Origin of the sequence: Methanosarcina mazei S-6, assembly GCF_000970205.1 — an archaeon.
Classification (GTDB): domain Archaea; phylum Halobacteriota; class Methanosarcinia; order Methanosarcinales; family Methanosarcinaceae; genus Methanosarcina; species Methanosarcina mazei.
Genome location: NZ_CP009512.1, coordinates 460,314 through 690,999, shown reverse-complemented (window position 1 = coordinate 690,999; position 230,686 = coordinate 460,314). Strand labels below are relative to the sequence as shown.

At 41.3% G+C, this 230,686-nt stretch carries 203 protein-coding genes, 4 tRNA genes and 5 pseudogenes (2 of these 212 only partly in view); 110 read left to right on the top strand and 102 right to left on the bottom strand.

The features are described 5' to 3' along the window. Both MSMAS_RS03025 and MSMAS_RS03020 read right to left on the bottom strand, forming a co-directional pair. Positions 1 to 407, bottom strand: partial view of a class I SAM-dependent methyltransferase gene (locus tag MSMAS_RS03025; RefSeq protein ID WP_230625104.1) — the 5' portion only. 331 nt of this gene lie to the left of the window's left edge; 407 of the gene's 738 nt are visible here — the first part of the coding sequence; it begins with the start codon at positions 405 to 407; its stop codon lies off the left edge, out of view. Between the two features lie 367 nt (positions 408 to 774). After that, positions 775 to 2,115, bottom strand: a complete 1,341-nt coding sequence (locus MSMAS_RS03020; RefSeq protein ID WP_011032700.1) for a glutathione-independent formaldehyde dehydrogenase — start codon at positions 2,113 to 2,115, stop codon at positions 775 to 777. Between the two features lie 359 nt (positions 2,116 to 2,474). Here MSMAS_RS03020 and MSMAS_RS03015 point away from each other — a divergent pair, with 359 nt between their 5' ends. Continuing rightward, positions 2,475 to 4,403 (top strand): hydantoinase/oxoprolinase family protein, encoded by a 1,929-nt coding sequence (locus MSMAS_RS03015; protein ID WP_048046317.1) that lies wholly within the window; start codon positions 2,475 to 2,477, stop codon positions 4,401 to 4,403. Positions 4,404 to 4,469: 66 nt separating this feature from the next. After that, positions 4,470 to 5,165 carry a metallophosphoesterase family protein gene (locus MSMAS_RS03010; protein ID WP_048036304.1) on the top strand — a complete coding sequence of 232 codons (696 nt, stop codon included), beginning with the start codon at positions 4,470 to 4,472 and terminating at the stop codon, positions 5,163 to 5,165. A 95-nt stretch (positions 5,166 to 5,260) separates the two neighbouring features. Here the strand turns inward: MSMAS_RS03010 and MSMAS_RS03005 are convergent, their stop codons facing one another. After that, positions 5,261 to 5,707: a putative zinc-binding protein gene (locus MSMAS_RS03005; protein WP_230626468.1), complete on the bottom strand. Its 447-nt coding sequence runs from the start codon at positions 5,705 to 5,707 to the stop codon at positions 5,261 to 5,263. A gap of 49 nt (positions 5,708 to 5,756) precedes the next feature. Then, a complete protein-coding gene (locus tag MSMAS_RS03000) occupies positions 5,757 to 6,257 on the bottom strand; it encodes a metallophosphoesterase (protein ID WP_015411328.1) in 501 nt (166 codons plus the stop codon). A gap of 187 nt (positions 6,258 to 6,444) precedes the next feature. On the opposite strand from MSMAS_RS03000, the gene queC reads away from it, so the two are divergent. From queC to MSMAS_RS02965, 6 genes are all read left to right on the top strand, one after another. Next, the gene (gene queC / locus MSMAS_RS02995) at positions 6,445 to 7,140 is read left to right on the top strand and encodes a 7-cyano-7-deazaguanine synthase QueC (RefSeq protein WP_011032704.1); all 696 of its coding nucleotides are present in this window, start codon (positions 6,445 to 6,447) and stop codon (positions 7,138 to 7,140) included. A 114-nt stretch (positions 7,141 to 7,254) separates the two neighbouring features. Beyond that, complete coding sequence (locus MSMAS_RS02990; protein ID WP_011032705.1) at positions 7,255 to 7,815, top strand: DUF366 family protein; 561 nt, start codon at positions 7,255 to 7,257, stop codon at positions 7,813 to 7,815. Then, positions 7,816 to 8,583: a 7-carboxy-7-deazaguanine synthase QueE gene (locus MSMAS_RS02985; protein WP_048036303.1), complete on the top strand. Its 768-nt coding sequence runs from the start codon at positions 7,816 to 7,818 to the stop codon at positions 8,581 to 8,583. Between the two features lie 21 nt (positions 8,584 to 8,604). After that, positions 8,605 to 8,955 carry a 6-carboxytetrahydropterin synthase QueD gene (queD, locus tag MSMAS_RS02980; RefSeq protein WP_011032707.1) on the top strand — a complete coding sequence of 117 codons (351 nt, stop codon included), beginning with the start codon at positions 8,605 to 8,607 and terminating at the stop codon, positions 8,953 to 8,955. 564 nt (positions 8,956 to 9,519) lie between these two features. Further along, the gene (nifB, locus tag MSMAS_RS02975; RefSeq protein WP_011032708.1) at positions 9,520 to 10,506 is read left to right on the top strand and encodes a nitrogenase cofactor biosynthesis protein NifB; all 987 of its coding nucleotides are present in this window, start codon (positions 9,520 to 9,522) and stop codon (positions 10,504 to 10,506) included. Between the two features lie 444 nt (positions 10,507 to 10,950). Beyond that, on the top strand, positions 10,951 to 11,898 hold the full coding sequence (locus MSMAS_RS02965) for a radical SAM protein (RefSeq protein ID WP_048036300.1): 948 nt from the start codon (positions 10,951 to 10,953) through the stop codon (positions 11,896 to 11,898). 127 nt (positions 11,899 to 12,025) lie between these two features. Here MSMAS_RS02965 and MSMAS_RS02960 read toward each other — a convergent pair whose 3' ends face one another. Further along, the gene (locus MSMAS_RS02960) at positions 12,026 to 12,202 is read right to left on the bottom strand and encodes a 4Fe-4S binding protein (protein ID WP_011032711.1); all 177 of its coding nucleotides are present in this window, start codon (positions 12,200 to 12,202) and stop codon (positions 12,026 to 12,028) included. A 485-nt stretch (positions 12,203 to 12,687) separates the two neighbouring features. Here MSMAS_RS02960 and MSMAS_RS02955 point away from each other — a divergent pair, with 485 nt between their 5' ends. Further along, the gene (locus MSMAS_RS02955) at positions 12,688 to 13,668 is read left to right on the top strand and encodes a methanogenesis marker 2 protein (RefSeq protein ID WP_011032712.1); all 981 of its coding nucleotides are present in this window, start codon (positions 12,688 to 12,690) and stop codon (positions 13,666 to 13,668) included. A gap of 118 nt (positions 13,669 to 13,786) precedes the next feature. On the opposite strand, the gene MSMAS_RS02950 is transcribed toward MSMAS_RS02955, so the two are convergent. Continuing rightward, positions 13,787 to 14,089, bottom strand: a complete 303-nt coding sequence (locus tag MSMAS_RS02950; protein WP_011032713.1) for a hypothetical protein — start codon at positions 14,087 to 14,089, stop codon at positions 13,787 to 13,789. Positions 14,090 to 15,002: 913 nt separating this feature from the next. Between MSMAS_RS02950 and MSMAS_RS02945 the strand changes: the two genes are divergently transcribed. From MSMAS_RS02945 to MSMAS_RS02910, 8 genes are all read left to right on the top strand, one after another. Further along, complete coding sequence (locus tag MSMAS_RS02945) at positions 15,003 to 15,317, top strand: DUF5611 family protein (RefSeq protein WP_011032714.1); 315 nt, start codon at positions 15,003 to 15,005, stop codon at positions 15,315 to 15,317. 27 nt (positions 15,318 to 15,344) lie between these two features. After that, positions 15,345 to 15,899, top strand: a complete 555-nt coding sequence (locus tag MSMAS_RS02940) for a chorismate--pyruvate lyase family protein (protein ID WP_329957000.1) — start codon at positions 15,345 to 15,347, stop codon at positions 15,897 to 15,899. Between the two features lie 186 nt (positions 15,900 to 16,085). Beyond that, positions 16,086 to 16,157, top strand: a tRNA-Thr gene (locus tag MSMAS_RS02935). 613 nt (positions 16,158 to 16,770) lie between these two features. Then, positions 16,771 to 17,364, top strand: a complete 594-nt coding sequence (locus tag MSMAS_RS02930) for a restriction endonuclease subunit S (RefSeq protein WP_048046315.1) — start codon at positions 16,771 to 16,773, stop codon at positions 17,362 to 17,364. Positions 17,365 to 17,366: 2 nt separating this feature from the next. Beyond that, positions 17,367 to 18,833, top strand: coding sequence for an N-6 DNA methylase (locus tag MSMAS_RS02925; RefSeq protein WP_052728056.1), 1,467 nt, complete (start codon positions 17,367 to 17,369; stop codon positions 18,831 to 18,833). Positions 18,834 to 18,881: 48 nt separating this feature from the next. Further along, positions 18,882 to 20,924, top strand: coding sequence for a type I restriction-modification system subunit M (locus tag MSMAS_RS02920; RefSeq protein ID WP_048046314.1), 2,043 nt, complete (start codon positions 18,882 to 18,884; stop codon positions 20,922 to 20,924). Continuing rightward, entirely contained in the window at positions 20,921 to 22,291 is a 1,371-nt protein-coding gene (locus MSMAS_RS02915) for a restriction endonuclease subunit S (RefSeq protein ID WP_052728055.1), read from the top strand. The genes MSMAS_RS02920 and MSMAS_RS02915 overlap by 4 nt, the downstream gene beginning before the upstream one ends. Next, positions 22,284 to 25,283, top strand: a complete 3,000-nt coding sequence (locus MSMAS_RS02910) for a type I restriction endonuclease subunit R (protein ID WP_230633335.1) — start codon at positions 22,284 to 22,286, stop codon at positions 25,281 to 25,283. The genes MSMAS_RS02915 and MSMAS_RS02910 overlap by 8 nt, the downstream gene beginning before the upstream one ends. A gap of 226 nt (positions 25,284 to 25,509) precedes the next feature. On the opposite strand, the gene MSMAS_RS02905 is transcribed toward MSMAS_RS02910, so the two are convergent. Next, positions 25,510 to 26,310 carry a hypothetical protein gene (locus tag MSMAS_RS02905; RefSeq protein WP_048046312.1) on the bottom strand — a complete coding sequence of 267 codons (801 nt, stop codon included), beginning with the start codon at positions 26,308 to 26,310 and terminating at the stop codon, positions 25,510 to 25,512. A gap of 762 nt (positions 26,311 to 27,072) precedes the next feature. Next, positions 27,073 to 27,861, bottom strand: a complete 789-nt coding sequence (locus MSMAS_RS02900; protein ID WP_155395329.1) for an HFX_2341 family transcriptional regulator domain-containing protein — start codon at positions 27,859 to 27,861, stop codon at positions 27,073 to 27,075. A gap of 133 nt (positions 27,862 to 27,994) precedes the next feature. Here MSMAS_RS02900 and MSMAS_RS02895 point away from each other — a divergent pair, with 133 nt between their 5' ends. From MSMAS_RS02895 to MSMAS_RS02855, 8 genes and pseudogenes are all read left to right on the top strand, one after another. Continuing rightward, a complete protein-coding gene (locus tag MSMAS_RS02895; protein WP_155395328.1) occupies positions 27,995 to 28,264 on the top strand; it encodes a hypothetical protein in 270 nt (89 codons plus the stop codon). 121 nt (positions 28,265 to 28,385) lie between these two features. Then, positions 28,386 to 29,375: an SMODS domain-containing nucleotidyltransferase gene (locus MSMAS_RS02890; protein WP_048046309.1), complete on the top strand. Its 990-nt coding sequence runs from the start codon at positions 28,386 to 28,388 to the stop codon at positions 29,373 to 29,375. Positions 29,376 to 29,413: 38 nt separating this feature from the next. Further along, on the top strand, positions 29,414 to 30,301 hold the full coding sequence (locus tag MSMAS_RS02885; protein WP_048046308.1) for a ubiquitin-conjugating enzyme family protein: 888 nt from the start codon (positions 29,414 to 29,416) through the stop codon (positions 30,299 to 30,301). Positions 30,302 to 30,343: 42 nt separating this feature from the next. Then, a pseudogene (locus MSMAS_RS18015) lies at positions 30,344 to 31,440 on the top strand (IS630 family transposase). A gap of 33 nt (positions 31,441 to 31,473) precedes the next feature. Beyond that, positions 31,474 to 32,322, top strand: a complete 849-nt coding sequence (locus MSMAS_RS02870) for a HesA/MoeB/ThiF family protein (protein ID WP_080942063.1) — start codon at positions 31,474 to 31,476, stop codon at positions 32,320 to 32,322. Then, on the top strand, positions 32,300 to 32,767 hold the full coding sequence (locus MSMAS_RS02865) for a Mov34/MPN/PAD-1 family protein (protein WP_048046307.1): 468 nt from the start codon (positions 32,300 to 32,302) through the stop codon (positions 32,765 to 32,767). The genes MSMAS_RS02870 and MSMAS_RS02865 overlap by 23 nt, the downstream gene beginning before the upstream one ends. Positions 32,768 to 32,769: 2 nt before the next feature. Continuing rightward, a complete protein-coding gene (cap4, locus tag MSMAS_RS02860) occupies positions 32,770 to 34,209 on the top strand; it encodes a CD-NTase-associated endodeoxyribonuclease Cap4 (protein WP_048046306.1) in 1,440 nt (479 codons plus the stop codon). Further along, entirely contained in the window at positions 34,191 to 34,544 is a 354-nt protein-coding gene (locus tag MSMAS_RS02855) for a hypothetical protein (protein WP_048046305.1), read from the top strand. The genes cap4 and MSMAS_RS02855 overlap by 19 nt, the downstream gene beginning before the upstream one ends. Positions 34,545 to 34,814: 270 nt before the next feature. Here the strand turns inward: MSMAS_RS02855 and MSMAS_RS02850 are convergent, their stop codons facing one another. The 4 genes from MSMAS_RS02850 to MSMAS_RS02835 all read right to left on the bottom strand — a co-directional run bounded on the left by MSMAS_RS02850 (position 34,815) and on the right by MSMAS_RS02835 (position 39,180). Continuing rightward, positions 34,815 to 35,762 (bottom strand): tyrosine-type recombinase/integrase, encoded by a 948-nt coding sequence (locus MSMAS_RS02850; RefSeq protein ID WP_052728053.1) that lies wholly within the window; start codon positions 35,760 to 35,762, stop codon positions 34,815 to 34,817. A 241-nt stretch (positions 35,763 to 36,003) separates the two neighbouring features. Beyond that, positions 36,004 to 36,879 carry a tetratricopeptide repeat protein gene (locus MSMAS_RS02845; protein WP_230633334.1) on the bottom strand — a complete coding sequence of 292 codons (876 nt, stop codon included), beginning with the start codon at positions 36,877 to 36,879 and terminating at the stop codon, positions 36,004 to 36,006. A 295-nt stretch (positions 36,880 to 37,174) separates the two neighbouring features. Then, positions 37,175 to 38,275 (bottom strand): RNA-guided endonuclease InsQ/TnpB family protein, encoded by a 1,101-nt coding sequence (locus MSMAS_RS02840; protein WP_011032717.1) that lies wholly within the window; start codon positions 38,273 to 38,275, stop codon positions 37,175 to 37,177. 539 nt (positions 38,276 to 38,814) lie between these two features. Beyond that, on the bottom strand, positions 38,815 to 39,180 hold the full coding sequence (locus MSMAS_RS02835) for a hypothetical protein (protein ID WP_011032718.1): 366 nt from the start codon (positions 39,178 to 39,180) through the stop codon (positions 38,815 to 38,817). A 572-nt stretch (positions 39,181 to 39,752) separates the two neighbouring features. Between MSMAS_RS02835 and MSMAS_RS02830 the strand changes: the two genes are divergently transcribed. From MSMAS_RS02830 to MSMAS_RS02810, 6 genes are all read left to right on the top strand, one after another. Further along, the gene (locus MSMAS_RS02830) at positions 39,753 to 40,649 is read left to right on the top strand and encodes an ATP-grasp fold amidoligase family protein (RefSeq protein ID WP_230633333.1); all 897 of its coding nucleotides are present in this window, start codon (positions 39,753 to 39,755) and stop codon (positions 40,647 to 40,649) included. Between the two features lie 576 nt (positions 40,650 to 41,225). Beyond that, positions 41,226 to 41,801, top strand: coding sequence for a metallophosphoesterase family protein (locus MSMAS_RS02825; RefSeq protein ID WP_011032720.1), 576 nt, complete (start codon positions 41,226 to 41,228; stop codon positions 41,799 to 41,801). Between the two features lie 661 nt (positions 41,802 to 42,462). Then, on the top strand, positions 42,463 to 43,362 hold the full coding sequence (locus tag MSMAS_RS02820) for a DHH family phosphoesterase (RefSeq protein ID WP_327036118.1): 900 nt from the start codon (positions 42,463 to 42,465) through the stop codon (positions 43,360 to 43,362). Positions 43,363 to 43,489: 127 nt separating this feature from the next. Then, positions 43,490 to 43,669, top strand: coding sequence for a hypothetical protein (locus MSMAS_RS18560; RefSeq protein WP_054869727.1), 180 nt, complete (start codon positions 43,490 to 43,492; stop codon positions 43,667 to 43,669). A 164-nt stretch (positions 43,670 to 43,833) separates the two neighbouring features. Continuing rightward, entirely contained in the window at positions 43,834 to 44,241 is a 408-nt protein-coding gene (locus tag MSMAS_RS02815) for a DUF1699 family protein (protein WP_011032722.1), read from the top strand. Positions 44,242 to 44,845: 604 nt separating this feature from the next. Next, entirely contained in the window at positions 44,846 to 45,091 is a 246-nt protein-coding gene (locus tag MSMAS_RS02810; protein WP_011032723.1) for a ChaB family protein, read from the top strand. Between the two features lie 666 nt (positions 45,092 to 45,757). Here the strand turns inward: MSMAS_RS02810 and MSMAS_RS02805 are convergent. Continuing rightward, entirely contained in the window at positions 45,758 to 46,165 is a 408-nt protein-coding gene (locus MSMAS_RS02805; RefSeq protein WP_011032724.1) for a DUF1699 family protein, read from the bottom strand. A gap of 1,038 nt (positions 46,166 to 47,203) precedes the next feature. Between MSMAS_RS02805 and MSMAS_RS02800 the strand changes: the two genes are divergently transcribed. Continuing rightward, positions 47,204 to 48,760 (top strand): chromosome segregation ATPase, encoded by a 1,557-nt coding sequence (locus MSMAS_RS02800; protein WP_048039701.1) that lies wholly within the window; start codon positions 47,204 to 47,206, stop codon positions 48,758 to 48,760. 39 nt (positions 48,761 to 48,799) lie between these two features. Here the strand turns inward: MSMAS_RS02800 and MSMAS_RS02795 are convergent, their stop codons facing one another. The 17 genes from MSMAS_RS02795 to MSMAS_RS19885 form a co-directional block, all read right to left on the bottom strand. Beyond that, a complete protein-coding gene (locus MSMAS_RS02795; protein WP_011032726.1) occupies positions 48,800 to 49,255 on the bottom strand; it encodes a DUF1699 family protein in 456 nt (151 codons plus the stop codon). Positions 49,256 to 49,397: 142 nt separating this feature from the next. Next, the gene (gene hypF / locus MSMAS_RS02790) at positions 49,398 to 51,716 is read right to left on the bottom strand and encodes a carbamoyltransferase HypF (RefSeq protein ID WP_011032727.1); all 2,319 of its coding nucleotides are present in this window, start codon (positions 51,714 to 51,716) and stop codon (positions 49,398 to 49,400) included. 475 nt (positions 51,717 to 52,191) lie between these two features. After that, positions 52,192 to 52,359, bottom strand: a complete 168-nt coding sequence (atpG, locus tag MSMAS_RS18555) for a V-type ATP synthase subunit G (protein ID WP_048037701.1) — start codon at positions 52,357 to 52,359, stop codon at positions 52,192 to 52,194. Positions 52,360 to 52,372: 13 nt separating this feature from the next. Then, positions 52,373 to 53,002, bottom strand: a complete 630-nt coding sequence (locus MSMAS_RS02780) for a V-type ATP synthase subunit D (RefSeq protein ID WP_175413404.1) — start codon at positions 53,000 to 53,002, stop codon at positions 52,373 to 52,375. A 5-nt stretch (positions 53,003 to 53,007) separates the two neighbouring features. After that, positions 53,008 to 54,390 (bottom strand): ATP synthase subunit B, encoded by a 1,383-nt coding sequence (locus MSMAS_RS02775; RefSeq protein WP_015411348.1) that lies wholly within the window; start codon positions 54,388 to 54,390, stop codon positions 53,008 to 53,010. 1 nt (position 54,391) lies between these two features. After that, the gene (locus MSMAS_RS02770) at positions 54,392 to 56,128 is read right to left on the bottom strand and encodes an ATP synthase subunit A (RefSeq protein ID WP_011032730.1); all 1,737 of its coding nucleotides are present in this window, start codon (positions 56,126 to 56,128) and stop codon (positions 54,392 to 54,394) included. Next, complete coding sequence (locus MSMAS_RS02765; protein ID WP_011032731.1) at positions 56,119 to 56,424, bottom strand: V-type ATP synthase subunit F; 306 nt, start codon at positions 56,422 to 56,424, stop codon at positions 56,119 to 56,121. The genes MSMAS_RS02770 and MSMAS_RS02765 overlap by 10 nt, the downstream gene beginning before the upstream one ends. Next, positions 56,424 to 57,506: a V-type ATP synthase subunit C gene (locus MSMAS_RS02760; protein WP_011032732.1), complete on the bottom strand. Its 1,083-nt coding sequence runs from the start codon at positions 57,504 to 57,506 to the stop codon at positions 56,424 to 56,426. The genes MSMAS_RS02765 and MSMAS_RS02760 overlap by 1 nt, the downstream gene beginning before the upstream one ends. Before the next feature lie 6 nt (positions 57,507 to 57,512). After that, on the bottom strand, positions 57,513 to 58,064 hold the full coding sequence (locus MSMAS_RS02755) for a V-type ATP synthase subunit E (protein ID WP_011032733.1): 552 nt from the start codon (positions 58,062 to 58,064) through the stop codon (positions 57,513 to 57,515). 208 nt (positions 58,065 to 58,272) lie between these two features. Further along, positions 58,273 to 58,515, bottom strand: a complete 243-nt coding sequence (locus MSMAS_RS02750; protein ID WP_011032734.1) for a hypothetical protein — start codon at positions 58,513 to 58,515, stop codon at positions 58,273 to 58,275. Between the two features lie 4 nt (positions 58,516 to 58,519). Next, the gene (locus tag MSMAS_RS02745) at positions 58,520 to 60,469 is read right to left on the bottom strand and encodes a V-type ATP synthase subunit I (protein ID WP_175413370.1); all 1,950 of its coding nucleotides are present in this window, start codon (positions 60,467 to 60,469) and stop codon (positions 58,520 to 58,522) included. Beyond that, complete coding sequence (ahaH, locus tag MSMAS_RS02740; protein ID WP_015411352.1) at positions 60,462 to 60,791, bottom strand: ATP synthase archaeal subunit H; 330 nt, start codon at positions 60,789 to 60,791, stop codon at positions 60,462 to 60,464. Before ahaH ends, MSMAS_RS02745 begins: the two co-directional genes overlap by 8 nt. 746 nt (positions 60,792 to 61,537) lie before the next feature. Continuing rightward, complete coding sequence (gene tnpA, locus MSMAS_RS02735) at positions 61,538 to 62,002, bottom strand: IS200/IS605 family transposase (protein ID WP_011032737.1); 465 nt, start codon at positions 62,000 to 62,002, stop codon at positions 61,538 to 61,540. Positions 62,003 to 62,777: 775 nt separating this feature from the next. Beyond that, positions 62,778 to 63,959 carry a radical SAM protein gene (locus MSMAS_RS02730; RefSeq protein WP_015411353.1) on the bottom strand — a complete coding sequence of 394 codons (1,182 nt, stop codon included), beginning with the start codon at positions 63,957 to 63,959 and terminating at the stop codon, positions 62,778 to 62,780. Positions 63,960 to 64,241: 282 nt separating this feature from the next. Continuing rightward, positions 64,242 to 65,129: a geranylfarnesyl diphosphate synthase gene (locus MSMAS_RS02720; protein ID WP_011032739.1), complete on the bottom strand. Its 888-nt coding sequence runs from the start codon at positions 65,127 to 65,129 to the stop codon at positions 64,242 to 64,244. Beyond that, the gene (locus MSMAS_RS02715; protein WP_015411355.1) at positions 65,105 to 65,485 is read right to left on the bottom strand and encodes a cytochrome c maturation protein CcmE domain-containing protein; all 381 of its coding nucleotides are present in this window, start codon (positions 65,483 to 65,485) and stop codon (positions 65,105 to 65,107) included. Before MSMAS_RS02715 ends, MSMAS_RS02720 begins: the two co-directional genes overlap by 25 nt. Before the next feature lie 25 nt (positions 65,486 to 65,510). Further along, complete coding sequence (locus MSMAS_RS19885) at positions 65,511 to 65,615, bottom strand: CcmD family protein (protein ID WP_080503024.1); 105 nt, start codon at positions 65,613 to 65,615, stop codon at positions 65,511 to 65,513. Between the two features lie 1,058 nt (positions 65,616 to 66,673). Between MSMAS_RS19885 and MSMAS_RS02710 the strand changes: the two genes are divergently transcribed. Then, a tRNA-Gly gene (locus MSMAS_RS02710) sits at positions 66,674 to 66,745 on the top strand. Between the two features lie 68 nt (positions 66,746 to 66,813). Next, a tRNA-Leu gene (locus tag MSMAS_RS02705) sits at positions 66,814 to 66,898 on the top strand. 226 nt (positions 66,899 to 67,124) lie between these two features. Here the strand turns inward: MSMAS_RS02705 and MSMAS_RS02700 are convergent. The 5 genes from MSMAS_RS02700 to MSMAS_RS02680 all read right to left on the bottom strand — a co-directional run bounded on the left by MSMAS_RS02700 (position 67,125) and on the right by MSMAS_RS02680 (position 71,997). Beyond that, on the bottom strand, positions 67,125 to 68,654 hold the full coding sequence (locus tag MSMAS_RS02700) for an MBL fold hydrolase (RefSeq protein WP_011032742.1): 1,530 nt from the start codon (positions 68,652 to 68,654) through the stop codon (positions 67,125 to 67,127). Positions 68,655 to 68,806: 152 nt separating this feature from the next. Then, complete coding sequence (locus MSMAS_RS02695; protein WP_011032743.1) at positions 68,807 to 69,244, bottom strand: GIY-YIG nuclease family protein; 438 nt, start codon at positions 69,242 to 69,244, stop codon at positions 68,807 to 68,809. A gap of 15 nt (positions 69,245 to 69,259) precedes the next feature. Then, positions 69,260 to 70,234, bottom strand: coding sequence for an ADP-ribosylglycohydrolase family protein (locus MSMAS_RS02690; protein ID WP_230633332.1), 975 nt, complete (start codon positions 70,232 to 70,234; stop codon positions 69,260 to 69,262). A 263-nt stretch (positions 70,235 to 70,497) separates the two neighbouring features. Next, complete coding sequence (locus MSMAS_RS18550; RefSeq protein ID WP_015411358.1) at positions 70,498 to 71,268, bottom strand: protease inhibitor I42 family protein; 771 nt, start codon at positions 71,266 to 71,268, stop codon at positions 70,498 to 70,500. A gap of 306 nt (positions 71,269 to 71,574) precedes the next feature. Further along, complete coding sequence (locus MSMAS_RS02680) at positions 71,575 to 71,997, bottom strand: hypothetical protein (protein WP_048036281.1); 423 nt, start codon at positions 71,995 to 71,997, stop codon at positions 71,575 to 71,577. A gap of 505 nt (positions 71,998 to 72,502) precedes the next feature. Here MSMAS_RS02680 and MSMAS_RS02675 point away from each other — a divergent pair. Next, positions 72,503 to 73,072 (top strand): hypothetical protein, encoded by a 570-nt coding sequence (locus tag MSMAS_RS02675; protein ID WP_011032747.1) that lies wholly within the window; start codon positions 72,503 to 72,505, stop codon positions 73,070 to 73,072. A gap of 132 nt (positions 73,073 to 73,204) precedes the next feature. Here MSMAS_RS02675 and MSMAS_RS02670 read toward each other — a convergent pair. Further along, a tRNA-Glu gene (locus MSMAS_RS02670) sits at positions 73,205 to 73,279 on the bottom strand. Positions 73,280 to 73,428: 149 nt separating this feature from the next. Then, complete coding sequence (locus tag MSMAS_RS02665) at positions 73,429 to 74,670, bottom strand: proteasome-activating nucleotidase (RefSeq protein ID WP_011032748.1); 1,242 nt, start codon at positions 74,668 to 74,670, stop codon at positions 73,429 to 73,431. Positions 74,671 to 75,560: 890 nt separating this feature from the next. Here MSMAS_RS02665 and MSMAS_RS02660 point away from each other — a divergent pair. The 12 genes from MSMAS_RS02660 (at position 75,561) to ftsY (ending at position 82,865) form a co-directional block, all read left to right on the top strand. After that, positions 75,561 to 75,806, top strand: a complete 246-nt coding sequence (locus tag MSMAS_RS02660) for a TIGR00304 family membrane protein (protein WP_011032749.1) — start codon at positions 75,561 to 75,563, stop codon at positions 75,804 to 75,806. Between the two features lie 53 nt (positions 75,807 to 75,859). Beyond that, the gene (locus tag MSMAS_RS02655; RefSeq protein ID WP_230625101.1) at positions 75,860 to 76,162 is read left to right on the top strand and encodes a TIGR00304 family membrane protein; all 303 of its coding nucleotides are present in this window, start codon (positions 75,860 to 75,862) and stop codon (positions 76,160 to 76,162) included. Positions 76,163 to 76,290: 128 nt separating this feature from the next. Beyond that, positions 76,291 to 77,568 carry an adenylosuccinate synthase gene (locus MSMAS_RS02650; RefSeq protein WP_015411365.1) on the top strand — a complete coding sequence of 426 codons (1,278 nt, stop codon included), beginning with the start codon at positions 76,291 to 76,293 and terminating at the stop codon, positions 77,566 to 77,568. 289 nt (positions 77,569 to 77,857) lie between these two features. Beyond that, the gene (locus tag MSMAS_RS02645) at positions 77,858 to 78,307 is read left to right on the top strand and encodes a 30S ribosomal protein S19e (RefSeq protein ID WP_011032752.1); all 450 of its coding nucleotides are present in this window, start codon (positions 77,858 to 77,860) and stop codon (positions 78,305 to 78,307) included. 86 nt (positions 78,308 to 78,393) lie between these two features. Continuing rightward, positions 78,394 to 78,756 carry a DNA-binding protein gene (locus tag MSMAS_RS02640; protein WP_011032753.1) on the top strand — a complete coding sequence of 121 codons (363 nt, stop codon included), beginning with the start codon at positions 78,394 to 78,396 and terminating at the stop codon, positions 78,754 to 78,756. Between the two features lie 5 nt (positions 78,757 to 78,761). After that, complete coding sequence (locus MSMAS_RS02635; RefSeq protein ID WP_011032754.1) at positions 78,762 to 79,364, top strand: alpha hydrolase; 603 nt, start codon at positions 78,762 to 78,764, stop codon at positions 79,362 to 79,364. A 266-nt stretch (positions 79,365 to 79,630) separates the two neighbouring features. Next, positions 79,631 to 79,786, top strand: a complete 156-nt coding sequence (locus MSMAS_RS02630; protein ID WP_011032755.1) for a 50S ribosomal protein L39e — start codon at positions 79,631 to 79,633, stop codon at positions 79,784 to 79,786. A gap of 18 nt (positions 79,787 to 79,804) precedes the next feature. Beyond that, the gene (locus MSMAS_RS02625; protein ID WP_048036285.1) at positions 79,805 to 80,074 is read left to right on the top strand and encodes a 50S ribosomal protein L31e; all 270 of its coding nucleotides are present in this window, start codon (positions 79,805 to 79,807) and stop codon (positions 80,072 to 80,074) included. Positions 80,075 to 80,102: 28 nt separating this feature from the next. Beyond that, positions 80,103 to 80,762: a translation initiation factor IF-6 gene (locus tag MSMAS_RS02620; protein WP_011032757.1), complete on the top strand. Its 660-nt coding sequence runs from the start codon at positions 80,103 to 80,105 to the stop codon at positions 80,760 to 80,762. Positions 80,763 to 80,814: 52 nt separating this feature from the next. Further along, complete coding sequence (rpl18a, locus tag MSMAS_RS02615; RefSeq protein ID WP_239525099.1) at positions 80,815 to 80,991, top strand: 50S ribosomal protein L18Ae; 177 nt, start codon at positions 80,815 to 80,817, stop codon at positions 80,989 to 80,991. A gap of 5 nt (positions 80,992 to 80,996) precedes the next feature. Further along, positions 80,997 to 81,425 carry a prefoldin subunit alpha gene (pfdA, locus tag MSMAS_RS02610; RefSeq protein WP_048036279.1) on the top strand — a complete coding sequence of 143 codons (429 nt, stop codon included), beginning with the start codon at positions 80,997 to 80,999 and terminating at the stop codon, positions 81,423 to 81,425. Between the two features lie 180 nt (positions 81,426 to 81,605). Next, positions 81,606 to 82,865: a signal recognition particle-docking protein FtsY gene (gene ftsY, locus MSMAS_RS02605; protein WP_011032760.1), complete on the top strand. Its 1,260-nt coding sequence runs from the start codon at positions 81,606 to 81,608 to the stop codon at positions 82,863 to 82,865. A gap of 293 nt (positions 82,866 to 83,158) precedes the next feature. On the opposite strand, the gene MSMAS_RS02600 is transcribed toward ftsY, so the two are convergent. The 3 genes from MSMAS_RS02600 to MSMAS_RS02590 all read right to left on the bottom strand — a co-directional run bounded on the left by MSMAS_RS02600 (position 83,159) and on the right by MSMAS_RS02590 (position 85,691). Further along, positions 83,159 to 83,374 carry a PspC domain-containing protein gene (locus MSMAS_RS02600; protein WP_015411372.1) on the bottom strand — a complete coding sequence of 72 codons (216 nt, stop codon included), beginning with the start codon at positions 83,372 to 83,374 and terminating at the stop codon, positions 83,159 to 83,161. A 206-nt stretch (positions 83,375 to 83,580) separates the two neighbouring features. After that, positions 83,581 to 84,672, bottom strand: a complete 1,092-nt coding sequence (locus tag MSMAS_RS02595) for a hypothetical protein (RefSeq protein ID WP_048036539.1) — start codon at positions 84,670 to 84,672, stop codon at positions 83,581 to 83,583. A 35-nt stretch (positions 84,673 to 84,707) separates the two neighbouring features. Continuing rightward, positions 84,708 to 85,691: a YbgA family protein gene (locus MSMAS_RS02590; protein WP_011032763.1), complete on the bottom strand. Its 984-nt coding sequence runs from the start codon at positions 85,689 to 85,691 to the stop codon at positions 84,708 to 84,710. A 432-nt stretch (positions 85,692 to 86,123) separates the two neighbouring features. On the opposite strand from MSMAS_RS02590, the gene MSMAS_RS02585 reads away from it, so the two are divergent. Further along, positions 86,124 to 86,789, top strand: a complete 666-nt coding sequence (locus tag MSMAS_RS02585) for a peroxiredoxin (RefSeq protein WP_264357983.1) — start codon at positions 86,124 to 86,126, stop codon at positions 86,787 to 86,789. Between the two features lie 118 nt (positions 86,790 to 86,907). Continuing rightward, positions 86,908 to 88,365, top strand: a pseudogene (locus MSMAS_RS02575) (IS66-like element ISMma15 family transposase). Between the two features lie 665 nt (positions 88,366 to 89,030). Here MSMAS_RS02575 and proC read toward each other — a convergent pair. From proC to MSMAS_RS02560, 3 genes are all read right to left on the bottom strand, one after another. Beyond that, the gene (gene proC, locus MSMAS_RS02570) at positions 89,031 to 89,843 is read right to left on the bottom strand and encodes a pyrroline-5-carboxylate reductase (protein ID WP_011032767.1); all 813 of its coding nucleotides are present in this window, start codon (positions 89,841 to 89,843) and stop codon (positions 89,031 to 89,033) included. Between the two features lie 180 nt (positions 89,844 to 90,023). Next, a complete protein-coding gene (gene proB / locus MSMAS_RS02565; RefSeq protein WP_011032768.1) occupies positions 90,024 to 91,181 on the bottom strand; it encodes a glutamate 5-kinase in 1,158 nt (385 codons plus the stop codon). Positions 91,182 to 91,318: 137 nt separating this feature from the next. Next, on the bottom strand, positions 91,319 to 92,662 hold the full coding sequence (locus tag MSMAS_RS02560; protein ID WP_011032769.1) for a glutamate-5-semialdehyde dehydrogenase: 1,344 nt from the start codon (positions 92,660 to 92,662) through the stop codon (positions 91,319 to 91,321). 887 nt (positions 92,663 to 93,549) lie between these two features. Here MSMAS_RS02560 and MSMAS_RS02555 point away from each other — a divergent pair. Beyond that, positions 93,550 to 93,954 carry a DUF356 domain-containing protein gene (locus MSMAS_RS02555; protein WP_011032770.1) on the top strand — a complete coding sequence of 135 codons (405 nt, stop codon included), beginning with the start codon at positions 93,550 to 93,552 and terminating at the stop codon, positions 93,952 to 93,954. Between the two features lie 106 nt (positions 93,955 to 94,060). Here the strand turns inward: MSMAS_RS02555 and MSMAS_RS02550 are convergent, their stop codons facing one another. Together MSMAS_RS02550 and MSMAS_RS02545 are read right to left on the bottom strand one after the other, a co-directional pair. Then, on the bottom strand, positions 94,061 to 94,513 hold the full coding sequence (locus tag MSMAS_RS02550) for a toprim domain-containing protein (RefSeq protein ID WP_048042782.1): 453 nt from the start codon (positions 94,511 to 94,513) through the stop codon (positions 94,061 to 94,063). An 82-nt stretch (positions 94,514 to 94,595) separates the two neighbouring features. Beyond that, positions 94,596 to 94,913: a DUF167 domain-containing protein gene (locus tag MSMAS_RS02545; protein ID WP_418041202.1), complete on the bottom strand. Its 318-nt coding sequence runs from the start codon at positions 94,911 to 94,913 to the stop codon at positions 94,596 to 94,598. 652 nt (positions 94,914 to 95,565) lie between these two features. Here MSMAS_RS02545 and MSMAS_RS02540 point away from each other — a divergent pair. The 4 genes from MSMAS_RS02540 to MSMAS_RS02525 all read left to right on the top strand — a co-directional run bounded on the left by MSMAS_RS02540 (position 95,566) and on the right by MSMAS_RS02525 (position 98,928). Then, complete coding sequence (locus tag MSMAS_RS02540) at positions 95,566 to 96,675, top strand: amidohydrolase family protein (RefSeq protein WP_011032773.1); 1,110 nt, start codon at positions 95,566 to 95,568, stop codon at positions 96,673 to 96,675. A gap of 19 nt (positions 96,676 to 96,694) precedes the next feature. After that, on the top strand, positions 96,695 to 97,153 hold the full coding sequence (locus MSMAS_RS02535; protein WP_011032774.1) for a universal stress protein: 459 nt from the start codon (positions 96,695 to 96,697) through the stop codon (positions 97,151 to 97,153). 70 nt (positions 97,154 to 97,223) lie between these two features. After that, positions 97,224 to 98,075: a CBS domain-containing protein gene (locus tag MSMAS_RS02530; protein WP_011032775.1), complete on the top strand. Its 852-nt coding sequence runs from the start codon at positions 97,224 to 97,226 to the stop codon at positions 98,073 to 98,075. 166 nt (positions 98,076 to 98,241) lie between these two features. Further along, a complete protein-coding gene (locus MSMAS_RS02525; protein ID WP_048036542.1) occupies positions 98,242 to 98,928 on the top strand; it encodes a 2,5-diamino-6-(ribosylamino)-4(3H)-pyrimidinone 5'-phosphate reductase in 687 nt (228 codons plus the stop codon). A 262-nt stretch (positions 98,929 to 99,190) separates the two neighbouring features. On the opposite strand, the gene MSMAS_RS02520 is transcribed toward MSMAS_RS02525, so the two are convergent. After that, positions 99,191 to 99,910 (bottom strand): YkgJ family cysteine cluster protein, encoded by a 720-nt coding sequence (locus MSMAS_RS02520; RefSeq protein ID WP_011032777.1) that lies wholly within the window; start codon positions 99,908 to 99,910, stop codon positions 99,191 to 99,193. A 433-nt stretch (positions 99,911 to 100,343) separates the two neighbouring features. Between MSMAS_RS02520 and MSMAS_RS18545 the strand changes: the two genes are divergently transcribed. Further along, complete coding sequence (locus MSMAS_RS18545; RefSeq protein ID WP_015411380.1) at positions 100,344 to 100,517, top strand: DUF5350 domain-containing protein; 174 nt, start codon at positions 100,344 to 100,346, stop codon at positions 100,515 to 100,517. A gap of 247 nt (positions 100,518 to 100,764) precedes the next feature. On the opposite strand, the gene crcB (MSMAS_RS02515) is transcribed toward MSMAS_RS18545, so the two are convergent. From crcB (MSMAS_RS02515) to MSMAS_RS02500, 4 genes are all read right to left on the bottom strand, one after another. Beyond that, the gene (gene crcB / locus MSMAS_RS02515; protein ID WP_011032778.1) at positions 100,765 to 101,133 is read right to left on the bottom strand and encodes a fluoride efflux transporter CrcB; all 369 of its coding nucleotides are present in this window, start codon (positions 101,131 to 101,133) and stop codon (positions 100,765 to 100,767) included. Between the two features lie 3 nt (positions 101,134 to 101,136). Then, entirely contained in the window at positions 101,137 to 101,517 is a 381-nt protein-coding gene (gene crcB, locus MSMAS_RS02510) for a fluoride efflux transporter CrcB (RefSeq protein ID WP_011032779.1), read from the bottom strand. Positions 101,518 to 101,655: 138 nt separating this feature from the next. Next, a complete protein-coding gene (locus MSMAS_RS02505; RefSeq protein ID WP_048036544.1) occupies positions 101,656 to 102,846 on the bottom strand; it encodes a molybdopterin molybdotransferase MoeA in 1,191 nt (396 codons plus the stop codon). A gap of 20 nt (positions 102,847 to 102,866) precedes the next feature. Next, a complete protein-coding gene (locus MSMAS_RS02500) occupies positions 102,867 to 103,160 on the bottom strand; it encodes a ubiquitin-like small modifier protein 1 (protein WP_015411382.1) in 294 nt (97 codons plus the stop codon). Positions 103,161 to 103,240: 80 nt separating this feature from the next. On the opposite strand from MSMAS_RS02500, the gene MSMAS_RS02495 reads away from it, so the two are divergent. The 3 genes from MSMAS_RS02495 to MSMAS_RS02485 all read left to right on the top strand — a co-directional run bounded on the left by MSMAS_RS02495 (position 103,241) and on the right by MSMAS_RS02485 (position 107,034). Further along, positions 103,241 to 104,827, top strand: a complete 1,587-nt coding sequence (locus tag MSMAS_RS02495) for a flippase activity-associated protein Agl23 (RefSeq protein ID WP_015411383.1) — start codon at positions 103,241 to 103,243, stop codon at positions 104,825 to 104,827. A gap of 239 nt (positions 104,828 to 105,066) precedes the next feature. Then, on the top strand, positions 105,067 to 105,663 hold the full coding sequence (locus tag MSMAS_RS02490) for a CBS domain-containing protein (RefSeq protein ID WP_048036546.1): 597 nt from the start codon (positions 105,067 to 105,069) through the stop codon (positions 105,661 to 105,663). A gap of 225 nt (positions 105,664 to 105,888) precedes the next feature. After that, positions 105,889 to 107,034 (top strand): cation:proton antiporter, encoded by a 1,146-nt coding sequence (locus MSMAS_RS02485; RefSeq protein WP_011032784.1) that lies wholly within the window; start codon positions 105,889 to 105,891, stop codon positions 107,032 to 107,034. Between the two features lie 176 nt (positions 107,035 to 107,210). Here MSMAS_RS02485 and MSMAS_RS02480 read toward each other — a convergent pair whose 3' ends face one another. Further along, positions 107,211 to 109,943 (bottom strand): calcium-translocating P-type ATPase, SERCA-type, encoded by a 2,733-nt coding sequence (locus tag MSMAS_RS02480; protein ID WP_011032785.1) that lies wholly within the window; start codon positions 109,941 to 109,943, stop codon positions 107,211 to 107,213. Between the two features lie 285 nt (positions 109,944 to 110,228). Between MSMAS_RS02480 and MSMAS_RS02475 the strand changes: the two genes are divergently transcribed. Together MSMAS_RS02475 and MSMAS_RS02470 are read left to right on the top strand one after the other, a co-directional pair. Continuing rightward, complete coding sequence (locus tag MSMAS_RS02475; protein ID WP_011032786.1) at positions 110,229 to 111,560, top strand: NAD(P)/FAD-dependent oxidoreductase; 1,332 nt, start codon at positions 110,229 to 110,231, stop codon at positions 111,558 to 111,560. Between the two features lie 461 nt (positions 111,561 to 112,021). Further along, complete coding sequence (locus tag MSMAS_RS02470) at positions 112,022 to 112,291, top strand: DUF3303 domain-containing protein (protein ID WP_011032787.1); 270 nt, start codon at positions 112,022 to 112,024, stop codon at positions 112,289 to 112,291. A 161-nt stretch (positions 112,292 to 112,452) separates the two neighbouring features. Here MSMAS_RS02470 and MSMAS_RS02465 read toward each other — a convergent pair whose 3' ends face one another. Beyond that, positions 112,453 to 113,883 carry an aldehyde dehydrogenase family protein gene (locus tag MSMAS_RS02465; protein WP_230633331.1) on the bottom strand — a complete coding sequence of 477 codons (1,431 nt, stop codon included), beginning with the start codon at positions 113,881 to 113,883 and terminating at the stop codon, positions 112,453 to 112,455. Between the two features lie 550 nt (positions 113,884 to 114,433). On the opposite strand from MSMAS_RS02465, the gene MSMAS_RS02460 reads away from it, so the two are divergent. From MSMAS_RS02460 to MSMAS_RS02450, 3 genes are all read left to right on the top strand, one after another. Next, positions 114,434 to 116,596 (top strand): DUF2298 domain-containing protein, encoded by a 2,163-nt coding sequence (locus tag MSMAS_RS02460; RefSeq protein WP_011032789.1) that lies wholly within the window; start codon positions 114,434 to 114,436, stop codon positions 116,594 to 116,596. A 248-nt stretch (positions 116,597 to 116,844) separates the two neighbouring features. Continuing rightward, positions 116,845 to 118,596, top strand: a complete 1,752-nt coding sequence (locus tag MSMAS_RS02455) for a flippase-like domain-containing protein (protein ID WP_048045859.1) — start codon at positions 116,845 to 116,847, stop codon at positions 118,594 to 118,596. 256 nt (positions 118,597 to 118,852) lie between these two features. Continuing rightward, complete coding sequence (locus tag MSMAS_RS02450; RefSeq protein ID WP_048036581.1) at positions 118,853 to 119,209, top strand: ArsR/SmtB family transcription factor; 357 nt, start codon at positions 118,853 to 118,855, stop codon at positions 119,207 to 119,209. A gap of 97 nt (positions 119,210 to 119,306) precedes the next feature. On the opposite strand, the gene nikR is transcribed toward MSMAS_RS02450, so the two are convergent. Then, a complete protein-coding gene (gene nikR, locus MSMAS_RS02445; RefSeq protein ID WP_015411393.1) occupies positions 119,307 to 119,729 on the bottom strand; it encodes a nickel-responsive transcriptional regulator NikR in 423 nt (140 codons plus the stop codon). 313 nt (positions 119,730 to 120,042) lie between these two features. Here nikR and MSMAS_RS02435 point away from each other — a divergent pair. Further along, positions 120,043 to 121,476, top strand: a pseudogene (locus tag MSMAS_RS02435) (IS66-like element ISMma14 family transposase). 118 nt (positions 121,477 to 121,594) lie between these two features. On the opposite strand, the gene ftsA reads toward MSMAS_RS02435, so the two are convergent. The 7 genes from ftsA to MSMAS_RS18540 all read right to left on the bottom strand — a co-directional run bounded on the left by ftsA (position 121,595) and on the right by MSMAS_RS18540 (position 126,488). Further along, on the bottom strand, positions 121,595 to 122,953 hold the full coding sequence (gene ftsA, locus MSMAS_RS02430; protein WP_011032793.1) for a coenzyme F390 synthetase: 1,359 nt from the start codon (positions 122,951 to 122,953) through the stop codon (positions 121,595 to 121,597). A 301-nt stretch (positions 122,954 to 123,254) separates the two neighbouring features. Next, positions 123,255 to 123,650: a hypothetical protein gene (locus MSMAS_RS02425; RefSeq protein WP_011032794.1), complete on the bottom strand. Its 396-nt coding sequence runs from the start codon at positions 123,648 to 123,650 to the stop codon at positions 123,255 to 123,257. An 18-nt stretch (positions 123,651 to 123,668) separates the two neighbouring features. Further along, a complete protein-coding gene (locus MSMAS_RS02420) occupies positions 123,669 to 123,998 on the bottom strand; it encodes a carboxymuconolactone decarboxylase family protein (protein WP_011032795.1) in 330 nt (109 codons plus the stop codon). Positions 123,999 to 124,036: 38 nt separating this feature from the next. Then, the gene (locus MSMAS_RS02415) at positions 124,037 to 124,633 is read right to left on the bottom strand and encodes a hypothetical protein (RefSeq protein ID WP_011032796.1); all 597 of its coding nucleotides are present in this window, start codon (positions 124,631 to 124,633) and stop codon (positions 124,037 to 124,039) included. A gap of 227 nt (positions 124,634 to 124,860) precedes the next feature. Further along, positions 124,861 to 125,190 (bottom strand): pyrimidine dimer DNA glycosylase/endonuclease V, encoded by a 330-nt coding sequence (locus MSMAS_RS02410; protein ID WP_048044331.1) that lies wholly within the window; start codon positions 125,188 to 125,190, stop codon positions 124,861 to 124,863. 212 nt (positions 125,191 to 125,402) lie between these two features. Beyond that, positions 125,403 to 125,669, bottom strand: a complete 267-nt coding sequence (locus tag MSMAS_RS02405; protein ID WP_048041952.1) for a hypothetical protein — start codon at positions 125,667 to 125,669, stop codon at positions 125,403 to 125,405. Between the two features lie 669 nt (positions 125,670 to 126,338). Then, entirely contained in the window at positions 126,339 to 126,488 is a 150-nt protein-coding gene (locus MSMAS_RS18540; protein WP_155395327.1) for a hypothetical protein, read from the bottom strand. A gap of 795 nt (positions 126,489 to 127,283) precedes the next feature. Here MSMAS_RS18540 and MSMAS_RS02400 point away from each other — a divergent pair. Both MSMAS_RS02400 and MSMAS_RS02395 read left to right on the top strand, forming a co-directional pair. Continuing rightward, positions 127,284 to 128,345, top strand: a complete 1,062-nt coding sequence (locus MSMAS_RS02400; protein ID WP_048044332.1) for a hypothetical protein — start codon at positions 127,284 to 127,286, stop codon at positions 128,343 to 128,345. Between the two features lie 163 nt (positions 128,346 to 128,508). After that, on the top strand, positions 128,509 to 128,991 hold the full coding sequence (locus tag MSMAS_RS02395; protein ID WP_011032799.1) for a peroxiredoxin: 483 nt from the start codon (positions 128,509 to 128,511) through the stop codon (positions 128,989 to 128,991). Positions 128,992 to 129,253: 262 nt separating this feature from the next. Here MSMAS_RS02395 and MSMAS_RS02390 read toward each other — a convergent pair whose 3' ends face one another. The 5 genes from MSMAS_RS02390 to MSMAS_RS02370 form a co-directional block, all read right to left on the bottom strand. Beyond that, the gene (locus MSMAS_RS02390) at positions 129,254 to 129,487 is read right to left on the bottom strand and encodes a DUF378 domain-containing protein (protein WP_048036563.1); all 234 of its coding nucleotides are present in this window, start codon (positions 129,485 to 129,487) and stop codon (positions 129,254 to 129,256) included. 319 nt (positions 129,488 to 129,806) lie between these two features. After that, entirely contained in the window at positions 129,807 to 130,172 is a 366-nt protein-coding gene (locus MSMAS_RS02385) for a hypothetical protein (protein WP_011032801.1), read from the bottom strand. Between the two features lie 306 nt (positions 130,173 to 130,478). After that, a complete protein-coding gene (locus tag MSMAS_RS02380) occupies positions 130,479 to 131,867 on the bottom strand; it encodes a deoxyribodipyrimidine photo-lyase (RefSeq protein WP_048046303.1) in 1,389 nt (462 codons plus the stop codon). 267 nt (positions 131,868 to 132,134) lie between these two features. Continuing rightward, positions 132,135 to 132,875, bottom strand: coding sequence for an MBL fold metallo-hydrolase (locus MSMAS_RS02375; RefSeq protein ID WP_048040061.1), 741 nt, complete (start codon positions 132,873 to 132,875; stop codon positions 132,135 to 132,137). After that, complete coding sequence (locus MSMAS_RS02370) at positions 132,872 to 134,158, bottom strand: ATP-binding protein (RefSeq protein ID WP_011032804.1); 1,287 nt, start codon at positions 134,156 to 134,158, stop codon at positions 132,872 to 132,874. Before MSMAS_RS02370 ends, MSMAS_RS02375 begins: the two co-directional genes overlap by 4 nt. Before the next feature lie 475 nt (positions 134,159 to 134,633). Here MSMAS_RS02370 and purC point away from each other — a divergent pair, with 475 nt between their 5' ends. Continuing rightward, positions 134,634 to 135,347: a phosphoribosylaminoimidazolesuccinocarboxamide synthase gene (gene purC, locus MSMAS_RS02365; RefSeq protein WP_011032805.1), complete on the top strand. Its 714-nt coding sequence runs from the start codon at positions 134,634 to 134,636 to the stop codon at positions 135,345 to 135,347. A gap of 246 nt (positions 135,348 to 135,593) precedes the next feature. Here purC and MSMAS_RS02360 read toward each other — a convergent pair whose 3' ends face one another. The 3 genes from MSMAS_RS02360 to yciH form a co-directional block, all read right to left on the bottom strand. Further along, positions 135,594 to 136,820 carry an Nre family DNA repair protein gene (locus MSMAS_RS02360; RefSeq protein WP_011032806.1) on the bottom strand — a complete coding sequence of 409 codons (1,227 nt, stop codon included), beginning with the start codon at positions 136,818 to 136,820 and terminating at the stop codon, positions 135,594 to 135,596. After that, complete coding sequence (locus tag MSMAS_RS02355; RefSeq protein ID WP_011032807.1) at positions 136,817 to 137,182, bottom strand: transcriptional regulator; 366 nt, start codon at positions 137,180 to 137,182, stop codon at positions 136,817 to 136,819. The genes MSMAS_RS02360 and MSMAS_RS02355 overlap by 4 nt, the downstream gene beginning before the upstream one ends. 198 nt (positions 137,183 to 137,380) lie before the next feature. Next, a complete protein-coding gene (gene yciH / locus MSMAS_RS02350; RefSeq protein ID WP_011032808.1) occupies positions 137,381 to 137,689 on the bottom strand; it encodes a stress response translation initiation inhibitor YciH in 309 nt (102 codons plus the stop codon). 551 nt (positions 137,690 to 138,240) lie between these two features. Between yciH and MSMAS_RS02345 the strand changes: the two genes are divergently transcribed. The 6 genes from MSMAS_RS02345 to MSMAS_RS02320 all read left to right on the top strand — a co-directional run bounded on the left by MSMAS_RS02345 (position 138,241) and on the right by MSMAS_RS02320 (position 146,678). Beyond that, a complete protein-coding gene (locus MSMAS_RS02345; protein WP_011032809.1) occupies positions 138,241 to 138,480 on the top strand; it encodes a winged helix-turn-helix domain-containing protein in 240 nt (79 codons plus the stop codon). A gap of 397 nt (positions 138,481 to 138,877) precedes the next feature. Continuing rightward, positions 138,878 to 141,028: a phosphoribosylformylglycinamidine synthase subunit PurL gene (gene purL / locus MSMAS_RS02340; protein WP_048046302.1), complete on the top strand. Its 2,151-nt coding sequence runs from the start codon at positions 138,878 to 138,880 to the stop codon at positions 141,026 to 141,028. A 490-nt stretch (positions 141,029 to 141,518) separates the two neighbouring features. After that, positions 141,519 to 142,655: a glycoside hydrolase family 57 protein gene (locus MSMAS_RS02335; protein WP_011032811.1), complete on the top strand. Its 1,137-nt coding sequence runs from the start codon at positions 141,519 to 141,521 to the stop codon at positions 142,653 to 142,655. Then, positions 142,652 to 143,848 (top strand): glycoside hydrolase family 57 protein, encoded by a 1,197-nt coding sequence (locus tag MSMAS_RS02330; RefSeq protein ID WP_048046301.1) that lies wholly within the window; start codon positions 142,652 to 142,654, stop codon positions 143,846 to 143,848. Before MSMAS_RS02335 ends, MSMAS_RS02330 begins: the two co-directional genes overlap by 4 nt. A gap of 50 nt (positions 143,849 to 143,898) precedes the next feature. Beyond that, positions 143,899 to 144,705: a V4R domain-containing protein gene (locus MSMAS_RS02325; protein WP_048046300.1), complete on the top strand. Its 807-nt coding sequence runs from the start codon at positions 143,899 to 143,901 to the stop codon at positions 144,703 to 144,705. Beyond that, on the top strand, positions 144,702 to 146,678 hold the full coding sequence (locus MSMAS_RS02320) for a glycoside hydrolase family 15 protein (protein WP_011032814.1): 1,977 nt from the start codon (positions 144,702 to 144,704) through the stop codon (positions 146,676 to 146,678). Before MSMAS_RS02325 ends, MSMAS_RS02320 begins: the two co-directional genes overlap by 4 nt. Positions 146,679 to 146,889: 211 nt before the next feature. Here MSMAS_RS02320 and serS read toward each other — a convergent pair whose 3' ends face one another. Then, entirely contained in the window at positions 146,890 to 148,158 is a 1,269-nt protein-coding gene (serS, locus tag MSMAS_RS02315) for a serine--tRNA ligase (RefSeq protein WP_048042760.1), read from the bottom strand. A gap of 121 nt (positions 148,159 to 148,279) precedes the next feature. Continuing rightward, complete coding sequence (gene sppA, locus MSMAS_RS02310; RefSeq protein ID WP_048042758.1) at positions 148,280 to 149,512, bottom strand: signal peptide peptidase SppA; 1,233 nt, start codon at positions 149,510 to 149,512, stop codon at positions 148,280 to 148,282. Between the two features lie 332 nt (positions 149,513 to 149,844). Between sppA and metG the strand changes: the two genes are divergently transcribed. After that, entirely contained in the window at positions 149,845 to 151,980 is a 2,136-nt protein-coding gene (metG, locus tag MSMAS_RS02305) for a methionine--tRNA ligase (RefSeq protein WP_048046299.1), read from the top strand. A gap of 256 nt (positions 151,981 to 152,236) precedes the next feature. On the opposite strand, the gene cyaB is transcribed toward metG, so the two are convergent. The 5 genes from cyaB to MSMAS_RS02280 all read right to left on the bottom strand — a co-directional run bounded on the left by cyaB (position 152,237) and on the right by MSMAS_RS02280 (position 156,306). Then, positions 152,237 to 152,767 (bottom strand): class IV adenylate cyclase, encoded by a 531-nt coding sequence (gene cyaB / locus MSMAS_RS02300; protein ID WP_048046298.1) that lies wholly within the window; start codon positions 152,765 to 152,767, stop codon positions 152,237 to 152,239. A gap of 113 nt (positions 152,768 to 152,880) precedes the next feature. Then, positions 152,881 to 153,279 (bottom strand): Zn-ribbon domain-containing OB-fold protein, encoded by a 399-nt coding sequence (locus tag MSMAS_RS02295; protein ID WP_011032819.1) that lies wholly within the window; start codon positions 153,277 to 153,279, stop codon positions 152,881 to 152,883. Between the two features lie 6 nt (positions 153,280 to 153,285). Then, positions 153,286 to 154,458 carry a thiolase domain-containing protein gene (locus MSMAS_RS02290; protein ID WP_048038448.1) on the bottom strand — a complete coding sequence of 391 codons (1,173 nt, stop codon included), beginning with the start codon at positions 154,456 to 154,458 and terminating at the stop codon, positions 153,286 to 153,288. Between the two features lie 17 nt (positions 154,459 to 154,475). Next, positions 154,476 to 155,525, bottom strand: coding sequence for a hydroxymethylglutaryl-CoA synthase (locus MSMAS_RS02285; protein WP_011032821.1), 1,050 nt, complete (start codon positions 155,523 to 155,525; stop codon positions 154,476 to 154,478). A gap of 40 nt (positions 155,526 to 155,565) precedes the next feature. Continuing rightward, positions 155,566 to 156,306: a helix-turn-helix domain-containing protein gene (locus MSMAS_RS02280; RefSeq protein ID WP_011032822.1), complete on the bottom strand. Its 741-nt coding sequence runs from the start codon at positions 156,304 to 156,306 to the stop codon at positions 155,566 to 155,568. A gap of 141 nt (positions 156,307 to 156,447) precedes the next feature. Between MSMAS_RS02280 and MSMAS_RS02275 the strand changes: the two genes are divergently transcribed. The 8 genes and pseudogenes from MSMAS_RS02275 to MSMAS_RS02245 all read left to right on the top strand — a co-directional run bounded on the left by MSMAS_RS02275 (position 156,448) and on the right by MSMAS_RS02245 (position 164,451). Then, complete coding sequence (locus MSMAS_RS02275; protein ID WP_152557980.1) at positions 156,448 to 157,266, top strand: CRISPR-associated protein Cas4; 819 nt, start codon at positions 156,448 to 156,450, stop codon at positions 157,264 to 157,266. Between the two features lie 454 nt (positions 157,267 to 157,720). Then, entirely contained in the window at positions 157,721 to 158,473 is a 753-nt protein-coding gene (locus tag MSMAS_RS02270) for a hypothetical protein (protein WP_011032824.1), read from the top strand. Between the two features lie 515 nt (positions 158,474 to 158,988). Next, positions 158,989 to 159,225 (top strand): hypothetical protein, encoded by a 237-nt coding sequence (locus tag MSMAS_RS19370; protein WP_011032825.1) that lies wholly within the window; start codon positions 158,989 to 158,991, stop codon positions 159,223 to 159,225. Next, positions 159,194 to 159,310 (top strand): hypothetical protein, encoded by a 117-nt coding sequence (locus MSMAS_RS19365; RefSeq protein ID WP_230625173.1) that lies wholly within the window; start codon positions 159,194 to 159,196, stop codon positions 159,308 to 159,310. The genes MSMAS_RS19370 and MSMAS_RS19365 overlap by 32 nt, the downstream gene beginning before the upstream one ends. A 1,204-nt stretch (positions 159,311 to 160,514) precedes the next feature. Beyond that, on the top strand, positions 160,515 to 161,252 hold the full coding sequence (locus MSMAS_RS02260; protein WP_011032826.1) for a hypothetical protein: 738 nt from the start codon (positions 160,515 to 160,517) through the stop codon (positions 161,250 to 161,252). A 385-nt stretch (positions 161,253 to 161,637) separates the two neighbouring features. Further along, positions 161,638 to 162,046, top strand: a pseudogene (locus MSMAS_RS02255) (IS1634 family transposase); the annotation flags it as partial. Between the two features lie 70 nt (positions 162,047 to 162,116). Then, positions 162,117 to 162,326 (top strand): hypothetical protein, encoded by a 210-nt coding sequence (locus tag MSMAS_RS02250; RefSeq protein WP_011032829.1) that lies wholly within the window; start codon positions 162,117 to 162,119, stop codon positions 162,324 to 162,326. A gap of 1,348 nt (positions 162,327 to 163,674) precedes the next feature. Next, entirely contained in the window at positions 163,675 to 164,451 is a 777-nt protein-coding gene (locus MSMAS_RS02245) for a LolA family protein (RefSeq protein ID WP_052273688.1), read from the top strand. Positions 164,452 to 165,037: 586 nt separating this feature from the next. Here the strand turns inward: MSMAS_RS02245 and MSMAS_RS02235 are convergent. Beyond that, entirely contained in the window at positions 165,038 to 166,342 is a 1,305-nt protein-coding gene (locus MSMAS_RS02235; protein WP_011032831.1) for an ISNCY family transposase, read from the bottom strand. Between the two features lie 53 nt (positions 166,343 to 166,395). Between MSMAS_RS02235 and MSMAS_RS02230 the strand changes: the two genes are divergently transcribed. Together MSMAS_RS02230 and MSMAS_RS02225 are read left to right on the top strand one after the other, a co-directional pair. Beyond that, the gene (locus MSMAS_RS02230; RefSeq protein ID WP_226987688.1) at positions 166,396 to 167,454 is read left to right on the top strand and encodes a hypothetical protein; all 1,059 of its coding nucleotides are present in this window, start codon (positions 166,396 to 166,398) and stop codon (positions 167,452 to 167,454) included. Between the two features lie 301 nt (positions 167,455 to 167,755). After that, positions 167,756 to 169,660 (top strand): phosphoadenosine phosphosulfate reductase domain-containing protein, encoded by a 1,905-nt coding sequence (locus MSMAS_RS02225; RefSeq protein WP_048037851.1) that lies wholly within the window; start codon positions 167,756 to 167,758, stop codon positions 169,658 to 169,660. 160 nt (positions 169,661 to 169,820) lie between these two features. Here the strand turns inward: MSMAS_RS02225 and MSMAS_RS02220 are convergent, their stop codons facing one another. Both MSMAS_RS02220 and dinB read right to left on the bottom strand, forming a co-directional pair. Further along, a complete protein-coding gene (locus MSMAS_RS02220) occupies positions 169,821 to 170,075 on the bottom strand; it encodes a protease inhibitor I42 family protein (RefSeq protein ID WP_015411419.1) in 255 nt (84 codons plus the stop codon). 634 nt (positions 170,076 to 170,709) lie between these two features. After that, positions 170,710 to 171,807 (bottom strand): DNA polymerase IV, encoded by a 1,098-nt coding sequence (gene dinB, locus MSMAS_RS02215; protein WP_080925734.1) that lies wholly within the window; start codon positions 171,805 to 171,807, stop codon positions 170,710 to 170,712. Positions 171,808 to 172,099: 292 nt separating this feature from the next. Between dinB and MSMAS_RS02210 the strand changes: the two genes are divergently transcribed. Beyond that, entirely contained in the window at positions 172,100 to 173,083 is a 984-nt protein-coding gene (locus tag MSMAS_RS02210; protein WP_015411421.1) for an energy-coupling factor ABC transporter ATP-binding protein, read from the top strand. Positions 173,084 to 173,135: 52 nt separating this feature from the next. Then, entirely contained in the window at positions 173,136 to 173,942 is an 807-nt protein-coding gene (gene cbiQ, locus MSMAS_RS02205; RefSeq protein WP_048046297.1) for a cobalt ECF transporter T component CbiQ, read from the top strand. A 71-nt stretch (positions 173,943 to 174,013) separates the two neighbouring features. Here the strand turns inward: cbiQ and MSMAS_RS02200 are convergent, their stop codons facing one another. The 5 genes and pseudogenes from MSMAS_RS02200 to MSMAS_RS02175 all read right to left on the bottom strand — a co-directional run bounded on the left by MSMAS_RS02200 (position 174,014) and on the right by MSMAS_RS02175 (position 180,166). Continuing rightward, positions 174,014 to 175,597 (bottom strand): sensor histidine kinase, encoded by a 1,584-nt coding sequence (locus MSMAS_RS02200; protein ID WP_011032839.1) that lies wholly within the window; start codon positions 175,595 to 175,597, stop codon positions 174,014 to 174,016. A 484-nt stretch (positions 175,598 to 176,081) separates the two neighbouring features. Beyond that, complete coding sequence (locus tag MSMAS_RS02195; protein ID WP_230633330.1) at positions 176,082 to 176,861, bottom strand: nicotianamine synthase family protein; 780 nt, start codon at positions 176,859 to 176,861, stop codon at positions 176,082 to 176,084. 10 nt (positions 176,862 to 176,871) lie between these two features. Further along, positions 176,872 to 177,968, bottom strand: a pseudogene (locus MSMAS_RS18000) (IS630 family transposase). Between the two features lie 198 nt (positions 177,969 to 178,166). Beyond that, on the bottom strand, positions 178,167 to 178,916 hold the full coding sequence (locus MSMAS_RS02180; protein WP_226987689.1) for a nicotianamine synthase family protein: 750 nt from the start codon (positions 178,914 to 178,916) through the stop codon (positions 178,167 to 178,169). 440 nt (positions 178,917 to 179,356) lie between these two features. Continuing rightward, positions 179,357 to 180,166: a class I SAM-dependent methyltransferase gene (locus tag MSMAS_RS02175; protein WP_230633329.1), complete on the bottom strand. Its 810-nt coding sequence runs from the start codon at positions 180,164 to 180,166 to the stop codon at positions 179,357 to 179,359. Positions 180,167 to 180,661: 495 nt separating this feature from the next. On the opposite strand from MSMAS_RS02175, the gene cbiM reads away from it, so the two are divergent. Both cbiM and MSMAS_RS02165 read left to right on the top strand, forming a co-directional pair. After that, positions 180,662 to 181,327 carry a cobalt transporter CbiM gene (gene cbiM / locus MSMAS_RS02170; RefSeq protein WP_011032843.1) on the top strand — a complete coding sequence of 222 codons (666 nt, stop codon included), beginning with the start codon at positions 180,662 to 180,664 and terminating at the stop codon, positions 181,325 to 181,327. Beyond that, positions 181,324 to 181,629 carry a PDGLE domain-containing protein gene (locus tag MSMAS_RS02165; protein WP_011032844.1) on the top strand — a complete coding sequence of 102 codons (306 nt, stop codon included), beginning with the start codon at positions 181,324 to 181,326 and terminating at the stop codon, positions 181,627 to 181,629. The genes cbiM and MSMAS_RS02165 overlap by 4 nt, the downstream gene beginning before the upstream one ends. A 153-nt stretch (positions 181,630 to 181,782) precedes the next feature. Here MSMAS_RS02165 and nth read toward each other — a convergent pair whose 3' ends face one another. Both nth and MSMAS_RS02155 read right to left on the bottom strand, forming a co-directional pair. Beyond that, the gene (nth, locus tag MSMAS_RS02160) at positions 181,783 to 182,487 is read right to left on the bottom strand and encodes an endonuclease III (protein WP_011032845.1); all 705 of its coding nucleotides are present in this window, start codon (positions 182,485 to 182,487) and stop codon (positions 181,783 to 181,785) included. A 147-nt stretch (positions 182,488 to 182,634) separates the two neighbouring features. Further along, positions 182,635 to 183,987 (bottom strand): dihydrolipoyl dehydrogenase family protein, encoded by a 1,353-nt coding sequence (locus MSMAS_RS02155; RefSeq protein WP_048046296.1) that lies wholly within the window; start codon positions 183,985 to 183,987, stop codon positions 182,635 to 182,637. A gap of 395 nt (positions 183,988 to 184,382) precedes the next feature. Here MSMAS_RS02155 and purH point away from each other — a divergent pair, with 395 nt between their 5' ends. Beyond that, positions 184,383 to 185,999 carry a bifunctional phosphoribosylaminoimidazolecarboxamide formyltransferase/IMP cyclohydrolase gene (gene purH, locus MSMAS_RS02150; RefSeq protein WP_011032848.1) on the top strand — a complete coding sequence of 539 codons (1,617 nt, stop codon included), beginning with the start codon at positions 184,383 to 184,385 and terminating at the stop codon, positions 185,997 to 185,999. A gap of 716 nt (positions 186,000 to 186,715) precedes the next feature. Then, a complete protein-coding gene (locus MSMAS_RS02145) occupies positions 186,716 to 187,501 on the top strand; it encodes a helix-turn-helix transcriptional regulator (RefSeq protein ID WP_011032849.1) in 786 nt (261 codons plus the stop codon). A 339-nt stretch (positions 187,502 to 187,840) separates the two neighbouring features. Here MSMAS_RS02145 and MSMAS_RS02140 read toward each other — a convergent pair whose 3' ends face one another. After that, the gene (locus MSMAS_RS02140; protein ID WP_011032850.1) at positions 187,841 to 188,761 is read right to left on the bottom strand and encodes a UbiA family prenyltransferase; all 921 of its coding nucleotides are present in this window, start codon (positions 188,759 to 188,761) and stop codon (positions 187,841 to 187,843) included. Between the two features lie 1,086 nt (positions 188,762 to 189,847). Here MSMAS_RS02140 and MSMAS_RS02135 point away from each other — a divergent pair. Next, complete coding sequence (locus tag MSMAS_RS02135) at positions 189,848 to 192,676, top strand: cation-translocating P-type ATPase (protein WP_048039669.1); 2,829 nt, start codon at positions 189,848 to 189,850, stop codon at positions 192,674 to 192,676. Between the two features lie 39 nt (positions 192,677 to 192,715). On the opposite strand, the gene MSMAS_RS02130 is transcribed toward MSMAS_RS02135, so the two are convergent. Continuing rightward, on the bottom strand, positions 192,716 to 193,555 hold the full coding sequence (locus MSMAS_RS02130; protein ID WP_011032852.1) for a class I SAM-dependent methyltransferase: 840 nt from the start codon (positions 193,553 to 193,555) through the stop codon (positions 192,716 to 192,718). Positions 193,556 to 193,909: 354 nt separating this feature from the next. Beyond that, entirely contained in the window at positions 193,910 to 194,512 is a 603-nt protein-coding gene (locus tag MSMAS_RS02125; RefSeq protein ID WP_011032853.1) for an acetate uptake transporter, read from the bottom strand. Positions 194,513 to 194,757: 245 nt separating this feature from the next. Here MSMAS_RS02125 and gpmI point away from each other — a divergent pair, with 245 nt between their 5' ends. Together gpmI and MSMAS_RS02110 are read left to right on the top strand one after the other, a co-directional pair. Beyond that, the gene (gene gpmI / locus MSMAS_RS02115) at positions 194,758 to 196,305 is read left to right on the top strand and encodes a 2,3-bisphosphoglycerate-independent phosphoglycerate mutase (protein WP_048039360.1); all 1,548 of its coding nucleotides are present in this window, start codon (positions 194,758 to 194,760) and stop codon (positions 196,303 to 196,305) included. A 311-nt stretch (positions 196,306 to 196,616) separates the two neighbouring features. After that, positions 196,617 to 197,573: a beta-ribofuranosylaminobenzene 5'-phosphate synthase gene (locus MSMAS_RS02110; protein WP_011032855.1), complete on the top strand. Its 957-nt coding sequence runs from the start codon at positions 196,617 to 196,619 to the stop codon at positions 197,571 to 197,573. Between the two features lie 539 nt (positions 197,574 to 198,112). Here MSMAS_RS02110 and fen read toward each other — a convergent pair. The 3 genes from fen to MSMAS_RS02095 form a co-directional block, all read right to left on the bottom strand. Next, a complete protein-coding gene (fen, locus tag MSMAS_RS02105; protein WP_011032856.1) occupies positions 198,113 to 199,129 on the bottom strand; it encodes a flap endonuclease-1 in 1,017 nt (338 codons plus the stop codon). Between the two features lie 607 nt (positions 199,130 to 199,736). Then, a complete protein-coding gene (locus tag MSMAS_RS02100) occupies positions 199,737 to 200,039 on the bottom strand; it encodes a hypothetical protein (protein ID WP_011032857.1) in 303 nt (100 codons plus the stop codon). A 968-nt stretch (positions 200,040 to 201,007) separates the two neighbouring features. Further along, positions 201,008 to 201,343: a hypothetical protein gene (locus tag MSMAS_RS02095; protein ID WP_011032858.1), complete on the bottom strand. Its 336-nt coding sequence runs from the start codon at positions 201,341 to 201,343 to the stop codon at positions 201,008 to 201,010. Positions 201,344 to 201,902: 559 nt separating this feature from the next. Between MSMAS_RS02095 and MSMAS_RS02090 the strand changes: the two genes are divergently transcribed. The 11 genes from MSMAS_RS02090 to MSMAS_RS02040 all read left to right on the top strand — a co-directional run bounded on the left by MSMAS_RS02090 (position 201,903) and on the right by MSMAS_RS02040 (position 212,848). Further along, a complete protein-coding gene (locus MSMAS_RS02090; protein WP_011032859.1) occupies positions 201,903 to 202,796 on the top strand; it encodes a presenilin family intramembrane aspartyl protease PSH in 894 nt (297 codons plus the stop codon). A gap of 118 nt (positions 202,797 to 202,914) precedes the next feature. Further along, entirely contained in the window at positions 202,915 to 203,715 is an 801-nt protein-coding gene (locus MSMAS_RS02085; protein WP_011032860.1) for an HAD family hydrolase, read from the top strand. Positions 203,716 to 203,962: 247 nt separating this feature from the next. Further along, positions 203,963 to 205,576, top strand: coding sequence for a methyl coenzyme M reductase system, component A2 (gene atwA / locus MSMAS_RS02080; RefSeq protein WP_011032861.1), 1,614 nt, complete (start codon positions 203,963 to 203,965; stop codon positions 205,574 to 205,576). Between the two features lie 41 nt (positions 205,577 to 205,617). Then, positions 205,618 to 207,195, top strand: coding sequence for a methyl-coenzyme M reductase-associated protein Mmp3 (gene mmp3 / locus MSMAS_RS02075; protein WP_011032862.1), 1,578 nt, complete (start codon positions 205,618 to 205,620; stop codon positions 207,193 to 207,195). Positions 207,196 to 207,363: 168 nt separating this feature from the next. Continuing rightward, positions 207,364 to 207,807, top strand: a complete 444-nt coding sequence (locus tag MSMAS_RS02070; protein ID WP_011032863.1) for a methanogenesis marker 6 protein — start codon at positions 207,364 to 207,366, stop codon at positions 207,805 to 207,807. Between the two features lie 5 nt (positions 207,808 to 207,812). Next, entirely contained in the window at positions 207,813 to 208,316 is a 504-nt protein-coding gene (locus MSMAS_RS02065; RefSeq protein ID WP_015411441.1) for a methanogenesis marker 5 protein, read from the top strand. After that, positions 208,313 to 209,560 (top strand): methanogenesis marker 15 protein, encoded by a 1,248-nt coding sequence (locus MSMAS_RS02060; protein WP_011032865.1) that lies wholly within the window; start codon positions 208,313 to 208,315, stop codon positions 209,558 to 209,560. Before MSMAS_RS02065 ends, MSMAS_RS02060 begins: the two co-directional genes overlap by 4 nt. 7 nt (positions 209,561 to 209,567) lie before the next feature. Further along, positions 209,568 to 210,167 (top strand): methanogenesis marker 17 protein, encoded by a 600-nt coding sequence (locus tag MSMAS_RS02055; RefSeq protein WP_011032866.1) that lies wholly within the window; start codon positions 209,568 to 209,570, stop codon positions 210,165 to 210,167. A gap of 1 nt (position 210,168) precedes the next feature. After that, positions 210,169 to 211,104, top strand: coding sequence for a methanogenesis marker 7 protein (locus MSMAS_RS02050; RefSeq protein ID WP_011032867.1), 936 nt, complete (start codon positions 210,169 to 210,171; stop codon positions 211,102 to 211,104). 141 nt (positions 211,105 to 211,245) lie between these two features. Next, positions 211,246 to 211,743 (top strand): carboxymuconolactone decarboxylase family protein, encoded by a 498-nt coding sequence (locus tag MSMAS_RS02045; RefSeq protein ID WP_011032868.1) that lies wholly within the window; start codon positions 211,246 to 211,248, stop codon positions 211,741 to 211,743. A gap of 442 nt (positions 211,744 to 212,185) precedes the next feature. After that, positions 212,186 to 212,848, top strand: coding sequence for a matrixin family metalloprotease (locus MSMAS_RS02040; protein ID WP_011032869.1), 663 nt, complete (start codon positions 212,186 to 212,188; stop codon positions 212,846 to 212,848). A 33-nt stretch (positions 212,849 to 212,881) separates the two neighbouring features. Here the strand turns inward: MSMAS_RS02040 and MSMAS_RS02035 are convergent, their stop codons facing one another. Continuing rightward, complete coding sequence (locus MSMAS_RS02035; protein WP_011032870.1) at positions 212,882 to 213,319, bottom strand: NUDIX hydrolase; 438 nt, start codon at positions 213,317 to 213,319, stop codon at positions 212,882 to 212,884. Positions 213,320 to 213,475: 156 nt separating this feature from the next. Between MSMAS_RS02035 and MSMAS_RS02030 the strand changes: the two genes are divergently transcribed. The 3 genes from MSMAS_RS02030 (at position 213,476) to speB (ending at position 216,998) form a co-directional block, all read left to right on the top strand. After that, the gene (locus MSMAS_RS02030) at positions 213,476 to 215,191 is read left to right on the top strand and encodes an aldehyde ferredoxin oxidoreductase family protein (RefSeq protein WP_226987691.1); all 1,716 of its coding nucleotides are present in this window, start codon (positions 213,476 to 213,478) and stop codon (positions 215,189 to 215,191) included. 438 nt (positions 215,192 to 215,629) lie between these two features. Further along, positions 215,630 to 216,016 (top strand): translation initiation factor IF-5A, encoded by a 387-nt coding sequence (locus MSMAS_RS02025; RefSeq protein ID WP_011032872.1) that lies wholly within the window; start codon positions 215,630 to 215,632, stop codon positions 216,014 to 216,016. 106 nt (positions 216,017 to 216,122) lie between these two features. Further along, positions 216,123 to 216,998, top strand: coding sequence for an agmatinase (gene speB / locus MSMAS_RS02020; RefSeq protein WP_011032873.1), 876 nt, complete (start codon positions 216,123 to 216,125; stop codon positions 216,996 to 216,998). Between the two features lie 283 nt (positions 216,999 to 217,281). Here speB and MSMAS_RS19140 read toward each other — a convergent pair whose 3' ends face one another. From MSMAS_RS19140 to MSMAS_RS02000, 4 genes are all read right to left on the bottom strand, one after another. Beyond that, entirely contained in the window at positions 217,282 to 217,458 is a 177-nt protein-coding gene (locus MSMAS_RS19140) for an MM0924 family protein (protein ID WP_011032874.1), read from the bottom strand. Positions 217,459 to 217,674: 216 nt separating this feature from the next. Next, positions 217,675 to 217,854, bottom strand: a complete 180-nt coding sequence (locus tag MSMAS_RS02010; protein ID WP_011032875.1) for an MM0924 family protein — start codon at positions 217,852 to 217,854, stop codon at positions 217,675 to 217,677. A 510-nt stretch (positions 217,855 to 218,364) separates the two neighbouring features. Further along, positions 218,365 to 218,568: a helix-turn-helix transcriptional regulator gene (locus MSMAS_RS02005; RefSeq protein WP_011032877.1), complete on the bottom strand. Its 204-nt coding sequence runs from the start codon at positions 218,566 to 218,568 to the stop codon at positions 218,365 to 218,367. 1 nt (position 218,569) lies between these two features. Beyond that, complete coding sequence (locus MSMAS_RS02000) at positions 218,570 to 218,953, bottom strand: DUF2178 domain-containing protein (protein WP_011032878.1); 384 nt, start codon at positions 218,951 to 218,953, stop codon at positions 218,570 to 218,572. A gap of 731 nt (positions 218,954 to 219,684) precedes the next feature. On the opposite strand from MSMAS_RS02000, the gene MSMAS_RS01995 reads away from it, so the two are divergent. Beyond that, on the top strand, positions 219,685 to 221,772 hold the full coding sequence (locus MSMAS_RS01995; RefSeq protein WP_011032879.1) for a monovalent cation:proton antiporter family protein: 2,088 nt from the start codon (positions 219,685 to 219,687) through the stop codon (positions 221,770 to 221,772). A 226-nt stretch (positions 221,773 to 221,998) separates the two neighbouring features. On the opposite strand, the gene MSMAS_RS01990 is transcribed toward MSMAS_RS01995, so the two are convergent. From MSMAS_RS01990 to MSMAS_RS01975, 4 genes are all read right to left on the bottom strand, one after another. After that, the gene (locus MSMAS_RS01990) at positions 221,999 to 222,361 is read right to left on the bottom strand and encodes a P-II family nitrogen regulator (RefSeq protein WP_011032880.1); all 363 of its coding nucleotides are present in this window, start codon (positions 222,359 to 222,361) and stop codon (positions 221,999 to 222,001) included. After that, a complete protein-coding gene (locus MSMAS_RS01985) occupies positions 222,351 to 223,082 on the bottom strand; it encodes a DUF1538 domain-containing protein (protein WP_011032881.1) in 732 nt (243 codons plus the stop codon). The genes MSMAS_RS01990 and MSMAS_RS01985 overlap by 11 nt, the downstream gene beginning before the upstream one ends. Beyond that, a complete protein-coding gene (locus MSMAS_RS01980) occupies positions 223,079 to 223,774 on the bottom strand; it encodes a DUF1538 domain-containing protein (protein ID WP_048039660.1) in 696 nt (231 codons plus the stop codon). Before MSMAS_RS01980 ends, MSMAS_RS01985 begins: the two co-directional genes overlap by 4 nt. Positions 223,775 to 224,101: 327 nt before the next feature. Beyond that, positions 224,102 to 226,093, bottom strand: coding sequence for a monovalent cation:proton antiporter family protein (locus tag MSMAS_RS01975; protein ID WP_048039659.1), 1,992 nt, complete (start codon positions 226,091 to 226,093; stop codon positions 224,102 to 224,104). Positions 226,094 to 227,001: 908 nt separating this feature from the next. Here MSMAS_RS01975 and kamA point away from each other — a divergent pair. Continuing rightward, positions 227,002 to 228,261: a lysine 2,3-aminomutase gene (gene kamA, locus MSMAS_RS01970; protein ID WP_011032884.1), complete on the top strand. Its 1,260-nt coding sequence runs from the start codon at positions 227,002 to 227,004 to the stop codon at positions 228,259 to 228,261. A 99-nt stretch (positions 228,262 to 228,360) separates the two neighbouring features. Next, positions 228,361 to 229,281, top strand: coding sequence for a putative beta-lysine N-acetyltransferase (gene ablB, locus MSMAS_RS01965; protein ID WP_080503028.1), 921 nt, complete (start codon positions 228,361 to 228,363; stop codon positions 229,279 to 229,281). A gap of 21 nt (positions 229,282 to 229,302) precedes the next feature. Here the strand turns inward: ablB and MSMAS_RS01960 are convergent, their stop codons facing one another. Together MSMAS_RS01960 and MSMAS_RS01955 are read right to left on the bottom strand one after the other, a co-directional pair. Beyond that, positions 229,303 to 229,920: a hypothetical protein gene (locus MSMAS_RS01960; RefSeq protein ID WP_011032886.1), complete on the bottom strand. Its 618-nt coding sequence runs from the start codon at positions 229,918 to 229,920 to the stop codon at positions 229,303 to 229,305. Positions 229,921 to 230,038: 118 nt separating this feature from the next. Then, on the bottom strand, positions 230,039 to 230,686 hold the end of the coding sequence (locus tag MSMAS_RS01955) for a type II secretion system F family protein (protein WP_015411458.1). 1,302 nt of this gene lie beyond the right edge of the window; only the last 648 of its 1,950 coding nucleotides appear in the window; its start codon lies beyond the right edge, outside the window; the stop codon is at positions 230,039 to 230,041.

Genomic DNA, 230,686 nt, shown 5'->3' with positions numbered 1-230,686 from the left:
TGTATGGCAGTGATAACGTCCGGCTTTTCTTCCAGTTCCTGAGAAAATTCCTGGGTGGAGGAAGCCTTCAGGAACTCCACCTTCCCATCCGGGTAGAATGATAATTTCCCCTTAGCCTGCTCCAGCATGCTTTCAGAAGGGTCGAGTAAAAGGAATTTTGTATCGAGAAATTCCTCAATCGCTTTATTTATCAGGGAACCTGTCCCACACCCGGTATCCATCCAGATTTTCGGGCTTGAGGGCAGTGATTTGACAAGGTTGATAGTCTCCTGGTGAAAAGACGAATAATAAGGAAGAACACCGGAGATTCTGGCATCATAATCCTCAGGAAGGTGGGGAGTAAAGTTTTTGGGAGGTATTTCAGGCGTCATATCGATGAATTCCTTGTAAGTTTGTCTTAAACCCATGATCCGAACAAAAGCTATTTCTTTTACTTTTCAGACCCCGAAGTAATATATTTTTTCCTTAAAAAATTACTACCATTTCAACCCCGCCATTTCATTCAGGTTTCCGGCTGGAAATTCAGAAAAAACGCATATAGTAAAACGCATATAGTAAAATTCACTTCACTCTAATAAAAGGGAACTCTATATTCGGAAAAAAGAAAACAATAATTGACAAATATAAAGGAGATCCATACTACTTTAGGTTTCAACCAGCCTGTTAGAAGCAGAAAAAAAATTTGAAAAGGTAAATTTAAAAAATTAGATTTAAAAAATTAAATTTGAAAGGATAAATTTGAAAAAAGAAATTTGAAAAAAGAAATTTAAAAATTTATTTTTCAAACTGAATTGTTACCTTTGTAAAGCCTTCTGAGCGTTTGGCAAACTCCCTGTAGGCATCAGGCGCTTCCTCTATGGAGATTTTGTGACTTACTATAAAGCTTGGCTTTGCCACGCCTGCAATTATCATATCCCTGAGCATCGGTTGAAGTTTCTTAACCGGAGTCTGGCCTGTTCCTACACTTATACCTTTTTCCCAGAGCTGTCCAAAAGGCAGGATATACTCCCCTTTCTTAGCGCGTTCATTATAAGCTCCGGGGTCATCTGCCACGTAGACCCCGATAACTCCCAGGTGACCGGTCGGGTTGATAAGCCTCACCAGATCACTTATCACCTGCGTTGGATTTTCCCTTGAGGGATCTTGCCTGTCTCTTGCCTGATATCCGACTGCGTCTATACCGGACATCACACCTTTCATTTTTTCCTCACCTGGAATCAGGGACTGAACAATTGCAGGGTTTCCTGCCCTCAACATCTGAATCATAGTTACGGGATCGCTCCTGGCGAGTTCAAGGTTAGCACCTATACTCTTGGCAAGGTTTTCTATACTGGACATGATTCCCTGCAGTTTTTCCTCGCCCGGAAGCACGGTATCCACTCTCGAATGCTGAGACCTTAATGCCTCAATCATGGCTACGGGGTCGCTAAGTGTAAAATCTACAGGAATAGCACCAATACTCTTTGCCAGCTTCAGCCTCTCAGGAATGTAATCAACGACAAAAACCTGAGCTGCCCCCTGCAGTATTGCGGAATAAGCTGAGAGCAAACCTACAGGTCCTGCCCCGAAAACCGCGACAGGAAATCCTGGCATTACCATTGCAAGCTGCGTAGCAAAAAAACCTGTAGGAAATACATCCGACAGCATAATGAAATCGTCTTCCCATTTATCCCCTGGAGACCCTGGAAGTTTCGTACAGTTCAGGTCGGCAAACGGCACCCTTAAAAATTCAGCCTGAGCCCCTCTATAAGGACCCATTTTGGCATATCCAAAAGCTCCTCCTGCACTTTCAGGATTAACAGTCAGGCAGGCGCTGGTAAAACCCCGAATACAGTTCAAACAGTGCCCGCAGGCAATGTTAAAAGTAACGACAACCCTGTCCCCTTTCTTAAAAGAGGTCACGGCGTCCCCCACCTCTTCTATAACCCCTAGAGGCTCATGCCCAAGAACTTTTCCCGGCTTTTCAACAGTTCTTCCTTCATACATATGAAGGTCGCTTCCGCATATGCCACTCGAAGTAAGCCTGATTATGGCATCTGCCGGGTGCTCTATTTTCGGATCTTCGACTTCTTCTACAGAAACCTGATTCGGTCCTCTATAAACAACGGCTTTCATAAAATCACCCCAATCCTGTGAAGTTTCTCTGCCAGCTTTTTCACCTTCCCTGCATATGCAGAGAAACAGAGAATAACCAGATAATAGAAAGTATTTTTATATTAGTTTTTTTATAAAAAACACATGAAACTATATAACTGTTACAGAATTTAATTTGAGGGACTTAAAAAATAAGCCATGTATTGAAATTCTGGCTCCGGATTTGATGTTAACAGTGATAAGCAATTCCTTTTATCTGATGTTCGGCATACCTAAACCAAGTTAATTTTAATGTAAAAAGCTACTGCAATTCCATACTCGATTGCAGTAAACAAAAAACAACCAAAAACAAAAACAATAAAAAAGGAGCCATTTTTAATATGCACTATAGCCTTGGAATCGATGCCGGGGGCACTTATACAGACGCAGTACTTGTGAGGGATTCTGATGGGAAAATTGCAGACTCAAATAAAGCACTGACCACCTATCCCGACCCACTTGCCGGCATCAAAAAGGTAATTGATGGGCTTAATCCGGAGTATCTCAAAAACATAAAACTCGTATCCGTATCAACCACCCTTTCCACCAATACCATACTTGAAGGGAACGGTTTTCCTGTAGCTCTTATCCTTATCGGGGACCACCCTCTTGAAAAGGAATTCCCGACAGGACATGTGCTTTTTGCAGGAGGGGGGCATAACCACAATGGAGAAGAAGTATCCTCTCTTGACCTGAAAGCCATTGAAAAATTTGCCCTGAGCGTAAAGGACAAAGTATCTGCTTTTGCTATTTCTTCCTATTTCAGTACACGCAACCCTGAACATGAGCTTAAAGCAAGAGACTGCATAATGAAACTTACAGGACTTCCTGCGGTCTGCGGGCACGAACTCTCCCAGGAACTGGGAGCCTATGAGAGGTCAGTAACAGCTTTCCTCAATGCCCAGCTGATCCCCATAACCAGGCAGTTTGTGAAGTCCATTATTGCAGACATGACAGAAAGGGGGATTAATGCAAGGCTTCTTATGCTCAAATGCGACGGTTCGGTTATAGGGATAAAAGACGCCCTGCAAAGACCAATAGAAACAATCTTTTCAGGCCCTGCAGCAAGCCTTGTGGGAGCTTCTTACCTTTCAGGGCTGCAAACCTGCGCAGTTGTTGACGTAGGTGGGACGAGCACTGATATTTCTTCAATTTATATGGGAGTCCCTGACCTGAGTGACGACGGAGCCATTGTCGGCGGCTGGAAGACAAGAGTCAGAGCTATAAGAATGGAGACAACAGCTACAGGAGGAGACAGCCATGTCTGGACAGTGGACAGGGGGCTCCACCTTGGACCACGGAGAGTTATGCCTCTTGCAGTAGCTGCAGCTCAGTATCAGGATTTTCTGAATACGCTCAAAAGGACGCCCATGCCTGCCAGAGAAGACCTGGGAGAAAATATCCAGCCTACAAAATTTTTTGTCAGGTCAGGCTATACCGCAGGTGAGATTAGCAAGGTTGAATCTGAAGTCCTCGGCGTAATAGGAGACGAGCCTGTTTCCGTGAATGACATAAAAACCCTTATCAGAAAAGACCTTCACCCCCAAACCCTGGACTCCCTCATTAAAAAGAGGCTTATCCAGGCTATAGGTTTTACACCAACAGATGCTCTTCACGTGCTCGGGGAATATACAGCCTGGAACGAAGAAGCTTCCAGAATAGGAGCAGAAAGGCTTGCAAGGCTCATGCGCATGACACCACACGAGTTCTGCACCTCAGTAAAAAAGAGGGTTGCAAGGAATATGTCGCTCCATCTCCTCTCATATATCCTGCAGGGAGTCCCGCATACGGCTGTTGAGCAAATTCTGGACGGGAATTACCAGGCAAAGTTCAAGCTTGGAGTCCCTGTTGTCCTGCTCGGAGGACCCGTGCGCTCACACAGGAAAGAACTGGAGGAATTTATAGACGCCGAAATTATTGTTCCCGAACATGCCGAGGTAGGAAATGCTGCAGGGGCTCTTGCAGGAAAAGGCATCAAAAGAGTGGAGATCCTTATAAGGCCTGCAAGCCTGATGTCTCCTGAGAAGGATTTCCTTGTTTTTGCACCCGGCAGCAGGCAGAGGTTCGATGTATACACAGAAGCATTGAATACTGCAACAGAACTTGGAAAAAAGCTCGTTGAAGATTATATGAAAGAATGTGGGCTCAGTGGAGACCAGGTTGAAATTTCCATTGAGAAAAAGACCATCTCACCTGAAGGCTGGAACCATCCGCCAATGGAAACAAATCTGCTTGTAATGGGAGTTGGAATGCGCAGACTCCACGGCTGAAAGCTCGGAATGAAAAGAAAAATTAGAATCCAGAGGAAGTAAAAACCAGGAGGTAAATAAACGAGACTGTTACTGATCGCTGATATCCATGGAAATTATGAAGCTCTCCAGACAGTTCTTGACGTTCCCTATGATAGGGCAGTCTGCCTTGGAGATATCGTGGACTACGGACCTGACCCAGACAGGTGCATAGACCTCCTGCAAAAAAAGAATATCACTACCATCAGGGGTAATCACGACAATGCGGTTGCCTTTAAAGTTGACTGCCAGTGTGGTTACAGGTACAAACATCTCTCAATTGCAACCCGGGAATATACCTGGAAAATTCTTGACAGAGCAGGGATGAAGTACCTGCAAAAACTTCCTCTGCTGATCAAAGAAGAAATTGGCGGAAAAAGTTTTTACTTTACCCACGGGAGCCCGCGCTCTATGTTCGAATACATAAAACCCGAAACCTCCGATGAAGAGGTTTTGAGAATGATAGAAGGAGCAGCAGAGCCTGTGGAGGCTGATTTTCTCGTTGTCGGACACTCTCACATTCCCATGAACCGAAAAATAGGAAACCTTACAATAATAAATCCGGGTTCAGCAGGACAGCCAAGAGACGGAGATACAGGGGCGAGCTGTGCTGTTTTAGATACTGAAACAGGAGAGGTGGAGTTCCTGCATCTGAAGTATGACATTGATGCGGTCTGCGCCAAAATAGAAGAAAGAATGCCTCACGCAGAGGAGCTGACAGGCATCCTCAGGCGGGGATATTGAGGAAAAGGTACAATTAAAGGAAATCAGAACCCTTAAAGGAAATCAGAACCCTTAAAGGAAAACAGAACCGCAGAAAGCTCGAAAATTTACCGGATTCAGGCTTCCTTTACAGCCCGGATAATTTTTTCTATATACTCCGGCTTTACATCCAAAGGTCTTGTTTTTTCAATTCCAATCTCGGTAACCATAAGATAGACTTCTGCCTGTATTCCCGCCTCATCAAGTTTTTTTGTGGCACACCTGTCCGTACAGCCGTCGAGAACCAGCACTCTGAAACCTTCGGATAACGCGTCTTCAACCGCATCTGTCCCCTTCAATGCAGCTGCAGCCCTGTAAAGGTCAGGTCTTCTGAAAGCCAGGGTCGATGCTGCCTGCATGGTAAGTTTCCCTGTATTTGATAAACCGGAACACGCAAAAATAAGGGTATTTCTCCTTTTTCCGGAAGAGTTATTCGTTTCGGGAAGGCTTTCCAGGAATGGTTCTTTCTGTCCCGGGGGCTCATTTTGCTCATTCTGTTTGGCTTCCATTGCTATTAAAACCATTAAGGAGCTATTGTTTAAATAATTTTTGAAATAAAAGTGAAGATAAAGGTCAGTCAAGCTCCAGTTCGGTAATCTCAACGTTAAGGTTTGCGATCTCAAGGGTTGCAACCGTAACTTTTCCTGACAGAACCCCGGAACACTCGCCTGGATTTAGTACAGGCGTCCCGTCAATCATTTTGACCCCTGCGTTGTGAGTATGCCCCCGGACCACAACGTCAAAATCTCCTGACTTTGCAAGAGCTCTGACAAGAGTTTCGTCTGTCCCATGTAAAAGGGCGATATGCAGCCCGTCAATAGTAAGATCCCCGAAATCCCCACAGGAAACGGCACCTATTTCTTCAAACTTCTTTGTCAGGGTTACTCTATCCCCATCGTTATTCCCAAAGACGAAATAGAGTTTTGGATTTAGTTCTTTAAATTCCCTTACCGTGAAAGGGGAAATGATATCCCCTGCATGCAGCACTGCTTTTACCTGTTTTTTGTTGAAGAATTCCACAGCTTTCCGGATAGCTGCCAGGTTATCATGCGAATCCGAAATAATTCCTATCAAGTAATCCCACCTCACTTAATACTAGACGCCCTGAATATTTAATACATACTTTGAGGCTCAGGAAAGAGCTATTTTTAAATAGGAGATATAGATATTACTCCAATAATCTCAGAGGAATACTTACAGAACCTCCAGAGAGTACCAGATAAAGAAAATTTTCCATAAAATTAGAGTCAGTGAGAAAGGAATGAAAGCTATAACCCTCCTGAGCAGCGGGCTTGATTCCGTAGCAGCGCTTGCGATTGCTGCCGAAAGCCTTGAAATTGAGATGGCAATTACATTTGACTACGGGCAGAGAGCAGGGCAGCGGGAAATGGAATATTCCGAAAAGGTCTGCGAACACTTCGGAATAGAGCAGAGGATAATAAAGCTGGACTGGCTTGGAGAAATAACACATACATCCCTTGTAAACAGGGATGAAGAAGTCCCTTCCCTGTCTTTTGAGGATATTGATGAAAACTCCCCTTCCATGATTACCGAGTATTCTGCAAAGGCTGTCTGGGTCCCTAACAGGAACGGGGTTATGTTAAACATCGCAGGGAGCTTTGCCGAAAGCAGGGGATGTGATTACATAGTTGTGGGCTTCAACGGAGAAGAAGCCGGAACCTTTCCTGATAATTCCCGTGATTACATACAGGCGGTGGACAATGCCTTTTCTTACTCCACACAGAACGGAGTGAAAGTGCTTGCTCCCCTGGCAGAAATGGGAAAAACTGAAATCGTTAAAAAAGCTCTTGAAGCAGAAGCTCCGCTTGAATACAGCTGGAGCTGCTATCACGGAGGGGAAATCCCCTGCGGAAAGTGTGAAAGCTGCGTGCGCAGGGCAAGGGCATTCAAAAATATTGGTATAAAGGACCCGCTTCTGGAAAGGTTGGGGATCTGAAGTACCGGGTCCGAACAGGGAGTATGAACAAATTGAGAATTATGATATTACGGCACTGCTGAGATCCGGTAGAGAAAATAAAGAAACAATTTTAGAGATTGCAGAGAGAGTTCCATGAAGTGTATTATTTTACCCGAAAAACTTGACTACGACGGAAGCCAGATTTCTTCCCTGTGGGCTTATAGCAGCTTTGGAGTGCAGGAAGATTCAGTTATTGTTTTTAGAGGTGCGTGTGACGTTAAAATCGAGCATATGATTGACCTTGAAGACCGGAGAGCAAACGAGTCTATCTGGTCTGAAGACATGCTGAGTTTCATAATAGAACATTTCGATTCCACCGACATGAAACTGATTTATTCACGCCAGCGCCTGTTTACTGCAATAGTCAGAGAATACCTTGAAGAGCTTGGGATCAACACTTCAAGAGCAGGAGACGACCTGTTTTTTAAAGGAAAGAAGCTGACCGTATCTATTGCCAGCACCTCGGCTATTTCCCAGAAAATCCATTTCGGCATTAACGTCTCGCATGAGGTATACGGAAACCTGAAAGAAGCCGGAATTGAGGGCGAGGAAAATATTGTACGGCTGATGCAGGGTATCGGGGAAGCTTATGTAAGTGAATTTGGGGATATAGAAAAGGACCTCAGGAAGTCCAGACCTCTCGGAGTGGCGTAAATGTCATCTTCAAACCATGAACCCGCTAACTTAAGAGAAGTCTTCTGTTCCGTGCAGGGAGAAGGCCCGTATGTCGGCATGAGGCAGGCTTTTGTCCGGTTTTCAGGCTGCAACCTCAGCTGCAACTACTGTGATACTAATTTCAGAAATCCTGGAACCTGCGATTACGAGAGGGTTGAAGGCAGTGGAGTTTTCGAAAAGGTCTCAAACCCCGTAAACATAGAAAAGCTGGAATCCATGCTTCAGCCTTTCAAAGATCTCCATTCTGTATCCCTGACAGGAGGAGAGCCTCTTTTGCATGCGGATTTCATAGAGAAACTGAACCTTTCCGTGCCTCTGTACCTTGAATCCAATATGACTCTGCCTGAGCAGGCAAGAAAACTGCGCGAAAATGTTGCGTACGTGGCAGGAGATTTCAAGCTCCCGGAAGCTCTCAAAGACATCTCCCCGGAAACCAGGGAAGCACATATGGAAAACACTATTGAGTGCTTCAGGCTCCTTAGAAAAAATAATTCAAGAGACTGTTTTTGCAAAATTGTAATAGGCAGGGATACAAACACAGATACGGTATCTCTGGCTGCAGAAGCAATAGGATCCTATGTATCCTGCATAGTTCTCCAGCCCGAAACGCCTCTGGGAAGTGCGGTAAGGACTCCGCGGTTCAATCAGGCATCGATAAGGGGTATTCTAAAACTGCAGAAAAACCTGCTAAAGCTAACCGACACGCGAATCATTCCGCAGACTCACAGAATGTGGGGTTGCCTGTAATCGAAAAGGGGGACGAATAAAATGGCAAATATGAGATTGGGAGTTATTGATTATATTGACAGCGCACATTACCTTCCAGGGCACGGGAAGTGCGGAAGAGTTCATGGACACACATATAAAATAGAAGTGGTAGTGGAAGGAGAGGTAAGGGAAAACGGTATGGTGATAGATTTCTATGACCTGAAAAAAGGCATAAAGGAGACTCTTCAGGAGTATGACCATACCCTGTTAAATGATATCCTTGACTTCCCCAGCTCCGAGCACCTCTGCCAGCACATTCATTCCCGCCTTCTGGAGAGATTTGGCTTTCCACTTCTGGTGAGGGTATGGGAAGGGGAAGGCAAATGGTGCGAAATGGATAATTTCTCCTGATTGAAAAATGTGGGGCAAAAATGATCTGTGTACAGACCATTGTATAAATGTGGGATTTTAATATAAATGGAGATATTTTAATAGTAGCAGGATATTTAAATATATAGATCAGATCCCGATCCTGGAATGCTCAAACAGTAATAAAAAAGAAGAATTGAAAGATTCATTAAAGAAGATACACCTTTACATTAAGAAGGAAATCAAAGCAATTTTAGGGGAATTTTGGAAAAATTTTGTAACTATTTAATCGTATTTCAAAAGGTTCAGGGATAATAAAGAAATTGTTTTGGAACAATTTCGAAAAAACTTCAAAATAGTTATGAAATAAAACTTGGAATAGTTATGAAATAAAACTTCAGAATAGTTATGAAACCCTGAAACTATTCCACAATGTATATCAGGGAGCTATCTCATAGGTGATTTAGACATTCAAAAATCCCTATTTGGTGTAGAATCTCTATTTAACATAGAATCCCTATTTAGTGTAGAATCCCTACTGGAGTAGAATCCTTATTTAGTGTAGAATCTCACATTCATTTTACATTTCGAACGGAGGAGAAAGATTTGCCAGAAGAAAATCAATCTGTAGACAATGCGAATAAAGGCCCCATACTTGGAGAGGAAATCCGCAGAAAGATCTCCGAACACCCCTGTTACGATAAAAATGCTCAGCATAAGTTTGGGAGAATCCACCTTGCTGTAGCCCCCAAGTGCAACATCCAGTGTAATTTTTGTGTAAGGGAATTTGACTGCGTAAACGAGAGCCGTCCGGGAGTTACAAGTAAAGTCCTGAGTCCTCGGGAAGCCCTTGAAAAAACCAGGCAGATCCTGGCAGATTATCCGTTCATCAAAGTTGTTGCAATTGCAGGACCTGGCGACCCTCTGGCTAACGATGAAACATTTGAGACATTTGAACTTATAAGGAAGGAATTTCCTGAGGTGACCCTCTGCATGAGCACAAACGGGCTTATGCTCCCTGAAAAACTTCCGGACATGCTGCGTGTTGGGGTTTCCACTCTGACAGTTACGGTAAACGCAATCGATCCCGAAATCCAGGCAAAAATAGTGAACCATGTAGTATATCACGGAAAAGTCTACAGAGGAGTCGAAGCTGCCGAGATTCAGATCAAAAACCAGCTTGAGGGAATAAAGGCGGCTATTGATGCAGGAATCGTTGTCAAGGTCAATACCGTGCTTATACCGGGAATTAATGATAAGCATGTGGTAGAGATTGCCAGAAAGCTCAATGAGCTCGGGGTCTACATCATGAATGTCATGCCTCTGATCAACCAGGGAGCATTTGCACATCTTGAGCCTCCAACTGCCGAAGAGCGGAAAGCCGTTCAGGAAGCCTGCGAACCTTATGTTATGCAGATGCGCCACTGCAGACAGTGCAGATCCGATGCTTACGGACTCCTTGCCCAGGACATGTCACAGATGAGTGAGGAGCGCAGAAACCTTATAAAAATCCAAACAAAAGAAGACTTTGAAAAAGCAAAAGAAGTTCTGAAAACGAACGGGAAAGAAGAAGCTGAAGGCAAAAAAGCCTGAATCTGACTTATCCTGCTCCAAAAGACTTCCGGCTTTTAAAAGAATTATTCAACCGGCTCGGATTCTGGTTCATCGAGCCGGCTTAGTCATCTTTTTTACTCGAGCTGCAGACTCAATGGCTATGGGTTTCTTTCTTGTGCATGCAGGATTTTTAGCATACAGTGCTTTTTTCCAGGGCGAAGGGTATCTTTTCCTTACAAATGCTTTCCTTTACAGGACTGTTATTCGCTTCTCAAAATCGCTGTTTTTTCTGAGGACCTGCTATTTCTTTCTTAAACATGCTGCTTACTTTTTAGACCTGTCATCTTTCCGAAAACTGCATCCGGCGCAAAAACCGTATGAATTATATATTATGCATAAATATGCATAATTGGTGAAAATATTGTGCCTTTCCCGAGTGCATCTGATTGCTCACTCCAGGACCCATCTGCCGGAGGAAAAAATTTGTTAGAAGAAGAAAACTTCACATTTGACCGTGACCGTTATAGAATCATAGCCGAACACCCCTGCTATAGTGAAAACGCCAGGCACAGGTTCGGAAGAATGCACCTTGCAGTAGCCCCCAAATGTAATATCCAGTGCAATTTCTGCGTCAGGGACTTTGCCTGCGTAAACGAAAACAGGCCTGGAGTGACCATGGAGATCTTAACACCAGCCGAAGCACTTGAAAAAGTAAGACAAGCCCTTTCAGACTATCCGTTTATCAAAGTAATAGGGGTTGCCGGGCCCGGTGATCCGTTAGCAAACGAAGAGACTTTCGAAGCCCTCAGGCTTGTAAGGCAGGAGTTCCCTAATATCACATTTTGTATGAGCACAAACGGACTCATGCTCCCGGAAAAACTCCCGGAACTTGTAAAGCTTGGAGTCGCAACCCTGACCGTAACCATCAACGCTGTTGACCCCGAAATCCAGGGACAGATATGTGAATACGTCAATTACCATGGCAAGATTTACAGAGGAGTAGAAGGGGCAAGAATCCAGATAAAAAACCAGCTTGACGGTATCGAGGCTGCTGTCCGGGAAGGGATTGTTATCAAGGTCAATACTGTGCTTGTACCGGGAATAAATGACGGGCACGTAGTGGAAATTGCAAAAGCAGTTAGAGAAAGAGAAGTATATATTATGAATATTATGTCCCTGATCCCCCAGGGAGCCTTTGCTCATATAAGAGCCCCGACCCCGGAAGAAAGGCAGGCAACCCAGGACGCTTGCGAACCCTATGTTAGACAGATGCGCCATTGCAGGCAATGCCGAGCCGATGCCTATGGTTACATTGATCAGGACATGTCACAGATGAGCGAGGAGCGCAGAAACCTTATAAAAATCCAGATAAGAGAAGACCTTGAAAAAGCAAAAGAGACTCTGAATAAGAACGGGAAAGAAGAGTCCTGAGTAACTTAATAATTTTATTATTTCAGCCCGGGTTCAGGAAAAGACCTGAAATAAGAAAAGCTCAAAAACCCTGGCCTGAATGGCGGAGTTTGGAAACCCCGCTTTTCAGAACTTATTTTTAAAAACGTTACTCGAGAGTGATTGCCCCGTTCGGGCAGGCATCTACACATGCACCGCAGTCAAGGCATTCATCTTCGTCTACAACTGCAATGTCATCGTCATTGAGGGAGATTGCAGCTGCTGGGCATTCATCTACACAGGTTCCACAGCCTGTACAGGCATCGGCATCGATTTTTGCTACCATGTTTTTCACTCCTTATTTAAACAAGGGGGATTTTTATAGAGTCGAAAATATAGAAGGTTGACATACAAGGAGATAATAATTTATAAAAAGCTGTCGCTTCCATTCCGGAAACAAAGAAAAAAAGAGATAAAGGATAACTGAATTACGTATTGCTGCATAATTCCTTACTTCAAGGGTAGAGATAAACGGAAAAATCAAAGATACAAATATTGCAGTTGCTGATATCAGCCCATAACGAATTCCATGATTATATGTCCGACCATCAACCCGCAATAAGTTTATAATTAACTTATGAAAACCTCACAGCTGGTTTTAAGAACTTATTATAGCTCTTGAACTGTAACAATACATTTATTAATACATTTATTGTCCTGCCATAATTTGATCTGATCAGATAACAGTAAGATCAAATTACTGTAAATCTGATCTTAATATTAACTACTAGATAGCCCAATACAAGTAAAAAAACAAACAGGAGCCATTGATTGAACCTGGAACAGCTAGCAGAAAGGATAAGGAGTTTCGAAGGGGTTACCCGAAAAAAACAGATCGAGGATATAGTCTCTATCTTTGAAGCCGTCCGCCCGGAATACGGGAACGCTATCGTTGATTTCGGGGACGATGCTGCAGTAATTGACATAGGAGGAGATGACGTTATCCTCTTTGCAGCTGATGGTATCTGGGGACGGCTTCTAGACGCGAGCCCCTGGTGGGCAGGTTACGGGGCTGTTGTTGTGAACGTAAATGACATTGCAGCGATGGGAGGAAAACCACTTGCCATGGTGGATATCGCCTCTGCAAATTCCCCAAAAGCATGCAGGGAACTGATGGAAGGCCTGGCTGAAGGAGTAAGAAAATTCGGAGTCCCTGTTGTTGGAGGGCATGTCCACCCGGATACAAAGTACAATTCCCTTTCCGTTGCCATAATAGGAATCGTCAAAAAAGACTGTGTGATCAGAAGTGATACTGCAAAACCAGGCGACCTTGTAATTGCAGCCTATGATATGGACGGAAAAATCGGCCCTAATTCCCCTTATAGCTGGGACACGACATCTTTTAAAGAGCCTTCCGTGCTCAGGGAAAGCTACCTTGTAACCCAGGAAATAGCACAGAAAAAGCTTGCAAGCGCCGGAAAGGACATCAGCAACCCCGGGCTGATAGGAACTCTCGGGATGCTCTGTGAGACGAGCAGGGTAGGAGCCTCTGTCGATCTGGAAAAAGTCCCGAGACCTGAAGGCGTGGATTTTGAGCAGTGGCTGAAAGTGCACCCGGGAACTGGTTATGTGTTTACTGCAGACCCGGAAAAAGCCGGAGAGTGTGTGGCTGTGTTTGAAAAGGCAGGGCTTACAGCTGCAGTAGTAGGAAAAATTGAAGAGGGGTTAAAGCTTGACATGTATGATAAAACAGGCAGAGTAACCGTTTTTGACTTCTCAAAGGACAGTATTACAGGCATAGGTTCCGAATAAACGGGACCTTTCTGCTTGAAATATTTACTTCAAAAATATTGTTCTGCTGAAAAGTTATTATTTTACTTATCCAGCATCTGCTCCTGTTTATTTTATTATTTTTATCCTGACGAGTCGTTTACTGGTTTTCAATCCAGGATTTCATTTCTTCATAGAGGAACGCTTCTGCAGCCTGAACCTTTTCAAGAGGCCCGCGAAGTACGAGAATTTCTCTTTCTTCACTGTTTGCAATGCTAACAGGCATCTTCCGGGTTATAGGTTCAAGATCAAATTCTTCCACGATATCATAGATGATTGATACAACTGTCCCGGGGGGAATAATCAGGTCGTAGAGACTTTCATTTGTCATTTCGGGGTCTTTTTCAACATCCTTTTTAGCCTTCTGGGCGATTAAATCATCAAGATTGAGTGTTCTGTGCATCCAGGGATCACCTTCTTATTTTTATTGATTATAATTACTGGTTTTTATTTATCAGTGACAGGTTGATTTTAACAGGTAAATGAATTAATTTTTGTTTACATATATTAAAGCAACTTATCAGGCGTATCGAATAGCTTGAAGAGTTTTAAAATCTTCCTTATGATCTGGAAAAATGATGTCCAGTCATATCTCTTTTTTGCATGAACCTATGATAAATATACTCATATTTATGGTTGCTTCTTGTGAACTGCATATCCGGTTATGCCAGAAAGATCCAGAAAACAGATATAAAAAAGGTTAGACTATGTGGTACTAAATCTATTTAGAACCGGGTATCTTTATTTCGAGATCATCTTTATTTCAAGATCATCTTTATTTCAAGATCATCTTTATTTCAAGATCATCTTTATTTCAAGATCATCTTTATTTCAAGATCATCTTTATTTCAAGATCATCTTTATTTCAAGATCGCCTTTAGTTTCAAGATCATTTTTGAGTTTAGTATTTTCTTTGCTTTTAAGACTATTTTTGATTTCAAGATTATAAATATGTCTGGCAACTTTACAGGTTAATAGCAGATGTAGAAATAAAAATTATAGTTATAAATAAAAATTACAGTTATGAAACAGGAAAATACATATGTACAATCAACTTGATAACGGTTGAGACCAGTATTCAAATAAATATAGATTGTTAATTCAAGCTGAAACGACATCAATAACCGTAAATCAGCAATATTCAAGTGATAACAGCCGGAATACCTGAAGCATAAAAATATGAAGACCGGCTCCAGAGTACATGCCCTTCTTCCGGGATCATCTGCCCGAATGATCCGGATTATCCCTGTATATTCCGGATAAAAAGGCTCTGGCAAACTTTATCTGAGATGAAAATATCTTATAAGAGGATAGCAATGCAGCAATACAAGTTGAAACGCGGCTTTAAACCTGAACCTGAGAGAATATACCAGGCAATGCAGGAAAGCTTCCCTGTTGAAATTTCCCGTAATGGGGACAGATTCGAGGCCTCATACGGGGCACTGTCAAAGATAACGGTCTGGATAGAAGACAAAAAACTCTGTGTGGAAACGGTTTCCGATGCGGCTGTGAAGGAAGATGAAACTATCCTTCAGACCAACAAAGCTTACAGAGACTTTCTCTTAAAGTCTACGGGCTACACGGCAAAAGAGCGCCTGAAAATGGCGAAAAAAGATGTCGGAGAGGCATAACCTCCTGACCGCTCGTTCTTATTTCACATAATAAATAATATCCTGCAGCATTTACCTGGAGGTGTCGTTCTGGAAGGAGATTTCCTTGAAAAACTGAAAAGCCTTGAAATTCCCACCTGCCTCCGGGTCTGCTGTGGGACTGACGGTTCCGTAACCTTTCTTCTGGAAATTATGTCCCGAAAGCCGGTGACCGTAAAAACAGAGTCTCAATACATCGTTAAAGCCGACAGGGAACTGGCTGAGCTCCTGGGGGTAGAAGAAGGAAGCGAAATAAACAACAGGACAGTCAGGCTTTACGCAGGAGATACGGTTTTTGTGCACGCAAAGTCCCTCGCCCCTCTGGAGCGTATGCCCCAGACCATGCGTGACCAGCTCATAAGGGCAGACATCCCTATCGGCAGGATCCTGCGCACCCACAACCTTGAAACCAGGCGGGACATGGTAGAGTTAGAGATTCTTGAGGGCGAACCCACCTTTGACGGGACCCCCATACTTTCCCGCACCTACAAAATCGTCCACAATAACCACGTCCTCATGTGGATCAACGAGCGCTTCCCTATAGATGCGCGCTGGAAACTCTAAAAAGCCAGGCTTTCAAAAGCCAACTGTAGAAGAAACAGGCAATTTTTCCTGCCAGTTTCTCAATTTTTTCAAGCAAAATCCCCGGATTTTTAGCCAGTTCAGGAATATTTTCCTGTTTGAAGCCGCTTCAGTCGAAACCTTTATATCTGTAGTATGATATTTTGGAGATGCTCTTACAGCAACAGTGCCTTGGTGGCTTAGGGGTATAGCGCGTCCTTGGTAAGGACGAGGTCGCGGGTTCAAATCCCGCCCGAGGCTCTTTTTTATTTTTGTTTATTCTTTATATACCGTATTCAAAGCCTATTTTTTTGTTGAAGAGCCTATCCCTAAACTCAAAATTTGATTTTTGAATTTTCTTTTGGGATAGTCAATCGAATATCTGATCATGAAAAACAGTCCTGAAATCTTACTAATTCGGAATAAAATAGGTTTTGGGATAGGCTTATTATGAAACTCATTGAGAATCTGAGAAGTGAAACATGTGGTTTTTTTCGTTTTTTACCTATCTTTAGTTTCAAAAACTTTTGTTGAAACGTGATCAAACTTTTTGGCATACGTGAATATAAAAATTATTTTTCATCTATACATCTTAAAAATAGTCATACACATTAAACTGAATGATGTATGAGAAACGGGCTAGAAATCGCTATTTGATGGGGAAAGGGATTTTAAAATGTTATGTGGGTTTTGTATCTATCCCTTCTATCTAGTGTTCATAGCGTATTTTCAAGGTAAATGCGATTTACAGGCAAAGTGAGCTTTTAGGATATATTTAAATAGTATGAGAGCTTACATTGTAAATAGTCAACGTGTAGGACGTCTACACAAAAAGAGTAAATTGAATATTGTTAACGCATAAAGGAGTTACAGCATGACTAATAGAACAAACAATATACTAATGAAGGACTGCATCAAACTGGTGAAAAGAGGAATTCCAGCTCAACGCTTGGATGAGAAAAATGAGGGGGCTGTCGAAGTTCCTATAATTGGAGTGAAAGCAGTACAGGAAGGATATATCGATACTAATAGCGTAGATTGGATAAAAATTCAAGAAATAGATACAGTAAAAAAAGCAACTGTTAATAAAGGAGATCTTATACTTTCTTTAAGAGGCTCATATATAAAGGCCGCCGTTGCTGATAATTCTGTAGACGGATATGTTATTAGTGCTAATCTTATAGCCCTTACACTTAATGAAAAGATCAAACCTGAAATCGTAGCTGCATACTTTAATGGTCCAATTGGGCAGAGAGAATTAAACAAAAGAGCAGGTGGAACTACCATGCTTTCCCTTAACATGGAAAGGCTGAAAGAAGTTCCTGTTCCACTTAAACCAATAGAGGAACAAGAGATAATATTAAGATTCATTAAATTATCCAGTGAGTACAGGAAGAACCTTGTGAAGGAATTGAAGCTTTGGGACAACATGAGAGAGTCATTTATTGTGAAAAGGTTAGGGATCTAAAAATGACTGAATCAGATAAAGTGGCCTCCAAGATTATCCGTATATATGAATCTATGCCCAGAGACGAAAGATGTAAAAATATTTTTTGGCCCCTAGTATCCAGAAAAAGGATGTCAGACATATTCGAAGAAGAAGCAAAAGCAATTTACAGTGAAACAAAAGACGATGATAAGGCATGGAACCAACCTCGGTTCCATGACATTTTTGTTCCCGAAATTGCCAGATGGGGAAATTTGATGAGGACTAAAAATTACCTCGGAGATTTCCTCATGGAATCATTTAAAGAACTCGAGAAAAATAACGAGTTTCTGGAAGGCGTGTTTTCACCAATTGAAAATCAAGTTTATGCTATAATGAAGGACAGAAAACTTGAAAATGATTACTTCCGAGTGATTCATGAACTTTCATTAATTCAGATGAGCAGAGCCTATTTAGGGGATTCCCAATTCCAGGAAGTTTCTGACAAAATACTGGCCCATATAATGAAAGAGTGCTATTATGGTGAATTTTATACTCCTAGCCAAATTTCAAAATTGTTGGCATCAATAGCCGATCCCAGAGACAACATGACCGTTCTGGATCCATTCTGTGGAACGGGAGGATTATTGCTAGAGTGTGAAAGGTATGCCAATAAATATTCAGGCGGTCATCTTTCTCTTTACGGTCAGGAAATTAATGATAGCACATGGATGTATTGCAAGCTTTCCCTCATATTGAACGGCTTCAAAGATTCTATTGTGGCGAATGAGGATTCAATACTCTATCCTGCCTTTGTTGAGAATAATAGTTTGAGACAGTTCGATAGGGTAATTTCAGTGCCTCCTTTTGGAAAACAAAAGTGGGGATATGAAATTGCGGAACGTGACCAGTATGCTCGTTTCCGTTATGGAATACCACCTAAAAACTCGGGAGATTTTGCGTTTCTACAACATATGATAGCATGTCTCAAAAATAGCGGAAAGGGTGTGATGGTATCTCCTGAGGGCATCCTTTTCAGAAGTGGTCCTGAAGCTCGTATTCGAAAGAACATGGTACAGAGCGATATAATAGAAGCGATAATTCTGCTTCCATCAGGCCTATTCCTTAATACAGGAATCCCTACGATAATTACAGTTATTAACATGGACAAGCCCGAAGAAAGGCGTGGTTCAATCCTGTTTGTTTCAGCAGAGCGGGAGTATGAAGAAACAAAGCGTCAAAACATTTTGAGTGACGAGAATATTGCAAAAATTGTTGATGCATACAGAATTTACAAGGATATCGAAAAGTTCTGTAGAGTAGTGAACCTTGAAGAGATCAGGGATAACGATTACTCACTAAACTTTTCACTTTATGTTGACACTGAATCCGAAATCGAGACTGTGGATATAACCCAAACATTGCAGAAAATACGCAATTTGAAGAATGAGAGAGAAGAATTGCTTGAAGAAATTGGGGATATTATAAATAAGTTTGACCAGGATGAATAAACTCTTGAAAGTTTACAATTAACATATATTTATGAGGATCGTGATATCTTGAATAATTTCCAGGACAAGGCCAATTTCATATGGAGTGTAGCAGACGAAGTTTTAAGGGACGACTTAAAATCAGGGAAATATAGGGATGTAATATTGCCATTCACAGTCATAAGGAGGCTTGAATGTGTACTTGAACCCACCAAGGAAAAAGTAATCCAGAAAAATGAAGAATTGAAAGGCAAGGTCAAGGATAGGGAAAGTGCCCTATGTCGTGAGTCCAAACAAAGGTTCTACAATACTTCCGAGTATGATATGAAAAAGCTCCTTGACGACTCGAAAAACATAAAAAAGAATTTCCTGGCATATATCGATGCTTTTTCTGAAAATGTCAAGGAGATCATATCTAAATTCAAAATTGAAACATATATCGACCAACTTGATGAAAACAACCTTCTTTACCTATTAATCAGTAAATTTTCCAATGTTGACCTGCATCCAGATGAAGTCAGTAATATCCAGATGGGGTACATTTTCGAAGAATTGCTTCGGAAATTCAACGAAAGCATGAACGAAAATCCTGGTGAGCACTTCACCCCACGTGAAGTAATTGCCCTGATGGTACACCTTTTGTTCTACCAGGACAAGGATATTCTTAGCCAGAGTCACCCAGTACGTACTGTATACGATCCAGCGTGTGGGACTGGAGGGATGTTAACAGTTTCTAAGGACTATGTTCGTGACTTCATCAATCCAGATGCAGACCTGCACCTTTACGGCCAGGAAGTCAACCCTGAAACCTATGCCATCGCCAAATCCGAATTATTGCTCAAAGGAGACGGTCGTGATGCCGAAAACATAAAGGAAAAATCAACACTTTCTAGTGATGCACATCCGACTATGACCTTCCACTACCAGCTTGCTAATCCACCTTTTGGTAAAGACTGGTCAAAGGATAAGGAGAAGGTTGAAGAAGAAGCAAAGAAGGGTTTTAGTGGCCGTTTTGGTGCAGGGCTTCCGCGTAAAAGTGATGGTCAACTTTTGTTCCTACAGACTATGATCTCAAAAATGAGGGCTCCTGAAGAAGGTGGAGGTCGTGTTGCTATTGTAATGAACGGATCTCCACTCTTCACAGGTGATGCAGGATCTGGTGAGAGTGAAATTAGGAGATGGATCATTGAGAAAGATTATTTAGAAGCGATTGTAGCACTACCTGACCAGTTATTCTACAATACAGGTATTTTCAGTTATGTCTGGATACTTACAAACCGCAAAGAAGAACGCAGGGAAGGTAAAGTTCAACTTATCAACGGAACTACATTCTTTGTAAATATGCGAAAAAGTCTTGGTAACAAAAGGCACGAAATTTCATCTGAACAGATAGAATATCTAACGCTTATACACAACAGCTTCAACGAAAATGAGCATTCTCAAATTCATAATAATAATGAGTTCGGCTACCGTAAGATTACCATCGACAGACCTCTCAAGTTAAGTTTCCAAGTAACCGATAACTGTATCGAGATGCTGAAAGAACAGACAGCATTCCAGAATATCTCAGTAAGTAAAAAACGAAAGAATAATGAAGAAAAAGAAAAGGAAGAAGCTGAAGGTAGAAGATTACAGGAATCTGTCTTAAAAGTTTTATCGGGAATGGATAAAACTATTGTGTATAAGAACCGCGATGAGTTTGCCAAGGTTCTGAATAAAAGCCTGAAAAACGCAGGATTATCAATAGAATCACCTGTGAAAAAGGCTATTTTTTCCGTAATGTCGGAAAGAGACGAAACTGCTGATATTTGTAAGGATAGTAAGGGTAATGTTGAGTATGACTCAGATCTTCGGGATTATGAGAATGTACCTCTGAGTGAAGATATTCATGAATATTTCGAACGTGAAGTCAAACCTTACGCCCCCGATTCCTGGATAAACGAATCAATAACTGACGAGAAGGATGGTAAAGTCGGTAAGGTAGGTTATATTATCAATTTCAACCAGTATTTTTATGAATACCAGCCCCCGCGTTCTTTAAAGGAAATCGAAAACGATATCAACAGCCTAGAAAGCGAAATTTTGGATATGCTGGGAGTGATGAGGCAATGAGTGATTTCCAGATTGAAACAGTGAGCGACTTCCAGGTTGAAGCGAGGAGCGATTCCCAAGTTAAATGTATAGGTATCTCAGAGCTAGATCTCTATCCAGAGTATAAAAATTCTGGCGTTGAATGGATTGGAGAGATTCCAAAGGAATGGGATACAGTTAGAATTAAATGGTTGTCACCAGTAAAACGAGGAGCATCTCCAAGACCTATTGACAATCCAATATATTTTGATGATGATGGAGATTTTTCTTGGGTTCGAATTGCTGATGTAACATCAAGTGAACGTTATTTGGAAGAAACTACACAGAAACTTTCTAAGTTAGGGAGTTCTCTAAGCGTAAAGCAATACCCTGGAGATTTTTTCGTGAGTATTGCTGGATCTGTAGGAAAACCAATTATTACAAAGATAAAATGTTGTATTCACGATGGTTTTGTTTGGTTTCCTTATTTAAAACTGAACTCCGAATACTTATACTATATATTCACCAGTGGAGAACCATACAAAGGGTTGGGCAAATTAGGAACTCAACTAAACCTTAATACTGAAACAGTAGGTAATATTTCAATCCCATTGCCGCCAGATGAATATGAAATTAACGAAATAGTTGTTTTCCTTGACAGAGAAACATCCCGAATCGATACACTTATAGAAAAAAAACAGCGCTTTATCGAACTTCTGAAAGAAAAACGATCAGCTCTGATCAGTCATGCAGTCACGAAAGGGCTCGACCCTGATGTATCTATGACAAATTCGGGTATTGAGTGGGTAGGTAAGATCCCAATAGGATGGCATATTACAAAATTGAAATATTTGGTAAATTTAAGAAACGAAAAAACTAATAATGTTATTAATTATTCTACAAAAATTGCATTAGAAAATATTGAAAGTTTTACAGGTAAATTGCTTAATTCTTATTCTGATTTTGAAGGTGATGGGACAATAATCAAAGAAGGGGATGTCCTTTTCAATAAGCTGAGACCGTATCTCTGTAAAGCAGTTATTGCTCCTTCAGAAGGTGTGGCAGTTGGAGAATTGCTTGTTTTTAGGATACAGGAAACACTTCTTGAAAGTAAATTCTTACTTTATCGTATACTTACGCATGAATTCATTTCACTTGTTGATGGGGCTACATACGGAACAAAAATGCCACGCGCAAGTTGGGAATTTATCAAAAATATTGAAATTCCTGTTCCATCCCTTCCTGAGCAACAAGCCATAGCCTCATACCTTGACCGTGAAACCGCCCAAATTGATACTCTCATAGAAAAAATTAAACAATCTATTGAACACCTCAAAGAATACCGTACAGCACTGATTTCTGGTGCTGTGACGGGGAAAATTGATGTCAGGGGGACTGTTTGTGAGTAAGCCTTATGAATATAAGTTCGAAGAAGATATCGAATTATCACTCATCCGCAATAATAAATACGTTAAACGCACGAGCAGTAACTACGATCCCGATCTTTGTTTGGACCCTGATATGCTGTTTGATTTTATCAGGGCAACCCAGTCTGAAGAATGGAAAAAGCTCAAATCCAGACATGGGATGGATGTTAAAGAAAAGTTTCTTGACAGGTTGACCAAAGACATTAAAAAGCGTGGCACACTCAAGGTTCTTAGAACTGGTGTAAAGGATGTTGGGTGCCATTTCGACCTTGTATATTTCAAACCCGAAAATGGACTTAATGTAGAACACCAAGATAAATACCGTGCAAATATATTTTCAGTCATCCGTCAGCTACATTATAGTACGAAAACCCCTAAAAAATCCATTGATATGGTTCTGTTTATAAACGGTATACCTATTATTACTGCTGAACTCAAGAGTCCTCTTAATGGGCAGAATATTGAACATGCAATCAACCAATATAAGGAGCGCGACTCAACTGAGCCTCTGTTAAGTTTTGGCAGGTGTTTTGCACATTTTGCAGTGGATCCACGCCTTGTGTTTATGACTACAAAGGTGATGGGGGAGTCTACGGAGTTTCTGCCTTTCAATAAGGGGTATCAGTACGGTGCAGGTAACCCTCCAGCGTATGGTGAAGATAATTACGATACGGCCTACTTATGGGAAGAGATCTGGAAAAAGGATATGTTGCTGGACATCATGCAGAATTTCCTTCAGATCGTCAGCAAAAAAGGACAAAATGGAGCCATTTCTACTCAGTTAATTTTTCCGAGATATCATCAACTTGATGCGGTCAATCTCCTGGTAGAAAATACAAGAATTAATGGCGCTGGTAGAAAATACCTGATAGAGCATAGTGCGGGCAGCGGTAAAAGTTATACCATCTCACGTCTTTGCGATAAGCTATCAGGTCTGCATGACGAGAGCAATAAAAACATTTTCGATTCCATCATTGTCATTACCGATAGGCGTGTCCTTGATGATCAGCTCAGCCAGACTATACTCGGGCATGAGCATGTCGAAGGTACGATAGTGAGTATTGAGAAAGACAAAGCCAAAAATCTCGCGAAAGCTATTGAGAGTAATGTAAAAATTATTATTGTTACATTGCAGACGTTCCCATTTGCAATTGATTTCTTCCACAAAACCCCAGGTAAACGGTTTGCTGTTGTTATTGATGAAGCACATTCATCTCAGACAGGAGATACTGCACGTGATCTCAGGAGAGTACTTGTAACTGAGGACTCAGTAGAATACGAGGATGAACAGGAAAAGGACGTAGAAGATATCATCAATGAAAAAATGGAAGAAATTACTACGGACCTGAAACTTCAACCCAAAAACATCAGTTTCTATGCGTTCACCGCTACTCCCAAGAACAAAACTCTGGAAATGTTCGGGGAAAGGCAGCCAGACGGAACTTTCGAACCTTTCCATCTGTATTCCATGAAACAGGCAATTGAAGAAGGATTTATCCTCGATGTTCTTCAGAACTACACCACATACACTATGTACTTCGAGTTGATGAAAAAAATTAAAGATGATCCTCAGTACAAAAAAACGATTGCATCTTCCCTTCTTAAGTCCTATGTCGGTTCGAGTGAGTATGCCATCAGGAAAAAAACTGAATTAATGTTGAATCATTTCTGGACAGGAACAAAGGACCGTATCGGCGGTCGGTCCAAGGCAATGGTAGTTACAAGCTCCAGAGCAAACGCTATCCGATACGAACTGGAATTCAAAAAACAGGTTAAAGAAAAAGAGTACCCATTTGAAGTCCTCGTCGCGTTTTCAGGGACTGTAAAAGGTGAAAATGTCCGTAAAGTCTATACGGGAAAAGACTTCACAGAATCTGGTGAGAACGGTTTCCCTGAAAAACACACAGCGGAAAAATTCAAAGAAGATAAGTACAGGATTTTGATAGTAGCCAACAAATTTCAGACAGGCTTTGACCAACCTCTGTTACATACAATGTATGTGGACAAAAAACTTGGAGGGGTAGAAGCTGTACAAACTTTAAGTCGTCTGAATCGTAGACATCCAGAAAAATCTGATACCATGGTACTGGATTTTGTAAACGACGCTGAGATGATTAGAGAACCATTTCAAAGGTATCATGTCAAGACCATTCTTACTGAACCCACTGACCCAAACAGATTGTACGATTATGAGAACCAGTTGAAAGATTTTGCTGTATTCGACAACTCTGATATCAATAAATTTGCAGTAGAATATTTTTCAAGTAAAGGAAAGCAGACAGTATTATACACCTCCCTCCGTCCTGCAATTGAAAGATGGGGTAGGCTTGAAGACGACGAAAAGCGGGATTTCAAGAAGAGGATGGCAACCTTTGTACGTCAATATGCTTTTCTCTCACAAATTATCCCGTTCTTTGATGAGAAACTTGAAAAGTTTTACCAATACTCAAAGTACCTTGTAAAGGAACTCCACGTGGGTCTTGACAGGTTGCCAACTGAAATAACGGAAAAAGTCAATATGAGCTCCTTCAGGATACAAGAAACAAGCAAGGGTAGCATCCTTCTTTCTGACGATGATGGACGCCTGCGCCCTGTTCCCGAACCAGGTGCAATCCATTCAATAGAAGATGAATTGACTCCTCTCTCTGAGATAATTGAAGAGATCAATGAACACTTTGGAACCGATTTCACTGAAGAAGATAAAGTTGGACAAGCACTTGGTTATCTGGAAAAAAACCTGACCGAAAATCCACGCCTTGTAGCTGCAGCAAATCCTGCAGTCAACAAAAAAGAAGATTTTGATCTTGTATTCAAGGAGATCGTTTCAGATGAACTCAATGAACTTATCGAAGTGAATATTGACCTTTATTCCAAAATAAAAGATGATGCAGATTTCGGAAAGTTAGTCAAAGAAATGTTATTGAATAATGTATACAAGAAGCTTGTAAGTAAGGATTCATTGGTTATCAGTTAAGGAATTTTCTTGCCTGAAAGCTATCGATTTTGTACCAGAAGGCTGCCTTAAATTTTGGCCTTTTTACATGAAATCGATACCCAATTCCAGCCCATTAGATGGTAAAATTTTGGGGAACTGTTGCGAAAATGGAGGCAATTTATCACGATTTGTCACTTAACCGAAGATGCATGAAGAGAAATGTTGTTTGAACAACATTTGTGTGGACTTTATAATCTCAAAGTTTCTATGGAAATTCAAAATCAATATCTTGAAGGATCTTCCTCAGGTCGTTACCATAACTTTCATCAGCCGTTCCATCGATTACTTTATACTCACAATTAACAATATCCCCATTCTTGATCACTGTTTTCAATCTCTTTTGTTCAATATTTTTTAATTTGAGCAATGGTATTTTCCAGCTTCCTGCTAATTGATCAGAATGTTTCATGACCTCCATTGCTTTCTCTTTATTAAATTCATACATTAGACGAAGAGTCAAAAAAGAGTTAATAAATGACTTAAAATAACCATACTCATTGTCACTGGAGTTTAAAGTCTTAACAGCTTCTACTCTATTGGATAAGTAGTATGTTTCCGCTAGTATCAAATTATGGCATAATGCAAATTCATAAATTGATTTATCTACATTCCTTATTTCTTCTTTATCGATATATATTCCTGGAGATTGGATAATGTTTAATCCTTTTCTTTCTGCAGTCTCTGCAGTATGGATATACTTTATATCAGATACAAACGCGATTATGGATTTTTCAGATGTTCCTCTGCATATCTGCCAAAGAACTTCACTGTTGAGATTTTCGTTGTGGATAAAATCTTTCTGAAGAATAGATCTCCAAAACTCGCATTCATTTTCACTTTTATGAGGAAGCCACATTCTTTTAAAATCTTTACCTTCAATTCCATAAAAAGGAAGCTTTGTATCGCTTTTAATTTTTAACAAAGTATTGTACTTTTTTAAGACGCCTTCCATACACGACTGCATCCCTGAATTTATCACACTATCTTCACTGCATTTTATTTTCATATGAATTTCCCCATATTCTCAATTATATTGGATTAATGTATAAACCAAAACAGTAATAAATGTCTTTAAAAGTATGCTCCTGCAACTATATGAATATTATGAGGTTTTAGTACTGTTGAGAAGCGAGTCTGGAAGATAAAACTTGAGGCGCCATGGACGCCTGTGAATCTGAGCTTGAAAAAGCTGTGCTCCAAAAGACATTTCTTGTACTAAATCAAATGCTTTCACAAACAAGAAAAACTATTGGATACAAATGAAGGGTAAACTGCATAGGTTATTAGTTGCGGATCTTAGTGCAACACAAAGAAAGCGTGCAATTTCGAACAAAGATCTATAAAGTCTTATAAAGTCCTTGAGATACCAAAACTGCCCAATTATCATATATTTGGATTCTAGCACCTTTAGCTGCATTAATAACTTGTCAGAGTAACTCTTGCTCAGTATTAAGAATAAATGTCTATCCGAAAAGTGGTTACCTGCAGTAACTTTTACAATATGCGACATGCAAAACCGCAACGACTACTTTGATATTATAGACCTATTATGGTGTTTCGACATACATTGCTGACTTTTCGGACAGATTCTTAATATTATTGCTAGAAATGCAAAAAGCAGGGAAATTATAGTAAATTTGCCAAAGAAATGCTACGGAATAGCGAGTGCAAAGGTCTGTAAATTGGATCGAATATAAAGTAACTCGCTCTAAATCGGACTAGACAAAATATCAAGAGGTCGTCGAAGATTTTCTAATTGACACCTTGTTCATTTTCTGTTTTCAAGAATGCAGCTGATTTTAGCAATTACATCTCCTGATCCTGTCAGCTTAATTCCTTTTTCCCTTCCACTTCTGTTTGTTGAAACGAAACCGTGCGTTTCTAATTTTTTTATAACTTGAGAATACTTGTTTCTGTTTGAACCAGTATACTCAATATGAAGTCCATCTTCCACCAAAGACTTAAGAGAATTGTATTTTTCTTTTTTGGCACTACTTATTGCCTTTAACACATCAAGTTCATCTTTATCAGGTGGCTCCATTTTCAGAACAGGAATCTCAATGGGCTCTTTTACGCCAGTGCTAAGATATCTTTTATTTTGAAGTAAGTCATTAATAATCTTTTGCGAGGAATCATCGGTATGGTTATTTAAAAGGGGAATTAACTCAAGTGAAAGATAACTGACTACAGGAACATAATATATCCTCGCAGAAAAAAGCGAAGCCGCCATGTATGAGGCCTGAGTCATTATTTTCGTGGAAGAGGAAATATTTATGTAAATCATTTCGCCTTCAGTATCTTCCCTTTCTCTCGAAATAATTTTTGCCAAAATTTTGATACAGTTTGCGAAATCTAATAAGTTTGCCGATTCTTCTTCAACTTGTACATGTTTCCCGATCCCTTTTATAACCTCAGATTTTATATTTTTGACCTCTTTTTCGATATCATTCTGCATAGTCCCTGTCAAAAGAATAACTTTTGATGGTGGGAACTTACGGAACCCCTCAACAAATCTCTCTGGTGAATCCAAACCTATAGGAACTATATGAATTGCCATTACTTTTCCCTTATTTTCATATATTTTTCATGATATTTATTAAATTTTGTGATAATGTGTCACCACATGTAGTTATAGTCACTCAAATATTATGCATATTGTAATTTCAATCAGAAATCTAGGGAGAACTAAATTGAGTTTAGAAACGGGCCTTGTGAAATACTGTGTGAATACGCCACTGACGATAGTCGGTTTCTTGTCAATGTATGCTTTTGGGGGAGTCATTCTGACATTTCTGAATACATTTCATGAAATACTTTCAGGGAACTTCATAGAAGCTTTCTTTGAATACTTTATTTTCAGTGCCTTACCCCCAACTTCGGTCTATCAGGTACTTCTTACAGTTGCTGCAGGTACAACTGTTGCAGGCTTAAAATGGTATGTGGCAATGTCAAGGAGATAAGAAGGAACATACGGTGAAGAAATTCGATAGCTTGAATTACGAAAGATGGAGAACTACATAAAGAAGATATTTTGTATGAAATTGTGATGGGGTATATAATAGTTAGATTGAGGAATAAAATATGATTGGCCAATCAAGTTTTCTAAGATTTCTAAGTGATATTGAGCCAAGTGACAGCACAAAAGCAAGTGCTAAGTCTGCTCATGAAAACTTACGTTCCTTTTTACAAGACCATGAAATTTTTAAAGAATATCACGTTAAAACTTTTCTTTCGGGTTCGTACAAAAGAAATACTGCAATTCGACCAAAAACTAGAGATGGAGAAAAGGAGCGCCCTGATATTGATATCATTGTCGTCACAAACCACACATTAAGCGATGATCCTCAAGAAGTAATCACTTTATTATACAATACTTTGAAAAACAAATACCCTGATATCCGCAAACAGAGCCGTTCAGTGGGAATTACTACCAGCACTGTGGATATGGATGTCGTACCGATAATTGCACCATTTGGCCTAAATAGTAAATTGTACATACCAGACAGAAAACTGGATAACTGGTTAGAAACAAATCCACCTGGGCACACTGAATGGACAACAGAAATTAACAAAAATTTTGACGGCCGATTTAAGCCAACCGTAAAGCTTTTTAAGTGGTGGCGTCGAGAAAACCCAACAATTAATAAAAAACCAAAAGGTTTTGTGCTTGAATGTATTGCTGCAGAATGTATGGACCCTGATGTGGACCAATATCCAGAACTGTTTGTTGGGATGTTTGAAAACATAGTCTCAAACTATTCTACAGATATACGGCTAGGAAATGTTCCTCACATCGAAGATCCTTCAGTTTCAGGAAATAATGTGACTGATGGTATGAGTTTTGCTGCATTTGAAGGATTCTACAATAAAGTAAAGAATCATGCTGAGATTGGGAGAAAAGCAATTGTAGTTGAGGATGAAAAGAGTTCTTTGGAGTTGTGGTCTAGTATTTTTGGAGATCGTTTTTGTTTATCTTGCAACGCTAGCTCTTTATTGACAGAAGCATATGTACCGCCCTTGTCATTTCCAAAGAAGCCTGTTCAGCCGAGAAAACCAGGGGGGTTTGCCTAACGAATATTTGGTACTTAAAAGACCTTGCTCGCCTGCAAATGGAAATTGAAGAAGTAGAAAAAATAAAAAAAGAGGAATTGTGGCTTTGTGGAGATAAGTGGGATATAGAAGGTTCTGTTCTTGTTTTGTTTGCTGATCTGTTAATTCATAGCCATATTTACAAAGTTAAGTTAGCATATCCACCTCTTTTTCCAGATACTCCAATAATGGTAACACCTGTAGAAAAAGATGTTAGATGGTCCAGCCACCAATATTTAAGTGGAACTCTCTGCTTGGAGTGGGGTCCAGACAACTGGCGGAGTGATGTTACTGCTGCAGATATGCTGAACAGTATGTATAAACTAATTGAGACTGAGAATCCCCATGGAAACGACAATGAACATCAAGCAGTACCATCGAGGCATTTTCTAACTGATGGTCAAGTAAACCGAGGAAAATACCTTCGTCTTGTTTTAGATAATGAAGTTGTTAACCTTATTAGAAGCCTCCCTATATCTGAAATAATTCCGTTTACTGCAGTTTATAGTCCAGGTAATGACAGTTGGACATTCCATATTACAAAAATAATTTTATCAGACAGTACCTGGACTAATGGAAAAATACCTCTAAAACTCCAAGACAAAGACTTATTTAGTTATCAATATGGAATAATATGCCATATAAATGTAAATAAAGATCAATTTTCAAAAATTACCTTGTTTGAAGAAATTGAAGCCATTATCCAAAAAGAAGTTGGTGCAAATATAGTTCTGAATGAAGTCAAAGATCCAGAAACCAGAAATATGCAAAAAATAGATTTGTTGACCTTTCTAACTCAAGAAAATGATATTGTTTGCTTATGGAGAGCTAACGATAAAGTTTACAGTGTATCAATTATTGAAGATAATGATCATACGAACAGAAATCCTAGTGTCTCAACCATTTAATTATTAGTCATCATTATAAACGTTGAATACTTTTATACCTTCATGCTACAGATTCAACTTGCAGATAATGAAGTAAATTTCCTTCAGGATTTTGTGAGAAAAGGACGTAAAAGCGCAAGAGAACTAACTCGAGCCCGTATTCTCCTTCTATCAAACCAGCAAACAGAAATCACTGAAATCGTGAAAATATTAGGTATTTCCAGGAGTACCACTTTGAATATACGGAAAAGATACCTTGATGAAGGTCTCCCCAATGCTCTTTTTGACAAATCAAGATCTGGTCAACCTATAAAATACACTGAAAAACATGTTGCAGAAGTAATCGCTTTAGCCTGCAGCAGTTCCCCTGATGGAAGCAAAAGATGGTCTCTTTCCCTGCTTACTGAAGAACTTAGGAAAAAAGAAGGATTTGAAACTATAGGTAAAGAGAGTGTCAGGCTTATTTTGAAAAAAGCAAAACTAAACCTTGGTTAAGACGGATGTGGTGTATTCAGACTATCGATACTGAATATAGAGACAGGATGTATGACATTCTTAGTCTGTATGAAGAGGATTATGATCCTAAAAAACCTCTTATCTGTCTTGACGAGAAGCCTAAGCAACTGCTCAGGGATAAAAGAATGAGCATTCCTATGAAGCTTGGAAGTTCAGAAAAATATGATTATGAGTATGTCAGAAACGGAACAGCAAACATATTCATGGCGGTAGAGTTCAAAGCAGGAAAAAGGGTAACTCAGGTAACCAAAAGAAGAACAATGAAGGATTTTGCACAATTCATGAAGATTCTTGTCACAGAAGAATATTCTGAAGCAGAAGTCATCAGACTGGTTACGGATAATCTCAATATCCATAAAGAGAAGTCATTCTACGAAGCATTCTCAGAAGAGGAAGCAAAGAAGATTCTGGACAAGATAGAGTTCCATTACACGCCAAAACATGCAAGCTGGCTCAATGCTGCTGAAATCGAGATCAATGTCATGGATATCGAATGTACAGGAAGAAGGATCGGGGACATCGAGACGCTTAAAAATGAAGTGGATTCATGGACAAAGAGAAGGAATGAACACAAAAGGAAAATTGAATGGAAGTTTACAAGGAAGAATGCAGATGAGAAAATGTCAAAGTATTATGTGAAATAATTAAATGGTCATGACACTAGTTATTTAGCAAACATAGCCTCAAAAAAAGTTGGAATTGTAGGTTTGGGTTCTGTTGGTAGCAAAGTTGCAGTTTCTTTAGCACGAGCGGGAATAAATCAATTTTATCTAATTGATGAAGACCTATTTTACTCCGCGAATATTCAGCGCCATGTATTAGACTGGAGAAATGTAGGCGAGCATAAGGCCAAAGCGTTAGAAAAAATTTTAGCATATATCTCACCTAATATCCAAGTTGAGAGTGAAATAATAAATTTAGTTGCGCAAGAATCAAACACATATCTTAACCATACTTTAACTAAATTAGGTCAATACGATCTTATAATTGATTGTACAGCAAATCCTACAGTTTTCAATATTTTGTCTGCAATATATCGGGTCTATGGAAAATCAATAATGTGGTGTGAAGTTTTTGCAGGTGGAATTGGAGGAATGATTGCACGGAGCCGCTACAGCAAAGATCCAGCTCCCAAACTCATAAGAGAAGCTTATAATAACTACATCATTGAAAATCCCTTTTCTGAACATAAAACAATTGGAGATTATGCTGCAGAAGATGCTTCTGGGCAAATCTTTACCGCTTCGGATGCAGACGTTTCTGTGATCTCAGCTCATTTAACCAGATTTGCTATTGATACAATACTTGACTCCGAAGTCTCAATGTATCCCTATTCTTTGTATTTGATTGGAATATCTAATGCCTGGGTCTTCGACCAACCCTTCTGCACGATACCAATCGCGACAGCTGGCCTGGAAATAGAAGAGAATATTCCCAAATTAAATGAAAAAGAACTAAGTGATGTTGTCAATTTTTTAACGGATTTAATCGAGAATTCAAACCATGTTCACGATACTGATAAGTGAAAAACTAACTTCTCGTTTAATAAGTGAATTAAAGGAGTCGAATGGGCGTGAAATAGGTGGTCTTTTGATGGGAGAGTATGTTTATGAAAACGTTTTTAGGATCTCTCATCTGACTGTCCAAAGAGAAGGAGGGGATATAAATTGTTTTGTAAGGCAAATGGGAGATAAAGCAAAAGAAGAACTTGAACTTTTTTTTGAAGAATTTGATCATGATTATGAAAAATACAATTATCTAGGAGAATGGCACTCTCACCCCTCATTTCCTCTGATTCCGAGTAAAAAAGATCAGTCCACTATGTGGGAAATAGTAAATGATCCTGAGGTTGGTGCTCTCTTTGTAGTACTTCTTATAGTTAAGTTAAACAATGAAAATCTAAAAGGTGGTGTAAATGCTTTTGTTCCTGGTTTCCCTATTTTTCAAGGAAAATTGGTAGAGGAGAAATAATAATGGGATGTAATAATGAGTCCAAAACAGTATCACTTTTGGAACCCGAATCACGAGGAGGAGACATAGCTTCATCAGGGTTTGAGTTCCAAGAGAATTATTTAGTAACAAAGATACCCCATTTTCTTTCATTTCAAGGTTTTACCGTTTTGACCTATGAATCCATCGGAGATATCGAAGTAAAATATTTTGCTCCAGGAGTAGGTGAAAAAATTGAGGCTTTTGAAGTAAAGGATCACAATGTAACACCAAAAGAGTTTTGGGAGGAAATGGAAAGATTTCAGAAGATCAATTCAGAAAATTCCGATTTATATTTGTGGTTTACACTTGTCTCACCTAGCATATCTAAAGAAATTCACCCTTTAATTAACGGTTTAAGAAGAATTCGTAGTCCATATAATTTTTATCCCGAAAACTCAAGTATCATTGAAAGTTCATATGAAGCTTTTAAAGATATTGTACTTGGCATGGACAAAGATGAAAAAATGGCCGATTTTCTCTTTAGAAAGGTACTCTTTGATTCAAACTGGAATCCTCATGAACAAGTTGTTGGAGTCTTTTTGGGGGAGTTTTTTAAAAATTTTCCACACTACAAAATACTTCCGAGTGAAATTGAAAACATATATTCTAATTTATTTAAACTTATAAAGTCCAGAAAAAATGAGCCTATCTACCGAATGGAATTGGAGAAACAAATTCTGGATACAATTAAAGAAAAATCTCAAATTACCTCAAAACCAATTGTAATCAACACTTTAATTAAAAATAAAAATAAAAGAGAAAAAGAGCTTTGCTTCAATTGGGAGTCTTTTTTTGGTTGGAACGGGAAAAAATATCCCCCAACTAAGCAGTGGAATGAAATTTTGATTTCGGAACTCGAAGAAACGAAAAGATGGATTTCACACAATTATGATCTAAAAGAAATACATTTACTTGGAAATCGTAGAATTTCTACATCTCTAGCTTTAGGATTTGTTTTTTCAGCTGTATCAGGATATTCGTTGGAACTAAAAATCAGGGATAACCTCTTTAGAACAGATTCTCACCCCAACGATTCAACACCAGAATATCCATTATCTTCTAGTTTTGAAAATAAACAAAGTGATAGGTTAGCGATTGCTATAGGAATTATGAAAGATATTAAAGAGGAAGTAACCAATTACTTATCAGTGGAAGGAAATAGAAATGAATCAATATTAACTATAACTTCAGATCAGCCAATAACTTCAGACAGACAAGCAAACCTAGCTGTGAGGGAAATAAAAAAGTTAATATCTGACACCTTGGTTGAAGGGGATTTTGAAACTATAGATCTATTTTTTGCAGGTCCGTCTATTCTAGCATTATTTTTGGGGCATAGAATGAACGCAACAGCTAAGATCCAGTGTTACGAGTGGATAAGACCTAATAAGTATGTGCCAACATGTCTTCTAAATGGCTAAAATGTTACTTTCTGGGTTTATCATCAAATAGGAATTATGTCAATATACTTGAAATCCTCAAAAGGTCTCCTGAAAACAAGCTTTCAAGAATCCAACTTTTCAAAAAACTTAAAGATGAATATAAACCAGTAAGGGAACTAAAAGGAAAAGATGAGCGAAAACTAACTGGTGGGGTTCTTACAAAACTAATCTCAAGCCTAATTGAGTGGGGCCTAGTTGAGGAAGGATATAAAAAAGGAAGCAAAAAGGAAAAAGAGTATATGATCACAGAGGATGGATTATTTGCGTTGAAATTTATGAAATCCCAAGGTGACAAAATTAACCTTTCTTTCTAATCGGTAATTCATGCAGTTATTTTCTAAGACGTCCCATTCTTGTCAGTTACGGCATCTATGATCAGTTATCATGAGCATCTTTGGTTCATTTCCTAGGGCATCCCTGGTTCATCTCATGGGGCATCCTTGGTTCATTCCTAGGGCATTCTTGTTCTCATTAGTTACGGCATCCCAGTTTTTGTTGATGAGGCATCCCGTATCATCTTGCTAGGACATCCATTATTTTCCTCTGATCCGTTGCTGGTGTGGCTTCCTGAACTATAGTATGAATTACTCTATATTTCGTGTACCGTTAGCCTTGAAAACGATATCATCTAGATCCGTACCTGATAGGTGAACGTATACTCCAGGCATATCGGAATCAGGTGTCCATCCAAAGTAGGTGCATAGCTGGGATGGGGTCATGTATGATGCCATGTACGTTGCCCTGGAATGTCGGAACTGATGTGGATTGACATTTTTTTTAACTCCAGCTCGTGTGGCAATTTTCTGCAGCTGTGACCGTATAGTGTAGTATGTTACAGTTTCCCACTTTCCATCCCGCTTTCCGATGACGATCCATAGAGGTGCATGTGGGTTCTCTTTTTCAGGGTGTTTCTCTATCCATGCCAGCATGTACGGGACCGAGAATACGGTTCTTATTCTCCTCATGCCTGTTTTTCCTGAGATGAATATTACTGCACCTTTTTCGTCAGGTTGAAATGATCCAATTTTCATGCTGGCAAGTTCTCCTATCCTCAGCCCTGCATCCCACAGTAGTGCGATCATGGCTCGGTCTCGTGGGTTCCATGCCTGCCCTATCATTCTCTGCACTTCATCTTCAGTAATAAGTTCGGTTGGGAGCTTCCGTTTATGGCGCGGTATTTTTGTGTGCACCCATGTGAGCTCTTTCCCGAATTGCCATTTGTAGATAATGCGTAGAATTATTTTTCGATCATGCTTAGTCCAGTCTTTCAGATCCGATCTCTCCAGCTTTCCGACATACCTTTTGAGATCCTGCTCTGTTACGGTATCGAAGTCTTTTCCTATATCCAAGAATATTCTTTTCATACTGGAGATGTATTTAGCGACCCTGTGGTCTGTCATTCCTTGAGCGTACAGCTCTTCAAGAAAAGTTAGAATTATCTCTTTATTTTTTTTAGACATTTCGCATTTTTGCAGTTGTGATATTCGATGTTCTATATCTAGGCCGTACAGTTCCCGTTCTTTTTTTGGCATATGCAGGCCCCTCCTCTCGATTTCGTTGTGTGGAGGTTATCAAATCCCTACATACGAGTTGATATCTGAAGCCCAAATCGATAGCAGTAAGCAGGTTCAAATCCCTCCCGAGGCTCTTTTCTTTTTTTGTTTTTCATATTAAAGGATCAGACTTCGAGAGTATTTTTTAGTGGAAAAATCTCATAAATTCAAAAAATGAAATTTAATTCTCGTTCGTACACTCCAATATAACACTGTCAGATTAACCAATTTTCTTTAATTTTTCGAGTGTCCTCTTCACTCCCGCCCTGGGATTAAGTTTCAATGCGGTTTCAAAATGCTTTATCGCTTCTGCATTATTTCCCTGCAAAAGGGATATTTCCCCCAGAACCCTGTGGATTTTTGACCTGGTATCCCTGTCAGAGAACCTTTTCAATCCTTTTTCCAGAGGAACTATAAGGTCAACATACTCTTGAGGGTCGGTACTTTCAGAGAGCTCTGATTTTAACCCATTAAGTGCTTCAAGAAATTCGATATCATTTCCAGAATTGATGCAGTCATGCCAGTATAGTTTAGAATCAAGGAAAGTCCCTTCGAAGGTGTAGCGGTAAGTCCTATTCTTATCGTGTATCAGATACAGGGCTTTTCTTTTAGTATCAAAACGGTAGCTTTTTGCCCAGTTAAGCTCGGCTCCTATAGTTTCAGGCACTTTTTTCCACAATAGTTTTCTGTTCTTTATATCAAAGAAAAAAAGTTTGCAGCTATCCGACTTGCTGGTACTTTCCAGAGCCTGACAAACAGCAAAACGCCCATCATCTGAAATTCCGGCAGAACCCAGATTTGCCCTGCACCTTTGTTTTATCAGAGTTTCTCCATCAGAATTAATTACGTGGAATACGCCATACATGCCCTTGGAGGTCAGGTCGCTGAGTATAAACACTCCCGAGTTTGAAACCATTCCATTATCAGGGTGCCTCATCTTAGCCTGAAGTTTTATCTTCCCTCGATCCAGCAAAATGTATTTTCCGTTGTCACCTGAACTTTTCCACGCTAAAATGAACCTACCTTTTGATGACTGATGATATTCCCCTGTAAACTCACCTATTGATATAGAAGTGCCGTTTGTAGAATAATTCAATTTGGGGGATTTTTGAGAGTGTTTTACTTTATTTTTAAAAAAGTCAACCAAACCCATATTGTGAACACCGGAAACATGTATATTAATCAAAAACTATTCAGGTATAAACATCTGATTCTTTATAATGTTTCTGAATCTGATCGTTTTCTATTTCCTTTTTTTAGCCAGTTCCCGGAACTTTCTGGAGTTTTCCTGAAATATAAAAGCTCCTCAGGCCTTTAGTGCAGAACTCGTGCGGTAGAATTGAGAAGTCAATTACCCCTGAGCTAAAGACTCAGGGGCTTGTAACTAACCGTTAAATGGTTGCTACGTTTGGGTTATTGACAGAAACCCTACTCAGGCAAGATATACCTGCTTGAGCAATGTTCAAAGCGGCATTAAGATCAGCATGTATCTGAAAACCACAATCTCTACAATGGTAAGAACTACCGTTCCGGTTACTCTTCCGAATATCTCCACATTTGGAGCATTTCTGAGAAGAGAAACGAGGATCAACATAGATAACTCTCTTACCAAGAGTTTCCACTTTGTACTCAAGGAACTGAGCAAGCTGATAGAAAGCCCAAGAATTAAGCTTCCGGTTGAAGGCTTTACCCTTCCGGTTCTGAACTCTAATGCTTGTCAGATCTTCGAGTGCAAAGATGTCAAAGGGCATATTAACAATGGTTTTCGAGATGCAGTGATTAGTATCAGTCACGAACCGTCTTTCTTTTCGACTGATCTTCCGAAGAAGACGTTTAGCCGACTTAGTGCCTTTGGACTGCAATTGTTTACGGAGATGTGCATATTTGCCTCTAACATTTTTAATCTGATTTCCATTAAAGAAAACATTGTTAGAGCAAACTGCAATATTCACGATACCTCTATCAATTCCGAGAACTTTATTTCCAGATGGTTCAGGAGATTCTGTTCTGAAAATTACATGCAGAAAAAAAGCACCTTTAATGGCATCATATTTCAAAGTAGAACTTCTGACTTCCCAATTAACATACTCTTGATAATATCCAGGAATATTGAAAGTCGCTTTAACTCTTCCATTAATAGTAGCAATGCTCACTCTCCCGTATTGCAGGTAATAGGTAATTACCCTCTGATTATATCTAATGGAAGAGAATGGTTTGGCTACTGGAAGGAGTTTAAGTTCAACTCCTTTAAGAGCCTCACACGCGATGTCTCTTGCACCTTGAACAAGAGAAGAAGGGAGTTCTGGATACTTTTCTCGGATGTCTTTATAGGTAGCGTGATGGATAGATACCTTGCTGTGGGTTTTGTGTTCAAAGCCATATTTAGCGACTTCGTTAAACACAGTGTTAAAAAGAGTAATGGTTTTTTTGAGGTATTCTTTATCTTCCTCAGAAACACTGAGTTTAAGTTTAATCGTTCTATCCACATTCATGTATTAATGCCAATAGATTATATACTTGAAGGAAGTGTAAAAGCGGGAAGTTAACGGCATTACTCCCTAAGCTAAAGACTTAGGGGTTTCCTGCCTTCTTTCTATGAATAAGGTTAACCTGTAAATATAAAAAATAAAGGACAGAGAAAACAACAGGGCTGGGAAAAAGAAAAGAAGAAAAAAAGCTAAAAAAGAGTAGGGAAAGAAAAACCAACCAAGAGGGCTGAAAAGAAGAAAAAGTTTAATAAAACTAAAAAGAAGAAGAAGAAGAAGAAGTCAATTAATAAAAATAAAAAGAAGAAGTCAATTAATAAAAATAAAAAGAAGAAGTCAATTAATAAAAATAAAAAGAAGAAGTCAATTAATAAAAATAAAAAGAAGAAGTCAATTAATAGAAATAAAAAAAAGAAAAAAGTAAATAAACAGAACTGATTTTTAAGTTCTGCATTTTCATGCCCAGAAGATCTCGAACTTAACCCTGATTTGCCTGAGTATTAAAAATAAGGGTGAACCAGGGAACAAAGTTTAGAGATGCCTGTTCAGTCTCCCTCTTCTTCAGCTTCAGGGTTCATAAACTCTTCAAAGCACGTAAGACATATACACTTATCGTCGGGGGATACCTCTTTAAAGTCCACTTTGAGACAGCCCGGCTTTACGATTCCCATCCTTAACATATAGAAGTGCTCACCGAATTCTACCGGCTGACCGCATCTCGAACATAAGAAGGGTGGATTCTCAACCGAGTCAGCTGCACACTCTATACATATCAGATCGGACTTATCCCCGTGAACGTCCTGGAATTTTATTGGTTTCATGTCCTGGCTGGTATCCACTACCAGCACGTCCTCCATCAGTTCCCGACCGCAAATATTACAAAATTCTTTTATTTTTTCGCCTCCCTTCATTATGTCGCCTCTATTCCAGATAGATTCTCAAAAAATCTCTTGTCAAGCCCTTAAAAGGTATTAGTTTCCCCGTTTTTCACTTAAGTATCACCTATTTTCCAGGCCCATATATTGTTTATATCAAAACAGATATTTAAAAATATTGATATTTTAATCTGTTGTCACTTAATTCAGTATTTTCATTATTAGAGTTCATCTATATCTTGTAGAAACTTTAAGCAGAAGTTTTTCAGAAATCAAGGTTGCAGTTTAAGCTCCGAATACTGCCCTTCAATGGACCGTCAATAGTTTATGCATCAAGAATTAATTCGAGTTTCTTGCTGCCGAGTTCATTTGTACTTATTAAAATTTGGGATATGTTCGCGATTAAGAGGGAGGTTAATAATTTCAGGAAGATATTTTATGAGTTCACCCCCACATATGATTTTTTAGAAATTTAATGGCCGTAATCTATATACGTGTGATGCCTAAATTAAGTATCTTGGAAAGTCTAAAGACACCGAAATGACCCTCCATTTAAGGAGTGGAATGATATGAAAAAGCATGAATTTATCAAGTATGCTAAAAAATCGATGACACATCCACTGATGATTATTTCTGCCATGAATTATTATGGATTGTTAAAATGGTTGCCGGACAAAACACTTTTAGAAATTGATTTTAAAGCCCGCCACGGCAAAAAACTTGATCTGGACAATCCGGTTACATATAATGAAAAACTCCAGTGGCTTAAATTATATGATAGAGATCCCGTCTATTCGCAAATGGTGGACAAGTATGAAGTCTATCAATACGTATCCAAAAAAATTGGTAAAAAGTATTTGATACCTCTACTGGGAATATGGGATAGTGCAGATGATATCGAGTTTGATAAACTGCCGGATCAATTTGTTCTTAAACCCACTCATGACTCAGGATGTTGCGTGATCTGTACAGATAAAGAAACATTTTCCCGGAATAAGGCAATTAAAAAACTAAATGCAGCCCTTCACCGTAATTATTATTATTCGGGACGTGAATGGCCATATAAAGATGTAAAACCGCGTGTTATCGCCCAGAAATACATTGTAGATGAGTCCGGGTATGAATTGAAGGATTACAAAATATTTTGTTTCGATGGTGTGCCGAAACTGATTCATGTGGATTTCAACAGGTTCACGGATAATCATCAAAGGAATATTTACACTCCCTCGTGGGAATATGTCCCAATGTCGATCCTGTATCCAACATCACCTGAGACAAAAGTTGAGAAACCGGTTGTCCTGAAAGAAATGCTGACTATTGCAAAAAATCTCTCCGCAGGAATACCGCATGTACGTGTTGATCTTTATGTAGTCGGCGAGAAAATCTATTTTGGTGAACTGACTTTTTATCATGACAGTGGGCACACAACGTTCAATCCTCCCGAGTGGGACGAAACCATGGGTTCATGGATCAGGTTGCCAGGGAAGGTCAAGACTGCTAATTAACACAGACATAACAATTTTTCCTTATTTTTTGGATAAATTCAAAAAATATGGTAAATTTAAGAGAAAAAACAGAATGAGACGATTTCCCAGTTTCCCACCGTTATTTCAACTGGAAAAAATAAAATAAATTTGGAGTTAAAAGAAGGAAAATTGAGTCTTAAATTATAAATTGAGGCTTATTTCTAATTTTTTTGATTTACTTTGTCCCTGAGACTGACAAGGTCCAGGTTCAAATCCCTCCCGAGGCTCTTTTCTTTTTTTATTTCATACATTTTAAAGTCTATTTTTAATGAAATAATTGAAAAAACCAGCTGAACTTAAAAAATAAACTTATATTTAGAGTTGAGAACACAATAGAATTAAAAAAATCCTGTTAATAAAAATATGATTTTTATCCGACCCCGGTTTTTGAATTACAGCTCTATAGGGATTAATTTGCATTCATTCCATCCACTAACAGAATTCTGGCTTATGTACAGTTTTGACAAAACAGTTCAAGTTTGTATATTTATTCTGGAATTTATTATGAAATCTTTATTTATAATTAAAAATCATTATATATCTGGTGATCTCTGTATGTGTCAATCCGAAGTCTACGTGGCAGCAGATCTATACCTCGGATATAACAACATTATAAGGCGCAACAATCGCCCATTTATGAACGTGGAAGAAATGAATAAATTGTTGCTCAGGAACTGGAACGATACCGTTTGCTCTGACGATATCGTTTATTTCCTGGGCGACATATCTTATGGAGAAAGCGCAAAAAACATAGATTACTGGTTAAAACGTCTGTCAGGAAATATTGTATTTATAAAAGGAGACTATGATTTCTCTGACGAAATAGAATTCCTGCTGGATTATGTGAATGTAGACATTGGCGGCAGGCACTTCTGCCTTGTACATAACCCTGCAGATGCTCCGGAAGATTTTGACGGCTGGATAATCCACGCACACAATTACAGCCACGATCTTCAAAAGCACCCCTTTGTGGACCGCGAAAGGAAAACAATAAATATCTCAATGGAGGCTACAGAGTATCGCCCTGTATCGTTTACTGAGATAGAAGGAGTTGTTTCCTGGGCTGAGTCAATCTACTCGAGGCCGGACTACCTGGCTACCTATGAAGTCCCTGAAATTATGCAGGATTAAACAAACAATATTTTTAAACATTTATTGAGACCAGTTTATTTATAAACTATATTTGAAAGGATTCCGGAGCTGTAAAAGCGCCTGCAACAGGAATCCATTCCATATTTCTTATTGAGCCGATTTCAAAAATGAGGTTAAGTCAGACTTCCTACCGGGCTCATTACTTGATTGGTGATCTCGTTTAAGATGTGAGGAGTGATCTCATTTAATACTCGACTTGATGAGTGATCTCATTTAATTATACATTTTCTTATCATTCATTGTTTCCGGAAGAAAACGCTTGCATCAACTCTCCGGAAAGCCGGCACGAATCCTTAATCAGCATATTACCTTCCGTTCTTAAAACGGCATCATTGTTTGCGCGCCTGCTTTTATTTTTAACCGTCTCTAAGATAAAATTCGCACCTCACATCTGCAGATCCTAATCAGCATCTTCAAATCTGAAATTTAAAATCTACAAACCTGAAATTTAAAACTGTACAGGATTCTCCGCTTGCTCAATATCTTTATCAGTAATGAGAGTAATGTTTTTCCTTCCCCGAGTAGTTTGAACGGTTATGATATAGCTTTTTTCAGCTCGAAAGGTTAGAAAATAGTATTATGGAATAAAACAGCAATAGAAAATACGATATATTGAGGACATACTGTAAAACAAGGGGGAATAAAAATAACCGATAACAAATGTACCGTTTTAATTTATTACCATGATGATAATGACGGATGCTGTTCGGCTGCAGTGGCTGGAAATATCTATGACCGGAATGAATTTGCCATAAAGTTCGTTGCTATAAATTACGGTAAAGAGTCATGGAATGAGGAAGAAATAAGGGCAGCAGAAAAGGTATGGCTTCTTGACTTCACAAGCGATAAAATGGAAGAATTCGCAGAGGTTTGCGGGTCCAAGCTGATATGGATAGATCACCACAGGACAGCTATGGAGAAATTTCCGGACCTGTGGACTTCGGAAAGCATTCCTGGAATAAGGTCCATTGAAAAGGCAGCCTGTGTACTTACATGGGAGTACACGCATCCAGATCATGTTTCACCTCCTGAAGCTGTCGCCTATATCGGGGATAAGGACATGTGGAGGTTTGAATACCCTGAGACCAGAGCTTTCAGTGCAGGCTTCAGTCTGATGGTAAAAACCCCTGATGACCCATTATGGGACATGCTTCTCGGTTCCGGATATAAAGAAACCGTAAACAGAATGATATCAATTGGTGAATTACTCCTGGAATCCCAGAATTACAAGCTTCAGAAAGCATTTGACCGGGGAGTGGATTATACTTTTCATAACTGGAAAGCTAGGCTTGTTAACACCACAGGGAATATTTCCGAACTTGGAGAATTTATATACAGGAAGCCTGAATATGATATTGCCGTAATGTGGCAGGCTGTAGAGGACATGATAGTATTCAGCCTGAGGTCTGACTCGGGAAATCCGGACTCACCCGATTGTGCCAAAATTGCTCAGCAGTATGGCGGTGGAGGACATAAGAACGCAGCCGGGTTCCAGAAAAAGAATATAGATTTTCCAGGCCTGCTTTTTAGTCAGGTCTGAAAATTGGAATTTACTCATTTTTTCAGGCTTAAAAAGAGAATAACTCATTATATAGGTTTCAAGGCTATCGATTTTAAAACTATCAATTTTAAAAAACTAACATTTTAAACCATTCTTTTTTATTTTCGTGCCTGACCCTGAGATTGTTTTTCCTCAGCCTGAATGGACAGGAAAGCCTGATGAAAATCTGAAGCTGAAAGAAGTATTGATCAAAATAAATTTATCAGTTGTGGGAAAAAATTATAGCATGAAAAAGAATAGAAATCGAGAGGAGAATAAAAGGGAAATAATACTAAATAGTCTCTAATACCTGCTTTTGACTTCAAATATCAATTAAACAAATATAATATGGATGATCTCCCAGGAATACTATCTAAATAATATTAGCTTAATGAGATAACTATTTATAATAAGTGTATGTACTTTATATCAAAGAACAATCAAAAAAGAACCTGACAGTGGGGGAAAAATATGAGAATACGAGTAGTAAGTTCAAGAGAAGAAATCTTTACACTTAATCCGAATGAGCGACTTGTTCACCTGGCATTCAGGCCGTCCAACAAAGATATCTTTGGACTGGTTGAAACCTGTCCGAAGATTGAGGTAATTCAGTTACCAAAATCGTATATGGCTACTGTCTCAAAGTCCATAGAAATGTTCCTTCAGATGCAGAGGGTTCAGCTCATAGAAGGGGACGTCTGGGGACACAGAAAGGACATAAACGAATATTATGCAATTCCGTCCTCAGTGATTGAAAAAATCAAGGAAATGAAAAATGAAGGAAAAGCTGCTGAGGAGATTGAGAAAAAAATTGCACGGGAAAGCAAGCTTAACCCCGGGATGGTCGCTTATATCATGAACAAAGAAGCTTCTTTCTGAGTTCAAATGCGAAAAAAGCTGGTGAGTCTCTTACTGGGGACTGGATAGACAGCAGCGTGCAGGCCTTATGTCATCCGGTCTCCAGCTTAAATTGATTTATTAATTCTGTATCCCTGATTGAGTGACTGAGATTGCCAGAGTACATATCCAGGCCGTTTGCTTTGAAATTTTCAGTATTAAGAAATATTATTCGAGGGGATGATTTTTGATATAATTAATTTAAAATAATTTATGTTATTTATTATAGATTGGAGTTGGGAAGTAGAGGGGTACAATCTACCACATAAAGAATCACCTGGGGGTCGCTGATCCTTCTTCAAATCCACATGCTTGGGGGAGCATATATTGATTTGGAGACTGTATTGGGGGATACGGCAAGGATACAGTGCCTCTGGGTTTCTTCTTACTATTTTTGTGAAGCCCTATCAAATTTTGTCAAACCCTATCAAATACTTTTTTTTGATTGTTTCATCATAACCTGATGCTCTAAGGGACCTGTTAATAGTCCTGACCGCATCCCATGCTCAATTAAGTAATAAAAATGACCGCAGAACCGCAAGAATGTTTTTAAAAAATAGTCTCCTGCAGAAAATGGGGGAAACAAATGCCGGAGAAACAAATACCATATAAAAATAATTCTGAACTTCCAGACAGTGTGAAAGATAATCTGCCCGGGCACGGCCAGGATATTTATAGAGAAGCTTATAACAGTGCGTGGGAAGAATATAAAGACCCTTCGGAAAGAAAAAGGGATTCTTCAAGGGAAGAAACGGCACACAGGGTTGCCTGGAGTGCGGTTAAAAAGAAATATGAAAAGAATTCTGAAGGTAACTGGGTAGAAAAGGACTGAAATTTGATATTCAAATTTATAATCGGTTTTTGGAATTCCGGTTTAGTTTCTGGGATTTTAGTTGTTTATAGAATGGAGGTTTTCTTTCAGGGCAGTCTCCTTTAGAAAAAGGTAAAAAAGATTTATCATACAATTCTTTTATCCATTAACTTGGACCACTCATTCGTTCTCAGAATCACACAATTTTATTTATCCACAGATACAGCATTTTCAGATCACGAACTCCACCATATTCGACTTAATCTACCTCGGAAAAAACTGTAGATTGCGGGAATATCCAGTACAGAAAGCACATCTGTAACTACCACATTCAGTCCTCCTTGAATACTTTGGTCCTCCCTGAATACTTTAATCCTTTCTGAATACTTCAGATCTTAAGCTTTTTTCCTTCCAGTAAACTGTTACTTTTTCAAGATTAGGGAAATTAAATATTCACCATAACAGGGGGTTTAAAAAAGAAGTATTATAAAACTGATGCCAACAAGAATAAAAAAGTAATTAAAAATAAAAAGTAGTAAAAATAAAGTGATAATAAAAATTTAAAAGTAATAAAGCGTTATGAGGTTGCACTTAAAAAGTAACACAAAATGAAAAAATAATAAAATTACAAAGCAATAAAAATTAAAAGAAAAATGAAATGGGAGCCTTAAAATAAACTTTTGAGGCTCAGGCACTGACATCCTTTCTGAGGATGTAAGCAACCATTTCGGGGTTAAGTTTGCTCTCCCTTGAGACTTTTTCTTCAATAGCCTCAGTGGATTTGCCTTCAACCTTCAATTCCCTTATCTCCTCAATTATAGAGGAAGGAATGCGATAATATTCGTTTATGTCTTTTCTGTGTCCCCAGACATCTCCTTCTATGAGCTGAATGCGCTGCATTTCAAGGAACATCTCTATGGACTTCGACACCGTGCGCCTGTAAGATTTAGGAAGCTGTATTACCTCAATCTTCGGGCAGTTCTCAACCAAAGAGAAAATATCTTTGTTTGAAGGCCTGAATGCCAGGTGAACTATTCTTTCGTTGGGATTCAATGTAAATATTTCTTCTCTAGAACTCACAACCCTTATTTTCAAAGTTTGTCCTCCCGATCTATTGATTTTTTTTCATCTGAAGATAAAAAATTCTTCATTAAATATTTTTCTATAACTACATGATTTATTTGTAAAGAACTAGTATTTACATACTTTCTTTTAGTTTTGGCAGTTTTCAGATATATTTATATAAACGATATCTAGTGCCCCACTTAGTTAAACATACTAAATAAATAGAGAATACTACATTCTGAAAACCATGGGGAGTAAAACTAAGAAAAAACCAGAATATAGTGAAATTTTATTTCTTTTGTCACAGGTCAGGGCATCTATAATATTTTACCGCGTATTGATGCAAACTCTGGATAAACCCCTGTATTTTATGAAAACTCTCACGGTATGTGAAGTATTACTGAGGTTCTCGAGAGAAGTTCAACCCTCCAGAAAGTAGTTACTCAATATTTACTAGAGACAGGTCCCCCAATATAAGAGACAACTGCCTCATTAAATAGACATAAATGTCATGCTATAGACAGGCAACTATAGATAGGCAACTTTTGATAATAAACAGGCAAATAGGAGATATATGATTAAATAGCCGGATTATCCGATCTAACTTAATCACGTTTAATCACGTATTTTCCGGCTGAAACTCAATTAATTATAATAGTTTTCGTATTTATGAATCAAATTTTCTAAACCATCTGAATACTCTTTTTTGCAGGCAAAAAGCAAGTATAACGAAAAGGAAAAAATCTGAGCAGATACTCGATTTCTCAGGACATATTTGATCTGTTATCAATAAAATAATCTTTAATAAATGTATCCATTTTGTACGATAGTGGAAAAGTAAGAATGTAGTTCTGCCCGCGCCTAAAAAATATTTATATATTTCCATAACTGCCGTGTTTTGCGCCTGTCAGATTGAACTTCAGATTGAATAATGGATCTTTCAAAAGGCAGGAGAGCTTCTTCTGAAAAATGCAACTGGCTAACTTTAAAAATGCCCTGAAAGTCACATAACTTTTATAAAATGTCGTGTTCATTATACTTCAGACACTACTTTAAAGAGGCTCATGCATGGAAGATCCTGTTATCTCAAGAATAAAAAACCAGTTTGATAAGAAAGGAAATCCGGCAAAGATTCCGCTTATGAGCGGGAAGCAGTTTTTTGAAGCCCGAGCCGAAAATGACGGAATCTATGTTGACAACCTGAAAAATCAGCCTTTTCTCCCATGGAGAGCATTTTACGAGACAGTTAATTTCCTTCAAAAAAATGGTGGAAAGGCAAAAAAAGGAAATGCGACAGGCTCAAGGCTGGGAGATACAAACCTTGACCTGAACACCGTTGAAGGGTATATTGCCAGTGAAGTCTACGGCTGCAAAACAGGAGAAACCGTATTTAAGAGGATAACATCAATAGCCTCTATTCTCGACTGGGCTGAAATCTGCGAAAACACGAGGGGGCAGCTCGTCCTTCTTACAGAAAAAGAAGGAAGAGAAAAGGGAGAGTTTATAAATGCCCTTAATATCCAGCTTTTAAAAAAGGATTCCGAGCTAAACAGCCTGGAAACAAAGCTTTCGGAAAGCCTGCAGAGAATTGAAGAACTTGAAGAACAGGTTGCAGGCAGGGACAGGGAGATTGCCACCCTGAAAGAAGGGCTCGAAGCAAAAACAGGAAACGTGAATATTCTTGAGAAATCCCTGTCGAGCTCACAGGAAATCATAAAAGACTTTGAAGAAAAGATTAAAGAGAAAGAAATAGAGATCAAAGAAATTGACAGACTTACTTCTGAAAAGGCAGATAAAATCGGGAAATTCGAACAGGAAAGAATTGAAAAGGAAGAAGAAATAGGAAACCTTCGGAATTGCCTTGCTAAAAGGGACGAAGCTGTAAAAGACCTGGAAGGTCAGCTCATTAAAAAAGAGGAAGCAATAAATGGACTCGAAAGCAGGATCGCTCAAAAAAGCAGTGTTCTTGAAGAACTAAAATCCCGGCTGAATGAAAGGGAAGAAGCCATAACCGTTTATGAAAAGGATATTCAGGAAAAAGGCTCAAGAATTCAGGAACTGAGTGAGACTATTTCAGACAGGAATAAAGGAATAGAAGAACTTGAGTCCAGGCTTGATGAAAAAGAACAGGAGAAAAGTAACCTTGAGGAGTCACTCAGGGCAAAAATAGAAGAAATAAAAGTCATTCATGAAAAATTCCTTGAAAAAGAAAGAGCTGTGGAAAAGCTTGAAGAAAGCATTTCAGTGAGGGACAGGGACATTAAAACTCTTGCTGACGAGGTAATCACAAAGAGCGGGGAAATGAAGAGAATTGAGGAAAAACTGACCGCTAAAGAGAGAAAGATAAATACACTGGAATCCATGCTTGCAACGAGCGGAGAAAGAGTAAAAAAGCTCGAAAAGCAGATCTCGGAATATAAAGGGGAAGAAAAACTCGCAGAAGAGCTGATGGAAAAAGACGAGCTGGTAAAACAGCTTAAAAGAACGCTCGTAAGTAAAGAAGAAGAAGTTTCCCGGCTTAACGAAGAAAACAGAAGATACAGGCTGCAGCAGAAATATTCATCTGAAGGATTAAAGCAGATAGAAGAGCAAAAAGCCTCAAAGAAGTGGTGGAAACGCCTTTAAGCCTGAAATAACACTTTTTCTTAAAACTGGCTTCAAAACTTAAACTCTATTCATTTCCGGTCTTTCAGAGCCCGGTGAAAGGAAAGAACTGTGAAGCAGATGGAGAATCATATCAGGGCTGATTTTCCTGAGGTTCGTTACCTCACCAATAATTTCTTCTTCGGTCCTTCCCTGAACCTCCAGTTCCTTTATTTTTTCAAGCACATAAGAAGGGATTACAAAATAATTATTAAGGTCATGCCAGTGCCCGCTGACATCCCCCTTTACAAGATGGATGCCCGAAGAGGATAAATACATTTTTATAAATTTTGAGAGCCCGTCATAGGAAGACGCTGGAAGCTGAAGTATCTCAATTGAAGGACATGTCTTGACAAGACTGAAAAGATCCTTATCCGAGGGCCGAAAAGCGAGATGTACTGCCCTCTCTTCCTGTTCAAGGCTAGGGATTTCATCCCTGTTTGTTACCACTCTAATTCGTATACTACCTAGCCCCATTTTATGCTCCCACTCCTATATGTAAGCACGGATCATTTATTTAATTTTGTATTCCAGTTTTCAGGATCAAATTTCAGTATGTTGGATGAGTAAGCCCCTGACGGGAAACATCAGAAGCTGTGAAAGTTGGTTATTTCCTCTATTAAACTCTCTCCGGAACCTGATTACTTTCTGGATCTGTTCTGAGCCCGCCTGCTATTGCCTGCCCGAATGAAATACATCCGTCTCCGCACGGCGCCTGGCGGTGGGCGAGGAACTCAAAACCTGCTTCTGCAACAGTTCCTGCAATGCACGAGGTGATGTGATCATTATAGGCAACTCCTCCGCTCAGACCTATCTTCTCAAGCCCTCTTTTTGCGGCAAGAGATAAGGAAAGTTCTGAAATTCCCTTTGCAAGGCTTTCCTCAACCGCAAAAGCAAGATTTTCAGGAGAATACTTACCGGAAAGCTCATATGCCCCAAGAAGAAGCTCGGTAGTATCAAGCACAGGAACTCCTGAGCCCCCGTATTTTTTGAATACTATGGGAAGATCGACAACATGCGTGCTTTTCTTTGCGGCAGATTCGAGCTTCATTGCAGGCTCTCCATCATAGGTCCTTATTTTGCAGATTTCAAGAAGTGCAGAGGCGGCATCAAGTACTCTCCCGGTACTGCTGCTCTGGACAACATTTATCCCGGTTTCAAGCTGTTTCAACACAGTTGAAAGCTCCCTGTCCCCCTGAGGAAAAACAAGGGGGAGTTTTTCCAGTTCTGGTCTCCCAAGCTTCTCGAAAAGGATACCAAGGACCATCCTTGAAGGTACCCTGGAAGCAAGGTCTCCGCCCGGCATTGGTTGAGGGAGTAAATGCCCTATACGTTCGTATCCGAAGTAAGATGATTCAAAGAGTTCTCCGCCCCAGATTGTCCCGTCACCTCCATATCCTACCCCATCAAGAGCGATTCCGAGAATTCTGGAACCCAGAGGCAGGGAGTTGTCAGCCATGAGTGCCAGCATATGGGCGTAATGATGCTGGATCTTGAGTGTATTCTCCCCTCCCATTTTCAGCGCAAAACGGGTTGTGTTGAATGAAGGGTGAAGGTCACAGCTCCAGTGGAGAGGTTCAATTCCGGTAAGCCGGATAAGGTGCCTGACAACCTCGGAGTGATACCTGTAGGTTTCCACATGGCTGGTATTTCCTATATACTGGGATATATAGGCAAGTTTTCCCTTTGCCACGGTAACGGTAGAATTCATCTCAGCGCCAACCCCTATAGAAGCTTCTATTTCAAAAGGCAGTTCCACGGGTTCAGGCACATATCCGCGGGAACGCCGGATAAAGGCAGCCTGCCCATTTACAATACGGATAACCGTATCATCGTTCCTGTTTGCAATGACCCTGTTGTGCAGAAGGTAAAAGTCGACGATTCCTTTCAGTTTTTCGAGAGCCTCCCTGTTATCAACGACCATTGGCCTTCCCGGGAGATTCGCCGAGGTCATAACATATACAGCATCAGGCACACGGTCAAAAAGCAGATTCTGTGTGCCTGTGTAGGGGAGCATGACCCCTATATTGTGCAGTCCGGGAGAAACCGAATCTGCCAGATTGAATTCTTCTGACCTGGGAAGCACTGTGATAGGCCGGCGGTGAGAGGTGAGATATTCCCTGCCTGCGCCTTCAAGATCTGCAAAAGATTCCGCAACACCTGCATTTTTTGCCATGACCGCAAAAGGTTGCTCCGGACGCTTTAACCGTCTCCTGAGCTCATTTACGGGTTCTTCCTGTCGTGCGTTGCAGGCAATATGGAAACCTCCGAAGCCTTTTACAGCAAGAATCGAGCCTTCCTGAAGGAGGTCTGAGGCACTGGCAATTGCTTCATAACCTCTTGACAGTACATTTCCTTCACGATCGGAAAGCCAGATCTCAGGCCCGCACTTCGGGCAGCAAACAGGCTGCGCGTGATACCTTCGATTAAGAGGGTCAGTATACTCTTTTTCGCACTCCGGACAGAGGGGAAAATCTGCCATAGTGGTATTTTCCCGGTCGTAAGGTAGGGTTCTTACTGTTGTATACCTGGGCCCGCAATTTGTGCATACGGTAAAAGGATAATGGTAATACCTGGAAGAAGGATCGAAAATCTCAGACCTGCACTGTTCACAAATAGCCGTATCTGGAGGAATTATGGAATTTTCAAATACTCCGGATTCACTGGGAACGATAATAAATCCGGAATATCCTGAAAAAGGCACGTTCTTTGTTCTGAGTTCAGTAATTTTAGCAAGAGGAGGTTTTTTTTCAGGAAGTTCTTTAAGAAAATTATCAAGGCATTCCCGATCTCCTTCTATAAGGATTTCCACGTAGTTTCCCAGATTTTTCACGTATCCGGAAAGCCCATTGGCTTTTGCAAGCTGATATATAAAAGGGCGAAAACCTACACCCTGTACAATACCGGTAATATGGAGAAGCCTTGACTCGTTTTGCATATATGCAAAGATTACCGTTTGTCATTAAAATAGCTTTCTAAATAATAAAAACATCCAGCAATACATCATTAGTAATATATCATTAATAGATTAAAATATGAACCAGGGATTGAATGCGTAGAAAACACGCAAGTTACAATCAGGTGAACAGAAAAAACAATAACAATATTCAGGAAAAACGATAACAATATAAGGAAAAACAATAACACAATTCAGGAAAAACAATAACACAATTCAGGAAAAACAATAACACAATTCAGGAAAAACAATAACACAATTCAGGAAAAACAATAACACAATTCAGGAAAAACAATAACACAATTCAGGAAAAATGACAACATTATCAAGGAAAAACGATAAAACTGTTTAGAAAAACTGATAACTTGGACTAAAAAAGCATAATAATTACAAGTATAATTGGAGAGCCTGAAACAAAAATTTGTGACATGATTCAGGATAAAATTGCCCTGTCATGTCACATAAAATTTGGAGAAATTGTTTTAATTATAATGATGAACCCTATAACCATCATTAAAAGGGAAATCCTCCAGGCCACCTGCAACAGGCGGGCCTGGTTTTTGGGTTCACCTAACTTCATTACTGCTCTTTCAACCAGATTAGGTCGATCGTCGCATTCTGCCATGTTCAAATCAAACTTAATCTCTCATTCTTGCCTTGACTCTCTTCAGCCTGAAGGTGTTTTCTCTTTCCATCTCTTCAAGCATGAAGCGGATGTACTTCATGGTATCAATGAGTTCGGGAATCACCTTGAATTCCAGAGCGTTAACACGCCTCTTGGTCTTCTCGATCTCATCAAGGAGCCTTTTCATTGTAGTCTCAAGCTCTGCTGCAGTGATGATCTTTTCTACAAGGTCCTCGTAGGCATCAGCAGTTTCATCAATATATGAATTTGTTCCGATAATACCATATCCCCTCTCATAGAGGGACTTGCGGACACCTGTAGAGCTGATCTTTGGCACCACAACACCCATGATGTTGTGCCCTGAAAGCTGGATTTCAGGGGATTCTTTTGCTGTAAAGGCGGTTGACCTTACTGCAACCATTCCATTTACAGCAGAGGCAAGATTGATTTTTTCAGTACTCTTTGCAAAGGCAGCATCCAGCTCGGTTCTGACATTCCTTGCTTCGTTAAGGATCTTGAAGAACTCAAGGATCAGACCGTCTCTTTTCATCTTCAGGAGCTTGTGCCCACTTTCAGAGAGCTTGATCTTTTTCTTGAGATTAATTAACTCCGAACGAGTTGGTTTTACGTCCTGCTGAGCCATGGCAATCACTTAGCCTTTCTGTGTGCCGGGTGATATTTCTGGATATATTTGTTGTCAATCCTACCCAACTGGTTTTCAGGAAGGTGAGTGAGAATCTGCCATCCGATCTCCAGAGTATCCTCGATTGTCCTGTTTTCGTTTCTGCCCTGACGGACAAACTTGTCCTCAAACAGGTCGGCAAACTCGAGGAACTTGGTGTCTCTTTCTGACAGAGCTTCCTTACCGACGATTGCCACCAGACCTCTCAGGTCACGCCCTTCTGCATAACCTGCATACATCTGGTCAGAAACCGCCTTGTGGTCTTCTCTTGTTTTGCCGGCTCCGATACCGGAGTTCATCAGCCTTGACAGGGACGGCAGCACATTAATTGGCGGGTAAATACCCTTCCTGTGCAGTTCCCTGGCAACCACAATCTGGCCTTCGGTAATATAACCGGACAGGTCAGGAATCGGGTGGGTAATGTCATCACCAGGCATTGAGAGGATCGGAATCTGAGTAACGGATCCCTTGGCACCTTTGACAATACCTGCACGCTCGTAGAGGGTTGCAAGGTCAGTATACATGTAACCCGGATACCCACGGCGACCAGGAACTTCGTTACGGGCGGCACCCATCTGACGGAGAGCTTCTGCATAGTTTGTAATGTCAGTCAGAATTACGAGAACGTGCATGCCGTGTTCGTACGCGAGGTATTCGGCTGCTGTGAGAGCCATACGCGGGGTAACGATACGTTCGACAGCAGGGTCGTCTGCAAGGTTAAGGAACACAACTGCCCTTTCCAGTGCGCCGGTTTTCTCAAAGTCGCTCATGAAATACTGGGCTTCTTCATTGGTGATACCCATTGCTGCGAAAACTACTGCGAAAGCAGATTCGGAACCGGGCACAGAAGCCTGCCTTGCAATCTGCAGGGCGATTTCATTGTGTGGGAGACCTGATGCTGAGAAAATAGGCAGTTTCTGCCCACGAACCAGGGTATTTGTCCCGTCAATTGTGGAGATACCTGTCTGGATAAAGTCCTTTGGAGGCAGCCTGGCGTAAGGGTTCATTGCGGCACCGTTGATGTCCAGCAACTGGTCTGGAACGATCCTAGGTCCACCGTCCCTTGGTTCTCCTGAACCGGACAGGATCCTGCCGAGAAGATCGACGGATGCGGGAAGCTTCAGAGTTTCACCGGTGAAAATTACACCGCAGTCCTTGTCAAGCCCACCAGTACCTTCGAAAACCTGGACAACCACAATGTCAGCGGAAGAGTCCAGCACCTGTCCTCTGCGAACAGTTCCATCACCCATCTTAATGTTAACGATTTCATTATAACCTACAGGCTCTGTTTTCTCGACAAAAATAAGAGGCCCTGCAATCTGAGTGATCGTCTTGTACTCTTTTGCCATCTTATTTACCTCCCAGGGCTGCAAACTCTTTATCCATCTTTGCAAGAACAGCATTCAAAGAGCCTTCGAAGTCCTCTTCGAACTTAACTTTGGGAAGCTCGTCCTTTGACTGCATCTTGAGAATTTCCGAAGAAAGTACACCTGATTTCAGGGCGTCCATTGCAGCGTCTCCCCATTTCATGATGGCTTTCATGATCTTATACTGTTTTTCGAACGGGCTGTATGTGTCGATCGGGTGGAATGCATTCTGCTGCAAGAAGATTTCCCTTATCATACGGGTAATTTCAAGCAGAAGCTGCTGTTCTTCAGGCAGAGCATCAGAACCGACAAGCTGCACGATTTCCTGCAATTCGGATTCTGTCTGCAGCATATCCATTGCCCTTTCTCTCATAGGGACGTAGTCCGGAGCCACATTTTCGGTAAACCAGTCATTGAGGTCTTCCTTATACAGGCTGTAGCTGTTCAGCCAGTTAATTGCCGGGAAGTGGCGCTTCTGGGATAACTTTGCATCCAGAGCCCAGAACACCTTCACGATACGCAGAGTGTTCTGAGTAACAGGTTCGGAGAAGTCACCGCCAGGTGGAGATACTGCACCGATAGCAGTAATTGAACCTTTCTCACCGCAGAGTGTTTCGGCAACACCGGCACGCTCGTAGAATTCTGCCAGCCTTGCAGACAGGTATGCCGGGTAACCTTCTTCACCAGGCATTTCTTCAAGACGGGAGGAAATTTCTCTCATGGCTTCTGCCCACCTTGAGGTGGAGTCTGCCATCAGGGAGACGTCATAGCCCATGTCACGGAAGTATTCCGCAAGTGTCATTCCTGTATAAACAGATGCTTCTCTTGCAGCCACAGGCATGTTTGAAGTGTTAGCGACAAGGATGGTACGCTCCATGAGCGGCCTTCCGGTCTGCGGGTCTTCAAGTTCCGGGAACTCCCACAGAACATCTGCCATCTCGTTTCCACGTTCACCGCAGCCGATGTAGACCACAATCTCAGTGTCACTCCACTTTGAAAGCTGCTGCTGAGTAACGGTTTTGCCCGACCCGAAAGGTCCTGGAATTGCAGCAGTTCCTCCCTTTGCGACAGGGAAAAGTCCGTCAAGGATTCTCTGCCCTGTGACCAGAGGCTTTTCAGGAGTAAGTTTTCTCTTTACCGGCCTTGGTTTTCTGACTGGCCATCTCTGCATCATCTGCAGTTCTGTTCCATCAGTCAAGGTACAGATGGTATCTACGACAGTGAAGCTTCCGCTCTTTATGTCGGCGACTGTTCCGGAAATGTCAGGACGAACCATAATTTTGTGTTCAATGTTCACAGTTTCCTGTACAACACCGATAACATCTCCACCAATTACACGGTCGCCTTTTTTGACAACGGGCTTAAACTCCCAGAGTTTTTTGTGGTCAAGCCCATCTGCAGTGACACCTCTACCAATAAAACCGCCCGTCCTTTCCAGAAGGACATGCAGTGGCCTCTGAACCCCATCATAAATACTGGAAAGAAGACCTGGACCAAGCTCCACGGCAAGAGACATACCTGTAGTGACACAGGGTTCTCCCGGCCTGACGCCGCCTGTCTCTTCGTATACCTGGATGATGGTTTTGTCTCCTACTATTTGGATGACTTCGCCCATCAGCCCTTCGTTACCGACTTTGCAAAGGTCATACATCTTTGCATCCAAGCCGATAGCGGTGACGACAGGCCCAGCCACACGATAAATTTCACCTTTTACTTCCACAGATCAACACCTACCGCTTGTTTTATTTTTTCTCTTAAACTCGTTGAGCCTGATCCGCTGCCTCCTAGCGCTACTACTGTAGGCTGGACAGACTCGTTTAAGTTCTTCCTTAGAACTTCCGGCAGATTACCAATGTCATCATTATGCATTACAAGAATCCCGACACTTTTATCCTCAAGCACAGACCTTACAGCTGACTCAGTAGCCGGGATATCAGGGGTTTCATAAACCTTACTGATGCCGGCCAGCCTGAACCCTGTAACGAATTCGCTCTTTCCGATCACTGCTAACTCCATTAGATAATCACCAACTGGTCTTTGATTAACTCATCACTGAGGCCAGTCTCTTTACCCCTGAAAATGATCCGGAGATTTGTAGCCTCATTATTTTTATGAATGATATAGTCCAGAATAGGTACAACTGTGATCGGAGATACATGCGAAAGAATTGTTGAAGATTCAAGATAATATCTAGTGAGCCTGCTTTCAAGGGTAGTCAGAGAAATCATATCCGGACCTACAACGCCTGAAATCGCTTCCCAGTATTGAGTTCTTTGAAGCTCATTGACAAATTCGTCATATGGTAGAGCTGCCAGTTTCTCGATCTTTAGCTCGAGACCACCTTCAATCATGAGAGGCATGATTTCATCAGGCTGCATAACACCTGCTTTTTTCAGCCTGAACAGGTTGATTAGATTCTTAACGTCTACTTCCAATCTGACAACCTGAGCGAAAAGCTTACGGTCCTTAGATCTTGGTTTCCCGATTGCTTCAAACAAGTCTGCATAATATATCTTGTCAAGTTCGTTTTCTATGTATGCTAGGTTAGTTCCGTCAAACTTCTGCAGCAGGGGATAGTACTCAGTATGTTTCAGGGCCTCAACGATTTCCTGATATGTGGCCTTGGCTGCAAGTTCTGACATAGAAGTGTAAGTAAACTCCCCGGCAGCAATAAGAGATTCCAGGATATCTTCAACAGATGCGTTGTAGATTTTCCCACGGAGAAGTGTTTTAATGTTCCAGATGTCGTATCTTTTCAGATATGCGACAATCAGATAATTTAATTCTCCGGAGGTAATTCTTACCAACTTATCATAAGTGAGCGCAAGATTCCTGTTCAATGCGTGTTCTGCCAGGTCGCCACCACTGTATTTCATTGCCAGTTCGTCAACGTCGTTTTTGTATTCAGACTCTTGGATAAAGCGGGTAATTTCATCGATTCCCATGTTGAGAAGCCGGGGATACGATTCTTTAGGGAGCAACTTACTTTTCATCGCGCGGACACGGGTTACGGCATAAGCATAGTTTGAACTGCCCTTTTTCTTTTTATCGGATTTTCGTGAGGGTTTTTTCCCCCAGAGATTCTCCAAAAGCCGCATCGAACATCACCCGTATAATATATCAGATATCTGCTTCAATGAACGTTCATAAACGCTTTTCAGGATTGAATCGTATGTGAAATCTAACCTGACTGTCCTGTCCTCGTTTTCCAGAACAATTCCGCCAATAGAATCTATATTGCCAGCATAAGATAGAGAAGTTAACTTCTTAACAAGCTCTTCTGACTCCTTAGAAGAATAAGCTCTAGCGCCGCTAGCTTCATGCTTGTCGAGAATACTTTTTAACAGCTCTTCTTTTTTGGATGCCGGCATTGACTTAATATTTTCAACTGTCTGGTTATAAACGGTATCTAGAAGTTCCTTACGCTTGTTAAGCGTAATTCTTTTAACTTCCAGGTTTGCACTTGATATGACCTGCTGGTGCAGACTTTGGAGGTCCTCTTCCGCCTTGGCAAGGCTGTCTCCGAGCGTCTTCTTCTGAATTTCTTTAGCTTCATTAATTATCTCGGAGGCCTTTGCATCGCCTTCGGCTTTAATACGGGAAACCTCAGCTCTTGCACCCTCTTGGATGTCTTTTACAACGATCTCTAGTCCCATGCTTACACCTCCAAATAAATTTAGAGCAAAAAAGTGCTCTAAAGCCTAGAGCAAAACTCTAAGCTGCTTAGAGTGCAACGATACCTAAGGGGAACTTAGAGCATTATTAACGCTCCAGGTCTGCCTGGTAGAGAAAAAAGTCCAGGTAAACTTAAAGCAATGCTCTAAGAAATTTAAGAGCGAAATACGCTCTTAAATTTAAGTAAAATCACTGGTTGATAAGCAATGCAACGACAAGACCGAAGATAACGATGGTTTCTGGAATGACAGTAAGAATAAGACCCTTACCGAATAATCCTTCGTTTTCTGCCATTGCGCCGATTGCTGCTGTACCGATGTCTTTTTCAGCTATTGCAGATGCAAGACCAGTTACTGCGATTGCGATTGCTGCACCGAGTGCTTTCATTCCTGCTGCGTCCAAAAAGAGACCTGTTGATGCTGCGTCTACCATGTTTTTATTCCTCCGTGTATTTTCTTATGTATCCGAATGGATTGAATTTTCTGCCCCCGCCTTCATAGAATTTTCCAAAGAATTCTACATACTGCAACCTGAGTGCGTGCAGTCCAGGAGCGATGATACTCAGAATAGTGTTAAGACCATGTCCGAGTATGAATACAATTATTGCAGCTATTGCTGCGGCACCGATCTGAGAGTGATCAGGCCAAATCATTTCGAAAGCAATATCATTTACCGTACCTGCAATGTAAATCGAAGACAGACCGACTGCGATAATACGAGCATACGAAAGTGCATTACCCATAAGAGATGGCAACTCGATCGGACCTTTGATACCTTCACCCATGGTGAGCATCACAACTCCGATAACTAGAATAAGAGCACCTGCATAGGTGAACACTTGAATGCCGCCAAAATAGCCGAGAACTGCAACGAGCACACCAAGCTCGATAATGATCCAACTGCCTTTTTCTAGGACCGCGTGTTTAATCCCGTGGTGCCTGGCGATGTTTGAAAACCCGAACAGGAAACCGAGATTTAAGTGAATCAGTCCTACCAAGACACTTATTGCTATCATAGTCATTACCATGTGAGACCTGTGGATTGGGAAAGTAAATTCCTCGCCTCCTATGCTTTCGAAGAGAGTTATAGTTTCCCAGCCCGGAATCAAACCTGCTGCCATACCATGTGCGGTATGTGAACTTGCAAGCGAGAATCCAAGGAACTCACCATAAAGAACTCCAAAGATAATTGTCCATATCTGACAATAGATAAGAATATTCATTAGAGGCTTCACTGCATCTGACTTTACCAGTTTTTTAATTGCCAGAGCAAGTGACCCCAATATTATTGCATATCCGATGTCTCCGAGAATCATACCATATATCAGCGGGAAGGTTATGAAAATCGCTGAAGATGGGTCGAGTTCAGTATATTTGGGCCTGGAATACAGATCCATAATTTCCTGCATCGGTGCCACAACTTTTGAATTGTTGTATTTGACAGGGGCATGTTCTTCTTCCTCGTGATGAAGTTCGAGGCTTGTAACATATGCCTTGCCATTAGTGGCACTGTTAACTACACTTACAATCTTATCAAAATCCTCGGTGGCAGTCCATCCGTCGATTATGAATGCGTTTGCAGATGTAGCTATTCTAAGAGGCAGTTCTGCTTTCTGACTCTCGATACTCAGAACCTCGTCGCTGGCAAGGATGAAATCGGCGTACTTGACTTTCAAGGACTCGATTTCGCCTTTTAAGGATTCGATCCTTCTGGTGACTTCGGCTTCTTTCTGTTCAATGAACCTTAACAGCTCGCTTGGGACACCACCTCTTTCCGGAACTCTAAGTTCTTTGAATCCAAGACCCTGAAGTAATTCGTAAACTTTGTCGGCATCATTTTTAGCTACAAACAGTACAACTGCTTTTGACTGAGGGTCATAGTACAGCTCGTAAGCTTTGGTGATGCTCGAAATCTGACTTTCTTCCAGGCTACCTTTTACAGTACCTGCGAAAACCTTGAGGCTTTCGTAGCCACGGTAATATTCGAAGTCGAGATTAATGGACAGATAAGGCAGGATTTCCCTTTTCTGGGCATCCAGGTCTTTCAATTCATTTTCAAGCTGGGAGATTGTTTCCGTCTTAGCTGAAATTGTCCTATCCAGTTCATTCAACTTCGTGTCAAGTTCGCGCAGAACAGCGTCAGATTTCTGAACTACCGGTTTTTTGCTTTCAATCCCCAAATAATTGGCGATGGAACGGATCTTCACAAGCTTTTTCGAGACTTCTTCTCCGTTTTTAAATGGCTTGCTGATCTTAAAACCAGACTCGTCTTCGACAAAATCTTCTATGTGAAAGAGATTAATATCATGTAATGCATCGATGGTTTCTTCTAAAATGCTTTTATGCCCGACAATAACGGCCCTTGTCATCTCTTTAGGTCTACTCATTAAGGACCGCCCTCTCAAACTCCTGTACTAGGTAATTGACGGATTTGTCGATATTAGCTTGAGCTTTTTGGGACATGGCTATTGCGTTTTTTTCACCATCGTTGACGATCTTATCTCTTTCCTCCAGGATCTTTTCTTCACCTACTTTAAAAGAGTCTTGTGCAGCTTTATGTGCATCAATTTCGGCCTGTTTCAGGATCTCCCTGGCTTCGGCCCTGGCATCGGAGATGCGCTTGTTTTTCGCTTCAATGGCTTCATCAACCATTAATTTAGCGCTCTCTTCCGCTTTTTTTATTTCGGATAAGATTTCATTTTTAGCCATGTGAATCTCCGTCTCTCAAAATTTAATATATAAATTAATAATTAAAAATCCCTACTCCAATGGAGGTAGTTAACAAATCCTTCGTGAAAGAACTATATAACAGCTTCGGTTTTATCGAAGAGGATTAAAATAACTGTAATGATTATTCATGATATATTAAATTTGCAAGAAATTATTAAGAAATTAAAAAATATAAATAACAAAATATATGGTTAAAATCCAAAAGATTAAATATAACAGTAAAAAATAATTAAATAGAAACAGTAGAATATAATTAAATGATAAAAAATCAGGTTTCACCACCAAAAAAAAAGATCAGAGTACGGAATAAATCTATTCTCCAAACCTGTATTCAGGAGATGCTTTTAAGGATCTTTTTAAAATAAATAAGAAGTTACTGAATTGACGTAAGACTTTGTAAAATAAATTTCAAATTAAGAATTAGTAAGAAAACATATCTCTCACTGCGCTCAGGATCAGAATATTTAAAGCAGATTTAAAAAAGAAAAAAATAAATTTATTAACAGTAAGGAATTATTACAATACGGGTAATCAAATAATTTAGAGCCTGAAGGCTCAGACCTTTTCTCCACAGAGTGTGAATATTATTTTAGGAAGAAATAAAACTTATTTAAATAGATCCGTTAAACAGAAATAAATTGTGGAATTCTAAAAATCAAATTGCGGGCGGCCACCCCACCCTAAAGGATGGGGTATGCTTCGGGCCGCCCGCCCGGTTTCTGGGGTCAGAAATCATCAATAATTCTTTGATCAGGTTTTGCTGATTTAGAGGACTTGACTTCTGTTTTCGGTTTTTTCTGTGATTCCTTTATATAATGTTTGATTGTGTCAGCTGTTACATTTCCAACTGATCGATAGAATTTGCCACTTGACCATAGACTTCCACCCCAATATCGTTTTTTAAGTTCAGGATGAAGTTTGAAAAGCCTGTAAGAACTTCCTCCTTTCAAGTATTGAATTACTTCTGACAAGGAGTTGCTTGGATGAAATTCCACAAACAAGTGAACGTGATCATCTACAATTTCAAGAGCATGAAGCTTGTAGCCTTGCTCAATACAAATGTTATTGAGGATCAACTCACAATCCTTTTTAATTTGCTTGCTGTAGAATATATTGTATCGATACTTTGGCACCAACACGAGATGGTAGGTAATCTGACCATAGCCATGGCTAAAACTGTTCAATTCCAACGTGTATCACATCCAGGCTATAGGCGGCTGGCACCTCCTATGGTCATGGTGCCAAATCAAGCTCATTTTACAAAAAAAGTAAGGATTTAGATATTTAAAGTGAAAAACGAAGAGGCGAGGGTTCACTTCATCCCCAACCTAAAGGTTGGGGTATTCGTGACCCTCTGCGCTCCCTTGTAATAAAAATATTTCCACAAATTCTGAGGTTAAAGAACCCCGTTGAAATAAAAAGGAGACAGGATAAAGGGTTAATGAATGAACAATATTTTAGAAAGAAAATGATAATATAATTACTGGAAATTTAAACCTGGCTTTAAAACCAGGAAAAAAACTGCAGGAGAGAAAAGGGGGTAAGGGATGACAAAAAGAAAAAACTTCCTGATCAAAGCCAAAGAAAAAAGACAGGGAACAGGTAAATCTCTTTTGAAAGGAAATTAAAATTTTTATAAAATTTTAAAAAATCTTTAAAAAATAATTAGAGAGAAAAATTAATTAAAACATGAAAAAAATCGACTGAAAGCATAATTAATTAAAATATATAAAAATTAATTAAAAGTGAGAAATCAATTCAAATTTGTAAAAATTAGTAAGAAGTGATAGATAAATAGAAACTTTTTAAAAATTAATTAAAAATAAATTAATTAAAAATAAATTAATTAAAATAATTTAATTAAAAATATATTAGTTAAAATAAGTGAATTAAAAATAGATTAATTAAAATAAGTGAATTAAAATCTTTAATTAAATTTTAAAGATTTAATTAACTTAAAAGGTTTTATTTAACCCTGTATGGAATTCTGGATCCGGTGGGGATGGTATGTATATACTTCTTCCTGAAATCCGGATTTCGCATCATGCAGTAAGCTGCATTATCTTTCTTATACGCGCTGTGTTTACCCATGCGCTTCCAGATAGTTTCCAGAGGCTCCTCGCATATGTTTCCAAAAGAAAGCGGAGTATACGCACAGGGCATGACCTCTCCGTCAGATGCAACATGCATCCAGCGCCTTCCAGCAAAGCACCCGAAAAGCTCAGGACCCATAAAATAGGGAAAAGCTGTGACCCTGGGACCTTCAGGTTTGTTGTTCATTGTTATCTGGAAATCCTTAAGCCTGGATACATCCTTATCGCTTATTACTTCATCCTCGTGTTCAAGCCAGCGTCCTACTGCAATGATTTCATAAATTGACATTTCTTTTACGTTCAGCTCAGCTGCGAGGGAATAGAAATCTTCAAGATCATCAATATTGTGCGGGGAAACAACAACAAACATGTCTGTAAGGATTCCGGCAGCATCTGCATTTTTAATCCCGTCGATCGCGTCTCTGTATGCGCCGTTACGACCTCTGATACGGTCATGCTCGGCTTCAAGAGGACTGTCCAGGCTGATCCTGGCGGCATACAGGCCTGCAGCTTTAAGTGCAGCAGCTCGCTCTTCGGATAGTTTGAAGCCTGAAGTCAAACATGTGGCAATTGCTTTTGTTTTGTCTACCCTTGAGACCATATCAACGAGATCGTTTCTGATCATCGTCTCTCCGCCGTCGAAGGCGACCAGATAGGACCCAAGTTCAATGCTCTGATCAACAGCATTGCAGATTTCATCAAGCGTCAATTCCTTTTCAGGCTTTATGCCGGCTGCCCCACAGTGGATACAGTTATTTGGACATCGGGCAGTAATCCCTATTGTAAATTGATCCGGGACACGTTTTTTCCTTATGGCTGCAATTTCAGCGCTTATAACCCGGCTAAAAACAGGGCCGGGAATAGGAGGAATCCAGGTAGAAAATATAATCTCGTCTTCGTTTATTGAAATTGGTTTTTCTTCCGAAAAAATATTATTTATACGTTTCAGAAAGGGTTTTACAATATGGGAAAGAGGTCCTTCTGCGTCGAGCACCACCTTTTCATTTTCAGTGCTGGCGTTTACCTTAATCACCGGACTATCATACACTTTCATGGATACACCTGGTAAAGTTAATGGCAAAGCTGAAGCCTGCCAGGGTTTTTAGTTAAGAGATCAAATAATATCATTCTAAGATTGTAGATGTAGAAATTAGATAGAACCAATTCATTTTAGAGAACCAATTCATTTTAGAGAACCAATTCATTTTAAAGAACCAATTCATTTTAAAGAACCAATTCATTTTAAAGAACCAATTCATTTTAAAGAACCAATTCATTTTAAAGAACCAATTCATTTTAAAGAACCAATTCATTTTTCAGGACAGTTTAAGGTTTGTCAGAGGTTCTCAAGCATGTCGACGGTTATATAATCCGTAATCTGGAACAGCTTGTCTCTTGCAGGACATTCTCTGAACGTTTCGAGGGTTTCTTTTGCGGCAGCAACATGCAACTTTACGCAGTCAATTGACTTTTTGAGAGCTTCTTCCTTTGACGTGCTTTTCATATAGATGTGCGGCAGGGTTTCGGATGTGAATTTAGACTCCTTTCCCTCGACAACCTCAAGGAATTCAAGGATATCATCAACAATCTGGTATGCCGTTCCGAGGGCATTTCCGAAATGACTGAAACGTTCTGCAAGCTCTTCTTCAGCTCCGCCCGTATAAGCCCCGATGGATGCACTGATTGCGAATAGAGAAGCCGTCTTTTTATAGATGCATTTAAAGTAATCATTTTCTCCGAAACTCTCATCTTCAAGCTTCAGGTCAAGGACTTCTCCTTCTGCCATGTCCATCCCTGCTTTCCCAAAGTCCTGAATAACTTTTTCCCCATAAGGAGAAATGAAAGCAATTGATTTTGCAATAAGATAGTCTCCGCAGAGCAGGGCTCCTGAAGGCCCGAATTTTTCAGGAGCCGAAGGCAGGTTTCTTCGGACAAGCCCCTGATCCAGCAGGTCATCGTGAATTAAGGAAGCCGAATGCATCATTTCAACTGCCAGAGCTGCATTAAGGCTCCGGGAATACGAGCCTGAACAGATCTCGCTGACCAGAAGGAGGATAATTGGCCGAATTCTTTTTCCTCCGGAATGACAGACATGCTCAACCATTTTTTTTAAGCCAGGATCCTCTATAAGAGTGATAGATTCTTTTATTCCGGCTTCTACATATCTGTATTCTTCCCATTCTTCAATATTCATCAGTATTACTCCGTGTACTTTGACGGGCATCCGGTAACTATCTTATTTGCCTCAAAGGTAGATTCGGAAATCATTGATCCTCTGATGGTCACCTGTTTTCCTTCAGCAAGGTTGGAAGGTAAGTTCCCTACATAATTTACATGTATCTTAAGGTTTTCATCGTTTTCATCTTTCAGGTCGAATGATGTCACACCGGGGTCTTTATGAAGGCTCCTGTCTTCTACAACTCCCATAGCATTTATATTCTGCCCGGAGTAGTCCTGGGGATTGGCGAGGAGCTCAGATACTGCGATGTATCTTTCCGAAGAGTCAACTCCATAGAGCCCTATAAGAATCACACCAGCAATAAAAGAAACTGCAAGCAATGATTTCTTTTTTTTATTCATACTAAAATCCCGTATGACTCAATCATTACATTAACCTTTTGTTAAGCTCTGCATATGTCCTGAATAGCGAAAGGAGGTATGCAAATATAAGAATCCAGCTTACTGCAAATGCCAGAATTGAGGGTTCCATTCATATCACGTCTTTACATTATCAGTTTCTTCAACTTCTACTGGAGCCAGGGCAGCATAAGAGAAGAAAGATGGTTTTGAGAACTTATGTCTGGCCCTATATAAGAGTATATATTCCTTATCAAGAAATAAATTGATAGGATAGCAGAAAAAAAGCAAGGTTTACTTCTTAACCTTTGGAATAATAACATCGACTTTCCCTGGAAGAGAAGAATATTGTTTTCACAGTAAAAGCATCAGGGGTGAATAATTATAATTTAGATTATTTACAAAGAAAACTATTGAAATTAAGTACTTTTTTTCCATAATGTAGCAAAAATAGAGAGTTTAACTGAAAAACCGGTTAATTATAAGGAGAAAATATATTGTTCAGTTAAAGATATATTTGGTGTAATTTACTCCAGGATATTTGTATTAAAAATTCTATTTTTACGGCAAGCAAGGTTAACAATAAAATATAATTGTCCATATAAAACTAAAATATATAATAATAAGAAGATTTAGCAACCTGTAATCAAAGTCCGGCATAATAACTATAACTTGAAGGCATGAGAAGCTGCATGCAGCATGGAGAAAAACATATGAAAAGAAACAAAATACCAAACATATGAAAAGGAACAAAAATACCGGGAAAAGAACAATAGGTATGATAGATAGATATGATAGATAGATATGATAGATAAATACATAGATATGGTTTTTGAGAAATCAACATCATAGTATCTTCCTGAAAAGGAGCATTTTCCTGAATGAAACCGGATAAGCCAGAAATTCAAATTGCAGGATGAAACCCAGAAAGAAAATTTCCAGAAATACGGAACAACCAGCAAGTTGATCCTGATCAACCTGCCAGCTAAATAACCGGGGCCACCCGAAATTAAAGAAGAGGATTTTCAGAGACGATCACGAAAGTCTATAAACACAGTGAAATAAATAAAAAAGAAGAAAAAAGGAAGTAAAAGAAGGAAAAAAACTACAAAAACTTTGAGATGTATAAAAAGTAGGCAATTTCAAGCGAAAACGTTATATTTGACAAATACCTCTAGTGTGTTGCAGTTTGCGTTGATGGTCTAGCGGCTATGACTTGGGCCTTCCAAGCCCAAAACCCGGGTTCGAATCCCGGTCGGCGCATTTAATATTTTTCAATTAGTTTTAAACTATCTTTTCTTACTGTTTTGTATAAACTAAACAACATTAGTGCGAGGGTTGCCCAGCCAGGTCAAAGGCGATGGGCTTAGGACCCATTTTCGTAGGAATTCGTGCGTTCGAATCGCACCCCTCGCACTTATATTTAAAGTAACCGAGATCTAAATTTTTAATACGATATTGTATGAGTTATTCATAACCCATTCGCAGAAAACTTAACCACAGAAAAAAATCGGATTTCCCATTTATCCGATTTTGAACCTGCTTCAGTCATTTGTCAGTAAAACTGATAGTAGGTTTTAGGGATATCAGAAGAATAATTGTTCATTATTATCCATTATTATTTATTAATATCCATTAAAATTTACAGAGCTTTTCTTGCAAAGTACCTCTCTGAGCTAGAATGTTCAACAAGTTTCCCGTTTTCAAGCACGGATATGGAACCGTGACCGCAGCAAACAAGACACTTCCTGCCTTTTTTAACAAGTTCGGAATCCAGTTCCTGTATAAGAGAAAGTAGAGCATTCCTTTCCTCTTTTGCAAGGCTGCTGTCCACATTTACCGAAGTCATAAGATAGTCAGCCAGAACATTATATTCCGTCCTCTCCGGGCTCAAACTCCTGAAATTAATCACCGCGTCCTGAGGGAAAAGCAGGCCTTCTTCAGGGCAGAGATAGAATATTTCCCCATACATATGTCCTCCAAGGCCCTGAAGAGCTTCAAACTCAAGATCTCCTATCGTGAAACGGGAAACAACCGGAAAAGCTCCCCTTTTCTCTATTTCCTTATCCTGGTATGAAATTTCCGGAAAAAGGATTACATTTGAAGGAGGGGTGAACCTTGAGAAGAGGTTAATCATTTTCGTATAAACTTCTTCCAGGATACATCCCTGGTTGCTGGACCCATAAGCCCTGCTGGTTTCCTGTGTAATTTTCAGGGTTTCCCGGTTCAGATAGGAAGGGGCAGAGAAAAAGCCGGCAGCTCCGCAGTGGTCAGCATCTGCATGAGTAATATAGATCCTTTTAAGCAGGCTCAGGTCCCCAAGCCCATAGTGCTGGAGCATGTTCACGACATCAGGCTGGTATATTCCATAACCGGCATCAATCATGACCTTTTCTCCAGGGGTATCGAAAAGATAGATATTTCCCCCACAGGGAAGCTGAAAGCAGAAAAGTTCAATCTCTTTATTTATCCTGACCCTCTGCACATCGGCATAAAACCCTTCACCTGAGGTCCTGCGGAGGGTTTCCCCGACTTTAAGGATATTCTCAAAGACCTCTACAGGATCTTTTTTCAGGTTTGAGAGCTCCTGAGCGATGTGGTTGATATCATGGAGAAATTTCATTAAAAAATCGTCTTCAGCATTTCCAAGATAGTACCTCAATTTCTGGGCAAGCCTGAGGTAAAAAACCGTATCATCGAGCTTTTCGCCTGTTGTATCATACTCTACAATCTCAAGCCTGTACTTTGACTTGAGCCTGTTAAGGAGAGAATCTATAAGGTCAGTATTTTCAATATTCAGGCTCACGACAAGCCTTTCGGGATGATGTCCCCTATCATCGAAATCAAGGAAAGTAATATTTGCCCCTGAAGAAGTGGTATGGTTCAGGAAATCAAATAAAGCTCCGGGGCAGTTAGGGAGATAAACATTGAATTTAAGGAAAGCTACGGGATGCAGAGAGGTCTGGAGGTAACCTATTCTTTCCAGCTCCTCACGAATTTTTTCATAAACCTCTGAAGCAGCAGCTACCTCAAAGAAGACAATGTTCCTGTCAATTCTCCGGTCATACTGGATCCGGTTGATGTTTCCTTTATACCGTGTGATAATTTCGGCTGCCCTGTGAAGTGCTCCTGGCTCATCAGGCATTGAGGCAATAAAAGAGAACTGTTCCATGAAACATCCCCTGATCAGATTGGAACGTTTTTTCTGATAATTAAAATAAAATCCTGCCTTACTTTAAACTTTCCTGTACCTGTGAGAAAGAAAAAAGGAATAATAAAAAATTCAGTATTTAATAGAATCTATTTAACAGATTAAATAGAAATTTAACACTCAAAAGCGATCGGAAGCAACCCAAGTGCTTCAAAAACTGCTGTGATTTCAGGAAAGGGATCTTCTCTTCTGTAAAAAAGATGGGATATACAGGCACAATCCGTGCACCCGAACCCCGGAGCTGAATCACTCCCGAGCTTGCAAGCAATTTTACATTCAAACCTGTCAGAAGTACTGGCACAGACAGCCCCCAGCAATTTGAATGAAGGATTCAGGTGTAGATAATCCACATGCCACCTGGGGTTTTTATCCTTCTTTAAAGATAGCTCAATATGCCTTTTTACCCGCTTCATTCCCCCTGACCCAAGAGCTGACCCCACATAAATATGAAAGCCCTCAGGAAAAGAAAAAGTTCCTTTTTTCCCGACCTCTACCACACAGCCCCGGTTTTCAAACACCAGACAGTAAACACCTTTTTCGGAAAAATCCATTTGGTAACCTCAATTTCAGGCTCCAAACCCGTCTTCAGAGACCTGATGTTTGTTTTCGGAAACTTCAAGATACTTCTCAATCAGGGGCTCTACCATTTCCTCAATTATCTCTTTTTCCTTCAGAGATTCAACCCAGGAAACCGGTACTGCTTCAATCCCAAGCCTTGCCCCGAGAATCCCGCCTGCAACACTGCCCACTGAATCCGAATCTCCTGTTATGTTCACTCCGGTCTGGACTGCTTTTTTATAGTTATCAGGATACCGCAGGATGCAGAAATAAGCAAGTGCAAAAGTCTCATCCGCATACCAGCCCTGCCCGAGTTTTTGAAGAGCTTCTTCGTCGCTCAGGTTACTGTGAGCAAGTTCATAAGAATGTTTGAGGGCTTCGGTAAATTCATCCGAAATTCCTTCCGTTACCCTGAGAAGAGGTAAAAACATGTCTTCGGGAGCTATCCCGTCAAGAGCCAGTTTCACAGCATATGCACCTGCAACCGATGCAGCATCTGCTGTCGGATGGTTATGAGTTATTCTGCCGGAAAGGGAAGCAGCTTCAATCAATTTATCAGGATCATTACTGAAGATGAAGCCAAGAATACCAACCCGCATGAGGCTTCCGCAGGTTTTTGAATTTAGTCCGGATTCGCTCCAGTGAATTCCGTCCTTAAGACTTAAAGCTGCACCTTTTGTTGTTGCTCCTGCCCCGAGGTCAGGCTCTTTCAGCCAAAGGACAAGCTCTCCCGCTATATGTTTCATAAGCTCAGGAAGTTCAAATTCTGCTCCATGAAGAAGTCCTCTGGCAAGCACAAGCATTAACTGAGTATCATCTGTCCAGGAAGAGTTTGGAGGAAGCTCAAGGATTCCTTTTTCTCCATACTTCTCTTTAATCTGCTTAAGGGTCAGGTGTTCTACGGGGCGGCCGAGAGCATCAGCACAGGCTGTGCCGAAAAGGTAGCCGCGGAGCTTTTTTTCGAGATCCAGAGTATCTTGCATATTTCCTGAATTCATTATTTCAATTCCGTCTCAAAAGAGAAATGCAACTATCTATGTATGATTAAGTTTACTTATAGAGCTTATCCCAAAACCCAAAATTTGCTTCTTAAGTCTCATATTTTAAGTTACCAGGCGCTTCTGATTGTGAAAACAATCCTGAATAATTCTGAGAATTGAGATTAAAAATGGATTTTGGAATAAGCTCATATGTTTTATAGGTTATTTCGTAACAGACCTGAAAATATTGTAAAAATACTTACTCATTAACTTATTTTGACTGCGCAATCTATAATCTCTGCACTTTCTTTATTCCATAATTGCACATGAATGAATTGAATTGAATCCTGACATTTTTCAGCACCATAGAATGTGAAAACTCTTGTTCCAGGTTTACCCGGTATCGGGTCTTCAGGAGGTATATAATAAGATTCTATGAGCCAGAGAGAATCTGGTTTGTGACCAATAACCCAAGAATAACCAGTTGATCCACCATTGTCTTCTAGTTCAACTTTTGTCCTCTCACCAACTTTAATATTTATATCATTAATTTTTGTATTAGTCATTTCCATTTTTTGCGTGTTATTTAAAAGCTCCTTGAATTTGTGGCAACCACCAGTGCCGGAATTTGCACCGATAAAAACTTCATTCCCAAGAGTCATCCTAAAGTGCCAATATGGTTCATTGCAATCAGGTACCAATGGCCAAGAGAGTTCAACGTCTACAAATGTATCTCCACAATCTTTTTTATTTAGAATTTTAATTGCATCTTCAATGTCAATTTTGTAAGATGAAATGATCCTTATCCCAAGAGGGCATGGTATTTGTACTGGCTTTGTCATCCCTATATGAGATTGAGCTACATAAAATGAAAAACAAGTTCCATCTTCTGCACGGACTATACAATCCCAACCTAAAATATCTCCTACTTCTCTGCCCTTTCCATTATTGATACGAGCTTTTTTAAACAGAAGTCCAGCCATTGGTTTACCGTTCAAAGAGGTTGACGCTTTGTTTAACAAATCTTTGAGATCCATCTTTTTATCACCTATTTTCTGAATTGAGAGTTGTCATGTTAATATGTCATAATATAAGATACTTCAAAACTTTTCAAATAGATTTTTAAACATTAAAATTTTTAGCTTAAAATATAAATACTCGGGTTTTTGAAGTTGCGAAATAACAACTTTTTAGGGATAAACATTTCTTTTTTTAAAGTTGAACACAGAAACTGTTTGGAACGTAAAAAACCTAAATGTGGAAATTGATGCAGTTGAGAACGATTCTCCCTAAACCGATGATCAATGAATTCCGCTTAGATTTTGCTTTACCATTTAGCTAAGTTATTTTAACAGTAATGTTGCTTCACCATTCAATTCAGTTATTTCATACGAATCATCTTGTCCAATATGATATTCAGGACCTATTGAACCAGGTTTCCTAGTTGTTTTAATACAGAACGTTGTTACTGGCTCAGCTTTTTGCGGATTCTCCAGATAAACTGTCGGTATTAGAAGGGATAAACAAACAAGTGAAGCCCCAGGCTGATGTTTAGACAGATCTACAGTTACCATATCTAGTTCTTGCACCTCGCTTTCAGTAATTTCTTCGCCTTTAAAAATCTTTTTACAGTCCGGAAACTCGATCGTAAGAACTGCTGGCACACCATTAGGACCTTTACGAGTATACATTATAACGTTTTCTTTTTTAGGATCACTCACGTTATAAGTATTAGCTTCAATCAATTGAACAGCATTCATAGTCATTTGGGTTCCTCTAAAATATTTTTCTTATAATTCTGTTTTATTCAATTCCAGTATTCTTTTTTGGTTATGTTGGCACTATTTATCAGACTAAGCAGTTTAACACAACTATACAATGCCCACCACTAAGCAATTCTTTTGCCTAATGTTTTTCATTTTCTTTTTCTATTTGCTTTTGCACGGATGAATGTTTATTACGTGATTTTCAATTAAACTGCGTTCGTCCCACAACAATTTTTTGCTGTGAACAAAGCTAGAATAAAATACGCAGGTAAAAATAGGTTATCCAGATAACGTATGTACAGGCTGCATATGATTCGTTTAATATGTGGATGGGAAAAGTAAGAGTTAATCCCATAGTAATTCTTTACTGTCACTGTACTAGAATAAAATACGTAAGTAAAAATAGGTGATACAATAATATATGTTTAAAATGCGCAGAATACGTTTGATATGCGCATAGAAATCAAAGAATTTGAAAAGAGAATGAAATTACAGGGGGTAATATTTGAATACACACCGCATTTCTACCACAATCTCGCAGAAACACTGGGAATTATTAAAAAAGCACGCAGAAAAATTTGAAACGCAGCAAAAAGCCCTGGAGCTTGCACTGGAAAGTCTAGAAAATGGCTCAAGGCAGATTCCAGAATTAACCCTAGAAGAGAAATATTGGATGCGCCTTAAACCGGCAAAATCCCTGGTTATCATCGAAAAAACTGCCTTTAAATCATTAATAGAAACCGCTGATATTGAACTATTAAGTGAGCTTTTTGTCCGAAACAAAATCATAGAATATACGATCGAGTTCTACTTTCAGAAATCTCTGGAAGAATGTAGTCTTAACGAAGTTATAGATGGTCTGGTTATAAATCTCAAGATAACTAACTGGGTTGATACTGTAGATTATACAGATTATGGCAGTTATTATAAGCTGGCAATAACCCACGACCTTGGCCTCACTTTTGCCGAATTACTTACAATATGGATAGACAACATGTTTAAAATTCATGGAGTCAGGGTAGAGAGTATACATTCCACAAAAACGATCTTCACGAAAATATTTAAAAACAAATAGTTGACACTCTTAAATTCTACTTATCTGAGATCAATTTAATGATTTACACTTTATTTAAAGTTCAGCTGCAAAATCTAAATTAAGATCAAAAGGCGCTAAAAGAATTATGAAAAAACTGTAAAAAAGGAAAAGTGCTCCGATGGGGATTTGAACCCCAGTCGCAGGAGTGAGAGTCCTGAATGATTGGCCGAGCTACACTATCGGAGCACGCTGTTAATTATGCACTGCCTCTAAGACAGCATACTTTCAAGTGATTTATAAAATATAAACCTTTCGACTGATTTTAGAAAAAATTTAAAGCAGCCGGGAAGGAATTTGCCTTTTCCCGGCAGTTTAAAAAGAATTGCTTCTCAAATTTATACGAACATAGCCTGCGGAATTGTGGGTTCCTGAACGTTTACGACCTTGTCGTAGGCTTTCATGAAATCTGCCATGGTGATCTCTTTTCCGCGCCTGCGCAGGACGAAAATTCCGGCTTCCTTGACAATTACGCTGATCTCTGCACCGCTTCTGCCTGACATGACCTTTGCAAGCTTCTCAAAGTCCACATCATCTGCAAGCTTCATCTTTCGGGTGTGGATCTTCAGGATCTCGATCCTGCCCTTGTCATCAGGGAGGGGGACTTCAATCGACCTGTCAAACCTGCCTGGCCTTAGGAGAGCCGGGTCAAGAAGGTCAATCCTGTTGGTTGCAGCAACTACCTTTACGTTGCCTTTGGGATCAAAGCCGTCCATCTCGGCAAGGAGCTGGAGCATTGTCCTGTTTACCTCTGCCGAGCCGCTTGTCCCGTCATAGGTCCTCATGCTGCCCACCGCATCGATTTCGTCTATGAAAAGGATACTTGGAGACTTGTCCCTTGCAAGCTGGAAAATATCCTTGACAAGCCTTGAACCTTCTCCAACGAATTTCTGGACGAGGTCAGAGCCTGACATCCTGATAAAGGTGGCTTTTGCCTGAGAGGCTATGGCTTTTGCAATAAGGGTCTTTCCGGTACCCGGAGCCCCGTGGAGAAGAACTCCGGATGGAGGCTCGATTCCCAGGTCTTCGAAGAGTTCGGGCTCGGTGAGTGGGAGTTCCACGCTTTCACGGACTTCCTGAAGTACATCATCCAGCCCTCCGATCATGCTGTAGTCTATGCCCGGAGAGTTGATAAGCTCCATAACCTGAGCCCGCACATCTGCAGCCCTGCTCACTATGGAGATGATAGAGTAAGCCCCGTTTACAGCAACCCTCATCCCGGGCTCTATTTTCCCGAGGCACTCTTCCGGGATCTGGGTGAGGACTTCCTGGTTATTTCCGTGCTGCCTGATAAGGGCAATCTCCCCGTTTACTTCAAGAATGGTTGCAATGAAAAGAGGCGGTTCGGTAAGCTGCTCCAGATGGGCTTTTAATTTGTTTATCTCCTGAAGGTGCCTGCCTGTAGCTACGCTCGCTTCAAGGAGCCGTGCCTTCATGTTTTCGTTCTGGACCTTGAGTATTTCTATCTCTGTTAAGAGAGTTTTCACATCCTCCGGGATGATCTCCCCGCACTCAAGCTGAAACTCTACCCTGGACTTAATATCTTCCAGAGAGGATCTTATGGCACTGTCTTCTGACATTTGAAAACACCTGTTTTATCGTATAAAATTGATTTTGCTTATTCGGTTTCAAGCCAGCTGGCCTCTAAACCGGTATGATATCGGTATATTTCGATTAATTTGATCGAATTGTAATATTATTCCGAAACAGGATTAAATGCTATTTCGAACAAAGTACTGCACCTCATTACCGATGCCTCTACAGGCAGTCTGAAACATTGCGGATAAAGTTATCAGACATACTTATCAGACATAACGGTTAAAAGGCAATTGACTCAAGTATACTATATTAGGACAACTTAACAATTTATATACCTGCCTTATACGGAACTGCATATATCAAAGGTTAAAATGCAACTGAAGAGGTTCTTATCGTGTTTACAGTATATATTAAGATGCCGGGTACTGAGATACAACATATTAAGGGAAGGTACATAAATATATATCTATAAATATAAAATGGGCACATATAAGTTTCTTTAATAATTACATTGATGACCCCGGGAAATTACCTTGCAGCAGGTATTCGCCCCATCTTTTTATGTTTCTTTCAAATCATATATTTTTCCTTCAATTTGCAGGCAAGTAGTTAACGCTTTTTAGCATCCTTATATTTTTCCATAAAGAAACGGAACTCCTGAGTAAAAATAAAAATTGCGGCATTATTCATACATGTCCGCCAGAGGAGGGCCATATATAAACGTTTATACATAAGAATGTATGCGATTAAATATAGAGAAGATTAACTTATTAAAAATCTCAAGAATAGCCTGTTAATTCGCCGTTTTTTTAAAAAATTAACCAGAAATTCCAGAAAAGAAGTATAGTTTTGAAAAAGAAGAGCAAAGTTCTCGACTGAGATAAAAAATTTAAAGGATAGATTTAATAATAAAAGCACAATATCATTCCACATGCGTGCATCAGAAGATTTTCTAAGAGTAGGCGCAACAGTTACATTTATTGGCTTCATTATAGTATTGTTAGGCATAGTTCTTACCATGTTACAGCACCCTTCAAATGCCCAGATGGGCGGATTGATAATGCTCGGACCCATTCCGATAGTTTTCGGTTCCACACCAGAAATTACAACAAATATGCTGGGGCTAGGATTACTGGTAACAATTCTCTATCTATTCCTGTGGAAGACTAAACGTTGATTGGAAACTTACTTGTTCTGACTGGATTTTTCATAATACTTATCGGGTTTTTAATGCTTATAATCGGAATAGCCACAGGCTTGCGCAGAGGTTCGGAGAGTGAAACTGAAGACAAAAAAAGAATGAAAGAGTACGGAAAAGAAGCTGAATCGGAAAACTCTTTCAGGTACACAGGAAATGAAAAAGAGCCTTATGCGGAAAAAGCCAGACCTGAAATCAAGGGAGGAGGAGTTATCATGCTCGGTCCTATCCCGATCATCTTTGGAAGCGATAAAGAAAGCGCAAGTACTGCAATAATTCTTGCGATAATCCTCATGGTCCTCAGCCTGCTTATTTTCAGAGGCGTGCTTTTCTAAATTTGCATGTGTTCAAAAGACCGGATCTCGAAAGAAACTGAGAAGAAATTTCAGGTTGAAAATACGCTGAGAAGAAGGTAAAACAAACCGGACAAAACCTTATTAAGGTTAAGCCCGATTCAGGGCTTATGTTTACGATAATCACAGGCGCGCAGTTCGGTGACGAAGGAAAGGGTAAGATTGTCGACCTTCTTGCAAAAGACTATGACGTTGTTGCCCGCTTCCAGGGAGGGAATAACGCGGGCCATACAGTAAAGGTAGGAGATGAGGTCTACAAACTGCACCTGATTCCTTCAGGCATCCTGCTTGATGCCAGGGTCCTTATCGGGCCTGGGGTTGTCCTTAACCCTGAGGTTTTAGCTGAAGAAATCGAAATGTTTGAAAAGCACGGAGTAAAGGTCAATTCGGAAAAGCTGGGAGTGGACGCCAAGACAAGCATTATTATGCCCTACCACATAGAGCTTGACGGCCTCAGAGAAGCTTCAAGGGAAACAAAAATAGGGACCACAAAACGCGGAATCGGTTATGCTTATATTGACAAGGTGGCAAGAGACGAGATCCGCATGGCTGAACTTGTGGATAAAGAGCGCTTCCTTGCAAGGCTTGAAGAACTCGCCCCCCAGAAAGAAAAAGAAATTGAAGCAATGGGCGGTGACCCCAGGATCGTAAGAGACCCTGAACTTATAAAGAGGTACCTGGAACTGGGAGAGCAGTTTGCTGCTTATATTACTGATGTTTCCAGGGAAATCAACCAGGCTCTTGACGAAGGAAAAAATGTAATGGCTGAAGCTGCCCAGGGCACACATCTCGACGTTATTCACGGAACCCAGAAGTTCGTAACTTCTTCTTCTACAATTGCAGGTTCTGCATGTGCAAACCTCGGGGTAGGTCCAACAAGAGTGGACAATGTCATTGCCATAGTAAAAGCCTATATAACCAGAGTAGGGGAAGGCCCGCTTCCGACAGAGCTCATTGGAGAACTTGGAGAAAGAATACAGAAAGCCGGAGGAGAATTCGGGACAACTACAGGCAGAGGAAGAAGATGCGGCTGGTTTGACCTCCCACTCCTCAAGAAGGCTATTGCTCTCAATGGATACACGGAAATTTCCCTTACGAAACTGGACGTACTTACCGGGCTTGACCCTCTAAGGATCTGCACAGGTTATGAGTATAAAGGGAAAAAACTGGACTATCCTCCGGAACTTACGGAAGACCTCCAGGCATGCAGCCCTGTGTATGAAGACTTGCCAGGATGGAAAGAAGAACTGACAGAGGTCAAAGCCTACAATGAGCTCCCGGAAAATGCCAGAAATTATGTTGAGAAGCTGGAAGAGCTCATGAAAGTCCCTGTCAATTATATTTCCGTAGGACCGGGGAGGGCACAAACATTTAAAAAAGAGGACTAACATTTAGTAAGCCAGTCCAGCAAATTACCGAAAAATGTATATATTAACCAATAAATTTATCAACCCCATTTTCCAGTTTAGACTAACTTCATATTAACCGGCATTATCGGGCCTTCGTGCCCAAATTTTAAGAGTCCGTAGCCAGCTAATAAACCAGCAATGGACAACTCGGAAGAGCAAAAGAGTTACCTCTATCCGAGAACAAGAGTTACATTCCTGACAGATTCGGGGGGAAGAATCGGCGCTATCGCCCGAACCTGCAAAAAATTAATTCGCATGAGGAGGATACATGACAACAGTGTTTGACGTCCCTGCAGCAGAAATGATCGACAAGCTTGCAGGTATTCTTAAGGAAAATGAAAATGTCGTTCCCCCCCAGTGGGCAGGGAACGTGAAGACCGGAGTTCACAAAGACCTTCCGCCGACCAACGATGACTGGTGGTACGTAAGGTGCGCAGCAGTCCTCAGAAAGATCTACACCGATGGACCAATCGGAATCGAGAGGCTCAGATCAGTCTACGGAGGAAAGAAGGACAACGGCTCCCAGCCTTACCACAAGGCAAAGGGTAGCGGTTCTATTGCAAGGAAGTCAGTCCAGCAGCTTGAGGCTGCAGGTTTCCTGCAGAAAGTAAAGGACGGAAGAACAGTATCTGCAAAAGGACGTTCCATGATGGATAACGCAGCACACGAACTTAAACAGGAGCTGCTTGAGAAAATCCCGGAACTTGCAAAATACTGAGATGAAAAATCCTTCAGAAAGGGACCTTAAAATCCGGACCCCCTTTCGATATACCATAACCATATTCCAGAAAACCGGTTTTTTCGGTGATTGCCATGTCTAATGATGACGAACTCGAAGAAATCCGAAAGAGACGACTTGCAGAAATTCAGAGGCAGCAGGCGCAGCAGCCATCCGATATGCAGGCAGCATATCAGCAGGAGCAGGCAAGAGCTGAAATGGAAGCTCAAAAGCAGTCTATACTGAGGCAGATCCTGACTCCGGAGGCGAGGGAACGCCTGACAACCCTTAAAATGTCAAGGCCAGCCCTGGGAGAACAGCTTGAGCTGCAGTTAATTTCGCTTGCCCAGAGCGGAAGGCTCCAGTCTCAGATAGACGACGAGCAGCTGAAAACACTCCTGATGCGGATGCAGCCAAAGAAACGCAAAACGTCCATAACCCGGGTTTAAGCACGATGAAAGTCTCGGTCCTCTTCAGTGGAGGTAAAGACAGTTCGCTCTCTGCCCTTTTACTGGAACCGTTTTTCGAGGTCGAACTCGTAACCTGTAACTTTGGATTGCTCCCAACAGGAGAAATTGCAGCAAAAACTGCAAAAGAGTTACATTTTCCTCACAGGACTGTTTCTCTTGACAGAGAAATTCTGGAAAAGGCATACGAGCTGTTACTTAGAGACGGGTTCCCCAGAAGCGCAATTAATTACATTCATGGAAGAGCTGTTGAAACCCTCGCTCTGGACCCGGCAGTTAAACTGATTGCCGACGGGACCAGGAGGGATGACAGGGTCCCGGTGCTTTCTATTTCACAGATAAGAAGCATCGAAGACAGGCTGGGAGTTCAATATTTCTGCCCCCTTAAAGGCTACGGCAAAAAGGTTGTGGACTCTCTGGTCAGGTCTTACCTGAATATTGAACAGGGGCCGAGTGAGAGTACCCAGAAAGCAGATTACGAAACAGAACTCAGGGAGTTGATCCGTCAGAGGCAGGGAGACGAGAGGATAAGGGAACTATTCCCTGTTCATTTCCAGTCCCATGTACTTTCAAGGAAGAAATTTCCCTGAAGAAGCCTGTGTGTTTAAAAATCGGAAGCCTCCCTGAAGGGAAAAATTCTGGAATAAAGATTTATAGAATCGAGTTATATTCAACCCCTATACTGCTGCAGATTAACCACATACTATCATAAATTTACAGAATACGGTTTGCAGACCATGGCCATTCAGGCATTGGAGAGCCGCAATTATAAGGGTTAAAATCACAATCAGCTAATTACGGGATATAACGTAAATTAATAGAATTAAATTGCTACAGGTCAACAGGTGTGATCCACTTGAGTCATAACATGAAAGGACAGAAGAAGCGTCTTGCAAAGGCGCACAAGCAGAATTCGAGAGTCCCTGTGTGGGCTATAGTAAAAACTAACCGGAAGGTAGTAAGTCATCCCAGGCGCAGGCACTGGAGAAGAGGAAGCCTGGATGTGAAGTAAGCGAGGATGGTGGGAAAAATGGCAGACGACATGGTAAAAGAACAGATATATACAATTCCACTTAGAGAAGTAAGGAAGGTCCCTGCATGGAAAAGAGCCGGCAGGGCAGTTAAAGAAGTAAGAGGTTTTCTTGTAAGGCACATGAAGACCGAAGCTGAGCAGGTTAAGCTTGACAAAACCATCAATGAATGCCTCTGGGAAAAGGGCTGCGAAAAGCCCCCTCTATCAATCAGGGTAAGGGCTGTCAAATTCGCAGATGGTGAAGTACAGGCAGAGCTTGCCCAGTAAATAACCGTTAAAGCGAAAATCAAAGAATATGATTCGAACAGTGGATATCTACGATACCTCGATTATAGGGGTATTTGCAACCTGTACAGAAGATCTTGCTCTCGTTCCTCCTCTTACAAAGCCGGAGGTCTGCACTATACTCGAAGAGGCTCTGGATGTAAGGGTAGTTGAAACTCTTATAAACGGAAGCACTGTGGTAGGAGCCCTTTCAAGGGGCAACTCAAATGGGTTTTTACTTCCATACGGGTCCAGTGTCGAGGAGATGCAGAAAAGGACAGGTGTTCCTGCAGGCATACTTCCGGACAGGCTGAATGCAGTTGGAAACATTGTGCTTGCAAACGACTCTGCAGCCCTTGTTCACCCAGAGCTTTCAGACAGAGCTCTCGAAATTATCGCCAGAACCCTCAAGGTAGAGGTTTACAGGGGAACAATTGCCGGGATAAAGAATGTAGGGATGGCAGGAGTCGTTACAAATAAAGGGCTTCTTGTACACCCTAAAGTGACCGTTTCGGAAAGAGAGGCTCTGGAAGAGATCTTCGGGCTTCCGGTAAATATAGGAACTACTAATTTCGGAACCCAGATGCTTGGTTCAGGTCTGCTTGCAAATTCAAAGAACTTTGTAGCGGGCTCAGAGACAACAGGACCGGAACTCGGAAGAATTGAAGAAGCCCTTGGGTTCCTGGAGTGAGCATCATCATCCATCTGTTCCAGAAAAAAGTTACAGCAAGAGAGTGGTAATGATGAAGAGTTTTATTGTTAAAGGTAAATTTAAAGCAGGAAATTCCTGGGAAAAATTCACAAAGAAGATCGAAAGCCAGAACGAAAAGAACGCAACAGATAAGACATACTCGATCTTCGGAAGCAAGCACGGCGTCAAAAGAAGCCAGATCCAGATCGAAAGCGTAGCTGAGGAGTGAAGGATATGGCAGAAGTCAGTGAAGAGATCAGGAATCTGGCAGCCAGGCATCAGGAGTTCCAGAGGCAGGCTGAAGCGCTCAGGCAGGAAATGAGCATGGTACAGGCTTCCATTGCCAGCTGCGACCAGGCCATTGCAACGATAAATGAGCTGAAAGCAGCCTCAGAAGCTGGCAGGGCTGCAGAGACCATGGTACCGGTGGGTTTTGGCTCTTACGTTTATGCTGAGGTTAAGAATCCGGATAAGGTTGTTGTAAATCTCGGAGCGGGTTTCAGTGCAGAAGAAACTGCAGAGGCAGCTGTTGAGACTCTTAATCGCCGCAAGGAGCAGCTTACAAAAATCCTTGAGCAGATGAATGCTTCACTGACTAAAATTGCACAGGGAATGCAGGCCCTTGAAACAGAAGCTGCAAAAATTCAACCTGGCCAGGCATAAATAAGCCCTGGCTCAGGAAAAGGTTACGGATTGCAGGAATCCGGAAGCCACATTCAATGATCGAATAATATCATTAACTTTAATTAGTTCGTAAACTTAACTAACTCGAATTATTGATAATTTCAATCATTCGTGAACTTTATTTACCTATTTTTTACTGATCTTTTCGGGATGGATCCTGTGTTCAATAAATTTAAAGAGAAACTTGGTAGTTTTAAGAAGGCATTCAGCAAAACGATTGATGAGAAAGCAGTGGAAGTCGAGCCGGTAATCATCGAGCAGGTGCCTGAAAGCGAAGAAAGCCTCGAAGAGGAAATCGAGCCCATAATAGAGGAAGAGACTATCGAGGCTGCTCTTGAAGAAGAAATTCCCGAAAAGGGTGCTGTTCCTGAGGTAATCTCCCATGTTTCGGTAGAGGACCTGAAGAAAGCTGAATACAGGAAAAAAGTTGAAGACAGAAAAAAGGCTGCAGAGAAGAAAAAAGAGGAAAAAGAGGAAGTAAAACCCGTTGAAGAGAAAAAGTCTTTTTTCAAAAAGCTTGCCCCGAAAGTCGGGTTTACCCAGAAAGCCAAAGCCCTTGTGTTTAACAGGGAAGTATACCTGGATGAAAAAGACCTTGAAGAACCCCTCTGGGAACTTGAAATGGGCCTCCTGGAAAGCGATCTTGCGGTATCGGTATCTGAGGCAATTGTTGAGTCCGTGAAGAACCAGCTCACTGGAACGACAAAAAGGATTGGGAGCAATACCGGAGATATAGTTGAAGAAGCCCTGAAGAAAGCGATTCTTGATGTGGTATCTGCCAATACCTTTGATTTTGATGAGTATGTCAAAAACCGGCCAAAGCCAGTACATATTGTTTTTGTAGGGATTAACGGGACAGGAAAGACGACGTCCATTTCAAAAATGACGCACAGACTGCTTAAGTTGGGTTATTCTGTGGTGCTTGCTGCCGGAGACACGTTCAGGGCAGGTGCTATTGACCAGCTGGGGATTCATGCAGACAGGCTCGGGGTAAAGATGATAAAGCACCAGGCAGGAGCCGACCCTGCAGCAGTTATTTATGATGCTGTCCAGTATGCAAAAGCGCATAATATCGATTTTGTCCTCTCTGACACGGCAGGACGTATGCATACAAATATGAACCTCATGGCCCAGATGGAAAAGATCTGCAGGGTAAGCTCTCCTGACCTTATTATTTTCGTGGACGAAGCCGTAGCCGGAAACGATGCTGTGGAAAGGGCTGCCCAGTTCAATGACGCTGTCCCTATCGATGGGTCCATCCTGACAAAAATTGATGCTGATGCCAAGGGAGGAGCTGCCATATCCATTGCTTACATCACAGGCAAGCCGATCCTCTTTTTCGGAGTAGGCCAGGGATATGAAGACCTCAAAAAATTCGAACCCGAATGGTTTGTAGACCAGCTTTTCGGGCAGTCATAAATCTTCCAGACCCGGTTTGTGCTGAGGAATGTTCAGGATAGATATGAGTAAACTGAAACCGGTCACAAACGGAAATATCAGTAAAAAGAAAATTCCCGGAAACCGCTTCCGGGAACTCAATTACTGAAAAATAATAGAATAAATTACAAAAATGGTATTGCAGCATTTTTTACGGGTTTACTGCAAAAGTAGAAAAAGGGAAGAAAAAATTCAGAAATATAAAAAAGGGAAGAAGAAATTCAGAAATATGAAAAAGGGAAGAAGAAATTCAGAAATATGAAAGCTTCCGGATTTTAAGGCTCTTCAGGAATTATGATCCAGGCTATGACATAACCGATTATCCCAATTCCCTGCAAAGAAAGTAGCACCCATAAAAGCCTTACTAGCGTAGGATCCACGCCGAGGTACTCGCCTATACCCCCACATACTCCGGCAATAATCTTGTTTCTTTTTGACCTGTACAGTTTCTTCATATCAGTGCCTCCACTCCAGAAAAATACCTGAGTCATCTGAAGGATATCAGATTTTTTGGTTGTTCCGAATTTTGCCTGATTTCCCGTATATAATTGATTAAATATATACGATTTATAAGTAACTCTCCATTTTTCAGAGTTTGTTTCAGTTTTTAACCCTGTGCGCTTAGCCCTGTGCATGAATAAGGGGAAACGTTTCTATCAGATACTTCCCATTTATATTAGATACTCCACAATTTCCATCAGATACTCACCCATTCACTCGTAATTTCTTCAGAGAACAGGTTTTCCCCGAGAGCTCTCACATATACCCTGAAGGTCCTGCCTCCAGGGACTCTGAGTCCTTTTGCGGTGAACTGATAGGCTCCCTCAGGCTCGATTATTACAGGGTCGCTCTCGATCTGGTCCCATATTTTACTCCCGTCCTCTGCCTGAAGGGCAACATAAACAGTTGTATTTTCTGCTACCTCGGAGCCCACATTTCTCAGAGTAACATTAACGTCCACAACCCCTTCTTTCTGGGAGTATTCGCACTGAGCACTGAAATCAAGGTTAACAAGGGGCCTCCTATATACAGGGATAACTTCTACCGGTTCATCCTCATATTCTTCAGGCATTTCCCCGATCTCCCAGTTGCTCCCTGTAGTTTCAAGGTAGTAATAATGATTATTATTGTATTCAAAGCTCCTACCCCTGGTTTCAGGGCTGCATTTTATTCCCAGAGCCATATGCTCCGGAAGTTCCAGCAGGACAACATCATAGCCCATTTCCTGAAGAATTGCCACCGACAGGATGGAGGTATCCTCACAGTCCCCCCCGTTATCGAAGAGAGTCTCATAAGGAAAACGGGGGTACTGGTCATATCCAGAACTTGTAAGGTCTGAAGTATAGTTAAGGGACTGGATAAAAGAAACACAGAGCCCGGGTATTTTTTTTTCTTCAAGCCCGTATTCATTTGAAAGAGAAACAAGCGTATCTGCGATATTCTTTATTAACCAGTCATCATAAGGGTCGGAAGCAAAAAGGTCGTAGTCTCTTTTGCGTGTCCTTGACTCATATGCACTGTACAGCTTATCATCAAGCAGCAGAGTAAGGTGCCACCGGTATCCCTCATAATTCCATGAGTAAGATCTGGAAGATTTCCCTGGTTCTATGAGTTCTTCCGTAACCAGAGCCTCAGAAGAGTTATAATTACCACCCGTTTCTCGAGGCAGGTTTTTATCTATCTTTTTGTTGCCAGAAACTGCGGATCCCTCAGAAAAAGGCCAGAAAAAAAGAACTGCAGCCATATATACGAGTAAGAAAATAAAAGTCAGTTTAATTCTAGCTTTCATGGTTTACTTCCGTCCAGAAATATCTTAATAAAACTTTATTTCCAGAGATCTTCCCTCAGGTGGGATTCTACAGGATTTATTTCTATTAAATCCTCAGGATAAGGTTCGAAAAAAGTCTGGCTCATGAGGTAGCCGTCTTCAAACCGTACAATCCATGACCTGATCATGTTTATTGCAGGACAGACCGAAGCCCTGCCTTCCCTGTATTTCTGAACCCAATCAAAAAACAGGGCTTTTTCACGGCTTGAAAGCTGGTCTGAAAAAAATCCGAGAGCGTGCATTAACACGTTTATGGTTGAAGTGTACCTTGGAGCTCTGGAAAGGGCGCTGTACAGGTGATTTTCATAATCGGAAATCAGCTCTTTCCAGGGCCTTTTTTCTCGGTTTGCAGCAATTTCGCCTAATTTTTGGAGTTCAGCCTGATTATAAGCCATAAGAAGAAACTTGTTCTGCGCATGGAAATTTATCAGATCCTTTATACTGCCCTCGGACTTTACTTTCCGAAAAGCTGCAAATGTGAAGAGTTTCGTAAGGAAATGCTCTTTTATCCGGGCGTTTCTGAGCCTGCCCTCGTCCTCAACAGGATGGAAAGGATACCTTCCCAGAACAGCACCTCCGAAATATCCGGAAATCTTTTCAACCGCGCCTCCATGACTCCCTGCAGACGGGTAAACCTTCACGTCCTTGAGACCGCAGGAAGGAGACCTGAATTTAAGAATAAAACCGTCAACTTCGTATATAGAATCAAGAAAATTGGAACAGAAAGATTTCATATCCTCAGTTACATCCTTCCCACTTGAAGGCTGGACAAGCCTGTGATCTCCTTTATCAAGGACTATTCTCACAGGGTTTCTTGGTACTCCAAGCCCTATTTCCACTTCAGGACAAACGGGCAGGAAATCAACGTGTTTTTTGAGTTTTACCACCACAGGACTGCTGATCATATCTCCATTGTATCGGCAGTGATCAAACTCAAGACACCTGCTAATTACAACCTTCGGTCGAGAAAACTCTCTCATTTAACCCCCATACAAAAAGGAGTTACTTGGATAAATTGTTTTCCAGACAAAAAGGATCATGCGACTTACTGAAAAAAATAAGTGATGATAATATAAAAAAGAATGCAAAGATAGAAAGGATGTAAAATATAGAAAGAATGTAAAAATAAGTGATAAAAAATAAGATATAAAGAATAAGAAAATAAAAAACAAAATATAGAAAATAAAAAGAATTTAAAAGCAGTATTTCCAGAAACAAAGATTTTTTTCAGTAATCAGTAAATGATTTATAACAATGGAAAATAATAGTAAGGTAGTTGTTGGGGACGATAGAGGGAACGGATAGTGCTTTTTAGAGTTCAAGCACCAGTGCCTGACATCGTACTTCGGATAACGGAAAAAGATTGCAAACTAAAATGAGGTGAGAACATAATAGAAACAGAGTCAGAACAGATACATATGCCTCTCATTGGAGACGATGCCCCTTCATTTACTGCAGTAACCACACAGGGAATTATCAAATTCCCGGATGATTATAAAGGAAAATGGGTTATTCTGTTCAGCCACCCTGCAGACTTTACACCTGTATGCACTACTGAATTCATGACTTTTGCCAGTATGCAGGAAGAGTTCAGGAGCATGAACACGGAACTTATAGGGCTCTCCATAGACAGCGTCTTTTCCCATATCGCCTGGCTTAAGAGGATTGAAGAGAAAATAGAATATAAAGGAATGAAAAATCTGGAGATCAAATTCCCGGTGATAGAAGATCTGAAGATGGATGTTGCAAAGAAATACGGCATGGTCCAGCCAAAAGCCTCAACCACCCAGGCTGTAAGAGCGGTATTTATTATCGACCCAGAGGCGAAAATAAGGACAATACTCTACTATCCGCAGTCAACCGGAAGGAATATGCAGGAAATCAAGAGAATAGTAGTCGCCCTGCAGAAAAATGCAGCCGAAAAAGTTGCAACCCCGGCTAACTGGCAGCCAGGAGAAGACGTTATCATTCCACCTCCCAGTTCAATGGAAGCAGTAAAAGAAAGGATGGGAAAAGAAGAGGAAGGAAAGCGCTGCCTTGACTGGTTTATGTGCCTGAAAAAAGATACCCAGAAATAATTTGGGTACAATAAAAACATTATTGTAACTATTCAGGTAGAGCCTTTGAAAGGCTACAATTTTTCCTCTTTTCGAGGAAAAATTGCATATAAATTGAATCCTATTTCCTTTCGTTATTATGCTTACACGTGAAGAGATTCTTATCATTTATGACGCTGGTCCTGAAGCTGTAATTTCTGTAATCCAGAGGCTTGAGACTATCATAGAAGAACAATCTATTCGTATTGCTGAACTCGAAGAACGTGTAAAGGTATTAGAATCTCGTTTAAACCAAAACAGTCGTAACAGCAGTCGCCCTCCTTCTACTGATTTTTTTATCAAGGAGAAACCTAACCCCAAGAGTCTCCGTAAAAAGAGTGGCAAAAAACCTGGAGGTCAAGATGGTCATCCAGGAACAACTCTTGAAATGGTTGATCATCCTGAGTAGGTAATAGAACATTCTTTGAGTTGCTGCAAAGAATGTGGCCATACTCTTGAGAATGTTGAAGTTGAAGCCTATGAGAAAAGACAGGTCTTTGATATTCCTCCTGTAAATCTGATTGTTACAGAACACAAAAGTCAGATAAAGACCTGCCCTTACTGTGGAAAAATAAATAAAGCTGTTTTTCCTGAATCAGTTAAATATCCAGTTCAGTATGGTCCAAATATTTTAGCTTCAGCTATTTACTGTAAAAATCACCATTTTATCCCCTATGAAAGAATTTCCGAATTTTTTGAGGACATAATGGGAATAAAAATCTGTCCTGCTACGATAATTAGAGCAGAAAGAGAATGTTTCCAGAATTTAGAGGAATTTGAAAACGTTATTAGAGAGAAGTTATTAGCCTCGCCTGTAATCAATTTTGATGAAACTGGTATGAAGATTGAAGGAAAAAGACACTGGCTTCATGTAGCTTCTAATGAGAAATACACCTGTTATTTACCTCACTCAAAAAGAGGAGCAGAAGCAATAGACGCTATGGGTATTCTTCCGGAGTTTAAGGGAGTAGCAGTTCACGACGGATGGAAACCTTACAACGTTTATGACTGTGATCATGCTCTCTGTAATGCTCATTTACAGAGAGAACTTACTGGAATTGAAGAGAACTATAAACAGCAGTGGGCTAAAGAAATGAATGAATTGCTCACTGAGATGAAAAAGTATACCGACGAATGCAAGGATCAAGTCAAAGAACTGGATTTTGAGCAAATTAAAGCATTGGAAGAAAGGTTCGATGCTATCATAATTAAAGGAATTGAAGAAAATCCACAATCTCTAAATCCTGAAAAGAAAGGAAAACGTGGAAAAAATCCAAAAACAAAAGCAAGGAATCTGCTAGATAGGTTTATAGAACACAAAGAAAATATTCTGAGATTCCTGACAGATTTGAAAGTTCCGTTTGAGAATAATCAAGCAGAAAGAGATATCAGGATGATGAAATTACAGCAGAAAATATCAGGAACTTTCAGAACTATACAAGGAGCGGAAGCTTTCTGCAGAATTAGAGCTTACATCTCTACAATTAGAAAGAACGGATTACCTGTTTTGGAGGGTATTATAGCGGCGCTCAAGAGAGCGCCGTTAACTATACCCTGAATAGTTACACATTATTTTACTTTTTTAAAAACATTATTTTATTTATTAATGACATAAAATACGCTGCTATTTTTTAAGATAAAAAGCCTGTAGCGAATAATCTTTCAGGCGAGAATAAGAGGAGTCTGGAGAGGAATCTCGTATCCCCCATAAGAGATCCCCCTCATGGCGAACAGAGAAGGTCCAGTACCCCGTTCCACCATAATTTATCGTAATTTATTCGCTTCTTATTTTCAAATTAAGCATGATTTTCCGGGTTCACCGAGGAATACAATATAGGTGAAAAATTCTCAGTTTTAGAGAACTTATACAGGATATCCCGGACTGGAACATCTCATAAACGAGAGTAAGGCATGGGACAGGAACTATGACCCCCGCTAGCTCATTTATGCATGCTCAGCTTTTATCAGGTAGAAAATAATATTGATTCCACTGATATATAAAATTTACCCAAATTTATAACAAATAATCATGAACTATAACTAAGAAAATAAGAGGTAAATATCACAAAGGACGCCAGAAAGCGAAAAGAAAGGAATTTTTATCTAGAAAGCAAAATTTGTCTTAAGAAATTTACACATTGAAGACTTATAAAAAAGAAAAAGGATGAAAAGGAATTAAAGATGAATGGAAGAGGATTTAAGAAAAGGAAGAAACCGATATTATTACTTCTTCCCGAGTTCTCTTGAGCGTTCGCTTGCTCTTATAACTGCATTCATAAAAGCTGCCCTGATTCCTGCTTCCTCGAGAGCATGAACTCCCTGAATAGTGGTACCGGCAGGAGATGTAACCATATCTTTGAGTTCTCCGGGGTGCATGCCTGTTTCAAGTGCCATTTTTGCGGCTCCGAGCACGGTCTGGGCTGCGAGGGTAAGAGCGCTTTTCCTGTCCATGCCTTCCAGTACAGCCCCGTCAGCCATAGCCTCTATGACAGGGAAAATGAAAGCAGGCCCACTGCCGGAAAGACCTGTAACTGCGTCCATCAGGGATTCAGGAACCTGAACTGCAGTACCAACCGCAGAAAAGATAGTAAGAGCATCTTTCATATCCTCAGGGGTCGCGTTCTTCCCGGGGGAAATTCCCGAAGCAGCCTCCGAAACTGTTGCTGCTATATTGGGCATGACACGGACAACCCTGGTGCCTTCAAGAAGAGCGCCCTCGTAAGTTGAAAGAGGCACTCCTGCAGCAATTGATATTACGAGTTTTTCGGAAGTAATTTCATTTTTCAGGTTTTCAAGTACAGAACCAAGCGTCTGGGGCTTTACTGCAAGAATGAGGATATCCGACTCCCGGACAATAACGGTATTATCGGTTGATACCCTGATCCCCAGCTTTGTCTGAAGCTCTTTTAAAAAAGGCTCGTATACATCGCTTGCACCGATATTTTCAGGCTGCACGATTCCGGCTTTAATTATGCCCTGCATGAGAGCAGAACCCATTTTCCCTGCCCCAATGAATCCTATTTTTCGATTTATCATGTATAAAATCTCCTTATTTCCAGAAAAATAAACTTAAATAAACTTAAATTGACCTTAAATAAACTTAAATAAACTTAAATAAACTTAAATTAACCTTAAATTAACCTTAAATTAACCTTAAATTACCGTAAATTACCTGTAAAGAACCAGAAGGTCCTGAAACTCTTACAAACCCGATGCTCAATTTAACTCTTCCAGTATGCCGATATTTTCCTTTTTTATCACGTTGTTGTAATTACTGTAGCCCAGAACGTTTTCAATCTGGTCTGTATGAACTCCTTTTATTTTAATTAACTCTTCAGAGGTATAGTCGGTAATCCCTTTTGCAAATATTTTGCCGTCACATTCGAGTTTCACGACATCTCCCCTATCAAATGTCCCTTCCACATCCACAACGCCTGCCGGGAGAAGGCTATTTTTCCCGAGGACAGCAGCTTTTGCTCCGGCATCTACACGGACCGTTCCTGAAGCCCTGGCAAGGATAATCCAGCGAGCGCGGTTTTTCTGGATATGCCGTTCAGCAAGGAAAAGGGTCCCTATTTCTTCCCCTGAGGCTATTTTCAGGATGACGTCCTCTACATCGCTGTTTGCAATAACTACATAGCAGCCTGCCATACTGCAGATTTTTGCAGCTTTTATTTTGGTCCGCATCCCGCCAACGCCTTTGAAGCTTGTAGGGTCGCCCCCATAACTTTCAATCTCAGGCGTGATCTTTTTCACAATGGTCAGAAGCTTTGCGTCAATGTGAGTTTTCGGGTTCCTGTCAAAAAGCCCATCAATATCCGAAAGGATAATCAGAAGATCAGCATCGATTTTGCTCGCAACCATTGCAGAGAGCTTGTCATTGTCCCCGAAGATTGCTTCAATCTCGTTTGTACAGGTACAGTCGTTTTCGTTTATTATCGGGACAACACCATACTCCAGCAGGGTTGAGATGCTGTTTCTCAGGTTGAGGTAAGTTACTCTATCAGAATAGAATTCATAGGTAAGAAGGATCTGGGCAACCTTCATTCCGTATCTGGAAAAAGCTCTGCTCCAGTCCTGCATCAGCATACTCTGCCCGACCGCTGCAGCTGCCTGTCTGATAGGGATCTCACGGGGTTTGGGGGCTATGCCCAGCTCATTCAGCCCGACACCTATTGCTCCCGAACTCACAATAATTACTTCTTTCCCCTGCTTTCGGAGCTCTGAGACCTGGAAGGCTATGCTTTCCATAAATGCCGGGTCAATGTTGCAGTTTTCCCTGGTATGGTCACAGCCCTTTCTGGTAATTGAAGAAGTTCCGATCTTAATGACGATTTTATTAACATCACGGAAAAATTGTTCTCTTTCTGTCAATAGAAGTGCCTCTTAAAGTTATTTGGAAAGCGGCTGCGCTTGATTTCTATAATAGCCGGGTTTCCGGTTTTTGCACTTAACCTGCGCTGGTATTTCGATTCAAATATATAAACATATCAGAAATTATCAGGGATGTGTTAATTCACATCCTCGAACTTAAGGTCAAGCTTCCTGTGAGTATAGGGTTTTGCATTTTTTCCTGCATAGTCTGCAACAACCTGCCCTTTACCCATGAGGATATACTTGTAAATTAACAGCCCTTCCATACCGACAGGCCCGCGCGAATGGATCTTATTTGTGCTGATCCCGACTTCGGCACCTTTTCCATATCTGTAACCGTCAGCAAAACGTGTTGAAGCGTTCACCATAACGCTTGAAGAGTCAACAAGCCCTATGAACTCCTTCCTGCGGGAAGCGTTTTCCGTGATTATCCCGTCTGTGTGATGGGAACCAAAGGTGTTTATGTGGTCAACTGCTTCCTTAATGGTATCTACGAGTTTTATTGAGAGGATAAGGTCATTGTATTCAAGGCTCCAGTCCTCATCAGTTGCTCTTGAAAGGGGAGATAGCCCTTTTTCTGAGAGCAGAGAATAACTACCTTCATCGCAGCGCAGTTCAACCCCTGCCTTTAGATACATTTCAGCCATTTTGGGCAGGAAAACTTCTGCAATATTGCGGTTCACAAGAAGGGTTTCTATGGCATTGCAAACTGCGGGGTACTGGACTTTGGCATCAAAACAGACCTGCCAGGCTGTATCAGGGTCTGCAAATTCGTCCACATAGATGTGGCAGATGCCGCTTGTATGCCCGAGTACAGGGATTTTTGTATTGTCCTGGATAAATTTGACAAATTCATTGGACCCTCTGGGGATAAGGAGGTCGACATACGCATCAAGGCTCAGAAGGCTCATGATTTCTTCCCTGGTTTCCATAAGCTGGAACGCCCCTTCAGGCATGCCCCCGGTGGACTCTATGGCTCTTACAAGAATATCGAAAATAGTACGGTTAGACTCCCTGGCTTCGCTTCCCCCTTTGAAAATGGTTGCATTGCCACTTTTCAGGCAGAGAGACATTACCTGGGGCACCACGTCAGGCCTGGACTCAAAAATTACCCCTATAAGACCTATAGGGCAGCTGACCTGGTAGAGGATCAGGTCGTCATCGAGTTCAAGAGTGGAAAGGGTTTCTCCCACAGGGTCTTTAAGTTTTATTACGTCCCTGATTCCTGCAATCATCCCGTCAACTTTTGAGTCCGTAACCTTAAGCCGGTCTACAAGAGCCTGAGTAAGCTTTCCGGCTTTTTTCAGTTGGGCTGCATATTCAAGATCCTTTAAATTCGCTTCAAGGATGATTTTTCTCTCTTTATCAAGGGCTTCCGCCATAGCTTCAAGAGCCCTGTTTTTTACCTCGGAGCTTACACTGGCAAGCTCAATTGAAGCTTTTTTTGCTTTAATTACTTTAGATTCAATATCATTAGCCATATACTCACCGTCTTTGCAATAATTGCGAGGGCTTTGCCCACATAAGCCTGAAACAGGTTCTGGACCAGATTCAATTATCTATTCAGACCTGAAAATCAAAGGGCTATATAAGATATAATTAACTGAACCACAGGAGTTTAACTGAATTAAGGGTAAGGACTCAGTCCCGAAACATTTGAGCTTTTTCATACATGGAGGTGAAAAAAGGACACAGGGAGTCCTGGGATAAATATTTTTGTATACTGTTTCGGTATATGATATGGTAAGGTCCTAAATAAAAGATACCATTTGAGGAAGTATATCCCGGTCCTGTAGTAACATCAGGCTGGAAAAATAATATATTAAAGTATTTATTTAATTATAGATGATATTTAATAAGTCAATAAAATAAATTGAGGATAAAAAAATTCTCTGGTCAGTGATTGATTTTGTGAAAAATTCATCATGCAGAATCAGGACATATTAAAATAGACAAAGAGGGATAAAAAATAATAATATATTAATAAAAGAAAAAAAGTAATTTTTTAAAAAAACGCAACTTAAAAAACTTTAAGTAAAGTTTTCTTGAGAAGAAATATTATTTCAAAACGAATATATATACGATGCATATAAGTATAGAATACGCAGCTTCATATCATGGAGACGCATACTAAATCTTGAAAAAAGACAATTATGGAATAGCCCTGTAATTTTTGAGTATAGGAGAAAGGCGTACAATATATTACGACTCCGTAAATGACCATTTTTAGTTAAAATAATATGATGAGGACGCCGCATTCGCAAGGGAATAATGGTCGCCTGCTAAGCCATTTCATACACAAAGTTTATTATAGGGGTAAATCCATATCGAAATGGGGATAACTTTATAGATTGGTGGTGTGTAAAAAATGAAATCATTCGCGTTAGTCCGGGCAGACGACTCGGATAAAGTAAAAATAGCATTACATGACCTAGAAAGATACGGACATATTCAATTTTCAGCGACTCCTAAATGTATTGAGCCAAATTATGCTGATGAACTTCTTGTGAGTGTAATGGGCGTATCACTCAAGTCAAAATGCAACTCTGCAGCCCTTGTAGAGTTAAATAACCACGCGGGAGCGGCGATAAGCAGGTTGAAGAAGATCCACCCCCCTGCGCATATAATAATTATCAGTCCAAGACATAAAATGTTTGAAGAACTGGCTGGCAAATTTCCAAAATATCCGGAATTTGACAGGACATTCAATCATCAAAAGAGCCCTCAAGGCCTGGATATGATTCAGGAGAAAGGAGAATCATCCAACGCATAAGGGATAAAAGTTTTTTAACCGGATGTAAGTATTAATCTTCAAATCTTCATTTTTTCTTTTTTAAAATATATTGAGAATAAGGGCACTTTATCGGATAGTAACGTTACTATCTTTCAAATTCCAGATTCGTTTCATATTCGGAGTTTAGAGAAGAACCTGTTTTTACCCTGAGTTTGGAAACATAAGTATACAGGCTTTCTATATCTTTGATTTCTTTCTGGGAAATCAGTTTCAACTTATTTCGGATCTGAAGGTCAGGTTTTACCCCGAAATTTTCAAAATATTCCGAGAGTTTGGCTGCAAGCAGGTCACCTCTCCTGTCCCAATCCGTGAGTATGATAACCTCACAGCCGAGGCTGGCTATCCTCTCTGAGAAATTAAAAAGAGAATACCGGGTTGCAAGCTCGAAGCTGCCTTTAATACCGAGCTTTTTCATGGAAAGAATATCTCTTTTTCCTTCTACGATAATTACTGCCCCTCTTTCCGCAGATTCTGAAAGTTCCAGAAGCAGTTCTTCAATCCTTTCCAGCCTTTTTCTGTAGACATCAACATCAGTCACGTTATTCTTCAACCTTTTTCGTTAAACAGGAAGTGTGGTAAGAAAGCCTGCCAGTCAGGAAAACTGTCTAAAACTCCTGGCTTCAACCCTTTAAGTGTTTCCCGAAAACCAGAACAGCTTGCTGATAGGATACCCCTTTTATCAGCAAGGACTTCTTGCTGCTTGTGGCTCCGCTACTTATAAAGATATCAGAACTGCATATGCCAAAAAGCTCTGCAAGGCTTTCAATAAGCTGCTCATTTGCCTTTCCTTTCTGGGCATTTCTGGTCAGCTTTACTTCAATTCTCTTTCGCCATTCATTATAGCCGCTCGGGACAGAAAGCGATCTGGAACCCGGAGTGACTTCGATATCCACAATAATACCGGAATCCAAAGATTTTATTGCCTCTTCAAAGGACATGGATCTCATCTTTTAAAATATATTATATAAATTAGTGACGAAACCTGGGAATTTGTAATAAGAGCCATTAGCAAAAGGCAGAGGATAAATAAAAAGCAGCCGAAATGAATAAGTTATAACCACGCATGGAATGGCGAACCCTGGACGGCTGGGCAGGTACTGAATTTTTCCATATATAAAAACACCAGGTATGAAATAAATTATAAACTCGAGTTATAAAAATAAATTAACATAAAATAGTGCTGTAACCCGGACGCACTAACTCCGAAAGATCATACTCTGGTTTTCCGCAGTCCCTTTCAGTTACCCTCGTGCCGGGCAATATCACACTATCGATGTATCGCATTGGGGTTGTCTGTACACTCACAGTCAGGATTTTCCATTATCTCGTGCAAGGACCTATACAATGCGACTGAAACCCATATATATATTTGATAATTAATAAATATGTCGGTGAAAAGAATTTTTGTTTTGTATATATATTCAGAAACTTCTAACCAAAAAGACGAAAAAAATACTCCAGCGTGCCCAGAATAGAAGAAAAAATGCCTGAATAATATAAAAAGGCTTAAGGAAAGATTATATATGATGTATATGTTTGGTCTCCATAAGCTGAGCACAGAAGGTTGATAAACAGCAGAGGTGCTTATAGATGTACGGCACTGAACAAATAATTTCCGGAACAATTATTGCAGGTCCCGAGATTTTGCCCATAGAGGGGTACATCTGTGTAAAAAATGGAATAATTACGGAAATTGGAGAAGAACGTACAAATTCAAAAAATATAATAGCTCCCTGTTTTGTCAATGCTCACACTCATCTTGGGGACTCCGTTTGTAAAGACCCTGTACTTGGAAAAACTTCCGGTTTTCGGGTCCAGAGAGACCTTGACTCTCTTGTAAAGCCGCCTGACGGATTAAAACACAGGATTCTCAGGGAAACTCCCTATAAAACCCTTGTAGGGCACATAAAAAGGTCTTTACTGGACATGATAGATACCGGGACCTGTGCTTTTGCTGATTTCAGGGAAGGAGGGTTTTTGGGGGTTGCAGCTCTGAATAAAGCCCTTGAAGGACTTGAGCTGCGTTCATTGATATTCGGAAGACCTGCAGAACCGGATCTACCTCTGCAAGTGGTACTTTCCGAAGTAAGAAGGATTTTACTTCGTTCCGATGGGCTCGGAATGAGTGGAGCAAATGACCTCGACATGAACCTCCTTCAGGAGATTACAGCCTGCACCCGGGAAAGAAAAAAACTTTTTGCAATCCATGCAGGTGAAAAGAATAGAAGCGACATTGAAAAAGCCCTTTCTCTTGAGCCGGACCTTTTAATTCATTTAACACATGCAGGAAAAAAAGACCTCGATGAAATTGCTCAGGCAAAAATTCCGGTTGTTGTCTGCCCGAGGTCAAACTTTGTAACAGGGGCAGGGATGGCTCCAATAGCTGAAATGCTTGAAGCGGGTATTCGGGTAGCAGCCGGGACAGATAATGTAATGTTAAATTCTGTAAATATGTTTGCTGAAATGGAATTTATGTCAAAAATATTTTCTATAGATGATAGGCAAGTATTTAAAATTTGCACACTTAATGGTTCTTTTGTAATGGGACCAGATTCCATGTGTTCTATCGAAAAGGGGAATAAAGCCAATTTAATGATCCTGAACGGGGATTCTAATAATCTTGCAGGTATACAGGACCCTGTAGGTGGAATTACAAAACGGGCAAGGCCCGATGATATATTAGCGGTACTTCATTCGTAAATCAAATGGAGAACGAAACATGAATAGCGAATTTTACCGGAACATAGTAATTGCAACAGATGGATCCGAGAATACCCAGAAGGCAATATCTCACGGAATTGAGATTGCAAAACTCAGCGGGGCTACGGTTCACGCACTTTATGTGGTGGACATATCTTCTTTTTCATCAATACCTATGAGCTCGGAAGTCGGCTGGGAAGCGATGTACGAGATCCTGAAGTCCGAGGGTGAAAAAGCAGTTTCTGCCGTAAAGAGCCAGGGAGAAGCAGCAGGGGTAGAAGTAAGAGAAGTTGTCCTTGAAGGAAACCCGAGCAGTGCAATTATCGAATTCGCAGAAAATAACAATGTTGACCTGATAATTATGGGAACACTTGGAAAAACCGGACTTGACAGGTTCCTTCTCGGAAGCGTTGCAGAAAAAGTTGCCAGGGGCTCAAAGGTTCCGGTAATGGTCGTTCGGAGTGGAGAAGAGAGCTGAGCTGAAGCCCTCCGTAGAGAAATAATAAAAGAAAATCCAGGATTCAGAGGATAACACAGGTGTAGATCATATGCCAAAAAACATCTTCATAGAAGATATCATGGTAAGGGACGTCGCATGCGCAACCCTGCCTGGTTCCAGGGACGAGGTTCTTAAAATCCTTAAGAACAAACACATCTCGGGGGTTCCTGTACTCAAAGATTCCAAAGTGGTCGGGATAGTGACAAGGACAAACCTCTTGCAGAACCCCGAAGAAGAACAGCTTGCCCTTCTTATGACACGGGACCCGATAACCATATCCCCTGGATCGGACCTGCAGTCCGCTGCCCGCCTGCTCCTTCAGCACGGCATCAGAAGGCTTCCGGTAGTAGACGATGGAAAGCTCGTGGGGCTTGTAACGGTTGCTGATGTTGTGGGCGCAATTGCGGATATGAATATAGACACTCCTATCAAAGACTATGTGGAAAAGGAAGTGGTGGCAATATTCAGTGAAACGCCTTTGCCTGTAGTAGCCAGGATCATGGAACTGGCTTGTGTCAAGGCTGTACCTGTACTTGATGCTGCCCTTGAACTCATAGGAATTATCTCGGACCGTGACATTATTTCTGCCAGCGTTATTGAGGACAGCGTTGAGATGTCAGACATGTCCGCAGGTCAGGACGACGATGCCTGGACATGGGAGTCCATGAGAGATACCATGAGTATTTACTACAGCGTATCCAGAATCAAAGTCCCCAATCTGATAGGAAGCGACATTATGATCCGGGAACCGATCACTGCTACTTATATTGCCTCTATAAGCGACTGTGCAAGAAAAATGAAGCGTAACAGGATCGACCAGATACCGATAATTAATTCAAACCGCAAGCTTCAGGGGCTCTTAAGAGACCACGACCTGCTGAAGCCCCTTATAGAAGCCTGAATAGTGGTAAAGGACAGTTTTGAGCCGGGGAAGGAGTTATCATTTCCCCTGTTCAAACCTTCCCGGCTAAAAAATTAAATGGTAAAAAATTAAACAGCTAAAAAATAAAAACGTGATTCTCAATTACGTGACTCTCAATTCAATACTTTTTTTCAGGAGCTAAAAAATGGACAGGCCCTTTATTTTTATAAATTCTGCTATGTCAGCTGACGGCAAGCTCTCAACAAAGGAAAGAAAGCAGGTAAAGATCTCTGGAAAACTTGATTTTGAGAGAATGGATGAACTCAGGGCTCATGCAGATGCGATTATGGTGGGAATAGGGACCGTACTTGCCGATGACCCCAGCCTGACAGTAAAATCCCCTGAAAGAAAGGCAGCCAGAAAAGCTGCCGGAAAGAGTGAAAATCCCGTAAGGGTTGTTGTTGACAGCTCAGCAAGGACACCTCTTAATGCCGATATCTTCAAAAAAGGTGAAGGGCTCAGGATAATTGCTGTTTCAAATTCCGCCCCTGAAGAAAAAATCAGGATGCTGGAAAAAAAAGCCCTTGTCATAAAAACAGGAGCTTTTAGAGTTGACCTTACCGAGCTTGCAGCGAAATTAAAGGAAATGGGTATAAACAGCCTCATGGTCGAGGGAGGCGCAACCCTGAACTGGGGCATGCTTTCCGCAGGTCTTGTTGATGAGGTATATACTTTTGTTGGAAACCTTATCATAGGAGGGAAAACAGCTCCAACCTTTACTGACGGGGAAGGTTTTACAGAAAACGAACTCCTCGGGCTTGAACTGTTTTCAGCTGAAAAAATTGAAGATGGAATACTTCTGAAGTGGAAGGTCAAAGGGAAGAAGAACTGAAAACCTTTTTTATAGAATCATTTTAAAAATACTCTCTTTTCTTATTTTCATAGAATTATTTTGGCAGTGTGCCTAATTTGCTGTAAATTTGAAGTCAATTTTTTGTGTATTATGGGAAAATTGATCTCCCGATATGGAAGTTTCTACCAAAGAACTTCTTGAGATTTGTGATTTTACAGAACTTATGTTACACTGTCATTATTTTAAAAATATTCTCTTTTTTTATGCTTACAAAATTGCCTTTTTCGGCAACAGTTATGCCTTATCTTTCAGACTCTTTTGCGAGTTTTTGTTTTTCAAACCCGCCTTTGCAATATACAAAAATTTCCAGGTCACATTCACCTTTAAGAAATTCACGCATTTTTCGGTCATAGGTTCTCTGGATGTGTTTTAAACCATTTGTCCTGAAATGAGCCTTCACAGCTTCGAAAAAGCCAATCACCTGCTGGAGATAAGCTTCTTCATAAGCCCTTGTCTCCAGTGCAATTTCTTTACATGCCGGATCGTCGAGATCTGAGTGATAACTCCCGTGCTCGTTTAAGCCGCTTATCTGCCGCCAGTCCACTTTTCCGGTTTCATCGGCTTCCCTGTGCAGCATATGTGGGTATACTCTGCAGATTGAAGGGCGGCTTTCATAAATCCTGCATCTTTTATTTTCAAGGAAAATGCAGGAGCCGTCAGGTTTTGTTTTCAGGGCATAGCCTGATACATAGAACCTGCCGTTCTGGTCGCAAAACTCATAATACGGGGCAGGAGTGACGGCATCAGGGTCTATGCTTCTTACTCGTTCCAGGTCCGAGTCCAGCAGGAACACATGGTCGTTAAACTCTCTGGTGCAGCAGCGGGCACAGAGTTCACATTTGAACCCTAGTTCCCTGATTATGCCGACAAATTCGGAGTCAGGAAAATTTCTTAAATCCCGAAGTTCCTCGTGCATTTCGGCAAGCCTGGTGTCAATTGGGTCATTTTTTACGGGAATCACCTCTCCAGAAAAAGAATATGGCTTTCAGAAGAGCTTTTAAGGTTCAAGCCAGTTTCAGTCGGATTTATACGCATCTTCGGAATTATTTATACCTTACGTATATCTGCCATTTTTTTATGCCTGAATTCCTCCGGATATCCGTAACATTTAACTAGTAGCATTTCTCTTTATGATAAACTCAAGGCTTGATTAAACCATAGTCTCTTACTTCAGGCTTTTTAAGGAATATCAGATATTCCGATCAAGATCATTGAAAGATTACCTATTTGATAATCATCGAATCAGATTACCTTTTTGCCAAATCGCTGCTGAAGGAAAAAATCCGCGGCAAACAGCAGCGATAGGCGAGAAGGCGGATACGGTATGTGAATAAATCATCAATGAATTAAAGCAAATATAGATAAATTCAAATCAAAATCAGCGAGGAATGATAATGGGCAAAACCGGCAGCATTGATTGGGTAAAGGTAAAAGGCAGAAAAGGCAAAGTAATCAAGGTCCAAAAATCAAAATCACAGAAAGCACACCCCGGACCTGCACAGCGCTTCACCTCTTCAGGCCACAAGAGGCGCTTCATAAGAAGATCTGCAAAAGCCCTTGTAAAATAATCGGGCTTTTTCATTTTACCATTTTTAATTATCAATTTTTTTTAGGTCACTGAATTTTAATCAATTCAGGTCTTTTTCTATCACTGGAAGGTTATTTCCACCAGCCCTGCCTATAAAAAAATAGTTCTTTGATTAAAATAATTTTGTTGAGTAAAAATGATATTTTTGATTAAAAATAGCTTTTTTGATCCTCGATATGGAGTTTTGGATTCCTGCTCTCAAAAGCTGACGCTTTAAAAATTCAAAATCAAAGCCTGAGAGCAAAGTATGCGATGCCTACTCCCAGAAGACAGAGGATAACATTGAGGAAAATATTCAGAAAAAATGAAACGTTCTGTCCGTCTTCCAGTAGCTTGAAGGTTTCGTAAGCAAAGGTTGAGAAGGTCGTGAAGGAGCCGAGAATTCCTATATTTACCAGATAGACCACGGACTCGGGCTCAGAGGAAAAAGTAAGAAGGGAAAGCACAATGCTTCCCAGAAAATTTACTGTAAGGGTTCCTGCCGGGATACTCCGGATTTTTGGCATTCGGCTTGAAATAGTATAGCGAAGAGACGCCCCTATAAAACCGCCCGTGCCTATCAAAAAAAGATCTCCGATGTTTGCCGCAGGAAGCATGGATCAAATCTCCCTGCTTGAGAGAGCTTTTATAAAGCTCCTGCCAAAGAATACGCCTGTAAGGGTAAGAAATAGGTTGGCGCTGATATTTCCAAGGGCAGGAAGAAAAGCCATACTGAAAGACTGGACAGCAAACGTCGAGAAGGTTGTGAACGCCCCTATGAAACCGGTCCCGAATGCCAGTCTTCCTTTAGGACCTATGAAGCTCAGGTACTCAGCATCATACATTATCATACCCAGCATAAAACTCCCGAGTACATTTACAGAAAGGATGCCAAGCTGCCCATCCACATGCTCACAGATCAAAAATCGGCAAACGGCTCCCAGAAAGCCGCCGAGTCCTATTAATAAAACTTTATCCATTTCTTTGTCAGGGGAGGGCATGTTTTCACTTTTATTAAAAAATTGCAATAAAGGACGGTTAATTCTTTCCTATTACCTCCTGCAAGTATAAAATACTATTTATTTTAAAAGAAGAGAAAAGTGGAGGAAGTAAGCCATAGCTGCTTATTGATGTTTTTTTCACTCAATTAAAAAAACATCAACTTCCTGCCCATCTTCATAACCTTCTATATTTTCAGGCACCAGCACATAACCGTCAGCCTTTGCAACCGAGCTCAGAACTCCTGCCTTTCCCGTAAGAGGGCGTACTTTATCCCCATCAAAAACAACCCGAACGAAATTAACATATCCTATTTTAGAACTTATTTTTGCAGCCAGCCGTTTTCTGAAGACAAATTCCGGCGCTTTGGGTATCGACCCCAGCTTCCTTATCCCGGGGCGGACAAAGAAATACAGGGCAACAAGCCCGGCAACCGGGTAGCCTGGAAGGCAAACCAGAGGAGTTTTACCTATAACCCCAAGCGCTGCAGGCTTTCCAGGACTGACCGCCACCCCATGGACAAGCAGTTTTCCCAGAGATTCCACAACTTCGGGAGCATGGTCTCTTTTGCCGACCGAAGTCCCTCCTGATAGGAGAATCATGTCAGCGTCAAGGTTTGCTTCTATGGCTTCCTTTATACTCTCAGGACGGTCAGGCACAATACCTGTATATCTGGGAACTCCACCCCACTTTTCCACATAAAGAGCAGTCATAAGCCCGTTCGTTTCGAGCACCATTCCGGGGGGAGGAACTTGCCCGGCCTTTTCACGGCTTACCAGTTCATCTCCTGTAGGGATGACCGCAACCACAGGTTTTCTGAAAACTTTCGCCATATCCAGTCCGAGAGAGGCAAGAACTGCAGCATCACAGGGGCGAAGGAGGTGCCCTTCCTTAAAAACCAGATCTTCTTTTTTGATATCCTCTCCAGCCTGTCCCACATTCTTTCCCGGATGGACCTGAGCCCTGATTTCAACCATGTTTCCGGCTGTAACGGTGTCCTCAACCACCACAACAGCATCAGCCCCTTCAGGCAGAACAGCTCCCGTATGAACCCACATAGCAGTTCCTTCCTCTACGCAATCCGAAAGCTGCAAAAACACGGGATTTGAAGGAGAAGCGCCCGAAGTATCAGATGACCTGACAGCATATCCATCCATTGCAGCGCGCCTGTAGTGAGGGACATCCCTTCCGGAAATTACAGGCTCTGCAAGTACCCTGCCTGCACAGGCTTCAAGCGGTACTTCTTCAGTGTGACTCAGAGAAGAAAAGCTCTCAAGGAAAAGCTCCAAAGCCTCGTCAATGGAAGTACGTTCTTTGAATATCCTGCCCATACTCCTGGCCCCCTGAAAACTTATCCTCCGGAGACAGGAGGAAGAACCCCAATTTCATCCGAATCTTTAAGGTCAGTGTCAAGCCCTTCAAGGTGCCTGACATTATTCCCGTTTATCAGGACGTTAATGGAAGCACAAAGAACCGGGCTTTCATCTTCTCCATCGTTCTTTTCAAAAATGAGTTCCTTTAAAGCGGGATGTTTTTCTGTAAGAGACAGAAGGACATCAATAACCTTTTCTCCGGAAAGAAGGAGTTCCGGTGTGCCTGCTCCCTCACGCAGATTTGCAAATAACTTAACTTTTACTTCAGCCATGAGGAAGACTATTTCATCCTACTCCTTAAATATACCTATGCCTTATAAGAAGCATCCATTACCGGAAGGTTCGGGAAACAATGCGGAAAATTCCAGGTTATGAAAACACAAATTCGGAGGTTCCGGATAAAAAATACTGGCTTTACGGGCTTATGATTGTGTTTTTTGCCCTTGCCTTCAGATTATTCGAGCTGGGAGAGAGGGTTCTCCACCACGATGAAAGCATACATGCCAGTTTTACCCTCAAACTTCTTGAACACGGCGAGTACAGTTACGATCCAGCCTACCACGGCCCGTTCCTATTCCATTCTACTGCAGCTGTTTTTCATTTTCTCGGAATAACTGACACGACATCCCGCCTTGTCCCGGTCCTGTTCGGAGTTGCAACAATCCTTTTACTTTTTTTGCTGAGAAAAGAACTGGGAAAGAACGGTGTTCTCTGGTCGATGTTTCTGCTTGCTTTTTCTCCGAGTATGGTGTATTTTTCCAGGTTCTTCAGAAATGATATGATAATTATATTCTGCACCCTGGCCGCAGTGACAGGCACATTCCGATATCTTGACAGCATACACAGCTTAAAGCGGTACCCTTACCTCATCCTGGTGGCCTCATCCCTTGCCGTTGCAGTGTCATCAAAAGAAAATGCTTACATAATTCTTGCCGTCTTCGGGGCTTATGCCGGATTGGGCTTTCTTTACTGGATTTGTTCAGACTGGAAAAAAGAGAATATGGGATTAAAGAAGACCCTGCGCAGTAAGACTTCGGCTCTTTTGCCCTATCTTCCTGAGATCATCCTTTCAGGGGCACTCTCTGTTTTGATTATAATGTTTTTTTACTCCAGTGCTTTCAGGTACGATGTATCTCTTTTTTCAATAGTGGAAAGGGCCTTTAATCACTGGATGGAAATGCACAGGATAGAGAGGATTGGAGGTCCCTTTTACTATTATATCCCTATTCTCCTCAGATATGAGATTCCGGTTGTACTCTTTGGGGCTGCTGGCTTTTTTTATTTCCTGTTTAATAGAGTGAGAAATAAAGGGCAGAATTATTCATTTTTCCTTTTCCTTTGCTACTGGGCGCTTACAAGCTTGCTGCTATATTCATATATTCAGGAAAAAGTCCCCTGGCTTGTCGTTCACATAGTTTTGCCTTTCGGACTTCTGGCGGGAGCCTTTCTTGGAGAAGTATTTTCTAAAAAGAATAAAGACGGACAGCCGAAAAAGCCTGATTACCCTGGTAAAATCCGTGCTCTACTTACAGTAATTCTTGTGCTTACTCTGCTTGTCTTCATTAGCCAGTGCATCTCGGTAAATTATTATAGAAGTATGGAAGACGAGGAACTGATAACATACACGCAGGCATCTCCTGATATCAGGATACTGATGGAGAAGATAGAGGGATTCAATGAAAGCCCTGATACCCTTAGAATTTACGTGATTGACCAGTATCAACTCTACTGGCCCCTTCCCTGGTACCTGCGGGACTATGAAAGAGCGGCATACTCTTCAAAACCACCGTCGAGCAGCAAATACGATGCTATAATCGTCCCCATATCCTGTGATATGTACAGGGAACTTTCAGAAGAAGAATATTCTTCCTACAATTTCACCCTGCGCCCTGGAAGGGATTTCACTCTTTATTATAACAACAAACTTGAACAGCAATAAACTTGAACAGAAACAAACCTGAAAAACAACAAACCCGAACAGCAACAAATTTGAAAAGTACCAATATTGAAAAGCAACAAACCTGAAAAAATCAGATAACCCATTCTCTACAGTGAAACTGAGATTCCTGTTTTTTTATATAAATCCAGAAACAAATAGTAGTGGATACTATAGATTGGAAAACAGTAAGGAAGGTATAAAAATAGCCGTGGAGGGGTATCATTCTGGCAGAGAGCTTTATGCAGAAAAAAACCTCCGGGAAAAAAGATGATAATGCAGAAACGGAGAAAAACTCCAGAAAAGAAGAAGAATTTTCTGAATCTATGAAAGAGCCCTCTCAGAAGGATAATCCCAGGGAAGCAGAGGCGTTTTTTGAATCAATTGTCAGGGGATCCGAAGGCTGCCTCTGGATGACTATTGAAGAGCTTATGACCCGGGACCTTGTAACGGTAAATGAAGATGCACCTGTTGAAGAAGTTTTTTCACTTTTTGCAAAAAATCCCTACCATACCCTGCCCGTAGTTAACAAAAAAGGAGAGCTCGCAGGGGTTATTGACCTTGACATTGTTCTTGAGATCCTGCTTTTATGCCTGATGCCCAGAGCTAAATATACGCCCCTTGCAGCCAGAAGGTCGCTCGGAGAAAACGCAAAAGAAATTATGATTACGCACCCTGTGACAATCTCATTAAATTCCACGTTGAAAGATGTTTCTGACCTTATGATGAAAAACAGGTTTGACCGCGTTTATGTGAGCGAGAATGGAAAACTCGTGGGGATCATATCAAAAAGAGACCTTGTGAAAGAGATATGCAGACGGAGAAAAATGGATGCATGAAAAAGAATTCTTAAGAAAAAGATGGGCAATAAAGCAAAATTAAAAAAGGAGGCTAAAAAGGAAATTTAAAAAGGAGCTGTAAAAAGGAATTTAAAAAGAGGGTATAAAAGAAAATTTAAAAAGAGGGTATAAAAGGAAATTAAAAAATAAAAACAAACGTGTAAATAAGAACCGGGGGGTAAAGCAATAAGTGCTCTGTTTCAGGTACTGTTTCTCATTTTCAGCGTGAAATTTTTTGGTGAGATAGCAGAAAGGGCCGGAGTCCCCTCAGTTATGGGAGAAATTCTGGCTGGGATTCTGTTTGGAGCACTTTTTCTGGATGTGGAAACCGGGATAATAACTTTTTTTGCTCAGCTAGGGTCCATTTTCCTGCTTTTTACCGCAGGATATAAAGAAGTGAGCCTGAGGGACCTGAGACCCGCAGTACTGGTTGCCTTTATCCCTACTCTCACCCAGCTGGTTTTTGCCTTTGCATTCGGGTTCATGCTTGGGAAAATCTTTAATTTTACATTTCTTCAAAGCCTTTTTATGGCGGTTGCTCTCAGCCCGACAGCCATAGGAGTGGTTATCAGAATTCTTATAGACCTTAACTACCTGTCCAGCAGACCTGGCCTAGTAATGCTTTCTTCGGCGGTTCTGGACGATATTATAGCAATATCCCTTCTCTCCCTGATTGTTACCTTTGCCCGTTTTAACCGCGCACCTTCTGCCCTGGCAGTTCTTACAATCTCAGGAAAGATCCTGCTTTTCCTGCTGATTATGTACATCCTCGGAAAATATTTCTTTCCCAGGCTTTTTGTCCATGCCCAGAAAATGCACGCAAAAGAAGCAGTATTTTCCCTTGTGGTTATGACAGCCCTTTTTTCTTCCTATCTTGCAGAGTTATTTGAGCTTCATGCAACAATAGGAGCATTCATAGGAGGGATGTTAATTTCTGAAATTCCCCTTGCAAAGATTCCTGACGTGCAGAGCAAAGTAGAGGGACTGGCTTACGGGATTTTAATCCCACTTTTTTTCGCGTTCATAGGATATTCAATTGATCTTTACGCCCTGGTAAAAGCAGGTATTTTCGTCCCTGTGGTCACCCTCCTGGCCCTCTCAGGAAAGCTGATAGGGGGATTCATAGGGTCAAAAGCCATAGGGTTCAATTTTTGCGAAAGCCTCGCATTTGGGGCAGGGGTCATGCCCAGGGCAGGAATAGAGCTTGTGATGCTGACAATAGGAAGAGGGATCGGAATTATAGGCGAAGAAATATTCTCAGCCATGGTGTTTATGGTTATTGTGTCCATTCTGATTTCACCTTCGGCTTTGAAATTTGCGATCCAGGCAGAAAGAAAAAACAAAACAGGCAATGAATTAAAGGTTGGATAAGAGTGAACAACCCGGAAGTTGAAAAGAGCAGGAGCATGAGTTTTAAGAATAGGGCACGAAAAAATACCCCTGCACCGCTTATAAGGTTCCCTTTAATCAGACTTTTCCCCACTATTTATGCTAATCAGACTTTTCCCCATTATTTATGCTAATCAGACTTTTCCCCGTTATTTACGTTAATCAGCCCTTTTCCCGTTATTTATGTGCTTTACAATTTCCATGGAAATGAGGGTGGTGGAGGCTAAAGCGAGTATGATCCCCCATTCCGGAAGGGAAAGGGGAACTGTACTGAAAGCAAGTTGAAGGAACGGGACATAAATAACCATCAACTGCAGGACCACCGTGGTAAGGACTGCGTAAATCAGGGCTTTGTTTGTAAACAGCCCCAGAGAAAAGACCGAATACCTGTCAGACCGCCAGTTAAAGGCATTAAACATCTCTGAAAATACTACAAGTGTAAAAACCATTGTCTGCAGTTTGGAAAGGGAAAAGCCGCTCTCCAGAGACCAGACTAAAACTATCAGTGCCTGCAAAGTGACAAGGATCCCTATTCCGAGCCCGGCAGTTATCTCACGGCGTGTAATAAGCCCTTCTTCAACGTTCCTGGGCTTCTGCCTCATAAGCCCCCTATCAGGAGGCTCAACTGAAAGAGCCATAGGAGGAAGCCCGTCTGTAATGAGGTTAATCCACAGGATCTGTACAGCCATAAGAGGAAGTATCTGCCAGCCCAGGATTGCTATGAGAACGATCAGTACCTCCCCTATGTGGCAGGTAAGCCCGTATGTGATGAAGTTTCTAATATTTTTAAAGATATTCCGGCCTTCTTCAACTGCCGAGACGATTGACGCAAAATTATCATCGGTAAGGATCATGCTTGAAGCTTCTTTACTGACGTCCGTGCCCGTGATACCCATGGCTATGCCCATGTCCGCAGCTTTAAGGGCAGGGGCATCGTTTACCCCGTCACCTGTCATTGCCACAACATAGCCTTTCTTTTTAAGGGCTTCCACAACCCTCAATTTGTGGGCAGGGTAGACACGTGCATAAACCGAGACCCTCTCAACCCTGTCCTCAAATTCTTTTTCTTCAAGGCTGTCAAGTTCCGAACCTGTAAGTGTCAGGTCGTTCTCTTTCAGAATACCGAGTTCCCGGGCGATTGCAGCCGCTGTAACCTTATGGTCCCCGGTTATCATCACGGTCTTGATTCCGGCATCCTCGCAGGTTCTGATCGCAGCCTTTACCTCTTCTCTGGGAGGGTCTCTCATGCCAGTTAAACCTGAAAAAACCATATCTTCTTCGGCCCGTTCCACAGGGATTTTCCCGGAAGAGATTTTTTCGGGAGAGAATCCCTCTTCAAACGGGCGGAAAGAAAAAGCCATGACTCTCAGAGCCTGGTCAGCAAGCTCTTTTACTTCCTCTAAGATCTCCTGCTTCTGCCCATGGGTTAAAGTTTTTATTTCGCCGTCAAGGAAAATCTTCGTGCATGAACCGAGAATAACCTCAGGAGCCCCTTTCGAAAAAGCTACCAGTTCGGAATCAAGTACATCCCCGGGAAAATCATCCAGTTTATTAAAAGTGGTCATTCTCTTGCTTTCGGAAGAAAAAGGAATTTCCGCAAGCCTGGGATATTTACTGTCAAGTTCGGATTTTTCAAAACCAGCCTTTGCCGCAGCGACCACAAGAGCTGCTTCTGTCGGGTCTCCCCTGATTTTCCACCCGTCTTCTTCTTTATAGAGGTTTGAATCGTTACATAAAGCAGCCGAGAGCAGCAGGACCCTAAGGTGAATATCGTCCCCGGAGACCTCAGGGTCTTCTTTCTCCGAATCTCCTTTCAGGAATTTCCCATCCGGGTCATATCCGCCTCCCGTGACCCTGAGAATCTGCCTGTCAACATAAATCCTCTCAACTGTCATTTTATTCTGGGTAAGCGTGCCTGTTTTATCCGAACATATGACATTGGTAGCACCAAGGGTTTCTACGGAAGGAAGTTTTCTTACAAGGGCATGCCTTTTGACCATGCGCCTTACTCCAAGCCCGAGCCCCACAGTGACAACCGCAGGCAGAGCTTCAGGTATGGCAGCAACTGCAAGCGCAACCCCCCAGAGAAACATATCAAGAGGTGGAAAGCCTAAAAAAACACCCAGAACTGCAACAAAAGCTACGATTACTATGGTCGCCCCGCCGATCCACCTGCCGAATTTGTCAAGGCTTTCCTGGAGAGGAGTCCTTGACCTTTCTATTGTCCCCAGAAGCCCGGCAAGTTCTCCAAAAGAGGTTTTCATGCCTGTTGCCGTAATAACGGCTTTCCCTCTCCCATAAGCAACCGCAGTCCCTGCATAGACCATATTATTCCTGTCAGCCTCGGAAGTGCCTGCCGGCAGGGCATCGGTAACCTTCTGGGCAGGTACGGATTCCCCGGTAAGGGAGGATTCATCGACTTTGAGGTTAAACTCTTCAATTATCCTGGCATCTGCAGGAATACGGTCCCCGGTCTGGAGCAAAATAATGTCTCCGGGAACCAGATAGGTTGAGGGGATTTTTTTTTCACTGCCATTTCGTACTACAGTTGCTTCCGGGGATGTAAGAGATTTAAGGAGCTCGATTGCTTTTTCAGCCCTGTACTCTTGAACAAAACCGAGGATTCCGGCAAGAAAAACGGTAAATAAAATCACAGCAGCATCAATGGCTTCGCCAAGAAGAGCCGAAACGATGGCAGCAATTACAAGGATGAGAATTAGAATGCTTTTAAATTGCGAGAGAAAGAGCCTGAAAACAGAGACTTTTTCTTTTTCTTTAAGCTCGTTTTTTCCGTATTCTTCCAGTCTCTTTTCGGCATCTTCGGGGCTCAGCCCCTTTACTGATGTCCTCAGTTCCCCAAAAACCGAGCTGATATCCTGATCGTAGTACAACCCTGGACCTCGTTAAATTAAAAACGGGATAACACTGAATTCAATATGTCGTGTACTATGATATAAATTAGTTTAACGTATATATATCGGTTAGACAGAGCGATATGCAAAATGGCTTTTAAGAAGCTGTCATTCTAGAAAATCACTCTACGAGAAGATAATACTCAGAATCCATCTATTTGATACATAGAATCCATCTATTTTTGTATGCGGGAGTTTTATAATCATAAAAATCAACTATCAAAATTAGTTTAAAAATTTAATGAATAGAAGGAAAAAATAAACATGAAAATAGTGATAATCGGAAGCGGACTTGCCGGTTTGTCTGCTGGTTACAGGCTCTGTAAATCTGATGAAGTAATAATTTTTGAAAAAGATCCTGATATTGGGGGGATGTCTGCAAGTTACTCTATTGAGAATGAAGGAAAAAAATACTTTATCGAAAAATATTACCACCATATATTCAGGAGTGATTCCGAACTCCTCGCCCTTATAAAAGAACTCGGGCTTGAAAAGCAAATGCTGTGGCTTAAAGGAAAAAACGCTTATTTCGTGGACGGTAAAAATTATCCAATGAATACGCCTGTTGAGATCTTACACTTCAGCCCCCTTTCCATTCTTGACCTGGCAAAACTGGGCATGCTGGTCCTGAGAATAAAGCTGATAAAAGACACGGCTCCCTATGACAGGATAAAAGCAAAAGAGTGGATTCTTGATACTGCAGGGAAATCCGTGTACGAGAATTTTTTTGCCCCCCTGATGAAAAGCAAATTCGGGGATAATGCAGAAAATGTTTCAGCTGCCTGGGTTATCGGAAGGGTAAAAATAAGGTCGGACAGGGGAGCAGAAGGAGAGAAACTGGGTTACATGAGAGGAGGGTTTAACTCCCTTATAGAAGCCCTGGCAGGAGAGATAACAGCAAACGGAGGGGAAATCAGAACAGACAGGGAAGTAACAGAAATCGTAATTAAAGCCAATGCAGTGCAGGGCGTGAAGGTTAACGGGGATTTCATACCCTGCGACGCAGTGATCTCGACTGCAGAACCAGCGGTGCTTGATGCGATTACCGGAGGTAAACTGGGAGACCTTCACGAGACCCTGAAGAGTATACGTTATCAGGGGACTGCATGTGCTCTGATAGGGCTTGACAGGAGCCTTATGGAAGACGGAAATTACTGGCTAAACATAAAAGCAGATGTGCCCTTTGGAGCCGTAATCGAGCACACTAATTTTTTGCCTTTTGACGATTACGGAGAAAACCTTGTGTATGTAACGTCTTATTTCCAGGACAGAAAAAGTCCCCTCTGGACGCAAAAAGACACAGATGTTATAGATTCCTATTTAAAAGGGCTCGAAAAAATGTTTCCCAAATTATCAAGAAAAGATGTGCGCTGGACAAGGCTATACCGCAGGATGGATACTGCTCCAGTATACGAACAGGGTTATCTGGAAAAGGTGCTTCCTTTTGCTGCAGGTCCTTCAGGGCTCTACCTTGCAGGCATGTTTTCCTCAAGCAATTACCCGGAAAGGAGCATGAACGGCTCGGTAAAAGCAGGATTTCAATCAGTGGAGTTATTGAGGAAAGAAAAAGAAAAGACAGGATACGATGAGAAGTAAAATAACTGGAAAAATATTTCGGTTATATCGAATAATATAAGCTAATTGCCGGGGGCTATTCAAAAGTAAATATAAAATTTAAAAAATAAAGTTGAATATATAAATAAGGACGTTTAACTCAAAACAATCCTTTCGGACGAACTATTATATATCCTAAGTGATGATATTATAATGTCTGTGCCTGCAGAATCTCTTCTGCAAGGCTGCCTGCCTTGCCTAATTTGTCACCCACGGGGAATTGAGAGTGCCAAAGCGAGGGGAGGCAGAAAAACAAAAAATGTTCTGAATTTCTGCCGTGAACCGGCTTTTTGGGAGTACACAGCCATAACATGAAAGAAAGATAAGAAAAAATTTATTTTAAGGCTGAATTTCCAAAAAATAACCCGGATGCTAAATAGAAGCTGCCAGGCTTCCGGGAAGGGGTATGGGCGGCGTAAAAAAAATATGAGGAGTGGTAAAAGATGTTATTCATGGACGTTAGTACCTGGGACCCTTCGAATCGCGACAAGATTCTTGAGCACTTCAAGAAACTGGAAGTTCCCGAAGGAATTGATATAATCAACCAGTGGGTTGACCTTTCCGGAAACCGCTATTACATTCTCTACGAAGCAGAAAGTGCCGAAGCTTACGGAGCATTCAACCTGCCCTGGTCTGATATCTGCGTGATTGACAGCGTCCCCGTAATGGAAGCTTCAGAATTCATGCAGCTCCTTCCCAAGTACAAAAAATAAGATAAGGAAGTTAAAATCGGTATAATGAAGAAGCTCGGTGAGCCGGCTGATCAAGGCTCATCGAAAACCTTTATTTAAAATCTTTATTTTTCCTTCCAGACAGATCAGCATTAAAAACCCGATTTTACAAATTCTGTTTACCGGTTTCCGTGTTATTAAATTCAGGTTTTTAACATTATGGTCCTGGTTTCGAGGTATTCGGAAAGGATGTCAGGCCCGTTTTCTCTTCCAAACCCGCTCTCTTTAACTCCTCCGAAAGGAACTTCCGGGGCTACCTTAAGGTGCTGGTTAACCCATATAATTCCCGCATTCAACTGCTCGCATCCCATCCTTATCCTGTCCAGGTCTTTTGTCCAGATGGATGCTCCAAGACCATAAATGCTCCTGTTTGCCTCTTCTATAGCCTCATCGAGATTCCTTACTGTAACTATGGGCAGCAAAGGTCCGAACACCTCCTCCTTAAGGAGCCTGGAATCTCCGGGGACATCTGAAACGAGAGTCGGCTCAAAGAAATATCCTTTACCCATGCCTTTGAATGAAGGGGCTTTTCCCCCTGCAATTATTCTGCCTTCACCCTTCTCCTCAATTCCTGCTACCAGCTCTTTTATGTATTCAAACTGGCTGTGGTTATTGAGAGGCCCCATATCCGTATCCTTATCCAGTCCGTTTCCGACTTTTAATCTCTTAACTCCTTCTTCGAGTTTTCTTATGAACTCCCTGGCAACGGATTCAAAAACATACAGCCTTTTGACAGCAGTACAGGTCTGGCCGCAATTGTAAAATCTCCCCCTGATGGCTCCTGCAACTGCACTTTCGAGATTGGCATCATCACATACAATCATGGGGTCGCTTCCGCCCAGCTCAAGAGTAACCCTTTTCATCCCGCTGGCTGCAAGCTCGGATATCCTTTTTCCTGTCCCGGATTCCCCTGTAAAAGAAATTTTTCTTACATCAGGGCTGCGGACAAGGCTTTCTCCTGCAATCTCTCCAGAGCCTGTGACAACGTTCAGGACTCCTGCTGGAAGACCGGCTTCATTCAGGATAGAAGCCAGGGTGAGGTTTGTGAGGGGAGTGCTGCTTGCAGGTTTTAGCACAAAAGTGTTGCCTGAAATAAGGGCAGGTGCAATTTTCCACCCCATAATCAGGGCAGGCATGTTCCAGGGGATGATGGCTGCACAGACACCCAGAGGTTTTTTTACGGTAAAAGAATAGCCATTTCCCGTAACAGGGATAAAGTCACCCCTCAAACTGCCTGCAAGCCCGCAGTAGTATTCAAGCACATGCGAGAAGCCTTCCAGTTCGTTTCTGGCTTCTGCAAGAGGCTTCCCCTGTTCCTGTGTGAGCAGGGCAGCAAGCTCCTCCTTCCTCTGCCTTACAAGCCCGGCAGCCCTGTAAAAAACCATGCCTCTCTGCTGTGGAGAGATAGAAGCCCAGCCTTCAAAAGCTGATAAAGCGGCTTCTACCGCAAGGGCAACATCCTCTTCCGTGCCTCTCGGGACCTGCTCAAGAAGTTCGCATGTTGCAGGATTTCTAACGTCAAAGCACTCGCCGCCACATGATCCTGCCGCTTTTCCATTAATCTGCATTTTCATGGCTACCATTATTTACAAAGGCCTATTTTAAGATAACAAATACCGCAGTAAATTCGTTGCAAATTTGTTCAAATAATTTTAAAGATAATTTTAAAGAATAATACAGGAAGGAAAAGAAAAACAAGTTCCCTTTACGGAAAGATAAGTATATTAACAAAATATATATTATCAATATATGCAGGTCCTTATGGATTTAAAAAAATGAAAACGAGATTTGTGAGGACATTTTAAGGGATATCCTGAGGCTATACCGGCTCGTAAATACTATACTGGATAAGTTTGGGGGCTCCAGATACGTTTTTTACAGAAAAGCTCAGGAATGTGATTTTGCAGAATACACATACGGAAAATATGCCAGTACCGCAATTAAATGAAATTTTCAACGATGTAATTTGAAGTGGGTACGTTATAACAACCATGTCTTGAAAAGAGTACTTCAGATTTGAAGTTTGGGGCTTCAGAATAAAGCAGAAATAAGAACTGAATTTGCCAGTAAACTGAAGGTGGGCTTCAACTGAAAGGCTTCTTTTTACATGCAGGGGAGGGGACAGTGTCAGAATATCTGCATATAATTATATGGTTTTTTCTTATAGAAGCCCTGAGCTTTATTTCGGTTCCATTCATAAGAAGTGCAGGAAACCGGCTTGCTGACGGAGGATATTCTGTTTCCAGAGCCCTCGGAATTATGCTTGTTACCTATCTTTCCTGGATTTTTTCGTATATACTGGGTTTCAGCTTTACAGCTGTCCTGATTGCATTTTTCCTTCTCTGCTCCGTATCCATTTTCCTTTACAGGAAACAGAAATTTTTTCCGGGCAGGAAAGTTCTTGTAGTAAACGAACTGGTATTTGCATCAGGCTTCTTTTTTTTTCTGCTTGTACGCACTTATCTGCCCGAGATATATAGACATGAAAAATTCATGGACTTTGCATTTTTAAATGCAGTAATAAGGGCCAGCTCCTTTCCCCCTCAGGACCCATGGTTTGCAGGCGGGCTCATGGATTTTTATTACTATTTCGGGTATCTCTCAGTAGCCGTATTTGGAAAACTCAGTGCAGTAAAACCTTCCATTCTTTTTAACCTGGCAGTCGCGCTGACTTTTGCCCTGTCCCTGAACGCATTTTTCGGCATGGGATATAACCTTACACGTGGAAAAATCAGGTATGGAATATTGACTGCAGTTTTTGGGATGCTTCTTGGAAACCTGCAGGGGCTCATAGAATTTGTATCGGTGTACATCAGGCATGAGCAGGCCCTGGGAGGATACTACTGGAGCAGCTCAAGAGTCATCCCTTTTACAATAAACGAATTCCCGTACTTCAGCTTCATACACGGCGACCTTCACTCCCATATGCTTGCAATCCCTTTTCAGCTTCTTGTACTTGCGTTTCTCCTGAATATGCATTTCAGGAAAAATGAGGACTCAATATTTGAAAACAGCCTTGCACTTCTTATGTTTTCAATGTCTCTGGGTTTTTTATTCCCATTCAACTCCTGGGACTTTCCTGTATACTTCGGTCTGGCATTTCTTGTTATTTTTGCATTCTACTGCGGGGATTATGTCCATAATAGAAATTTATTCGCTGCTGTTGCAAAATTTTCCAATTCGATGATCTTTATTTCCATTTTCAGTTTCCTTCCCTATTTGCTTTTTTACCTGGATTTTAATCCTCAGGCAGCAGGAGGGTTTGATTTCGTCCTGCCTGAGTTAAGGACGGAGACTGATAGATTCCTGATTCTTTTCGGGCTTTTTCTCTTCCTGGTATTTTCATTCCTTATCACCCGCCTGGACTCCAGAAGGAAAATAGTATTTTTTGTCCTGCTTGCAGGGGTTTCAGCATTGCTTTCAAAAGCATGGTCTATTCCCCTGCTTGCAGTCCTTTTGCCTGTGTTTGTTTTTTCCCTGCTTCTATTCCTTAAGGATATTCCTGAGCGGAGCGCGTCAGGGTTTGTATATCTCCTGATATCAGCAGCTAGCTTTATCGCTCTCCTCTGCGAGGTTATTTTCCTTGACGACCCCATTTCCGGGGAGTTTGCCCGTATGAACACGGTTTTCAAATTTTATATGCACCTGTGGATCTTTCTTGCTATTTCAGCTGCTTATTCATATTATGACCTTAATTCCCATTACGCGGCCAGATCCGGAAACAGAAAAACTTTGAAGCAGTTTGTAAAAAAAGGATGGTCAGTTATTCTTGTGATCCTGATAATCTGCTGCGCCATTTTTCCTGCAGTATCGACCGTTACAAGAATAAAAGAGATGAATGCCGAACCTTCCCTTGACGGGATGGAGTACATGCGGGAACTGGACAGGGGAGACTACAACGCCATAAGGTGGATGCAGGCGAATATCAAAGGCTCGCCTGTAATTCTCGAAACCTCGGAAGATGACAGCAGCTACAGTTATGCCTGCCGCGTCTCTTCAAACACGGGGATTCCTGCGGTCATAGGATGGGCAAGGCATGAGAGGTTCTGGGGAAGAGACCATGAAGAAGTGAAAAAGAGGATAGGAGACGTCAGCCTGATTTATTCAACGGGCAGTGAAGAGGAAGCAATTGAGCTTATAGAAAAATATAACGTAACCTATGTATATATCGGAACTCTTGAAAGGCAGGTATATGACGTAAATACGAAAAAATTCGAAAATAAAGCCTATTTCGAACCTGTTTACGAGGGTTCAGCCACAATATATAAATTGAAAAAAAAACCGTAAAAAAGATGTTATGAATTTCCACTTTTAGAAAAAAATACGGCTAAGATAAAAAACGAATTTTAGATAAATGTATCATTAATTTCAATATCTGAACATTGTTTCATAAATACTTTTCATAAATACGCTTCAAAACAGATTTCGCAAATATATATTATAAATATAGAATTATACAAATTTTCAGAGTTTTACAGGAAATACGGTTAGCATAAAAGCTCAATTAATATTATAAACATCAAGAGGTTGTTCGTATAACCAGCGTTTCAGTAGTTCTGCCCGCTTACAACGAAGCAGCCAGAATAGAAAATACGGTCTCGATAACGGCAGAGACCCTTTCGAAAATAACTCATTCTTTTGAGATCATAATAGCAGAGGACGGGAGCAAGGACGGTACTGACCGAATAGCTTCAGAACTTTCGGAAAAGTACCCTTATGTAAAGCACCTGCATTCCGATGAACGGCAGGGGAGAGGAAAGGCTCTGAACAGGGCTTTTAAGGCAGCCTCAGGGGAGGTACTCTGCTATATTGATGTTGATCTTGCAACGGATATGAGTTACCTGGAAAAACTGATAAGGGCTATAAGTACTGATGGCTATGATTTTGCCACCGGTTCGCGAATAATGCCCGAAAGCGATGCAAAAAGGCCTTTCAAGCGCGAGTTTGCGAGCAGAGGATATAATTCCATGGTGAGGCTCTTTCTGCACTCAAAACTTTATGACCACCAGTGCGGTTTCAAGGCTTTCAGGAGAGGCCCTCTCTTGGAACTGCTCGATGAAATTGAGAACCAGCACTGGTTCTGGGACACTGAACTGCTTGTCAGGGCCCAGCACCGGGGCTACAGGGTCCTTGAGTTCCCTGTTTACTGGAGGCATGGAGGGTCAAGCAAGGTCAATTTCGCAAAGGATATCGTTGGAATGGGTTCGGAGGTCTTCCGCCTCTGGTGGGAACTGTTTTTTCCGGGCTTATTTTCAGGAAAGGGCAAAATATTCCTGACAGCCTTTCTTGCAATTCTGATTCTTGCACTTGCTGCAACCTTTCTGGGCGCATCCGAGGTTCTGGAAAATATAAAACATGTCTCACCCGGAACACTGGCTCTTGCATCTTTTGTTTATTGCGCTTCCTGGCCCCTGAGAGGGATGCGTTTCCAGCAGATCCTTAACAGGCTTGGAAACCATTATGGAATTGGATTTCTTACCGGGAGCATTTTCATCAGCCAGTCTGCAAACGTTATCCTTCCTGCAAGAATAGGAGACCTCAGCAGGATGTATATCCTGAAAAAAAGTAAAGACCTTGCCTTTACAACCAGCTTCTCCTCTCTGACCGTAGAAAGAGTCTTTGACATAATTGCAATTACCTTCATTGCCATACTTGCATCTTCAGGCGTGGCTTCCAGATTAGAGCTTACTCCCTGGATGGAGTCCCTGATTAAATTCTCAGGGGTTGCAGTCCTTCTTTTCTTCGCTGCTCTCTTTATATTATCTTATAGAGAGAGCCGTAATAAAAAGAAAGGAAAAGAAAAAGTTCATAAAAATATATCAGGCGAGCCTCTGAGTAAAATAAAAGAATTCGCTTCCACCTTTATCCGTCAGATGAGCGTTGTTGCAGTCAGGCCCGGGGCTTTTCTTGCAGTGGTCGCATCTTCCCTCCTTATATGGGGAATGGATATCTTTACCTGCTTTCTGGTTTTGAAAGCCTTTCCGGCGGCTGGAGTGGACATGACTTCAACTTTCAGCATATCCCTGGTTTTCCTTGCAGTAGCTCTCGGAAACATTGCGAAAACTTTTCCAATTACTCCCGGAGCCATAGGGACATATGAAGTTGCCCTTACTGCAGTATTCGTACTAGGGGGGATCAAGCCTGAACTCGCATTTACTGTCGCCGTGATTGACCACATAATAAAGAATTCAATCACACTTCTGGGAGGCGGGCTTGCCTTATCTGAACTGGGATTCAGATGGAGGGAAGTCCTTTCAACAAATACCGATACCCTGAAAGGAATGTGAGGTCACAAAGGGAGTCGTAAAAAACTACCGGACTGGAGCCGGATAGCCGAAAAAAGACTCTTCAGGCTTGAAAGAATGAATGGTGCTAAGAGGTTCTGAAGGTTTAAAGAGGAAGCAGCAATAAATATAAGGGAACTCAGAAACTAAAGAGAAGCGTTTAAGTCAGAATAATGACTGGAAACTTTAAAAGTTAAATTAGCGACCGTCTGCTTTGCCCCAATTATGTCCGGGTAGAAAAAAGGTCTGAGTGGAAGAAATGTCTGAGAAGAAGATAATCGAAGTCCGGGATGCTTATTCCCTTCCTGAAGATGTGCTGGAAGCTGTTCATACGGCTCTGAATGAGGATGTTGAAGAAATAGTAAGTTTATTCAAGGTCCTTGCAGACCCGACCCGCCTGAGGATACTTAAAGCTCTTGAAGTCCAGAGCCTTTGCGTCTGTGTCCTTGTTGAAGCTACAGACCAGAAGCATTCCGCACTTTCCTATCATCTGAAGCTTTTAAAGGAAGCAGGGCTGGTCGATTCAAGAAGAGAGCGCAGCTTCCAGATTTATGAGCTGACAGAATTCGGAAACCTGCTTTTGAGGCATATAGAAAGGCATTTTGAGAAAAACTAATAAGGAATTGAGGGACTTTTACCCGTTAAAAAAGATTTATGTCCCTCTTCCTGAGCAATACTATCTTTTCAGAGATTTTCATCCCTGAAAGATAAAATTAAATCTTTTCATTTGAGGCTACAGTAGTAAGTTTTGAGAATTTTACGCCTTTGAGTGACATAATGGCTTCGGCAAGTTCTTTGATTTCCTCGCCATCACCATCAAGAACAACAACCTCAAAACAATTATCGTGGTCAAGGTGGATGTGTACGGAAGACTTAATCAGGTGAGAGTAGTGGTGCTGTATATCTGCAAGTGCATTGGAAAGCCCGCGCTTGGTGTGGTCGTAAATAACGGCAACAGTACCTACACGGTGACCTTTAATGTCACCCATCCACTCGTAATAAGAAATATAACTCCTGATGGCGTCCCTTATGCCTTCCGAACGGGAAGAGTAACCTCTTTTTTCAATAATCTCATCAAATTTACTAAGAAGTGTGTCGGGTAGGGAGACTCCTATCCTCATAAGTTCTGTTTCCATCGTATCACCAAGTAATTTGTAATTTATCCGAATGATATTACATAAACTTATTGTATGTAATACTATATATGTTTTTTTCACTTGATCATTAATATAAAAGAGTTGTGTCGGTATGTAAATTCATCCTTCAGTATATTAATGTTTGGGAATTGTCAAATTCGATATAGATTAAAAGGATAAGACGTCAATAAAAAATAAAAAATGAAAAAGATATCGAAAAAATAAAGTAACTATTCAGGTAGCCTTAACGAGGCTACACATTTTTCCTCGTTCCGAGGAAAAATTGGATATAAAATGATTCCTTTTTAGCTTTATGAAACGTGATGAGATTCTTTCTTACTGTGCTTCAAATCCTGAAATTATTGTAGCTTACATTGAGAGTTTAGAATCTCAAGTTAAAGAACTCACTGAAAGACTTGTAGCCTTAGAATCTCGTTTAAATCAAAACAGTCGTAACAGCAGTCGACCTCCTTCTACTGATTATTTTGTCAAAGAGAAACCTAATCCCAAGAGTCTGCGTAAACCAAGCGGGAAGAAACCTGGAGGTCAGGAAGGTCATCCAGGCACGACTCTTGATATGGTTGATCATCCTGAGTAGGTAATAGAACATTCTTTGACCTGCTGCAAAGAATGCGGATCTACCCTTGAGAATGTTGAAGTTGAAGCTTATGAGAGAAGACAGGTCTTTGACATTCCTCCCGTAAATCTAATTGTTACAGAACATAAAAGTCAGATTAAAACCTGTCCTTGTTGTGGAAAGTTGAATAAAGCCGTTTTTCCCGAATCAGTGAAATATCCGGTTCAGTATGGCCCTAATATTTTAGCTTCAGCTATTTACTGTAAAAATTACCAGTTTGTTCCTTATGATAGAATTTCTGAGTTATTTGAAGACATTATGGGAATAAAAATCTGTCCTGCTACGATAATTAGAGCAGAAAGAGAATGTTTCCAGAATTTAGAGGAATTTGAAAACGTTATTAGAGAGAAGTTATTAGCCTCGCCTGTAATCAATTTTGATGAAACTGGTATGAAGATTGAAGGAAAAAGACACTGGCTTCATGTAGCTTCTAATGAAAAATACACATGTTATTTTGCTCATACAAAAAGAGGAGCAGAAGCAATAGATGCTATGGGAATTCTTCCGAAGTTTAAGGGAGTAGCAGTTCATGATGGATGGAAACCTTACAACGTTTATGATTGTGATCATGCTCTGTGTAACGCTCATTTACAGAGAGAACTTACAGGAATTGAAGAGAACTATAAACAGACATGGGCTAAAGAGATGAATGAACTGCTCACTGAGATGAAGAAATACACTGATGAGTGTAAAGAGCAATTAAGAGAACCTGATTTTGAGCAAATTAAAGCATTGGAAGAAAGGTTTGATGCAATTATCATTAGAGCGCTTGAAGAAAATCCGCATTCTCTAAATCCTGAAAAACAGGGAAAACGCGGTAAAAATCCAAAAACAAAATCAAGGAATCTGCTGGATAGGTTTATAGAACACAAAGAAAAGATTCTGAGATTCCTGACAGATTTGAAAGTTCCATTTGATAATAATCAGGCAGAAAGAGATATCAGGATGATGAAACTACAGCAGAAAATATCGGGAACTTTCAGAAAAGCAATGGGAGCGCAAGCTTTCTGCAGAATTAGGGCGTACATTTCTACAGGAAAAAAGAACGGTTTACCTGTTTTAGAGGGTATTCGTGCGGCGCTCATAGGAGCGCCGTTAACTATACTCTGAGCAGTTACAAAATAAAATCAAAAAGAAGGATGTAAAACAAATAAATAAGCAGGATATTGAAAAGAAAATAAAAAATTAAAAAATAAACAAAAAATAAAAATAGTCACAGGATTAAAAATTACCTTCTGTCTACTAGCCTTTTTGGTCTTCCTTTAATTTTATACAGCTCAAGTTCTCCTGGACCTGCAAAATTGAAGAGAATCCTGAAACTGCCATCTTCATAAGCCCTGGAAAGGGGAGGTTTATATTTAAGGAAAGAGCGAACAAAATTTTCCTGTATGAGGTCTCTGTCGCAGGCATCAGGATTTTTGCATTCCATACTGACCCTGAGTACGGTTTCGCCCTCGTCCTCCGTGCCGTAAAGAAAAGCCTCGTATTCTCCTGTAAGGTATTCCATATTTCCACTCTGAAAGACTCCTTTTTCCACATCCACACGGTTAAAAGGAGCGCCTTCAACCCAGACTGTTTCTGCCTCTCTCTGCGGGGTAAGGATTTTCATGTGAGTCCTTCCACAGGCACATTTTTTGCGCGTAAGAACAACTGTAGTATCTTCAGTATCGTAATTTAAAAGCAGGTTTCCTGCTTTTGCCCCCACAGGAAGAAGTGTGCTCAGGACAACTCTTCCGCATTCTCCTTCAGGCACGAATTCCTTTACATGCGGGTCGTAAACATCAAGATGAACAAAATCTTCGGGGACGTGAAGCCCTGATATTTCACTGCATTCTCCACACATGGTCCCTTCCGTGCTTCCATAGGTATTGTATACGGGGCAGCCCCAAATCTCAGAGAGATAGTTTCTTGATTCTTCAGCAAAGGATTCGCCTCCCACAACAAGCTTGTTTACGCCTGAATTCTGGGGGTCAATTCCTTCAGCCTTCATTCTGCGGGCAAGGTTCAGGAGTTTGAATACGCTTCCTACTATGCCTGTCGGTTTGTAGGTTTCAATAACACGGAGGGGAAAGGTGCATTTACCTTCAGGGATAATGCTCATGCCCACCTGCCTGGCAGCAAGAGTCATTGTGTTTGCCCCCACATTCATGCCGTAAGAGGCACAGACAACTACCCTGTCTCCTTTTCCGAAGCCCTGGGACCTGAAAATCCGGGCGTATTTTTCCGCGTAACGTTCCCAGTCTTCCCATGTAAGGAAAAAGCTCTTTGGAGTCCCGCTCGTCCCGCTGGTCTCGTGAATCGTAAAAACATCTTCCCAGCCAGCACTCCTGAACATAAACTCCTTTGTTTCAGGGGGCTGGTTTTCCCGGATTGTTTCCCCGGAGATAATCGGGAGTTCGAGGAGGTCTTCATGGGCTTTGATATCTCCCGGGTTTACCCCATGCTTTTCAAACCATTTCCTGTAAAAAGGGGAATTCTCAGCCGCATATCTTACTGTATACCGCACCCGTTCCTCGACAAGAGCATCGAGTTCTCCCCTGTCCATTGTTTCAATTTCGAAATTAAAATAAAGATCTGAGCTGTCCAACTCTTAACACCCCGGCTAAAGCCACTAACCATGTAAAAAATCTGTATTTCTTACCTTCGAGGATAAATTAACCTTTAATTATTAATCTTCAATTATGAAACAGTTTTGGGTGGTAAAGAGAGATAACAGGGGACTAACTTTCAGAATTCTTCAGGTGGATTTTGTATTGAGAAATAATTATTCAGGTGGATTTTGTATTGAGAATAATACTTCAGGTGGATTTTGTATTGAGAAATAATTATTCAGGTCTCCTTCTGCTTAAAAGGAAAAAAGTAAAAAAATAGCTGATTTTTCAGAACTATCATGCATCAAAAGACACCAGATACACTCCATCTGCCCTCTTTTGCCCTTTTAACAGCTCACAGTGCCTTAGAAGAGCAAACTGGTTTTCAGTCTCCCTTGCAGATATTCCAAACTTTTCTGCAATTTCTTCTTTTTTTGCTCCTCCCCTGGAGACTATGAAATCATAAATAGCTTTTTGCAGTTCTGTCAGGCCTTCAGTCCCCTCAAGCCCTGCTTCTTCCCGGAAGATTTTTTTAGAACGGACAGCCCAGGGGTCACATGCCTGGATCTTATGGCGGCTCTCAATATAACAGTCTTCGCAAAAGGTCTCTCCGCCTTCTTCGATAATGTCTTCTGCAGACAATTGACATCCACATGCCGCACATACGGATGAGCTGGATTTTTCTCCTGCCATCTTTTACCACTCCAGAATTCAGACGTTAAGTTCATCAAGGATTTTAAGGACGACCACTGACCCGTAAGCTACTCCAGGCCCTCCTGACATCATTATTGCAGTGCTTACAGCTTCAAGAATCTCTTCCCTGGTAGCCCCCATTTTCACAGCCTCAGGGACATGTTTCCAGAGACAGTACTCACAGCGAATGGCAACTGCAATCCCTACCATCATCAGTTCTTTTGTCTTGGCGCTTAAAGCCCCGTCCTTAACGACTTCAGAATGAAGTCCCATGAGAGCTTTCATCACTCCGGGGATTTCTTCTGCCATTGCTTTCGCTCTTTCGTCCATATCAATTTTTTCAGTCAAACTTTCACCCTCTAAACATGCCGGTTATTATGGATGGTTCAGGAATCAAAAGGCACCATATACATTTCGTCTCCCATTTTTCTCCACTTTAAAAGCTCACAGTGCCTCAGTATCGCAAGCTGGTTCCTGGTCTCCTGAAGGGTCAACTTGAAGAGCTTCGAAATCATTTCAGGGGTAGACCCTCCTTCCTCAATGATGAAACTGTAGATTTCTTTTTGCAGCTCTGTCAGGCCTTCAGTCCCTTCAAACCCGTGCTGTTTTCTGAAAAGCTTTTTGGAACGCACTGCCACAGGGTCCGCAAACTTGATTCTCTGGTGCTCCTCCAGATAACAGTCTTCACACACCGCTTTCCCGTTTTCTTTAAAATATTCGTTTCCAGGGATATCTTTCCCGCAGCCCGTGCAGGTTACAAAATAGCTGATGTTCAGGTCAAGTTCCCGGTTACCGTGTTCGTTCGTTTTTAGAAGACCGTGGAATTCGAGATAGCCTACGATTTCATAAACTGTTGACCTTGATAATCCGTATCCGGCTTTTGCTTTTTTGATAATATCCCGAATATGAAAGCCTCTATCCATATGGGCTTCTTTTATGCATTCAAGAACCCCAATTTCCTCTTCATCCAGCACGATTTTCATTTAAGTCCCTTGAAATTCCTGACCAGCAGTGAAACAGTTTCTGAGCAAGACACGTCTCAAAAACTCATGCCTGCTTAATTTTCTTAATTTAGCGTGTGTTCTGAACGGCTTTCTCAGATTTCACATCTGTCTCTCTATAAATTGCCATAAAACTATAAAAAATTATCGATAATTATAAATATAAATATTAAACCAGGACAAAATGAAAAGGATTGAAAAAGAAAAAATCAAACCCTGCACTCACATCCTCTTTCTTTCAGGATCCGGACCTGTTCTTCATATGTATTTACAAACTCATCCTGAACAGCTTTTCCTGTTGCCAGAACAGGGTCGAGCGGGGTATGGTGCTTATACCCCCTTTCAGTCATTTCCCTTACAAGGGCTTCATGCCGCAGGTAGAGAGCTTTCAGTTTTCCTCTCCAGCGCAGGGTCTCGGGGTGGTGGGCATAAGCTTTCTTGTTATTAGTTATTATGGACCACAGGGCGTGCAATTCACGGTGCTCCCCTAAAAGGTGGTTCCGGCACATTTTCTCAGGAGGGATATCCCAGATTCGCATAAGATGAACTTTGAACGCATCTCAGAAAGGACTTTCGGCAGGAATTTTACTATTTTAAACCTGAAATTATATTTGAGCCTTAACTTAATACCAGCAGTTTATTTCTGATCCCAGGTTCTGATACCTATTTACTGGCAGCAAATGAGAATATAGTCTATGAAAAGGTAGAAGTAAATATAGTTCTTCCTTTTAAGTACATTAATAGCTGAAACTTACTTTTCGCTTATTCTTGCGTTTGTGCATATTCCGGTCTTTGAAGGAGAATTCAAGCGGATTGAATCACAGGGAACGTAGGAGACCACAAGAGCAGAGAAGCGAGGGAACAAGAACAAAAGGAAACCGTGAGAGAGCCAGAGGAGAGCCTGAGAGAAGACATAGAGGGACAGAAAAAGAAGGAAGAGATTCAGAAAACATGTAAGTATTGCGGCAAGACGTTCTATACTGACAATATCCAGAAAGAGTATTGCAGCCCAGAACACAGTGAAAATTTCCGCAATGAGAAGAAAAAGAAAATAATTTAAAAGTTTTTACTTGGGAAGATACTGAGAGAGCAGCCCGTAAATGCTCATTAATGGGGCAAGTAAATCGGTCATTAAGTGGTGATTCCATCCGATAATAAGGATGAAACCATCTGCAACCTTTTTATATAAGATGGTCAGTATTTTTATCATCGTAAATCAACTTTCGAATTTTGTTCGGCTAGACCCCCCCGACAGGGGTCTATCTGCTTTATGCACATCAAATTTGATTTTTTATAAATGATATGGGCGATTAGGTATATACTCATACTTCAGATGTAGCCTCCCGTTACCGTTATCATCATCGTTATCGTTAAATCTAATTGATGTTAATGAGGGTATATATGGTTTCATACCAACCCTTTTCACCGGTAGCGTTTTACTTAACCTTAAGTTTAAGAATATTTCTTTAAGTTTCTCCGGTTATTAGTAATGTGAGTGAACATATATAATATTTTCCATGTAGTGCGTTCGACTGATAGCGGTTTTTGCGTGCAAAACTATATGTGTTTTGCACGCAACAAAAATCGTGTTTTTGCCGATGTTTGTTTTTGTCTTATAAATGAGATTTTATGAAACCATATGTATAAAAATACGTTTTTTCAGTCACTTCTTTTTCGCTTTTTTAATTCACTTTCCATTTGTCGATACTGGTGGATGCAGGGGAAAATCAGGAAAAAAACCGACCATTGCAGCCATAAACGCAGTAATTCCCCCAACATAAACAACAATCCATTTGAAAATAAGGATGGAGAAGCCTTTAAACGCTGAAATAACCACATGACCACCGAAAAAGCAGTGGTTTTATTATCTTTTCTCCCTCTTTCCCCTCGGGACAGTCAAAAGAGAACTTTATATCTACTGAGAAATATAGGATGAAAATGGAAAATTAAAAGCAGTTAAATCTTAGCAAAAAAATGATAGGAGAAAAGTAATTCAGGGGATGTACCTGCCAAGATTACATCCCCTAAGTAAGGATGTGTAACACATGTACTTTAGATTCGGCATATATAAAGGTCTTTTCTTTGAAGCAGATGTACCCAATGAGCTCATGTTTTTTTATATTGGGCTCATTGTAATGATGTTATTGAGCAGATGACGATTTGTTTTCCTTTTGAAGGCAGGGAACGTATATTTTTCCCACTTTCGTTTTTTCACGACTTGTTTAATTTTGAAACAGATGAGAAAAAGCAGTTTTATCTTTTTTCTCTTTTTTTGACTCAGTTCCAAAATCTAGTGATAAAAATAAATGTAACATCACTATACAAAATTATAATTGTATAATTATGTAATTATGTAATGATGTTACGGCACAAACAATGGTAACTATAAACCCTATGTTCGGCAGTTCGACATTAAATTTTGAGAATTTTTGTTGATAACGTTTTTCAAACATAATTCAAATATGCGTAAAGTTTAAAATCGGTTAACATATGGCACAAATCTTACGAGATATATAAGCAATGAACCATTTTTAAACTAATGTTTAGTATCCTGAACTTATTAATTCCAAACGACTGTTTCTGATCCCAGGTTCTGATACCTATTTACTGGCAGCAAATGAGAATATAGTCTATGAAAAGATCAAGGTCAGGATATTTCGTCCTTTTATGTATACTAATAGCTGGGACGTACTTTTTGCTTACTCCTGCGTTTGCCCATATTCCGGTCTTTGAAGGAGGAGGCAAGAGCCCTGAGACAGCAACTCATGTAGAAAACCCTGAAAAATCCAGAGTCCTTTATGGTCAGCTTTCAGAAGAAAATATTCATTATTATAGTTTTGAGGTGGAAAAAGGGGAAAGAATATTACTCGGGCTTATAGTCCCAGCCGGGCTGGAGGGCCGGATTTATGTCCCCGAGGTGGACATTACAGGAGCTGAATTCTTTACTCCGGACCTTATCCTTATGGGTCCCGGGCTTTCGAGTGAAGGAGAAGTGCCTGAAAACACTAAAATTCCTGAGGGTTACGGAGTAAAAGTATTTCCGGGAAAAAGAACCGGAAGTGCCATATACGAAGGGTTCTCGCCCAGTGCCTTTTATTCCCTTGCCCTTGAAGACTTCCAGGCTCCGGAAAGCGGCACGTACTATGCAGCGGTAAGTTCTGCCGTAGGAGAGGGAAATTATGGAGTTGTTCTGGGATACAGAGAAAGATTTTCCCTCTCAGAATGGCTGTCAATTCCTCTGAAACAGATAAAGACCTACCGCTGGGAAGGACAGAGCCTGCCCTTTATATTCCTCCCACTGGGAATAACACTTGCAGCCGGAATTCTGGTAATTTTACATAAAAAGGAAGCTGCAGCAGGGTTCAACCCGGCACGCTGGGCAGGGTTATTTTCAGGGCTTTTTTTCCTGGGCACCGGGTTTTCTTTAATATTCCAGATGCTTTATTCACTTAGCAGGAGCTCATATTCTCCAGAAGTCATAATTACTGTTTTTCTGGCTCTTGCAAGCTCAGGATTTGGAGTTATAGCCCTGGTCCTGAGCATGAAAGATGAAAGGTATGGTGAAAAATCAACGCAGAAAAGACTTTACTTTTTCGTCCTCGGGCTTGCAGGGCTTTTATTCTGGGCAGGCTGGATCCTGGGCCCTATCCTTGCATTTGAAGCGGCGGTCCTGCCCTGGAAAAGAAAAGGATGAAACAGGAACTGGAGATCAGCGAGAAATGAATAGGGAACGGGAAGTGACAGAAAAAATGATACATAGGAAATATAATTTGTATGATAGGATTAAGTGATATAACTTTTAATTATTCACTTAAAAGAAATAATATTGCGGTACGGACTTACCAGGAGTAAAAAATATGCCAAAAACATCACTTGAATCAGGGCAGGTTTCACCAGACTTTTGCCTTCCGAACCAGGAAGGAAATCAGATATGCCTTGAAAACTTTAAAGGACAATGGGCAGTCCTGTTCTTTTATCCCAGGGACAATACTCCGGGCTGCAGCCTGGAAGCCAGAAGTTTCAGCGACCTGAAAAAAGATTTCGAAGCCGAAAATGCGATAATTCTGGGAGTCAGCAGGGATGGCAAAGAATCCCATAGAAAGTTCATAGAGAAAAAAGAGCTTAAAATAACACTGCTTTCCGACGAAAAAGCGGAAATCCATGAAAAATATGATGTCATGCACCCTAAAAATTTCAGAGGTAACGAGGTTATAAGCACTGTCCGAACAACTTTCCTTATCAATCCGGAAGGAAAAATTGAAAAAGTGTGGAATAACGTTAAAGCTGCAGGACATGCCGAAAAAGTGCTTTCTGAATTGAAAACCCTGAAAGGAAAGTAAGCGAAAATAAATTATGACAGAAATATCAGAAGAGGTGCATCAGGAGAGATACACATAGAATGATTTTTGAATGTGTTCAAAACCTGATATTCCTGGCAATCAACAAATTAGAATAAAAAGAAAGATGAAATATATAAGAACAGAATTCATAAGAAAAATAATTTTATATTAATATTATATCCAGCTTTCTAAAAAAATAATAGCTGGTTAAAGCTCCTTTTACAGTATTACACCGGAAAGGAGTTTTTCAATCTCTTTTTACTCAGTGGCGTACCGTGGTATCTCCAGCGTGATACGTATCAGCTCTTACGGCGAAATAAATCGTATAAAGCGCTGCAAGACCAACAAGTATGTAGATGATTCTCGACAGAGCACTTCCTTCTCCAAAGATAGCAGATACAAGATTAAAATTCAGAAGCCCTACAAGCCCCCAGTTTAATCCGCCCACGATGACAAGTATAAGTGCTATCAAATCTATCGGGTTTCTTACTGCCATAGATATCACTCCCTATTTTTGGTATTTTATATTTTATAGTGCGGAAAAATATAAAAATCCAATATTAAAATTGGATGTACTTGTATTTATATGTGACTAACATAAAAATTAAAGCCATTTAAGGAAATAGAAAAACGAGAAATTTATTGTTATTCCGGCACAGGAACCCTTTATTTTCCAGGCATTCATTAAAAGAAGATTTTAAGGGAATCCAGAAAAAGAACCAGAGTTATTTATTAGCTCTCTTCAGACATGGCGGGAGGTTAGAACCTCTCCCGCCTGCATTAAACAATTTTCCAGAAACGCCTGCGGAAGTGTGTTAGAGAACACCAAACACACCGGATATTAAATATATGGAGACTACATAAAAAATTAAGTTCACAAATACTTTACCAGCTTTATAGTCGGAATTAGCCAGGTATTCATTTTCATACAGCTCAACATATAATCTGTATGCTATTGATTTTCGATTCCAATTATCAATTAAAACACAGCATGCTCCTACTAACATAATAAGAAAGCTGGCTTTTGTTGCCAGGTTAATAACCGATGGATAACTCATTATCAGTAAGAGGGGAAATATAATGCCGTTAAGACCTATGAAATACCTGTAATAATCATTCATGCCGTCAAGATTTATGAGGGATTTATAATAATCGTCCAAAGAAAAAGAATGCTGATTCATGCCTGTACACCGTAGAAAATCCTTTAGTAATTTTAGTAAATATTAAAACATTAAGATAAATATTAATTTAATGCTTTTATGCGAATTTTATCCAGATGCTGCCTGGAAGGTTTTAAGGTCAGACTATTGAGAGAAATATATCCACCTTGAGCCCTGTTTATGATTGCAGGCTAAGCACTTCAATGTTCAGAAAAAACGCAGGTTGAAACTTTTGTAAGCCTGGAGACATATAGATAAAAGTTGAAATCTGATGGTATACTGCGAATAAAAAAGTTATGAAGGCTCTCTGGATAAACTCAGGGAATTCTACAAAGCTGAATATTTTTCAATATATAATTTAACGTCAAATTTTCTTTTGCAGCCTTCATAACTCATATATCTGATTTTTCCTGTAACTTCTCTCTCCCCCCATGCCCTGTCATGGACTCCTCCGATACTCCAGGCAATTCCGGCATATCCATTGGGGTCTCTTCCGTCAAGTTCATACCTGTCGTTCAGGCAGATTGCAATTTCAAGGGCTTTTTCGGGAGATTCGCTCCATTCCAGAATTTTTTTTGCCCAGTACATGCGCATGTAACCGTGCATTTTCCCTGTACTGAGAAGTTCCATCTGACTCGCGTTCCAGAGTGGGTCATGTGTTTTTCCTGCTTCGAACTCTTCAAGGGTGTAGATATGACTCCTCACATCATTCCTGTGGGCGTTTAAAGATTCCTTCGCCCAGGATGGAAAGCTTTCAAACCCATCGTATCCTGGGTTATAATAACAGAAATTGTCCGAAATCTCCTTCCATATAAGGATCTCATCCAGAAAAGCTTTCTTTGACCCGGGGTTACTTTCTGCCTTTTCCACTTCAAGCACAACCCTCTGGGAAGAGATCTGCCCGAAATGAAGATAGGGAGAGAGGTTTGAAAGCATATTTTTTGTCGGGTCATTTCTCAGCCCCTCGTAAGAATCAAGCCTGTCTGCAATAAAACTCTCCATTACCTTTTTTGCAGCTTTTTCTCCGGGCTCGAAGTGCCAAGGTTCAAAAAGAGGATCCTTATTTTTAAGTAAGGCTCTCTCAGGAAGAAGGGCTTTAACTCCGGTTTCCAGTACGTCCGATAAAGTCTCCACCATGCCGGCATCGTCTGAAAGTTCGGAAGTTACGGAATTTGGCTCAAGTTCAGGGAACTCTTCAAGGAACTCAGGAAGAAGAGCATAGAGTTTCGGGCGGAAAGTATGCGCTGCATACTCATGTTTTTGAGAAGCCTCCCAGCAGGGAACAACATTATGAGCGTCAACCTCAAAAAACGGGATTGAAATACCGGAAATAACTTTTTCTATCCACTGGTTTTTTATGCGGAGCGGGCTGAAGTCCGTAACAAGAGTCCCGGCATTATAGTCTTTTACAAACCGGGAAATTTTTTCTCCGGGATCCCCTCTCAGGAAGAAAAACGGAATCTTTTTACGGGAAAGTGAAACCTCAAGTTCCTGAAGCCCTTTGAGCATGAATTCATACTGCCTGATACCAGCCTCTAAAAACTCACCCGTCAGGCAAAAAACCACCATTACAGGCACATTAGCTTCTTTTGCTATTGCCCGTGAAAAGAGAAGAGCCCAGTTATCTTCAACCCTCTGGTCGCGGCTCATCCAGTAAACAACAGGTCCGTCCCCATGTTTCCCCGATTTAAGAGCCCTGATACGTTTCGGATTCATAATCAATTCTGGGGCTTAGGAGATATAGAACTAACACCTGAACTGTAAATATAGAACTAACACCTGAACTGTAAAAATGAAAAATTAGACTAAAAATTAGACTAAAAATTAAACTGAAAATTAAACTGAAAATTAAACTGAAACTGAAACCGAGACTTAAACTGAATAACGCTCTTTCAATACCGGGCAAAAAATGCCTGGAACAGTAAAACTGGCTGAGAGATCCAAAGCTCCTGTATGAAGCGCAGGCTAATATTTAAAAAAAGGTTAAAACTCAAAGACCTGCCCGTCATACCCCAGCGGTAAAAACATTGATTCAATATGGTGCGGGCGAAAGAGGTGGCTGAGATGAGTCAGGACCACTTCTTTTGCATTTAGCTTCTGTGCGAGTGCCATAGCCTCTTCCGAGTTCATGTGTTTTTTGATATGAATGTGCGGAGGAACGATGGCATCTGCAATAAGGAGGTCAGGGTCTTTCATTAACTCCAGGCTATTTTCAGGAATATCGGGGCTCGTATCTCCTGTAACAACAACCTTTGTATCCCCATCCCGAATAACAACTCCGGCAGGGACTTCTACAGGAGGATGGTGAACCTTGAAAAGTGTAAACTCAAGCCCGATTAATTCAAAAGGTTCATAGAGTTTTACGTAGTGATACCTGGGTTTCAGGAAAGAAACATACTGGTCTATGTAATCCAGAGTTTCGCAAACACCATATACATCGACTTTATTTTGAACCCGGTAAAACTCTCCGAAACCTGCATAGTGGTCATAGTGCCCGTGTGTCCAGATTACGGCATCTATACCCGAAAGCTTTTGCCTGAGAAACTGCTGCCTGAGGTCGGGGCTTGTATCAATAAGAATTTTGCCCTGCCCGGACTCCACAAGGATAGAAAAACGAAGGCGCTGGCTCTTTCCACCTTCACGAGCATCAGTGCATGCGGGGCAGTTACACCCGATTTTGGGCGTACCTACCGCGTCCCCGGTTCCGAGCAGAGTCAGTCTCATGAGGATTTCTTCCCTGCGTACTCATCGGACTTTAAGTCTGCCCGTTCGTCAAAGGAATTAACCGCGTCAAGCAGGTCCTTCTGGGTAAGGACCTTGCGTTCCTCGAGAAGAGCACTCAGGACAGCTTCCCTTATAACCATGCGCAAATCAGAACCCGAATAACCTTCAGTCAGTGCCGCAATCTCTGCGGTATCCAGGTCTCCTTCTATATGCCTGGTTACTATGTCCAGGATATTTTTGCGCATATCAAGGTCAGGAAGTGGGAAATGGACAATTTCATCAAAACGCCTCCATGCCGCGCTGTCAAGCATTCTGGGGTGGTTTGTTGCAGCAATAAGGAGCACGCCGTGTTCTACAAGGCTAATTTCATCTATGGCTTTGAGGAGGGTATTGACTGCCCTTTTGATTGCGGCATTTTCGTCAGAAGTCCTGGCTTTTGCAACAAAGTCCAGTTCATCTATGAAGAGGATACAGGGATTTAATTTCTTAGCAAGCAGGAAAACGCGGTCTATGTTCTTTGCAGTCTCGCCCAGGTACTGGTCTGTGATCATTGAGAGCTTGACCTCAACAAAAGGAATGGAGAGCTGTTCCGAGAGTGCACGGGCAACTGAGGTTTTGCCTGTGCCAGGGGGACCTACAAAGAGGAGTTTTCCTATATCATGCAGCCCTATCTCCCACAGGTATTCCCTGTGCTGGATAGCTTTCATGATTTTTTCGATTTCATCCTTTTGCTCCTCAGTGAGCACAAGGTCCCTGACTTTCTGTTTGACGTCTTCAGGAGCGATAATGACAACAAGCTTGAGCATCTCCTCGCTCTTGTCTTCTTTCCTGATTTCAGCTATCAGGGACTCTATCCATTCCCGGTCAACTTCTTTTGGCCTTATTTTTGCCTTTGCTGCGGCATAATCTGCAGCTTCAACCTTTCGGATTTCCCCAAAATAGTAAGCAAGGACAGGGTTATTTTCAATTTTTTCCTGAGAACCTTCCTGTTTCTCAAACCATTCGGCTGCAAGGTCAAAAGCGCTCAAACGGAGTTCAAAATGAGACCTGTCAATATTTATAAAAGGTATATTCCTTACGGTTTTTTCGATATCTTTGACCCCATATAGTTTTTCGATCCTGACAAATGAAGCTATTATGGGTTTGGGAACTGTTTTTTCCACGCTGCTCCAGTAACTTTTACGGATGTTTTTGGGAAGATCATTAACATCCAGTTCCGGATAGCGGTTATAGATCTCTGCGGTGAGCAGTAGTTCTACGATGTCTAGTATCATGCCTGACATGTTTTTTACCCATTGCATACTTAGATTAGACTACCATCAGGTAGTATACATCCAGAGCAGAAAGTTCTTAAATCTTTTTTTAAGTTGCTAAACCTAGTAATGGGCTCTCTTTAAAGATATAATTTACGAAGCAGGAGACAGACCTCTTCAGAAGGATAGAAAGCCGGTACGAATGATAAGTTTATCTAGCAGAAGGGCTTTTCATTTACTCCATCCCTTCATGAAACCGGGAACGTGTTTGAGAAAAAAATCCATAATCTGCAAACTTCCAGGTTTACGGGTGAATCTTTGAAAAGTCTGGAAATGCAACTATTTCCATAAGCATACAGATTCGGAGAGTGCTTATCCGTTTCTGGAATGTCCCGAATATTAATAAAATAACTATTATATTAAAATTACTATTATTCCGGGAATTATTTCCGGAAATCTCTCTATCTAAGGAAAATCCAGAATTATCCCTAGAGAGGACCATTACATGAAAAGAGAACAGCTCTATTCAGGGAAAGCAAAAACCATCTACAGGACAGATGATCCCGATACCCTTATCGCTGAGTTCCGAAACAGCCTTACCGCATTTAATGGGGAAAAGAAAGGCGAGATGGAACTGAAGGGTTACTACAACGCCCAGATATCAAAGAAGATTTTTGAGATGCTGGAAGCCAGCGGAGTCAAGACCCATTTTGTAAGTATGCTTACCGATATTGATATGCTTGTAAGGGAAGTTGAAATCATCAAAATTGAGGTTATTGTAAGGAACATTGCCGCAGGCTCGATAACCAGAAAGTACCCTATAAAAGAGGGAACTATTTTAAAGCCGCCTGTTCTCGTTTTTGATTTCAAAAGCGATGAATACGGAGACCCAATGCTGAATGATGATATTGCTCTTGCACTTGGCATTGCAACCCGCGAAGAACTTGCAGAACTTCGAAAACTGGCACTCAGGGTCAACGAGCTGCTTGTTCCCTACCTTGATGAAAAAGGAATTCTGCTTCCCGATTTCAAGCTTGAGTTCGGTAGAAGGGAGGGGGAAATTGTCCTTGCAGATGAGATTTCCTGCGACACCTGCCGTTTCTGGGACAAGAAAACCGGGCAGTCTATGGACAAAGACGTTTTCAGGTTTGACAAGGGCGACATCTCCAAAGCCTATGAAGAAGTTGCCCGGCGCATAGTGCCCGAGATATTCGAATAATCCAGAACAGGTCAAAAAGCAAGATCTTAAGCCTGAATAACCTGAAAAGGCTTTAAAGACCTGCTTATTAATTTTTAAACATGAAGGCAGTTCATCTTAACGAACCTGTCTTCTGGCTTCCTTATTTTCGCACCAATCCTTTTCACTTTAAATTCTTTAGAGATTAGAAAAGGAATTAAATTTTTCTCAATTTTTAAATTCTTTAGAGATTAAAAAAGGAATTAAACTCTTTTCACTTTGAATTCATTAGAGATTAAAAAAGGAATCAAGTGTTTTCTGGAATCGGAACTCAGATAGCATCTTTGCCTGCTGAATCCATTCGATTTTTGGAGTACTGACCCTGCCTGAAAGGTCAGAAACTGCGGCTTCCAGGGATTCAAAAGTTTCAGGGGGATTCAGAAGGGCTTTTCTCATCCCCTCCCTGACCACCCAGACTCCGAGAGGAGCCCAGTAATCGGGAGTGATTTCCCTCAAAACAAAGACCGAAGCCTGCCTTTTGATTCCTATCAGATATTCGAGTACAGGGAGCCTTGCTGCATAATAACCCCCTGCAAGGGGAGAATAGCCTTTCTTTCCGTTAATACCTTCACTGTCCTCCCCTATCCAGCTTGATTCCCCTGACCAGACCGTTTTTGGGAGCCAGATTTCAATAAGTTCAAAGGAATAAGCCCTCGGAAGGATAAGGACTTCAAAATGGTTTCCGAAATGGGTCCCGCTAAAGAGTTTGATGTCAGAAACCCAGGGGAAGTCAACTATCCGGTCTGAAAGTTCCTTCCCAGCCATATCATCGACAGCTGTTATAGACCAGCGAGTAGGCACTACTTTGCGTTCTTTTCCCAGCAGGCCAATGGAAAAAAGACGCGTAATATGCTCGGTGGAAACATCACTTTTCAAAAGTTCGGTAATGGCGTCTTTTGCCAGGGCATCGGTATCGTAAACAAGGTAATCCACTTTTTTCGGGACATCGGGGTTCTCGGCAAGCTCAAAGTTTTTCACAAGCCCTGAAGGTCCCATGGGAGTAAGGACTGCATCGAACTTGAGTTCCTGTTTCGGAGCCTTAAAAAACCAGGCTTCGGTATCCACCGGCTTTCTGGAAAGAGCCAGTTCCTGAGCCTTGACCAGAAGAGGGTTTTCTTTGCTCCGCGCATCTTTCACATGCAGGCTCGTGTTTGCTCTGACCATACGGGAACGCATGGAGATGATATCTTCGATCTGCATGTTGCCCCAGGCTGAAGGGTCTTCGAAAATAAGAGCCTCGTTTTCTTTTGCCATGGGAGGGATCAGGGGACCCGCAGAAACCCTTGGATAGCCATAGCTTCCTACAAAAAGAGCCGGGGGAGATGCCCCAAAAACAGAATCTCCTGAAATTGCAGGAGAAATTGATTGCAGGGATTTGAACTTTTCAAGAATAGGGCAACGTGGACGCCCGCAGAGTCCTTTTCCCTTACATTTGATGCACAGTGTATCCTTCACTTTTCGTTCATATCCTTACAGAGTATGCAGGCTTTGGCTTCGGGAGCATTTCTGTACAACCAGCCGGATTTCTGGACGAAACAGCATATACTGCACATACCCTTGACTTTCTCCTGAGAAGATAGACCTCCGCTCAGGAGTACTGAAGCGAATTTTCGGATTTCGTTCTGGGTCTCTTCAGAGAAATCAACTTCAGCTCCTCGTTTTTCACTCACATATTGAGAAACAGCTGCTCTTGAAAGCTCAAGGATATCCGCTACATCCTGCTGCGTACACCCATGTTCGAAAATCATTGCCCTTGAGAGTTCGGATCTGATAGCAGGCAAGACTTTTTGTACCATTATTTCGCATGTTGTTTTCATTGGAGACCAACACTTGCAAATATAAAATATATGGAAACGCACTTTTTGTATGGTTTTCCGGGATGGACTCAGGTTCCGGCGAGTACGCCTGAAAGAAGGTGCATGCTATCGAAAAACTGGCAAAAAGATACGTAAAACTCCGAATCTATAAGCTAATATCTCAGGCTCGAGAGTTCCGGTGGGGGACGGATTCAGAGTTTAATTTTTGATTTGTTCAGCAGAGAAACCCTTTTCCATGAGGACTTCTTTCATGCGGGTCAGGTGATTGCCCTGAAGTTCGACCGTATTTCCTTTTACTGTACCGCCGCATGCAAACTTTGATTTCAGGTAAGTGGACAGTTCATGAAGGTCAATTTCACTAGCATCAAAACCTTCTACGACAGTGACTTCCTTACCATATCTTCTTCTGTTAACTTTAACAGTTATTCTCTGTTGCTCTTTTGCAACCTCTTCGCATATGCAAAGTTCTTTTGGAAGCCCGCATACCGGGCACATTCCGCTGCTCATTTGTTAGTATGTCCTCCAAATTTGTAATCATTGTATATGTAATTTACATCCGAAAATATCTAAATAGATATAAAGTACTTATCAATGATGATATTAAAGCCTAATGGTATTTTTCAGGCACTTTATACTGAATTTCTGCTATACACAAAAACCCTCAATAATATAAAAAGCCAACCAGGGCTCTATATTTTTTTATTCTTTGTATTATAAGTAAATAATCCACAGAGATCTAAAACGATTCACATATCTGAGTTAATATAATTTAACATGATTACATAGGGGATGGAAGCGATCTACAGGAAACTGAAAAATTCAGGTATAAGTAGCTTCAAGAATAAAAAATACGGAAAGACCCTGTTCTTACCCTGAACAATAAGTCCCAGATAATTTGTGCTTTTGCCAGAAAAAGCATTTTTCAGCCAGCAAAAAGCTAAATATATCTTGAACCCCATCTTTTTATATAATCTGTATAGCCACATATTTATGTACATCACATATATAAATATGTCTATATAATAACACTAAAAACCAGACATATCGGGAGGTACCCTGTGAACGAGTTAATAGGTTTTGTAAATGGAAACAGCGTGAGGCAAAAAGTGCTCTCTCTGCTCGCCTCAAAAGGGGAAATGGAAGGGAAACGTATTTCAAAAACTCTTCGGGTGGTATATCCCACCATAGCAAAGACTCTCGAGGAACTCGAGGAAAAAAACCTTATCTCAAAAAAAGAAGAGATTTACTTCCTGACTGAGACCGGAACAAAGATAGAAAAAATGGTCCAGCAAATCTAATTTTCATCAATCCCTATTTTAAAAATTTCCAATTCAAATTTACTTTTTTTTACCTGCGGGTCCCTTGCATACTTTTCGGTTTTTGCCTGTAATTAATCTGCAGCCTTTTTAAACCGGAATACATATCCCGTAAAAGATAGGATTTTTCCTCTGCAGGGGAAGAAGAGCTTTCCCCTTTCCGAATTAAATACTCAGGTAAAGTGTTTACAGTCACCTATTCCTGGGAAAATTTTCCTGCCCGGCCTGAAGAAATATTTATCTAATCCCTATCCCTTTATGTCCGCATAGTCTGTTTAATCTGTTGTAACACTAATCAAACCCTGAAGTATCAGGGAACTTATAAGAAAATCTGAAGCTTCGGCATATCCAGAGAGGCTTAAGAATCAGAGGCAAGGCAATGTTACCTGAAGAAGACCTTAAGATCATTAAAAAAGAACTCGGGCGAGAGCCCACCCTTGTAGAACAGGGCTGTTTTTTAAATCTGTGGAGTGAGCACTGCTCCTATCGATCAAGTGCCCCTCTCCTGAAAACCTTTACAACCACGGGCGAAAACGTGATTATCGGTCCCGGAGACGATGCTGCAATCATCAAATTCGAAGACGGATATGTGCTTGCTATAGGAATGGAAAGCCACAACCACCCTTCATATGTGGACCCGTATAACGGGGCAGCTACCGGTGTGGGAGGCATTGTAAGAGACATAATTTCCATGGGAGCCCGCCCAATAGCCCTTATGGACCCGCTCTACTTCGGGCCTCTGGACACCCCTAAAAACCTTTTCCTTTTCGAGCAGATAATAAAAGGAATCGCAGGATACGGGAACTGCATAGGAGTGCCCGTGGTTAATGGTGAGACCTTTTTTGACAGGAGATACAGCGGAAACCCGCTGGTAAACGTTGTTGCAGTCGGGCTCTGCAAAGAAGAAAAAGTTATGACTTCCCGCTCCCAGAAAGCAGGAAACAAGCTCATTCTTGCAGGTTCAAGCACGGGAAAAGACGGGCTGGGTGGAGCTTCCTTTGCTTCCAGAGACCTCTCGGAATCAGCCGAAGCCGAAGATCGCCCAAGCGTCCAGGTAGGAGACCCCTATACAGAAAAGCTTGTTATGGAAATGACCCTGGAAGCCATAGATAAAGAGTACATAAAGTCCTGCAAAGACCTCGGAGCTGCAGGGCTTGGGGGAGCGAGTTCGGAACTGGCTGCTAAAGGAGGACTGGGAGCCTATATTATTGCAGACGCAGTCCCGCAGCGCGAACCCGAAATGAACGCTTATGAGATCCTGCTTGCCGAATCTCAGGAACGTATGGTCTTTGAGGTAGCCCCTGAAGATGTGGATGCAGTCCTTGCCCTTGTGCAGAAATATGATCTGAACGGGGCTGTGATTGGGCACCTCACAGAAAAGCCCAATTACACTGTTGAGTTCAGAGGCGAAATCGTGGCTGACATCCCTATAGGTTTCCTTACGGGAGGAGCCCCGACCTGTGAAAAGCCTTCAGAGACCCCCATACACAGGGAAGAAGGCAAAAAACCGGAAACCCCTGAGGACCTGAAAGCAGCTTTCATGAAAGTCCTGTCTTCACACAACATTGCCTCAAAGGAATGGATCTACAGGCAGTATGACCATGAAGTCCAGCTAAGGACAGTTGTCAAACCAGGAGAAGATTCCGGAGTCCTCAGAATTACAGATAAAAAAGGAATTGCACTTTCCTGCGGCTGCCAGCCCAGAGCAACTCTTCTTGACCCCTATACAGGAGGAAGAACTGCAATCATTGAAAACGCCATGAACCTTGCAGTAAAAGGTGCTGAAGGGCTTGCCATTGTGAACTGCCTCAACTTTGGAAACCCTGAAAACCCTGAAACCTACTGGCAGTTCAAAAACGCCGTACTCGGGCTCGGAGACGCAGCAAGGGAGCTTTCAATCCCGGTTGTAGGAGGAAATGTTTCCCTTTATAATGAAAGCGATGAGTTCAGGACTGCAATCCCCCCAACCCCTTCAATAGGAATGATCGGAAAAGTTGACCTCGAAACGCCTCTCCCATCGGGCTTCTTTGCAAAAACCGGAGACAGCATTATACTTGTAGGAGAAATAGTTCCTGAAATGGGAGGTTCGGAGTACTATTCCTGCATGGGAGCTGGCAATGCCGGAAAAGTACCTGAGGTACCGAAAAACGCCCCTGAAATAATAAAAGCCGTAATTGAAGCTGTTAAGAGCGGAAAACTGAATTCCGCACACGACCTTTCCCTCGGAGGAATCGGTGCAGGGCTTGCGAGGATGTGCAAAAACATAGGCGGAAAAGTAGACATTAGCGAGATTGCCGGCGAGATGAAGGCAGACGAGTTCCTGTTCTCAGAAGCCCCCGCAAGGGCGCTGCTTGCAACAGCTGAACCGGAAGCCGTCCAGGAACTCCTTAAAGGTGTGCCCCATGCCGTAATAGGCACGGTTGGTGGAGATGCCCTTGAGATAAAAGGTAAAGATTTCGAGCTCTCCATCTCTTTAGAAGAAATCAAAAATGCACATGAAAGCCTTACTAAATTTATGATGATGGGATGATTAACCTCATCCCATTTCTTTTTTCTTTTCAGTTAAGTGTTCTTATCAGCCTGAAGGGCATCTTTTAATTCAATATATTTTTTATTTTGTCATATCTTTTGTTCTGTTTTCGGTCACATCTTTTGTTCTGTTTTCGGTCACATCTTTTGTTCTGTTAATTCTGTTACATCTTTTGTTTCTTCATATCTACTGATTGGAAACCGGTTTTTGAGACTGAGAAATGTACTCTCTCAGTACGCAGCATTTTCAGCAGATTTTCCTTTTATCTTCCATGGTTGCAGTTTATGGGTTATTGTTTTTCTCACAGAACTCACCGGTACCGGTCCAGAGCGGCGCAGGAAAGAAAACAGAAGACGTCTTTTCCGGACTCCGGGACAGGTATAGCGAGTAATAAAAACCGGACTTTTTAAGAGAATCAATAATTCAGCTACAGGCTAGAGAATAAAAAAACAATAGTTTTTAGTAGGTTTCCGCACAAGAGTATTTTGTTATGAAAGCCGTTTGCATGTGTGTGGGAGTGCATCTTCCTTACAGCCCGAAATGGTACTGGCCTGTAGAGGGTTTTACCGGAGTGCCTGAGATGGACAGGTATTTTGACCGGAACCAGATATTTTCAAGGCTTCTAAAAGCAGGTAGAGAGTTTTTACGCCTTAATGATCTTTTTATAGAATCAATTGAAAGAGGGGGAAGTTATGCTTTTGATCTTTCAGGTCCTTTCCTTGAACAGTGCAGATGGGACCCTGAGATGCTTGAATCTTTCAGGGAACTTGCAGAAAGCAGGAGAGTAGAGTTTACAGGGAGCTGCAACTACCATTCCCTGAGTGCCCTTTATCCCGACCTTTCCTGGTTCAGGGAAGAAGTAACAATATACAGGGAAATGATGAAGGAGCTTTTGGGAGTAAGCCCTGAGACTTTCGTAAACACCGAACTCCTGTACACTCAGAGAGCAGGCGACATACTTGGCGAGATGGGCTTCAAATGTCTTATTGCCGAAGGGTCAAGAAATATTCTGGACGGATACGACCCTGTCCGCGTCTTTGAAAGCCAGCTTCCCATTCTTCTAAGACACATAAACCTGAGCGAAGACCTGGAACTGCGCTTTTCGGAGAAAAGCTGGGAAGGATATCCTCTTATCCCTGACAAATTCGCAGACTGGATTGCAGGAATTGAAGGAGATGTCCTGACCCTTTATTTGAACAATACGAGCCTCTGCCTTCACCACAGGAACAAGAGCATGATAGCTGATTTTATAAGGGCTTTTCCGGAAGCCCTTAAAAGCCGGGGCATTGAGATGATCACACCTTCTGAAGCCGTAAGCAGGTTCAGCCCTTTAAGGCTTCCGACTCTGGGGACAGAACAGACAATCCGTTATGGAATGCACAATGCCGTCGGAAACCATGCTCAGCAGCTTTACCTGAGGGAGCTTGTAAGGGTAGGGGAAGAACTTTCAGAAATTAAAGGAAAAAAGAACTACGGTAGGCTCAAACAGATATTTGGCTACCTCCAGCAAAGCGAAATCCTTTTTTCAATGGGACCCGGAAACTCACGGGAAGGCCATGAAAGGGCTGTGAACTATTATTCCATTCTTTCGGACCTGAGAAGAGCTGTTCTGGAGGAAAGCGCATGACCTCACTATGCATGTACTTTCAGGTCCATCAACCGTTCAGGCTGCGCAGGTTCTGGCCCGATGACAGACCTGGCTTTTTCCGCTACTTTGACGAAAGGAGCAACAGGGAGATTTTTGAAAGAGTAGCCCGGAAATGTTATATCCCTGCAAACAGAACTCTTCTGGAGTCCATTGATGAGCATAAAGGGGAATTCAAGTTTTCCCTATCAATTACCGGAACCCTGCTTGAACAGTGTGAACTCTGGGGGGGAGAAGTGCTGGAAAGTTTCAGGCAGCTTGCGGAAACGGGGGCTGTGGAGATTCTGGAAGAAACGTTTTACCATTCCCTCTCAAGCCTTTTTGAAGACAAAACAGAATTTATCGAAGAAGTAAAAGAACACAGGGAAATGGTTTCCGATCTCCTCGGAGTTAAACCTCAAATATTTAGAAACACAGAACTTCTCTACAATAACAGCATAGCAAAAATCGTTTCCGATCTGGGTTATAAGGCAATTCTTACGGAAGGAGCGGACCATATGCTTGAGGGAAGGTCTCCTAACGTGCTTTATAAAGCAAAAGATTCAGGGTTACCCATTCTTTTCAGAAACTACAAACTGAGCGACGATATAGGATACCGTTTCTCTGCACGGTGGTGGGAAGGATACCCTCTGACCGCGGAAAAATGGGCTTCATGGGCTTCAGGAGTTAAGGAAGATTGCATCAATATCTTTATGGACTACGAGACCTTTGGAGAACACCAGTGGAGAGAGACAGGAATTTTTGATTTTGTGGAAAAGCTGCCTGCAGAAGTCCTTAAAAACGGCCTTGAATTCAGTACTCCTGTAGAGCTTACTGAAAAATACTTACCTGTAGCCGAAATCGATGTTGGAGACTTTTCAACGATTTCCTGGGCGGATATGGAACGCGACACCAGCGCATGGCTAGGGAACGACATGCAGCGGCGCTGCTTTGAAGAAATAAGGCTGCTCGAACCTTTTGTGAAAAAGACAGAAGACCCCGAAATCCTGCGTATATGGAAGCACCTGCTGACTTCGGACCACTATTACTACATGTGCACCAAATGGCTCGGAGACGGGGACGTACATTCTTATTTTAGCGTCCATTCCACACCTTTCGAGGCAGCAGTCAATTTCATGGCTGTACTCATTGACTTTAAGGCTCAGGTATTCAAAAAACTCAGCAAAATGCCTTAAGGAAATATACATTTACAAAATATTCATACACATCAATGGGAGTTTGTCATATGGTCAGGGACTTATGCATGTTTGCAGGATTCAATGAAGATTCGCGAATAGTATGGTTCAAGATTACTTATTCTAAAGGGCCCGGTTCTTTATCCGCAATAACCGATTTTCTTGAAAAAGAAAATGCATACATCAAGTTCGGGCATATTGACAATATTACGCAGCACATTGGAGAGTACTCAGTATTTACGGAGCTTAAGAAAGATGTGGATATTGGGGAGCTTGCCCGGAAAATCGAAGGTCTGGAAGCTGTAAGTATGGTGGAACACGGGATTTCGGAATTCGGGATGATTTACTCCGTTGACTTCCCTCTGAACGTTATAGGGGTCAGGGGAGTTATGGCAAGGGCGCTCACTATAGTAGACATTATTAAGATACTTAATCAGAGTGTTCCACACGCTGAAGGGCTTCTTACACTCTCAGGACTGCGCGGAGGAGGCCATGCAGCAAAATATTTTAAGAGTATTATGCCAATTAATGATAGTAACTTTGCAAGCATGCTTGCAGAACTTTACAGAGCTGTTGGCTGGGGGATCCTGGAAATTGACTGCAACCCAGAGACGTGTGAAGGAAAAATCATTGTAAAGGATTCATTTATAGCTGACGTTTACGGAGGCTCGGACCAGCCAGTCTGTGCATTCATGAGCGGTTATTTTGCTGGCTACCTGACCGAGTATTTCGGAAAGAACATCAGTGTGAGGGAAGTCAGCTGTAAAGCCACCGGGAAGAATGTCTGCGAACATATAATTTCACTGGCTCCTACCAGCCCGGATCAGCAAAACCAGCTCAGAGGGGAGATTAAGTGATCAGACAACCGAATGTCATTCTGGGGAATGACGAGCTTCTTGTGACAATGGGAAGAAAAGGAGAAATCCTTGGCTTATTTTATCCCCGCAGAGACCATGCCCAGCACGTAGAAGAATCCCTTGCCTGCATTCACACAGGAGAAAGACTTCTCTGGACAAACGATAACGAATGGCACTCGATTCAGAACTACATAGAAGATACCAATATAGTATCAACAAAACTTTACCATGATTCCGGGATAAGAATCTCTATTCTTGACCTTGTACACCCTGAAGTCCCGGTCCTTATCCGCAGGTTCAAAGTACAGTCCCAGCAAAAAATTTCCGGAAAATTCTTCTATTACTCGAACCTGAATGTGGGGGAAACTTCCAAAAAAAATTCGGCTTTCTGTGATTCAGAAGCCAGACTTCTTGCCCAGTACTGGCAGGATTATTACATCGGGATCTATGCCCTTCCTGAGTTTACGGAGTGGCAGGTCGGAAAGGCGATGGACACCATCTGGTGGACAAATTCCAAGTATGATATGGAAGACGGGAAACTCCAGAGAAATAAAGAAGATATAGGAAACATCAACAATGCTGCGGGCTGGGACCTCGAGCTGGAAGCTGATGGGGCAAACGAATTTGTCATCTTTATAGGAGCCGCATCTTCCCGAAGCCTCCTGTACAAAAGGATGCGAGAGCTGTCCAAACTGCCTCTGGAACACATCTTTGAAAAGACACGGGAATACTGGGTGATGTGGCTATCGAAAAAGCATGTACTCAAAATGCCCGGAATAGAAGGACACAATAACCTGCGCCAGGAGCTTTTCAATGCTTACAACAGGTCTCTTCTCATGCTTTACCTCCTGAACGACCGTGTAAACGGGTCTTTTGTAGCCGCTCCGGAATTTGATTCAAATTTTGAAAAATGCGGAGGATATGGTTTTTGCTGGAACAGAGACACCTCGGAACTGGTTCTTGCCCTCAAACATTCCGGATATCCTGATTATTGTGACAGGTTTTTTAAATGGTGCATCAGGACGCAGCTGCCTGATGGTTCCTGGTTCCAGAGATACTGGCTCAATGGGGACATAGCCCCTTCCTGGGGAAATTTTGACTACTCGACCCAGATAGATGAGACCGGAGCCACACTTCATGCCATGGACGTTTATTACAGGATTCTTGAAGGGCTTAAAAAGGTAGAGTTTCTGGAAGAAGTATGGGTCTCAGTCCTCAGGGCTGCTGAATACCTTATGAAAAGGACAAAATCCGGCCTGCACGAAAGCTGCATGGACCTGTGGGAGACATATTACGGGATTTTCACCTACACAAATGCTTCAATCTATGCAGGGCTTATGGGTGCCTCTCACCTTGCAGAAGAAAACGGCGAGTCCGGAATGGCAAGGCGCTGGAAAAAAAGGGCTGATTTCATAAAACAGGCTACAATTGATCGTTTCTGGCTTCAGGAAGGTTATTTTGCAAAAGGGATAATTCACGAAAAGCTTGACAAGACCCTTGATGCAAGTGTTCTGGGAGCTTATATTCCTTTTAGAATGATCTCTCCTGAAGATCCTGTAGAAAGGGACATGATTCTTTTTCTTATAGAAAATATCCAGAAGAAGCTTTCAATTCCCATCAATAATGGCTATGGAATCAAGCGTTACGAAAATGACACTTATATTGACGGAAATCCCTGGATAGTAACAACACTCTGGCTCTCGGAAGCTATGTTCGCTTTTGCCCTTGACCTGCCGGAAGGAGCAGGGGACCAGTATGCTGAGGAGGCAAAAAAGCTGACCGAGGAAGGAATAAAATGCCTCAGATGGGCTCTTGCCGGAGCTACAAGTACGGGCCTTCTCCCTGAACAGGTGGATAAGTCTACAGGCAAGTCGGCGTGGGCAATCCCTCTCGGCTGGAGCGGGGCTCTTATGCTTAACAATATTATTCTCTTTGATAAAATTTGTAGAAGAAACGCAGGAAATCAGGAGTAAAGCTCAGGAGAAAAAACGAACAACTGGAAAAAAAATCAAATTATAGAGCCTGCAATCGCTTCCACAATTATTAAATTCCTTCACGCACAGCTTTTGGCTCGCTCTATATTCTTTCATTTCTAACTTAATTTAGACGGCATCGACTATGGAATATAGTTCTGCCAGCTGTGCGAAAGAGTCTTTTGAAATAGTCCGCAAGCTCAAACTATCTTCAAGGGCAAGCTTTTCTAATTTCTTCTGCCCCACCCATGTAAGGCCTGAGGACTTCCGGAATTTCGACACTGCCGTCTTCACGCTGGTAGTTCTCCAGTATTGCAACAACCGTCCTGCCGACAGCAAGTCCCGAACCGTTGAGCGTGTGAACGAACTGTGGCCCTTCAGGAGTCCTGTAGCGGATGTTGGCTCTCCTTGCCTGGAAATTATCGAAATTAGAGCACGAAGAGATTTCTCTATACTTTTCCTGTGTAGGTACCCATACTTCGAGGTCGTAAGTCTTGGCAGCCGAGAATCCCAGATCACCAGTGCAGAGGCTTACTACCCGATATGGTAACTTAAGGAGTTTGAGGATCTCTTCAGCATCAAGAGTAAGTTTTTCCAGTTCTTCATAGGATGTTTCAGGCATTACGAATTTAACAAGTTCAACCTTATTGAACTGGTGGTTGCGGATGATACCTCTGGTATCCTGACCATGTTTTCCTGCCTCACGCCTGAAACAGGCGGTGTATGCTGTAAGAAATACCGGCAGGTTTTCCATATATTCATCCATGAAGAGGTTGGTTACAGGCACTTCTGCAGTAGGCGCAAGATAGAAACCATCAGTGCATCCGTACATATCGTCTTTAAACTTGGGTAATTGGCCTGTACCAGTCATGGCTTTCTCATTAATAAGCACAGGAGGGAAAACTTCAAGATAACCCTGCCTGGTGTGCACATCAAGCATGAAGTTTATGAGAGCTCTCTCAAGCTTTGCGCCCATACCTTTATAGACTGCAAAACCCTGGCCTGATATCTTAGCTGCTCTTTCAAAGTCGAGGATATCCAGAGACTCTCCTATTTCCCAGTGGGGCTTTGGAGTAAATGCGAACTCCCTCGGTTCTCCAACTACCCTTACAACCGGATTGTCATTCTCATCCTTGCCTACAGGCGTGGTTTCAGAAGGGATATTTGGAATACTTAGCATTATTTCATTTATTTTTGATTTGTAATCGCGTATTTTGTCATCCAGCTCTTTAATACGGCTGTTAATGCCCTGCATTTCATTTATTCTGGATGCAGCGTCTTTATTTTCCTTCTTGAGCTGCGCTATCTCGCGGGTGACAACATTACGCTTGTGCTTCAGGTCATCGCCCTCGATGAGACATTCCCTCCAGGCTGCGTCATATTCAAGAAGGCTATCAATAAGCTCTGTGCCCATATTCCTGCTAATAAGAGCACGCCCAACTATGTCGGGGTTGTTACGTACAAATTTAAGTTCCAGCATGTTAAGCCCGTGATATCCTGCATGTTAGCTAATATATATTTTACTATTTTCAGGCTGCAAGCCTGCATAAGAAATTGAAATCCTAAAAATAAGTAATGGAGAAGGAAAGTCAGAAAATCCGTTAATTGCGCAAACACGCAAGGACTTTCCCATAAGGACTTTCCTCAAAATAACTGACGAATTGACCTGCTCCCTCGCTTGAGTTGTCCGTTTCCGAGCCCAGAAGCAAGCTTGAGAGGGTCGCCCTGTTCATATAAACAACTTTTGGCTTACCCTGCACCCCTCCGAGTTCCGCAGCCTTATCAATTGCATCATAGAGGTTTCCAAAGTCATCCACAAGCCCGAGATCTTTTGCTCTTGATCCGGTATAAATGCGCCCGTCAGCAAGTTTTTTTACTTCACTCCGGCTTATATTCCGCCCTTCGGCAACCTGGGTTACAAACTCTTCATAACTCTCCATTACAACTTCATCAGCATATTCTTTTTCTTCGTCGGTCAACCCTCTCCAGGTCCCTCCCATATCTTTAAACTCTCCGGACTTCGAAACATAATAATCTATGCCTTCATTCTGGTAAAAGCCAGACATATTTTCAAAGGTCCAGATAACTCCAATAGACCCCGTATTTGTGGAAGGATTTGCAAATATGTAATCTGCCGGGGCAGAGATATAGTACGCAGCGCTGGCTGCAAGGTCCCCCATGGAAACAATGACAGGGACTCCCTGTTTCTGAGCTTTCTCTATCTCTATTGCTATTTCCTGAGCGGCTGAAGGAGAGCCTCCACCGCTGTTTACCCGGAGTACGATCGCCCTGACGTTATTATCCTCTACAGCAGAGTGAATGTTTTGACAAATTTCTTCCGAGGTTGCATAGCCGAGCCCTGCAGGAACATTTCCGGTGAGCATGGTACCCTGCACATAAATGACCGCTATCTTATCGGAACTCCCGATATTTCCTCCGAAACCAAGCCCGTAAAAAATAGCGGCTATACTAACCGCAATGACAGCAATTAAAGCCAGCAATAAGATAAGATAAGAAGCCCCACTGCGTTTCTTTTTCGGCAGGGAAGGAGAAGAGCCTGAATTCATGTTTAAACGCTCACTTTTAATAGTATTATGAGGTTCCGGCTGAGAAGGTTCCTGAACATCTGATTTTGCCGCCTCCTGCTGCGTTTCAGAAGCGGAATAGGAACCAGAGGAATTTTCTTTTATTTTACTCTCCGAAATGTCCCCATCATGAGCAGTAATTTCTTTTTTATTATAAACATCATTTTCCGACAGGCTGTCTCCAGACATCTCTTCAGGACTCGTGTTTTTTGAATCCACACCATCTGAATTTACACTTTCATCATTCATATTGACATGACCGTATTTTTTGGATTTGTTTCTCTAACTTCCCCGGTCTGTACTTTTTCACTGCTGAAAACTCCAGTTAAGGGGCAGGCAAATTTCCAGTTACAGGAACTGCCAGAAGTATATTTTTTAAAAAGCCCGCAAATAAAAAGATTAATCCAATAGGTCTGAATTGTCAGAGCAAGTATTTATGTTTCTCTGAATTCCACCCCTCTTTATATATGATAATCAACTATCCCTCAAATAAGTTCCCTTGTAACCACGATAAGCGAAATATATTTCAGAATTGCAGTCATCCAGAAGAGATACATCTAGAAAAATATATGGAGATAAGAATGTCAAAATCATCCAGTAAACCCGTACTTGTCACATGCGGCCTGCCCTATGCCAATGGCAAGGCACATATCGGGCATCTCCGGACCTATGTGCCCGCTGATATTTATGCCCGTTCCCTGAAAAAAGAGGGGCGGGAAGTAACCTTTGTTTGTGGCTCGGACACCCATGGAACCCCTATTGCCGTAAACGCCGAAGAACTGGGAATTACCCCAACAGAACTTGTAGAAATATATCACAAACACTTTGACGAAACTTTCAAGGAGCTTGGAATTTATTTTGATGCTTTCGGGACAACGGATGACCCTGAAAACCACAACCGGACCCACGACATAGTGAGCAGGCTGATTGAAAAAGGATATGTCTACCCGAAAATTATAGAAATCGCCTACTGTCCGGCATGCAACCGCTTCCTTCCTGACCGTTATGTAGAAGGAGCCTGCCCTCACTGCGGAGAAACTGCCAGAGGAGATGAATGCGACCAGGGCTGCGGAAAACATCTTGAGCCCGGGGAGCTTCAGAACCCTGTATGTACCATCTGCGGAGGCCCTGCAGAGTACCGCCAGCAGGAACACTTCTTTTTCAAGCTTTCCGAGTTCAGCGACTACCTGATGGATTACCTCTCAAAAGACCTCGGAGGGACCACAAATGCCATCAACTACGCACGCGGCTGGGTAAAGCAGGGGCTTACGGACTGGTGCATTACACGGAACCTTGAGTGGGGAGTTAAATTTCCGGGACACGAAGACCTTGTGGTTTATGTCTGGGTGGACGCTCCGATAGGTTATATCGCTTTTACCGAGGAATGGGCTGCACAGGCAGGAGACTCCTGGGAAAAGTTCTGGAAGGGAGACGGGGAAATAGTCCACTTTATAGGAGGGGACATAACCTATCACCACTGCATCTTCTGGCCTGCCATGCTTAAAGGCGCAGATTACTCCGTGCCAACAGCAGTTGTAGCTTCAGGGATGGTAAAAATCGAAGACAGGAAGTTCTCGAAAACCAGAGGCTATGTAGTCTGGGTTGGGGAAGATTATCTTGACCACGGCTTCCATCCCGACCTTCTCAGGTATTACCTTGCAAGCTATACCTCCCACACCAAGGAACTGAACTTCTCCTGGCGCGTGCTTCAGGAAAAGATCAATGCCGAACTGGTTGCAGTTCTCGGAAACTTCCTTTACAGGACCATGCTCTTTGCTTTCAAGAACTACGGAGAAGTCCCGGAAGGTGAAGTAGAGCCTGAAATCCGGAAAGAGATAGAAAAAGCTCTCGTAGAGGTCAAAGCTGCAATGGAAGAGTACGAGTTCAAGAAAGCAGTGGACTCTGCCATGGCTCTTGCATCTTTCGGTAACACTTATTTCCAGTCCCATGAACCCTGGAAACTGATAAAAGAAGACAGGGATGCATGCGGACAGGTCGTCTATAACTGCCTGCACCTGGCAAAAGCCCTGAGCCTGATATTTGAACCCGTTATCCCGCAGACAATGGAGAAAGCCTGGAAAGGGCTAGGGCAGGAGAGCGACATACATGCCGCACTTTATGAAGAGACCCTTGTGCCCCTGAAAGCAGGCACAAAACTTGCAAAACCTGAAATCCTCTTTACCAAGCTCGAAGATGACAGGATAGGAGAGATGGAAGAGATTGCAAACCAGCGTGTAGCAGCCGCAAATGCAAAGAGAAACGGAGTAAAAGGAGGCGAAAAAGAGCCTTCAAAGTCCGAAGGAATGGGACCCTCTGAAGCATCAAAAGCATCCGAAAAAACAGTAGATGTTGCAGAAGTTGAAGAGAAAGTACAGGTAGAAACCCTTCCAGTGATCGATTACGAGGACTTTGCAAAACTTGACATAAGGGTAGGAAAAGTACTCCTCGCCGAACCTGTGAAAAAGTCAAAAAAGCTCCTGAGGATTGAAGTGGATATAGGAGAGGAAAAGCCCAGGCAGCTTGTTGCAGGCATGGCTTCATATTACACTCCAGAAGAACTTGTAGGCAAATCCGTAATCGTGCTCGCTAACCTGAAACCCGCCAAACTATGCGGAGTTGAATCTAACGGCATGATGCTTGCAGCCGATGACGGCGGAGCAATTGTGGCAGCCCTGATGCCGGATAAGGAGATTAAACCGGGCTCCAGGATAAGGTAAAGATTGAAAAAAAGTTAGAATCGGGTAAAATTAAAATAATCAGGTAAAATCAAAATAACATAGAAGCTTAAACCCGGCTTTAGACAGGTTAAAGTTTGATTTTCGTCTTCGTGCCCGTAATAATGCGGGCATGAAGATAACAGCTAATCCAGGAAAATTAAAACCCAGGAAAATTAAAACCCAGGAAAATTAAAACCCAGGAAAATTAAAACCCAGGAAAATTAAAACCCAGGAAAGTTATAATCCAGGAACGTTATCAATTTCTTTTTTCCAGCACCATTTCAAGGTAAGAAGTCCGGATAGAATCTTTTTCACTCAGGCCAAACTGAGATAAGAATTTAAATAATTCTGCCCTTGAACTTTCGAGATCTTTTTTATCTTCCACATCGAGCTCTACTTCCAGAAACTCTCCGAGCCCTTCGACGGCATCAAGACAGACAATAATCTCTCCTGCTCTGAAAATATCCCTTTTTTTGCGGACTGCACCGGCTTCCATGAAGCCCAGAGAGTGGAAAATTTTAGCTGTAGCAGTCCCATCCACTGGAGTTTCGATCTCCACTCTGGTTTTGGAAACTTTATCAAGTTTAGGACCTTTATAGGTCAGCACAGAATGTCCTCCCAGAGAGCGTATCCTGAGAGCCTCATCGGTCTTTGCAAAATCGCGGTATGGAGCTGCAAAATAGACATCTGACTGTTCTTCAACCCCGATTTTACTTGCCCCAATTTCTAAAAGTAGATGGCGGATCTTTGAGTGATCCGCTCTAACCTTGACTTCCACTTCAATCATAATTCCAGACATCTCCGGCTCAATTTATGGTTTGGCTCAATTTATGGTTTAATCCATTATTAATTAATAGGGGAATTAACAGCAGATGCCTGGAAGGAAATATCCGAAAACTATCAGGCATCCACAGGGACGAATTTGGTGCCGTAGTAGATCATACCACGTTCGCCATCTTCCCCGAGTTTTCTGAACACAGACCTGACCCGCGTTCCGATCTGGATATTATCGGTATTGCCGACCACCTGAGAGGTAAGGCGAGGACCTTCATCCAGTTTAATGATTGCAAGGGTGTAAGGAGCCTGGCCTTCAAAACCTTCAGCACCGGTGTGAATCAGTGTATAGCTTACAATTTCACCCGTGCCTTTGAATTTGAAGGGTTCAAGCTCTCCCATGCGCCTGCAGTTTACGCAAACATTGCGTGGGGGATAGAAATATTCCCCGCATTCCTTGCAGCGGGTGCCTTCAAGGTTATACCTGCTGCCGAGGTTTCTCCAGAATCTTGGAACAGAAGACATCGAATATCACATCCCCCTCGACAAAATATGTACTACTGCTGTCGCTCCTGACCCTCCGACGTTATGGGTCATCCCGTACTCAGCTCCTGCTACCTGGCGCTTTCCTGCTTCTCCACGCAGCTGGGTTACGATTTCCACCGCCTGTTTTATTCCGGTTGCCCCTACAGGATGCCCGCAGGCTTTCAGGCCGCCGGATGTGTTGACAGGAATCCTGCCTCCAATTGCGGTTTCTCCGTTTTCTGTGACAATTCCGCCTTTACCTTTCTCTGCAAAGCCGAGGTCTTCAATTGCACAGATCTCTGCAATGGTAAAGCAGTCATGGACCTCTACAAGGTCGATATCTTCAGGGGTAAGTTTTGCCATAGAATATGCCCGCTTTGCAGCCATCACGGTTGCATCCAGAGTTGTGATGTCTCTCCTGTCATGCAGGGCAATTGTATCGCTTGCCTGTGCTGTTGCTTTAATGTAAATTGGAGTGTCGGTATATTTGTGGGCAATCTCCGCAGGTGCAAGGACAAGCGCAGATGCTCCATCTGTTATCGGAGAGCAGTCAAAGATATGCAACGGGTCAGCTACCATTATTGAGTTCAGAACATTATCTACGGTGATTGTGTTCTTGTACTGGGCAATAGGGTTAAAAGATCCGTTTTTGTGGTTCTTCACAGCTACTTCCGCAAGCTGCTCACCTGTGGTTCCGTACATATGCATATGAAGCTTTGCAATCATTGCATACAGCCCGGGAAATGTTGCTCCTGCCATGCCTTCCCATTCACGGTCAGCGGCTGCCGCAAGAGCCGAAGATGCTTCTTCAGAGCCTACATCTGTCATTTTCTCTGCCCCTGCTGCGACCACGATTTCGCTGTAACCTGAAGCCACAGCCATTATAGCCTGGCGCAGGGCAAGCCCTCCAGATGCACAGGCGGCTTCCACCCTGGTAGCCGGGACATGAAGGTTCCTTGAAAGCCCGGAATAATCTGCGATGAGTGCGCCTATGTGTTCCTGCTCAACAAAGCGGCCTCCACTCATGTTTCCAATATAAAGGGCATCAATATCTTTTCCGCTTACTCCTGCGTCCTGGATTGCTCCGATTCCGGCTTCCACGACTATGTCTCTTAAGGAGCGCTCCCAGAGTTCGCCAAATTTAGTATTCTTTACTCCGATAATTGCTACGTCTCTCATTATTATTCACCCCGTTTTCAGGCCAGGCGGATCTTGCCTTTATGCCTGGCATACCTTGCGTAGTCGATGTATACAGGATCCTTGATAAGTTCGGAAACCGTCGGAGCCCTGTTTCGGATTTCCTCAATCCTGTCAGTAACCGTTATGCTGAACGCGTCAGAACCTGCTCCGGACCCGAATGCGGTTGCAAATATCCTGTCCCCTGGCTTTGCCTGGTCAAGGGTTGCAGCAATTCCCATGAGGCAGGAACCTGAATAGGTGTTTCCTATTTTCGGGACAACAAGTCCGGGAGTAATCTGAGCTTTTGTGAACCCTAGCATCTTTGCAGCCTTGCTCGGGAACTTTCCGTTTGGCTGGTGGAAGACCGCGTAATCATAATCTTCAGGCTTTGCCCCGAGTTTTTCAAGCAGGCCTTTTGCTCCGTTTGTTACATGTTTGAAGTACCCGGGTTCTCCCGTAAAACGCCCTCCGTGCTCGGGGTAAGGCATTCCTTCCCTTCTCCAGAAGTCGGGAGTATCTGTTGTAAAAGAGTATGTATCTTCAATGATAGCAGCAAGTTCGGATTCATTTCTACCTATAAGACAGGCGACTCCTCCTGCTGCTGCGGTATATTCAAGGGCATCACTAGGAGCTCCCTGGGAAACGTCCGCTCCTATAGCCAGACCAAGATCGACCATTCCCGAGCCTACGAGCCCCATACATGCCTGAACTGCGGCTGTCCCTGCTTTACATGCAAACTCAAAGTCTGCTGCAGTCATTTGAGGAGTTGCGCCAATAGCCTGAGCGACAATGGTGCTTGTCGGTTTTACGGCGTAAGGGTGACTTTCAGAACCGGTATACACCGCCCCTATTCTGGAGGGATCGACGCCACTTCTTATCATTGCGTTTCTTGCTGCCTCCACGGCAATTGTTGCTGCGTCTTCATCGATATCGGGTACGGATTTTTCATACACCATGAGGCCGTTTTTGAGAGCCTCTGCGTCATCACCCCAGAGCCGGGCAATTTCTTCAATTTTTATGCGGTATCTCGGAACATATGCGCCGTAAGATACTATTCCAATGGTCATGCTTTCACCTGTTTTTAAGTGTTTAGGGTATTCCAGGGGGTCATTCCCTTGCGTAGTATTGACTGTATTTTTTCAGTAGCTGCACAATCTGATCGAGGTCCATTGTGGTTGCGACCAGGGGGACACGGTCTACTTCCGCCATCTTGACTGCAACAGATTCTACCTCTTCTTTACGAAGTCCGTGAAGCACAACAGCTCCGGGCTTCAGGTTAGTTACCCGGATAGCTACCAGGGGGGATTTTCCGGTACTGACTTTTGTAAAGATCATGGCTCTGTCCGTACTCCAGCCGTAGAGCTTCTGAAACTCGTGTGAGGAAAGTTCCAGGATTGCCCGCTGGCTGTCGACAACAGAAAAACCATATAGAGGCTTCTCGATTCCTTTATAGACTATATCGCCTTCAATAAGGTTAACCAGTTTAGCAAGCTGTATCGGGAGAGTATACTCGTAGGTTGAGTAGATTGATTTTGAGCCGCTTTCGGCATTAAGCATAGTTTCGTAGGTGTGAATCTTTTTGCCTCCCCTCTCTAGATCGATTTCAAGCAGGGACTCCACGATCTTCCGGACGATCAGTGTCCCTGGAGACTTTCGCCTCCCGCTTTCATAATCGCTGATAACGGAGGGAGAGACCTTAAGGTAATTTGCAATATCAGTCTGGGATATCTCGAAGTTTAACCTCCACTTTTTCAGGGACTCTCCGGGTTTCTCTGAGAGTGTGATATCTCCAGCCATTTTTTCCGCCAGGCGGTTGCGCAGATTTTCTGAGGAATCATTGGATGTCATGACTTACTTAATCTAAGAGGAAACATTAGCATATATATCTAACGAATGTCAGTTCGGCAATTGTCGCAGAGCGTTAACTGTCGAATACGAGAAGCTCTTTATGAAAAAATTTATAATATTTAGAAGAGAAATTACAATGTGATGCCCACAGATTCACAGAACCCGGAGATCAGCGTCTCAGACCTGCTCCTGTATATCAATTGCCCGCGAAGGGTTTACTTTGTCAGCCGGGGATATGAACTGCTCCCGGAAATTAATGCTTCCCGTCTTGAGAGAATGCTTCTGAAGGAACTCTCCCTGAATTATTCGGAAATTGTGAAAAAGTGTTCGTTAAACGCCGATACCATGTGCAAAGAACTCGAAGCTGCTCTCACTTATGCATGTAAAGACCTCCCGTTAATGTTTCCAAAAGAATTTGAACGCACAGAAAAAGGATTTCTGGAAGAAGGGGACGCGCGGGCAAGAGCTAAAATCCCTGAAATTGCAGCCAACCTTCTCAAAGGGATAGAAGAATTCGGAAATGATGCCATGCTTGCGGCACTTACCCCTGTAAAAACGGAGCCCATTATTTTCTCAAAGCGCCTGAACCTGAAGGGATCACCTTCCAAGATAGTCTGTTTTGAAGGCGCAAATGTCCCCTCAATAATAAGGCCCGGAAGCTGCCCCATTCAGGGCGTATGGGCATCTGACAGAATACACATTGCAGCACTTGCCCTTCTCCTTGAAAGCGAGACCGGAAAAGAAATTCCTTTCGGTTTTGTCGAATACGTAAGTTTCGGGATAATCCGAAAAGTAGTTATCCGGAGTTCGGACCGCAGGGAAGTATTGAAAATATGCAGGCGTGTGGAAAAAATAAAAGCCGGATTGATGCCCGAAAAAACAGAAGAAAAATTCTGTCCGGAATGCACCTTTTCAGAGCACTGTGTTTCGAATTCTTCCCTCATGTCCAAGTTTTTCTAAATCATGAATGGATGGAAAAGGATTGCAGCATAATAAAAAAAGCAAAAACAAAACTGTTGTTCAGTAACAGTTGTAAGGACTTTTTTGAGTGCGACTGAACACAGTTTGTATCTTTATTAACAATAACATTTCTCATTTTTTAGGTGTAAGAAAGAACTTGCGTTGAGTATGAATATATAAGTTTTTTCTCCAGAGTCTCAAACAATTAGTCAATAAAGTAGTAATTTTGAAAAAAATAATCATAAATCCAACATCATTTCTGATTGTTTGATAATCTGGACAGAAAACATATAAGGAGTTAGGTAAGAGGGATTTATGGAGTTCAAATAAACTTTCCAGGTTCAGTCGAACTCCATAAAACATACCCTACGAGGCATAATTAAGTTAGCTTAGCGTATATTTAAGCTTGTCTTATTCTGCCTCCTAGGGAAAAAATAACTAGGAATGTAATATAATGTTCAATAAAAGGTTTGGAATAGGAATATTAATTTTGGTAATACTACTGGTTGGTATGACATTGATACCAGCTGTGAGTGCACAAGAAATCTCAAAGATCAGTAAGAAGCCTTCTGAATTGGAACAAGGGCTAATAGATTCACTGAATTCCAATAAAAAAAACTTATCCACAGAAGATGTGGTTGCGAATTATGTTAAAGCAAACAAAGATAAAATTTCAATAAATGATCTTAAAGAAAATGATACTGCTTCAGATAAAATTAATTTAAGGACTTATCAACTAAGAGATGGATCAAATATAACCTTCACAAATGGAAGCTATTTCTTCATTACTGGCGTAGAGGAAGAAACAAATAATGAAATAACAACTCAAACTGCTACTATAGCGAGTGTTTCGACTACTCCCACCATTAAAGGATATAAGGAACTCTATTCTTGGACTGGTGTTAAAGTCTACACAATTTATACAAAGGGGTATTTTACTTATAATGGTCAGACTGTAGATGCTCATTATATAGATTCATGGTACGTAAGAAATTATGCATTATATTGGTCAGTTAGTAACTGGGAAGAAGGAAGTATCGAATATAGTTCAGGTACTCGCTCAGACATCTACGGTAGAGGAACTTTCCAGTGGGGAATATTTATTGAAGGTACTGGTATAGTTATACGTGAGTTTTATGACAACCTTTACATAAAATGTGATCAAAACGGTAATTATCGGGTTATTTTTGAAGAAACTGCTCCTTAACTATAATGATTGTGAAAAAATAATTTATCAAAGGTAGAAATTTGGTTGCGTTACTATAGAAAGGCAAGGTTAACTCTACAATTCTTTCATAAAACCTCATAATGCTTTCAAAAGCAAAATACTAAAATTGTTGTATGTAAAATTTGATTTTTGCAATTTTTTAGACCCACAAATAGTATTTCAGCCAAAAATATCTACACTTTAATTTTTTTATTTATAGTCATTCTTGTGGAAGAGGGATTAATCTGCGGCTGAAACTAAATTTCTAACCGTAGGAGAACAAAATAAGTTCTAAGTACAATTCATGAGTCAATGTACTTCACATGTTTGGACTAAAATGATAGTAAAAAGGTGTCGAATTATGAGTAAATCAGTTAAATATATTATAGAGCTTGTATTATTATGCATTGTACTTTTTGTTATTCTCCTGGGATTAACATATAGGTGATCATTTGGGACTATTCCTAGTATAGTGCTTAGATTCTAATATATAAGGGGATTATATTAATTATTCAATGAACTACCTTACACCTCGTATAAGTCATCGTCCTAAAGGAGCAATTCCAAAAATTCTCAATGCGAGCAACATAAAACCACATAAGATTAGCTCTTATATTGCTAAAGTTGATCCAGAGTTTGATCAAAAAGCAGTTAGGGATAATCCGAAAAGTAGTTATCCAGAGTTCGGACCGCAGAGAAGTATTGAAAATATGCAGGCGTGTGGAAAAAATAAAAGCCGGATTCATGCCTGAGAAAACGGAAGAAAAATTCTGTAAAGAATGCACCTTTTCAGAACACTGCGTTTCGAATTCTTCTCTTTTGTCCAAATTTTTCTAAACCGGGAATGAATGGAAAAAGATTCAGCACAGTGAAAAAAGGCAAAAATCAGAAGAAAGTGAACTATCAGGGTAATAAAAGGTAGACTTCAAAGGCGCTGAGGGAGTTATGTATAAGAAAATTCCGTAAAAGATAGGCCGAATACAGCCCATTTTTCCGAAAATCAAGGAAAAGACCCTAATATTTTTTGGATCGAAAATCCCATAAAAACGGCAATTGTTGCGAAGAGGCCAAAACGAAATCTACTGCCCTGTAATGAGTTGTAAGAATTTTCCGAATATAACCGAACCTGCGGCTACATCTATTTTTATTATTATCATGAAATTCTCTCACTACCTCGTCTTTCTGCATTTGTAGGACATCCATCACTAATGGTTGACGTTCTTATGATTAGGTTTCCAGTGGAACTAATGTTAGAGCTTCATATGTGAAGGATTCATGATTTAGGGCTCTTCGTGTTTCGAATGGATAACTTGCATTCATCTCCTAAATATTGAAGTGGCATATCTAAAATTTAGAAACATTCGTTGTTGAAAATCACATTCAAGCTTGATGTTTCTTTTTTTGCCTGGCTACTTTCTAACTAAGCAATAATTTTCAACCTACACAAAATAGCGGAGAGCCTGATTTAGCCTCACCGAAACGCGAAACAAAAGGCTGAAATATAGAATTCGAATTTAACTTGTGATAGGAAAATTTATAGTAAGGACAGTGCTCGTGTTATTCTTAAAGGTTGAAAAAAATATTTAGCTATCTTACTAAGTTTCCATCATGGTTTTTTTTAGCTCTGTGTCTCTATTGTTTTTCTTTAAGAGATTTTGGTTCTATAGCTTTTCGGAAGTTTCAGATATCAAAAATACTTTAAAGTCCATTTAATTATTTTCCTCAAGATCCACTTCGATAATTATTGATCGCATTCCAAAATGTATTGAAATTAATTCTAAAAATTAGAATTTTTGACATATTTTAATCTATTATTTTAATTAAAATTAATATATTCGTTAAAAACATCGTTGTTTAGTTTTTAGAATAAAAACTACTTGCAGTAAGTACTGTTATATAAATTTTCTGTCAAAAGTATTTAACAATCAAAGAGAGGGAATAATTGCAGACTTGAAAGGAGCATGAAAAATCATCAGTTTGATGATCTGGCTAGAAAAATTTATAAGGAGTGAACAAAGAGTAATTAAACAGGAGTGAAATTATGAAGAAACTTAAAATAAGTGCATTGTTTATGGCAGTACTTCTTGTAAGTGTTGCTTTTGTTCCGGCTGTGAGTGCACAGGCCGGATCGCAAAATAAAGAGTATGTTGATGCGATAGACATTTCGAACAACATCCCAATTTCTGAAGAGGACCTCAAAAAAGCAATGGAAAAAGTGAGTGAAACATCAAAAAACATGAATGTATTGAAAGAAACCGATAAAGAAAAGATAGTATCTTTCAAAAAAGATGATGGATCAATTGCATACGTGATTTCATGGGCAGATGAAAAGAATCCTAATAGAACAAATTTTGCTTTTGTGGATCAGAGTGAATTAGTATCCAAAAAACTCATATCTACTGCAAGTCTAAATGATAGTTCGGCAGTTGCAACAGTAATTTCTGCCGCTAAGGTAAGTTTTTGGAATGGAAGTTATCTTGAAACATATGGATCTGCAACAACAGGTGGGGTGCATATTCATTTCTCGGCAAAAGATGGGCTCTGGCTTGCTGGTGGTGCTGCAACTGCTGCTGTACTTCTTGGAATAATACTCGATGGACCGTTGCCTTTTGGTGATGCAATAGGCGCTTTGGTGGCTTTTGGAATAGCAACATTTTATTGGGCAGAATCAAATTCTGACAATAGTATAGACGTTAGTATACCTTATGCAAATGCGCTCCAATATCCATTAACAGGCCATGTTAGTATGAAAATTGGTTCACATTGGTACACAATTTAACCAATTTAATTAACCATTTGGCTGATATTATAATCAGCCTGGCTGATATTACAATCAGCCAAATTTAATTTAGAGGGATATTATGGAAAAAAAGAACATGATAACATTGTTAATTCAAGTTATTACTTTAGTAGCAGTAGTTAGACTTACTATACATTATCCAAAATATGATTATATAACTTATTTCTCTATTTGGATTGCGTTCATTTGTGGATATTTATATAAATCGGCTAGTTATTATCGAAAAACTGGAAAATTTAATTGAATACTGTTAGACTTTTTTTAACTCTACCTGTGCGTTTAATTATTTAAAACCCGAACTGAATTAGAAAGTTAACACTGATTATTGTCCAGTCATATTAATGGTTTGAATTTAAGACGTTTTCTCAATCTTGATGCTGAAAAGATGCTGGATTACTACAAAAATCAAAGTAAAGTTGAAAAAGGGTTCAGGTTCATAAAGGACAAAAGTTTCAGGGTTTCGGAGGTTTATTTGAAAAAACCTCAAAGAATTGAAGCTCTATCAATGGTAATGGTATTAACTCTAATGGTTTACCCGGTAGCGGAATGGAAATTAAGAGAAAGGCTAAATGAAACAGGGGAAACAATGCTTGACCAAGTTAAAACAAACTCAAAAGCCCACTTTGAAGTGGGCTTTTATGCTAATGAGAGGGATTACAGAAGTAAAACTGGAAATTGATTCAAAAGTAGTAACTCAAATTGCCAACATGAATGAAGTTAAAGCCAAGATAATAAGGTTGATGGGGAAAAATTGTGAAAAATACTACTTTTGAGTGGAGATCTGCGGAAAGGCAGTTGAATATCGGCTGATTTTTTAATCAGCCTTTTTTATTTGGTGATAACATGGAAAGAAAACAGATATTAAGGATTTTAATTCCAGTTTTCACGGTTATTGCTATGACCGTACTTGCTCAAGTTATATCACAAAAACTCGGAGAAGCAGTATCTAAAAATGGAGTACATGACTATCCATTAATAACAATATCACTGATTGGATTTTTTCTTTTTGGGTTTTTTGCCTACTGGATTCTTGTTAAGTTAGGAATTGACTAGAGAGAATTTCGCTAAGTATCTGTATTTAGTCGGTTGTAATGTCCATACGTATACATATGCAACGCACACGCGTATTATATCGCACACGTATATTGGTTCATGGGAAAAGTATGCTTAGAAAATTTGATCGGAGAAACCTACAAATATAAATAGATTTCAATAAATTTTCTTGCTATTGTTTTTTGAATTTGTTAGAAGCTTTTTAAGATCTTAGTAACCTGGCCTGTAGGGATTTGCAAGGATAGATTGATCTCTCAACCTTGAGCCTATAATTCATCATAAAATATCTTCATACTTGCACTTATTCCTCTAAATATTGTAATTCGAGAATATATCAGTCCAGGATTTATATGGATTAATTTAAATATCGACTTGTAAGACTGTAAAATTTTACTAATCTTCTTTTATATATGTATTTGAATACGAGTTAGGGCAATTTGTTCATATATATTTTCTAGCCAAACCATCAAACAATCAAAAATCAGGGATTAATTTCAGATTCTTTTCGAGTCTGAAAAACAATTGTTCGAGAATTTACACAGAAAACTTATAAGGAGTTAACAAAGAAGAGTATATAGGAGTTTATAGAGTTTAAATATGTTTTCCAAAGCATTTATCGAAGTTAATATTCTACTGGATAAGCGGGTTATTTGTTAGTAATTTTTGTTTATAAATAAGCTTATTAACTATAATTAATAAAAGATTTAAAAAGATAAAGAAATAATTCTATATATACTAATAATATAAAAAATAGCTACAACTTTATATTTGCTTGAAGAAATAAGTTAAAATTTCGGAAACTATGGCAGAACCGGGACATTCAGGATATATTATCTTCTTGAAAATTAACAGTTACCGGTCAACTACCCCTCCCTGCCCGCTGATGCGGTCGAGGAAGGGGCTTGTCTAAAGATAGCCCTTGTTGACCAGATCATCAATTGGAGTAAACAAAATTGGTAAACGATATGCAAGAATCATATAGTTACCTTCGAATGTCGCCTCAGTTTGAAGCTCTAAGGATACAAGTTAAAAGTCCTAAAGGGTTGTGGACAGCGCTTATATCAAAAACCTTGCAATATCTGATCGAGAGGAAGACGGATTCCTGAAATTATTCTATACTTCAGGATACGCATTACCCTACGAAAGTAGGCGGGGAACGGTTATTCCGTTCCCATTACAATTATAAAAATAAAAAAGGTGAAAAAAGGCAGTAAGGGGTGTTGACGGCATTCCTCCCGTTAAATCTTTAGATTTAGCGGGTTTCCTGCCTTCTTTTTATGAATTAAAAAATTACCCATTGAGGGAGGAGTAACGTGATAACAACACCCGTTGAAGGAGGAGTAGCGTGATGCCAACGAAAGGACTCAAATCGATACTCATGCTGGCATTTGTAGCTATAATCCTCTTTGCCTCAGGCTGCACGGAAGAAAACCTGAGTGCAGAAGAGATTGTAACCCAGATGCTGGACAAACAGAACAGCACTGAAGACTATTCGTATACAATGTACATGACCTCCTACGCAGGGGGAAAAACTGCGGAAATCGAATATAAGACCATGTTCAAAAAGCCGAACATGAGTAAAGACATTATAACGGAACCCGGGAAAAAGGATCAGATAATTATTGTTTCGGATGGGGAATTCGCGTGGAGTTACATCCCGGCTACGAATGAAGTCATAAAAATGGAGCTTCCCGATATCCCCGAACCTACGAAAAGCGACTGCATCAATGCTATAGGTGAATTCCTGAATTCTACAAATGTAACACTGCTCAGAGTGGAAAACATAGATGGAAGGACTGCTTACCTGCTGGAGACAAGTTCGAAAGAAAAAGATGGAGCTTATCCGATGATAAACAGGACAAAAATCTGGGTAGATAAAGAAACATGGATGCCTCTGAGGTATGAGATGTATGATGGCGATGGAAATCTGACCGCAAAAATCGAAATTCGGGACCTGAAAGTCAACTCCGGAATTCCTGACTCTGAGTTTAAATTCGAGATTCCGGACGGCGCAGAAGTAAAAACACTGGATATTAAGGAAATCAAATCCTCTGAAAAACTTAAGGAAATCAAATCCTCTGAAAAACCGAGCCCTGAAGAAGCAAGAGAGAAAACCAGTTTTTGAAATCCTCATTCCAGAGTACCTGCCTGAAGGTTATTCATTCGACAATTCAATAATTTACAATAACAGCAAATCTTCTTCAAATACTGAAAATAGCCGAATCAATTTCGGAAATGACATAAAACCGTGATTCTTAGGAAACGAAAATCTGGGAAAGGAAACAGGAAAGGAAAAACAGAGAGACAGGAAGGAAAAACAAAGAGACAAGAAAGGAAAAATAAAGAGACAGAAACTGCAATTTGAATGAAGTGACATAAACAACAAAGGAGGAGAATATTTCTCTTTCTTCTTTGTTTATTTCCGTTATTCTCACCATTTTTTGAATGTGATATCATGAAAACCGGAAATTTATTATTTATAGGGATAGCGGACACAATTTCATAATTTAGTGATTTCTCATTTTTTCCTTCCTTAAATCTTCACTTTTCTCTGCTAACTGGCCAAATAAACTGTAATAATCCTTGAGAAACAATTTCTTTGGCATGAATGCCAAAGAATTCTTTTATTCCTTTAATTTTTCACTTTATTTTTTGCCTAAAATCGATACGCTCCGCTACATAATCCTTAACTCCTATCCCAAAATAGATTACTAAAGCTTAAATGGATTAAATAATCTGAACAATTCCAGAAATGACTTTTGTGGTTTCTTGAGCAAATTTAATCTTCTCATTTGAGTAAGTTTAATCTGGTTCCCAATTCCTTTATCAGTCCTGAACTGCTTCTTGTTATCAGTTTTTAGACTTTTAGAATAATAGCTTTCGATAGGGTTATTTGTCGCTGGCGCTCCTGGAAGATAATGGAACAAAGTAAGATTTAACCAGTGTTTATTGATCATCCATAATCGTTTTTGAATCGTTTGATCGTATGTTCTTATATTTTCCATTAATTTATCGAAGTTATGTTTTGCTTTTTCAAGACTATTAAGTGGAAGATTTTCCTTTTTTCGTCTTCTTTCAAGCTTTAATTTACGTCTAAACTGGTTAAATTCCTTTTTTGCTTTTTTACTCCATTCTTGATGTTTTTCTTCATTATTAATTACGTTGAGTTCTTCAGATTGAAGTTCTTCCAAAAATTTAATTTCATTCTCTCGATTGTAAAATATATTCAATAACCTGTACTTCAATAGTTCCTGTTCAATGGTTGTATTTTTTGGAAAATCACTAACTATAAGCTTGTTTAAGTGCATCAAACAATATTGATGCACTAACTTATCTCCAAAAATTTCCTTTAATATATCAGGGTATCTCTTATCAAAATCCGTAACGATAAACACAGGTTCTGATGCATCAAGATTTTTCCGTAGAAATTCCTTGATTGTTTCTGGACTCTTATCATCAAAAAGGTCATCTGCTATTGTTGTTTGAGTTTTTGCGTCCAGTAAGGTTAAACGGTATTTCTGACAGCGTCCTTCTTTTGGATGTTGTTCGTCATAGTGTACCATATGTATATTTTCTGAAAATGGAACAGTTTCCTGTTCCATTTCTTTGTAGAATGCTCTTAAAATAGTGCTTCTTGATCTTGGATAGATGAAGTCCATTATATCAGAGATTCCTTCATATGAAACGTTATGGTATCTGAGTAACTTGAAGAAATCATTGAATGAATCATAAAGTAAAGCTTTCAGATCTTCCCAAAAGCTATGATCTTCTTCGTGTGTACTACCACAATTTGAGCATTTATATCGACCAATGATGATTTCTCCAAGACCTTGTTTGGTATGGGGATTATAGCCATTATGAACCATTGGAGTACTACAAATAGAACAGGCTGGAGGAATTTTTCTACGAAAAATTCCTTGTGTAGTGTATTCGTAATCGTTTCCAAAACAACCAAAAACGTCTAAAAGAGCAGGGAGCTCCGAAAAGTTATTAAGAGTAAGGTTTATAGTTACCATTATTTGTGCCGTAACATCATTACATAATTATAGAATTATAATTTTGTGTAGTGATGTTACATTTACTTTTATCACTAGATTTTGGAACTGAGTCCTGGAGAGAACAGATGAATGCTAAAGATGGAATATTAGTGCTACATGTTGCCATAGTTTTGTGTTTATTCCTGCCGCCATTAGCAATGGCTTCCACCGAAGAACAGCAAACAAACCAGACTAAAGATGCTGCCCAGTTAGAGATGGAGGCTCTAGAGGCTGAAATGGGTGAGGAAGGAATGAAAAAAGTTGCAGAATACCTGCAGCTGCAAGCCTCTTTGCCGGATGCTGTCAAGGCATCTCCTTATAGCTCGATTGCCTTTGCCGCGACGGATAACGAGAGCAGGGCTGCTTATATGACTGCAATTGACGAATCTGATCTTAAGAAGGAGGATAAAGAGAAATTAAAGGCTGACCTGCAGGATATATGGGAAAGGTATCCTGATGATTTTAAAGTTGAAGACAATGAGCCTTTAAAAGTGATTAATGAAATAATGACAAAAAGATTCATTCAAACTCAAAAATCTGCAAGAGAAGCTTCTACCAAAGAGCAAAATACCACCCCAGTTAAAGATGCTGCCCAGTTAAAAATGGAGGCTCTGGAGGCTGAGCTGGGCGAAGAAGGAATGAAGGAGGTTGCGGATTACCTGGAGCTGCAGGCTTCTTTGCCGGATGTGGTGAAACGTATGCCATATAGAGGGCTTGCTTTTGCTGCTACAGATCCTGAAAGTCAAGATATTACGATGGAATATATTGACAACTTCGATGTTTCTGAGAAGGAAAAAGAGAGGTATAAAGCTCGATTACAGGACATCTGGGACAGGTATCCAGAAAATATCACGGAAGATGACTATGCTTTCATGAGTGAGATAGGTCCAATGGTCGAGAAAGAGTCTTTAAAGAAATATCAGGATCAAAACAATTCAAACAATATTGATTCTGGATCTAATAATGGCAGTAGATCAAATGGCAGTAATTCAGTCGGAAATGAACCGAGCAAAAGTAACTCTGCTCCAGGCTTCGGATTATTGGGAAGTTTGACCTGCCTGTATGGAGGACGGAAACTTAGAAAAAAATAAACAAGACCTGGATTGAACAAGTATGCTACTTTTTCAGTTCAAATACGCAATTCCTGCTACGGCTACAAAATAAACTCGATATTAAGACTTTCTCATAGTAAAAGCCAGAGCTTTTTACAGAAATTTTTGGTCAAGCTTTTTTTTAAAAAGGTTGAGCCAGAGCTTTTTACAGAAATTTTTGGTCAAGCTTTTTTTTAAAAAGGTTGAGCCAGAGCTTTTTACAGAAATTTTTGGTCAAGCTTTTTTTTAAAAAGGTTGAGCCAAAGCCTTTTAAAGGTGAACCTCACTCAATCTGCGTGATATGTCCAGACCAGCATACCTTGGCAAAATGCTCCTGCACTGGTGCGAGGCCTGCAATGTGCCTGTGCTCGGAAAACAGTGCGGGTGCGGCAGAAGAACAAAAAAAGTTGAAGTAACTCCTCCCGGAGATATTCGCCCGGCTTTTGATTATGATATCAAGCGCATAAATTCCGTTTCTGAAAAACAATTTAATGCTACTCTTATCCCCGAAGGTCACCTTGTGGTTCTTAACAAAGCCCCTTATGAAGACCGGATGGATGAAATTATAGTGGACGGGGAAGTCCTTGCATCTATTAGATTTGAAATAGAAAGCTGCGAATGGGTCCTTCTTCCCCGCCTCGAAGGGGCAAGACGGCTTTTTCAGGGCAGGGATAGGAAAGACCTGAAAAAATGGGTCGTTATTGAAGAGGAAATTTTGCCTTTCATCCTTAAAAAAGGGGCAAGTATCCTGGCTCCCGGAGTCCTTGATGCAGACCCTGAGATTAAAAGAGAGGACGAAGTCGTTGTCCTGAACCCTGCCGGAGAAGTGGTCTGCTGCGGAAGAGCCAGGATGGCAGGAAAAGAAATGATAGAGGAAAAGCGCGGGAATGCGGTAAAACCGCGCTGGAGTGCGGAGCCGAAGGCTGCAAAAACCCTTGAGTCGGGACGGAACTGGGACGACGCCGTAAAAGCCAATGAGAAAATTCTGGGCTCCATGGTAGAAAACGCTCATACTTTTATAAGAAATGTTTCAGGAAGTATGGACCTGAAGGTCAGCGTATCTTATTCCGGGGGCAAGGACAGCCTTGCAGTGTTACAGCTTGTGGATGAAACTCTGGAAGATTACGAATTGATGTTTGCAGATACCGGGCTTGAGTTTCCGGAAACCCTTGAAAACGTCAAAAAGGTTGCGGAATATTATGGAAAGTCTCTCAGGACTGCGAGTGCAGGGGATTCTTTCTGGGAGTCCATAAGAGTTTTCGGGCCCCCTACGATGGACACACGCTGGTGCTGCAAGATCTGCAAACTGGGACCCATTACCAGGCTGATTGACGAAAACTATGAGGGGGGCTGCCTGAGCTTTATAGGGCAGCGCCAGTATGAATCTCACGCCCGGTCTATCAGTAAGAAAGTCTGGAAAAACCCCTGGGTAGGAAACCAGGTTGGAGCATCTCCCATACAGGAATGGACAGCTCTGCATGTCTGGCTCTACCTTTTCAGGACAAAAGCTCCCTATAATATGGCATATGAGAAAGGGTATGACCGAATGGGATGCTGGCTTTGCCCTTCTTCGTCCCTATCCGACTTCTTCCAGCTCGAGGAAAGCCACCCCGAACTTGCAAAAAAGCTCAACTCCCATCTTCTGGCTTATGCAGAAAAAATGGGACTTTCCCCTGAATGGGTAAAATACGGCTTATGGCGCTACAAGCGCTACCCGAAAGTATTGCAGGAACTTACGGCTAAAAAAGGAATTTCCCTGCTCCCTACTCAGGAAGTTCCAAAAGAACTCCATCTTGAAGTTGTCACAGGATACAGACCCTGCAAAGCAGGAGGAATTTCTGCGGACGGAAGCTTCGGGCAGGCGATAGATATAGGAACCCTGGAAGAAAGCGGTATGCTTAAACCTGCAGGTAAGGTTTCCTTCATAGAGGGGGCTGCTTCTGTTTCCCTGGGGGAATCCAGAGCCCAGGTCTATGCTTCAGGAAATGTGAACGGGAGAAGTGAGAACGAAAAAACACTGAAAAAACTCATGAGAATGGTTGAGTTCTCGGTAAGAAGAGCCTTTCTCTGCCAGGGGTGCGGGGTCTGTGTAGGGCACTGCGAACACGGCGCAATTGAAATGAAAGAGAAGAGAGCCTGGATAAAAGACAGCTGCACTCACTGTGGAGCCTGTATAGAGGTCTGTCCACTTGTGAAATTTATGTAAGCGTGATCAGGAATCGTAAAACAGGGGCAGGTCTGGAAAAATTAGAAAAAGAAAATAAAGAAAAAGCAGAAAAGTGAATCCTGGAAAAGCAGGGCGGATTGGACTTTTACCAGAGAAGGCGACCTTTCCAGGGCTTCATTTTTTCAGCCTGTAAAAATTCTTATTCGGCGTCAATATTGATTTCAAAACAACTTGCTATCTGGTTACCCCTCCGATATGTGCCTGTTATCTTTTGACTTCCCTGGCAAGTTACCTGAATATCCCATACCCGGTATCCTCCACCACTGGTCTGTTCCTCATCCTCAGGAATAAATCTTTCCCTCATTACCTGCAGCCCGTTACTGGTCGCGATGTCCCAGCTAAATCCGCTAACCGGATTTTCCGGGAACTGGATTGTAAACGGTTTTTTAATCATATTGTCCCTCTCCTAACCGTCCTTATGTAGCCGTCCTTCCTTACCCACTCTACAAATTTTTTCGCCAATTTTAGCGAATTTCAAAGGAAGTGCCGTTTTGAAGAAACCCGCATTCAGAGATAATCTACATAAAAAAATAGCCTGGCTCAAAACGGGGATAGAAATTCAGGTCCTTGAAGCAATTCTGGAATATTAGCCTTATTATTATTACATTTCTTGTATGATAAATTTTATGAAAAAATTTTCCTGCAGGTTAACAAAAAACAGAGAAGATCGGAGTGAATTATTTAAACTGTACGGAGCATAATTATATACAAAAATTAAATATAAATTATGTGAAGAGTTAGAGCCATGCAGAAGGTTGACATAGTACACAGAACTCATTAAGCCCGTTCTCCAGAGTTGTTTCTTATTAAGCAGATTTTCAAGATTTGTTGACATGGTACACAGAACTCATTAAGCCCGTTCTCCAGAGTTGTTTCTTATTAAGCAGATTTTCAAGATTTGTTGACATGGTACACAGAGCTCTTCAAATCCACTCTCAATAAGATAAACATGGTTTCCAGGATAAACATAATTTTTAAGAAAAAAATAATTTCAAAAATAAACTAATTTCAAGACTCAAACATCTTCCTCAGTAATCAAAAAGGCTTTTCTGACCTTTTTTTTTCTGGAGACCTCCCACCCTTACTCCCACTCGCCTGAACTCAGTCCTGTTTTCTGAAAGGAATTCATCCAGAATTTCTCCGGATACCTGAAGGAGGACTTCTTTTGAAGATACCGGGTGGCTCAGTGTACGGCTCTTTGTGTACATCCTGAAATTTGAGTTTATGACCGTAACGGTCACAATCCTGAAGGAGAGTTCCCTTGAATCCAGTTTTTCGATAACATCCCCTGCTAGCCTCTCGATCAGTGAAGAGATCAGCTTTTTATCCAGGCTATCTTCGGGCAGTGTTGCAATCCTCCCGATCTGCTCCGAGCCGTCTCTTTCTTTAAGGGGAGAATCATCAATACCCGAAGCTGCCTGTTTAAGCCAGGTGCCCCTTGATTTTCCGAAGATGGAAATAAGTTTAATAACGTCCCGCTCTGCAAGGTCCTTTACCGTAACTATACCCATTTCCTGCAATTTTCCTGCAGTTACACTCCCGATCCCCCAGAGCTTTGATACGTTTAACGGCCAGAGGAAAGCTTCCAGGTCCTGCGGGCTCACAACAGTTATCCCATCAGGCTTTTTTGCGGAAGAAGCCATTTTGGAAATTAACTTATTCGGACCTATCCCTATGGAGCATGTCAGGTTTTCTTTTTCTTTAATTTCCTTTTTAATCTGCATCCCGATCTCAAAAGCAAGCCTAAAGTCTCCACCTGTCCTTTCTGAGCTCTCAAGGAATGCCTCGTCAACACTTATCTGTTCGAAAGAATCTCCGTTTCCAGGGTCTGCATAGCTGCGAAGGATTTCCATAATCCTATCCGAAACCGAGGTGTAGAAATCTTTTCTGACCGGAAGGAAAACAGCTTCAGGATTGAGTTTCTTAGCCCTTGAGCAGGGCATTCCTGACCTGATTCCAAATTCTCGGGCAACGTAATTGCATGTGCTTACAGACCCGCTCAGTTCGCTCCGCCCTGAGAGCATGCAGACTACAACTGCTTTTTCGCGAAGCTCCGGATTTTCCCGCTCCTCAATTGCTGCAAAAAAATAATCCATATCTATGTGAAGGACGACCCGCTGCATCAAAAGAAAAGATGCTGGGAAGATTTGTATAATTATCTCTCGGAGTATCTGTCATTAAAGCTTAAAGCGAGAAAGGTGAAAGAAAGATAGGAAAATAAAATACTAACTTCAGTCATCTGGCTTTAAACAGAATTAAGTGAAAGACAAGCAGAATCAAAAACATGGCTGATTAATAAGACCTGTTTCAAAAAGGAAAATACAAACCATAACGCATAAAAAAGATAACTTCATTAGCTGTAATACTGTTTTTAAAAAAGGTATATAGAGAAGGTCTCATTAGAGGACGTTTTCAGTTATGAGCAAATCAACCCCCCTAAAAAGTTCAATAATAAAAGCAGATCTTCCGGAGCAGGCTGAAGGCAGGACGGGCCCGGAAACCGGAAAGGATCCGGAAAAGACAGGTAATTCCGAAGGAAGAACCGATACTCCTGTTATTGAAATAAAAGATCTCTGCCACAGATACCCTCACCTGGAGGCAAATGCGCTTGACAGAATAAACCTCAGGATATACAGGGGGGAAAGAGTCGCAGTTCTCGGGGCTAACGGAGCAGGGAAATCCACTTTATTCAAACACCTCAATGGTATCCTGCGCCCTCTTTCCGGAGAAGTCCTGGTAAAGGGGGAAAAAATAACAAAAAAGAATGTCCGGATGTGTAGAGGAACAGTAGGGATAGTTTTTCAGGACCCTGACGACCAGGTGCTTGCCCCAAGTGTTGAAGAAGATGTGGCTTTCGGGCCGATAAATATGGGGCTGTCCAGAGAAGAAGTGAAAATGAGAGTAAAGGAAGCCCTGGAAATGGTAGGGCTTAATGGTTTTGAAGAGAGAGCCCCGCACCACCTGAGCGGCGGACAGAAAAAACTTGTGGCAATCGCAGGAATCCTTGCCATGAGGCCTGAAGTTATTGTTCTGGACGAACCCACCGCAGGACTTGACCCTTTAAGCTCAGCCCGGGTCCTGAAGCTTATTACGAAAATGAACAGGGAGCTGGGGATCACTCTCCTGCTTTCAACCCACGACGTGGATGTTGTTCCTTATTTTGCGGAAAGGGTTTTTGTACTTCACCACGGCAAACTTGAAGCCAGCGGAAGCCCGGAAGAGATCTTCAATGACCCCGCGCTGCTCAGGAAAGCTCATCTGAGGCTTCCCAGGGTTGCAGAAGTTTTTGAGATGCTGAAACAGGAAGGCGTTGACGTTAATATACAGATAACTGCCGAAACTGCCAGGGATGAAATCCTCCGGGTTATAAGATCCGAGAACCGGAAAGCAGAGATGAAATAAAAACAGAATAAAAGTCATAAAAACTATTGCGGGGCTTTTGAGGAGAATCCTGATGGTAACACTTACTGATATCGAGCGTGAGTCGTATAAAGACAGCCCTGTACACAGGCTTGACCCCAGAGTAAAACTGCTCTTTGTGCTTTCTGTGATCCTTTATACTGTTAGCCTGCCCCGAATACATGAAGAAAACATAACCCGCCTTTTTGCGGTCGAGGTCTATCTTCTCCTACTTGTACTTGCTGCCAGACTGGATTTAAGGTACTTTTTCCTGCGTGTTCTTGCAATTTTACCTTTCGGGCTTGCAATTGCCTTGATCCAGCCTTTCCTGAGGCCTTCCTTCATAGAAAATTATACTCCTTACCCTCTTGACCTGCCTTTGGGGCTGAGCATAACATATGAGGGCCTTGCCTTTGGGAGCACGCTGCTTGCAAAATTCCTTGTATGCATAACATCCATTGTCCTTCTGTCCTCCACAACACGGCTGCGAGATATGGTTTCAGCAGCTGACAGGATGGGCATCCCAAGGGAATTCACCCTGCTTCTGAGCATGATGGTGCGTTACCTCTTCCTTTTCTGGGCAGTCCTTAAAAGGATAAGGGTCGCACAGCAGACCAGGCTCTTTGATATATGGAATAAAGATGTGCCCAGGAGGTGGGTACTCGAACAGGTAGGAAACAGCATGAGCTCAATCTTCATACGCTCCTATGAGCAGGGGGAAAGGACCTACATCAGCATGCTTTGCAGGGGCTATGGCAGCGGGCATGAAAAATTGTATTTCAGGACAAAAATAAAAACTCCAGATGTCATTTTTCTGCTCCTTGGTGCGGGCTGCATCTTATGCGTCCATCTTTATATCTGAATAACCTGCGGTTGGTTCTTCTGAGAACTAATAATTAAGGATTTTGACGACGCTGATGCTTTTATCCAGACTTATGACCTTTCCGCTGCCCAGAATGTAATTCTGAATTTCGTTCCTCCTGCTCTCTCAAGCTCGATCTCTCCATCTACCTGGTCAACAAGAGTGTTAACCAGCTGCAGTCCGAGTGATTTAACACTTCCTAATTCTATATTTTCAGAAATTCCTTTTCCATTATCAGAAATCGTCAGGCTGAAAAGGGATTTATGTATTTCGTTATTCTGTTCTTCCCTGAAAAGCTGGATTTGAACTTCCCCATTTTGTTCAGTAAACGCATGTTTGATGGAGTTGGAAACGAGTTCATTAACAATTATTCCTAACGGGACAGCAACATCCATATTAAAGAATGCATTTTCTTCAAGATTCATAAATAGAGAAATATTTTTATTGCTCAGGCTGTAAGTCTGTAAAAGTTTTTCAGCCAGCTTTCGAAGGTATACCGAAAAATTCAGTGTATCGGTTCCCTCTCCCCTGTAGAGTTCTTCATGAATAAGGGACATCGAGATTACCCGGTTCTGACTTTCCCTGAAAGCTTCAAGAATTTCCGGAGCAGTAACTGTCTCTCTATGGTTGAATGTTTCAGCCTGAAGGTCAAGAAGAGAAGAGATAACCTGGAGGTTGTTTTTTATTCTGTGGTGGATTTCTTTTTTCCTGGCGTCCTCAATTTTTACCAGGGTTTCTTTTGCCTTTATTCTCTCGGTAACGTCGGTTATTGTACTCTGGTGATTATCAGGTCTCCCATTTTTGCCTGGAATTTTCTGGTATACTTCATGCACCCATTTTATTTTTCCGTCCTTGCATCTTATTCTGTAGCTAAGTTTTCCAGAATATGGAGAGCGAGCATTTTTGATCTCTCTTTCTTTTTTGAGGAATAACGGGAGGTCCTGCTTCTCAACAATTTTTCTCCACCGCTTTTTAGACATTAATTCTTCTTCACTGTACCCGGTAATCTCTTCTACGTTCCCTTTTACAAACTCCAGGTTGAGGTCCTCGTCTTGCTGAAAAGCAATCCCCGTAAAGTTCTGTATAAAAGAACGGTACCTCTCCTCGCTTAATAAAAGCGAGTCTTCGATCTTAGTACGCTCCGTAATGTCCTGGAGTGTCCCTCTCATTCGGACAGGAGTATTTTTCTCATCAAAAATAACTTCTCCATGGGAATGGACTATGCGCTCTTCTCCATCAGCTGAGATAATCCTGTGGTCATTGTCATAGAGCTGCTCTCCATTCAAAGCTTTTTTAATGGCATTATCCACAAAGTCTCGATCACCGGGATGTATATAATTAAAAAATGAATTGTAAGCTGGTCTGAATTCCTGAGGATCAAGTCCGAAGATAAGATAAAGTTCATCAGACCAGTAGAGTTCGCCAGTTACAATATCCCATTTCCAGCTTCCAATATGAGCCATTTTTTGAGCTTCAGAAAGGTCTATCTCACTTTCTTTCAACCGCTTGTAAGCCTTTTCAAGCTGCACCGTTCGTTCTTGTACTAATTCTTCTAAATGATCGTATGATTCTTTCAATTCAAACTGGCATAAGCGGGCTCCCCAGGGAGTGTCTCCAATAATCTCGATACCAGAACTCCTAATGTTCTTCCCCATTAACATCCCCTCTAACTCAGGACTTAAGCAGCGGCAGGTTTAGAGACATAACTCCAGCGTTATTGTAATATCATCAAATTCTAAAATAATTTTAAGTTTTCAAGAATTCAACTGAATAAGTCTTAAAATGTCAAAATTTATTAATAAATAAAACTTACTCTTACATATAGATATAAAGAGTAACACAATATAAAAAGGTATTGACATTTATTTTTATTAGATGCTTTTTAAAATTTTTATATATTTTCGGTGCAAAGTCAGACTTACTTCTAGAGAAAGAAAACCATGAAATTATTACATTTTTCAGTTAGAATCTGCTGTACTCTGAAATTGTTTCGAAGATTCAAAACCATCTGGAAACTCAATACAGATACAACGGCAGAAGACGCAAAAGGTTAAACGTTGTATAATTCCAGTTACATTCTGGCACTATAGAAAAATCATCTAAAATGAAACAAATACGAAGTTGAAGTAAAATAACGGATCATCTGCATACGAGACATAATCTTAGTAAAAAATTAAAAAAGATGGTTTTGAGATAAAGCACCACAGATCGAACTGCAATAGCCTGGAAGCGTTTTTGTCTCTTTTTAAGAAATACAACCGTATTATTAACCGGCGGTTCAGGCTGAACCCTGAGATATTCTTCAAAACCTGAAGGCAATTCAAAGAGTGAACTGCCATCCAGAATTCTCCGGAGGCCTTTTTCGTAAAGGCGGTAGGAGACTTTACTTCCTTCGGGCAGGACTCTGGCTAGCTGTTCAAATACTTCGCTCTTGGGTTCGGCCTGGGCAGCGACCATATAAAGGTCACAGCGGGTTTCAAGTGGCAGGCTGAAATGGTTTCCATCTATTATTTTAATTCTTTCGGAGAGGCCCAGACGGGCAATTACCTGCCGGGACAGATCTGCCCTTTTTCCGTCCTGTTCAACTCCTATTCCAGAAAGGTTGTATTCATGACAGAGCTCAATAAGACTAAGAGGGAGGGGGCCACTGCCAAGGAAAAGCACACAATCTCCGGATTTAAGACCTGAACCTGTATATTCGGTCCTGGCAAGCTGCAGGTAGTTAGGATAAAATGTAAAATTCCGGAGAGTTTCCCATATACTGGAGCTTTCAAGAAGGCTTTTTGCTTTTTCGTTTTCAAGCCTGAGATTGTATAAAAACCTGAAGCGAGAGATCTCAGCTATGAGAGAATCAAAATCCGGGCTTTTAAGGATTTCATAAATAAACTTTTCATCTACATCCAGAGCTGCTAGTGTCATGACCATTTAATTATTTCACATAATACTTTGACATTTTCTCATCTGCATTCTTCCTTGTAAACTTCCATTCAATTTTCCTTTTGTGTTCATTCCTTCTCTTTGTCCATGAATCCACTTCATTTTTAAGCGTCTCGATGTTCCCGATCCTTCTTCCTGTACATTCGATATCCATGACATTGATCTCGATTTCAGCAGCATTGAGCCAGCTTGCATGTTTTGGCGTGTAATGGAACTCTATCTTGTCCAGAATCTTCTTTGCTTCCTCTTCTGAGAATGCTTCGTAGAATGACTTCTCTTTATGGATATTGAGATTATCCGTAACCAGTCTGATGACTTCTGCTTCAGAATATTTTTCTGTGACAAGAATCTTCATGAATTGTGCAAAATCCTTCATTGTTCTTCTTTTGGTTACCTGAGTTACCCTTTTTCCTGCTTTGAACTCTACCGCCATGAATATGTTTGCTGTTCCGTTCCTGACATACTCATAATCATATTTTTCTGAGCTTCCAAGCTTCATAGGAATGCTCATTCTTTTATCCCTGAGCAGTTGCTTAGGCTTCTCGTCAAGACAGATAAGAGGTTTTTTAGGATCATAATCCTCTTCATACAGACTAAGAATGTCATACATCCTGTCTCTATATTCAGTATCGATAGTCTGAATACACCACATCCTTCTTAACCAAGGTTTAGTTTTGCTTTTTTCAAAATAAGCCGAACACTCTCTTTACCTATAGTTTCAAATCCTTCTTTTTTCCTAAGTTCTTCAGTAAGCAGGGATAGCGACCATCTTTTGCTTCCATCAGGGGAACTGCTGCAGGCTAAAGCGATTACTTCTGCAACATGTTTTTCAGTGTATTTTATAGGTTGACCAGATCTTGATTTGTCAAAAAGAGCATTGGGGATACCTTCATCAAGGTATCTTTTCCGTATATTCAAGGTGGTACTCCTGGAAATACCTAATATTTTCACGATTTCAGTGATTTCTGTTTGCTGGTTTGATAGAAGGAGAATACGGGCTCGAGTTAGTTCTCTTGCGCTTTTACGTCCTTTTCTCACAAAATCCTGAAGGAAATTTACCTCATTATCTGCAAGTTGAATCTGTAGCATGAAGGTATAAAAGGATTCAACGTTTATAATGATGACTAATAATTAAATGGTTGAGACACTAGTTCATCCAGCCTTTTAAACACGGTATACAGTTCAGGAGAGGGACTTCCCATCACTTCGGCATCTTCAAGGCCCTTTACCCGGGAATAGATGCTGCGAAATTCATCAATCAGGAGTTCTGCTCTGATTTTTTGAATGTTACTCACACTCCAGAAAGACCAGAGTATTGTTTTCTTTTCCAGCGGGGCAGACTTCTTTTATTAGTCTAAAGCCTCCTGTCTGCTCGGGCAGGACCGGACGATAGAGCAACTGTCTCATGCCACTATAATTACGATAGCAGATGGAAACTGATTTTTTACATTCTGGCTCTCGATTTTTGATTATGGAGTGGAGATTTCGGAAAATACGCTTTTTGGGTTCGGCAAGCCCTGCTATAAGTACAGAGTCCCATTCGAGATCTGAAAGCGCGGTTTCATCTCCTTCAATAATACTGATTTCCTTTGCAAGCCCAAAATGCTTTACACAGCTTTTTGCCAGAGACACAGCTTCAGGATCTTTATCTATGCCGATGCAGCGGATGCCATACAATTTATTGAAAAGCAGCAGGGTAATAGGCACGGGGCCGCAGCCTATAAAAGCCAGGACTTCAATTTCAGGGAAATAATCTATATGACTTTTAATCATATTTTCATATCTGGGATATAAAGGAAAAGATTCCAGCGTTTTCCAGGGTTCTTTACAGGTCAGGAGTTCCTTTGCAAGCCTGGTTTCATGCAGACTGAAGAAAAGGGTGTAACTGGCATGAATGGAAGGAAGCAGGGCTCTGATCACAGGATCCCGGAGTACATCCTGAAAGACATCATCTTCAACATCCATATGCGCGAGTTCATCCAGTTCGGCGAAGATATCATAAAGGTGAGGAAGATTAAACTCGGCAATTAGATTCATATTACAGGATATAATATTACTGTGGAAATGCAGTATGCAGGACTTTATGTTTTGTATATTGCATGAATTTGGCCCACATTCCTGAAATAGAGGTGTAAAATTACTGCCTTCTTCACTCAGCAGGCTGGTCATGATATCAAATCCATTTTAATTCACCAAACCATTTTTAATTCACCAAAACCGTATTAACGAATACATAGATACAAATTCAACACCGGTTCTGAAAATGTGAATATAAAGCTTCGCATATTTCATCATCAGTAAGAATATTGAGAATTTTTATCTCACTGAATATGAAAAATAAGAAAAAATATAATAAAAATCCTTATGGCAGGCATTATATAAGCAAAAAAAGAAAAGAGTAAATATACACAGAAAGAATTATAAAAATGTCAGGGCATTATGGCGTTTTTCAGTCTTTATGTTGTAGAGGACTTATTCTAATTTTTCTGCCCGGATATCAAAAATATGGAATTATTCTCAAATATCCTCCTTGAGAATGAATGCCTGTTTCTTTGAAATTTCTGCACTTCCAGAAGAGGGCTGATTTCAGTGTTCATGAGTCCGGTTTCGGAAAAGAGAAAGGAAATATTTTTCGGGCTTATTTTTTCGTAAAGGGGAAGAGAATTCCTGATAGGGCCGTAGGACTTCTTGAAAATAAGATTGTACTGGTTCTTTTTTGCAAACCTCTCTGCCAGCCCGTAAAGCATTCTTTTGATATACCTGTCAGGCCGGGGATCAAACCAGTTTCCATCAATGGCAAAGATCATCCCTCCGGGTTTAAGGACACGCTTCCACTCCCGGACCGCGCTGGCAGGCTCCTGGAGTGTCCAGAGAAGGTATTTGTTAACAACCAGATCAAAGGAACAGTCTTCAAAAGGCAGATTTTCCGCGTCTCCGTGGAATAAAGAAATTTCCAGGCCCATATTATCTGCGTTATGCCTTGCTTTCTCAAGCATGCCTTCAGACAGGTCTATACCAGAAACCTCATGCCCCATCTCGGCAAAAAGAAGGGCAAGAAAACCTGTACCTGTCCCCACATCCAGCACTTTTAAACGCTTGCCTGAAGCCAGGGAATTTTCAAAGATCTGTTTCCAGACAGCGCGCTCTTCTTCATCGAACCCATTTATCCCATTTTTGTAGGTTGAAGACCTGAAATTCCAGTAATTAGCAATAACTTCCTTGCAGTCTATAAATACTCCTCCATATGATAGAGAATATGGTAATATACAAATATACCTTTTTTTCATAATAAATATTACCAAAGATTAAAATCTGATGAGCATATATTACCTAATTGCTTATAAAAGCAATCACCATTCCTCAAAAAGGCAGAAAAAATTAGGCTAATGTGGATTAACACCAGCTTTTCCGGGATGAATATCTATTAGACCTGATAGAAAATTCAGGGTTACTTAATTCAACTAAAAAATAAAAATACCGCACGGAGGAAGATTTCATAAAAAAATTATCGAAAAAAATAATACCAAAATGTATATATGTATTACATAATTAATTAGAAAATAACAGAAAAATCTTCCGAAAATGCCTTGAAAATGAGCATCCGGAACAGTCATAATAGATTTCTAATTGATATTAATTCACAGAATAGCATTCAGGGTATTCTGACTTTTTAGGTGTTTTATTCTTTATACAATGAATATTCCGAAAAATGTGGGAACTGGAATGTTCACAGTGAAAACGGGAAAGACAAGATATAAGATTCAAGGAGAGGAAAAATAAAAATGCATATACCTGATTCTTTTATACCGCTAAGCCAGGCAATAGTTTACTGGGTAATTAGCATTCCTTTTATTTTTATGTCAATGAAATGGGCAAAAAGTGAGCTTGAAGAGATGAAAGTGCCCATCCTTGCTGCCCTTGCAGCAGGAATATTTGCTATTCAGGCCATGAACATCCCTATAGGGATGGGAACAAGCGGGCACATGGTAGGAGCAACTCTTGTTGCCATTGTTTTCGGAAGCCCCTGGGCTGGAGTACTGGTTCTCACACTCGTGTTGCTTGTACAGGGTTTCGCATTCGGAGACGGTGGAATCACCACCATGGGAGCAAATATCCTTAACATGGGCATTATTTCCGGCTTTGCAGGATACTATACATATCTAGCTCTCCGCAAGAGTGCAGGAACAAGCATTGCAGCCTTCGGAGGCGCATGGTTAGGACTTTTCGTTTCATCAATTGTTTGCGCCGTGCAGATGTGGCTTGCAGGCACTTTCCCTCTGGTACCCGGGCTTATCGCTATGGGAACTTTCCACCTGATAATTGGCTTTATCGGGGAAGGGCTGATCACTTCGGTCGTGATCACGGCGATTGCAAAATCCCGTCCTGACCTGCTTGAAGGCGGGTACACTGCCAGACCTGAGAAATCCAAGACGGAGGCTCATGCATGAGCAAAAACTCAAATATGAAATTCCTTTACGCAGGAATCGCAATTGCGCTTTTGCTTTCCATCCTTGCTCCTTTCCTTGCCTCTTCCGACCCCGACGGGCTGGAAAGTGCAGCAGGAGGAGTAATTGAAGAGTCGAAAATGTCAGAACTCGAAGAAACGGAACCCGCAGTAAGTTCTCCAATGTCTGACTACGCTATTGAAGGCATGGGAAAGAGCGGAGAGGTTATGGCAATTGCAATCGGGACTGTAGCAGTGCTGGCTATCAGTTTCGGGTTTGGAAAGATTTTCAATAAAAAAGCCTGAGCAAAATTCCTTTCTCTGTTTTGAAACGCCGCTTCTTCCAGAAAAAGGAAGAAACGGCTACTCTTAAATTACCACAGTGCATGCTCTGGAATGAGCATTCCAGATTCCTCTTAATAAAACTGTAAAACTATTTTTGTACCCTGAAACCCCGGTTTACTCTCCAATAAAAATAATGCTGGAAGGGCACAGTTCTTTTACAACACAGATCGAGCATCTCGGTTTTCTTGCCTGGCAAACTTTTCTCCCGTGATAGATCAGGGTCATGGAAATCGAATCAAGGTCTTCTTTCCTGGCAAGGGATATAAGGTCCTGTTCTATTTTTACCGGGTCCGAATTCCTGGTAAGCCCCAGCCTTCCTGAGACTCTTTTCACATGAGTATCCACGGCAATACCCTCTATTATCCCAAAAGCCCTGGCAAGCACTATATTTGCGGTCTTTCTCCCCACTCCTGGAAGGGTGACGAGTTCTTCCATTGTTTGCGGGACTTCTCCCCCATAATTTTCGATAATCAGTTGTGCAGCCGCTTTGATATTTTTTGCTTTGCTTTTGTAAAACCCTGTAGAATAAATATCCGCTTCCAGTTCTCTGATATCTGCGCTTGCGTAATCCCAGGCGGTCCTGTACTTTTTGAACAGATTTTCCGTCACCTTATTGATCTGAACGTCCGTCGACTGGGCAGAAAGAACGGTTGCCACAAGGAGTTCCAAAGGATTGCTGTAATTAAGAGATGGTTTTGCATCCGTGTATTCCTCTTTTAGAAGGTCCCAGATGCGGTCAAAGTTATGCCTGTTGTCAGGAATATCATATTCAATCAGGACTTCTTTTGAAGTCGATTTTCTGGGTTTTTTTTCAGGCATTAAAAGAACTCCGTTAAGAGGTTCAAATTTCAGATTATAACTATAAAACAGCTTTTTGAAATGTATCTGTTAAAGTATTGGTCGTTTTTTATTTCTAAGTTTTTCGGACCAGATAAAAGAAAAAGGCAGTCTTTAAAGCTACCGGAATTACAGCATATATCGAATATCGGAACATATTGTCGGGTAGGTAAATACAACTTTCCTTATATCCGAAGTCCTGAGCCCGAGACGCATTGCCATGGCAAAGATATTGATAACTTCTTCGGCATTGGGTCCCAGGATGTGGGCTCCCATTATATGGTCATTTTCTTCGTCAAGAATTATCTTTGAAGCTGCAAATTCCATCCCTGCCCTCCTGGTAGTGCTCCATGTACTGCGGTCACGGAAAATAACCCTGTATTTATCACTTTCTTTTTCCTCACTTATTCCAACGGAAGCAAGCACAGGGATGGTAAATACTGCACTTGGAATTCCTGTATAATCGGCTTCAGCCCCGTTTCTGTCAAAAATATTAGCAGCTGCAACTTCTCCCTGAAGAGTTGCTACCGGAGTAAGCTGAATTCCTTCGGCAGTACAGTCTCCCCCTGCATAAACCCGGGGATTTGATGTTCTCATATGCTTATCGACTATAATCCCTTTTTTTTCAGCCCTGACTCCGGCATTCTCAAGCTGCAGGTCTTCAATATCAGGAACCCGCCCTGCGCCGTTTACCACCATGTCCGCATTGAAAACCTGGACTTCCGACCCTGTTTCGGTTTTATATTCAGTCCTGACAAGAAAACCGTCACCTGCTTTTTCAACAGCTACCACCGGCCTATTTGTAAGGATTTTTATTCCAGACTCTTCGGAAGCCCGGACAAGCATGTCCACCAGATCAGGATCAAATGTCCCCAGAGGCCTTTCACTTCTGTGCAGGATCAGGACTTCAGCCCCTGCCCGCCTGGCAATGTGTGTAAATTCAAAGGAGATATACCCTCCCCCTGCAAAAATAATCTTTTCAGGGAGCTCCATGAGTTCCATAAATTCCTCACTTGTTGTGAGGTATTCCTCTCCAGGAATCTTCAGTTTACGCGGCTTTGAGCCTGTTGCAAGAAAAATAAATTTTCCTTTGAGTTCATCATTCCCGACAATTACGGTGTTTTCGTTCTTAAACCGGGCTCTACCGTGATACATATCAATCCCCATATCCGCAAACATTTTCTCAGCTTCGCGGGGATAGACTTCAGTAAACGTCCTTTTGAATCTGATAAGCGAAGGCCAGTCTATTTTTAAAGGCTCTTCTGTCCCTGCACCTTTGCCTATAAGCCGGTTATTCAGGTCTGTAGCTTCCGATGCGCCTGCAAGAACTTTTTTGGGATCACATCCCCTTAGAGGGCAGGTGCCTCCGTACTCCCTTGAGTCAATAATGGCAAATTTCATTCCAGAAGACTCTGCCCTGCCTGCCAGAGTTCTGCCTGCAGTCCCTGTCCCGATAATTATAATATCATATTCCTTTTCCATTGAATCCCCATCCCCTGTATCTATTTCTTAAAAATAGACCTTGAAAGCAAAATAATAAATAAAGCTTAAAAATATGGAACAGGCTAAGGTGAGAATAATAAAATACCCGCCTTCCTGTACTTATTATCCTTTCGATTTCCAGAGATAAGTATTCAACCTGAACATTCTTTCTGAGCGGTTAGAAATGGAATATTTGTGAAAAAATATCATTCAAAAATACCAAAAGGTTAAAGAACAACGTGTTTGAAGGACTATATCAGAATGTTAACATAAATGTTGCATTTAAGGAGTTTAACTCTGATTTTTTCAACGAAAAAACCTCTTTCAAATAAAATAATGTGTAAACCATAAGTTTTATAGCTAATAATTTTTAAACCAAGTATATTGGTGATTTTTTGGTAAAAAGGGCATTGCTCAGCGTCTCAGACAAGACAGGAATTGTAGAATTTGCACGCGGGCTCGAAGCACTTGGCGTGAAAATTATCTCAACAGGCGGGACCGCGAAAATCCTTCGCGATGCAGACATTGAGGTTACTGATGTTTCGGAAGTCACAGGCTACCCGGAGATGATGGGAGGAAGAGTCAAGACCCTCCACCCGAGAATTCATGGAGGACTTTTATGCCTCCGGGAAAGCAAAGAACAGATGGAGGAAGCTGCAAAAGAAGACATCTCCCTTATCGACCTGATAGCCGTAAACCTTTACCCCTTTGAAATAACCGTTTCCAGAGAGAATGTGGAGCTTGAAGAAGCCATTGAAAATATAGATATCGGAGGCCCTACCCTTCTCCGCTCCGCAGCCAAGAACTACCGCTCGGTGACGGTGTTATCTGACCCCTCGGACTACGGGCGTATCCTTAAGGAGCTGCGCTCAAGCGGGATAATCTCTGATAAAACCCGTGCTGAACTTGCGGTAAAAGCTTTCAGGCACACAGCCGACTATGATGCGGCAATTGACACATATCTTAGCAGGACCCTTCTTGGGGAAGAAGTTCTCCACCTGAAATTTGCTGACGGTGTAAAGCTTCGCTATGGAGAAAACTGGCACCAGAAAGCATATTTCTATAAAGACTCTGCAATAAAAGGTCCGAGTCTGGCAAAAGCCATCCAGCTTCATGGAAAAGAACTCTCCTATAACAACTATGTGGATGCGGACAACGCCCTCCAGACTGTCAAAGAACTCGGGAACGCTTCCCCTGCCGTAGCAATAGTAAAACACAATAACCCATGCGGACTTGCTACCGGAGAGTCCCTCCTTCAGGCGCTGCATTCTGCCTGGGACGGGGACCCTATTTCGGCTTATGGGAGTATAATCTGCACAAACGAGGTTTTTGACCTGGAAGCTGCAACTTTTTTGAACGGGAAATTCGTAGAAATTATCCTTGCCCCTGATTTCAAGCCCGATGCACTTGAATACCTGAAAAAGAAAAGCGAAAATCTGAGGCTCCTGAAACTTCCTGACCTCAGGGAGGGCTTCGGAGCGGAATACACCTACAAATACGTCATAGGCGGCATGCTCAAGCAGAGCCGGGACATAGGGATCTACGAAAAATGGGAGTCTGTTACTGAAGTACCTTATCCTGAAAATAAGCGTGCCCTCTCGGAGTTTTGCCTTAAAGCATGTAAAGCTACAAAGTCCAATGCCGTGATCCTTGCTTATGAATATGAACCAGGGAATTTCATGGTCCTGGGAATGGGAGCCGGGCAGCCTAACAGGGTAGATTCCATCCGTAAACTGGCAGCCACAAAAGCAGTTGAAAACCTGAAAGTAATCTACGAACGTGAGCAGCCTGCTGTACCCTTTGAAGAATACTGCCAGAAGATTATGTCAGAATGTGTAATGGCTTCAGATGCTTTCTTCCCATTTGATGACAGCGTGGTCCATGCAGCTGAGAATAATATCCGCTATATCGTTTCCCCTGGTGGCTCGATAAGGGACAATGAGGTCATTGCTACTGCAAACAGACTTGGAGTTGCCCTTGTTTTCACAGGAATGCGGCATTTCCTTCACTGAAAAAATAGAGACAAAGAGGACTCAGGTATAACTGAGTCCAGAATAAAACATGAGTACTCCTGCGTACAGGGGCAGGGTACGCCTAATTTTAGATCTGTCTCCTGAAATGTCATGACTTGAAAGAGAAAATTGGCGGGACTATAATCGTTTTATGGTATTCAGCTGAGTATGTACTACTGATAACCGGTCGCGCTGCCAATAATTGAATACTTTGTCAAATTATTAATATAAATAATTAGAGATTTAACCATATAATATTAATATACTTTTATAAAGAATTTATCAGACAATAGGGTTTAAGTATCAATTTTTTATCTCTGATTTTTAATTTACATTTTTAATAACCGCTTTAAGCCGTATATTGATAGAATAACTTTATATCAGTGAAATACTATATTTCTTTTAGAAGTAAGCCAATATTTTGCTAATTGGAAATTTTCATTTTCGAAATACTGGTACACAAAAAATCTGAATGTCAGAAAAAATTATTAAAGATAAGATATACTCTTAAAAAAGATAATATATATTGAATTCGTATACCATTCTAGCAATATTATATCACCTTGATATAACCGTAACCTCAATTCAATATAAAAGATGAGAGGAATTAAAAAAATAAGATTGCCTCTCCTGTAAATAAAACTGGAGAGCTTATATCAGTGTAATAACTTTCATATTACTCCAGAAACAGCATTATAATACATGGGCTGATAAGTGTGAAATCGACTGGACTTTTAAGCATCCTGACCTTTTCTGAAAAACGAAAAGATATTCTATTTTTACTTCAGGAGAACCCTAAAACTCTTTCAGAGATTAAGGACTACTTCGATGTAAGATCACCTGAGATTTTACCTCGCCTGAAAGAAATGGAAAACTCGAATATGATTGTCAGGCAGGAAGGAGTGTATAAATTAACTTCCCTGGGGAAAGTAGCAGCTATATATTACAAACCTTTCCTTGATACTCTGACGGCCATAGAAACAAATGAAGACTTCTGGAGAGACCATGACATTACAGCAGTTCCTGATACTTTGTTAAGCAGAATTCAGGAGCTAAAGGAATGCAGGATCATAAAAGACGAACATGAACATATTTACGACTCTCACAAAGCATTCATGGATAATGTCCCGGCCTCTAACCGTTTTATGGGTTTTGCGTCCATTTTCCTTCCAAGTTATCCAGCGATGTTTCTCGAAATGGCCCGGAGGAATATCCCGATTTCCATGATTGTTACGCCAAATGTCTTTTTTAAAATAAAAAACGAGCATAACGCTGAAATCGAAGAGTATCTCAAGTTCAAACACACAAGTTTCCATGTTTACGACACTGCCAAGGTAGCTTTTGTCGTAACGGACAGATTCCTATCACTCTCTCTCTTTTTCAAAAACGGGACCTTTGACCCCAGAAGCGACCTTGTAGGATTTGATTCCTCATCAATAAAATGGGGAGAAGACCTTTTCAAATATTACAAAGAAAATGCAGTCGAAATTAAAACTCTGTAAGCCGGGTTTCAGAATAATGTAAAGTTGCAGCCCATAAGAAACTGAAAGAAAAACAGATAGAAATAGCTGAAGACCGGGGAATCTTCAGCCTGACACTTTTGAAGTATATTTGACCACCCTGTAATAGAGTATTCGACTGATTCTGCATGTTATCAGTTTAGCATGAAAATGTTCCAGATATTTTCATTTTTTAGCATGAATGTACTTCCAGATACTTTCATTTTTTGGGCATGTTATTCCAAGAATATCATTAGCGTTTTTTGTGATATTTTAAATACGGCTTCAAGCTCCAGATGCAGATCCGGGGAAAGTTTTCGAGGACTTTCAGGCGATTAATCTTTATGCAATCAGATATCCCGCAATTCTCAGCCCCGTAATGGATGTGGATTCTCCGTCAACAAGCAAAGTTCTTTCCATTTTCTGTGAAGGGAATTCTTCGTATTCCGGGTGTGTAAATTTCTGGATGCATATCAGTCCGCAAACAAAACTATAGAGGACTATAAGAGGTTCAAAAGCGAGAGCTCCATGAATAAGGGCGACCCCTATTACAAGGTGAGAAAAGAGGTGCATGCCAGTAAGGAGATTGCGGGTTTTCCTTACTCCCAGGCTTACTGGAAGGGTATTGATACCTGCAAGAGTATCTCCTGCAATATCCTTAAAATCGTAGATCGTAGAATTAATAAAGAGTTTGACGCCGAAGAAGATGAAAATCAGAACAACGGGTATAAGGTTTCTGCACCCGCTCCCTGCAAGCCCTGCAATGAAAATACCCCATGTAAGCCCCACAACAATATTTTTTACCCCAAGCCCTCCTTTAAGCTTCAAAGCGAACTTGCCTATTTTAATGCCTTTACTGTAAAGATATCCGGTTACGAAAGGTATGAACGCAAGTGGAAGCATTTCCTCTCCTGCCAGGATATAAGTTCCCACCATGAAAGCCAGCAGTGAGACTGTGAGTCCGACTTTTTTATTCGACCCATTAAGTTCCTTCCGGTTTACCGAGTCTTCTTCAGATCCCAGAGCTCTGTCAAGAGTGTAAACTGTATAAATAATTAGACCACCTGCAATACAGACCAGTATATTCGATTGAATATACATTAATAGAAAGGCAAGGTGTATTCTTAGTGCACCGGAGAATGCAACTAGAATAGAACTTTTTATCAGTTCAAAAGTAGCATTTTCATTTTTGTATTCATGAGAATTCTTTCTACTACGCTTGAAAATCTGTCCAAAACTTCCAGAAAATACATTGAAGCTCATGAAACTAATAAAGTTTGACTTTTAAATATTATTAATTCGATATAATATAGACAGATACGTATAACAGATAAGACACTATTAAAATTGTATACGATTAAACTAACGAGTAAAAAGAGAAACTAACAATTATATTTATACAGAAATTTTTTCTGATATAACGGATAAAAAAGCTGCGGGGCACCGGTCATAATGGCCCGAACGAGCAGAAAAACATATGTTATGGATTAACCTGGTGCTGAGGGGGGGTAGCGAGCATTTTAAAAAACTGTTTAAACTTTGCGAAAAAAGGACTGGTACTCAAACCAGGCTTATTACCGGGCTGAAACCTTCGCAACGATGAGATATATTTTCTATATTGTAATAAAAGCAGGGAGCAGAAAATAAGAAGATATCAGCGTAATCATGGTTCTTCTTTCCATGATACACATATTAAAAGATTATACATTTTAAAAGATTATACATTTTAAAAGATTATACATTTTAAAAGATTATACATTTTAAAGGATTATACATTTGAAAAGCCCTTAAAGTCTGGATAAATCACAGTCAAGACAGATAAAGAGTGTCTCCTCTTAAACTTAAATCCGATTTTATTCAGGGCACATCAGAAAAATAGATATAAATTGATTTCGCAAAATATATTTAGTAGTTATAGTTCCGGATTATAATTATATCCGAAAGGGCATCCAGGAAGTTGAGCGATAAAAATAAAACAAAAATAAATAAAAAGTAAAAATAAAAGCTGCAAACAAGCAAAATTAGATTTATAATAAGCAACATATGTGATGAAAGGGAGAGAAACAGGCAAATCGGTTTTACAGAGAATATCGGGTCATTTAAGCTGTAAAAATCGATATTTGATCTTCATTGATGAAGTCCCTGGTCTTAACTGATTCAGTTGATTTAAGGACACAGAAAAATTGCATCTGAAGAAACTTTTACTGTATCTATCGTTCCTGAGTAAAAATAACAAACTATCGTTCCTGAGTAAGAATAACAAAATCTGTGATTGACTTAAAAACAGGAAGCTGGCGTAAATTCGCAAGGAAGCGAAATTTGTGGGAAAAATTTTGAGAGGTGACAAGCGTGTTTTTATCAGATCCAGATGTATCTGAAGGGAAAGAGAACAAACAGGGCCCGGAGGAAAAAGGGAAGAATAACCCATCTCAGGAAAAGCACTCTGAGACAGAGATTTTAGAAAGCCATTCAAAAACTACTTCGTGGTATTCTCTGGAAAACGAAGTGATATTCAAAAAGCTTGCAACGTCTTCCAGGGGGCTTGATCCCGAAGAAGTAGCAATCAGGCTTAAAGAATATGGAAGAAATACACTTCCTTCAAAGAAACCTCCGGGAATTGCCGAAATAGTTATCCATCAGTTTAAAAGCCCTTTAATTTACATTCTTCTTATAGCAGGAGTAATATCTCTTCTCCTTGATGACATCAAAGATGCTGCATTTATTTTTCTTGTGGTAATAATCAATGCGGTAATCGGCACCATCCAGGAATGGAAAGCAGAACAGAGCGCATCACAGCTACAGACCATCCTGAAAATAATGTCCAGGGTAAGGAGAGGGGGAACCGAGAGCCAGATTTCTGCTGAAGAACTGGTTCCGGGAGATATAGTCCTTCTTGAATCAGGAAACCGTGTTCCTGCTGATATCCGCATTTTTCGTGCTACTAATCTTACTATTGATGAGTCACTCCTTACCGGTGAATCAGAGGCTGTGCAGAAGACTGCGGACATAATGAGGGAAGATATTCCAGTAAGCGACCGGCGCAATATGGCATATGCAGGAAGTACCGTAATTACCGGACGAGGCTGTGGAGTGGTGACCGCAACCGGCAGCCGAACAGAAGTAGGTATGATTGCACGCGCAGTCACGGAAACGGTATCTGCAAAACCTCCTCTTCTTATACGGATGGAGGAGTTTGCTCAGAAAATAGGAATTATTGTTATTGCTGCAAGTGCTGTTATGAGCGCGGTTGCCCTTTCACAGGGGACTGCACCCATAGAAGTTTTTTTCCTTGCAGTAGCCCTTGTCGTATCAGCTATCCCTGAAGGTCTTCCCGTTGGAGTAACAGTTGCGCTTTCCATTGCTTCCACCCGGATGGCAAAGAGGAATGTAATTGTCCGCAGGCTCTCTGCAGTAGAAAGCCTGGGAAGCTGTACCACAATAGCAACCGATAAAACCGGAACCCTCACAGTCAACCAGCAGACTGCCAAGAAAGTCCTGCTGCCCCCGGAAAACTATTTTGAAGTTTCTGGAGAGGGATATGTCCCTTCAGGGGAGATAAAAGAGGAAAAGGGAAGCACTCCAGAGACAAAAGACATGGAAAGGCTTCAAAAATTTGCGCGGGCTGCTGTGATCTGTAATGAAGGCACACTTTATCAGGAAGAGGGGAAATGGGTCCACCACGGGGATGCTATAGATGTGGCTTTCCTCTCCCTTGCGTCCAAGATAAGCATAAATCCAAAGGAAGCAAAAAAAGAAGTGAAAATAGTTGCCGAAGTGCCTTTCGAATCAGAAAGAATGTACGCTGCTGTATATTACAAGGAAGACAAAAGCGACCACATCAGGGTAGCTGTTAAAGGAGCAATGGAAGCTGTTCTTCCTTACTGCAGGAAAATGTACACGGCAGGAGGGGAAGTCCCTATTGACCCTGATTCCCTGAACAGGGAGCTGAACTCCCTTATGGAGAAAGGGTACCGTGCACTGGTTGTGGCTGAGGGTCCGGTCCAGGGAGAAATAGGTAAAGAGGCTGAGCTCGAATATGTAAAGCCAGAACTCACATTCCTGGGCATTGCAGCTTTTATAGACCCATTAAGGCCCGATGTCAATGAAGCGGTCCGGACCTGTAAAAAGGCTGGAATTGATGTAATAATGATTACAGGGGACCACCCGAAAACCGCACTTGCAATAGCCGGAGAGCTTGGAATCACCGATTCCAGGGAAGAAATGCTCACAGGCAGAGAGATAGAAGACCTTGGTGACCCTGAACTTCCCACTTTCATGACTACCCTGGAAAAAATCCGGGTGTTTGCGAGGGTAACACCGGTTCAGAAGATGCAGATTGTGGATGCACTGGTAAGAAGAGGGCATTTTGTTGCAGTTACAGGGGACGGTGTCAATGATGCCCCTGCTCTGAGGCGGGCAAATATCGGAGTGGCCATGGGGTCAGGAACCGATGTGGCGAAAGATACCTCATCCATGATTGTAACCGATGATACGTTCTCGTCTATTGTTGCAGGAGTCGAGGAAGGAAGGGTCGCTTATGATAATATAAGGAAGGTTACACTTCTTCTCATCTCAACCGGGCTTTCGGAGGTTATCCTGTTCATACTTGCCCTTTTAGTAGGTTTACCAATACCTCTGCTCGCAGTCCAGCTCCTCTGGTTGAATCTTGTTACGAATGGGATTCAGGGGGTGGCTCTGGCTTTTGAAGCAGGTGAACCCGGTGTGATGTACAGAAAACCGAGAGAACCCGAAGAAGGGATCTTTAATAACCTGATGATAAAAGAGACCCTGGTCTCAGGAGCAACTATAGGGTTGATAGCGTTTGCAGTCTGGATGTGGTTACTTGGAGAAGGCTACGAAGAAAACTGGGCAAGAAACCTCCTGCTTCTCCTGATGGTTCTCTTCGAAAATTTCCATGTATTCAACTGCCGTTCTGAGTACCGTTCCGCATTCCGGGTGCCTATAAGGAATAATTACTTCCTGGTCATAGGCGTGGTTATGATGCAGGCACTTCATATTTTAGCCATGCAAGTACCTTTCATGCAGGGACTTCTCAGTATAAGCCCGGTCACATTTCAGAGCTGGTTCAGCTTTTTCGTAATTGCCGCCACAATTATTGTTGTGATGGAAATATTCAAAAAGATAAGAGCTGCTCGTGATAAAGATATTGTGACATGAGGGCAAGCCTGAACGGCTAAAAAACACCCTCGTTTTTTTTCAAAAAGAAGAAACCTTCCACCACATCTTCACCCTTGTGCTTTTGCCTTTCTGCACGAGGGCTCCATTTTCTTCTTCTAGCACATCCAGAAGGTAAGACCTGAGTATTTCTTCCTGCTCAGGCGAGGATAAGGCATATTGAGGCTTAAAGTGCTCAAGAGCTTCTTCAATGTTTTCAAACCGGTTATTATGTTCAAAAGAAAAGACTTTCATATTCGGATAGATGCCCATATCGTAGAGTACGTTGTAAAGGACATCTGCCTTCGGGCCCTGCCTGTACTCACAGCCATGAAGGATAGGCCAGAGCTTTCGGGAATGAATGTCCCAAGATGTGTCGCCTGCAAACCAGTAAAGGTAAACATATCCTGAAGAGACGTCAATCATTTTCTGGATTGAAGCCCGGATATCTTTCATGCCCAGTGAATATGACGCGAATACAACATCATAAGGAGGGCAGAGGTCAGACCCTGCGTCAACAGTTTCCCAGTCTTTATAAACACAGTCGATATTCCTGGTCCCATAGGTCTCCATGTTCTGTTTCAGTATCTCCATCATTCCTTCTGCAGGCTCGACTGCTGTCACATGTGCAACCATCTCAGCAAGAGGAATTGCCAGGCTCCCCGGGCCGGCACCTATATCCAGGACTCTGGACTCAGGAGTAAGAGCCATTCCTGATAGAGTTTTTTCAACCCTGCCTTTATTTTCCTGAGTCATATCCCAGAAACGTTTTGCACTTTTTTGGCTTTTCCACATATTCGTGCAATCGGTATTCGTTTTTGTTTTACTTTGCAATTCCATTTTCTCTTTCCAGAGTTCATTCCAGTCGATTTTGAGATCCATTCTTCATCCTCGTTGGTTTTTTCCTGGTTTGACCACAGGTAATATAGAAAGTTAAATGAGTGTTAAAAAATAAGTAATTTATTAAAAAATCCTGCACATGTATGAAGAGAATCTTCTTTGAGAATTATTGTCGGACTGAACGACTGCAGAAAAATAGAGAATAAAAAATAACAAAAAGGACGATGAAGAATAGATGAAAAGTAGACGATAAAGAATGGATGAGAAGTAGACAATGAAGAATAGATGAGAAGTAGATGATGAGAGTAAATGAAAAGATGATGGAGAGAAAAAAAATTAAAGAAAAAATTAGGGCTAAAAAGCCCGGAATAAACATGTAGAAACCTGCAAATGTTTTTAGAGGGGAACTATCTTTTTCCCGTAAGCCTCGTTCAACACCTGGCCAAGAGCTGCATATATTGCGGAAAGTCCTGTGAGGATTCCTTCATAACCTGCGATCACGAGTATTGATTCACTTCCAAGGTAGTTGCCTGCAGCCAGCAAGAAGAACAGGATTGTAAGGGTAAAAAAAACAACAGAGAGAGCTTTTGATCCTTTTAACGTGCCTATGAACATGAAAAGAGTGAAAACTCCCCACATGAAAAGATATGCAGCAAATGGGAATGACTCCGTGGCCAGCCCTGCATAGCTTTCAGACTTGGGAAGCAGGACAATTCCTACCAGTGTGAGCCAGAAAAGCCCGTATGAGGTAAAAGCCGTTGCTCCGAACGTATTACCTTTCTTCCATTCCTGAATCCCTGCAATGACCTGAGCCAATCCACCATAGAAAAAGCCCATTGAAAGAATCATTGCATTCATCGGATAGAAACCTGCATTGTGTATATTTAAAAGCACAGTTGTCATTCCGAACCCCATCAAACCCAGTGGAGCGGGGTTTGCGGTTAAATCCTTGATTTTTATGTCACGAATGTCCATAACATCTTTAATGTTTTGACTCATAAAATCCAATCCTCCTTCCCGTTAACCGGAGATTTCGCCTGAACTTCCAATAAATAATACGAGGAGACACCCTCCCTTTCAGGATGTCTCTTTTTCACCTTTTGGAGAAGTATGTAATTATTAATACTTATATTTAAGGACAGTAGATAAATTTTCAATACATTATAAATATATAACATTTAATTTTATAAGAAGTCTCCAGATCACGGGAATCTATTTATTAACATGTGCGGATTTCCCTTCATATGACTCAGGCAAGAAGACCTCTTATGCTTATGATCCTTGATGGCTGGGGCTACAGGGAGGAAAAAGAAGGAAACGCTATCCTAGCAGCCAGCACTCCTCATCTTGACCGGCTGCAAAAAGAACGTCCCTCGTGCTTTTTAGAAACATCCGGAGAAGCCGTAGGACTGCCGCAGGGCCAGATGGGAAACTCTGAAGTTGGTCATCTGAACATAGGGGCAGGAAGAGTTGTTTACCAGGACCTTACAAAAATAAACGTCTCTATAAGAAACGGAGACTTTTTCGAAAACCCTGTTTTGCTGGATGCAATTTCAAATGTGAAGCTCAATAATTCGAGCCTTCACCTTATGGGACTTGTCTCTTACGGAGGCGTCCACAGTCATATGACCCACCTTTATGCCCTTATCAAACTTGCACAGGAAAAAGGGCTAAAAAAAGTATATATACATGTGTTTCTGGATGGGAGAGACGTCCCCCCGAAAGCTGCATTAGGAGACGTCAAGGAGCTTGATGCGTTTTGTAAAGAAAACCAGAGTGTAAAAATAGCGACAGTACAGGGGCGCTACTACGCAATGGACAGAGACAAACGCTGGGAAAGAACAAAACTTGCATATGATGCCCTTACTCTTGGAGTCGCGCCATACAAAACCTCTGATGCCGTAACTGCAGTTTCTGAAGCTTATGAAAGGGGAGAAACTGATGAATTTATAAAGCCCACAATAGTTACAGACTCAGAAGGAAACCCCGAGGCAGTAATACAGGATACGGATTCGATAGTTTTCCTTAACTTCAGACCCGATAGGGCGAGACAGCTTACCTGGGCTTTTGTAAAAGACGACTTTGAAGGCTTTACAAGGGAGAAACGCCCGAAAGTCCATTATGTCTGCATGGCACAGTATGATGAAACCCTGGATTTGCCCATAGCATTCCCACCTGAAGAGTTAACAGATGTTCTTGGCAAAGTGCTGAGCGACAGGGGGCTTATCCAGCTCCGCATTGCTGAAACCGAAAAATATGCCCATGTAACTTTCTTCCTCAACGGCGGGCAGGAAAAATGCTATTCGGGAGAAGACCGCTGCCTTATCCCCTCACCTAAAATATCCACCTATGACCTCAAACCTGAAATGAGTGCATATGAAGTCACGGACGAAGTAGTAAAAAGAATCCTATCAGGAAAGTACGATGTGATCATACTTAATTTTGCAAATATGGACATGGTGGGGCACACAGGAGACTTTGAAGCCGCAGTAAAGGCTGTGGAGACGGTAGATAACTGCGTGGGAAGGATTGTAGAAGCACTGAGAACGGCAGGCGGGGCAGCACTTATAACTGCAGATCACGGGAACGCCGAACAGATGGAAAACTCGCATACAGGCGAGCCGCATACGGCTCATACTTCAAACCCTGTAAAGTGCATATATACAGGAAACGGTGAAGTAAAAGCCCTTGAGAATGGGAAACTGTCCGATCTCGCTCCTACCCTTCTTGATCTTCTTGAAATCCCAAAACCTGAAAAGATGACAGGCAGATCATTGATAGTGAGAAAATAAAAGTGGAAGAATAAAATAAACAATGAATCTCATAACGAAAAAAAGAATAGTAAAAAAACAAAGCCCGGAAGAGAATCAGTGATTTTAAATTTTTATTACTCCCTTTTAGTTTTGTAAACTTACCAATCTAACCGGGGTTCTCTTTTCACAGAACACTTAGCTTTTTACGGAATCTTCTGCACCCAGTTTTAGAACCAGAAAGACTCCCCGAGCAGGATTTTTTTTAAAAGATTAAATATGAGCAATTACAATAGAAAGTAAAGATAATGAGGATATTATAAAATTTTAAAATGTCCGGGATTGACAAACACATGATCAGAATAACCACCCCTTGCAGAATTCATATGACTCTTATTGATATGAATGGAGAAATCGGAAGAGTCGATGGAGGAGCAGGACTTACCCTTTCATCTCCGAATATAGAGATTACGGCAGAAGAAGCCGAGGAAGTCAGTATTGAAGGTCTTCAGGATTTTGCCGATCGAATGGAAAAAGCTGCAAAAACCCTGCTCCCTGAAGGGAAAGGAATCAGGGTCAATGTTGAGGAAGTGTACCCGGCTCATGTGGGTTTTGGATCAGGAACTCAATCTTCCCTGGCAGTAGCGGCAGCAGTGAATGAACTCTACGGGCTTGGGAAGAGTGTCAGAGAACTCGCACTCACAGTAAAAAGAGGAGGAACTTCAGGTATAGGAGTAACTGCTTTTGAGAAAGGAGGGTTTATAGTTGACGGAGGACACAAATTTAAAGATAAGGGAGGATTTATGCCATCGGCTGCAAGCCGCGTACCTCCCGGTCCAGTTCTCTTCCGGGAGGATTTCCCTGAATGGGATATCCTGTTAGCAATTCCAAATGAGAAAGGAATGCATGACCAGGAGGAAATTGATACATTCAAAAAATTCTGCCCCCTGCCCATAGAGGAAGTAAGGGAAATTTCCCATGTAGTGCTCATGCAGATGATGCCTGCCGTAATAGAGGGAGATATTGAGAGTTTCGGAGCTGCAATAAATCATGTCCAGACTGTCGGCTTTAACAAGAGGGAGAGCCTTATCTGGCCGGATTTTGTAAAGAATATTGCTTCTTTCCTGCGCAGCCAGTGTTATGGAGCCGGAGTAAGTTCATTCGGGCCTGTGGTCTATGCTCTTGTGGACAATAAAGAAGAAGGCAGAAGGCTTCAAACAGAAGTCCAGAAAATGCTTGACGAAACCGTAGGCGGAGTCACGATGATGACCAGGGCTAAAAACAGCGGAGCAGAGATAACCAGAACCTGAATATGAAAAATCTGAAGCCCTGGTAAAAGAGTTAGGATGGATTAATTACCGGGAGAAATTACCGGGAGATACGGATTCAGGAGAATTAACATGGGCAACGTCGGGGTCGTTTTCCGGAAGCCGGTGAAAAATCTCTCCCGATTCTCCCGGTCTACGTGCACAAACGCGTTTGAAAGTTAATTAAGGCTTTGAAGCATAGTGTTACTTCACACTTACCGAGATCTCATGTCCTTCCTTAACAGAAAGCCTTGAATCTACTGCAATATTCACCCAGGCATAAAGCCTGTGCCCTAACCAGCGCACTTTTACCTCTCCTTGTCCTTTACGTCTTTTTTACCTGACTGACTACCTGGCGGATCTGATCAACAAGTAAGTATCAGTCCTGTAAAAGCCATTTTACAGCAAAGAGACCACTGTTCATGGAAAGAAGCTCAGGTCCACGGCTCCTTGTAAGTGAGAATGAGTGTATTTTTCCCTCGAATGCCCCGGTTCAGATTCTGCCAGCCTTAAACCTTCTTCGCCGCAATCCTGAAAGCCTTTCAGAACCACTGGTCAAGAGTTTGCTGTCTTGCCCCTGAAGCCGCTTTAAGGCGATCTGCGGCTTTTACCACCCTGTCTTCAGAGAAATCGTTCTCGTCACAGAGGAAATTAATGAGTTTTTCAGAGTCGGGTTTTCCCCATTTGATTTCATAGTCATCCGTAACATCAGGATGGGTAAAAAGTTCCTTTATGCTGTCCAGAGCTTCAATCTCCATACCTTTTTCCCGGATCACGGCATGAATGTTTCCGTGCTTTTTAATTAGCTTGAGGGCTGTTTTGGGACCCACTTTTTCCAATCCTTTATTATAATCCGTGCCCACACAGATTGCTATATCAATAAGCTGGTCTCTGTTGATTCCCAGGGAATCCAGGGTTTCCTCAAGCTCAATCATTTCAAGTTCAACATCAACATACACATTTTTCCCGGGGAGCTTGCGTTTGCCGGTGGCAGCCAGATTACGGACTACAGTCGGGGCTCCGAAGAGGAAAGAATCGTAGTCCTGGGAAGCAACACAGTCAGCATCTTTTTTAAGAACCATATGCGCAGCCTGCGCCTCGCCTTCACATGGAGCCTGTATCCAGGGGATGCCCATAATATCGAGGAGATATTTGGAGTCCTCAATAATGTCCTGGTCAACTTTTGAAGAAGCCTGGGCGTACTTATATGCAGCTTCAAGGTTGCCCTCTGCTTTTGCATTCTCCCACTTTTCCTTTGAAGATTCCCTGATTTCTTTCCTTCGATTCAGAGTTCCTGTTTTCATTTCAGGAGGCTTGCCGTCAAAAACGAAAACAGGCTTGATACCTGCCTCTACCAGACTGGCTGTGCGATAGAGAAGCCCTGAGAGATGAGAAGTTACTTTCCCCTGTGAATTAACCAGAGGGCTTCCATCTCTCTGGCGGATAATGCTCAAAAACTGGTGCAGGGTGTTAAATGCGTCAACTGCAACCACCCGGTTTGAAAGGTCAGAAAGTTCTATTTTTCTTTTCTGGAGCAGATCTCCTATATCCGTACCCATGTTTTCCCTCAGAATAAAACTCTATATCAAACAATGATGCATTTTTTTTGTTTATTATCATTAACCCTTTTGCTGTCAGGTGAATAATCATCTCCAGCAGGTTTATTGCGAGAATGTATTACTGAAGGTATCTCCAGTTATTTGACAATAGGCTTTATGTATACTGAAGTTTTACGCTCTACCGGACAGAAGTTTTTACCGGAAAAAGAAGTAAAAAAGGCATAAAGATAATTTGTGTCAGATCGAGGAGAAAACAATTAAAGAGAAAATAGACTTTTTAAAGCCATCAAATTTCCTCCCCGGAACTCAGGGCAAAAATCAATATTAAATTTAACAGACTGTTTCATTTTATGTAAGCCTCGTGCCTGCTTGTCAGATCCTGCGCATTCCATTAGATGTACTCCCCAGCGTACACTTTCCATAAGATGTACTCTTCTCGTAAACAGAAAGCTGTGATATAGAAAGATGTGATATAAAATTGCAGCAACCCATTTTCAGGAGTTCCAAATAAGGGCTCGACCACTGGAATTCCAGTATAAGCTATTCAGGAGAAAAAAAATTTGAAGAAATCTGCGATTTTGTCGACATATGTCGAAATCGGAAGATTTCAGGCAGTCAGATCAAGCCGGACATCAATTACAGAGTCTTCGTTTGCCTCTATTTTGGATATTGTCAGCAGATTCCCTTTCCTTTCCAGAAGAGTAGCCTTCGTAACCTGGACCTGGTGACCATCGATCTGTTTTTTACTGTTGTTTTTGTGGATAACCAGAAGCTTCTGGCCCATTTCCGCTCCTTCTCCTATTTTGGAGACGATATTCCGTATGACCTGCTCAAAATCAGAATAAATCAAAATCTCCGACTTATTTGCAACCTTTTTGATAATACCAATCGGTTCAAGATTGAGGTGCATATTAGCTTTCCTTCTTTACCTGCTTACACAAGTAATTCAATATACTAACTCTGGGTAATAATACCTTACGATTCTCAATATCAATATGAATATATTTATAAATATCTGGGATACAGATATTCCCCTCTAATACAGAACATCCGATATATAAATATTGCTAAACCATGGGGCTTGCCCCCGAAAAGAACATGAGAGTATTAATGATTAGGAAGATTTCTGTAACATAAATTGTTAAATATAGAATTGAAAATAATAACAATTTCAATTCAGTAAAAGTGAGGATTAAAGTCTCTTCAATAAAACATGTATATGAACTTTTCCTTTTAATTTATTCCGTGAATGTAAAAATTTGTTCCCGGGAAAAAATAATTCAATATATTGTACTGATTGCATGATTTCAAAATAATTTTAGAGATTAAAACATTCAAAAGTCAGTCAAAAAAAATCGTTGATTAACGAAAAAGAAACTGAAAAGTGGTTATGATGAAAAAGAAAGATAGAAAAAACTACATCATGAGAAAATGAAATGGAAAAGAAGAAAAAAAGAATTAAGTACAGTGAAAAATAGAAGAAGAAAAATTAAATAAAGTGGAGAGATAGGAAAAAGGAAATCAAATAAAGTGAAAAGATAGGAAAAAGGAAATCAAATAAAGTGAAAAGATAGAAATAGAGGAAAATTAAAGTCAAAATATAGAAACAAGGATAAGGTGAAGTCAAAAGATAGAAACGGAAATCATACAAGGTTAAAAGATGTAAATTGAAGCCATATATGGTTAAAGGATATAAACGAGAGTCAGATAAGATTAAAAGATAGAAACTAAAGTCAGGAAAGGTTAAAAGAGAGAAACAAAAGTAAGATGAAGTTAAAGATAAAAAAGTCAGGCAAAGTCAAAAGAAAAAAAGGTTACGGATAAAAAGAAGACCGACAGTAATCAACTTTGCGGAGAAAAAATAAGATTTAGCAGAAATTAATGATATTTTCTGCGGTTAAATTCATACACTGCATTGTCAACTTTGCTTGAGAGTTCATTCATCCTTTCTTCAATTTTTGTGTCCGATGTTTCCATATTAACCCTGAGGGCGCGGTCTCTTGCTTCAATTTTATCTTCAAAATCCTGAAGTTTATTGTTAATGGAAATGAGCATGAGAGATAATGTTCCGGTCAGGACCATGATAGATATGATAATTAAAGGGTCAATAAAAGGGTTTTCGGGCTTGTACGTAAACCTTCTGAGCCACTCAAAGGATAGAAGGAAAGATGACAGAACCATCACAATAAGGAATACTGTGTCTCTTGTCTCCATTATATACCTCTGATGTACTTATGGAAATTTTCTTTATAAAATCACAATTTTAATAAGTCGTATTTTTATAAATCACAGTTTTTGCATCAAAAACAAATTTCCAGATGGCGGAATGGAAATTATTAGGTGAAGATAATCCCATAAAGTATTTACTGTTTTTCAATTTTTAATATACTTCTATATTAACTATTTTTTATTTCGGTTTATTTTTTATACAGTGATTCTATTTAACGATTTGCATAAATTATTTATTTATCCCCTGTCTCGAATTTGTTTTTTTCGTAATACGAAAAAACCAGGCAATATATAAAAAAGAGTTACCGGGAAGATAATGAAATAAACTAACACAATCCAGAAATTTTGATAAAACAAAAATTCAAGAGAATATACCAGATTGCAAATCGATTACACAAAAGGTACAGATAAGATAAGTAATTGGGGCAACAGACAGTATATCAGACAGTATATAATAGAGAGGATAAAAATTGAAGATAGAGGATAGAGTAAATATATAAAGGAATAGAAAAAGCATACTGTCAAGAAATAAGGAGTTTAATAATTGAGTTCCAGCGAAAATTCACTCAAAGATTATTTACCAATCCTCTCCATGGCAGGACTAATATTAATAGTACAGATTCTTTCCCTGCTCCTGTCCACGCCAATGGAAACGAATGAAATGCAGGCTTTTGAAGATCCCACGCAGGTTTCCAACTCAATATATTATATCGTAATGATCCTGACTTTTACGCTTTTTGTTCTGATAGCTATAAAGAAAAACATGAAATGGGTCATCAGCTTACTGATATATCTCGCTATATTAAGCACTCTATACTATGTATTTTTCGCACTTTTAACCCTGATTCCTTCACTCGCAGGCCTTGAAAATATAATTTCAATCCTGCTGTCTACCGGATTAACATTACTGCTCTACAAATACCCGGAATGGTATGTAATCGATATCCTGGGAGTCTGCATAGCAGCTGGAGTCAGTGCCCTGATAGGGATTTCCCTTTCCGTTATCCCGGTAGTAGTCCTTCTGATACTTCTTGCGGTCTATGATGCTATCTCGGTGTACAAAACAAAACACATGATAACTATGGCTGAGGGTGTGATGGACCTTAAACTCCCCATTCTATTCATAATTCCAAAACATCGGGACTATTCATTTATTAAAGAGAGTTTTAAAGAAGGAGAAACTCGTGAAGCTTTTTTCATGGGGCTTGGTGACGCGGTCATGCCCAGTTTGCTTGTAGTTTCCGCAAATGTATTCATTGAAAACGGAGGCATCTCATATCCGGTACTCGGGGCAATGCTGGGGACTCTTGCAGGGCATGTGATCCTGTCTATCCTGGTGATGAGAGGAAAACCCCAGGCAGGGCTCCCCTTCCTGAATTCCGGAGCAATTCTGGGCTTTTTTGCAGGGGTTTTGCTTTCGGGAGCATCAATTCTGTGAAGAAAGAAAAAGGAAGGTTTAACTTTACTACTTCATTTATTTTTATAAAATTCCTTTTTCCGCCTGTTTTTTTCTGTTTTCACAAAGATTTTTTTATTTTATAGAATAATCATTTGACATGGCCAGACGAATTGCAGTGGTCTTTGACAGTGCCGGAACTCTTCTACATATGTACAGAGTTGCAAAAGAATCCAGCACAGGCAACCTTCTCGAAAATATAGAGAGCACTGCCATTGTTGCGAAAAAAAACGGTTGCGGCCTGGTAGCTCTTAATACGGAGAAAGAGATAATCCTGCGTTCAAAAAGAGAGATGACTTTATTTGAATTTATAAGGGACTACAGGATTTCAATAGGCATAAGCTGTTCAAAAGGGCTGTTTACCTCGGATATTGCCTGTGAGATCATAAAAAGCTCTTCCCTCTTTATGGGAGATGTTCACGATGTGCTCGAAGCGGTTACAGCCCGCTGCCCTGACAGCATTTATCTTGCGGCAGGACTGATAGTGGACTCTGAGGCAAGAAAAATACCTTATGTACTCAGCACAGGAGGGCAAGTATTCAGCAAGACCTTGCAGACAGTCCAGATACTCAAGACCATGGAAGTGGATACATATATAGCATCAGGGGATAGAATGTCTGCACTGGCGCAACTTGCAGAGTTAATAAATATCCCTGTAGAAAGAGTCTTTGCCTTTGCAGACCCCTTTATAAAGGAGAAAGTTGTGCTTGAACTTAAAAGCAGGTATGAGAAAGTAGTTATGGTAGGCGATGGAATTAACGATATCCTGGCTCTCAGGGCAGCAGACGTGGGAATAATGACAGTCCAGCAGGGAGACAAAAGACCTGAAGAACTCAGAAAAGCAGCAGATGTGGTGCTCGACGACATCATAAAAGTTGTGGATGTGGTAAAAGGATTATAAGGAGCAAAAATCCGGCAATTTTGCCAGCTGATGCTGGTTATCAATGTTCACAGTGACAAAATAATGCGTTATGTTTATGTAATGTTTATTCTTATCTACTTGTTGCCCATATGTGTGAAATTTATTGGTCATGTTAGTGCAAAATTCCACTTTGAGATAATTACTTTTCACTCTTGAGCGATACGCCCAGGCAGGCGGGAGAAAGCCACCAGATTCATATGCAGCTCATTATTGCGGAGGAAAATTCATGCCAGTATTTATTGAAGTTAAAAACCTAACTGTAGACTTCGACGGTCTCAAAGCTCTGAAAAACGTAAATTTAAAGATCAACGAAGGGGAAGTCGTTGGAATTCTGGGAAAAAGCGGATCCGGAAAAACAATCCTGATGCATGTGTTGCGCGGGACAGAATCATTTGAAAACATCTCAGGCGAAGTAATATATCATCTGGCCCGCTGTGAAAAATGTGGATATATAGAACGTCCAAGCAGAGTAGGACAGAAATGCCCGGTCTGTGGCGAGACTCTTGAGTCATTTAAAGCCGATTTCATAAAACTTTCTCTTTATGATCCGGTGAGAAAGGATATCACCAAACGTATTGCAATCATGCTCCAGAGAACCTTTGCCCTTTATGGTGATGAAAGAGTTCTTGTAAATGTCATAAACTCCCTTAATGAAATCGGGTATAAGGGAGATGACGCCATGAAAAAGGCAGTTGAACTCCTTGAAGAAGTAAACTTAAGCCACCGCATGATGCATGTTGCAAGGGAGCTGTCGGGAGGAGAAAAACAGAGGGTTGTACTTGCAAGGCAGCTCGTAAGGAACCCCCTGCTGCTGTTAGCAGACGAACCCACAGGGACTCTTGACCCCATGACGGCAAAACTGGTTCATGAAGCTATTATAAAAGCTGTCAAGAACTACGATATGAGCATGGTGCTCACCTCACACTGGCCCGAGGTAATAGAGAAACTGGCAGATAAGGCAATCCTGCTTGAAAATGGGGAAGTCGTTCAGGAAGGAAACCCGCTTGAGGTTTCTGCAGTCTTTATGCAAAGTGCATCCATGGTCAGGCAGGACAGGAATGTCCTGGTAGGGGAGCCTATTATCCGCGTAAGGAACCTGTCAAAACGTTATATTTCAGTTGACAGGGGCGTTGTAAGGGCTGTTGACAATATATCTTTTGAAGTGAAGGAAGGAGAAATATTCGGACTTGTCGGAGTAAGCGGGGCAGGCAAGACCACGACCTCAAAAATCCTTATGGGGATTTTACCGCCAACCTCAGGAGAAGTCGAAGTCCGCATCGGAGACGAATGGGTGGACATGACAAAACTGGGAGTTGATAATAAAGGCAGGGCAACGAAATACATGGGATTCCTGCACCAGGAATATGGGCTTTACACCCACAGTTCCGTAATAGACAACCTTACAGAATCCATCAGCCTTGACCTCCCATTTGAACTGGGGGTAAGAAAAGCCGTAATAACTCTTAAAGCCGCAGGGTTTGAAGAAGACAAGGCAAAAAGTATTTTACCCAAAATGACCGATGAAATGAGTGAAGGGGAGCGGCATAGGATTGCACTTGCGCAGGTTCTGATCAAGGAGCCAAGAATCGTCATTATGGACGAGCCAACCGGGACAATGGACCCAATTACAAAAGTTGCGGTGACAAATTCGATTCTTAAAGCCAGAGAAGAAATCGGAGAAACGTTTGTTATTGTCTCGCACGATATGGACTTTGTAAATGAGATCTGCGACCGCGTCGCACTTATGCGCGATGGGAAGATAGTGGATATAGGTCAGCCAAAGAACGTACTTTCCCAGCTTACAGAAGAAGAAAAGATCAAAGCTGCAGAAGAAATATAAATATGCTGCCACCTCTTAGTATGGAAAAATACTAAAATGAGGTGCCGATTACGAGTAATGAGATCAGCGTAGAGGTGAACGGGCAGGTTTACACTTTGCCCGCAGGCTCTACCCTTGGAGACGCCCTTAAAGTTTCCAGAGCCCCCTACATAGCCGGTGCAGCGATTGGGATTCTCAAAAAAGCCGCTGAAAAGAGAACGGAGAAAATCACCGAATACGCTATCAATACGCCCAAAGGGGAGCTGAGGATAGAAATCAAAGACCCCGAGTCAACCTCAGGAAAATTATGGGCCGAACATTATAAAGAATACGAAGGAAAGGACATCCACTGGGAAAGCCCTGAAGCTCTGGCTTTCGGACCTTTTGAAGCCGATATAAAACCTTCGCGTGAAACAGGAAACTTTGAAGCTTTTGATGTCCTTTTCGGAGCTGGAGGGTTTGATCCGCACAATACTCATCTGATCCTGTCAAGGAAAAGACATTCAGCCGAGTATGGGTCTCCTGATGATGGTGTTTTTGCAAGCATTGTAACCGGGAGAAAAATAATTTCCAAGATTTCCAAAGAAGATTCTATCCTGAGCATAGAGCCTGTTATAGAATGGGAACGGATTACAGAGAAAACATGCACTACCGACCTCTCGACCCCTCTCGAAGACGAGGACAGTGTATATACTTATTTTGAGGTTGAGCTTTCCAGAAATGCTCCTGTGGGGGCAGAGCATTTCTATGCCCTGACCCGTGAAGGGACACTTAAAGTAGATGCGGTTACCAGCTCGTTTATTTCTGACGACAGTCTCAGGGAAGTGCCTGCTCCTTATGAAAATTTTGAGCAGAGAAGAGAAGGTGCCATTTCGGTAAGGACAGTTGGATACGGGACAGGTAGAATATATATTTCAAGAGAAGAACGCCCTTCAAGCCTTGTGCATTCTGTCGTGGGACAGGTAACAAAAGGGCTCGAACTCATAAAACTTGCAGAAAAGGGGCAAAAACTGTCAGTAGAAAGTCTTCCTCCCCAGATCGTCCTTCTAGGGCACAGCTTTGAAGAGGTGGAGCCTTTACTTTCCTCTATTGGAGTTGAACTGATAAAAGAAGGCTACGCCGGAGAAAATTCGGTGATTGTCAGGCAGGAACCCCCAACTACCCTGGAAATTCTCGGAGAGGCTAAAGTAAAGGCATATGCCGTAGCCAGGACAAAACTCATCGAGGTTGAACTTTATACGGAGATAGCTCCAAAATCTATTGACTTTTTCCGCCACGCTCTTGATCTTAAAACCAAAACCGTCGGAAAACTTCCCGTTCATATGATATACGAGACCACTTACCTTTTTAAAACGGAAAAGGAAATGGTGAAATATAAGGAAATCCTCCCTGAAAACACGCCTGAGAAGAAAGTACTGGCTGGGGAAATAGGAATCACAAACCAGGCAGCAAAGAGAATGGGTACAATAGGAGTCAGACTTATAGATGACGATCTTTTCGGCCCCACAGGAGAGAAATTCTCTTCCACAAACATTATCGGCAGAATTGTCGAGCCTGACAGACTCAAAGGCATCAAAGAAGGAGATGCCATATACATAACCGAAGTTGCACGCAAAGAAAATGGTGGCCAGAAAAATTGAGAACAGGGATAAGAATAATTAGTGAAGTATAAAAATAGCCGCATAAATTGATAAGTAATGCAACAATAAAATAATACATAAGCGAAATAAATACCCGATGCTTGAGTGGATTCACATATTTTGATTTTTTTTCAGGTGAAGTCTCCCGAAGCTAAGGAGAGACAGAAAATGACAGAGATAAAAAAGGAAGAGATTACGAAAGTTATTGTAATCAGTTCGGATAAAGTGCTGCCTTCAGACGCAGCCATGAAGATTTACGAATCAGAGTTTCCGGTTACTGTAAAGGAAACCTGCTTTGGATTGATTGTAACAGGTCCTAAAGAAGATGTTTTATCAGTGGCCGAAAAGATCCGGGAACTGGATAAAAACCATATTTTTATAAAAGATAGGGGATTTCCTGCTGGCGACGAGAGACGCTGCCGGGCAAGCCGGGGGGGAGGTCCGAGACCTGGATTCCATTTCCTGAGAGAAGAAGTTGAGATGCTCCCTGCCATAGGGGCTGCACTCGATGACCTGGAAGCAAAAGGATGTGTAAAAGAGAAGCCAGAGGAGAAACGCAGACTTAAAGTTTCGGAGCTTGAAAAAGTTATTGAAGCGGAACTTTCGAGGTGAATTTTTTGGTAAAGGTTTTCATTTACCCTATAAACAGTCTTATTCTTGCTGATCTTGTTGAACGTTTCGGGCACAGGCCCCTTAGCATGATGAACCAGATACGAGAAAAAGTTACAAACATCGGCCTGGACTCTCCCCCTATTAATATCACTTCCGAAGACCCTAAACTTGGTCTTAAATATGCTGCAATTGAAGTGCCTGCCGGAGTAAGAGGAAGGATGTCACTTATAGGTCCACTGATAGAAGAGACCGAAGCTGCAATTATAGTTGAAAATCCTCCTGCTAATTTTGGCTGTGTGGGCTGTAACCGTACAAATGAGTTAATGAAATATCTGGTCCGCTCAAAAAATGTCCCCATACTTGAAGTAAAGTATCCTGAATCCAGTGAAGAAGCCCGGGATTTTGTAAGCCAGATCGCAGAATTCCTGGAATCATTGCCTAAAGAAAATTCTGAAGAAAGTAATAAGGCAGACAAAGAAAAAACAGCTGAAGAGGAGGACAGTAAATGAGCACTGAAGAATCCGGACTTGTCAAGATTGCCCTGGTGTCCTGCGGCTCCGAATATGCGGGAGTCCAGCCTGAATTTGATGAAGCTGCAGCCAAAGTGAAAGCAAAATTTATTTTTCCTGAAGTTGACGTTGCATCCATAGACACCATAGGCAGGGATTTCGGGCTTGAAGTTGCAAGCGGAGACCTGAGGCTTATGATGGCTCGGGCAAAAGCTGTCGTTGAAGGGACAACCAATGCCGATGGAGTCTTTATCACTACCTGCTTTCGCTGTGCAGAAGGAGCTATCGTACGGAACGAGGTCAGAAGGTACATCCATAGACACTCGAATATTCCGGTTATTAGCTACTCTTTTACCGAGAGCACCACTGCAGGTACTCTGCTCACCCGACTGGAAGCCCTTACTACAATTGTCAGACGCAGGCACCTCCTTACAAGGGAAGTTCAGCACGGGCTTACTGCCGGGATAGACTCAGGGTCAACAACTACAAAAGCAGTGGTAATGAAGGACAATAAAATAATAGGCAAAGGGTGGGTGCCGACAACAAAAGTCATTGAGAGCGCTGAAGAAGCATACTCTATTGCCCTGAAAGAAGCCGGAGTTTCCAGGGAAGAAGTCCAGGCTATGGGAACGACAGGATACGGACGCTTCCTTATAGGAAACCATTTTAACGCTCAGCTTATCCAGGAAGAGATAACCGTCAATTCAAAGGGAGCGGTCTATCTCGCAGACAGGCAGAAGGGGCCTGCAACAGTTATTGACATAGGCGGGATGGACAACAAGGCGATCTCGGTTGAAGATGGAATTCCGGGAATGTTTACAATGGGCGGGATCTGCGCCGGAGCTTCAGGACGTTTCTTTGAAATGATTTCAAAAAGACTTGGTGTGGATATCACCGAACTTGGAGCTCTTGCAGTTAAAGGTATGCATGAAAATGTATCCATGAACAGCTACTGCATAGTTTTCGGGATTCAGTCCCTTGTAAATTCCCTTGCCAAAGGGTCCACCCCTGAAGATGTAGCCGCTGCTGCATGTTATAGTGTGGTAGAGCAGATTTATGAGCAGCAGCTTCAGGAAGTTGACGTAAAAGAACCCCTGATTCTCGTAGGCGGCTCTTCCCTGATCGAAGGGGTTCCAAAAGCCCTTGGAAAGCTTCTCAAGATCGATGTCCTTGTTCCTGAAAACTCCCACCTGATAGGGGCAGTAGGAGCAGCACTTCTTGCTTCCGGCTTCGTGGAGGAGTGAGATCAAAATGGATTCGCTTGAGACCTTTGTTGTCGAGTCCGCAATTGATTCGGAAACGGAGTTTTACAGAAAGATCATCGAGGACAACCTTGCGAGTCTCAAGCTTGCCCCTGCAATAGGAAGAATCAAGGTAGTACTGAGACCTGAAGATTCCCTTTTCCAGATGGCAATCATCCTGAGGGATGTAGGCACCAGGGTTACGACAATCGATATTGCCGACGTGGAAACAAAACCCGTCGCCGGCGAAGTAGTGATCTCTATTAAAAAAGAACAGTATATCCCGGAACTGCTTGTAAAACTCTGGGAACGCTACGGAAAAGCAAACATCAGTCAGCCGGACCGCTGGACAGTGACCATCAGTACGGATAAGCCTGCAGAAGAGGCTGAATTTATTAAAGAAATGCTGATTGCAGATCCCAGGCACAGGCTTCATGAAAACCTTGTGGACTTTGCAATCCGGGTAACACCAGAGGGTTTCAGGGTGCGCTACCACCTTTATAAAGGCAATCGCTTTGTATTTGTAGCATCAGAAGAAACATTAGAGCGTGAGTGGATCGAAGAAGCAGGAGCAATGCTAGACGAATTAATGGAAGGAGGGAAAAAGTAAGATGGCTGTACTCCTACCCTATCTTTATACCGGCGGAGTCCATAAGCACGGGCTTCTAATCGAGCTGATGGAAGACCTTGGAGGATACATAATTCAGAAAGTGGTTACAGGGACCGAAGTCAATCTCATAATGCTTGTGCCTGAAAAAGACGTTGATATTGTGAAAAAACTTTCTAAAGAACTGCTTGGAATACTGGTGGAAGCGCCTTTAACAGGTGTGGAAATCGCAGTTGTATCCCCAACACTTGCTTCTCATCACCTGCCCCACTCAGCCTGCGATGTAGCAGAATACCTGCGTCACCCCGGAGCCAATACGAACATGTTAGGGCTCGCACGAGGGATGGGGCGAAGGGTATCCCTTTCAATGGACTACGAAAGGAAGCTGATTAACGAGCACGATATTGCAGTTTTCACCTTTGGCTCTTTCAGTGACTGCATCACAAAAAAGAAGCCAAAACTTTTTGAAGGCATAGAGATACCCATTGTGGTGACAGGTGGGCCTTCAGATCTTAAAACGGAGGATATTCAGGGAGCAGACCTCTACGTAGGAAATATCGGAAGAGTTTCCCACAGGTTAAGAAGAACTGAGGAAGTTAATGCCCTTGAGAATCTTAACCAGGAGGTTTCAAAAATAGCGGACAGTATTCGCAAACAGCAGGCAAGAGATCCTCTGGCAGTACTTCCTGCAAGGGTGATGAAAGAGATAGAAAATCAGGTCCCGGAAATCCGTACTGTGCTCTCTCCCGCCCCGCTTACCCTTCAGCTCGATGGGGTCAGGGTAAAACTGCCGTATGACCAATTCCATGAAAAGATAGAAAAGCTGGAGTTTGATGAAGGGGTTACTCTTTCAGAGCTTGCAAATATTTCGCGATCAAAAATGAAAAATTATATATTGATAAAAATCAAATCTAAATCCGACATAGGTTTTGCAATTTGACCCGGATTCTGTTGAGCTAAAACTATCCATTTTACATTTTTACTGGGTTTGTGCCTTTTCACTTATCCTTAAAACTGTAAAACCCGACCCGGAAAATGGGTCTAGCCCGGTTTCCACGTTAATCTATGCTGGTGGTTTCATATGGAACTTGAGGATATTGTGGAAATTTTAAAAAATGATCCCCAAAAAGTCATTCCTAAGCTCCTTGATGACGTTCGGGAGCAGTATGGAGAAGTCCCCTATATTATGAATTTTATGAAAGATCTCCCTGAGATCTTCATTCCGAAAACCCTTTATGATAACTCCATCATGCGGGAGGTAAAAAATCTCGACCAGGATACCGTGGAACTTATCTCCATTGGAGTGGCTTCTGCCCTTCGCTGTGAACACTGTTTGAAGATGCATGTAAGAATAGCTAAAAGAAGAGGGATTTCAAAAGAAAAAATATTTTCTGCAATAATGATAGGGGCATCTCTGTCAAATGCTGCGGTGCTTGCAGAAAGTACAAGAGCTCTTGCTTCGGAATTTCCAGATGAGAATGGAAAAAATAAAGAAGAAAAAAACGAAGAAAAAGAGCAATGCGACGACCCTGACTGCGAGGTATGCAATATTGCCGGAGCACATATAAAGCAAACATGAATGAAAGCAGGCATGAATGAAATAAACATGTAAACCTGAAATTTAACTTTTTCAAACTGGTGGATTAAAGAACCAGTTTTCAATACTTGATTTTAAAGACATTTTCTGGTCTGTTTTATCAAAAAGTGAACCTGAGATCCAGATAGGTTTCCAGGCGAATAGATCCGCGTCAAAGTCATTATAACCATGGAACTACTTTTTGAAAAATATATTTCTAACACTGATTAACTCAAGCTGTAAACGCCAGATTAACTGTAAACATAAAAATTGCTATAAATACCAGATTAACTGTAAACATCAAACTCACGCAGGCTCGAATCAGAACCCATACTGTTTGTACAGTAGTATACCTGAAAATAGTTTAAACAAATCAATGCTGATACGGGGGCTCATCTTTATTAATCAAAAAAAAATAAATCTAATAATATTATCCTTCGTTTTATTGCTGATAGTATTTTTAATACCTGCCGTTTCCGCAGAATCCGGGGAAGTCCCGGAAAAAATTCTCGATAAACCCTGGGACCATTCCCCAATCACAGTATACATTGACGATAAGAATACCCCTTCCCGTTACAGCCCCACATATTATGAACAGGTAGAAAAAGCTCTTGAATACTGGGAAGAAGGAGGAAACGGGAACCTTAATTATACCCCTGTTTTTGAGATCGTTGATTCCGAAAATGCTGACATAAAGATAAGGTGGGTTGAAAACCTTGAGAAAGTAGAGGACGCTCCTTCAGGTGTGGCAGGCTATGCAAAGCCGAGGATATCCGGAGACCGTTTCATTGAAGTTGAAATAGTACTTGAGGTTGGGAATTATCAGGGCAGGTCATGGCGCCAGTATGGAGACTCAACCATGCTCAGCATTTCAAAGCATGAGCTTGGACATGCCCTTGGTCTCGGTCACAGCGATAACCCGAGGGATATAATGTATCCGAAATATGAAATGAGGGATAACATTAATCCCATATTGTGGAGCAGGTATGGAGGCCTGATACGTGCAGCAATTTTTTTAGCTCTTGCAGTCCTGCTCTTCCTGGGGATAAGCTGGCAGAAAAGCCGAAGAAAAAGAAAAAAACTCGAAGATGAGTATTTTAAAGAATAAAAAATCCAAAGGATAAAAAATGCAATACTCAGATTAAATAAAGAGCTTTGAAGGTTTTTTGTTCTCACGATCAAACCTTTCAAAGAAATCCCGGAAATAAGCCGGGAGCGTCTCCATACCGAGAATCTTTTCCAGCGAGACCCAGGAATATTCAATGTGCTCATAGCTCAATTTAACGTCAGCGACAACATACCCCCCATCAAACACGATAGCAATGACCTTCTTTTCAGTGAGTTCAAAGTTTACCTGCCCTGCAATATCCCCGGGAACCATTGTAATTCCGGTTTCCTCCCAGACTTCACGCGCAACCCCTTCTTTAAGAGACTCGTCCGGGTTTACCTTTCCTCCCGGAAGGTCCCACTTTCCTGCATTGGTGCGGGAATTTTCCGAGCGCCTGAGCAGCAGAAATTCCCCTTTTTCGTTCCGGATGAGAGCATATACGGAAATGATATAAGGTTTCTCCAGGTTCATGTAATATTATCTACAATTTCTCTGCCTTAAAGAATGGCTCTTTCAAGATTTTCACGGTAAAAATTACAATTAAAGCTCATTCTCAAAAAGCATTTTCAAAATTTAAGCATCAAGAAAGCCCAGAAAAGATTAAAAGATATGAAAAGGGATTTTGATATGGTTTACCGGACAGGAAAAACAGTATATATAGACCTTGGCTCGGAATCGGTTAATGCTGTAGAGACTGATGAAAAGTTAGTCCTCAATTACCTTGGGGGGAGAGGGCTCGGAGTAAAACTGCTTTCCGAACTGGCAGATGCTGATATTGATCCCCTCAGCCCGTTAAATCCACTTATTTTCACTGCAGGGCTGATCACGGGACTTGCTCCCATGTCTTCAGGTGCAGTTGTTACATCGAAATCCCCCCTCACAGGCACGGTATTCAGCTGGAACACAGGCGGAGGCTTTGGAAGGGAACTGAAAACAGCTGGAATTGATGCGCTTGTCATTACCGGAAAAGCAAAGAGGCCTTCTCTTGTGGAGGTAAAGGGCGAGAAGATAAAAGTCAGGCAGGCAGACCATTTATGGGGTAAAAATACGGGAGCATGTACCGAAGCCCTGAAAAATAAAGGAAGCGCAGCCTGTATAGGCAGGGCAGGAGAAAAGGGAGCCCTTATTTCTTCTTTTGTAATTGATTCCATTCACAGCGGCCGGGGAGGCCTGGGAGCTGTTGCAGGCTCAAAGATGTTGAAAGCGGTGATTGTAAAGGGTGAAAAAGAGATCCTGCCTGCCAGCCCTGAGAGTTTTGGGGATCTCAGGGCAAAAATGTTGAAGCTTTTTGAAGCAAACCCTGTACTTTCCAAAGGGCTTTCAAATTACGGCACTCCTGCATTTGTCAAGCTGCTGGACTATATGGACCTCATCCCGGGAAGAAACTTTTCCGAAAGAAGGACTTCTTTTGCTGACCGTTTCTCAGGTGAGTATATAAAAGCCAGTTTTAATCTCGAAAAAGAAAGCTGCCCCTCCTGCCCCCTGAGCTGTAAACGGAGAATAAAAAAAACAGGGCAAATTCTTCCTGACTACGATTCTTTATGGGCTTTCGGATTTAACCTTGAAAACCCCGACTTTAACTCCGTGCTCCTGGCAGACAGAATATGCAAAGACTACGGGCTTGACCCTGTTTCTGCGGGTTCGGTACTTGGCGCTCTGGCAGAACTCAAATCAGAAAAAATAGAGGCAAGAGAACTTGAAGGTCTGCTTGAAGAAATGGGAGAAGGAGGCAAAGCCGGGGAAGGTGCCAGAAAATATCTCTCAAGCCGGGGGAGAGAAGATATCAGCATGGATGTAAAAGGGCTTGAACTCGCAGGGTTTGACCCCAGGGGGATTAAAGGTCAGGCTCTGGCTTACGCGACTTCCTGCCACGGCGGAGATTATCTTACAGCCTTTATGGTAGGGCCGGAAGTTCTAGGAAAACCACTGATGCTGGACCGCTTCAGCCTTAAAGGAAAAGCCGGAATCCTGCAGGCATTTGAAAACATGACTGCTGTGCTTGATTCTCTTGTACTCTGCCCGTTCTCGGTTTTTGCCGTAGGCGAAGAACTCTGTTCAGCTTTATTATACGCCGGGACAGGAATAAAAATATCTCCTGCAGAACTCCTGAAGGCTGGGGAAAGGATCTGGAATCTTGAAAGAGTTTACAATATAAAAGCAGGATTCTCTCGAGAAGATGATACACTCCCGCAAAGGCTGTTCGAAACGAGTGAATGGAAAGGAATTGGAATAGATAAGCAGGAGTTTAACGCAGCTCTCCGGGAGTATTATCATTACAGGGGCTGGGACAGAGAAGGCGTGCCTCTCCAGGAAAAGCTTGAAGAACTGGAAATCGCATACTGAAAAAATTGAGAAGAATTAAGGGATTTTGGGCAAATCTTAAATTTCTAAGAAAAAATGTCCACAGAAATTAATAATAATCGCCTTTGAACTTTGAAAAGTAATATTTTACTCAAATAAATAAAACTGTCCGGTTTTTCGAGAGAAATCCTCTGAAATTATGTCTGGAAAAACGAAATCTCGCATAAGCGTTATATACTCTAGGATAATTAATCGTATTAGTCTCGACCTGTCAGGTTGCACAGGCATTCAGATAATAATTACTTCCAGCTTTTCTATACGAGCAGTTAAGTAAAGTATGGATGAAAGGGTAGACAGGCTTAAAAATTAAAAAAGCCTTCTTATACCACTTCACCGGAATTGGCGCTGAAAACTTTAGATCAAATCCGGTATGACGTTTACAGCTTATTATAAATATATAAAATGTAAGGGAGAATCACTATGAAACAGCAGGTAGAAGTAAAGGAACTTAAAGAAGGAAAATATGTAATTATTGACGATGAAGCATGTGTGATAAAAAGCATTACCAAGTCAAAACCCGGGAAACACGGAGCAGCAAAGGCAAGAGTAGAGGCAATAGGCCTTTTTGACGGCCAGAAGCGCTCCTATATCGGGTCCGTAGCAAACAAAGTTTATGTCCCGATCGTGGAAAGAAAGAGTGCACAGGTTATCTCAATCACCGGAGACATTGCCCAGCTTATGGACATGGGAGACTTTTCAACTTTTGAAATCGTGATTCCTGATGAATTAAAGGACAGAGTGAAAGAGGGTGAAGAGGTATCCTATATCACAGCCCTCGGAAAGGTCAAACTCGATATAAGGACGTAATCATTGAAAAACAGACAAACAAAAACTCAGGTTAATACAGAGCCTGAGTTCTCTTTTTTACTAATTAAACAATTTACATCAGGTATAATTTACATCAGGTAAGAGTATGTTTTTACCCAATTCCTTTATAGATGCCCTCGCAGACTACGAATCTGCACGCTACGTAATTTTTGGCGTACCCTTTGATAATACCTCTTCATACCGTGCAGGCAGCCGCTGGGCTCCGGATGCTATGAGGCAGGTTTCTGCAAATTTTGAGAGTTATAACCCGGTTTTCGACATAGACCTTGTAGACCTTCCGATATATGATGCAGGAAACCTGGAAACTTCAGCCTCGGTTGACGAGACCCTGAGAGACCTTTACGAAGAGGTAAAGGCTCTGCTGAACAACGGAAAGCTTCCTATTATGCTTGGGGGCGAGCACTCCCTGACTTATTCTACGGTCAAAGCCTGTGCGGAATTCGCAGGGGATGATTTCGGAGTCCTTATTCTTGATGCCCACTTTGACCTCAGGGAGGAGTACAGAGGGTTCAAACACAACCATGCATGTGTATCCCGGAATATTCTGGAAAATATCACGGATAATCTCGTTTCTATAGGTATAAGGAGCGGGCCCGAAGAAGAATGGATTTTTGCCAGAGAAAATAAGCTGAAATACTACACGGCAGATGATGTTGAATCCATAGGCATGGTAGAAGTCCTCAAAGAAGCGATTGAATCGCTTGACTGCAGCCAGCTCTACCTTTCCCTTGATATGGATGCAATAGATCCCGCGTATGCCCCCGGACTGGGAACACCTGAACCTTTCGGGCTGAGTGCCAGGGATGTCAGGACTGCGATAAGGACCCTTGCCCCTTACTCAATGGCTTTCGATGTTGTTGAAATTGCCCCTGAATACGACTCCGGACAGACAGCGATGCTCGGAGCAAAACTTATGAGAGAATTTATTGCCTCTCATGCAAAAAGCTGCATCAAAAAATAAAAGGATAGAATGAAAACATGAGCTATGAACTGTAAATCTACTGCAGGTAAAACGGTAAAAACAGGAAAATATTAGCTCTCAGTATCAGCTTTCAGGAAGCATTTACTGTTGAAATTCAAAATAACCGTCACTGATAGAGCAGTTTCAGCCCAATGAAGAAAATTCGGGGATGGATAAAAATATTCCATTCAAAGACTTTTCTGCTACTCAGTCCTGTTATTCAACTGCTCTATCTGACAGCTTTCGGTTCAAAAAACTGGCTCGATTATGCTCGTTTTCCCTTTTATGCACGCCAGACCGCTATGATCTTATCGATTGCTATGTGCGTGAATTTTCCATTCTTGTCAAGAGTTAGAACGTTATCTGCGCAGGCTTTAACCTTTCCGTTAAAAACGTCTGAACCCCCACAGTAAACATCCAAAACTTCGTCAAAATAGTGCTCCACTATAAAACACTGCATTTTCTGCACCTCGGTGTGTTCATTTTCGCTCCTGTGGAATAAAGGATCAGCTTCCACCCAGGTAATGGAGAATAAAAACCTGGCTGAGCAAAAAACCCGGGCTAATCCTTCAATCCATAGAATTATTCAGCGATACAGATAGCTCAAAAAAGGATTATGGATGTCCTTTTTTTCCCTGTCTGCCGCGTTATATCACCTTAAATCTGCAATTCGAAATTACTGCGGCCACATAGCTATGATTTTATCAATGGCTATATGTGTCAGTTTTCCATCATTTTCGAGGGTGAGTACATTATCTGCACATGCTTTTACGCTTCCTTTGAAAATGTCCGGCCCGCCACAGTAAACGTCTACAGCACTTTCGAGATAGTGCTCCACTATAAAAGATTGCATCATACTTTTACACTCCTGCTGATCTCCCTTTTCGGGAAACTGGTTTTGTTTATTCGGCTGTTCCTGCTTTATTGTCTGGATACAGGTTATCAAACCGATACAATAGAAACAGGTACCCTGTTAAACTAACTGCTCATTCCTTATAAGTTTATTTAAAAACTAATCTTGATTTTCCTGATGCAGAGCCTTCAAAATTAACTGGTAAATCTAGCTTAAGTGAGAAAATCCCATATCATTGATAGACAGCGATTTTACAGGAAATAAAGCAAGAAATATATACATTTTACTTCAGGTTTATTTGCGTAAAGGAGAAAAGGAAAGCTAAGTTTATCTGAAAAAAATATGAGGAGGTTGCTTTTATAAAAAAATCGGAAAAAATACAGAAAAAAAACGGAATAAAAGATTTTTTACCGATTCCGAGAAAAAGTAAAAAAAAGTAAAAAAAAGTAAAAAAAAGTGAAAAAAAGTAAAAAAAAGTAAAAAAAAGTAAGAAAAAACATATCAAGAGCAGTCTTACTTCCCTTTTTCCTCATAGAGAAAGATGTCTTCGATATTTGCGTTAAAAAGCCGGGCAAGCTTGAAAGCAAGGTCGAGGGAAGGGTCATACTTACCTTTCTCAATGGCATGTATTGTCTGCCTTGTGACCCCAACCCTGTCAGCAAGGTTTTCCTGGGTAAGATCGTGCATTGCCCTGTAAACTTTAATTTTGTTTTTCATATCAGCCACCGTATTCCCTGTTATAATACATATAAAACAGGGAGTAAAGCACAAGAACTCCGCAGCCTGCATAAGCCATGAAGAACCCCAGATCCACGTATCCCGGATAAGTATCTCTCATGGCTATGAGGGCTGCACCTCCAAGGGCAAAGCCCAGTGCAACTATCTGGAGAGTAATGCGGGAAGCTTTCTGGCTCACCTGATAGATCCTTTCATCTTCGACCACGCCTTCCAGCCTGCTTTTCAGAATATACATAACAGCCATGCCTGCAAGCACGACTCCTACAGCTAGCACAGGATTTCCTATAGATGCCGAGAAACCTACCACAGCTCCAATCATCATCACAATCAGGAGAGAAACTATCCGGAATTGCTTTCGCTTCATCTGAAACCACCTTGTTTTCCATTTACAGTTTTAATTAGTAGAGTTATTATTTAGTCTAAAAATTAAGTAAAGCTTTAAAGACAAATAGCAAAATTAAATTAACATAATGTAAAGAAAACATTACATTATGTAAAATAGCTAAGGTATTATTTAAAGATATCTGAAAGAAACAAAAAACAAAATGTTGAAAAATCCCTGCAAATTGATTTTGAAAAAGTATTGAAGATATTCTCTGGAAAGAGTGCCTGTAGCTCGAGCAATTGACAGAATGACTATTTTTAGAGACCAGATAATCTTAACATGCCAGAAATCAAAGTCAAAATTAAAAAATATAACAGTAGAAATTGGATACAACAGTTGAAATTTCAAAAGCTCGAGGATGTAATCGTGGATATAAATACCATGTCAGCAACACGCCAATTATTAAAAATATATATAAAGTAAGGCAGGTATTTCATTTTCATTCTGGGAATATTTCCCGGAGGAATAAGCCTTAAAGTTTGAAAACATCAGTCAGAAACCAGAACGAACTGTTAGAAGAATTCAAATAAGAAGAGAATATTATAAACATTATGGAGGATAAATTTTTAAAATATGTTGAGATTATATTTTGCATCACTCTCTTCATACTTTTTCTAATTTCCAGTTTCAATACACCTTCATGAACTAATTGAGTAGACAATGACATCAATGACATAATTTATTTTTGCGTTTTCCGGGGAGCGAAATAGATGGAAGACTATTTGCTGGCAAATGTTGATGTGATTCTCGGCTTTGCAGTCGTAATTCTTACTATATTTTATAGATTTGAATTCCCTCCGATACTGGGCTTTCTTGTAACCGGGATGCTAATAGGGCCTTACGGTCTTGGAATCCTGAGCGGAGGGGAGATAGACATGACTTCCGAACTCGGAGTAGTCTTTCTGTTATTTACGATAGGAGTAGACCTCTCCTTAAATGACCTCTGGAAAATGAAAAAAGCCATAATGGGCGGAGGAGTTCTTCAGATCCTTTTTACAACAACTCTAGCTTTTATTATATGCACATGGATTGGATTCAGTTCTTCCACATCAATTTTTATAGGGCTCCTGATTTCACTTAGCAGTACCGCAATAGTACTCAAAGTTTTTCAGGACAAAAACGAGGTTGATACCCCACACGGAAAAACTTCACTCGCAATTCTGATCTTTCAGGACCTTGCCATAGTCCCTCTTATTCTTATAACTCCAATACTTGCAGGAAGTTCCATAAGTTTTGATGGAGCTTTTTCCAATATTTTCTTTAAAGGCTCACTGATCATCTTTGTTTTTATCCTGAGCTCCAGATTTCTGGTCCCCTGGATATTTTACTGTGTAGGCAGGACAGGCAGCAAACAGTTATTCCTTGTCAGTGTTGTTTTTATATGCTTATCCGCAGCAGTCTTTACATCAAGCATTGGCCTCTCTTTAGCCCTTGGAGCTTTTTTAGCCGGGATAGTCATCTCAGGGTCCCAGTACAGCCACCAGGCGATGGGAAATATCCTGCCTTTGAAAGATATGTTCATGAGCTTTTTCTTTGTGTCCATAGGTATGCTTCTTAACATCAGCTACCTGCTTGATCATCTCCCTCTCCTGGCTCTTGCTGCAGTCGCCCTTATTATTATAAAATCAATTGCAGGAATGCTTATCACCATTATTCTTGGATATCCTCTACGTACAACTATAATTACAGGGCTTGCACTTTCACAGGTGGGAGAGTTCTCATTTGTTCTTTCCAAACTGGGGCTGGAGTATTCCCTCCTGTCGAAGGAGACTTACCAGGCATTTCTGGCAGTTTCAATCATTACCATGGGAGTTACACCCTTTTTGATCAATGCCTCTTACAGGCCTGCTGAGTTCTTTGTCAAAAAGGCTTCAGACTCTGTATATGGCATGAAGCTCGTACGTGGCTTTTGCTCAGGTTCCTTTGAATGGAAAGAATGCGTTGAACCTGAGATAAAAGATCATCTTATAATGGTAGGTTTTGGATTTTCCGGAAAAACGATTTCAAAAGCTGCAAAAGCTGCAGGTATTCCATACATCATCCTGGAAACAAACCCCGATATTGTTAAGCAGGAAAAAACAAAGGGTGAAAGAATACAGTACGGAGATGCAACATTCGGGGCTGTCCAGGAACATGCAGGAATCAGGAACGCAAGAGTGCTCATAACCGGAATATCCGATTCGGTTGCCACAAGAAAAATTGTAGAGAAGGCAAAAGAGTTGAATCCAAATATCTATGTAATTGCAAAGGTTCGGAACCTGCAGGAAATGAAGCACCTCCATCACCTGGGTGCGGATGAAATTATCCCTGAAGAATACGAAACCTCAGTAGAAATATTTGTCCGCCTTCTCGAAAAGTATCTTGTGCCGAGGGAAAATATTGAAAAGATGATAAATGACTTGAGAGCTAACGGTTACAGAAGATTGAGAAAACTGTCAGTCGATCAGGATACAGATAATGAATTCAGCATAAAGGATGAGCTTCCGGGTGTTGAGATCCAGGTTCTTAAAGTGGGGAAAGGGTCAGGTTTTGACGGAAAAACCCTTGCAGAGATGGAATTCAGGAAAAAGCACGGAGTAACAGTACTTTCTGTCCGCAGGGGCTCGGAAATGATTCACACTCCTGAAGGCGATTTCCTTCTCAAAGCAAAAGATGCCTGCGTTCTTCTGGGAAAGCCTGAAAGCCTGCTCAATGTGAGAAAGTTGTTTGAAAGCATCACCGGAGAAGTAAGACCTTCTTTTCAATCCGGGAGTAAAATTGAGCTGATCCCAAAACCGGATTCATTCCCACATAACTAAAAGTTCAGAATTACTTAAATATTCAGGAATACAGACAGGCATTTTAAATTCGAGGTTAAGAGAAGTGGACTTAAATTCTGGGACCAGCAACTATTATTGAAAGCCTGCAGGAGTAATTCTGAAGGGGTAATTCTGAAATAATGAGAGGCAAATGAAAACTATTTTTCTTTATATTACAATAAACATCTGATGTCAGAAAGATATCCACATTACCCCTAATGCCTACTTATGAACCGGAACTTTTCTGTGATCTGTCCTGCATTTCACAGAAGTAACGGGTAATGCCAAACACTTTCTCCAGAGGGACTATAAATCCTACACCTGTTCCGGGCTCATCGAGTTTTACCGCCTCAGTAATGGATTTCAGGATATTGTCTGCTATACATGATTCGGTTATGGTAAGAACGATTTCCTTTTCAGGTTCTATCATCAGACCAAGAATACTCTTATTTTCGTGTATACCTGTGCCGCGCCCGTATAAGATTGTCCCACCCTGAGCACCAGCTTTTCTGGAAGCTTTGACCACTTCATCCCCCCATCCTTTTTTCACTATAGTTACGACCAGTAGAAAATCTCCTTCACTCGACATTATTTATACCTCCTTTAAATCGTATATAAACACCCAGCAGCATAACAAAGATAATAGGCGCAAGAGCGATCATTGCGATCAGGCCGAAACCGTCTACAAGGGGATTTCCGCCTTCCTGCGCCGAGGCTACGCCAACTGCCATTGACATGAGAAATGTCACAGCCATAGGGCCTGTTGCAACTCCACCAGAGTCAAATGCAATAGCTATGAAGTCCTTGTCGCATAACCATAACAGAACAAGGACAAGTAAGTATCCTGGAACTATTATATAAAGGAAAGGAATCCCGTAAACCAGTTTTGCCATTGCGATGGATACAAATACCGCAACTCCGGAAGAAAGCGTATAGAGCATGAGCTTCGAGCTGATATAACCGCTGGAAGATTCCTCAATTTGATAGCATAATACCCTTACAGCAGGTTCTGCGAAGGTGGCAAGAAACCCGAGAACAAAACCTATCGGGATTAACAGGCTCTTTTTATCAGAGCCACCAAAAAATTCACCTATTTCCGTTCCTATCGGGAAAAAGCCATTATAAACTCCGTATAGAAACAGGATCATTCCAATTGCAGTAAAAAAGATTCCTGTAAAGAGCTTAACCAGCTGTGATCTGGGGAGCTTCAGGTACAGGCGCTGGAATACGATAAAAAATATCACAAGAGGGATAAGTGCCTGACTTACTTCGACAACTACAGACAGTATCCCTTCTGTACTTCCACTCATGAAGACAGTACCCCCAGTAGCATCAGGCTGAGTATGGGACCTATAGAGGCAAAACCAATGAGCCCAAACCCTTCAGAAAGCTGGGATCTTTCCTGCAGTACCGAAGCTGTCCCGATCCCCAGTGCCATAATTACAGGCACGGTCATTGGTCCGGTGGTCACACCTCCCGCATCAAAAGAAATAGCACGGAACTCCGCCGGTGTGATAAAGGACAGAAAGATTATGAGAAGGTAGCTTATTGCAAAAAGATATTTTATAGGGATTCCGTAAATTATCCTGAGGATGGAAACGGTCACAAAAAACCCTACTCCAACACCTATTGATACTATCAGTATATTTCTGTCTATGCTGTCTTTTGAGACTGAATCGATCATGCTGCTCAGGACTCTTACATCGGGTTCCGCAACAGTTGTCAGAAAAGAGAGAAAAAATGCTGCAACTGCAATAAATATCAGTGATCCGTGCTTTGGCAAATTAGACCCTATCGCTTCACCCATTGGCAGCATGCCCAGTTTGACCCCCATAAGAAAAAAAGTCATTCCTGCTATGACCATTATTGTCCCGGTCAGGAAGGACGCCAGATGTCCCAGGTTCGAGCCGAGAAATACCAGCATGATCACTATCACCGCCAGTGTTAGAGGCAATACCGCCTGAATAACTTCAAGAAAAGTCTCTTTAAAATCTCTCATCATAAGAATTTTCCACCAGATAAATAATGAAAGGTAGCCATAAACGTGAAAAGCGGAAATATTCAAAAATATTTAATTAACGAGACTGAATTGGAATCTAAATTGCCGCTAATAGTCATCGAAATTTCAGTTTGCAGGTCTGAAGCTACGCAAGATTAAGTATTAAGTATTGTTAAATGTAAGCACTAATAAGCGTGTAAGTATTAATAAATTTACATAATAATATAAGTAAATATTCATGTATTCGTATTCGCGTATCCTGACTTCCGGCGTTATCCCTGAAATTGTTTATTTTCAACCTTACCTGAAAAATACCGGGATAAAGAAACTTTATCCCACCTGATCTTCAAAAAGCTTTTTAACTTCATCAAGCTTTTCAGGAGGGCTGATCACAAGCAGGATATCGCTTGAATGGATTTTGGTCTCTGCTTGCAGCTCGGAGATAAGTTTATGATTTCTGGAAATTGCAAGTATAGAGACTCCATATTTTTTCCTGACGTTGAGATCTCCAATGGTCATTCCTGCCGCCCTGGAAAGTTCCCCAACCCTGATACTCCTTATTTCCACATCTGCAAAATCGAGAGCCAGGTCGCAGAACTTTTTCCGGGGAATGTCAGGACTGCGAAGCATCCTGTAATGGTCGGAGCGTAAGGTTGAGCCCAGAGAATCGATTTCACTTGAAGGAACCAGATACCTGTGGAGCACTCTTGTGAAAATTTCTATTGAGCTTTCAAACTCATCCGAAATAACTTCATCGGCTCCGGCGATATGAAATTTATCCAGCTCGCTCAGGAAATGTGTCCTGGCAATAATATGGACTTCAGGGTTTAGCCGCCTAGCAGCTTCAATAACTCTTCTGGCACTTACCGGATCCCCTGCGGTCACAACGACCGATTTCGCAGCCCGGATACCTGCATGTTCCAGAACAGCTTTCTGGGCAGCGTCTCCATAAAGGATATGTTCTCCTTTCTGTTTCTCCTGCCTGACGGTTTCGGGATTGATCTCGATTATCCGGTAGGGGATAGAAGATGACTTTGCAGCTGCTGCGACATTTCTCCCATTTATTCCGAAACCTATTACAATCACATGATTTTCAGGTGCATCTTGAGGTACGTGCTCCTTAAAATGCCTGTACCACCCGGTTTTTACTATTGAAGGTAAGGGGAGAGACTCGGCAAATGATGTAGTCCGATACCCCATGCTCATTATGAAAGGAGTGAGTACCATGGAAATTACGGCGATATCTAGAAACTCCTGATAAATTTCAGTAGTTATCAGCCCGCTCGTAAAGCCTACCTTCGCAAGAATCAGTGAAAATTCCCCAACCTGAGAGAGGGAGAAACCGACCAGGATCATGGTGTGCAAAGGAAAACCTATAAGGAAAGTGCTAAGGGAATTCGCTGCAGCTTTCAAAATAAGCACTCCAAGAGTTGCAGCCAGTATTAAGGGTAAATGTTCTCTTAATACACCCAGATCAAGAAGCATCCCCATTGAAATGAAAAAAATGCTCATAAACATATCCCTGAAAGGAATTAAGTTCCCAAGAGCCTGGATCGAATATTCGGACTCTGAAATGATCAGACCGGCAAGAAAAGCTCCAAGAGCCAGAGAAAGACCGACCATGGAAGTCAGCCAGGCAACCGCGAGTCCGATTGCCACAACACTCAGGAGAAACAGTTCGCTATTACGCGTCTTTGCTACCTGGAACATAATAAAAGGGACTGCATATCTGGCGCTGAATATAGTAAACAGTATGAGCCCAAATCCCTGCATGATAAGTTCTAAGAAAGATTTTTCCGTTCCCTGAGTTCCCGCAAGGAGAGGAATCAGGAGAATTATCATTACTGCAGCTACGTCCTGGAAGATCAATATCCCCAGGGAAGTCCGCCCGTGAAGACTGTAAATTTCCCCTTTTTCCTGCAAGATTTTAAGGACTATTGCCGTACTGCTCAATGCCACCAGGAGTCCGAGGAAAATTGCAGTTTCTCTGGAAATTCCAAGAATGAGGAAAATAAAAGCGGCAGCAAGAGTAGTTATAAAAAGCTGCAACCCTCCTCCAAAGATGACTATTCTGCGAAGCTGCAGGAGTTCACGCAGGGAAAATTCCATCCCGATAGTAAAGAGCAGCAATATGACTCCTATCTCAGCCAGCATTTCAATATTGCCCAGATCTTGGACCAAGCCCAAACCAAAAGGCCCCGCAAGGATGCCAACAAGCAAAAAACCCACCAGCGGAGCTATTTTCAGCTTTGAGAAGGTGAAAACTACGGGAATAGAAAGCCCGAAAATAATGAGTAAGTCGGTTAAAAGATCTGTTGCCATTAATATATATTTAAATTTCAAATGATATAAATTTCATCATATTATCTATTATCGAAACATTGAAAATCTGTAACCGAAAAAAATGAAAAAACAATAATGAGGGACCAGTAATGAAAAAAGAGTGATGAAAAATCAATAATGAAAAATTTAATGGCGAAAAAATAATATTTTAAGAAACTGACGACAAAAAATTAATATTTTTAACCATTAATCGTCCTTCATGCAGATAGAAAATATTGGACATTATTTGAGTTGATCTCAAAAATCATTCAGTGTCATTATATATAATTTAATGTTTAATTTTAAAATTCAAGTTTTAATTTTAGAATTCAAGTTTTAATTTATAATTCAAATTTTAATTATAGAATTCAGAACTTAATAGGTTATTAACGGAGCGAACTTTAAAGGGATAAAAGTTTAACCCTGAGAAAAGCTCATTTTAAAATCTATATAAAGTTTTTTTCAGGATGGAAGAAGAAGAATAGTTTTTCTATATAGAAATTATCTATTCTGGAAGCTTTAAAAGGTTATTAAAAGAATTAAACTCTTTTTTTTCAGGCTTGCAATATTCAGGAATGATTAAATAAGGAATAATCTGGATCCTGCTACATTATAAAAGAATAAAGAGATAAAACAGGTTTGAAAGAGAAAAAACTGAATATAAAAGGAGCTTTTTTGGAGCTTTTCATAAAAATATAAGGATTATTACAGCTCATTTCGATAAAAAAGTATTTAATAGATGTGTTTAATCTTAAAATTAATCAATTATAGACGCATTTTCTTTAAATAAGCTGGGAAAGACAGGATTTAGTTCATAGGACATATTTAAATTTTTCACGTATTATAGATATTTTATGTTCTGGACATCTGTCCCTTAATTTTTCTCCCAGCAGTCACGAGGTTTAAACGTGAAATCCAGGATAAAAGACTGTTTTAATGCATCCGAAGAAGAATTTTCAGACTGGAAATGGCAGTATAGAAATAGAATTACCACCGTTGAAGAACTCGAAAAACTGATTCTGCTTTCGGACACGGAAAAGAGAGACATAAAGAAAGCGCTTGAGGTTTTTCCAATGGCTATTTCCCCTTATTATGCCTCACTTATCGACCCTGACGACCCGGAATGTCCTGTAAGACTGCAGGCTGTGCCACAGTCAGCAGAGCTTCAAAAATCGTCCTGGGAACTTGAAGACCCTCTCTGTGAGGACCAGGACTCACCATCTGAAGAGAGCTGTATAACCCACAGGTACCCGGATAGGGTTCTTTTCCTAATCTCAAACCGCTGTGGGATGTACTGCAGGCACTGCACTCGCAAGCGCAGGGTCGGCAACAGAGAGCATGACTATTCTGAAAAAGCAATCCGGGAAGGAATCGAGTACATCCGGATGCACCATGAAGTAAGGGATGTGCTTCTTTCAGGAGGAGATGCCCTGCTGGTATCTGATGAAAGGCTGGACTGGCTTTTAGGTGAACTCTTCAGCATTCCTCACGTAGAGATAGTAAGGTTAGGTACAAGAGCACCTGTGACCCTGCCCCAGCGCATAACCCCGGAACTGTGCGAAATCCTTGGAAAATATCCGTCGGTCTGGCTCAATACTCATTTTAACCACCCAAAAGAGATCACTCCTGAAGCTAAAAAGGCAATGAATATGCTCGCCTGTGCTGGAATTCCACTTGGCAACCAGTCCGTACTCCTCAGAAGAGTAAATGACTGTCCGGTGATAATCAAAAACCTCTGTCACGAACTCCTGAAGATAAAGACCAGACCTTATTACCTCTATCAGTGTGACCTCTCTTTCGGGCTGGAACATTTCAGAACCTCAGTTGCAAGGGGCATAGAAATAATAGAGATGCTAAGAGGGCACACATCAGGGCTTGCAGTCCCTACTTTTGTGGTCGACGCTCCGGGAGGGGGAGGAAAAATTCCTGTCGGGCCCAATTACCTGATCTCAAGCTCGGATACAGGAGTTACTCTCAGAAACTACGAAGGGGTAATCTGCGTATATCCGGAACCTGCAGAGTACTCCTCAAAGTGCCAGCAAAAATGTACTATCTGTGATAAGCACCCAGGGCTTAAAAGTGATACAGGGCTTGCCAGGCTTTATGATGAGGAAAATGATGTTATCGCCCTTGAGCCGGAAGGACTTGAAAGAAAACAGCGTTTCTGAAAGGAAAAAATTCCGGAAAAACAGGTTATCTAAAATTAAAAAATGTATTTAAACTGAGGAGGGCCAGCCACGGAAAAAAACGTCTCCTTAACGCTCGAGATCAAAGAAGAACTTCCCGGGTACTGGATAAATGCAGAGTTAAAGGAATCCGAAGTAAAAAGAGCCGAACTTATAATTGATTATTATAACAGAAGAATAAAAGTCATGGACTTTATCGGACGTTTTGAGGAGATTGCAGGAGCCCTCAAAGCTCTGGCAGGAACCGAAAAAATGGGAAAAATAATCGTATATACCCCTCCGGAAAAAAAGGACGAACCAGAAACCTGCGGCTATATGGAAGAAGGTATTATCAGGAGATATTATGCAGGAAAGGACTGCCACATTTATTCAAACTACCCTGAAAGCTCCAGGGAAATATCCTTCCATAAAGAAAAAGAAGACCGGATTATCAAAAATTGCCTTAGAAAAGATAGAGGGACCGGAAAAAACCAGAAAAAAAAGAAAATTTCACGGAAAAAAGATAACTGGAAAAAACGAAAAGAGAAAAGCCGGCTTCCGGAAGGGTATACGCTAAGACCTGCAGTTCAGGCTGATGCCTCTGCAATGGCAAGCCTGTACAGCCAGGGATTTGAACTATATCCCACTCCCCTGCATATGGAAAACTACATTCTCGAAACAATGCACTCAAATGTACTTTATTTCCTTGTGGAAAAATACGGAAAAATTGTAAGCCTTGCCTCAGCAGAAATGGACCCAAAAAACAGAAATGCTGAAATAACCGACTGCCTGACAATCCCTTCAGAAAGAGGGAAAGGGCATATGAAAGAGCTTATCAGAGCTCTGGAGAAAGAACTTTCAGAAAGAAGCTTCCTGATTTCCTATACCCTTTGCAGAGCTTCAGCCCCCGGAATTAATGCAGCCTTTTCTTCCCTTGGCTATGCCTTTACAGGCAGGCTTGTGAACAACTGCAGGATAGGAAACGGATTTGAGGATATGAACATCTGGTGCAGGATGTTATGAATCCTCTCCAGAAAACCAGGATTAAGGAAGTTTGTTGATATGCTGCAGGAGCTGCTCTACAGTTTTTCCTGCAGCTTCTTCAGCCAGGTGTTTCCTGTAAGCTTTTAAAGAGATAATCCCTTTTGTGGAGTCCTGCACTACAATTTTCCCATCCATCAACATTTTCCCTTTGCCAGAACCGTCATTTACAAAGATAACAGACTCGTTTCCATTTTTGAATTGTTCGAAATATTTTGTATCTTCACCTGTGGAGGTATAAAAGAATGCTAAATTGAGGTTTGAAGAAGCGTAAACAGGAGTATACAGCCATTTATCTCTGCTGACATTCACCAGGAGAGCCTGAGAACCATATTTTTCCTCAATGGAGTTTATAGCTATAACTTCCATACCTTCTGCTTCAAGGTCTTCCTTAAGCTTCTCTTTCAAATTTACTGAAAGCGCATCCTCTCCTTCAGTATAGAGGTAAATCCTGCCAGAAGAGTTGAGTTCAGGGCTGCCTGAAGAATAAGCACTTAATCCAGAGTTTACATGGGTCTCGCTCTGTGATATTTTGAAGTCCAGGGCATAGAAAGCGGAAAGAAGAAGTGCAAAGACAAAAAAGACCAGAAGTATTTTCTTTATTTTCGGATTTTCAGACATACTTTAAAAATTCATTTTAGATATTAAAAAGGAATGGGTTAAAAAGCAGGTAAAAATTGGATAAAAATTCAGGTAAGCCTCCGGAAAAATCTCGAAGGCTTAACCTCAAACCCAGGACTCAGATAAACATAACGAACAGCACATAAGACAGCGACATCATCGCAAGGGAGTGCTTGATCCCTGAGGAAATGTTTCCCGAGCCCATTTTACCTGCAACCAGCCCTGAGCCGAAACCCTGCAGGAGAGCTGCATGGAAGAAGAGAAGGGTGTATTCCTTCAGGTCAAAACCTCCCATGGACATTGCTGGGTTACTCGAACCGTCAAGTGCAGGCAGGAAGAACGCAGCAAGCACGTATACTATCACCAGAAAAACAAAGAACGTCACAAAGATGATAAAGACATAGATAAACATCTCTGCAGAACGCTCTTTCTTGAGGTTTTTCTCGATATCTGCATCATCCGCAACCGTGCTGATAACCTGATGTATATCTCCTGTGGACTCGCTTGCTTTGGCAATAAGGCTCAGGCTACGTCTGGTCATGTTGGTCCGGATCCTGGCTTCAAAACGCTTCATAGCGTCTACAAGGTTTGAATTCCAGCGGATATCCGCAACCGTACGTTTAATTTCGGATTTAAGCCTGCCCATATTTGACTGGGCTGTAATGGCAATGGCATCGGCAAGCAGAATTCCTGTACCGTTGATACTTGCAAGCCTTTTAAGGAATTCAGGAACCTGGTCCTCAATCTGCCTTATCCTGCGGACTTC

Coding starts and splice junctions, on each gene's coding strand:
- MSMAS_RS03020 (WP_011032700.1), bottom strand. CDS start 2,115: ATGAAAGCCGTTGTTTATAGAGGACCGAATCAGGTTTCTGTAGAAGAA.
- MSMAS_RS03015 (WP_048046317.1), top strand. CDS start 2,475: ATGCACTATAGCCTTGGAATCGATGCCGGGGGCACTTATACAGACGCA.
- MSMAS_RS03005 (WP_230626468.1), bottom strand. CDS start 5,707: ATGGTTTTAATAGCAATGGAAGCCAAACAGAATGAGCAAAATGAGCCC.
- queC (WP_011032704.1), top strand. CDS start 6,445: ATGAAAGCTATAACCCTCCTGAGCAGCGGGCTTGATTCCGTAGCAGCG.
- MSMAS_RS02990 (WP_011032705.1), top strand. CDS start 7,255: ATGAAGTGTATTATTTTACCCGAAAAACTTGACTACGACGGAAGCCAG.
- MSMAS_RS02985 (WP_048036303.1), top strand. CDS start 7,816: ATGTCATCTTCAAACCATGAACCCGCTAACTTAAGAGAAGTCTTCTGT.
- queD (WP_011032707.1), top strand. CDS start 8,605: ATGGCAAATATGAGATTGGGAGTTATTGATTATATTGACAGCGCACAT.
- MSMAS_RS02960 (WP_011032711.1), bottom strand. CDS start 12,202: ATGGTAGCAAAAATCGATGCCGATGCCTGTACAGGCTGTGGAACCTGT.
- MSMAS_RS02950 (WP_011032713.1), bottom strand. CDS start 14,089: ATGCACAGAACACTCAATCTTGATGATTTAATCGCCCAGAAGGCTAAA.
- MSMAS_RS02945 (WP_011032714.1), top strand. CDS start 15,003: ATGCAGCAATACAAGTTGAAACGCGGCTTTAAACCTGAACCTGAGAGA.
- MSMAS_RS02930 (WP_048046315.1), top strand. CDS start 16,771: ATGACTAATAGAACAAACAATATACTAATGAAGGACTGCATCAAACTG.
- MSMAS_RS02925 (WP_052728056.1), top strand. CDS start 17,367: ATGACTGAATCAGATAAAGTGGCCTCCAAGATTATCCGTATATATGAA.
- MSMAS_RS02915 (WP_052728055.1), top strand. CDS start 20,921: ATGAGTGATTTCCAGATTGAAACAGTGAGCGACTTCCAGGTTGAAGCG.
- MSMAS_RS02905 (WP_048046312.1), bottom strand. CDS start 26,310: ATGAAAATAAAATGCAGTGAAGATAGTGTGATAAATTCAGGGATGCAG.
- MSMAS_RS02900 (WP_155395329.1), bottom strand. CDS start 27,861: ATGGCAATTCATATAGTTCCTATAGGTTTGGATTCACCAGAGAGATTT.
- MSMAS_RS02890 (WP_048046309.1), top strand. CDS start 28,386: ATGATTGGCCAATCAAGTTTTCTAAGATTTCTAAGTGATATTGAGCCA.
- MSMAS_RS02885 (WP_048046308.1), top strand. CDS start 29,414: ATGGAAATTGAAGAAGTAGAAAAAATAAAAAAAGAGGAATTGTGGCTT.
- MSMAS_RS02865 (WP_048046307.1), top strand. CDS start 32,300: ATGTTCACGATACTGATAAGTGAAAAACTAACTTCTCGTTTAATAAGT.
- cap4 (WP_048046306.1), top strand. CDS start 32,770: ATGGGATGTAATAATGAGTCCAAAACAGTATCACTTTTGGAACCCGAA.
- MSMAS_RS02855 (WP_048046305.1), top strand. CDS start 34,191: ATGTCTTCTAAATGGCTAAAATGTTACTTTCTGGGTTTATCATCAAAT.
- MSMAS_RS02850 (WP_052728053.1), bottom strand. CDS start 35,762: ATGCCAAAAAAAGAACGGGAACTGTACGGCCTAGATATAGAACATCGA.
- MSMAS_RS02840 (WP_011032717.1), bottom strand. CDS start 38,275: ATGAATGTGGATAGAACGATTAAACTTAAACTCAGTGTTTCTGAGGAA.
- MSMAS_RS02835 (WP_011032718.1), bottom strand. CDS start 39,180: ATGAAGGGAGGCGAAAAAATAAAAGAATTTTGTAATATTTGCGGTCGG.
- MSMAS_RS02830 (WP_230633333.1), top strand. CDS start 39,753: ATGACACATCCACTGATGATTATTTCTGCCATGAATTATTATGGATTG.
- MSMAS_RS02825 (WP_011032720.1), top strand. CDS start 41,226: ATGTGTCAATCCGAAGTCTACGTGGCAGCAGATCTATACCTCGGATAT.
- MSMAS_RS02815 (WP_011032722.1), top strand. CDS start 43,834: ATGAGAATACGAGTAGTAAGTTCAAGAGAAGAAATCTTTACACTTAAT.
- MSMAS_RS02810 (WP_011032723.1), top strand. CDS start 44,846: ATGCCGGAGAAACAAATACCATATAAAAATAATTCTGAACTTCCAGAC.
- MSMAS_RS02800 (WP_048039701.1), top strand. CDS start 47,204: ATGGAAGATCCTGTTATCTCAAGAATAAAAAACCAGTTTGATAAGAAA.
- MSMAS_RS02795 (WP_011032726.1), bottom strand. CDS start 49,255: ATGGGGCTAGGTAGTATACGAATTAGAGTGGTAACAAACAGGGATGAA.
- hypF (WP_011032727.1), bottom strand. CDS start 51,716: ATGCAAAACGAGTCAAGGCTTCTCCATATTACCGGTATTGTACAGGGT.
- atpG (WP_048037701.1), bottom strand. CDS start 52,359: ATGGCAGAATGCGACGATCGACCTAATCTGGTTGAAAGAGCAGTAATG.
- MSMAS_RS02780 (WP_175413404.1), bottom strand. CDS start 53,002: ATGGCTCAGCAGGACGTAAAACCAACTCGTTCGGAGTTAATTAATCTC.
- MSMAS_RS02775 (WP_015411348.1), bottom strand. CDS start 54,390: ATGGCAAAAGAGTACAAGACGATCACTCAGATTGCAGGGCCTCTTATT.
- MSMAS_RS02765 (WP_011032731.1), bottom strand. CDS start 56,424: ATGGAGTTAGCAGTGATCGGAAAGAGCGAATTCGTTACAGGGTTCAGG.
- MSMAS_RS02760 (WP_011032732.1), bottom strand. CDS start 57,506: ATGCGGCTTTTGGAGAATCTCTGGGGGAAAAAACCCTCACGAAAATCC.
- MSMAS_RS02755 (WP_011032733.1), bottom strand. CDS start 58,064: ATGGGACTAGAGATCGTTGTAAAAGACATCCAAGAGGGTGCAAGAGCT.
- MSMAS_RS02750 (WP_011032734.1), bottom strand. CDS start 58,515: ATGGTAGACGCAGCATCAACAGGTCTCTTTTTGGACGCAGCAGGAATG.
- MSMAS_RS02745 (WP_175413370.1), bottom strand. CDS start 60,469: ATGAGTAGACCTAAAGAGATGACAAGGGCCGTTATTGTCGGGCATAAA.
- ahaH (WP_015411352.1), bottom strand. CDS start 60,791: ATGGCTAAAAATGAAATCTTATCCGAAATAAAAAAAGCGGAAGAGAGC.
- MSMAS_RS02730 (WP_015411353.1), bottom strand. CDS start 63,959: ATGAAAGTGTATGATAGTCCGGTGATTAAGGTAAACGCCAGCACTGAA.
- MSMAS_RS02720 (WP_011032739.1), bottom strand. CDS start 65,129: ATGCCCGTCAAAGTACACGGAGTAATACTGATGAATATTGAAGAATGG.
- MSMAS_RS02715 (WP_015411355.1), bottom strand. CDS start 65,485: ATGAATAAAAAAAAGAAATCATTGCTTGCAGTTTCTTTTATTGCTGGT.
- MSMAS_RS19885 (WP_080503024.1), bottom strand. CDS start 65,615: ATGGAACCCTCAATTCTGGCATTTGCAGTAAGCTGGATTCTTATATTT.
- MSMAS_RS02700 (WP_011032742.1), bottom strand. CDS start 68,654: ATGGAACAGTTCTCTTTTATTGCCTCAATGCCTGATGAGCCAGGAGCA.
- MSMAS_RS02695 (WP_011032743.1), bottom strand. CDS start 69,244: ATGGATTTTTCCGAAAAAGGTGTTTACTGTCTGGTGTTTGAAAACCGG.
- MSMAS_RS02690 (WP_230633332.1), bottom strand. CDS start 70,234: ATGCAAGATACTCTGGATCTCGAAAAAAAGCTCCGCGGCTACCTTTTC.
- MSMAS_RS18550 (WP_015411358.1), bottom strand. CDS start 71,268: ATGGATCTCAAAGATTTGTTAAACAAAGCGTCAACCTCTTTGAACGGT.
- MSMAS_RS02680 (WP_048036281.1), bottom strand. CDS start 71,997: ATGACTATGAATGCTGTTCAATTGATTGAAGCTAATACTTATAACGTG.
- MSMAS_RS02665 (WP_011032748.1), bottom strand. CDS start 74,670: ATGTCAGAAGACAGTGCCATAAGATCCTCTCTGGAAGATATTAAGTCC.
- MSMAS_RS02660 (WP_011032749.1), top strand. CDS start 75,561: ATGCGTGCATCAGAAGATTTTCTAAGAGTAGGCGCAACAGTTACATTT.
- MSMAS_RS02655 (WP_230625101.1), top strand. CDS start 75,860: ATGCTTATAATCGGAATAGCCACAGGCTTGCGCAGAGGTTCGGAGAGT.
- MSMAS_RS02650 (WP_015411365.1), top strand. CDS start 76,291: ATGTTTACGATAATCACAGGCGCGCAGTTCGGTGACGAAGGAAAGGGT.
- MSMAS_RS02645 (WP_011032752.1), top strand. CDS start 77,858: ATGACAACAGTGTTTGACGTCCCTGCAGCAGAAATGATCGACAAGCTT.
- MSMAS_RS02635 (WP_011032754.1), top strand. CDS start 78,762: ATGAAAGTCTCGGTCCTCTTCAGTGGAGGTAAAGACAGTTCGCTCTCT.
- MSMAS_RS02625 (WP_048036285.1), top strand. CDS start 79,805: ATGGCAGACGACATGGTAAAAGAACAGATATATACAATTCCACTTAGA.
- MSMAS_RS02620 (WP_011032757.1), top strand. CDS start 80,103: ATGATTCGAACAGTGGATATCTACGATACCTCGATTATAGGGGTATTT.
- rpl18a (WP_239525099.1), top strand. CDS start 80,815: ATGAAGAGTTTTATTGTTAAAGGTAAATTTAAAGCAGGAAATTCCTGG.
- pfdA (WP_048036279.1), top strand. CDS start 80,997: ATGGCAGAAGTCAGTGAAGAGATCAGGAATCTGGCAGCCAGGCATCAG.
- MSMAS_RS02600 (WP_015411372.1), bottom strand. CDS start 83,374: ATGACTCAGGTATTTTTCTGGAGTGGAGGCACTGATATGAAGAAACTG.
- MSMAS_RS02595 (WP_048036539.1), bottom strand. CDS start 84,672: ATGAAAGCTAGAATTAAACTGACTTTTATTTTCTTACTCGTATATATG.
- MSMAS_RS02590 (WP_011032763.1), bottom strand. CDS start 85,691: ATGAGAGAGTTTTCTCGACCGAAGGTTGTAATTAGCAGGTGTCTTGAG.
- proC (WP_011032767.1), bottom strand. CDS start 89,843: ATGATAAATCGAAAAATAGGATTCATTGGGGCAGGGAAAATGGGTTCT.
- MSMAS_RS02560 (WP_011032769.1), bottom strand. CDS start 92,662: ATGGCTAATGATATTGAATCTAAAGTAATTAAAGCAAAAAAAGCTTCA.
- MSMAS_RS02555 (WP_011032770.1), top strand. CDS start 93,550: ATGAAATCATTCGCGTTAGTCCGGGCAGACGACTCGGATAAAGTAAAA.
- MSMAS_RS02545 (WP_418041202.1), bottom strand. CDS start 94,913: ATGTCCTTTGAAGAGGCAATAAAATCTTTGGATTCCGGTATTATTGTG.
- MSMAS_RS02540 (WP_011032773.1), top strand. CDS start 95,566: ATGTACGGCACTGAACAAATAATTTCCGGAACAATTATTGCAGGTCCC.
- MSMAS_RS02535 (WP_011032774.1), top strand. CDS start 96,695: ATGAATAGCGAATTTTACCGGAACATAGTAATTGCAACAGATGGATCC.
- MSMAS_RS02530 (WP_011032775.1), top strand. CDS start 97,224: ATGCCAAAAAACATCTTCATAGAAGATATCATGGTAAGGGACGTCGCA.
- MSMAS_RS02525 (WP_048036542.1), top strand. CDS start 98,242: ATGGACAGGCCCTTTATTTTTATAAATTCTGCTATGTCAGCTGACGGC.
- MSMAS_RS18545 (WP_015411380.1), top strand. CDS start 100,344: ATGGGCAAAACCGGCAGCATTGATTGGGTAAAGGTAAAAGGCAGAAAA.
- crcB (WP_011032778.1), bottom strand. CDS start 101,133: ATGCTTCCTGCGGCAAACATCGGAGATCTTTTTTTGATAGGCACGGGC.
- crcB (WP_011032779.1), bottom strand. CDS start 101,517: ATGCCCTCCCCTGACAAAGAAATGGATAAAGTTTTATTAATAGGACTC.
- MSMAS_RS02505 (WP_048036544.1), bottom strand. CDS start 102,846: ATGGGCAGGATATTCAAAGAACGTACTTCCATTGACGAGGCTTTGGAG.
- MSMAS_RS02500 (WP_015411382.1), bottom strand. CDS start 103,160: ATGGCTGAAGTAAAAGTTAAGTTATTTGCAAATCTGCGTGAGGGAGCA.
- MSMAS_RS02495 (WP_015411383.1), top strand. CDS start 103,241: ATGCGGAAAATTCCAGGTTATGAAAACACAAATTCGGAGGTTCCGGAT.
- MSMAS_RS02490 (WP_048036546.1), top strand. CDS start 105,067: ATGCAGAAAAAAACCTCCGGGAAAAAAGATGATAATGCAGAAACGGAG.
- MSMAS_RS02475 (WP_011032786.1), top strand. CDS start 110,229: ATGAAAATAGTGATAATCGGAAGCGGACTTGCCGGTTTGTCTGCTGGT.
- MSMAS_RS02470 (WP_011032787.1), top strand. CDS start 112,022: ATGTTATTCATGGACGTTAGTACCTGGGACCCTTCGAATCGCGACAAG.
- MSMAS_RS02465 (WP_230633331.1), bottom strand. CDS start 113,883: ATGAAAATGCAGATTAATGGAAAAGCGGCAGGATCATGTGGCGGCGAG.
- MSMAS_RS02450 (WP_048036581.1), top strand. CDS start 118,853: ATGTCTGAGAAGAAGATAATCGAAGTCCGGGATGCTTATTCCCTTCCT.
- nikR (WP_015411393.1), bottom strand. CDS start 119,729: ATGGAAACAGAACTTATGAGGATAGGAGTCTCCCTACCCGACACACTT.
- MSMAS_RS02425 (WP_011032794.1), bottom strand. CDS start 123,650: ATGGCAGGAGAAAAATCCAGCTCATCCGTATGTGCGGCATGTGGATGT.
- MSMAS_RS02415 (WP_011032796.1), bottom strand. CDS start 124,633: ATGAAAATCGTGCTGGATGAAGAGGAAATTGGGGTTCTTGAATGCATA.
- MSMAS_RS02410 (WP_048044331.1), bottom strand. CDS start 125,190: ATGCGAATCTGGGATATCCCTCCTGAGAAAATGTGCCGGAACCACCTT.
- MSMAS_RS02400 (WP_048044332.1), top strand. CDS start 127,284: ATGAAAAGATCAAGGTCAGGATATTTCGTCCTTTTATGTATACTAATA.
- MSMAS_RS02395 (WP_011032799.1), top strand. CDS start 128,509: ATGCCAAAAACATCACTTGAATCAGGGCAGGTTTCACCAGACTTTTGC.
- MSMAS_RS02390 (WP_048036563.1), bottom strand. CDS start 129,487: ATGGCAGTAAGAAACCCGATAGATTTGATAGCACTTATACTTGTCATC.
- MSMAS_RS02385 (WP_011032801.1), bottom strand. CDS start 130,172: ATGAATCAGCATTCTTTTTCTTTGGACGATTATTATAAATCCCTCATA.
- MSMAS_RS02380 (WP_048046303.1), bottom strand. CDS start 131,867: ATGAATCCGAAACGTATCAGGGCTCTTAAATCGGGGAAACATGGGGAC.
- MSMAS_RS02375 (WP_048040061.1), bottom strand. CDS start 132,875: ATGAGACTGACTCTGCTCGGAACCGGGGACGCGGTAGGTACGCCCAAA.
- MSMAS_RS02370 (WP_011032804.1), bottom strand. CDS start 134,158: ATGTCAGGCATGATACTAGACATCGTAGAACTACTGCTCACCGCAGAG.
- purC (WP_011032805.1), top strand. CDS start 134,634: ATGAAAAGAGAACAGCTCTATTCAGGGAAAGCAAAAACCATCTACAGG.
- MSMAS_RS02355 (WP_011032807.1), bottom strand. CDS start 137,182: ATGAAAACAACATGCGAAATAATGGTACAAAAAGTCTTGCCTGCTATC.
- yciH (WP_011032808.1), bottom strand. CDS start 137,689: ATGAGCAGCGGAATGTGCCCGGTATGCGGGCTTCCAAAAGAACTTTGC.
- purL (WP_048046302.1), top strand. CDS start 138,878: ATGTTACCTGAAGAAGACCTTAAGATCATTAAAAAAGAACTCGGGCGA.
- MSMAS_RS02335 (WP_011032811.1), top strand. CDS start 141,519: ATGAAAGCCGTTTGCATGTGTGTGGGAGTGCATCTTCCTTACAGCCCG.
- MSMAS_RS02330 (WP_048046301.1), top strand. CDS start 142,652: ATGACCTCACTATGCATGTACTTTCAGGTCCATCAACCGTTCAGGCTG.
- MSMAS_RS02325 (WP_048046300.1), top strand. CDS start 143,899: ATGGTCAGGGACTTATGCATGTTTGCAGGATTCAATGAAGATTCGCGA.
- serS (WP_048042760.1), bottom strand. CDS start 148,158: ATGCTGGAACTTAAATTTGTACGTAACAACCCCGACATAGTTGGGCGT.
- sppA (WP_048042758.1), bottom strand. CDS start 149,512: ATGAATGATGAAAGTGTAAATTCAGATGGTGTGGATTCAAAAAACACG.
- metG (WP_048046299.1), top strand. CDS start 149,845: ATGTCAAAATCATCCAGTAAACCCGTACTTGTCACATGCGGCCTGCCC.
- cyaB (WP_048046298.1), bottom strand. CDS start 152,767: ATGATTGAAGTGGAAGTCAAGGTTAGAGCGGATCACTCAAAGATCCGC.
- MSMAS_RS02295 (WP_011032819.1), bottom strand. CDS start 153,279: ATGTCTTCTGTTCCAAGATTCTGGAGAAACCTCGGCAGCAGGTATAAC.
- MSMAS_RS02290 (WP_048038448.1), bottom strand. CDS start 154,458: ATGAGAGACGTAGCAATTATCGGAGTAAAGAATACTAAATTTGGCGAA.
- MSMAS_RS02285 (WP_011032821.1), bottom strand. CDS start 155,525: ATGACCATTGGAATAGTATCTTACGGCGCATATGTTCCGAGATACCGC.
- MSMAS_RS02280 (WP_011032822.1), bottom strand. CDS start 156,306: ATGACATCCAATGATTCCTCAGAAAATCTGCGCAACCGCCTGGCGGAA.
- MSMAS_RS02275 (WP_152557980.1), top strand. CDS start 156,448: ATGCCCACAGATTCACAGAACCCGGAGATCAGCGTCTCAGACCTGCTC.
- MSMAS_RS02270 (WP_011032824.1), top strand. CDS start 157,721: ATGTTCAATAAAAGGTTTGGAATAGGAATATTAATTTTGGTAATACTA.
- MSMAS_RS19370 (WP_011032825.1), top strand. CDS start 158,989: ATGAACTACCTTACACCTCGTATAAGTCATCGTCCTAAAGGAGCAATT.
- MSMAS_RS02260 (WP_011032826.1), top strand. CDS start 160,515: ATGAAGAAACTTAAAATAAGTGCATTGTTTATGGCAGTACTTCTTGTA.
- MSMAS_RS02250 (WP_011032829.1), top strand. CDS start 162,117: ATGGAAAGAAAACAGATATTAAGGATTTTAATTCCAGTTTTCACGGTT.
- MSMAS_RS02245 (WP_052273688.1), top strand. CDS start 163,675: ATGCCAACGAAAGGACTCAAATCGATACTCATGCTGGCATTTGTAGCT.
- MSMAS_RS02235 (WP_011032831.1), bottom strand. CDS start 166,342: ATGGTAACTATAAACCTTACTCTTAATAACTTTTCGGAGCTCCCTGCT.
- MSMAS_RS02230 (WP_226987688.1), top strand. CDS start 166,396: ATGTTACATTTACTTTTATCACTAGATTTTGGAACTGAGTCCTGGAGA.
- MSMAS_RS02225 (WP_048037851.1), top strand. CDS start 167,756: ATGTCCAGACCAGCATACCTTGGCAAAATGCTCCTGCACTGGTGCGAG.
- MSMAS_RS02220 (WP_015411419.1), bottom strand. CDS start 170,075: ATGATTAAAAAACCGTTTACAATCCAGTTCCCGGAAAATCCGGTTAGC.
- MSMAS_RS02210 (WP_015411421.1), top strand. CDS start 172,100: ATGAGCAAATCAACCCCCCTAAAAAGTTCAATAATAAAAGCAGATCTT.
- cbiQ (WP_048046297.1), top strand. CDS start 173,136: ATGGTAACACTTACTGATATCGAGCGTGAGTCGTATAAAGACAGCCCT.
- MSMAS_RS02200 (WP_011032839.1), bottom strand. CDS start 175,597: ATGGGGAAGAACATTAGGAGTTCTGGTATCGAGATTATTGGAGACACT.
- MSMAS_RS02195 (WP_230633330.1), bottom strand. CDS start 176,861: ATGACACTAGCAGCTCTGGATGTAGATGAAAAGTTTATTTATGAAATC.
- MSMAS_RS02180 (WP_226987689.1), bottom strand. CDS start 178,916: ATGAATCTAATTGCCGAGTTTAATCTTCCTCACCTTTATGATATCTTC.
- MSMAS_RS02175 (WP_230633329.1), bottom strand. CDS start 180,166: ATGAAAAAAAGGTATATTTGTATATTACCATATTCTCTATCATATGGA.
- cbiM (WP_011032843.1), top strand. CDS start 180,662: ATGCATATACCTGATTCTTTTATACCGCTAAGCCAGGCAATAGTTTAC.
- MSMAS_RS02165 (WP_011032844.1), top strand. CDS start 181,324: ATGAGCAAAAACTCAAATATGAAATTCCTTTACGCAGGAATCGCAATT.
- nth (WP_011032845.1), bottom strand. CDS start 182,487: ATGCCTGAAAAAAAACCCAGAAAATCGACTTCAAAAGAAGTCCTGATT.
- MSMAS_RS02155 (WP_048046296.1), bottom strand. CDS start 183,987: ATGGAAAAGGAATATGATATTATAATTATCGGGACAGGGACTGCAGGC.
- MSMAS_RS02140 (WP_011032850.1), bottom strand. CDS start 188,761: ATGAGCTTCAATGTATTTTCTGGAAGTTTTGGACAGATTTTCAAGCGT.
- MSMAS_RS02130 (WP_011032852.1), bottom strand. CDS start 193,555: ATGGATCTCAAAATCGACTGGAATGAACTCTGGAAAGAGAAAATGGAA.
- MSMAS_RS02125 (WP_011032853.1), bottom strand. CDS start 194,512: ATGAGTCAAAACATTAAAGATGTTATGGACATTCGTGACATAAAAATC.
- gpmI (WP_048039360.1), top strand. CDS start 194,758: ATGACTCAGGCAAGAAGACCTCTTATGCTTATGATCCTTGATGGCTGG.
- MSMAS_RS02110 (WP_011032855.1), top strand. CDS start 196,617: ATGATCAGAATAACCACCCCTTGCAGAATTCATATGACTCTTATTGAT.
- fen (WP_011032856.1), bottom strand. CDS start 199,129: ATGGGTACGGATATAGGAGATCTGCTCCAGAAAAGAAAAATAGAACTT.
- MSMAS_RS02100 (WP_011032857.1), bottom strand. CDS start 200,039: ATGCACCTCAATCTTGAACCGATTGGTATTATCAAAAAGGTTGCAAAT.
- MSMAS_RS02095 (WP_011032858.1), bottom strand. CDS start 201,343: ATGGAGACAAGAGACACAGTATTCCTTATTGTGATGGTTCTGTCATCT.
- MSMAS_RS02085 (WP_011032860.1), top strand. CDS start 202,915: ATGGCCAGACGAATTGCAGTGGTCTTTGACAGTGCCGGAACTCTTCTA.
- atwA (WP_011032861.1), top strand. CDS start 203,963: ATGCCAGTATTTATTGAAGTTAAAAACCTAACTGTAGACTTCGACGGT.
- MSMAS_RS02070 (WP_011032863.1), top strand. CDS start 207,364: ATGACAGAGATAAAAAAGGAAGAGATTACGAAAGTTATTGTAATCAGT.
- MSMAS_RS02060 (WP_011032865.1), top strand. CDS start 208,313: ATGAGCACTGAAGAATCCGGACTTGTCAAGATTGCCCTGGTGTCCTGC.
- MSMAS_RS02055 (WP_011032866.1), top strand. CDS start 209,568: ATGGATTCGCTTGAGACCTTTGTTGTCGAGTCCGCAATTGATTCGGAA.
- MSMAS_RS02050 (WP_011032867.1), top strand. CDS start 210,169: ATGGCTGTACTCCTACCCTATCTTTATACCGGCGGAGTCCATAAGCAC.
- MSMAS_RS02045 (WP_011032868.1), top strand. CDS start 211,246: ATGGAACTTGAGGATATTGTGGAAATTTTAAAAAATGATCCCCAAAAA.
- MSMAS_RS02035 (WP_011032870.1), bottom strand. CDS start 213,319: ATGAACCTGGAGAAACCTTATATCATTTCCGTATATGCTCTCATCCGG.
- MSMAS_RS02030 (WP_226987691.1), top strand. CDS start 213,476: ATGGTTTACCGGACAGGAAAAACAGTATATATAGACCTTGGCTCGGAA.
- MSMAS_RS02025 (WP_011032872.1), top strand. CDS start 215,630: ATGAAACAGCAGGTAGAAGTAAAGGAACTTAAAGAAGGAAAATATGTA.
- speB (WP_011032873.1), top strand. CDS start 216,123: ATGTTTTTACCCAATTCCTTTATAGATGCCCTCGCAGACTACGAATCT.
- MSMAS_RS19140 (WP_011032874.1), bottom strand. CDS start 217,458: ATGCAGTGTTTTATAGTGGAGCACTATTTTGACGAAGTTTTGGATGTT.
- MSMAS_RS02010 (WP_011032875.1), bottom strand. CDS start 217,854: ATGATGCAATCTTTTATAGTGGAGCACTATCTCGAAAGTGCTGTAGAC.
- MSMAS_RS02005 (WP_011032877.1), bottom strand. CDS start 218,568: ATGAAAAACAAAATTAAAGTTTACAGGGCAATGCACGATCTTACCCAG.
- MSMAS_RS02000 (WP_011032878.1), bottom strand. CDS start 218,953: ATGAAGCGAAAGCAATTCCGGATAGTTTCTCTCCTGATTGTGATGATG.
- MSMAS_RS01995 (WP_011032879.1), top strand. CDS start 219,685: ATGGAAGACTATTTGCTGGCAAATGTTGATGTGATTCTCGGCTTTGCA.
- MSMAS_RS01990 (WP_011032880.1), bottom strand. CDS start 222,361: ATGTCGAGTGAAGGAGATTTTCTACTGGTCGTAACTATAGTGAAAAAA.
- MSMAS_RS01985 (WP_011032881.1), bottom strand. CDS start 223,082: ATGAGTGGAAGTACAGAAGGGATACTGTCTGTAGTTGTCGAAGTAAGT.
- MSMAS_RS01980 (WP_048039660.1), bottom strand. CDS start 223,774: ATGATGAGAGATTTTAAAGAGACTTTTCTTGAAGTTATTCAGGCGGTA.
- MSMAS_RS01975 (WP_048039659.1), bottom strand. CDS start 226,093: ATGGCAACAGATCTTTTAACCGACTTACTCATTATTTTCGGGCTTTCT.
- MSMAS_RS01960 (WP_011032886.1), bottom strand. CDS start 229,920: ATGTCTGAAAATCCGAAAATAAAGAAAATACTTCTGGTCTTTTTTGTC.